Raw genomic sequence first — 230,686 nt, 5'->3', positions numbered from 1 at the left:
ATGCCCATCTTGGCGTAGATGTTGGACAGGTGGTACTCCACCGTCTTCTGGCTGACGTAGAGCTCGGCCGCGGCCTCCTGGTTCGTGCGCCCGTCGACGATCAGGTGGGCCACCGACAGCTCCCGCTCGGTCAGGGCGAGCACGCGGCTGCTGGTCCGGCCCAGGGCGGTCAGGCCGATCGCCGCCAGGTCCGCGTCGCAGCGTTCGAGGAACGGCGTGGCGCGCAGCGCGCTGAACCGGTCGTGGGCGGATCTGAACCAGCGTGCGGCCTCGCGCCGGGAGCCCGAGCCGGTCGCCACGAGCAGTCGTGCATACCGGTGTTCCAGCAGCGCGCGGAAGAAGGGCGCGTCGTCGTCGTCGGCAGCGGGTGTCTCGGCCGCCTCGGCCGCCTCGGCGACAGCCTGTCCGTAGATCGCCAGCGCGTCGCCCGGCCGCTCCTGTGCTTCAGCCAGGTGGCCGCCGAGGCGGGCCAGGACGAGCCGCAGGTAGCCCGTGCCGTCGTGTTCCCGGACGAGTGCGTCGATGGCCTGCTCCGCCGCTTCGAGTTCGCCCACGCCGATCAACGCCTCGGCCAGCAGCGACTGCTGCCACAGCCAGAAAGGCTTGTACCGGAGGCGTATCCGCTCCTGCGCGCCGTCGGTCCCGCGATCCAGCAACGGCTCCAACGACCTGAGCATGGCCGCGGGGTCCGCCCGGGCCTGCGCCAGCACCGTCCCGGCCATCGCCCAGAACACCGTCTCGGCCGCCGGCGACCCGAAGGCCCGGTTCATCCGGTCCAGGGTGTCGATCTGGGCCAGGGCCTCGTCCCACCGCCCGCGGCCCGCCAGGACGCACACGGCCGCGAACCCGGCGGCGGCGTCGCCGAACACGTGGTCCTGGGCGGCGGCGATCGTCTGCGCCCGATCGGCTGCCGACTCCGCGGCGTTCCAGTCGCCCGCCACGTATTCCGCCACCGCCAGCAGCGCTAGCGACAGATGGCCGAGTTTCGAGCCGGCGCCCTGCCGGTCGCGCAGCGCCACCGCCGCCAGATCGGCGCGCGCCGCGGGTATCCGGGCCAGGAACAGGTTGCAGACACCCCGGGTGGCCAGCGAGTCGAGCTGGTCGTTCGGCGCCTCGGTGGCCTCGGCGGGCAGGTGGTCCAGCCGCCGCAGCGCGGAGCGCGGCCCCTGGTCCCACAGCACGCCGGTGGCGAGCATCGTCCGGGTCAGGTCGGTCGTCGCGGGGTCGAGATCGCCGACGGCCAGGGTCCGGGCGGCCACCTCGGCGGTCTCGGCGCCCCGGCCGTCCCGGATCATGATGGTGGCCAGGAACGTCCCGGCGAGGACCGCGACCCAGCCCGGCTCCGGTTCGGCGAGCGCTTCGCGCCAGGCTTCGGTGAGGCGGGCCTCGGCGGCGGGGAAGCGTCCGGAGAGCATCTCCATGACGCCCAGAACGCAGCCGCGCAACGGGCTCAGCGCGCAGTCCTCGACCTGGGGACGCATCGTCATGGCCGCCACCGGCCGCATGGTGAGCAGCGATTGGGCACAGGCGGTCAGCAGCCGGCGCTCCCGGTCCGCGCGCGCTTCGGAGAGCTCGGCGGCCCACTGCAGGCGGGTGGCTGCCAGGGCGTTGCGCCCGGCGGCGGCCTCGGCCGTCCCGGACTGTTCCAGCTCGGCGGCGAGCCCCGGGTCGACGGAAACCGCTGCCGCGACCCGGTGCGCCCAGGCCGCGCCGGTGGGGACCACGCCGGCGGCGGCGAGGTGGAGGGCGTGGCGGCGTTCGGGGTCGATCGCGTCGTAGACGGCGTCCCGCTGCAGGGCGTGGACCAGGGTGACAGGGCTTTGCGATTCCTCCGGCCACCAGCGGACCAGCCCGGCCCGCAACGCCGGGCCGAGCGCCTTGGCCGGATCGGGCGTCCCGGCGACCCGCGCGACGGTCGCGAGCGGCAGGCGGGCGGCCAGCACCGCCATCGCCTCCAGAAGGGCCACGGAGTCCGCAGGGAGCTGCTCCAGCACGGTTCTGATACTCGCTCGGAGCGTGCGCGGAGCCGGCCAGCGCTGCGCCGTCTCGTCGCGCAGGGTCTGGACCGGCACCTCGGCCAGGACCGTACGCAGGTAGAGGGGATGGCCTTTCGTGTAGCTGTGCAGGCGCTCGACCAGCTGCGGAGCCAGGCGCACGTCGAGCAGCCGCCGGGCCACCAGCGCGACGTCGTCCTCGCCTAGCCCGCCGATCTCGACGCTGACGGCCCGCTCCAGGGACCGGACCAGCCGGTCCAGGGTCCCGACGGTGTCCTCCTCCTCGGATCGCGACACCAGGACGGTCAACACCCGGTCGGCCCACAGCCGGCGCAGGACGAATCCCAGCACCTGCACCGACAGCTGATCGGCCCAGTGGACGTCGTCGACAACGATCGCGACCGGCCCCTTGGACTCCTGCAGCACGCCCAGCAGAAGCAGCAGCTGCCCGGCAACGGCGTTGGCCGACGCCACGCCGGCGCCATGCAGCGCCAGCAGCGGGAACGGCGCCGCCAGGTCGTGGTCCACCCGCCGTATCAGTTGACTGATGACGCCGCCGGGCAGGTCCGTCTCGGAGGCGTCGCCGGCGGCCCACAGGACGGTGAAGTCCTCCAGCGAGGAGGCCAGCCGGCGTACGAGGGCGCTCTTGCCGATACCGGCCTCGCCCTCGACCACGGCCAGCCACGCCTGGCCGTCGCGCACTTTCCCCGCACACGCAGCGAGCAGGTCGCACTCACGGTGGCGGCCGACGAAGACCTCGGCCCGGGCGTCCGGGACCGGGTATGCCGCACTCGTGGCCACGCTCATAGTTCAGGTCTCCCAAGGGGCGGAGTCATGCGGGCCGGCAGCTGCGGACGAGGTGATCATAATGCGATCCCGTCGCGTGTCGTCGCCGGAATCAGAAGTCGCGTGGAGGAGGATTCTCTCTGCCCACTTTGACCGATTTCGGGAGCAATCATGGCTGCATCGGCACGTTTCCGGAAGCGGATCCGCAGAACCCTCGCCCGCGTCGGAGTCGGGGCGGTGGTCACGGCCGCCGGTATCGTGCCGGCGTCGGCGGACGGCCCGGTCACCGAGTACGGCCCGTTGCCGTCCATCCCGCTCAGTGGCGTGTGCGAGACGCACTTCGACGGCGGTGGAAAGCTGTGGGTCGAGCAGTATCTGAGCAGTCAGGTCGCGCGGTTCGACCCGGCGGCGGGCACGTTCACTGAATACAACACGCCGATGCCGTTGTCGGTACCCGGTGGCATGGCCATCGGTCCGGACGGCGGTCTGTGGATGCCGGAGGTGACCGGCAATGCCCTGCTGCGCGTGAACACCGCCGACGGCAGCATGCAGGAGTTCCAGCTGCCCTGGCTGAACGCCCTGAACACCTCGGCCCTCGGCCTGCCGCTGCATCTGGGGCTGGGTCTGGCCAACGACATCACGGCCGGGCCGGATGGCGCGCTGTGGTTCACCTTGGGCGGCCTGAACGCCATCGGGCGCTTCGACCCCGCGACGCGCTCCTTCGCCGAGTACCCGGTGCCCGGGGAGATCCTGGGGCAGGTGCAGGCGCTGTTCGGCATCATCAAGCCGGGCCCCGGCAACACCGTCGTCATGGATCTGCCGCAGCAGAACGCTGTGGTCACCCTCGACGTGTTCACGCACAGGTTCACCCGGTACACGATGCCGACGGCGTTGTCCTTCCCGGTCGGGGTGTGGACGGCCAGGGACGGCTCGATCTGGGTCAGCGAGTCGCTCGGCATGAAGATCGCCCGGATCAGTCCGGCCACCGGCGCGATCCGGGAGTACCCGCTGTTCAGCGTCGGCGGCCTGCTCGACACCGTCGAGGGCGACCTGGTCCACGGTTCGCTCGGCAACCCGCTGCCGCTGCCCGGCCCGATCACCCAGGGCAGCGACGGCGACATGTACTTCGCGCTGGCCTTTCCCACCGCCGCCGGCCTCGGCAACCAGATCGGCATGATCGACCCGGCCACCGGACGGACCCGGGCGTGGTGGGCGCCGTCGTCCGCGTCGTACCCCTGCGACGTCCAGGCCGAGCAGGCCGGGTCGATCTGGTTCGGGGAACTCACGCCGAACACGGTCGGGCGGCTGCGGTTCGGCTGAACCGCCGCGGGCGGCCCGGGAAACTTTTGAATCCGCCCTCTGTGACAGCGTTCACCTTTAATTGGTCAAGGCTAGCCGTCGGATGCCTTAGAATGGGAGGCGAAGCGAGAAAAGATCCGATGGATCCATGAGGAGTCAACGATGAACGCCGAAGTCCTGACCGCCCGCCTGCAGATCGCCGCCGCCCGCCGCAAGGCCGAGGCCGAGCGCCAGACCCGGCCGGCGAAGGCCGACGCCAAGAAGTAACCCGGCGCGCGCCGGCCGGGCCCGACCCCGCGGCGCCGCCCCCGAGCGATAGAGCTGAGCGATACAGCTGAGCTATAGAGCTGAGCTATAGAGCTGAGCCGTACAGCTGAGCGATGCCCCTGGCAGCACGATCTGCCAGGGGCATCGCCGTGTGTGCGATGGCGATTGCTCGTACGCTGTGGTGGCGGACTCGGGATCAGGGGCGGGCAATGGGGCAGGATGGTCTTCTCGGGAAGTTGTTCCGGCGCAAGGGCGCGGAGGCTGGTTCCCAACCAAAGACGAGCGGCTCGGTGTCGGCATCGTCTGGACGTGAGCCACGGCTGGGCATCGAGGAAGCCGTCCCGTTTCCGGTCGACCTCCTGAAGCCGGTCGCCGCCCCGAAGCCGGTCGCCGTCCCGAACTGGGACCAGGACGAAGCCCTGCGGCACATCCTCGGCCAGGCCGCCGACGCACCGGCCGTCAGGCAGGTCCTCGACCTCTGCGACACCCTGCACGGCCTGATGCCGCCAGCTCCCTGGCGCGAGCAGATGGCCTCGCTGCTCGCCGACAACGCCGCGGGCGTCGGCGCTCTGCGGGCGATCGCGCTGCGCGAGACGCCGTTCGACGACCCGCGGGCCGACCATCGCGTCCCGTTCGTGCGCAGCGTCGTGTGGGCGCTCGGGCTGACCGAGCCCGCCGACGCCGTCCCGCTGCTCATCCGCATCACCGAGTTGTACGGCGAGCCGGGGCGCGGCCGGGAGTACCGCTCCGTCGCGGTCACCGCGGTCGAGGCGCTCGGCGGGATCGGCGGTGAGCGCGCGCTGCCGGCGCTGCGGCGGATCAGGGCGGAGGCGAAGCTCGGCGACGTCCGCCGGGCCGCCTCCCGCGAACTCGACCGGACGCTGGACGAGGCCCACCTCTCGCGCGCCGACGTCCCTGAATGGCAGGCCGAGACCTTCGATCTCGACCGGGACGGGCTGCGCGTCATCGAGCTCGGCCACGGCTACACGGCGACGATCCAGCTCGACGCCGACGGCACCGTCACCCTGTTCTACGTCCACCCGACAGGCCAACGGCTGTCCACGCAGCCGTCAGGTGTGCGCGCGGAGGACCTCCACGATGCCGCGAGCGTCGCAGCGAGCCTGCGCACGGTCGTCTACGCCGAGCGGTTCCGCCTCAAGCAGCTCATGAAGGATCAACGGACGCTGACATACGAGGACTGGATGGAGTCCTACCTCGGCAATCCCGTCACCGGCCGGCTGTGCCGTGCGCTGGTCTGGGAGTCGTCGATCGACGGCGGTGAGCACTGGCGCCGCTTCCTGCCGGTCTGGAGCGCGCGCCGCGAGGCGTGGCTGCGACTCGGCGAGGACGGCGTCTCGCACGAGGTCTCCGAGGAGTCGCAGGCCCGCGTCGTCGATCCGCAGCGCTTCACCGCGGCCGAGAAGCGGGCCTGGGCCGTGCGGCTGCGGAAGCTCAAGCTGACGCAGCCGTTCGAGCAGGTGGGTATGCCGCGTGGTTGAGTGTGAGATGGCCTATGAGACGGAGGCAGCCTGATGTCACGTGCGCAGCTGTACGACACCATCGGAACCACCTACTCCACGACGCGGCACACCGATCCGCGCATCGCGGCGCAGCTCTGGGCCGCGCTCGGCGATGCGCAGACTGTGGTGAACGTCGGTGCGGGCACTGGTTCCTACGAGCCCTGCGACCGCGATGTCACCGCGGTGGAACCCTCGGCGGTCATGCGGGCGCAGCGTCCCGCGGATGCTGCTCCGTGCATCGACGCCTTCGCCGAGAGCCTTCCGTTCCCCGACCAGTCCTTCGACGCCGCGATGGCCTTCGCCACCATCGACCACTGGCAGGACCCGTTCGCCGGATTGCGGGAGATGCGCCGTGTCGCACGCCGCGTGGTGGTGTTCACGAAGGACTTCAGCGCCCTCGACACGTTCTGGTTGGACCGCGACTACGTACCCGAACGCGCGGACCTGCTCATCGGCCGGCCCGCGCTGACCGACCTGGCCGACTCGATCGGGGCCCGGGTGGAGCCGGTGCTCATCCCCTGGGACTGCGCCGACGGCTTTTATGAGGCCTACTGGCGCCGTCCCGAGGCGTACCTGGACGAGGAGATCCGCCGCGGTATGTCGATCTGGGCCCGGGTCGGCGCGGACGCGGAACGGCGGGCGGTGCGCAGCCTGGCCGAGGACCTCGCGTCGGGGAGGTGGGCCGAGCGCAACCACGGGCTCGTCGATCTCGACGCGGCAGAGCTTGGCGTGCGCCTGCTCATCGCCTGAGTCGGTCGCCGGCGAGCTGGCGCCGCACGCGGCACAGCGGAGAGCGGACAGCAGACAGCAGACAACTGGCAGCTGGCAGCCAGCCATTTGCTGACGGTACAAACGGCTCACCCGCTCAACCACACACAACCCTGCGGGTCGCCCGCACCAGGCGATCCACCAACTCGCGCGGCGCCGCATCCGTCCAGGCCACGGCGAGCTCCGCCGGCTCCAGATCCGTCACCGGCACCAGGGCCACGCCCGGGCACACCGCCCACTCGGCCATGGCGACCGGGGCGAACCATACGCCGTGGCCGCGGCGTACCTGCGTCAAGCAGTCCTCGAGGGTCTGCACCACCGGTCCGCGCACCGCCGGCCGTCCGTCGGGGCGCGGGTCGGCCAGGCGGTGGGCCTGGACGGCCGGGGAGCCGAATGCGTCCACGATCACCACCGGGTCGTCCGCCAGGTCGGCCAGGGTGACCGACGGACGGCCGGCCAGCCGGTGCCCCTCGGCCAGCAGGACGGCCCGCGCGTCGCTGCGGAACGCGGCCGTGTGCAGGTCCGGGTCGCCGGTGGGCAGCCACAGCAGTGCCGCGTCCGAGGTGCCCGCGTGGAGTTCGGCCATCGCCTCGACCGGTCGCAGGACCGTGCGGATCTCGACGTCGAAGCCCGGGTGCTCGGCCTCGATGGTGTTCGCCAGCTCGATCGCGAGCTGGGTCGTCGGGTGCGATGCCGTCGCTATTCGCAGACGGCCCACGCGACCGGCGGCCGCCACGCGGACCGCGCTGTAGAGCGTTTCGGCGTCGGCCATGAGGGGCCGGCCGCCGGCGGTCAGCTGCTCGCCGGCGGCCGTCAGGCGCACCCCGCGCGAGGTCCGGACCAGCAGCGTGGCGCCGAGGGCCCGCTCCAGGTTCTGGATCTGGTGCGACAGCGTCTGCTGGGTGACGTGCAGCCGGGCCGCCGCCCGGCTGATGCTCGACTCCTGTGCCACGACCAGGAAGGACCGCAGATTGCGCAGGCTGATGTCGTCGATCACACGCCGACGATAGCCGCCGGCGGGTGATCTACGACGGGTCGATCCGCGCGGGGCCGATCCGCGCCGGAGGGACCTGTGCCGGGAGCGATCCGCGCCGGACCGATCAGAACATCGCGCCGTTCGCCCGCACCGTCTGCCCCGACACCCATCCCGCCTCGTCGCTGACCAGCCAGCCGACCACCGGCGCGACGTCCGAGGGCCGGCCCAGCCGGCCGCGCGGGCTGTGGTTCGCCGCCGCCGCCATCGACTCGGGGGTCTCAGCGTGCTGGTAGAAGTCGTCGTCGATCGGGCCGGGGGCCACCGCGTTCACCGTGATGCCGCGCGCGCCGAGTTCCTTCGACAGGGCCAGCACCATGCGCTCCACGGCCGCCTTCGACCCCGAGTACAGGCCGTAGGGGCCGGTCATGATGGAGGTCAGGGTCGTCGAGAGCACCACGTAGCGGCCGTTGTCGGCGATGTGCCGGGCCGTCGCGCGCAGCGTGTTGAACGCCGAGCGGGTGTTCAGGTCGATCAGGTGGTCGAAGTCCGCGTCGGTGAACTCCGCCAGCGGCTTCTTCATCACCGCGCCCGGGGTGTGCACGACGATGTCCAGCTTGCCGTGGCGGGCCACGACGCCCTCGAACAGCGCGTTCACGTCGTCCGAGCGCCGGGCGTCGGAGCGGATCGCCTCGACCGTGACCCCGTGCTTCTCCAGCGACACCAGCGTCTCCTGCGCGGCCGCGTCGTTGTTGGCGTAGGTGATCACGGTGGTCGCACCGCGCGCGGCGATGTTCTCGGCGAACGCCGCACCCTGGTTGCGGCTGCCACCGATGATCAGGGCGACCTTGCCCTGGAGGTCCCGCTGCACTTCCGACATCGCAATGTCCTTCCATCGTCATCACCGGCCCCGTGGCCCGAGCGCCGTGATCGATGGTGGCAGTCGCCGGCGGCGGTCCGGAATCAGAAAGTCCTGGTGGCCGCCACAAGGAAATCCTGTGGCCGGGGCACCATCGCGTGCGCGCCATGCGATGCTGAGGCCATGTTCGATCAAGGCGAGGTCGCCGTCGTCCGCTGGCCCGGCCAGGCCCCATCCGTGGAGAAGGGCTTGTCAGCGCTGCTCGCCGCCTACCATCTCCGGACGGAAGCCGAGAAGGGCGAGTCCGCAACAGAGATCTCCGAACTGCCGGACAAATACCGCGCAGAGGTCTCGGACCCGCGGACCGCGTTCATCGACGACGCTGTGCTGGTCGCCGTGAGCGGGGACACCGCCGTGGGCTGCCTGGTGGTGACCGCCGCCGCCGATGGGCGGTCGGAGATCAAGCGGCTCTGGACGGACCCCGGGTTCCGCTCCCGTGGCGTCGCGACCAGGCTGCTCGAAGCCGCGCTGGCCCACGCCGCAGACAGCGGCGTGGGTACCGTACGGCTCTCCGTGTGGCGCTGGCGGACCGAGGCCATCGCCTTGTACGAACGAATCGGCTTCGTCATCACCGACTCGTGGGACCACCGCGAGCACCTGGTCTGTATGCAGCTCACCGTATGAGGTAGGCCAAGCCGCCGCGCGGCACCTCGACGATCGCGCCACCCGGGACGCCGAGCTCGACCCGCCCCTCCCAGACCGATCTGCCGCGCGCATCGCGAACGAGCGCCGTGGCTCTTCCGCTGCCGTCGGTCAGACGGACCCAGGGATCGGTGTCCGCGTTCGCCACCAGCAGTTCGTCCCATGTGCCGGCGGCGGACACCGGCAGGGCGGCGTGGCGGGCCACGATCTGCACCCGCGCGTCGTGGGCGCGGATCAGCGGGTAGCCGAGGTCGGGGCGGGCCGGCTCGAAGGCGCCGAGTTGCAGCGTCTCCTCGTAGCGGCGGAAGATGCCGAGCCAGAAGACCAGGGTTTCGCGTTGCTCCGGCGTCAAGGTCGACAGGTCCACGGAGATCTGCGGCACCGCGAACAGCACGTTGATCAGATGGCACGCCACCTGTTCCGCGGGTTCGGCCGGATGCCACATCAGCATGTCGGCGTGGACCGGGACCGGGCCGGCGGCCAGGCGTACGTCGGTGGTCCGCTGGCGGTTGTCCAGGCCGCTGAGCGGGCAGTCCGTGGCGCGCAGCATCGTCACGTGCGGCCACAGGCCGGGGCTGACATAGGGCTGCCGGAACTCGACGAGCGCGGTCGGGCGGACGGCCGAGATCCGGGTGCGGATCTCCCCCAGCAGCTTGTCCACGCCTCCGGACACCGTCGGGCAGTCAGCCTCGGGGCCGGCCGGCGGGGCGGCCTCGCGGGCGAACCAGTCCAGGAAGTCGATCTTCAGGCCGTCCATCCCCCACTCCTCGACCGCGCGGCACAGCCGGTCGGCCAGGTAGGTGCGGACGGCCGGGTAGCGCGGGTCGACGATCATCGCGTCCAGGGACTCGGCGCGGCTGAGGGCGTAAGGCTGGAAGCGTTCCCAGACCGTGCTCTCCTTGCCGATGAAGGGAATCGCGTACCAGAGCATGTACTCGACACCGAGATCGTGGACGCGCGCGACGTGTGCCGCGGTGTCCGGCAGGGACAGCGGCTCCCAGTCGCCGGTGTGGCCGTAGCCGCGGCCCCGGTCCAGGGTCATCCAGCCGTCGTCGACGATGATCAGGTCCAGGCCGAGCTCCTTGCCCAGCCGGGCCTGCTCCTCGACGGCCTCGGGTGTCACGTCCTGGTGCATCGAGTACCACGTCGAGTACGCGGGCCTGCGCGCCGTCGCCGGGATGTTCACGGTCCGTCCGGCGAGCCACCACGCGGTCAGGTCGGCCAGGCAGCGTGCGTAGTGCCGGCCGGAGACGTCCACGCGCAGCGTCAGCCGGCCCTGCGCCTGCACCCAGAACCGGAACTCTCCCGTCTCCTCGAACACTCCCCCGGCGGCCAGCACGTCGATCTCGGCCGCGGCGAAGGTACAGCGGCCCACGTCGCCGGTTCCGACCAGGGACGCGATCGGGGCGCCGCGCGACAGCGAGACCTCCTTCGGCGCCGACCACGCGGCCGGAATCCCCTTGCCGGCCATCGTGTCCGGCGTCCACAGCGCGGTGACGTCAACGCACGGCAACCGCCACTCGGCGCGCACAGGTCCGGCGCCGGTGAGTATGAGTTCGATGATTCCCTCGCCGACGAGCCGCGCGGTGCTTTCCTCGGCCGTGGTTCTGAAGGCGAGCCCGCCGCACTCGAGCTGCTGTACGGGCCCTGCGATGGGTTCCGCGTAAGGCTCCCAGACTTCCGTCGTGATCACAGGTCGCTATCCCTTCGTGGCGCCGGCCAGCAGGCCGGAGATGAACTGCTTTTGGAGGACGAGGAACAGGATCATCATCGGCACGGTCGAGACCGCCGTCCCGGACAGGATCGCGCCGTAATCGGTGTTGCTCTCCTGGCCGTGCAGCGTCGCCAGGGCCACCGGGAGCGTGAGCATGTCCGGCTGCCGCAGCGCGATCAACGGCCAGACGAAGGAGTTCCACGAGCCCAGGAACAAGAACACCGCCATCGCCGCCAGGAACGGCCGCATGACCGGCACCACGATGCTGAACAGGACCCTGAGTTCGCCGGCGCCGTCGACCCGCGAGGCGTCCAGCAGTTCGTCGGGCAGCCCGGACAGCGCCTGGCGCATCATGAAGATGGCGAACGGCACGCACAGGCCCGGCAGCACGATCGCCTGGTAGCTGTCGAGCAGGTGGAACGACATCATCATCCGGAACAGCGGGACCAGCATCACCTGGTCCGGGACCACCAGCGTGGACAGCAGCAGGCCGAACAGGACGGTGCGGCCCCGGAACCGGAACTTGGCGAAGGCGTAGCCGGCCAGCAGTGCGATGGTGAGGCCACCGAGGGTCTGAAGCGTGGCGATCGCCAGCGAGTTGCCGAGCACCCGCCACAGCCCGATCTTGGCGTTCAGGTCCTCGAGGTTCGCCAGCAGGTTGCCGCCCGGAAGCCACTTCGGCGTGCTGCCGAAGATATCCGAGTCCTTCTGGGTGGCCGCCACCACCAGCCAGTAGATCGGCGCCACGCACAGTCCGGCGACAGCGGCGATCACGAGCGTGAGCGGCCAGCCCCGCACTCTGGATCTGCTCATTTCTCGCGGTCTCCCATCAGCCGCATCTGGGCCACGCCGAGGATCACGACGAGCAGGGTGAGCGCGTAGGCGATGGCGGAGGCGTATCCGAAGTCGAAGTAGTGGAAGCCGTTCTCGTACAGGTACATCGACACCGTCAGGGTCGCGTTGTCGGGGCCGCCGCGGGTGAGGATGAAGGGCTCGTCGAACAGCTGGAGCGTGCCGATGCTGGAGAGCACGACAGTGAACAGGATGATCGGCCGCAGCGCCGGCACCGTGACCGAGCGGAACCTGCGCACCGCCCCGGCGCCGTCAACCATCGCCGCCTCGTACAGATCGCGCGGGACGCCTTGCAGCCCGGCCAGGTAGATGACGGCGTTGTAGCCGGTGTAGTGCCACGTCAGGACCAGGACGACGGCCATCCGCGCACCGCTGCCGCTGCCCAGCCAGTCCACCTTGCCCAGGCCCACTCCGTTGAGCAGCCAGTTCAGCGCGCCGTTGTCCTTGTTCAGCAGGAAGCCGAACATCACGCCGGTGGCGACCAGGCCGGTGACCGCGGGCATGAACAGCCCCAGCCGCCAGATCGGGCGCCAGCGGACGTAGGCGGAGTTGACGCCGAGCGCCAGCAGCAGGGCCAGCGCGAGCATGAGCGGGACCTGCACGATGAGGATCTCGAAGGTGTTGCGCAGGGCCTGCCAGAACAGCGGGTCGTGGATGAGGCGCTGGTAGTTCGCCGTGCCGACGCTGTGGGTGGCGTTTCCGGCGCCGCTGGTCGTGGAGATCCAGAGCGAATCAAGGATCGGATACGCCTTGAAGACGGCGAACGTCAGCAGTGCGGGGGCGAGCAGGAAATAGGGAACCAGCTTGCGGCGGGTCCAGATCCGGCGCCGCGGTGGCGGGGAGGAGACCCGGACCACTGCGGGCACCAGGTCGGGCCCGGCCCGGTCGGCGCCGAGATCGGCGGTCACGAGGCGATCTTCCGGCCGGTCTGCTGCGCCAGCTGGGTCGCGGCCTTGCGCAGCTCGGTCGCCGGGTCGGCGCCCTTGAGGAAGACCCGCACCTGCGCGTCGCTGGCCAGCTGGAGCGCGCGGGCGTAGTCGCCGGAGTAGTTGGTCGCGTCGGCGCCGTCGGTCAGCAGCCCGGTGAAGACCTGGAGCGGAGCCTGGCCGCCGTAGAAGGAATCCGGCTTCTGATACAGCGGGTCGCTGTACGCGGCCGTCAGGGCCGGGAACACGCCTCCGGCACCGAACATCGCGTTCATCGACGCGGGCTTGGTCAGCGCGTACTCGACGAACTTCCACGCCGCCTGCTTGCGCGGGCTGCTGTTGGCGACGGCCAGATGCGTGGAGTTGACGATGGCCGAGCGCTTGCCGCCGACCGTCACCGCGGGCGGCTTGGTGAGCCGCCACTTGCCGCTCTGGTCGGGGAACGTGGTCTCCAGGTAGTGCACGGCCCAGGCCGGGTACGGCGCCACGGCCAGCTTGCCGGCCTTCATCAGGTTGCTCCAGCCGTGGTCGCCGGCCGCGTCGCCGACGAGGCCGGCGTCGTTCAGCCGCTTGATCACCGTCAGAGCGTTGATGGACTGCGCGGAGCCGAGGGTGATGTTCCCCTGGAGATCGAAGTAGAAGGCACCCTGCAACTGCATCAGGGACTGGAGGAAGTCGCAGTCCGGCGAGGACGCGGCGGGCTTGTCGATGCCGATGAGGTAGACGCCGGGGTTGGCGGCCTTGAACTTCGCCGCGTCGGCGAGGACGTCGTCCCAGGTCTGGTACCCGGTCGGGTCGATGCCGGCCTTGTCGAACATGTCCTTGCGGTAGAAGAAGCCCAGCGGGTTCACCTCCCACGGCAGCGCATAAGCGTGGCCGTCCTTGCCCGAGACGACGGGCCACAGGCCCTTGGCGAACTCGTCCTTGTGCGCGTCGGCGCCCAGCGCCGACAGGTCGGCCAGGCCGCCGGGGAACTTCTCCAGATAGCCGGGCAGGTAGTCGCAGCCGATGTGCAGCACGTCGGCCAGGCCCTGACCGCCCGCCGCCAGACCGACCGTGATCTTGTCCCAGATCGCCGGGTTGCCGACGTCCTGGACTTCGACGGTGATCCCCGGGTTGTCCTTCTGGAACGCCGGGACTATGCCGCGCAGGGCCGCGGCGGCGGTGGTCCAGGACCACACGGTGATCTTGCCGGTAGCCGCGCCGCCGCCGGAGGACGCGGTGCTGCCGCCGTCCCCGGAGCAGGCCGAGAGGGTCTGGCCCGCGGCGAGGGCGAACAGGCCGGCGCCGGAGGCTCGCAGAAGACTGCGACGAGTGAGGTCTGGCATGGGGGGTTCCTCTCTGGATGGGGATACGCCTCGATGTGCCTTGGAGCTCGATGTGCGGTGGAGCTCGATGTGCGGTGGAGCTCGATGTGCGGTGGAACTCGATGTGCTGTGGAACTCGATGTGCTGTGGAGCAGGTGGTGCTTAGGCCCGGGCCCACTGGGCCAGTGCCGGAACGCAGCGTTCTGCGAAGTCCTCGTAATCAGCGGCCGTGTTGTAGACATGCGCTGACAAGCGCAGGTAGCCGACTCCGGCGAACGCGGTGAACGCGGTCGCCGCCCCCAGCTCGCGGCCCACCCGATCGCGCAGCGCGTCGGCTTGCTCTCGGGTCGAGGCCAGGCCGTCGGGCAGCCGGACCAGCCGCAGCGCGGGCACCGGCATGCCGACCTCGGCCGTGTGGTCCTGTCCGGTGAGCGCGGTGAAGGCCTGCGCGATCACGGCCGCGCCGAAGTCGGCGAGCTCTGTCATGTAGTCGCGCGCCGTGTCCCAGCCCCAGGTGCTCTCCACGAACCGGAACGCGGCGCTCGCCGCGAGGTAGGCCGAGGCGTCCAGGGTGCCCTGGGAGTCGAAGCGGGCCGGGTACCGGTCTTCGGCGCCCCAGGAATCGATCAGCGGGAACAGACCTTCGCGCAGCGGGCCGCGCGCGACCAGCAGCGCAGCTCCCGGCGGGGCGCAGGCGAACTTGTGCAGGTTGCCGATCCAGAAGTCGCAGTCCAGGCCGGCCAGCGGGGTCCGGAGCAGGCCCGGGGCGTGGGCGCCGTCGACCAGCAGCGGGACACCGCGCCGTGCCGCCTCGACGCCGAGTAGCTCCACCGGCATCCGGCGGCCGGTCGGGGAGGTGATGTGGTCCACGACGATCAGCGCGGTCCGATCCGACAGCTCGGCGGCCACCGCCTCGAACGCGGTGCGCTCGTCGGCGTCGAGCGGTACGTGCGCGGTGCGGACCTCGCCGCCGTACCGCCGCGCCAGGCGCCGGGCTCCCATGGTGACGGCGCCGTAGCCGTGGTCGGTGACCACCGCCTGGCCGCCGGCCGGGAGGGTCAGGCCGGCGAAGACCGTGCTGGCCCCGGCGCTCGCGTTCGGGACCAGCACCGTGTCGTCCGGGTCCAGGCCGAGCGACTCGGCGATCTCGGCGCGCGCCGCGGCCACGCGCCGGGCCAGGCCGGAGAACCAGGCCACCGGCGAGGCCAGCATCTCCCGGCGCAGCCGGTCCTGGACGAGCTGGGCCGCGACGGGGACCGCCCCGAAGGAGCCGTGGTTCAGGTGCCTGATGGCGGGGTCCAGCGTCCAGGCGCCGGCCGCCGGGCGTCCGTCCGGCAGGGACAGCGGTTTGGGCGCTGGGAGAGCGGTGGAGGCGGTGCGCATGAGGCTCCATCTGTGGGCATCTGGGCGTCAGGGCGTCTGGGATCGCGAGACATTAGATGACTTCCTCAAGTCATCTAATGACTTGCGGAGAAGCTAGCAGCAGGCGGTGCGCGAGGCAATGGCCGATCGGCGACTCACCAGCAGATGCTTCGATCTGCCATCGGACGGCGATCCAAAGTCATCTAATGACTTCCCGGAGAGTCGACGTGGTGTTTAATGTCTCGGGCAGCACACGGCGAGCGAGGGAGTGTGGCCATGACCGCCGAACCGGAGGCCAGAACGGCCGTGGACCGGGCGTTCACCGGCATCCGCCGGATGATCGCCGACGGCCGGCTGGGCCCCGGCGCGCGCCTGCCGCTGGAAGGAGAGCTCTGCGAAGAGCTGGAGGTCTCGCGCGGCTCGCTGCGCGAAGCGGTGCGGATGCTGGCCGCGCTGCACATCGTCGAGCCGCGGCACGGCTCCGGCACCTACGTCTCCAGCCTGGAGCCCGCGGAGATCATCGGCAGCCTGTCGCTTACGGTCGAGCTGCTGCCGCCGGCGGGCCTGCTGGAGCTGTACGAGATCAGGCGGGTCCTGGAGTCCTACGTCGCCGGCCAGGCCGCGGCCCGCCTGTCCCGCGAGGCCGAACGCAAGCTGTTCGGCCTGATCGAGGCCATGGAGGCCATCGAGGAGCCCTTCACCCCCGAGGCCCTGGAACTGCACTACCGCCTCGACTTCGAGTTCCACTCGGTCATCGCCCAGACCGGCGGCAACACCGCACTGGAGTCCCTGCTCGCGGTGTTCCGCGGCCGAGCCCGCGCCTACCAGGTGTTCGAGCTCCCCGAGGGCCCGGCCATCAAGCACCGCAGCGACGAGGAGCACCGCGCGATCGCCACCGCCCTGGCCGACCGCGACCCCGCGGCCGCGGCGCACCACGCGGCCGAGCATGTCGCGCACACCGAGCGGTGGCTCAGGATCCTGGTGGATCCGGCGCGCCGTCAGGGGTAGGGCGGCGGCTGAGCGCAGCCGCCTACTGCCCCTGGATCGCCTGCCGTTCCTTCGATATCGCCTCGGGACTCCATCCCATGCGCGGGACCGAGGAGATCAGCAGCTTCGTATACCGGTCAGCGGGCGCCGTCAGCAGTGTCTGAACCGTTCCCCGTTCGACCACGACGCCCCGCCGCAGCACCAGCGCCTCGTCGCAGAGATAGCGCACGACGGCCAGATCGTGGCTGACGAACACGATGCCGATGCCGGTCTCCCGGCGGATGTCGGCCAGCAGGTTCAGCACCTGGGCCTGGATCGAGACGTCGAGGGCGGAGACGGCCTCGTCCAGGACCAGCACGACGGGTTCCACGGCCAGGGCCCGGGCGATCGCGGCGCGCTGACGCTGACCCCCGGAAAGTGCCGCCGGCCGGGCCGCCGCTTCGCGCTCGCCGAGCCCCACCTGCTCCAGGAGTTCACCCACCCGGGACGGACGGTCGCGGTGGCCGTGCAGGCGCAGGACGTCGTCGAGCGCCGCCCGGATCGTCAGGCGTGGGTCCAACGACAGATAAGGGTCCTGGAAGACGATCTGCACCGCCTTGGCCCTGGCCCGCCTGGAGGCGGCGGCCAGGGGCCGGCCCTGGACCAGGATCTGTCCGCGGTCCGGGCGTTCCAGGCCGATCAGCATGCGGGCGGTCGTGGTCTTGCCGGAGCCGGATTCGCCGACCAGGCCGACCGAGCCGCCGGGCGGGAGCACGAAGGACAGGTCCGAGACCGCGACGTTCGCACCGTACGCCTTGTGCAGGCCGGTGACTTCCAACAGCGGCGTGGTCATCGCGGCGTCCCTTCTTCGGATGGTGTCTCCTCTTCGGATGGTGTCTCCGGCAGCTCGGCGACCCGCAGGCAGGCGACGTGCGAGGTGTCCCCGTACGGCTCCAGCACCGGCGTCGTGGTGTCGCAGAGCCCTTCCTCGGCGTACGCGCACCGCGCCGCGAACGGGCATCCGCCGACCGGCTCGGCCAGCCCGAGCGGGGCGCCGGGGATCGGCACGAGCCGGGTCGCCGGCCCGGTCAGCGGCGGCGCCGAGCCGAGCAGGCCGCGGGTGTAGGGATGCGACGGCGACGCCGCGAGCACGGCCGACGGCGCGGACTCCATGATCCGGCCCGCGTACATCACGTAGACCCGGTCGCAGACCGCGGCCGCCAGGTCCAGGTCGTGGGTGATCAGCAGCATCCCGAGGCCGCGCTCGCGGCGCAGCCGGGCCAGGATCGCCATGATCTCGGCCTGCGTCGTGACGTCCAGGGCGGTGGTCGGTTCGTCGCACAACAGCAGGCGCGGATCGGCGGTCAGCGCGTAGGCGATCATCACCCGTTGCAGCATCCCGCCGGACAACTCGTGCGGGAACTGACGCAGGTGCCGCGGCGGGTCCGGCAACCCCACCGCGGAGAGCAGGTCCAGCGCCTGCGCGGTGGCCTGCGCCTTGCTCGTGTTCCGGATCCGGCGCAGTGGTTCGGTGAGGAAGTCTCCGATCCGCCGCACCGGGTTGACCCCGGCGCGCGGATCCTGGAAGATCATCGCGGCCTCCGAGGTCCGCACCAGCTTGAGATCCGCAGGTCCCGCACCGACGATCTGGGTGTCGCCGACGACCACGGACCCTGATACAGCGGCACCAGCGGGGAACAGTCCCAGCGCCGACCGTGCCGTCACCGACTTGCCGGAGCCGGACTCGCCGACCAGCGCCACCGCCTCGCCGTCGTGCACCGACAGCCGGACGCCGTCCAGGATCGGCCGGGCGAAGCCGGCCATCGTCACCGTCAGGCCCTCGATGTCGAGCAACGCGTTCACGCTTTCGCCTCCCGTCCGGCCAGCCGGTCGCCGAAGTGCTCGCCGACCACGGTCACCGCGACCACCACCACGACCACGAGCACCGCCGGCAGCACCGCGGACAGCGGCTGGCCCTCCAGCACCGCGGCCTGGCTCTGGTTGATCATCGCGCCCCAGTCCGGGGTCGGCGGCTGTACCCCGAGCCCCAGGAACGACAGCGCCGCCAGGTCCAGCAGCGCGTAACCGAAGTTCACCGTCGACTGCGCCAGCACCGTCGGGCCGATCGCCGGCAGCACCCGTCGCAGCGCGATGGAGGTCGGCGAGTATCCCTGCACCTGGTACGCCGCTATATAAGGACGCGACTTCTCCTGCCTTGTCAGGCCGCGCACGAGCCGCGCCGTGTAGGGCATGTAGGCGATCGCCATCGCGACCACAGGTGCCCCGAGCCCCTTGCCGAACAACGCCACCGCGAGGATCGCCAGCAGCAGCGAGGGGAACGCGAACAGCACGTCCAGCACCCGCCCGATCAGCGCGTCCACCCAGCCGCCGCGCCAGGCGCTGAACAGACCGACCAGCGTCCCGGACACGGTGGAGAACACGACGACGCCCAGCGGGCCGAGCAGGCTGGTGCGCCCGCCGGCCAGCAGCTGCGAGAAGGTGTCGTGCCCGCCGGCATCCGTGCCGAGCCAGTGGCCGCCGCTCATCCCGGCCAGGATGTTCGACAGGTCACCGTCGGTCGGGTCGTAGGGCTCGAGCCAGGGGGCGAACACCGCGCCGAGGGCGACCAGCACCAGCAGCGCCGCGCAGATCCGCACCGGCCAGGTCAGCCGTCCCAGCCGGGACGTCCAGCCCCCGAAGCGGGGCCGCGGCCGGGAAACCGTCACCGTACTCATGTCGCCGCCCGCACTCTCGGATCGATCAGCGGATACATCAGGTCCACCGCCGTGTTCACCACCACGAAGGCCGCGACCACGAGCAGCACGATCGCCTGCACGACCGGGAAGTCCATGTGGTCGACGCTGGTCACCAGCAGCGACCCCACACCGTTCATCCCGAACGCCGACTCCACGATCGCCGTGGAGACCAGCAGGCCCGAGATCAGCAGCCCCGACACCGTCACCACCGGGCCGAGCGCGTTGCGCAGCACGTGCCGCCGGATCACCGCCGCCCGCGGCAGCCCGCGGCTGGTCACCACCTCGACGTGCTCGCGGCCGAGCTCCTCCAGCATCGCCGCCCGCGTCACCCGGGTGACCAGGGCCATGAAGGTGATCGCCAGGGCGACCGACGGCAGGACCATGTGGTGCAGCTCGTCGCCGAACCCTGATCCGGTCCCGACCGTCGGGAACCACCCGAGGCGCACTCCGAACACCGAGCGCAGAACGATGGCGGCGGTGAACGAGGGCACCGCCGCGCCGACCGTCACCAGCACCACCACGCCCTTGCCCTTGCGCAGCGCACCGAGGATCCCCAGGCCCACGCCGAACACCACGATCAGCACCGTGGACAGCGCGACCAGCAGCAGCGTGGACGGCAGCCGCGCGCCGATCACCGAGGCCACGGAGGCGTGCAGCTGGTAGGACTGGCCGAAGTCGCCGTGCAGCATCCCGCCGAGCCAGTCCCAGTACCGCAGCAGGAAGGGCTTGTCGAAGCCGTACTGGTGCCGGATCGCGGCCAGCTGGTCCGGACTCGGCGAGCGGCCCTTCACCAGGAACGCCACCGGGTCGCCGGGCGCCAGGTACAGCGAGGAGAAGACCAGGAACGAGGTGACCAGCAGGGTCAGCACCATCGCGCCGACCCTGCGCAGCCAGACCAGGTGCGTCAGCTTCACTTCGCGCCGATCTCTGCGGCCCACGGGTAGTACAGGTAGTCGATCGACGGCTTCAGGCCGGTGATCTTCGATCCCATGTACACGCTCACCGGCTCGAAGTACAGCGGCAGCCACGGCAGGTCGGTCAGCGCGATCTGCTGCGCCTTCTGGGTGGCCTGCGCGCGCGTGGCCGGGTCGTAGGAGCCGACAGCCTGCTCGAACGCCGCGTCGAAGTCCTTGTTCGAGTAGCTCCCGTAGTTGCTGTAGGCCCCGGTCTCCAGCGAGGAGTACATGTCCAGCGGGTCGGTGACCGAGGTGTACCAGAAGGTCAGGAACAGATCGACGCCCTTGCGCGCGGCCGGATCGGTGAACAGGGCCGTGTACTTGTCGGCGGAGATCGTGTCGATCTTCGGGGTCAGGCCGATGTCGGTGCAGGCCTGTGCGATCGCCTGGGTGATGATCGTGGTCTGGGTGTCGAGCGGGCTGGTGGCGATCACCACCTGCTGCCCGTGCACTCCGGCCTGCTGGGCCAGGGCCTTGGCCTTGGCCTTGTCGTAGGGATAGGCCGGCAGGCCGGTGGTCCCGGCCTTCTTCTGCGCGTCCGGCGCGTTGTTCCAGTTGTCCGGGGTGACCAGCGAGTCGGCGATCTCGCCGACCCCGCCGTCGCCGGCGTTGATGATGCCCTTGCGGTCGGTGGCCATCAGCAGCGCCTGCCGCACGCGCGGATCGCCGAGCGGTCCGCTCAGATTCGAGACCACCTCGTCGGCGACGGTCGTGGACTTGCCGAAGTAGACGTTCGGCGCCAGCTGCGCGTACGAGCCCGGAGGCACCATCCATCCGCCGTCCACCTCACCGGTCTGGAAGGCGTTCACGCGCGCGGTCGGGTCGCCGATGAAGGTGAACTTCACCTGCTTGCTGTGCGCCTTCAGGCTCGGGTCCCAGTAGTCGTCGAAACGCTTGAGGACGATGGACTGGCCGGGCTGCCAGGACTGGAACGCGAAGGGGCCGGTGCAGTTCACGCCCTTGGCCGGGCCGCCGTAGTCCTTGCCGTCGGCACTCAGCGTCGCGGCCGACTCCACCGTGCCGGGACTGGCCGCCATGTACTCCAGAAAGGTCGAGTCAGGGCTCTTCAAATGCATGGTCACCTGGAGCGGCCCGGTCTTCTCGATCTTGTCGACGTTCCGGTACTGGTTCGCCCAGACGCTGGCCACGTTCGGATCCATGTTGCGGCTCAGGGAGGCCACGACGTCGTCGGCGGTCAGCGTGGTGCCGTCGTGGAACTTCACACCGGGCCGGATGTCGAAGACCCAGGTCTTCGGATCAGGGTTCTTCCAGTCGGTGGCCAGCCCCGGCGAGGTCGTCAGGTCCGGGTTCCAGCGCAGCAGGCTCTCGCAGACGTTGGCCAGCACCTGGTTCGGCGGATAGTCGAAGGCCTGCGTGTAGTCCAGCGACGGCGGCTCGGCGAAGATCGACCAGGTGAAGGAGTCCAGGTCGCCCTTCGGGGTGCCGGTGTCGGCGGTGAGCGTGTAGGAGGTCTTGCCGGCGGCGGGATCGGATCCGTTCGCCGAAGACCCCGACCCGCCGGATCCGGCCTTGCCGCTGCACGCCGCGCTGCCGGCCAGCAGCAGCGCCGTCGCCGCGGCCATGGCCGTGCGGCGGCTTCGGATGGTCACAGTCACAGCTGTCTCCTCAGAGAAGTAGGTCAGGGTTCTGCGCTGTCGGAGTTCCGTGGTCGAAAGGGCGCGGTTCAGGCGTCGGCGGCGAAGACGAGTTCGCCCCCGACGTAGGTGCGCCGCACCCGGGTGGCGCCGATCCGGTCGCCCGGCTGCCCGAACGGATCCCGGTCCAGCACCGCGAGGTCCGCGAGCTTGCCGGCGGCGATGGTCCCCGTCTCGCCGTCCAGATGGTTGATCCAGGCGCTGCCCTCGGTGTAGGCGGTGAGCGCCTGCGTCAGGGTGAGCGCCTGCTCGGGATAGAAGGGTTCTGATTCCTCGCCGATCCGCGACCGGTTCACGGCCACGTGCATCCCCAGCAGCGGATCGGGGCTGCTGACGTTCCAGTCGCTGCCGGCCACCAGCCGGGCTCCGGCCCGGGCCAGATCGCCGAACGGGTACTGCTGCGCCGAGCGCTCGGTTCCGAGGAAGGGGATGGTGAGTTCGTCCATCTGCCGCTCGTGCGCGGCCCACAGCGCCTGGATGTTCGCCGCGGCGCCGAGGGCGGCGAAGCGGGGGACGTCGTCGGGGTGGACGACCTGGACGTGAGCCAGGTGGTGCCGGTTGTCGTTCGGGCCGTTCGCGGCCCGCGCCGCCTCCAGCACGTCCAGCGCCTGGCGTACCGCGCGGTCGCCGAGGGCGTGGAAGTGGCACTGGAAGCCGGCGGCGTCCAGGCGCCGCACCGCCTCGCGCAACACGTCCGGGTCGATGAAGCTCAGGCCCCGGTTGGCGGTGGCGCACCCGCAGCGGTCCAGGTACGGCTCGAGCATCGCCGCGGTGAAGTTCTCGGCGATGCCGTCGAGCATCAGCTTCACGGTGGTGGCGGTGAAGCGGCCCACGGTGCTTTCGGCACGCCGGGCGAGGATGTCAGGGATCTGCTCCAGCCCCCGTTCGCGATCCCACCACAGCGCACCGACGACGCGCGCCTTGAGCCCACCGCTGCGGGCCGCGTCCCGGTAGACGTCGTAGTTGTCGGGGTTGCCGGGGTGGTCGCCGATCATCGCGTCCTGCCAGCCGGTGATGCCGAGCGCGAACAGGTGGCGCTGCGCGGCCAGCAGGCCGGCGACGGCGTCGGCGTGCGTGGCGACCGGGACCGGCACCAGGTCCATGGCGCCTTCCTGGAGCATGCCGATCGGGGTGCCGTCGGGCTCGCGCTCGATGCGGCCGTCGGCCGGGTCCGGGGTGTGCCGGGTCAGGCCGGCCGACTCCAGCGCGCGGGTGTTGGCCCAGGCGCCGTGGCCGTCGCGGACGGTCAGGTAGACGGGGCGGTCCGGGACGATCGCGTCCAGCTGGTGCCGGGTCGGGATGCCCCCGGGGAAGCTGTCCATCGACCAGCCGCCGCCGAGGATCCAGGGCGCGTCGGGGTGGTCGGCGGCGTAGTCGGCGATGGTCTTCAGGTACTGCTCGACCTCGTCCTGGCCTGACAGATCGCAGCGCATGAGCTGCAGGCCGGCGAAGGCGGCGTGGTTGTGCGCGTCGACGAAGCCGGGGACCAGCAGGCCGCCGGCCAGGTCGACGACCTCGGTGGCCGGACCGATCAGGGCCCGGACATCGGCTTCGGCGGCCACCGCCGCGATCCGCCCGGCGGCCACGGCCACCGCCGCCGGACGCGAGGCCCCCTGGACGAAGGCCCGGCCGCCGACGAAGACCGTCTCGGCCTTCGCGGTGGTACCGGCCGCCTGCGAACCCGGACCCGCGGCGTTCCCTGCGTTGTGCATCCTCGCCCCCTCCACCTGCGGCCGATGCCGCTTGACCGAGGATCGAAGCGCAGCGGCAACACTGTTGTCAACAGTGTTGCGCTGAGCCGTGTCCGTCTCGTTATACTGGCCGGCACCATGGCCACTCATTCATCGGCGCGGACCGGGGCCAGCAAGCGCTCCGGCAGCCAACTCTCCCCCGAGGCGATCATCGAGGCCTCACTCCGCATCGCGGCGCGCGGCGGCGACGACGCGTTCACGGTGCGCCGGCTCGGGCAGGAACTGGGCTGCGACCCCACCGCGATCTACCGCCACTTCCGCGACAAGGACGAACTGCTGCTGTCGGTCGCCGACCGCACCCTGGGCGAGACCCTGGACGGCGTCCCGCACGGCCTGCCCTGGCGCGAGCGGCTGCGCACGCTGGCCGCCGAGTCGCTGCGGGTCGGCATGAAGTACCCGGTCGTCAGCTCGCTGATGGCCTCGCGCACGACGCGCCGGGCCAACGAGTTCCGGGTCGTCGAGCTGATCCTCGGCGCGGTCCACGAGGCCGGCCTGACCGGAACCGACGCCGCCGTGCACTACCGCATGTTCGGCGACTCGGTGCTGGCCTACGTCGGCCAGCACGCGGCGCTGCAGATGTTCGCGCCGACCGAGCGCGAGGGCGACGAGACGGCGTGGAACCGCGAGTACCGGCTGGCCGACCGCCAGCGCTTCCCGCACATCGCCGGGCTGGTCGAGGAGCTCGCCGGGGTCACTCACGAGGAGATCTACACCGCCCGGATCGAGGCCCTGCTGGACAAGATCGAGCGGCGCGCGGCCGAAGCCGCCGGCGACGAAGCGGCGCAACAACGTTGACATCAGCGTTGTGACGCTGTTCACTCCTGGGTCATCGCCTCCACTGAGCTTCGACCCGGGAGTCCCCATGACTGTGCCGACCCTGAGAACCGGAAGTGGAATACCCAGCGCCATCCGTCAGGCCTTCGCCGCCGAACGGGAATCACGCCGGACCGGGATACCGGTCGAGGAACTGGTGGGAGCGCGCGCCGAGCAGGTGCGCCGCGCCCAAGCCCAAGCCCAAACCCGGGCTCAGGGCCAGGCCCGCGCCGCGGCCTCCGGCCGGGCGGAGCACTACTGGGCTTCCCGCGAAGTGTCGCGCCGCACGCTGCTGACCGGGGCTGCCGGCGTCGCGGCGGCCACGGCGCTGACCCGCACGCCGCGCGCCGACGCCGCGACGGCGCCCCGGGTGGTGATCGTCGGCGCCGGACTGGCCGGACTGCGGTGCGCGCACAGTCTTTGGACCCAGGACGGCATCGCCTCCACGGTCTACGAGGCCGACACCTCGCACGTCGGCGGACGTTGCTGGTCGCTGCGCGGCTTCTTCTCCGGCGGCCAGGTCGGCGAGCACGGCGGGTCGTTCATCAGCTCCACCGACACCGCGGTGCTGAATCTGGCCGCCGCACTCGGCCTGTCCACCGAATACGCCGACGGAGGCGCTCTGGACTCCGGCGGCTACAGCGCCTGGATCAACGGCGCGTCCTACCCCGGCAAACAACAGCAGCACGACTGGGTCGCCGAGGCCTACACGGCTTTCAACGCCTCCTACAAGGCGATGGGGACCCCGCGCTACAACTCCTTCACCGCCGAGGCCCGGCGCCTGGACCAGATGTCGTGCCTGGACTACCTGGCCTCGATCGGCCTGTCCTCGGGCGGACCGCTGACGCAGCTCATCGAGACGCTCCAGCTCCAGTCCGGGGGCGAGCCGGCGGCGGCGTCGGCGATCGGGCTGATCGGGTTCCTGGGCTCGTCGAAGACCTTCGACAACTCGGCGGGCTTCGACGAGAAGTACCACCTGGCCGGCGGCAACGACCAGTTGGTCACCGGCATGCTCGGCCGGCTTCCGGCGGGAACGGTACGGCAGGGACACCAGTTGGTCGCCGTGTGCCAGAACTCTGACGGCAGCTACAGCCTGACCTTCGACGCGGCCGGCAGCACGGTGACCGCGACCGCCGACCACGTGGTGCTCGCCCTCCCGTTCCGGACACTGCGGAACGTCGACTACAGCCGAGCAGGCCTGTCCACGCTGAAGAACACGGCGATCCAGCAGCAGGGCATGGGCCAGAACGCCAAACTCGTCCTCCAGCTGACCGCCAAGACCTGGCCGGCCGCCGGCGGCAACGGCGTCAGCAACACCGGCCCGGCCGGCTACCAGACCGCCTGGGACGGTTCGGTGAACCTCGGCGCCAACGGCGCCCCGGCGCTGCTGGTGAACTTCCCCGGCGGAAACGTCGCCCAGAACACGCTGACCGGCGCCGCCCACGGACCGGCCCCCGCGGCCGACGTGAACTGGTTCCTGAACCAGATCGAGCACGTCTTCCCCGGCACCACCGCGGCGTACAACGGCTTGGCGTACGAGGACCACTGGAGCCTGGACCCGTGGCACCTCGGCGCGTACCACTACTACGAGGTGGGTCAGTACACGTCGATCGCCGGCTACGAGGCGGTGCAGGAGGGCCGCGTGCACTTCGCCGGCGAGCACACCGACGTGGACAACATGACGCTCGATGCGGCGGTGCGCTCTGGGGAGCGCGTGGCGGCGGAGATCAGGGCGCAGGTTTAGCAGGCCGCTCCCTGTCAGCCGTTCATCCGGCCGCGACCGGAAGCGCCGCCGGGAAGTGGCACGCCGCCTCGTGCCCGGCCGCCGACCCGGTGACCTGAACCAGCGGCGGCGCCTCCGTGGCGCAGACTTCCGCCGCCTTCGGGCACCGGGTCCGGAACGGGCAGCCCGAAGGCGGGTTCAACGGGCTGGGCACGTCGCCGACCAGCCTGATCCGTTCGTGCCCGGGCGCTGCGCCGCCGTCCATCTCCGGGACGGCCGACAGCAGCGCCTGGGTGTACGGGTGCTGCGATCCGCTGTAGAGGGTGTCGCGATCGGCGACCTCCACGATCCGGCCCAGGTACATCACCGCGACACGCTGGCTGACCTGGCGGACCACCGCCAGGTCGTGGGCGATGAAGACGAACGCGATGCCCAGATCGCGCTGCAGGCGTCGCAGGAGGTTGACGACCTGCGCCTGGATGGAGACGTCGAGGGCTGACACCGGCTCGTCGGCGACGATCAGCTCCGGCTCCGTGGCCAAAGCACGGGCCACGCCGATCCGCTGGCGCTGGCCTCCGGAGAACTCGTGCGGGTAGCGGTGCACGTGCGCCGGGTCCAGGCCCACGGTCTCCAGGAGTTCGGCGACCCGGGTCCGCCGGCTGATCTTGGAGCCGATGCGCAGCGACTCCAAGGGCGCGGCGATGATGTCGCCGACCGTGTGGCGCGGGTTCAAAGACGCATAAGGGTCCTGGAACACCATCTGGATCTTGCCGCGCAGCGGTGCCAGCTCGCGGCGGTCGGCGTGGGTGATGTCCTGGCCCGCATAGCGGACTGCGCCGGCGGTCGGCTCCAGCAGCCGGGTGATGAGGCGGCCGGTGGTGGACTTGCCGCAGCCGGATTCGCCGACCAGGCCGAGGGTCTGGCCGCGGGCCACGGCGAAGGACACCCCGTCCACGGCCTTCACGGCGCCGGCGTGGCGCGGGATCAGGAGCCCGCGCCGGACCGGGAAGTGTTTGGCCAGGCCGGCGACGTCGAGCAGCGGGGCATCGGGGGCGATGGCCATCAGAGCATGGTCCGTTCAGTGGTCCGTTCAGTGGTCGATTCAGGGGTCTGTTCCAGGGCGAGGTGGCAGGCCCGGGACCGGCCGTCGGCCGAGCCGGGCCCGAGCAGCGGGACGACGGTCGCGCAGCGGTCGCCGGCGACCCGGTCCCGCTGCTCGCACCGGGGGTGGAAGGCGCATCCGCTCGGCGGGTCGAGCAGATTCGGCGGGCTCCCGGCGATCGGGACGAGTTCGGCGTCGGGGTCGCCGGACAGCGTCGGGACGGAGCGCAGCAGACCCGACGTATAAGGGTGTTCAGGCGCCGACAACACCTGCGCTGCCGGGCCGTGTTCGACACACCGGCCCGCGTACATCACCATCACGTCGTGCGCCACTCCGGCCACGACCCCGAGATCGTGGGTGATCAGCAGGATCGCCAGCCGCGACTCGGCCTGCAGATCGGCCAGCAGCTCCAGGATCTGCGCCTGCACGGTGACGTCGAGCGCCGTGGTGGGCTCGTCGGCGATCACCAGCTCCGGCTCCCCCATCAGCGCCATGGCGATCATGACGCGCTGCCGCATGCCCCCGGAGAACTCGTGCGGGTACTCCTCGACCCGGCGGCCGGGGTCCGGGATGCCGACGCGGGCGAGCATGTCCACCGCCCGGATCCGGGCCTGCCGCCGGCTCGCGCCGGTCCGGCGCCGGTAGCCGTCAGTGAGCTGATACCCCACCGTGTGGTACGGCGACAGCGCGGTCAGCGCGTCCTGGAACACCATCGCGATCCGGGAGCCGCGATAGGACGCCATCGCGCGCTCGTCCAGGCCCGCGAGGTCGACCCCGTCGAACCCGATCCGGCCGCGGACCTCGGTACGGCGCCGGTCGTGCAGGCCCAGCAACGCCAGTCCGGTGGCGCTCTTGCCGGATCCGGACTCCCCCACCACAGCGAGCGTCCGTCCGCGCCGCACCTGGAAACTCAGGCCATTGACGGCCTGGACGGTCCCGCCCTCGGTGCGGAAGCGGATGCCGAGGTCCTCGACCTCGAGCAGCGGATGCTCGGACTCCGCGAGAAGGTGGTGCGCGATACCCATCAGAGCCTCACTCGGGGATCGATGAACGCGTAGCAGAGGTCGACCGCGACGTTGCACAGGACGATGAACGCCGCCGCGACCAGCACGGTCCCGGTGATCATCGGCAGGTCCAGGTCGGTCACCGAGGTGACGGCCAGCTGCGCGATGCCGTGGATGTTGAACGTGGTCTCGGTGATCACGGCGCTGCCGAGGAACAGCCCGAGGTCCAGGCCGAACTGGGTGAGCACCAGCGTCATCGCGCCGCGCCAGGCATAGCGCAGGTGGACCACGCGCGGTGGAAGGCCTTGCGCGCGAGCGGTCCGGACGTACTCCTGCGACTCGGCCTCGATCATCGAGGAGCGCGTGAACCGCACATAAGTCGCCGCACTGACCACGGCCAGCGTGGCCCAGGGCAGAAGCATCCCGCCGAACCACTTGCCGGGGTCCGCGGTGATCGGGTTGTAGCCCGGCTGCGGCAGCACGGCGAACTGGTCCACCAGCAGGTACCGCGCCACGATGCCCACGAAGTAGACCTGCATCGAGGACCCGACGAGGGCGATCGCGGTGAGCCGCTTGTCCAGGGCCTGGCCCCGGCGCAGCGCCGCGATGACACCCAGCCCGACGCCGACCGTCAGAATCAGCACCGAGGCGCCGACGGCCAGCGACAGCGTCGCCGGGAAGCGGTCGGCGAGCGTGGACGTCACCGCCTCGTGGTTCACGAACGAGTAGCCCAGGCACGGCGCCGCACACCAGGTCGAGCCGTAGTGCCGGCCGGCGAGGATGCCGTGCAGGAACTGCCAGTACTGCTCGAACAGCGGTTGGTCCACGCCGAGGTTGTGGCGGATCACGGCCAGGGTCTGCGGCGTACAGGTCTTGCCGCAGGACAGCCGGGCGGGGTCCGAGGGCAGGGCGAAGAACAGGAAGAAGGTGACCGCGCTGATGGCGAACAGGATCAGCACCGCTCCCAGTCCCCGCCGGAGAATGAATCCGAACAAGGTCTGCTCCAGGGATCGAACGGGCTACTTCACGTAGACATCGAGCGGGTAACAAGTCCCGATGAACCCGGTGTGCACGCCCCCGAGCCCGGGGCCGTACAGCGAGACCTGGCGGACGTCGACCCACGGGATCACCGGCACCGACTGCATGATCTTCTGGTCCAGCGCGCCCCACGCCGTGTTCTGCCGGCCCAGGTCGGTCAGGCCCTGGATCCGGTCGATCTCGGTGTCCACGCCGGTGTCGTCGAACAGCGAGTTGTTGCCGCCGCCGTCGGTGATCTGACGCCCGTCGAACAGCGGGGGGATCACCGAGGAGGCGCTGGGCCAGTCCGGACCCCAGCCGCCCCAGTACACGTCGAACTGGTTGTCGACCTTCTGGGTCTCGTCGTAGTAGTTCTTGGCGCTGATCGCCTTGGTGACGACGTTGAAGCCGGCCTTGTCGAGCGCCTGCGACACCGCGACCGCCGCCTGCTGCCAGGTGGGGTCCTCGGAGTACGCGAACACGATCGTCGGGTGCGGATTCGAGCTCTGCGCCAGCAGCGCCTTGGCCTTGTCCGGGTCGCCGGTGGCGGGGGCGTTGTAGAGGTTGTAGTCCTGGTAGCCGTTGGTCACCGGCGACAGGATCGTGTTCGTGTAGTCGCCGTAGATGGGACCGCCGAACAGCTGCCGCACCTGCTGGCGCGGGAAGGCTTCCAGCAGCGCCTGGCGGACCTTGACGTCGGTGATCCGGCGCGTGTTGATGTTGAAGAACTCTGAGAACGGCGTGACCTGGTTGACCAGCCGCGCCTTGAGGCTGGGATCGCTGTTCACCTGACTGGCCAGATCAGCCCCGATCGAGACCTTGAAGGTCATCGCGGTGCGGTCCGGGCCGTTGGCAGCCATGAGGCGCTGGTTGATGTCGACCTCTTGCGCCCCGAACTCGAACTGCCACTGGTCGGGATAGGCGTGCCGCACCGGATCGGTGGTCGCGTCCCAGTAGGTGTTGCGCGCGAGCACCATGCCCTTGTCGACGTCATGGCTGACGATCTTGTAGGGCCCCGACGAGAACGGGTGCTGGTCGAAGGCCGCCTTGGTGTCCTTGTCCTTCGGGACCGGGCTGTACGACTGCATGGCCAGCGCGAACGGGAAGTCCTCGTGCACCGAGGCCAGGTGGAAGACGATGGTCTGCGCGTCGGGCGTCTGGATCGAGGACAGGTCCTGGCCGCCCCACGGGCCGGAGTAGACGCTGGAGTAGTCGTCCTTGCCGGTCAGCCACATCTGGAGGTACTGCGGGCCTCCGGACAGCTCCTTCTGGAAGGTGCGCTCGATGCCGTATTTGAGGTCCTGGGCGGTGATCGGGCTGCCGTCCTCGTACTTGAGACCGGCCTTCAAATGATAGGTCCACGTCTTGCCATCGGGACTGGAGCCGGTATCGGTGGCCAGGTCACCGACCAGCTTCGTGGTGCTCCCGACCTGCTGATAACTGGTCAGCTGCCGGGTCAACAACAAGTCAGCCGTCTGGTTGGTCGATGACCAGACCCGCGCCGGGTCGAGGTGGCTGAAGTCCGAGACCTGGAGCACCGTGACGGTGCCCCCGGACTTGGCCCCCGGCACCGCCGGATCGGGGCCCGTGGAGTCGGCCGCCGTCCCGATCGCCACCGACTGTTTGGCCACGGCCTGTGCCGCCGGCGCCGCGGAACCGCCCTTCTTGCTGGACGTCGAGCACGCGGTGCCGACCGTCAAAGTGCCGAGCACCACGAGCGCGAGCAAAGACCGCGACCGGTTTCTGGATATGGACACAGGTATCCCCTTCAAGATTTGCCAGCCAATGGATTCGCAGAGCCCGCTCAGCGGTCGGAGGGCGCCAAGGCGTCGCGCACCGAGTCCCCGAGCAGGTTGAACGCGACGACGAAGATCAGGATCGCCACGCCCGGGACGAGCATGTAGGTGATGTCGGACAGGTACACCTCGGCCCCGCGGTGGATCATGCGCCCCCAGTCCGGCGTCGGCTCGTCGATCCCCGCGCCGAGGAACGACAGCGCGGCCTCGGCCGTGACATAGGCGGGCACCGACAACGAGGCCGACACCAGGATCGGTGTCCAGAGGTTGGGAAGCAGCTCCCTGACGATGATCCGCGCCGGCGAGGCCCCGCCGATCCGCGCCGCCTCGACGAACTCCCGCGTCCGCAGCGAGATGACCTGCCCCCGCAACAACCGCGCCACCGGCGCCCACCCGAACGCCGACAGCACCACCACCAGCGTCACGACCCGCATCCAGGTCGGCGTCTGCTGATCGGCCGAGACGAACAGCGACTGCACCACCGGCACGAACGCGATGATGAACAGCGTCGACGGGAACGACAGCGCGATGTCCACCACCCGGCTGATCCCGAAGTCGAGCCACCCGCCCCCGTACCCGGCGACCAATCCCACGGCGGTCCCCAGCACGGTGATGATCAGCACCACCGCCAACGCGATCAGCAACGAGGTCCTGATCCCGTACAGCAGCTGGGTGAACACATCCCGCCCCAGCCCCGGCTCCAGCCCCAACCAGAACCGCCCGCTGACGCCCCCCAGCGCACCGGTCGGGTAGCCGTAGTCGTCGAGCAGCCCGGGCTCGTTCTGCCCGTAGGTTGTGTAAGGGTCCTTACCATAGACGGCACTGATCAGCGGAGCGGCCAACGCGACGACGAAGAACAGCCCGACCACCACCCCGGCCACCACCCCGGTCCGGTCGGCCCGGAAGCGCCGCCACGCCAACGCGGCAGGCGTACGCGGCACCGCGACGGTCGCCGCACGGTGGTCGGGGAAGGCGGCTGCGGGCTCGGCCGAGACGGTGATGTCCATCTCGGGACCGTCCATCCTTGAGCTGGTCATGCGGTGGCTCCGTGGGCAGGAATCGCGCGGCGGGAGAAGCCCGGTCTAATGCGGGACCGGGCGTGGAATGTGATTCATCGCCACTGTCGGGCGGCGTGGAAGAAAGCTCTCATCCGGCCGAGGGCGCTGACAATATTCGCGGCGATAGAGAAATAGCAGTGCGGTGATAACATCGGGCGCTTCCGACCCGCCCAACACCGCCGCCGCAAGCCAACCATCACCTACTTCGGCAGCGTGTTGTACGTCCGCGCCGCCCAGTCCCGCAAATGCGGCGCAGACGCGGTCAGTTCGCGGTAGGCCGCGACCGCCGACCGGTACAGCGCGTCCACGAGCTCGTCGCACACCGCGCCGACTCGCCAGGCCAGCAAGTAGCGGCACCACAGGGGTGTGCCCGTCAGCGGTTTGACCACCACGTCCTCGGTGGCGGCGAAGGTCGCCTGCACCACGCCCACGCCGAGGCCGTCGGCGATCATCGACTGGAGTTGGCCGCGGTCGCCGAGGAACTCGTGGACGGTCGCCGGTTGGAAGCCCGCGACCTGGCAGGCCGTGTAGAACACTCCGGGCCAGCCCGCGCCGTCGTCGGGTGTCACGAACCATGCGCCGTCCGCCAGCTCCGTGAGGTCGACCTCCATCCGATGCGCGAGGGGGTGGCCCGCCGACATCGCGACGAAGCTCGGCTCGGTGACGATCCCCCGGTGCGCCACCGCGGGCGAGTGCCGCAGTTCCTGTCCGGGGTAGTCGACGGCGAGCGCCACGTCCACGTCGCCGTCCTCGAGCATGCCGACGATCTGCGCGGAGGAGTAGACGCTCGTCACCGTCACCGCGTGGTCCGGCGCCGCGCCGCGGAACCGGGCCAGCAGCCCCGGCAGCATCGGCGTGTTGGTCACCGCGAGTGTCAGCACTCTGCCGGCCCCCGCCGCCGGGCGCGTGCCGCGCGGCCCCATGGCCTCCACGCGGGCCACGACCTCCCGGGCCTGGGCCACGACCTCCGCGCCGAACGGTGTGGGCTCCACCCCGGCGGTGCTGCGCTCGAACAGGGGCTCCCCGAAGTACTGCTCGATCCGCTGAAGCTGCGTGGTCATCGCCGGCTGTGAATACCCCTGCGATACCGCCGCACGGCGCAGGCTCCCGGTATCGGCTATTGCGCACAAGGCACGCAGATGCCGGATCTCCAGCCGCCCCATAAGTCCCCCTAGTGAATTCGGTCGGTTGTTATCGCGCGGCTGGAGAACTGTTATAGAAACGATCGGATGCTCAGAGCCGTCCCACAACGGCTTCCGGATCATTGGCCGGATTCCGCGGAGCATCCGGCGCGGTCGGCGCGCTCTTCGCCGCAGCCGCAGCCGGCGTCGGATCGATGTACGACGGCGTCGGATCCGCCTCGGGCGCACAGGTCTTGGCGACGAAGCCCTTGCCGGACGGCATCGTCCCGTCCCTCAGGTACGCGACGAACGTGTCGTCCAGACAAGAGTCGCCATGGAACAGGATCTCGTGGAAGCTGCCCCCGTTCTGCACGACCAGCTTCGAACTCGGCAGCGCCTCGTGCATCGCCACGGCACCGGCGTACGGCGTCGCCGGATCCTCGGTGGCCTGGAACAGCAGCACCGGCGGCAGCCCCTTGCCGGTGATCGGCAGCCGGCCGGCGGTGTCGCCCTGGTACGGCCAGAACATGCAGGCCGCGTTGTACCACATGTTGTTGTACGTGTAGAACGGCGCGACCGCGTTCACCGCGGCCTGGTCCTTCTGCCAGAACTGCCAGTCCCGCGGCCACGCGTTCTCAGTGCACTGCACCGCGTTGTAAGCCGGGAACGTGCCGTCGTCCGCACCCGGCGCCGCATAGCGGTTGTACGCGATGTTCAGCGGCCGGGTGTCGTGCTTGACCAGATAGCCCGACAGGACCGTCGCCATCCGGGGCCAGCGCAGGAAGTTGTAGCCGCCTCCGTAGAAGGTGTCCTCGAACTCGGCTGGACCGATCTTCCCCGGCGCCGGCGAGGCGTCGACAGGGTTGGTCCGCAGGTCCTGCTCGACCGCGTTGTAGTTCTTGATGACGGCGTCGGGCGTTGTGCCGAGGTGATAGACGCTGTCGGCCTTGGCCGTCCACTCGGCGAAAGCCTCGAAGCGCTGCTGATGCTCCTTGTCCTGCAGGATATTGTGGTCGTACCACGTGATCGTGGGCCCGACGATGCTGTCCAGGACCATGCGCCGGACGCGCGAGGGGAACAGCTGTCCGTAGGTGGAGCCGAGCGAGGTACCCCACGATCCCCCGTAGAAGGAGATCTTCGAAACCCCCAGCGCCCGCCGGATGCTGTCCAGATCCCGCGCGTTGTCCACGGTCGTCATGTGCGGCAGCAGCCAGCTCCAGTTCGCCGCGCAGTCGGCCGCGTACTTCGCGTCCTTCTCCAGCCACGCCTGGGACGTCCCCTGCGAGACCTGGTAGTCCGGACGTTCCCCGTCGAAGTAGTGCGCATCGCACGTCACGTGCGGATCGCTGGCGTTGGTACCGCGCGGGTCGAAGCCGATCCAGTCGTATTCGGACGCCACGTCAGCCGGCATCTGGCCGGCGATGTAGGCCGGCATCCACAGGCCGCTGTCGCCGGGGCCGCCGGGGTTGAGCAGAATAGGCCCCTGCTGCTTGGCTTTGGGCGCGGTGGCCGGCAGCCGGTCCACCTTGATCTTGATCTTCTGCCCGTGCGGCTTGCTGTAGTCCACGGGGACCTCCAGCATCGCGCACTGGAGCGCGGGCGTCGTCGGATCGTCGCACGAGGCCCAGTTCAGCGCTCCTTGCCCGGTGTCGTGCGCGACGGCCGCCTCGAGCGCCGATTCCGGGCCCGCCGACGGCGCCGCGGACGCCGGTACGGCGCACACCGCCGCCACGGCCGCCGCGGCGGTCACTATGACGACTGTCTTATTCACCGTCTTATTCACTGTCTTTCTCATGGATCAGCACCGTCCTGCGTTCATGTCCATCAGCCGGGACAGCACGACGTCCCCCGATGCGTTCACACCGTCGTGCTCGAATTCGTTGGTCACCCAGGCACGGGCCGCGCCCACCTGGTTCAGCGTGCGCAGCGACAGCTCCGCCGGGACGTACATGTCGTCGTGGTAGACGGCCGCAGCCAGCGGGACCTGGTTGGCGGCCAGGCGTTCCGGGTCGTAGAGCGCCGGCCAGTCGGTCCAGTCGGCCAGGATCTCGGCGGCCGCGGCGAAGGGTCGCAGGGCCTTGATCTCCTCGAACATCCAGGGATAGATCATCTCGCCGGTGAACAGCAGCGGATCGGCGTCCTCGGCGAACCGCGGATGCTCGGCCATGATCCGCTGCGCCGCCCACGCGGTCGGCACCGGGCCCTGGGCGAAGCACGGCTCCTGCATGATGGTGAACAAGGGGTTGTCGACGTAGCCGGTGTGCTGCATGACCTGGAGCGCGAAGGTGTCGGTCAGCTCGCCGGAGCCGTCGAAGGCCTCGTCCAGGATCCAGTGCACGCGCTCGAAACCGTCACTCATCCCGAACGCCAGCCCCAGGTTGCGCAGCCGGCGCGCGGTCAGCCGGGTCCCGTCCGGCAGCAGGACGCGACCGGTGCCGGCGGCGTCGGCGATCCTGCGGACCAGTTCGGCGTCGGCCGGATAGCGCGCGTAGTATTCGCGGTTCTTGGCCTCCACCAGCGGATAGGTAATGCGGTAGACGTCATCGGCGGTGGCCTCCAGCCCCGACAGGCCGCCGGTGATGTGGCAGGCGCGCAGCCCCTCCGGGGCGAGCGAGAGGTAGGTCAGGGTGATGAAACCGCCGTAGCTCTGGCCCAACGTCTCCCAGGGCTCGTCCCCGCACAGCCGCTTCCTGACCAGCTCGGCGTCGCGGACGATCGCGTCCGCGCGGTGCAGCGCCAGATACCGCGCGAGGTCCTTGCCGGAGGCGAACCGGCTCGCGAAGCCCGGGTTCACCGGGGTGGAGCGGCCGGTGCCGCGCTGGTCGAACAGCAGCACGCGATGGGTCCGCAGCGCCCGCGCGAGCCAGCCCGGGTAGTGGCCGCTGGGCCGGGGTGCCTTGCCGCCGGGACCACCTTGCAGGAAGACCAGCCAGGGCAGACTCCCGGCTTCCGCGGCGCGCACCGGGTCGACGATCTCGCGTGCGAAAACGTCGATCGTGGCGCCGTCGGGCTCGTCGTGGTCGAGGGGGACGGGGAACACGTGGTCGGTCACGGCCAAACGTGGGTTCATCAAGAAGGTCACCTCGGGAGGGAGTGGAGGAACGGAAGGAACGACCGCCCGGGCCGGGCGGCTCGTGGCCGCCCGGCCCGGATCATCGGAGATGTGGCGATACAGATGTGGTCAGTACAGATGTGGTCAGTACTGCGTGGAGACCGTGACGCCGCTGAATGCGCTGACCGCGTACAGGCTGATGTAGCGGTAGCCCGCCGCCGTGTTGGTCACGGTGACCTTCTGCGTGGTCCCGGAGCCGGTCGAACTCGCCGTGTACGTGCTCGGGCCGGCCCAGTTGTCGGGGTCGTAGTAGAGGGCTGCGTTACCGGTGCCGCCCGCGGTGGAGACGGTCAGCGTGCTGGTGCCGGCCGGCAGGTAGATCCACAGGTAGTCGGTGTTGCCGGTGGCCTCTGCCTGGTTGGCCCGGGAGCAGTTCTGGGCCATCGCCTGCGGGTTCGGGTCGGTGCAGGCCGGCAGGGTGGTGGTGCCGCCGCCGGCGGCCACCGCGCTGAGCCAGGAGTCGAAGTCGGCGTCGTAGGCGGTGCCTATGTTGTTGTAGACGGCGTACCCGCCGGTGTAGTCGCCGGTGCGGAAGTGGCTGAGCATGCTGCTGATGACGTCGGGGTGCTTCTCGAACATGTACCGGACGGCGAGGTAGCCCCACGGGTAGGTACGCGTGGTGTCGTCGACGGTGTAGTTGTTCTGGAACAGCTGACTGAGCTTGTAGGTGTGCTTGGCCGCCTCGGCGACCGCCTCGGTGTCGGTGACGCCGCGGTAGGTGTACGACACGTACTCGGCCTGGCCCTCGATCCACCAGACGTCGTTCACCGCGACCTGGGACCCGAAGTCGCCCTTCATGTCGTAGATCGACTGCTGGATGTGGGCGAACTCGTGGTTCAGGTTCCAGGCGTCGGCCGTGAAGCCGTTGTCCGTCGGCTCCTGGTAGAGGATGGAGTAGGCGACGTTGTTGGGGTCCGACGGCGTGCCGGTCATCGTCTCACCGCCGTTGTCGGTGTCGTTGCCGAAGATCGCCCACGAGTAGGTGACGTAGTCGGCGCGGCTGCCGTAGATGACCAACTTGACGTTGAAGTACTGCCCGGGGATCGGCCCGCTGGCGTGGTCGAGGTTCTCGAACCAGGGCACCTCGTTGGCCACGCTGGAGCAGACATCAGTCTGCTGCTGCGCGGTCAGCGCCTGGGCCATGATGGTGAAGTTGCTGCAGCTGTAGGAGATCGGCAGCGAGGCGGCGGTGAGCTGCGCGGGCAGGTTGCAGTCGCCATAGTACGAACACTGTGACGCGTCGTACTGGCTGGTCTGGTAGGCGACGTGGACCCACAGGTCGGCGGTCGGGCCGGTGATGGAGGCGAAGCCGAGCAGGCCCTTGGCCAGCGGTCGGATCTTCGTCTGGAGCGCCGTGATCCCGACCATACGCGCCAGGTCGTTGCCGGCGTTGGAGTCCAGGACGTCGTTGGAGCCGCCGAGCAGCGCTGCGTGGTTGCGCGCGAAGGAGTTCAGGGTGTCCGCGATGCTGGAGTCGTTGGTCACCGCGGTGACGAACGCCGGGTTCCAGTTGCCGTTCCACAGCGGCGTGTAGACGTTGTTCAGGAAGCCGTCCATGTAGTAGGAGGCGTCCCACGCGCTGGTGTAGGCGTTGAGGATCTTCTTGTACGTGTTCAGGAAGGAGCTCTGCACCTGCGCGCTGTCGGTGATGATGACCGCCTCGCCCAGAACCTGGCCGTTGCCGTCGCTGACGTCGCCGAAGTGCGGGGTGTTGAACAGCGTGGTCAGGCCGGAGACGACCGCGTTGCTGAGCGTGGCGTCGTAGGCCGGCACCCCGGAGTTGGCCTGGTACTGGACGTAGTACCCGGCCTGCATGAAGTACATCAGCTCATAGAGACCGGTGGAGTCGTCACCGGTGTAGGTCGAGGCCGAGCTGGCGACGGCGTTCGCGACCGTGAGCATGTTGGTCTCGTTGAAGACCGCGTTCGCGGGGGTGCCGCTCAACGAGAACAGCGGGTTTATGCAGGCGGTCGGGTCGACGGACTCGATGAAGGAGACCAGTGCGGCACCGCTGCGGCCGGAGAAGTCGGCGGTGGTGCAGGAGGTGACCGCCGCCTTGTGGACGACCGCGGCGTGGGCGTTCGCCTTGGTCGCGGAGTGCTGAGTCGGCGATCCGGCTGTCGATCCGGTCGTCGAGCCCAGCTTCACCGGGGCACCGCGCAGCGTGGCGGGCACCGGCGTCGTGCGGTCGGCGGCCGCGGCGGAGGCGGCACCGGTGTCGGCGCCGGTCAGCGACGGAACCTGTGGAGCGTGCTTGGCGACCTGGGCGCTGGCGACCTGGGCGTCGGCCGCCGGCTGGTGGATGCTCGGGTGCTGCGCCGCGGTCGCGGTGTTGGCCAGCAAGCCCACGACGAGCCCCGCGGCCGCCACCGTGGCGGCCGCGAATCTGGGCAGGGGTGATCGGTTGCGCATGGGGTGGCTCCTCAGGGGGTGGCGGTACGCCTTCGAAGGAGGCGCTGTGTGGTACGTAACATGGCACCCTGATGGATAAGGAGCAACAGGCTGAGATACAGCACTCTTCGGGTTGGGGCTACAACATCTGGCGCTACGGATGCGTCTTCGTGTAGGTCCGCGAGGCCCACGCCTGGAAGCTCGGCGACCGGGCGAGCAGCTCCCGGTGCGCCGCGTACGCCGCCGCGAACAGCGCCTCGGCCATTGATTCCGGCATGCTGTCCCGGCGCCAGGCCAGGACGTAGCGGCACCACAGCGGCGTGCCCGCCAGCGCCTTGACGATCACTCCCGCACCCGGGTCGAACGTCGCCTGCACCGGCGAGATCCCGAGCCCGGCCGCGACCATCCCCTGAAGCTGGCCCCGGTCGCCCAGGTACTCATGGACCTTCTGCGGCGTGAACCCCGCGGCCTCGCAGGCCCCGTAGAACACCCCCGGCCAGCCGGCACCGTCGTCCGGGGTCAGGAACCACGCCTCGTCGGCCAGATCGGCGAGGCGCACCTCCAACCCGCGCCGCAGCCGGTGCCGGGCCGGCAGCGCCACGAAGGTCGGCTCGGTGAAGATGCCGCGGTGCGCGATCGCCTCGGAGTGCCGCAGCTCCGCGCCGGGATAGTCGGCGGCGATCGCCGCGTCCAGATCCCCCTTCTCCAACTGCTCGACGGTCTCGGACGAGGCATAGACGCTGCTGACGGTCAGGGCGAGATCCGGGAACTCCTCACGGATCCGTGCCGTCATCCCGGCGAGCACCGGCGAGTTGGTCGCGGCCAGCCGCAGCACCCGCCCGGCCATCCCGTCCGCCTCCGGTACCACGTCGATGGCGTCCACCCGCGCCACGATGTCCCGGGCCCGCGCGAGGATCTCCCGGCCGTACCGCGTCGGCTGCACCCCGGCGGCGCTGCGCTCGAAGACATCCCGCCCGAAGTACTGCTCGATCCGGCGCAGCTGCGAACTGAGCGCCTGCTGCGAGTAGCCGAGAACCACCCCGGCCCGCGCGACGCTGCCGGCGTCCGCGATGGCGCACAGGATCCGCAGGTGGCGAAGTTCGAGATCCATTAGCGAGCCCTAACAGTCTGCCGATGAGATCGGAGCGGATGGTACGGCTACTGATTCTCTAGACAGACTCGCCAGAAGGGCAGGGGTAACGAAAACCTGTTCGGCGGGCTCAGCCGACCAGGACGAGGTCCCCGCTCGCCGAGGGCTGTCCGACCACGCGGACGGCGACGTGCCACACGCCCGGGCCGAGCGCCAACCGCGCCAGGTAGCCGCCGGCGCCGTCCGGATCGGCCTCGGCCGTCTGCGCGTCTGTCGGCGAGCGGAGGCTGGTGGCGGTCACGACCACCTTGAGGTCCGGCGCGCCGGCCCGGGCCCGGACCACCACCGGCTCGCCGGGCGGGACGTACTCCGGGATGTCGACGCCGAGGTCGGTGTCGGTGTCCATGAAGGTCTGCGGGGTGAGGTTCTCGATCTTCGCCCAGACGCTCTGCACGAGGTCCGGGTCCTCGGGTTGTTCGCTGTGCCGCACCGGGCGGTAGGCGACGGCGGTGTCGTCGGCCCATTCCGGCGGGATCGCCGCGAAGCGCGGGACGGTGCCGTCGCCGCTGAGGTCGCGCTCGGCGACCACGCCCTGGGCGCCGGTCTTCGGCCAGGTCCAGCGGTAGTCGAAGCCGTCCGGTGTGATCTCGACCCCGGCGCGGGTGTTGTGGCGCCACCCGGCGAACACGTGCAGCGGGGTGCCGTGCCTGGTGTGCCCCTGCTCGTGCAGATCGGCGGCGTCGGCGGCCATCCACGGTTCGATGCCCGGCAGCGGTGCCGCGGCCAGGGTCGCAGGACCCTGCGGCGTGCGGACGCAGGCGAAGCTCGGCAGGAGCTGGTGCAGGGCGGGCATCGTGCGGGCCGCGGCGACCAGCCGGTCGGGCATCCAGGAGCCGCCGGTCAGGGTGCGTACGGTGTTGACCGATCCGGAGTAGGGCGTGCCGATGGTGATGACGCGCCGGCACAGCTCGTGGCCGCCGAGCTGGTTGACGTAATGCCGCGCGACCAGGCCGCCCATCGAATGGCAGACGAAGACGACGCGGGCGTCCGGGTCCCGCCGGGTGTCCTGCCACTGTTCGAGGGCTGATTCGGTGAACCTCTTCAGGCGGCGGGCGGTGTAGCGGTTGGACAACCGCCAGTCGTAGGCGAACTCGGCGACGCGCAGCGGTTCGGGACCCAGCAGGCGCAGCTGCTTGACCATCCCGAGGTAGCCCCGGCCGGAGCCCGCGCCGGGCATCAGGTGCCAGCCGCGCAGGAGTCCGGCCGGCTCCAGGACGTGCGCCGGGTCCGGCGCGTCGTCGCCGAGCCGCTCGGGCAGGGCGAGCGCGGACACCACGGTCTGGAAGTCCAGGATGCCGCGCGCCGCCGTCACGACGCTGGTGTCCCACACGACGCGGTTGCCGCGTTTGAGGACGCTGCCCATGATCCCGGGCACCACGACGACCAGATCCGGCATGCGGATACCTCCCCCGGGCGGACAGACGGCGCCACGACCGAGTATTGCAGAGGTCTGCGATGATGGACGGGGGTTCGGCCACACTCGCCGCAGGGTGCGGATCCGGCCGGTCCCGGGGGGATGGGATGGCAGACAGCGAGGACCGCGCCGATCATGCCGGCAGCGCCGCCCCGGCACCGTCGGCACCGCCGGCACCGCCGGCACCCGGGCCGTCATCGCCGCCTTCATCGCCGTCATCGCCGTCATCGCCGTCATCGCCGTCATCGCCGTCGCCGCACGGCGACGTGGTCATGGTCGTCATGGACACCTTCGACCACCACCCACGGCTCCCCGAGGCCGGGCGGCTGGCCCGGGAGGCGGCGGCCGAGCTGGCCCGCCTCGGATTCGGCCCGTCGGGGGTCGACCTGACCGGCGCGAAGGGGGCCTTCGACGAGGTCTGGGCCCGCATCGAGCAATGGCAGCCCGGGCGCGCGCCGGTGGTGCTCTACTGGACCGGGCACGGCCAGCAGCTGCGGATGGACGGCCTGCACCTGCTGTGCCGGGACACGCCGGCGCCGCTCCAGGTGACCGGCCTCACCCGGGCCGTGCGCGCCGCCCATCTCGGCGCCGCCATCGCCCGCAAGCGGATCCCGAACGCGATCGTGCTGATCGATGCCTGCTATGCCGGCGGCGGCGCGCTGGAGATCATCGAGGGCTACGACGCGGCGCTGCGGGAGCTCGGCGGCCGGGACGCGCAGGCGATGGAGATCTCGGTGATCACCTCGGCCCGCGAGGACCAGCGGGCGGTCGAGGGCGTGTTCCCGGCGGCGGTGCGCAAGGCCGTGTCCGCGAAGTTCGATCCGCTCTCGGCCCGCATCTCGCCGGAGGAGTTCGCCCAGGCGATCCAGGACGCGTACGACTCCGCCGAGGTCCGGAACCAGCGCGTCGGGTTCAAGAAGTCCGGGGTCGGGCGGCCGGACGCCCACAAGGTGTTCCGCAATCCCGCCTACCGCCCCGATTCGCCGCCGGTGCAGATGGAGCTCCGCGAGGGCGCGGAGCACCGCATCGAGGACGATCTGGACGACCACTTCCTGCTGAAGTTCCGGGGCCTGGAGGTGCTCGGGGACCAGGGCTGGTTCTTCAGCGGCCGCAGGGAGACGCTGCACCGGATCGGCCGGTTCCTGGACCACCCGGGCCCGGGGGTGTTCGTGCTGACCGGACCGCCCGGCAGCGGCAAGAGCGCGGTGCTCGGCCGGCTCGCGGTGCTGTCGAACCCGCGGACCCGCGAGGCGGCCCGGCAGGCCGGGGCACTGGACGAGCAGGGCGCGGTCCGGTGGCCGCAGCGGCCGATCACCGGCGGCCTGCACGCCCGCGGGCTGACGTTCGCGGCGTGTGTCAGTGGCCTGGCCCGGGCGCTGGGCGCGGACACCGCGGACGTCCGGGACCTCACCGCCGAGATCGCCCGGCGGACCACCGCCGGCGAGCGGGTCACCCTGATGCTGGACGCGCTCGACGAGGCCCAGCCGGCCGACATCCTGCGCATCGTCACCGACCTGCTGCGGCCGGCGGTCGCGACCGGGGCGAAGGTCCTGGTGGGGACGCGCCGGTCGGCGGTGCGGGAGGGAACGTGGCCGCGGGTCAACGTCCTGCTCGAACGGCTCATCGCCGAGGCCCACTTCCAGGCCTGGGACCTGGAGAAGGACCCGGCCGGGCAGGACGACGTCGCGGCGTACATCACCAAGCGGCTGCGCACCGCGCCGACGTCCCCGTACCGCGATGCCGACGACCCGGAGAAGGGCAGGGCCGAGGCCGCTGAGGCGGGCCGGATCCTGGCCGGGCGCTGCGGCGGGGTCTTCCTCCCGGCCCGCGTGTTCTGCCACGTCCTGATCCATCAGCCGTACATGCTCGACCTGGAGCGGCAGGAGAACCTCGACCTGTTCTCCACCGACATCAAAGAGGCCTTCGACACCGACTTGCAGCGCTTCGGCACCGACGAGCGCTGGGTCCGGGACCGGCTCCGGACCCTGGCCTGGGCCGAGGGCAACGGCCTGCCGGCGGCCGGCGTGTGGCCGGCGGTCGCCGAGGCCCTGCTGGTCCCCCCGCCCGGAACCGTGCTCGCGGGTCCGCCGGCCGGCGTGGACGACGCCGAGATCGAGCGGCTGATCAGGCTGGCGGCGCCCTACCTGATCGAGGCCACCGAGAGCGGGCAGCCGGTGTACCGGCTCTACCACGAGCAGTTCATCGGCTACCTGCGCGGGGACGACGATCCGGCGGAGCGGCAGAACCGGATCACCGAGGCCCTGCTCGCGCTGGCCGGGGAGAAGGGCGACCGGGACTGGGAGCGGGTCAACCCGTATCTGATCCGGCACCTGCCGGCGCACGCGGCGCAGGCCGGGCTCCTGCCCGGCCTGCTGGCCGACCCCGGGTTCCTGGTGCACGCCGACCCGGACCGGATCACGGCCGTGATCAAGCAGACCGAGTTCGTCTTCGACGACCAGCCGCTGGCCCGGCTCTACGACCGGCTCGCCGACCGGATGGCGGCGCTGGACCCGGCCGGGCGCGCCGAACTGCTGCAGACCGGCGCCGGCCAGTACGAGCCCGAGGCGCTGACCAAGCTGCGCGGCCTGCCCGGGCTGCTGTGGAGCGGGATCACCAGCATCGCCGAGCCCCAGCCGTTCTACCGCTCCTTCGAGGGACACACCGAACCGGTCACGGAGCTGGCGGTGGTCCCGGCCGGCGGACAGACCCTGCTGGTCACCGGGTCCCGCTCGATCCTGCACGTGTGGGACGTCAAGACCAGCTCGCGCAAGCAGACCGTGCCCCGGCCGCGAGCGCTGGACGGCCGCGCGATCGTCGGCCTGCACGGCGCCGAGCCGGTCCTGGCGGTCGCGGTCGGCAGGCGGATCAGGATGCTGCCCCTGACCGGCAACCGGGAACTGAACAGCGTGGACTTCCCGCAGCCGGTCTCGGCGATGGCGCTGCACCGGACGACCGACGGGCGCGATCTGCTCGCGGTCGCCGAACACACCCTGATCACGGTCGTCGACCTCGGCCGGGACGTGCGGACCAGCGTGACGTACGGCAAACCGGTCGAGCTGCTGGCGTGGACGGACCTGGACGGCGAGCCGGTGCTGGCCGGGTCCGGCGGCGGCGACTTCTGGCTGTGGCCGCTGGACGGCGCGGCGCAGCCGGCGGCGGTGCACACCTCGAGCCAGCCGATCTGGAGCATGGCGGTGACGGCCGACGCCTCGGGGGTGCTGTGCGCGTGGTCGCGCACCCACGGCGACATCGAGGTCATGACCGCGGAGCGGGTGGACGGCGAGCCCGACAACGGTCCCGACGGCAGCGGCCTGGCCTGGCGCACCGGCGGGGTCCGGGTGCTCCGGGGGCACCGGCAGGTCGTCGGCGCCTTGGCCTTCGCCGGGCTGTACGGCCGGCAGGCGCTGGTGAGCGGCTCGGAGGACCGCACCGCCCGGCTGTGGGACGTCGCGACCGGCTCGCACCGCGTGCTGCAGTCGGCCACGCACGTCGAGACCGTCGCCGCCGCCGTCTTCGAGGGCCGGATCGTGGTGGCCACCGGGGACCGCGGCGCCGGGGTGCGGTTGTGGAACCCGGCCCCGGACGCCGACACCGACACCGACACCGACACCGACAACAGCACTGGCACTGGTACCGGCACCGGCACCGGGCTGGCACCCGCCTCGCGCGACACCGCCGCCGCCCCGGTGCGCGCCGTGGCCGTGGCGCCGCACATCGGATCCCTGGCGGGTCTGGGCCCGGACCCCGATCCGGACGACGACATCACCGTCGTCTTCGGCACGGAGGACGGCACGGTCCAGATCAGGCACGGGGACGGCACCCTGCTCTACGAATGGACCCGGGACTCGGGCGAAGTGGTGGCGGTGGCCACCGACGGGCGGCGGGCCGTGGCCGGGCACCGGGACGGCGTGATCGAGCTCTACGACCGCGTGACCTGCCGGCCCACGTCCTATCCCGGGGCCCATGGGGGCCGCGTCGAGGCACTGGCGTTCCTGCCCGACGGCTCGTGGGTGAGCGCCGGTCTGGAGGGCGCGGTCCGGCTGTGGCCGCTGTACGGCCAGAAACAGATAACGCTGGCACGTCCGGGGCAGCAGACGCCGTTCCGCGCGCTGGCGACGGCACGCACGGCGGACGGCGCGCGGATCGCGGCGATCGCGCGCAGGCGGGTCCGGATCTGGGACTGGCCGGGACCGGTGCAGGGGACCGATCTGACCCTGCCGGCCGAGGCCGCGTCCCTGCGCTCGGGAGCCCTGGCGGAGTTCGACGACGGCACGGTACTGGCGCTCGGCGACACCGAAGGGGTGATCCACGTGCTGCCGGTACCGGGGCGCGACGGCGGCGGCGCGGGTCCGGCGGGCCTGCGCGCCCCGGTGGTCTGCCGGGGCCACACCGGCCTGGTCCACGCCCTGGCCCTGGGAACGCTTCGGGGCCGGCCGGTCCTGGCCAGCGCGTCCACCGACCGCACCGTCCGGATGTGGGATCCGGCCGACGGCACCGAGCTCAACCGGTGGTCGGCCGAGGCCTCGGCGGAGGAGATGGCGACGGCTGGCTTCCACCTGACCGAGGAGCGCCTGCTGCGGGTCCTGGGGATCGGGCGGGCGGTCCATGTGGCCGACGCGCGGCGGGCCGGCGGTCCCGAGCCCCTGCCGCAGCTGTAGCAGTAGCTGGGATCACAGGATCCCGGGGACGAGCACCATCGAGACCACCATGCCGACCACCCCCAGGACGATCGACCCGTGGTAGCGCAGGCGCCGCTTGTCCACCTCGTCGCGCATGATGTCCCGCTTCTCCTCCGCGCTCAGCGTGTTGTCGAACGCCAGCGCCGCCTCCCGCTCCACGGTCTCGGCCAGATGCGCGGCGTAGGCCAGCAGCATGGCGTCCAGGATCCAGAGCCCGGAGTCGACGACCACCTGGCCCCGGGGGAAGTGGGAGCCGCCCTCGATCGAGGTCAGCAGATTGATTCCGGCGCCGGCGGCGAGACCGGCCAGGAAGTTCAGCAGCGACGGCGGGATCAGCGGGATCACGCGGCCATGCTAGGGATCCGGCGGTGCCGCGGACAGCCGCTCGCGCCGTTGATATCAGGACTCGATGTCAGAGCCGTGATTCGTGATGCCGTGATTCGTGATGCCGTGGTTCGTGGTGCCGTGGTTCGTGGCGCCGTGGTTCGTGGTGCCTCAGAGCAGCCGGCGCCACCGGTCTCCGAACGCCTCGACGGCGAGCTGGTCCAGGTCGGCGATCACGGACCGGGGTACCGGTTCGGCCGCGAGGCGTATCTTGATCTGCTCCAGCCGCAGACTCCGGGCGGTCCACTCCTGGTACTGATCCTCTATTCGCTTCGTGCGGCCGCTCCGGTTGCGCAGGGCCTCTTCCCGGCTGTCGATGTTCCGGGTGATCTCCCGCTCAACCCTCGGGATGCTGCTGCGCGCCTGGCTCAGGAGCTCCGCGTCCACCGTCTGGGCCGTGACGGTGCCCGCCGCCGGGTCCGGCACCGGAACCGGGGGCTGCACCGGGTTCGCCGACGTACCCGTCCCGTTCTGGGTGTTCCCCGCCGTGGGCTTGGGGATGCGGAACTGCTGCGCGATGTCCTCGAACATCAGCGGCAGGTCCTTCTTGACCATCTGCCAGATGCACGCGGCGACCTGGCAGACCACGAAGGCCAGCTTGGTGCTCTCGGTCTCCGGCTCAAACGTCTGCGGGGTGTTGATCAGCGCGTTCTGGCTCTGATCGTTCCAGACGTTCTCGTCGTGCAGCCAGTCCTGCAGGGTCTCCAGCAGCTCGTAGCCCTTCTCCTGCTGGTGCTTCTCCGAACTGAGCAAGTACGCCTCCGCGCACAGGGCCTTGTCGATCTCCGGCAGGGTTCCGGAGGTCTGCTGGATCAAGGCGTCGAGGTTCACGTACCCCGCCCGGATCTTGGCCCGGTTGGCGCCGGCGGCGTGCTTGCGCAGGGCGATCAGGCACATCGCGGTCGTCATCGCGTCGGTGTTCCACTTCCCGGTACCGCTGGTCCACCCCAGCTGTGAGCGCTCGACCAGCCAGTTCGCGGCGGCGCGGGCAGCGGCGCCGCCCGCCTCGCCGGCCTCGCACAGACTGGTCAGCACCCGGGCGGTCATCCACGGGACCCGCGAGGGATAGTAGAAGCCGAGCGCGTCCTGAGCGGCCACCACGGCCTCGGCGAGGCGGTTGATCCGCGCTTCGCTGCGATCCGCCTCCGGCGCGGTGGACTCCATCCACAGCAGGACCGCGGCCATCCAGATCTGGTGCGTCCGATCCAGGTCGAAGTCGTCGGGGAACTTGGCGCGCCGCATGGAGTCCCGCATTTTGACGAAGTCCTCGTACTCACGGGTCGGCTCGCCGCCGGTGTAGTGCGGAAGCTCGCCATCCGCCCCGGACTCCCACTTGTCCCGGACCCACTCGCCGCACAGCGCCCACTTCTCGGCCATGTCCAGGTGGGCCATCGCGATGGCGGCGAACGCCGCCGACGCCGCGTTCTGCCCCCACTCCGGATCGCGGTCCACGTATTTGCCCAGCGACAGGACCAGCTCGCGCCGCCGGTCCCAGGACTTGGTGATCCGCCGGGACACCATCCCGGCGGCACCGCCGAGGTCCACGATGTCCCAGACCCGGTCCAGGACCGCCTTGACGGCCTCGTCCCCGGACCCGACCAGATAATCCCAGGCCACCTGCGCCGGATGCCTCACCGGTTGCTGCCCGGTGCCCCAGTACAGCATCGCGTAGCGGGCCAGGTGGGCGCCTATGGAGCGGCTCTGGACCCGGAAGGAGGTGTCCGCCGGCTCGATCAGGTTCCGCAGGCGCAGCGGCTCGATCGCGTCCCGGAACACAGTGTGTGCGAACACCGACGGGACGTCGATCTCGAACATCCCCATGCACGCGAAGTGGAACAGCGCGTCACGATGCGACTGCTCGGTCAGGTCGTCCAGCCGCAGCCTGCTGCCGATGTACTGCACCAGTTCGGCGTCGCCGGGCATGACCAGCTCGTGCTCGTCCATGTAGCCGCAGACGTAGCCCAAAAGCATCAGGTCCTTGCCGTTGCCGCACAGCGCCTCGATCTGCTGCCGCTGGTCCTCGGTCAGCGCCGGGTACTCCTGCAGCCGCTGGTCGAAGACGGTCTGCGGTTTCGCCGCCGCCGCCAGGACGTCGAACGGCTTGAGCATGTGGTCCATGCGGTCGACCCGGCCGGTGGCCAGCACCGAGATCCGCAGCCCGGCCTCCTTCCGGAGCCGGTCCACGAGTTTGAAGATGGCCAGCGCGTTGCCCTGGTTCAGGTGGATATCCTCGATGACCAGCAGGTACCAGGTGTTGTACGGCTGCAGCAGCAGCGCCTCCACGACCGAGGCCGGACCGTCGTGCGGGTCGATGAGGTTCAAGGTGACCAGCCCGGACCGGTCCGGGCGGCTCAGGCACTGCTTCGCCCAGTACCGGACCTGGGTGGACTTCCCGGACCCGGTCGGACCGGTGATGGTCACCGACTTGTGGTCCGTGAGCAGCCGGGTCTTGATCTGGGCCTGCCTGGTGAGCTCCACGATGTTCGCGACCGGCGCGCGCAGCCACTCCGCCAGGTCCGGCACGCCGTTGCCGAAGCTCCTGGTGGTCGGCGGCGTCGGCGGCGTCGGCGCTGCCGGCGGCGGCGCCGGCAGCGTGACCTCCCCGGCGGCCACCGAGAGCGCCAGCACGTCCAGCGTCCACGCCTCGAAGCCGGCCGTGGCCAGGTTCTGGAGCAGGGGCTCGGTGAACGTCATGCTGATCCCCGGCACGTCAGCACCCGGCCGCTTGAGCGTCACCCGCACGCCATCGTCGACATTGACGAAGCTGAACAGCGGCTCGCGCTCCTCGGGGAAACCGTTGAGGGGCGACACGTCCAACGTGTCTAAGCGCTGTTGGCTCTGCTCTCGGAACTCCTTGAGGAACTGCTCAGCGCCAGGCACTGTCCCCGCCTTCGAATAAGCTCACTGATTCGGTTCGCCACGGCCCCCCGACACGGGCGTGGGCGGTGCGGTACTCCGGTTCGGGACTCCTTCACCACGGCCCTCGCGGGCGGCGGGCCTCACTTCGCCGCCTCGCACTGCTTCTGGGCGACGATCTGGAGGTATCCCGTTCCCTGGAGCTCGCCGCGGACATCCTTCACGGCTGAACTCAGGATACCGAAACGCTCGCGTTCCAACAGGCCGCACACTTCGCTTTCGTCACCGAGATCCGTACTCGTGATGCGGCAGGCGTATTCATAGGCATTCGCCGCGATTTCGTCGACGCTGGCCTGCAGGTACGGACGCCAGCGGCGGGCCGAGTGCCGGGCCTGTTGGGTGAACGCGGCCGCCAGGTCGCCCCCGGGCCGCGCCGGGTCGGCCTTGTCGAGCTCGTGCAGGCGCACCGTGGTCACCACGGTCCCGCCCGGGAGCAGCAGGTCGTACCAGTTGCGCACGACGGAGGCGACCTTCTCCTCGCTGAACCGGGTGAGGAAGGCGTCGGTGACGATGACGTCGTAGCCGCCGGTCGCCTCCCGCAGCGCGCCGACCTGGCCGGAATCGCAGAAGTCCGTCTCGTGGACCTGGATGCGCTCCTTGTTCAGGCCGGCGTACCAGCGGCACATCATCAGCGGTGTCGGGCACAGGTCCAGGACGTCCACGGTCGGGCGTTCCACCCCCATGTCCGCCGCGCGCTGGGCGGCGTCGAGCACGTAGGCCAGCATCGAGTAGTCGGCGGCGCCGGTGATCAGGACCCGGGGGGCCTCGCGGCGGAGCTGCCGGGGGGCGTCGAGAACCTGGTCCAGGATCTGGTCGTGGTAGAACTTGTGGTGCCACTGCGGTGTGGAGACCATGTCGAACAGCCGCAGGTAGGGCCAGGCGCCGTGATACCAGCCGCAGGGCTGGTCGCCGTTGCCGACGGTGCACAGCATCGCGGCGTTCCCGGCCATCTGCTCGGCGCTGACCAACAGCGGGTCCCGCAGGTCGATCTCGTCCTCGACGGCGGACTCCGGCTGCGCGGCCCGTTTCCACAGTTCCTTGAACAGGCTCTGGACCCGCTCCACGTCGTCGGTCCGGGCACTGACCTTCCACACCGAGGCGCCCTCCTCGGTCGCCTCCTGGAACACCACGGCCGCCCCGTCGACGATCCACACCGGGCACACGGGGGTCTGGCTGGCCAGGTCCGGCGCGTCGGAGTCGATCTTCGAGATCCACAGCGAGCGCGAGGTCACCCCGCCCTCCAGATCGGCCGACAGCCGGTCGCGCACCGCCTCGGACCGCGGGCCGCCGGGCGGGACCAGGTACAGGCGCTCCATCTTGCGGCCGAGCCCGGCCAGCGTCTCGCTGACCACCTGGGTGAACTCCGTGGCCGAGTCAGCGGCCGGGAGGCGGAACTTCGAGCGGTGCCGGTAGAAGGTCTCCGCCAGATCCGCGTACGAGGTGTTCAGCGGCATGATCTGCTTGACGTTGTCCGTCACCTTGTCGACCAACTGCCGGATCAGTTCCAGGACCGCCTCCCCCGGCAGCCGTACCACCTCGTCGTCGGCACCGTCGAAGTTCGAGCGGTGCGCGTCTCGCGCGTCGAGGGCGGCCGCGAGCGCGGCGGTTATCCGCGACGCCGAATCGGTGAAGGCCCCCTGCCTCCATGGAGAGGCCACCGTCGCGGCCGCGACCGCGGCCATATCATGCTCTGCGCCCATAGCTGCTACTCCTGATTCCGTTAGAGCCGAGCGACAATGGCCAGATGCTCAGCGGGCTGGTCGATGGCGTAGGACTGCACTGTCCAGCCGGCTTGTCTGACGATCTCGAGCCCCTCGTTCGGCAGGAATCGCGTGCTGAAGAAGCACTGCACCCTTTGCCCGGGACGGTAGGTGTGGCCGCTCTTGTCGACGCGGCGGGCGAACGTGACGTCCCCGACGACGGCACGGCCACGGCGCCGCACCTCGAACAGGACGTCCTCGGCCCCGAAGTCCGCGGCCCGCAGCGGTTCCAGTACCGCCGCGGTGAACACGTCGTTCAGGTACGGGGCGAGGATCGCGTCCGGAGAGGCGTCCCGCGGATAGAGCGTCAATCCGACCAGCAGCAGATCGCCCGGCCGCGCCGACGCGGCGAGGTGCCGCAGGGCCCCCACCGGATCGCCGAGGTTCCCCAGCGTGTGCCCGAGAAGGCACATCAGGACCGGCCCGGAGTCCCGGCGCCAGGCCCCGACCCGGTCGGTCCGGGCCTGCTCCACGTCCCACAGCGCGGTCCGCACGTCGAAGGGCCCGAACGGGACGCCGTCGACCGCCAGCCCGGTGGCCAGGCAGCCCCGCGCCATGGTGAGCAGGGTGCTGCTGAAGTCGAGCCCCAGGTAACGGAACCCCGCCTGCCGCGCGTCATCGGGCGGAAGCGGGAACTCGGCCGTGCCGCGCGCACGCTCGGCGGCGGCGGCCTCCTGGAGCAGGGTCAAGAACGCGAGCGTGTGCTCACCGGTGCCGGGACCTATCTCGGCGACCTGTGTCGGCGCCGCTCCCCGCGCCGCCTCCATCAGGACGCCGACCTCCAACTCGGCGGTCCCGACCACCGAGTGGTAGCCCTCGGTCGAGGCCAGCGCGGCATGGGTGAACGCCGCGCTGCCGGCATAGGCGTATTTCAACGGTAGGAACCCGGTATCGGCGTGCGCGAGAATCAGCTCGCTGTGCGCCGGATCTTCGAAGAACGGCAGGTTGCGGCGACCCGTGTCGCTCGCCCCCCACACCCCGGCGGCCCGGTCCCCCGGAAAGCCGCCGGTCATCGGTGATAGGCCCGATGGCCCGGACATGGCACCCCCTCCCCGCGACGCTCCCGCCTCCCCTGATCCATGCGGAGCGCCACAAGTTGTGTGACGCAGCATAGCGAGCATCGAAGAACCCTGACTAGGGCTCACAGCGGTTTCCGTGAGTCGCTGTTCACGGAGAGTATGCAGTGTACGGCGAGGTACACGCCATTTCGGGCACTCGGACGAGTGGTAGCGGCGGGGGAAAGCACTTAGACGCCGGGGGCGCTCGCACACCCCCCTCGCTACCGCCGAACCGCCTACGCCGTGTCGCGCGTCATCGTCATAGACACCGGTATGGACACCGACGGCATCCCCATGCCGGCCAGGCGGGCCATGTAGTTTGCGAGCAGCCGCGACGCGGCAGCTCAGAGGGACATGCGAGAGGTGGCAAGTGAGCGGGCAAGCCGATGTGCGACCGCACGGGACCGACGCGGATCCGGCGGGACTCCCCCAGAGCTATGTGCTGCTGCACGGCTGGCAGAACCGCCGCCCGGCCGGCCACTGGCACCACTGGCTGGCCGAGCAGTTGCGCGCGGCCGGCCACCACGTCGAGTACCCGCAGCTCCCCGACCCCGACGAGCCCAAGCCCGGCCAGTGGGTGGACGCCATCGTCGAGGCGCTGCACGCGACCCGCGGCACCCGGCAGACCGTGGTCTGCCACAGTCTCGGGTGCCTGGCCTGGCTCCACCTGCGCGCCACCACGCAGTTCGCCGAGGCCGTGAACGTCGACCGGCTCGCGCTGGTCGCGCCGCCGAGCCCCCCGGTGGTCAGGTCCATCCCCGAGATCGCGTCGTTCGCCCCGCAGGCGGGGAGCGCCGTGCGGCCCCGCGAGCTGTGGGACGGCGTGCCCATCGGTGCCCGGCACGCCCGGCTGGTCCATTCGGACAACGACCGCTACTGCCCCGAGGGCGCTGATGTGTTCTACGGACGGCCGCTGGGCATCGTCAGCGATCTGATGCCCGGCCAGGGCCATCTGGACATGGACGCCGGGTACGGGAGCTGGCCCTCGATGCTCGCCTGGTGTCTGGACGAGCGGGCCCGGATCGAGCCCCGGCCCGCCGAGCCCGGAACCGTGGGCGGCCCTTAGGGTTGAGATCATGAGCGGGCTCGGCGCGGCGTGGTACCGCTCGATCAAGACGGCCTCCCGGTCGGGCATGCGGGTCGAGCGGGCGTTCAACGACCCGTCGGCCGCGCTGCGCTCCGGGTTGGGCGTGGCGATCGCCCTGTTCGGGGCGCTGGCCTGGCTCGGTCCGGCGCACGCCGTGCTGCCCGCGCTCGGCGCGCAGCTGACCGGGATGACCAGTGTGCTGCCCGGGTACCGGCGCGGGCCTGGGCTGGCCACGGTGACCGCGCTCGGGCTGTTCGCCAGTGCGTTCGCGGGCAATGCCGTGGCGCCCTGGCCGGTGCTGTTCGTCCTCGTGCTCGCGGTGTGGGCGTTCGGGGCCGCGATGTTCTGGGCGCTGGGGGCGGCGCCGGGGATCGCCGCGTCGATGACCGTGCCGGTGATGCTGACGATCGCGCGGCCGCCGCGCGACTTCGGGGACGCCGTCCAGTTCGCGCTGCTCATCGGCGGTGGCGCCGCGGTGCAGGTGGTCCTGGTGGTGGTCTGGCCCGACCGCTCCTGGAACGCGCAGCGGGGCGCGCTGGCCGATGCCTGCGCCTCGGTGGCCGACTACGCGCGCCGCCTGAGCCGGGACCCGGACGCGGTCTTCGACCCGAACGCGCTGGCCCAGGCCCGTGCCGCCGCGACGCTCACCCCGCGCCAGGCGCGCCGCCGGCCCTCGGAGCTGTCCGGCATCCGGGTGCTGATGGACGAGGTGCGTGCCGTGCTGGCGGCGCTCGCGCGGCCCGGCGGCCGGCGGCCCGAGGGCGAGCAGACGCAGGTCCGCGACCTGCTCGACGCCGCGGCCGGGGTGCTGGACACCGCGGCCGCGTCGATCCGCACCGGGTCGGTGGCGCCGCCGTCGACGGCGCTGCTCACCGCCATGGAGCGGGCGGCCCGCGACAGCACCGTCGGGGAGGCGGCCCGGGACGCGGCCGAGAAGCTGATCGACCTGCTGACGCAGATCGACGCGGTGCTGCGGCAGACCGGTGAGGGCGGCGAGGGCGAGCCGAACCGCCGGGGCATCCTGACCCGGCCCGACATCCGCCAGCGCCTGGCGGAGGCCGGCCGCACCATCCGGCACGAGCTGCGCCGCGACTCCCCGATCCGGCGGCACGCGCTGCGCGTGGCCGTGGTGGTGGCGGTGGCCGACGGGGTCGGCAAGCTGCTGAACGTGCAGCACGGTTACTGGGCCGCGCTGACCGTCATGATGGTGATGCGCCCGGACTTCTCGCAGACCTTCAGCCGCGGCGTGGCACGCTTCGCCGGCACCCTGGTGGGCGTCGCGCTCGCCTCGGCCGTCGTGGAGCTCTCCCATCCCGGGCCGTGGGTGGCCGCGCTGCTGGCCGTGGCGTGCACCAGCGCGCTGTATCTGGTGATGCAGTCCGGCTATCTGGTCGCCAGCACCCTGATCACCGCCTACATCGTCTTCCTGCTGTCGATGGACGGCCTCGCCCTGGCCAGCACTGTGCGCGAACGCGTCGCGCTGACGCTGTTCGGCGGACTGATCGTCTTCGCCTCCTACGCGCTGTGGCCGTCCTGGCAGACGGTCACCCTCGCCGGCCGGCTCGCCGACTTGATCGAGACCACCGGGGTCTACGCGGCCGGCGCGATCGAGGCGGTGGCCGTGCCGGGGCGGGGCAGCCGCAGGCGGGCCCGCGAGGCCCTGCTCAACTCGCGCGACGCGTACCTGGCGCTGGAGTCGGCGGCGATCGCGGCCGCCCAGGAGCCGGTGCGCGACCGCGGACCGAGCCGGGAGGGCCTCACGCGGGCCCACCGGGCGCTGGCCCGCCTGTTCGAGGCGGCCGTCGTCCTGCAGACGCACCGGCCCGCCGACGACGAGCCGCCCCGGCCCGCGGGCACTGCGTTCGCCCACACCCTGCGCGACGCGCTCGTCGCCACCGCCTCGCAGGTCCGCCACGGCCAGACCGTCGACGCGACGGACCTGGACAGCGCGTTGCAGAAATGGCGAGCGGCAGCCGACGGCACGCCCTCACCGATCCTGCGGGACGTCACCCGCCTCGCCGCCGAGGCGAATCACTTGCAGGAACTGTTGATCACGCTCGATACGGCCAGGTGAGTGGTCCCGCCGCGGGCCCGCAGGTCCGCCGGGGACACACCCCAATGCCGCTGGAACGACTCGCTGAAGTGCCGGCGGTCCAGGTAGCCGCAGGAGCGGGCGATCGCGCCGATGGGGGTGTCGCGGTGTCCGGGGTCGCAAAGCAGTTGCGCGGCGGCCTCCAAGCGGCACCGGGCCAGGTAGGCGTGCACGGTGCAGCCGGCGTACTTCCGGAACAGCCGGGCGGCGTGGCGCTCGCTCAGGTGCACCTGGGCGGCGACCTCCTGTATACGCACCGGCCGGTGGTAGTTGTCGTGCAGGTAGCGGACCATCGTGGTCACGGTCGGCCCGCCCGGGGTGGCGGGAGCCTGCCGAGCCGGGAGGCGTGAAGGAGGTTCGCTGAGGGCGCGGGCGGACGCGACGACGAGCGTCGAGGCGAGCGAGCCGATCATCTCCGCACTGCCGGGTCCGGGGTCGGCGGCCTCCCGGGCGAGCAGCAGCAGGATCTGCGGGACGGGACTGTCGGCGGCCTCCGCGATCCGGTTCTCCCCGGTGGTGAAGGCTTCCATGAGGGCGGCGGCGTCAGCAGTCGTGTTCCCTGTACCGCCGTCCTGGAGGACGGCCCAGGACCAGTAGACGATGCCCATCGGGTCCTCGTCGTCGGCGACGATGTCGTGGACGTCGCCGGGCCGGGCCAGGAACAGCTCGCCCGGCCCGACCGGCCGCTCGGTGCCGCCGACCCGGAACGTGCCGTGCCCGGCGTAGGTGTAGCAGAGCTCGTAGCAGGAGTGCACGTGCGGGAAGTTGCGCCACGGCTCGGGGGCGTAGAAGCCCCAGTCGACGAACTCGATCCGGCGGCCGGCGAGGCGGACCCCGATCCGTTCGGCGCGCAGGCGGCGCAGGGCCGCCCCGGAACGGCGCAGGCCGTCCGCCGCCGTCGGGTCCGCGCCGCGCGCCTCGCCGCCGCCGGTGCTCACGGGCGGCGGCCGGTGGGGTCGACGCCGCGCAGGATCATGCCCTGGCCGAGGGACCACTGGTGGTCGTCGTTGGCGGGCCGGTCCTCCGGGTCGCGGTACTGCACCAGCCAGGTGACGCGCTCCTGGTCGGAGGTGTTCAGGCCGGAGCCGTGGACCGTGAGGTAGGTGAAGAACAGCACGTCGCCGGCTTCAGCGGGGCACGGCACGGCGTCGCCGAGCGGCCACTGGTCCGGGGACAGGTGCCAGCTTCCGTCCTCGATGTGCTCCAAGGGGCCTTCGAGGTGGCTGCCCGGCACGACGCGGACGCAGCCGTGCTCTTCCGCCGCATCGCTGAAGTGGAAGATCGCCGCGGCGACCGTGTCCTTGGCGTGCGGGAAGAACGGGTGGTCCTGGTGCATGGGGAACGGCGAGCCGTTCTCCGGCGGTTTGACGAACATCTTGGTGTGGTGGAGCTGCACATTGGGGCTGCCGTTCAGGGCCGCGGCGGTGTCGGTGAAGCGGCGGTCGACGAGCAGCTGCGCGAAGGCGGCGGAGTGGAACTGCGTGTCGTGGCAGTGCCGCAGCCGGGTGGCGGCGGTGCCGGCGGCTTCCCGGGCGCTGCCCCACGTCGGGTCCTCGGTGTCGTTGAGACGGCCCAGGAGGTCGTGGCACTCCTGCCGCATCGCGGCGGCCTCGCCGGCGTCGAGGATCCCCTTGACGAGCAGGTAGCCGTTCTCGCGGTAGAAACGGACATCGGCGTCGGTGATCGGGTAGCGCGCGGCGGTGGTGGCGGCGGCTTCGGGTGCGTCCTGGATGTGCTGTTCGGCCATGTCTCGACGGTAGGTGGGGCGGCGGTGATCGCAGAGCGGTTCCCCGGCCACGGGGGTGGGGAATCCGGACAGGCTACACCCGCCGAATCCGGCGGCGGCCCCAGCCGGACCGCCCCGACCGGCCGCGCCGATCGGGCGTATTCGAACCCTGTCGCCCTCGCTACCGTGAATCACCGCTCGGCAGCCCGACTCCCGCCGCCGACAGCAGAGATCGGAGTACGCCGGTGCAGGATGTCGCGACTTTCCCCACCAAGAGCGCCGCGCCGCCGGCCAGCCGGGCCGAGTGCGCCGCGCTGGACGCCGCGGACCCGCTGGCCGCGATCCGGGACGAGTTCGTCCTGCCGGAGGGGGTCGTCTACTTCGACGGCAACTCTCTCGGCGCGCTCCCCCGGCGGACCATGGCCGGGGTCACGCGGATGATCGAGCAGGAGTGGGGGCAGGGCCTGATCCGCAGCTGGAACGGCGTGGACTGGTACCCGATGCCGCACACCATCGGCGAGCGGGTGGCCCCGCTCATCGGGGCCGCCGCCGGGCAGACCGTGATCTGCGACTCCGTGTCGGTCAACCTCTTCAAGATCCTGATCAGCGCGCTGCGGATGCGCCCCGGGCGCACCGTCCTGGTGTCCGAGCTCGACATCTTCCCGACCGACCTGTACATCGCCGAGGGCGTGGGCCGGCTGGTCCCCGGCAGCGGGCGGCGGCTGATCGGGCAGGACGGCCCGGACCTGGAGTCCGTGCTGGGCCCGGACACCGCCGCGGTGCTGCTCTCGCACGTCGACTACCGCACCGGGCGCCTGCACGACATGGCCGCGATCACCGAGCAGGTGCACCGGCACGGGGCCCTGATGATCTGGGACCTGTGCCACTCGGTCGGCGCGATGCCGATCGAGCTGGACGCCTGCGGCGTGGACTTCGCCGTCGGATGCACCTACAAGTACCTCAACGGCGGCCCCGGCTCGCCGGCCTTCCTCTACGCCGCGTCGCGCCATCAGGACTCCATCGACCAGCCGCTGCTCGGCTGGTCGGGGCACGCCGACCCGTTCGCCCTGGAGCCCGGGTACACCCCGGTGCCGGGCGTGGGGCGGTTCCTGGCCGGGACCCCGCCGATGCTCAGCTTCGCCGGGCTCCTGGCCGCCCTGGAGGTGTTCGAGGGCATCGACCTGCACCAGGTGCGGGCCAAGAGCCTCGCCCTGGCCGAGCTGGTCATCGCCCGCGGCGACGAACTCGGCCTGGACCTGGCCACGCCCCGCGAGGCCGGCCGGCGCGGCAGCCACGTCACCTTCCGGCACGAGCACGGGTACCAGATCGTGCAGGCGCTGATCGAGCGGGGGATCATCGGGGACTTCCGCGCCCCGGACCACATGCGCTTCGGGCTGACGCCGCTCTACACCGGCTTCTGCGAGGTCTGGGATGCCATGGACGCGATGGCCGAGATCCTGGCCTCCCAGTCCTGGCGCGACGAGCGCTTCGGGCGGCATGGGATCGTCACCTGAGCGCCTCGGCGTCTGAACACCGCGGTATCTGAACACCGCGGTATCTGAACACCGCGGTATCTGAACACCGCGGTATCTGAACACCCGGCACCTGAGCGCTTCAGCGGCCCTGATCGACCGCTCCGACGGGGCGCCCATCCCGGGCTGGTCGAGCCCTGAGATCCACCGTTGACTGACAATCCGGACCCGCCCCGGGGCGGACTGTGAGCGGAGGCGGATGGCGATGTCGGCGGCGGTGTCGATGGACGAGCCCGGCCTGGAACGGGATCTGGCGGCGTGGTCGGCGGCCCCGGTCCCGGCGTGCTTCCCGTACCTGCCCGTGGTCGGCGCCTACCACCGGGTCGGCAAGCATTTCGTCGCCGCGAGCCTGCTCAAGCACCTGGACGTGGCCCGCTCCGCGCTGTCGGAGAGCTCTGACACGAAGACCTCCGACACGAAGACCTCCGACACCGATCCGCAGGCGCCGGTGCTGGCAGCCTTCCTGGACGTCCTGCTCGACAAGTTCGACGAGCGCTACGACTACCAGACCTACCTGGCCCTGAGCCTGCTGCCGATGCCCGACGGCGGCCCGGCGCCGCTGGAGGCCGCCACCGGCGGCAGCGCGCAGCGGCAGCACGACCGGCTGCTGGTCCAGCTCGGCGCCGACGCGCTCGCCTTCGAGCTGGCCGCCCTGGACGGCCACACCGCGCTGTTCCCGCATCTGCGGCCCGACCCGGCGGTCGCGGCCAAGCGGTGCCGGCTCGGGCTGCGCTCCCTGGGCCCGGCGCTGGAGCGGCTGGGCCTGGCACGGGACCTGGAGCCGGCGCTGCGGCCGGGGCCGCAGGACGACCTGCTGGCCGCCGCGCGGCGGATCTGCGCGCGGGTGCGCGCCGACGCCTCGCCGCAGGAGCGCCGCGTCGTCGGCCTCACGGTCCTGCCGGTGTGGATCTCGCACGACGAGTACCTGTTCATCAGGGTCCTGCAAGCCTTCGAGACCCGCTTCGCACTGCTGGCCGTGCGCCTGCGCGCGGCCCTGGCCGCACTCGCGATCGGCCGCCCGCGCACGGCCGCGGCCGAGGTCCGGAACGCACAGGCCGGGCTGGAGGAGTCCTTCCGGCTGTTCTCCCTGCTGGCGACCATGCAGGTCGCCTCGTTCCAGGAGTTCCGCCGCTACACCGAGGGCGCCAGCGCCATCCAGTCCCGCAACTACAAACTCGTCGAATCGCTGTGCCGGATCCCGGACGAGGACCGGCTGGACTCCGCCGCCTACCGGTCGGTGCCCGAGCTGCGCGAGCGCATACTCCAGGGCCCGCCGAGCCTGGACGACGCGGTCTGGCTCGCCTGCCGCGACGGCGAGCTGACACCCGCCGAACGCCGGGATCTGACCGGCGCGCTGCACGGCTTCGCCGCGCGCGTGGTGCAGTGGCGTCAGACGCACTACAGCCTGGCGGTGCGGATGCTCGGCGACCGGCCGGGCACCGGGTACACCGAGGGCACGCCGTATCTGAAGCAGGTGCGCGCCGTGCCGGTGTTCCAGAAGACCGACCCGGACTGCTAGTGGTCCGGTCTGGAGATTCGACGCGCCCTGTGGGGGTGGTTGGGGCTTGGCAGGTGCGGTTTGTTCGCGGGTTGACAGTCAAAGGCGTTCTTTGACGGCTTCGCGCGGGTTGAAGACGGATCCGCTGGTGGCGCAGTTCGGTGGCGGGTCGGGTTGGGTGGGGGCGGCGGTGGTGTGGGTGGGTGGTCGGGTCTACTGCCACAGTCAAAATCAAGAGCCACAGTCAAGAGCGCCTCCGGCGGCGCCTGCGCGGCGAGCGGCCTCGCTCCGGGGGGTGGGGGCCGCGCTGGCTGGCGGCGGACGCTGCTTGTGGTCGCCTTCGTCCCGGATCCCCCGTCGCATCGTCGCCCGGAGGGAACCATCCCGGCCTGGGCGGTGTCAAGCCGGATCACACGCTGCTGTGGTCGTCTGCCGTGCGGCTGGACACCGCCCAGTCCGGGATGGTTGTGCAAGCACCGCCGACGCGACGGGGAATCCGGGACAACCCCCGCCTGTGGTGTGAACGGGGTCCACTTCGCGAGGCACAGCGGCGGCCAGACGGTGTGTGCACAAGGCGCGGGAACCCTTCCCACAGGCGGGGTTGTCCCGGATCCCCCGTCGCGTCGGCGGGCGAAGCCAAGCTGACCGGGCCCGTGGTGTCAAGCCGCACGTCACAGCACCACAGCAGCGTGTGATCCGGCTTGATACCACGGGACCGGTCTGCTTCCGTTAGGCGGCGATGCGGCGGGGGATCCGGGACGAAGGCGACCACAAGCAGCGACCGCCGCCCGACTACGCGGCCCCCACCCCCCGGAGCGAGGCCGCTCGCCGCGCAGGCGCCGCCGGAGGCGCTCTTGACTGTGGCTCTTGATTTTGACTGTGGCAGTAAACCCGGCCACCTGCCCAGACCATCAGCCGCCACCGCAGCCACGACCACCGCCCCACGACCGCGCCACCAGCGGATCCGTCTTCAACCCGCGCGAAGCCGGCAAAAAATGAACGTGGAGCCAACCAGGATCCGCCCGGGTGCGGCGACGAATCCCCGACCCGGGCCGCCGACACACCGCCGACACATCGCCGACACACCGCTAACGCACGTACATCAGGCCCTTCTGCAGCACGAACGCCACCGCGACCGTCCGGTTCGGGCAGTTGAGCTTGGCCAGCACCGCGCCCACGTGCCGTTTGACGCCGTGCTCGGACATGCTCAGCCGGCGCGCGATCTCCTTGTTGCTCAGGCCCTCGACCAGCAGTTCCAGTACCTCCAGCTCGCGCGGGGTGAGCAGGAACTGGCGCCGGATCGGCTCGGACTCCACCGAGCGCAGCCGGGACAGCAGTCCCTGCGCCAGCGAGGGCGGGACCGGGGCCTGGCCGCGGGCGACCCGCACCAGGGTGTCGGCCAGGGTGGAGGCGGTGAGCTCGGACTCGAGCAGGAAGCCGTCCGCGGGCATCGCCACGGCCTGCGCCACCACCTCGGGCGTGGGCAGGTCGTAGTCGCGCAGCACCACCAGGGTTCTGGCGTGGTTGCGGGCCGCGCCGGCGGCCAGGACCTCGAAGTCGCCGTGCGGCAGCGGGGGCGAGGTCACCAGGACGGCGATCCGCTGGGTCTCCACCAGGGTCACCGCCTGCACCGGGTCGGCGCACTCCTGCACGTGCTCCACTCCGGGCAACCGGCCGACCATCGCTGCCAGCCCTGACCTCATCAACTCGCTGCCCGCGGCGATCAGCACGCGCAAGGCGCCTCCCGGAGGTGTGGGCGCACGGCCGGTCCCGGTCGGTGCGCCGCGCGAGCGCCGCGGTGAGGGGGGCGAGGACTCGATCACGCGCCGTGAACGCGACCATTCTTACCCCCTCCCCCCCGCTTTGTCAGTACTCGACGACACAACCCGAGGGAAAATGCCGACCCGCTCGAGCGCACTGGACGGGGTACCCGTTCGGGGCACCGGTGTGGGTAGCCGCTTGGGGATGTCCACCCTTGCCGATCACTTCGTACGATGCGGAAACCGCAGGACCCAGCGACGAAGGGCAGGGGGCGCATGCCGGTGCACTCCGCGCCGATCAGGTCCGAGCCGGGCGGTCCGGCGCGGCCGATCGCGGACCTGAGCTACAACGAGCTCAACCAGATCGACCTGCTGCTGACCCTCCAGCAGCCGATCCCCGGAGCGCCGGACGCGCTCTTCTTCGTCGCCGCGCACCAGATCACCGAACTGTGGTTCAAGGTGATCCTGCACGAGCTCGACGGCGCGCGCCGAGCGATGGACGCCGACGCGCTGCCGGAGGCGCGGCGCCGGCTGGCCCGGGTGGCGCGCGGCGAGGAGGTGCTGGTCTGCCATCTGCGTGCGGTCGGCACCATCACCCCGGGCGACTTCGCGCTGCTGCGTGCGCAGCTGGGAACCTCCAGCGCGTACGAGTCCGCGCAGTTCCGTGAGATCGAGTTCGTCTCCGGCCGCAAGGACGCCCGCTTCCTGGAAGGTCCCCGGGTGACCGGGGCCGAGCGGGCCCGGCTGGCCGCCCGGCTGAGCGAGCCCTCGCTGGCCGACGCCTTCGAGGCGCTGCTGGACCGGCGCGGCCGGCCCGACCTGGCGCGGGTGCTCGCCGGGGACGCCGACCCCGAGCTCGGCGCGCTGATCGAGGCGCTGATCGAGCACGACGAGGGGTTCGCCCGCTGGCGGCACGGCCACGCCCTGATGACCGAGCGGATCATCGGCTACCGCGCCGGCACCGGCGGGACCGGCGGCGTGGACTACCTGCGCTCCACCGTCGGCGAGCGCTTCTTCCCGCAGCTGTGGGCGGCGCGCTCCGCTGTTTACGACTCCTGACATAAGGGCCCTGTTTCACGGGCTGTTCTCCGAGCTGTTCCCCGAAGCACGACCGAGACGAAGTGGTGAGGCGAAAGCCGATGAGCGACACACCCGCCGGCACCCTCGGCGACCTCCCCGACCTGGCCGCGGACAAGCACGGGCAGACCGCGTTCCTGTGCGACCAGCCCTGGCTCGGCTACGGCGGGCCGGTGCTGGACGTCGCCGGCTTCGCGCGCGCCGTGCACGACTACGCCGACCGCTTCTGGGCGGCCGGGATCCGGGCCGGGGACACGGTGGTCGTGGTGCAGCGCAACCACATCGAGGTGCAGGCGCTGGCGTGCGGTCTGAACCGGATCGGCGCGCTGCCGGTGCTGCTGTCGGTCGGCATCGAGCCGGAGGAGATCGTCGAGTGCGCGGGCCGGCTCGCTCAGCCCTACCTCGCCGTGGACGCGGCCGGGGCGGCGCGGCTGGCCGGGCAGTCCGAGGCGCTCCAGGGGCTGACCAAGCGGATCCTGTTCCTCACCGAGGGCGGGGACCCGGCGGCGCCGGCGACATCGGCGGCGGCTGCGACGGCACCGGCGGCCGAGCCGGCCTGGGCCGCGCCGACCGGGGACCGCCAGGCGCACCGGCCCTCGCCGCGCGGCGAGGAGGACTGGGCGGTGGTCACGCACACCTCCGGGACCACCAGCGTGCCGAAGCTGGCCGCGCACTCGACCCGCTCGCTCTACGGCGTGGTCCGCTCCCAGATCGCCGCCTCGCGGGCCTTCGGCCAGGTCGGCCTGTCGGCCAAGCACCTGTCGTTCGTGCACGCCCGGACCTGCTCGATCGTGCTGGCGTTCCTGGAGGTGGCGATGCCGATCCTGGCGATCGGCGACGCCCGGCCCGAGCCGGTCCGCAAGCTGATGCTGGAGCACCGGCCGGACTCGCTGGAGACGCACCCGAACGTGTACATCCGGTGGGAGCCGGTGGCCGCGCATCCGTCCCGGCCGTTCAGCTCGGTCACCCGGTACGTCAGCACCTTCGACGCGATCCACCCGCGGACCGTCAAGGCCCTGATGGCCGGCTCGGACCAGCCCGGCGCCACCTACATCCAGGCCTACGGCCAGACCGAGACCGGCGGCGTGACCGCCCGGCTGGTGACGCGCAAGGAGGCACCCGACTACCGGCCGCGCGATGTCGGCTTCCCGATCGAGGGCGCCTCGGTGCGGGTCGTCGGCCAGGACGGCGAGCCGGTGGCCGCCGGGCAGGCCGGGGCGATCGAGAGCAAGACCATCGGCCGGTTCCGCGGCTACATCGGCGCCGAATCGCCGGTGGACGAGCAGTGGTGGCCGATGGGCGACATCGGCCGGATCAACCCCGACGGCTCCCTGGAACTGCTGGACCGGCTGGTGGACCACGCCGAGGGCACCGACAGCTTCCTGGAGGTCGAGGACACGGTGCTGGACCGGCTGCCGGAGCTGATCGAGCTGGTGATGCTGAAATCGGTCGGCGGGCACGACGCCGTCGCGGTGGCCTGTCCGCGCGACGGCGAGGCCCTCGACCCGGACCGGCTGCTCGACGCGCTGCGCCAGACCAGTCTGGGCGAGGTCCCGGTGTACGTCATGGACTTCGACGACCTGCCGCTCACCGGTTCCTACAAGGTGCGGCGCCTGCTGCTGCGCTCCCGCCTGGTCGCCTCGGGCGCCGCGCCCACGGTCGGGGTGCGCGCGTGAGCCACCTGTGGCAGATCTTCACCGACGCCGCCAAGCACGGCCGGTCGTTGTCCCTGCCGATGCAGGAGGGGCAGCCGGAGTTCACGCTCGCCGAGATCCTGGAGCGTGCCGAACGGAGCGCCGCCGACGTGGTCGAGCGGATCGGCCCGCCGCGGCGTCTCGGGGTCCTGATGAACAACGGCGAGCCCTGGGTCCGCAGTGCTCTGATGGCGTTCCGGCTGGACGCGGCGGTCGTCCCGCTCCCGCTGCCGGTCGGCTTCGTCGGCGCCGACGCCTACACCGCGCACCTGCGGCGGATCGCGGACAGCGCGGAGCTGGACGCCATCCTCGTCGACGACAGCCTGGGGCCGGCCATCGCCCGGCGGGTCGCGAGCTCGCTGCCGGACACGGCGTTCCTCGACATGACCGAGCCCGGCTCGGGGCAACCTGCGGGGCAGGCCGCGGGGCGGGCGCCGGAACCGCCGGCACTGGCCGAGGCGGACTCGACCCTGGCCGTGATCCAGTACACCTCGGGCAGCACCTCGGCGCCCAAGGGCGTGACCCTGACCCACGCGAACGTGGCCGCCGGCCTGGCGGCGGTGACCGGCGGCCTGGGCTTCACCGACGAGGACTGCTTCGGCGTGTGGATCCCGATGTTCCACGACATGGGCCTGTTCACGGTGCTCAGCAGTCTGGCCCGGGGCAACTCGGTCTGCCTGTGGCGCCCCCGGGACTTCGTGCGCCGGCCGATGGTCTGGCTCGACTCCTTCGCGAAGTCGACCGCCACGGTGATGGCGGCGCCGAACTTCTGCTACGACCTGCTGGTCGCGGCGGTGCGCCAGGATCCGCCGGCGGAGCTGGACCTGTCCAAGTGGCGCGTGGCCTGCAACGGCGCCGAGCCGGTCCAGCGGCGCACGCTCGAGGCGTTCCAGGAGGCGTTCGCGCCGTACGGCTTCCGGGCCGCGACCATGGAGCCGGTCTACGGCATGGCCGAGGCAACGCTGATCGTCTCGGCCGCCGAGCTGTCCGGCCGCTGGCGCGCGCTGAGCGTGGACCGGGACCGGTTGCAGGTCGGCGACGAGGTGCGGCCGCTGCCGGACGGCGCGGACGGCGCGCGCCCCGTCGTCAGCTGCGGCAGGGCGGCGCCGGGACTCAGCCTCCGGATATCGGAGCCGGGCCGGGTCGGCGAGGTCCAGCTCAGCGGGCCCGCGGTGACCGGCGGCTACCTGAACCTGCCCGCCGAGCAGCAGCCGTTCACCGCGGACGGCTGGCTGCGCACCGGCGACCTGGGCTTCCTGCACGACGACGAGCTCTACCTGGTCGGCCGGGTCAAGGACATGATCACCGTGCGCGGCCAGAACTTCTACGCCGAGGACGTCGAGGAGATCGTCCGCACCACGCTGGCCGCCGAGCGCTCCGGCGGCGGTGTGCTGCGCAGCGCCGCGATCCCGTGGACCGCCGGAGACTCCGGGGACGCCGGGGACGCCGACGGCGGCGAGGTGGAGCGCATGGTCGTGCTCTGGGAGACCGCGCCGGGCGACCAGGAGGCCGCCGGGCTCTCCCGCCTGGCCGCCGACCAGGTCCGGCAGCAACTAGGGCTGGACGAGGTGTCCGTGGTCCCGGTGCCCACGGCGGCGATCCCGCACACGACGTCCGGCAAGGTCCAGCGCCACGGGGCGCTCGGGCTCTACCGGAGCCTGGCCGACGACGCGACGAAGGGGTGAGGGCATGATCGGCTCGCCGGAGGACATCGACCATCTCGCCGTGGTGTGCACGGCACTGGCCGCGGAGGCCGACCCGGACCTGGACGGGATCGACCCGGACTGGCAGCTGGCCGCGATCCCCGGGCTGGAGTCGGTCAAGGCCCTGCGGGCCGTGGTGCGGATCGAGGACGCCTGCGGGATCGCGATCCCGGACGACTTCCTGTTCGAGACGAACACCGTGCGGCAGCTCGCCGACCTGGTGGCGCGGCTCGTGGAGAAGTCCCGGTGACGCCCCCGGGCCTGGAACGGATCGAACGGATCGAACGGATCGAACGGATCGAACGGTTCGAACGGGTCCCGAGCGAGTTCGCCCGGTACGCCGTCGACCTGGACGGCGCCGCGAGACTGCTCGGGCTGAGCACCGAGCGGACGGCCGAGCTGGCTCCGGAGGCGCTGCCGCACGAGGCCGACCCCGAGCGGGGGCCGTTGTTCGACTACGTCGACGTCATGAACCTGGCGCTGTTCGCGGGCACGTCGCGCGACAGCATCCCCGAACTCGCGCTGCGTTTCCTGTTGCGGTTCGCGTCCGGCGCGCGGCCGAGTTGGTACGAGCCGCGGCACTGGCTGGTGCGGGTGCGCGCGCCGCGGGCCGAGGGCGAGACCGTGCGTCTGCTCCGCCCCGACCTCGCCGCGCCCGGCGTCGAGGAGATCGACGCGCGGGCGCCGGTCGAGCCGCCGGGCTATGAGGTCGCCGTGCGCCTGACCGGTGCCGAGGCGACGGTCGGCGAGCCGGGGGTCCAGGCGATCTACGACGACATGCTCGAAGCGCTGCTGTCCGGCACGGTGGTCTACCAGTCCGTGAGCGAAGAGCTGCGCATGCTGCACGAGCGCGCGTGGGACCTCGGCATGGCCGACTGCGTGGTGGTCAGCAGGCTTCTGGCCCAGAGGCTGCGCGAGGCCGGCTTCCGGGCCCGCGCCCGGCGCGGCTACCTGCTCGGCCTGGTCGGCAGCGACCACTCCTGGTGCGAGTACTTCGAGGACGGCCGCTGGAAGACCCTGGACCTGGTGTTCGCGTTCCTGGCCGGCGGCGCGGGACACCGCCGGATCCAGGCCTCGCCGGAGTTCGCCGCCGCGTGCCGGGGCGGGCGCTTCAACCGGCTGCTGCCCTGCGAGGCCGAGGAGGCCGGTGCCCTGATCCTGTCGGGCGGCGAGCCGGCGCCGCCGTGGGCGCTGGCCGGTGTGAGCGCGCGCCCGTGGGAGGCGTGATGGCGGTCGACTGCGATCTGGCGCGCGAGATCGTGCGCGAGTACCTGGACCACCCGGCGTTGCTCGACCAGATCACCGACGAGGAGGACCTGGTCAACGCCGGGGTCAACTCCGGCGAGATCATCCGGGTCGCGCTCGGCTGCGAGAACCACCTGGACCGGCCGCTGACCGACGTCGAGCTGAGCCGGATCACCTCGGTGCGCTCGGTCGCGGAGCTGCTGGCACAGGCCCCTGATTCGGGTCCGCCGTCGGAAACAGGAGCCTGACATGTGGCTCACGGATGTCCTGGACCGCAACCGCCTGCGCCACCCCGACGGCATCGCCCTGCGCGACCGCAGACGCGAGGTCACCTGGGCCGAGCTGCACACCGAGGTCGGCGCGTTCGCCGGCGAACTGGCGCGCGCCGTGCCGGCCGGCAGCCGGGTCGTCGTGCTCAGCGGCAATCGGCTGGAGATGATCGAGACCTACCTGGCCTGCGCGGCGGCGGGAGTGATCGCGGTGCCGGCGAATCCGGCGCTGACCGCTCCGGAACTGGCCGGGATCCTCGAGGGCGTCGAGCCGGCGCTGGCCGTGGCCGACGAGGCGGGGCGGGATCGGCTGGCGCGCGAGCACCCGGGCCTGAAGACCATGCCGATCGAGCTGGTACCGCAGATGGCAGCGGCGCAGGGCCGATCGGCACAGCCTGCTGATTCGCCGCCGCGTCCGGGCTCCCTCACCGCCTCCTTCGCGATCATGCACACCTCGGCGACCACCGGCCGTCCCAAGGGCGTCGTCGTCGACCAGCGCTCGGTGCAGCTCAAGGCGCTGTCCTGGCTCGCCGAGGTGCACTGCGGCCCGGACACCGTATTCCTGGACGCGTGCCCGCTCTTCCACGGCAGCGTCGTCAATGCCCTGGCCTACCTCGGGGCGGGCGCGACGTTGTGCGTCCTGGACGAGTTCACCCCGCAGGCCTGCCTGAGCGCGCTGGAGCGGTGGCGGGTCCAGCACGTCCTGCTCGTGCCGTCCATGGTGCGGCTGCTGCTGGAAGCCAGAGCGCTGGCCACGACCGATCTGTCGGCGTTGGACCTGGTCGTGCACGCGGCCGCGCCGATGCCCGCGGAGCTGGCCGAGCGGGCCGCGGCCGCGCTCGGCGCCGGCCTGATGGCGGTCTACGGCATCACCGAGGGCGGAGGGCCCAGTCTGGCGCTGGAGCCCGCCGAGCGGCCCGGTCCGGCACCGGTGCCCGGCGCGGCGTGCGTCGGGCTGCCGATGCTCGGCGTCAGCGCGCGGATCGCCCGGGACGACGGGAGCCAGGCCGAGGCCGGCGAGATCGGCGAGCTGTGGCTCGGCGGGGACGGCCTGATGCTCCGGTACTGGCGCGACCCGCGGGCCACCGCCGAGGTCGTGCAGGACGGCTGGCTGCGCACCCGCGACCTGGGCTGCCGGGACGCCGCGGGCCTGATCTGGCTCGTGGACCGGCGCAACGACCTGATTCTGCGCGGCGGCCAGAACGTCTATCCCGCCGAGATCGAAGCGGTGCTGCGGGACAGCCCGCAGGTGGCCGACGCCGCGGTGGTGCCGGTGCCCTCCGCGGTCTGGGGGCAGGCGCCGTTCGCTTTCGTCCAGCCCAGCGCGCCGGGCGCCTTCGACGAGGCCGCCCTGCTCGCGCTCTGCGTCGCCCGGCTGGCCAGCTACAAACGGCCGGTGCGCTTCGTGGCGGTGGACTCCATCGCGCGCAGCCCCGCCGGGAAGATCCTGCGCGGCCGGCTGCGCGAACAGGCCGAAGCCCTGTCGGCCCCGGCCGGCGGACAGAGCGCGACCGACAGTCCATCCGACAGTCCATCCGACGGTCCCTCCGCCAGTCCATCCGCGCCGACCCGGACAGCAGGCCCCTGAATGACCGAGACGATCCTCGCCGACACCGACTGGACCGCCCCGCTCGGCGGCTCGGCGGTGCTGGCCGCCGACTACGACACGCACGACCAGCAGCTGCTGCGGCTCTACGCGCTGGGCAAGCAGCGCCAGTGGAACGCCGACTCCCGGCTGGACTGGAGCCTGCCGGTCGATCCGGACAACCCGCTGGGCATGCCGGACAGCTTCGTCTGGATCGCCGGCTCTGAGCTGTGGGACCGGCTGCCGGCCGCCGAGCACGGCGTGCTGCGCCGGCACGCCGCCGCCTGGGCCAGCTCGCAGCTGCTGCACGGCGAGCAGTTCAGCCTGGTCGCGGTCAGCAAGATCGCGCAGACCGCGCCGGAGGCGGACGCGAAGCTGTTCGCGGCCACGCAGATCATGGACGAGGCCCGGCACACCGAGGTGATCAACCGGCTGCTGACCGAGAAGATCGGCCTGCGCTACGGGCTGACGGGCTCGCTGGCCGCGCTGTTCGAGAACGTGGTGCAGGACGCGCGCTGGGACTTCTGCGCGCTCGGCGTGCAGGTCGTGCTGGAGAACCTGGCGCTGGCCACGCTCACCGTGCAGCGGGACCGCACCACGACCCCGCTGATCAGGCACCTGACCACGTACGTGATGCAGGACGAGGCCCGGCACGTGGCGTTCGGCCGGATCATGCTGCGCCGCGCCTACCGCGACCTGACCTCCGCCGAGCTGCGCGAGCGGGAGGAGTTCGTGGTCGAGTCCTGCTGGTCGCTGCGCGAGGGCTTCGTCGGCGAGGCGATCTGGAACACCCTCGACTACGGCGCCCAGGAATGCATCGCCATCGCCCGCACCTCCCCGGCGCTGCGCCAGTACCGGCGGCGGCTGTTCATGCGGATCGTGCCCGCGCTGCGCGACATCGGGCTGTTCGGCCCGGCGGTCCGGGACGCGCTGGAGAAAATGGGCGTCCTGGGCTTCGCAGAGCTCGACGAATCCCCGGCCGACTCGCTGGACGCCCTGGACGCCGCCGCCGAGGAGCTGGACCGCGGCGAGCGGGCCGCGCGGCAGGCCGAGATCGAGCAGATCGCCGCGCTCGGGGCCGCAGAAGCCCCCGAGACCCCCAGGACCCGCGAGAACCGCGAGAACCGCGATTATCCCGCCGATCAGGAGCCCAGAAGATGACCACCTCCGCCGCCGTCGCGGACCAGGCCTCCCCCTCCCCCTTCAGTGAACGCACCGCCCGGCGGGCCGTCTGGCTGGTGCTGAGCGCCACGTTCGTCGTCTCCGCGGACATCTCGATCGTCGCCGTCGCCGCCCCGCCGATCCAGCGCGGGCTGCACGCCAGCTCCGGGGACATCGAGCTGACCGTGGCCGCCTACCAGATCGCGTACGCGGCGCTGCTGATCACCGGCGGCCGGCTCGGCGACATCTTCGGCCGGCGCGCGCTGTTCACCTGGGCCTTCGCCGGGTTCGTGGTCACCTCCGCGGCCTGCGGCCTGGCCACCTCCCCGGGCCAGCTGGTGGCCTTCCGGGCGCTGCAGGGGGTGACCGCCGCGATGCTCTCGCCACAGGTGATGGCGACCATCCAGATCATGCTGCCGCCGGAGAAGCGCGCCGCCGCCTTCGGCGCGCAGGGCGCGATGCTGAGCCTGGCCACGGTCATCGGGCCGGTGTTCGCCGGGCTGCTGTACTCCGGGAACATCATGGGCCTGTCCTGGCGGCCGATCTTCCTGGTGAACGTGCCGTTCGGGCTGGCCGCGATCTGGCTCGGGCGGCGCTACCTGCCGACGCTGCGCAACCCCGAGGCCAAACGGCTCGACGTCACCGGCACCTGCCTGGTCGTGCTCGCCCTGGCCGCGCTCATGACCCCGCTGTCGCTGGGCGAGCAGTACCACTGGCCGCTGTGGTGCTGGCTGAGCCTGGCCGCCTCGCCGGTGCTGGTCCTGGCGTTCCTGCGATCGCAGCTGGCCCAGGAGCGGCGCGGGGGCTCCCCGCTGCTGCCGTCGGACCTGTGGCGGGACCGGGCGTTCCGCACCGGCGTGATGCTCTTCCTGCTCGCGTTCAGCGGGGTCGTGGCCTTCTTCCTGTACTACTTCACCCTGATCCAGACCGCGTACAACGTCTCGACGCTGTGGGCCGCGGTCACCACGGTCCCGGTCGGCATCGGCACCATCGCGCTGTCCGCGGCCTCGGGACGGCTGGTCCGCGCCTGGGGCGGACGGCGTGTCGCCTCGGTCGGCGCGGTCGTGTGCTGCCTGGGGGCGCTGTCGATGTTCGTACCGGTGGTCCTGGCCACGGACTCCTCGCTGGCGCTGTGGTCGATCCCCTCGCAGCTGGTGCTCGGCTCCGGGATCGGGATGCTGTTCGCGCCGCTGCTGTCGGTGGTGCTGGCCGGCATCCGCAGCACGCACGCCGGCGCCGCCGCCGGGCTGCTGGTGACGATGCAGATCGCCGGCGGGGCGCTCGGCGTCAGCGCGATGGGGGTGCTGTTCAACTCGCGGCTGCCCGGCGGGTCGACGGACCACGCGACGCATGGGCAGCTCTCCTCGGCGATGGTCCACGCGATGCTCTACGACCCGTTCTCGTTCCTGGCGGCGCTGCTGATCATCCTCGTGCTGCCGAGATCCGTTCGCAGTGCCGGTCGAGCTGCGGGAGCCGCACATGCCTGACGTTCCCACCGAACTGCCGCCGGTCACCCCTGAAGGGCTGCCCACCACGCATCGCGGGTTGCTCGACGCCATCATCGACGGCACGGCTCCCCGGCGCGCAGCCGTCGAAAGGCTCGCGCTCCCCGGCCTGGACACCTGGTCCCCCGGGCATGCCAGCGCCCTGATCGAGGTCGGTCCCGAGGTCACGTTCGGCGGCGGGTTCGTCTTCGGCGGCTATCTGTCCTGCCTGGCCGATCTGTACGCCGGGTTCGCGGCGATGACCGTACTGCCGGACGACCAGGTCTTCCTGACCGTGCAGCTGGATACGACGTTCCACGCGCCGGTCGCACCCGGCCCCGTGGCCATCGAGGCGAACGTCGCGGAACTCACGTCCCGGCGCGCGGTCGTCACGATCCAGATCAGCCAGCACGGAAAGCCCGCCGTCACCGCCACGGCGACCCAACTTCTCATCAAACCGCAGCCACCCAAAGGAGAGACTGTGGACGCCAACCAGCCCGCCGCCCCCGCCTACGCCGGCACCTACGTCGACCGCATCCTGGAGGTCTTCGCCGAGCACCCCGAGCGGGAAGCCTTCGTCCACGGCGACCGGCGCGTCTCCTACGACGAAGCCCGGCGCTCGGTCCACCGGCTCGCGGCCGCGCTGCGGCTGCGCGGGCTGAGCAAGGGCCAGACCGTGGCGCTGTTCGTCGGCAGCCGCCCGGAGTCGGTGCTGATCCAGCTCGCCGTGCACCTGGCCGGCTGCCGCCTGGTGTTCGTCGCGCCCGAACCGGCCGTCCCGGAGCAGGGCGCGTTCCTGGTGCGTGCCGAGGCCGACGCGCTGGTCATCGATCCGGGCATCGAGCGCGCTGTGCAACTCGCGAGTCTGCACGGACCGCGCGTGGTCCTCACAGCCGGTGCGGCGGACCTCGGCGAGGACCTGCTCGCCCTGGCCGACGCCCAGCCCGACGAGCCGCTGGCGGACCCGGCGCAGCAGGCCGACGTCTCCACCATCTTCTACACCGGCGGCACCACCGGCCGGCCCAAGCTGGTGCTGCACAAGCACAGCTACTACTTCGCGCTGATCCCGGCCAGCGAACGGCGCAAGGCCGAACTCCCCATCCCGCACCGCTTCCTGATCTGCACCCCGGCCAGCCACACCAGCGGCCACATCGCGGCGATCCTGACCATGCTGGCCGGCGGCACCGTGCTGCTGATGGACGCCTTCGACGCCGGCGAGGCCGTCGCGATCATGCAGCGCGAGCACGCCACCAGCCTCGGCGTCGTCCCGCCGATGCTCGGCGAGATCCTGGACCACCCGGCCTGCCCGGCCGACGGCTTCCCGGACCTGGTCCGCATCCACTACGGCGGCGCGCCGACCACCCCGGCCAGGATCCGCCAGGCGCTCGACCGCTTCGGCCCGGTCCTGCGCCAGGCCTACGGCCTCACCGAGATCCCGGTGATCGCCTTCCTCGAACCGGCCGACCACGACCCTGAGATCCCCGGCCGCCTCGGCTCCTGCGGCAAGCCGCTGCCCTTCCTGGCCGACCGCGCGGAGATCTCGCTGCGTGACGAGAAGGGCGAGGAGGTGGCGCAGGGCGAGATCGGCGAGGTCTGCGTCCAGGGCCCGCTGGTCATGGCCGAGTACCTGGGCGACCCCGAGCTCACCGCGCAGGCCCTGGCCGACGGCTGGCTGCACACCGGCGACCTCGGCTTCTTCGACGGCGAGGGGTACCTGCACCTGGTGGACCGGCTCAAGGACGTCATCGTCACCGGCCAGACCTCCGACAACGTCTTCTCGGTCCTGCTCGAGGACGTCCTCACCAAGGCGCCCGGCGTCCTCGGCGCGGCCGTGGTCGGCCTGCCGGACGAGGCCTGGGGCGAGGCCGTGCACGTCGCCTGCGTCCTGGACGGCAAGACCCCGGTCGACCCCGCCGACCTGCGCAAGCGCGCCGTCGAGGAACTCGGTCCGTTGTACGAGCCGAAGTCGATCCTGTTCGTCGACGCGCTGCCGTGGACGGCGATCGGGAAGATCGACAAGAAGGCGGTGCGGGAGATGCTGCTGAAGAGCCAGGGCTGACCTGAACGAGGGCCGGCTACTCCTCCCGGCCCTGCGTCCACAGGACCATGTCCTTGACGATCCGCTCGTCGACCGCGCCCGGGCCGCCGAACACCGAGATATGCCCGGCGTCGCCGTACACCTCTTCGACCTCGTCGCGCAGATCGGACATGAGCCAGGGCGAACCGTCGGCCAGGCGCGGGTCCGCCAAGACCAGGGGCTGGCTGGCGTTGGCCATGAAGGCGCCGCCGGTGAGGGCGTCCGGGAAGCTGGTGCCGCTGGCCACGCCCATCTGCTTGGGCGCGTAGTTGGCGTTGATGGCGTCGAAGACCAGATGCGAGGTCGCGTAGCGGTCCGCGCCGTGCAGGTCGGTGAGGGGGATGTGCGCCAGGTTCGCGTCCGCCCGCACTGCGGTCGCGGCCGGGCCGCCGACCGCGGTGACGGACTTGTGCCCGGCTACGAGCGCCGCTGTCTGCGGGTCGAGGACCGGACCGTTCGACAGGACGATCGCAGTGTGTTCCTTCGCCGCGAGCGGACCGGCGGTCAGCGCGTCGGGGAAGCTCGCGCCGTCGGCCACGACGATGTCCGCCGCCGACCCGATGTGGGCGGCGATGCGGCGGGCGGTGTCGAAGCGGTCGACGCCGCCGATGCGCTCGACGTGCACCGTGGACGGCAGCTGCGCGAGTACCGCGTCGGAGACCGCGGACGTGCCGCCGAGGACGTAGATCGTCTTGCCTCCGCTGCCGAACACACGGTTGATCTCGGCCAGGGTGGCCGCGTCGAGCTTGTGCGGGTCGGTCAGCAGCAAGGGGCCGTGGACGTGCGCGGCGAGCGGAACGCCGGCCAGCGCGTCCGGGAAACCCAGCCCGCTGGCCAGGACCACGGCGCCGGCGGACCCGGCGGACCACTGCGCCTGCGACACGGCGACGGCGGTCGAGTAGCGGTCGGAGCCCGCGACGCGGTGGACCGTGACGACCGGCTGGGCCGGCGGGACCACGGGCGGCGCCACGGTCACGGTGATGTCCGCGCGCGCGGTTCCCGACCAGCCGTTGGCGTCGGTGGCGTTCAGGGTCAGGTGGTAGGTGCCCGATTTCTGGTACTGATACTGGCCCTGCCAGTTGAAGCCGTTGGTGGTGTAGGGCAGCCCGACTCCGGTGACCGGAGCCCTCCCGTCCCCCATGGAGAGGCTGAAGTCGCTGGTAGGGCTCACGCCACCGAGCTCGATGTCGACCAGGCCGCCACCGTTGGGCACAGGGGTCACGGACAGCAGGGGCGTGAAGACCGTCGGCCGCACGAACACCTGCGAGGTGGACGTCGCCGTGGCGCCGCCGGCGTCGGTCGCGCTCGCGCTCAGCGTGTGCAGGCCTTCGGGGAGCGAGACGGTGTAGCTGCCGCCTCCCACTCCGTTCACCTGCTTCGCCGGGCCGCCGTCGATGCTGACGTCGACGGAGGTCGGCGTGTCCGGATACCAGCCGCCGGAGGTCTGTGCCTTGACCGTGACGGTCCGGTAGTTCGACGGGCTCAGGCCGCCGCTTCCCGAGATACTCAGCGCGAAGGGCTGCGTGTGGTACTCGTAGGCCCCGATGTCCGTGAAGGTCGGCGAACCGCCGCCGGTGTCGGTCACGCGCGGATCATCGATGCGCGCCAGTCCGTCGTTGTCGTGCGCCGGGGCGACCGAGCCGTCGCCGGCGTCGATCGCCGGCGAACCCAGCTTGAGGTGGAGGTCGTGCGGCCAGCCGAACCCGTTCAGCGACAGTTGCGGATCGCCGTCCTTGTCGTGGCCCACGGTGCCCGCCGGACTGGCGTCGAACGCCGCCCCGCTCGGGTACGCCGTTCCCGCCCACGACACGGCCGGGCCGTTCAGCCCGGCGGAGTCGAAGATGTTGTAGCCGATGCGGGTTCCGGTGGTCGCGGCGGCGTCGACGCTCACCGCCGGCACCGTCTCAGGATGGTCGGCCGAATCGCCGGTTCCGGAGAGGATGTTGTTCTCCACGACGGTCCCGGTCGAGGTCCCGGAGATCACGACCGGTGTCTGGGTACTGGCGAAGAACGTGTTGTTCAGCACCGAGTTGTCCGGGCTGTCGGTGATCGTCACCTCGGCGACGTCGCTCTGCTCGTCGGTGGCCAGGTTCTCCACGACGTCGCGGGTGCTGCCGCCGTCGATGACGACCTGCTGATGGGCATAGCTCGCGCTGACGCCGTCGACGACCGAGTCGGACGTGCCGGTGAGGTGGATCGCCCCGACCCCGCAGCAACGGCCTCCGTCCTGGTGCAGAACGATCCGCTGGGAGTCCACGACGTGGATCTCGTCGCCGCCCAGCGGCTGGCCGGAGGGCATGGCCGTCGCGCCGTCGATCTCCACATCGTGCTGACCGGTGACGGTGACCCAGGAGCCCGAGCCCCCGCTTTTGATGGTGATCGGCAGACCCGGGGTCCCGGAGCGGGTGACGTCCACCGCGCCGATCTTGTCCCCCGAGACGACGACGGTCCCGCCGGGAACCAGGAGCGAGGACGCCATGGCAGCGTGCACGCTGCACAGCGGCGCCGCCTGAACGAGGCCGGAGTTGCCGTCGTTGCAGGCCGCGGTGTCGGCATCGACATACAGAGTCGCGGGAGCGTCATCGGCACGCGCAGCCGGGATCGCGAGGATCGCGCCACCGAAGGTGGACAGGACGGCCGCCGCCGCCAGGCTTACGTGCCGATTCCGCATAGTGGATCCCCCCGAGTCGGGCCGCAAAAGTGGTTGATCATATCGGGCCCGACCCGGGTTGTCTCCGTGCTAGCCGAACGTGAACGAGTAGGCACTCAGCCCAGGTGAGAGCGTAATCGTCACAGTGCCGCGTTCCGAGTCGCTTCGATCTACGACGGTGTAAATGTCCGGAGCGCCGGACACCGGATAGCTCGTACTCTTCCCGTCGACCGTGGCGGTGATCGTGCCGGTGCCGCCGATGTCGAGGTAGACCTTTGCGGCGTTGAAGTTCAGGCGGATGCCGGCGTTCTGGCCGGATGCCAGGGACTGCGCGGCCACGGTCCAGGTGCCGGTCAGGGCGAAGGCGTCGTCGGGGAGGTCGGCCGGGTAGGCGAAGGTCTGCGTTCCGGATTGGAAGGTCCCGGACTTCCCCGGTGCGAAGTTGTTCGCGCGCTCGGCACCCAGGTAGGTCTCGGGGGTCTGGCTCTGGTCCGTGGGAGTCGTGTCGGGGACGTCGGTGGGCGGCGGGAGTGTGAGTCCGGCGGGGTGGGCGGCGGTGAGAAGCTTGCGGATCAGCGATTCGGTGTTCGAGTAGGCGCCCTCGCCGATCGAGGCGAAGCGGACCTCGCCGGTGGAGTCGATGAGGTAGTCGGCGGGCCAGGATTCGTTGCCGAAGGCGTTCCAGGTCGTGTACTTGCTGTCCAGGGCGACCGGATACGTGATGCCCAGGCGCTTCGCGCCGGCCGCGACGTCGCCGGGGTCGGCCTCGAAGGTGTACTCGGGGGTCTGCACGCCGATCACCACCAGGCCGTCGGCGGCGTAGTCGGTGTACCAGGCCTGCACGTGCTTGATGGCGCGCTGGCAGTTGATGCACGAGTAGGCCCAGAAGTCGACCAGGACCACCTTGCCCTGTAGCTCGGCCGGAGTGAGCGCGGCGTTGCCCTGAGTGTTGAACCACTGCTGGACGCCAGTGATCGCCGGCGTCTTGCCGCAGTCTCCCAACGCGCTCATCTCCGACTGCGCACACTTCGCGAGGGCCTGGGGCCCGGCCGGGGCCAGCGCGTGTGAGGCTCCTGACTTGTCCAGCGCGGCGTTCAGGTTCGAGGTGTAGTCGGGCACGGCGCGCTGCAGGGCGTCGGTGACGTTGAACGTCAGCGCCACAGCCAGCGCGATGACGACGACGCCCGCCGTGATGCGCACCCCCCGCTGCCGGTTGCGGAAGGCCCGAACCCGCTCGGCCACGCGCCGCCCGGCCAGCGCGAAGGCCAGCAGCGGAATCGCGGTGCCGACCGCGAACGCGACGGTGAGCGCGACCGTCCCGACCCCGATCCGCCCCGAGGCACCGGCGACGGTGATGGCCGCCAGCACCGGCCCCGCGCAGGGCACGTACACGGCCCCGAGCGCCAGCCCGAGCACGAAGCCGCCGTGCTCATCGGTCACGCGGCGCTGCGGGATGCGCGAGAACGGCCGCTCCAGCAGATCCTCCACGCGCTGGTTCATCATGGCGATGCCCAGCAGTACCAACACGACCAGACCGGCCCACCGGATGATGTCCTTGGGCAGCGGCAGGGCGCTCAGCACCAGAGTGCCCAGGAGCGTGAAGACGCTGAAGCTCAGGACGAGCCCGGCCACGATCAGATACGGACGCCGGCTGCCGCGCCGCGGCGAAGGCGATTCCGCTTCTCCCGCACGACCGGCGGCACCGCCGGTGAAGAACAAAACGGGCAGCATCGGCAGCACGCATGGCGAGATGCCGGTGATGAGGCCGCCGACGAGGCCGATCAGAACCAGAGTGAGCACGTCATCATCGTGCATGGGAAAACTGAGGTCCGCCTGACGGCACCGGTGCCGTGGCGCATCCGTAAGGAAGTCGAAAGCACGGCGAAGCGGGCCGTGCCAATGGGTTTCCCCACTGGCACGGACCGCCTCGTCCGAGCAGTGAGCCATCAGTCCATGGCGTTCGCCGTGACGGTCGCCGGGTTGTTCAGGTTCCCGGTCAGCGGCAGGCTCCGCGAGCCGTCCCCGACCAGGATCTGGTACGTGCCGGCCGACGCGATCCAGGTGCTCGACGTCGTGTCCCAGTGCGCCAGATCGTGCGCCGACACCGTGAACGTCGCCGTCCCCGATGCGCCGGGGTTCAGCGTGATCCGCTGGAATCCCTTCAGCTGGTGCGGCGGCTCGCCGGCCGAAGCCGGGTCGCCGACGTACAGCTGCGCCACCTCCGTCCCGGCGCGGCTTCCGGTGTTCGTGACCGTCGCGGTCACCGTCGCCTGGCCGTTGTTCAGCGCCCCGATCTGCAGGTTGCTGAAGGAGAACGTCGTGTACGACAGCCCGAAGCCGAACGGGAACAGCGGCGCGACGTTGTTCTGGTCGTACCACCGGTACCCGACGTCGAGCCCCTCGGAGTACTGCACCGTCCCGTTGACCCCCGGCCACTGCGCCGTCGTGCCGGCCGGTACCTGGGTCAGCGAGGTCGGGAAGGTGATCGGCAGGTGCCCGGAGGGGTTCACGTCCCCGAACAGCAGCGCCGCGATCGACTGCCCGAACTCCTGCCCCTGGTAGAACGTCTCGAACACGCCCGCCACCTGGTTCAGCCAGGGCATCATGATCGCCGAGTTGTCGCTGAGCACGACGATCGTGTGCGGGTTGGCCGCGGCGACCGCCGAGATCAGCGCGTCCTGGTTGTCCGGCAGGTTCAGCGTGGTGGTGTCGGACTCCTCGTGCCCGTAGTTGTCGTCGGCGAAGACGATCGCCACGTTCGAGGACTGCGCCAGCGCGACCGCGGAGGCCTGGTTCGTCCCGTCGTCGTAGGCGACCTTGACGTTCGTCCCGGCGGTCCGCTGCTGGATCCCGTACAGCGGGTTGTAGGTACCCGTGCTGGTCGCGCTCCCGCTGCCGCCGCCACCGGTGATCACGCCGGCCCCGGCGTTGGTGCCGATGACCGCCACCGACTCGCTGCCCTTCGGGTCCAACGGCAGGACACCGTTGTTCTTCAGCAGCACCGAGCCTTCCTCGTCACCCTGCAGGGCGACCGCGCGGTGCGCCGGCGTGGCGACGATGGCGGTCGTCGAACCGCTCGGCGCCTTGTCGAACATGCCGAAGCGGAACATCTGCGTCAGCACCCGCGACACCATGGTGTCGAACGTGGCCTGGGTGACCTGGCCGGCCGCGACCGCCTGCTCCAGCGAGGCCGCGAAGAAGCCGCCGAAGGGCATCTCGACCGTCTCCCCGGCGTTGGCCGACGGCACGGTGGAGTGGATCCCGCCCCAGTCCGAGGTGATGAAGCCCTGGAACCCGGCCTGCTGGTACATCGGGGTGTTCTCGATCGCCGGGTTCTGGCACGAGTAGTTGCCGTTCACCATGCTGTACCCGCACATCAGCGCCGCCGCGCCGCCCTTCTCGATGGCGGTCTGGAAGCCCGGCAGGTACATCTCCTGCAGCGTGCGGGTGTCGATGATCTCGTTGCCGGGCGCGGAGGGCTGCTCGATGTTGTACGCGGCCGCGTGCTTGACCTCGGCCATCACGCCCTGGCTCTGCATCCCCTGCACGTCGGCGCTGACGATCTCACCGGTCAGGTACGGGTCCTCGCCGAACGTCTCGTAGGACCGGCCCCAGCGCGGATCGCGCACCAGGTTGATCGTCGGGCCGAGCGAGACGTTCACGCCCTTGCCGGCGAACTCCTGGCCCACCGCCGCGCCGAAGTCGTGTTCGTAGGACGGGTCGAAGGTGGCCGCGTTCGTCTCCCCGTCGGGGAACTGCGTCACCCCGCCGAGGCCGTCGCCGACCCCGCTGGGCCCGTCCTCCAGATTGACGCTCGGGATGCACAGCGCGGGCTGCGCGGCGATCTGCCCGATGTAGACGTTCGAGCCGTCGCCGTAGAGCATCGCGTCCTTCTGGTCCTGCGTCATGGCGCCCATGAGCTGGGCCACGCGGGTCGAGACGGCCACGTTCGGCTCGTTGAGCCAGGGACAGTTCCCCGGCGCGGGCTGCGGCGGAGGCGGCGGGATGGTGATGGTCTGGTTGCCGATCGTGTAGACCGAGAACTCCCACAGGGACACCCCATAGCCGGTGGCACGGACCGTGGAGTACATGCGGATATACCGGCCGGTACCCGACACGTTCAGCGTCTGCGTCCCGCCGGTCCCGGTGGTCGTGGAGTAGATCGGCGTCCAGTTCGTGTTGTCGTTCGAGACCTGGATCTGGAACCCGGAGGCGTAGGCGTTCTCCCACTGGAGCACCACCTGGCAGACCGGCAGGCTCCCACCGAGGTCGACGTCGATCCACTGCGGGTCCGAGGACGCGCTCGACCAGCGGGTCAGGGTGCTGCCGTCGGTGGCGTAGAAGGGGTCGTACGCCGGGTTGGAGTCCTGGATCGACGAGGCGGTGGCCGGGTGTCCGAGCGCGGCGTTGGCGGTGCCGCAGTTCCCGTTCCCGCCCCCGGTACTGCTGGTGGACGGCGAGCTCGGCGAAGTGGGGCCGCCCCCACTTCCGCCGGTGTAGACCCCGAACTCCCACAGGGAGTAGCCGTACTGCGTGGCGCGCGCCGTGCCGTACATGCGGATGTACCGGCCGGTGCCGGAGACGTTCAGAGTCTGGTTCCCGCCGGTCCCGGTGGTCGTGGAGTAGATCGTCGTCCAGTTCGCATTGTCGTTCGAGACCTGGATCTGGAACGCGGTGGCGTACGCGGTCTCCCAGGTCAGGGCGACCTGGCAGACGGTCAGCGCCGAGCCCAGGTCCACGTCGAGCCACTGCGGGTCGCTGAACGCGCTGGACCAGCGGGTCCCGGTGTTCCCGTCGACCGCGGCGGCGGCCGGCGTGCCGGCGTTCTCCGTCGAGGAGGCGGTGGCGGGCTGGTTCAGCGCCGCGTTCTGCGTGCCGCAGGTCCCGCCGCCTCCGGTGCCCGAAGTGCCATAGACCTGGAACTCCCACAGCGAGTAGCCGTACCCGGTGTTGCGGGCGGTGCCGTACATGCGGACGTAACGGCCGGTGCCGGTGACGTTCAGCGTCTCGGTGCCGCCGGGGCCGGTGGTCGTGGAGTAGATCGAGGTCCAGGTCGAGCCGTCGGCCGAGACCTGGATCTGGTACGCCTTGGCCGAGGCGGTCTCCCACTGGAGCACGACCTGGCTGATCGTCGCGGTCCCGCCGAGGTCCACCTGCAGCCACTGCGGATCGCTGTACGCGCTCTCCCAGCGGGTGCCGGTGTCGCCGTCCACGGCGTTGGAGGCCGCGTTGCCGTTGTAAACCGACGAGGCGGTCGCGGTCTTGCCCTGCGACAACAGCGAGGGCGCGGCGTGGGCGGACCCCGCGGCGATCGCCACCATCAGCCCGCTGATGAGGGCGACGACCAGGATCACCGCGAGCGACGTGGTGCGTGGATTTCCGGCGCGCAAAGGTGGCGCCTGTTGACTGACGGCCATACTTCTCTTCCTCGCGTCATGAGGTTGGTGTTTCGCGACTGCGCCCGCGGCAGGGGCCGCGGATCGGATCCGCGGCCCCTGCTTCCCGTCACGGGTAGGAGGTGACGTTCGAAGGCGTCGTGTTGCTCGGAGTCGCGGCGCCCGTGGAGTTGATGACGTGGTTGATCACGCCGACCCCGCCGAGCGAGACGGTCAACAGGTCGTGGAACTGGACGCCGGGGGTGTTCGGCGCCTCGAAGGCGTGGTCGTTGACCACCGCCGGGTTGACGTTGAAGTAGCAGTAGCTCCCCATGCCGTAGGCCTGGTGCGAGGTGACGTTGGAGGCCACCTTGTAGGCCGGATAGCCGTTGGTCGAGCCGTTCATCCAGGCCGCCTGGTTCGGCGGGTCGTAGGGGTTCTCGTTCTGGAAGAAGATGGTCTCCCCGCCCTGGCCGTTCCAGACGACCTCGCTCTTCTGGTAGTGCTCCACGAAAAGCCCGGTCGCCAGGACGTTGTTGCCGTTGACGGTCAGGCCGTTGTCCGCGGTGTTGGTGGTCCAGCCCACCGTGCCCGCGTTGCCGTGGTCCGCGCGCCACGCCCAGATGTCGTTCACCAGGGTGTTGTTCGCGTTGACCACCAGGCTGTCCGTCGCGCTGCCGGCGATGTCGCCGCCGATGCGGAAGAACACGTCCTGGACCGAGATCGGGTTGGCGCTGTGGTCGGCCGAGGAACCCGGCGTCCCGACGGTCAGCAGGGACGGCGAGGTGGTCGTGCCGGCGTCCATCAGCAGACCGCTGATCCGCACGCCGTCGACGTCGGCGACCTGCATGGTGCTGACGCCGCCGGTCGGGATGAGCGTCGGGAAGCCGGTGCCCAGCACGACCGTGTTCGGGTTGGTGACGTTGAGCGTCTGGTCGATGGTGTAGACGCCGGGGGTGAAGAACAGGTTGCAGCCCTGCGCCAGCGCCGCGTTCATCTGCGCCGCGGTGTTGGACGGGGTCACCACGAAGAACTGGCTCATCGGCACCGAGGTGCCGGGAGTCGGCCCGTTGGCCCAGCTCGGCCCGGAGGCGTTGGTCCGCAGCGACGGCAGGAACACGTGGTAGTCGCCCGAGGAGTCCACGTACAGGTAGGGCACGTCACGCGAGGTCGGCGTGGTGGCCAGCGTCGTCATCGGCGGAGTCGGGAAGCTCTGGGCCGGCGCCCCGGTCACCCCGGAGAACACCATGTTCCAGACCGACCCGCTCCAGCTGCCCAGGCTGCTGTCCTGCGTGTACCACTGCTGTTGCGAGACGCTCGAGGCCTGACCGGAGATCTTGGAGTCGGCCACGTAGCCGCCGCTGGCGTACCCGTAGCTGGCCGGGTACATCTGGAGCCCGCCGTGGATGTCCATGCGGCGGAACGGCCCGGCCTGCGCAACGGCCCAGCGGGTGTTGCCGGCCGACGGGTTGACCGCCATGTTCTCCGCCGAGCGCCAGAAGTTCTGGGTGGCGTTGCCGGTCCCGTCGAAGGCGTCGACCGTGACGTCCCCGTTGATGGTGACGTCGTCAGGGTTCTGGCCCAGGCCCTGGATCGAGGTGTAGTAGCCGATGTTGGCGGTGTTGCTGTAGGTGCCCGGCTTGAACAGCAGGGCGTCGCGCTCGGTGCCGAACTGGTTCAGTTTCTGGTTGTTGAAGACCGTGTCGAGGGTGGACTGGATGGTCGCGCTGGACATGCTCGGGTCGAAGATGTGGACGTTCGGGCCGAAGTTCGGCGTGTTCGACTGGTTGGTGCAGCCGGTGGCGATGCCGTTGACGGTCCAGGTGAAGGAGGCGGTGCCGGTCGCCCCGGTGCCGTCCTTGACGGTCACCGTGGTGCTGAAGGTCCCGGTCGCGGACGGCGTCCCGGAGATCAGCCCCGAGGCGGAGTTGATCGCCAGCCCGGCCGGCAGGCCGGTCGCGCTGTAGGTCAGCGTCTGCCCGGCCGTCGAGTCCGAGGCCTGGATCTGCACGCTCGCGGCGCTGCCCACGGTCGAGGTCTGGTTTCCGGGGTTGGTGACCGTGACGCCGGTACCGCCGCCGGGACTGCCGGTGTAGACCTGGAACTCCCACAGGGAGTAGCCGTACTGCGTGTTACGGGCGGTGCCGTACATCCGGATGTAGCGACCGGAGCCGGATACGTTCAGCGTCTCGGTGCCACCGGGGCCGGTGGTCGTGGAGTAGATCGTGGTCCAGTTCGTGGCGTCGTTCGAGGTCTGGATCTGGTAGGCCTTGCCCGAGGCGGTCTCCCAGTTCAGGACGACCTGACAGATCGACTGCGTGCTGCCGAGGTCGACCTGGAGCCACTGCGGGTCGCTGAAGGCGCTGGACCAGCGGGTGCCGGTGTTGCCGTCGACGGCCGCCGACGCCGGGAAGGTGGCGTTCTCCAGCGAGGACGCGGTGGCCGGCTGGTTCAGCGCGGCGTTCACCGTGCCGCAGCCGCCCCCGGAGGCGATGGTGCCGTAGACCTGGAACTCCCACAGCGAGTAGCCGTACTGCGTCGCGCGGGCCGTGCCGTACATGCGGACGTAGCGGCCGGAGCCGGACACGGTCAGCGTCTGCGTCCCGCCGGTGCCGGCGGTCGTGGAGTAGATCGAGGTCCAGGTCGTGCCGTCGTTCGAGGTCTGGATCTGGAAGGCGGTGGCGTAGGCGGTCTCCCACTGCAGGACGACCTTGTCCACGGACGCGGTCGCGCCGAGGTCGACCTGGAGCCACTGCGGGTCGCTGAACGCGCTGGACCAGCGGGTGCCGGTGTTCCCGTCGGTGGCGTCGGACGCCGGGGTCCCGGCGTTCTCCTGCGACGAGGCGGTGGTCGGCTTGCCCTGCGAGAGCAGGCTGTCGGCGGCGTGCGCGGCTGACGGCGCGACGATCGCGTAGGCCGCCAGGCTCAGGACCAGGAGCAGCAGGAACGCGGCGTGCAGCGGTCGGCGGATCAGGGGTCTCCGATGAATGGTCCCACCGGAGGAGAAGGCAGTCATGACATCTCCTGCTTAGTCAGGGGTCTTTCATGGCGGCACGGCGCAGGGGTCGGCGCCGCGGATGGTCCCCGTCATCGAGCGTGGAACACGGAGAGCGCTCTCTCGCATCTGCGATCGTTGCGCTGATGTTTCCGGAATGTCAACGGATTCTGATTCCGAAACTTCGCTGGAGGGCTTTATCAGCCCTCGGCGGGAGAGCGCTCTCCCCCGCGTGCTATAAACGCATCATGACCGCCGACGACGAAGTCCCGGCCCCGACACGCGCCCCGACCCTCGAGGACGTCGCGCGGATCGCCGGGGTCTCGCGCGCGACGGTCTCCCGCGTCGTCAACGACACCCGCAACGTCGACCACCGCATCCGGGACGCCGTGCGCGCCGCGGTGGCCCAGACCGGATACGTGCCGAACCAGGCGGCCCGCTCGCTGGTGACCAGGCGGACCGGCTCGGTGGCGCTGGTGGTGTCCGAGGCCGAGCACCGGACGTTCGACGACCCGTTCCTGGGCCGGGTGTTCACCGACCCGTTCTTCGGCCGGGTGGTCAGCGGCATCATCAGCGTCCTGCGCCCCCGCGCGGTGAACCTGGTCCTGATGCTCGCCGAGACCGCCGACTCCCGCGGGCAGCTGCTCGACTACCTGCGCCAGGGCCACGTCGACGGCGTGATGCTCATCTCCACGCACGCCGAGGACCCGCTGCCGGCCATGCTGACCGACTCCGGCCTGCCCACGGTCCTGTCCCGCCGCCCCAGCACCCCGATCCCGATCAGCTACGTCGACGTCGCCCAGCACACCGGCGCGGCCCTGGCGGCCGACCGCCTGGCCGAACGCGGCTGCCGCCAGGTGGCCACCATCTCCGGCCCGATGGACATGCCGGCCAGCCAGGACCGCCTGCGCGGCTTCCGCGAGGCGATGGCCCGGCACGGACACGCCTTCGTCCCGTCGGTGGAGGGCAACTTCACCCAGGACAGTGGCGAGCAGGCGATGCGCGAGCTGCTGGACCGCTACCCGGACCTGGACGGCCTGTTCGCGGCCAACGACCTGATGGCGCAGGGCGCGCTGCTCGCGCTACACGACCGCGGCATCGCGGTCCCGGGGCAGGTGGCGGTCGTCGGCTTCGACGACAGCAGTGCGGCCACGGCCTGCCGGCCGCCGCTGACCACGGTGCGGCAGCCGATCGAGGACCTGGCCGCGGCGATGGCCGACCTGCTGCTGGCGCACATCGAGGAGAAGGGGCTGCGGGTCACGTCGCGGATATTCGAGCCGACGCTGGTGGTGCGCGAATCGGCGTAGAGGGTTGGCCTGATGGGATCATGGCCGGATGTCGGAGTCCGTTTCCCTTGCCGAGTCGTGGATTCTGGGCGTCGCCGCGAACCCGGCCGCGCCGCCGGATGTGTTGTTGCGTCTGTTGGACGAAGCCGGTGAGCCCGCTTGGACGCTGCTCTGCGAGGACCGGCCGCTGCCGGCCGAGTTGGTCGAGGCGGTGCTGGCGAGTCCGCATCAAAAGGTGCGTCGCGCGTTCGCCCGCAATCCGTATGCCGATCCCGCCGACCGTGGGCGGCTCGTGACCGACCCGGATCCCATGGTGCGGATCCGGCTGGCCGGCGGGCCTCGGCGCAGTCATCTTCTTCCGATCAAGCCCCTGCCCGATGCCGTGCTCGAAACGCTCCTGCTCCAGGACGGGATGCACGGAAACGACCTCTTCACCGCCTACGAATGCCAGCAGGAGCTGTTCTTCTCGCAACAGGTGCCTCGCGATTTCCTTCGTGGGCTGATCCATCACCAGAACCCTGCTCTGCGCGTGCACTCCACGCGGATTCTGTTCGTGCTCACCGACGACGAGCGCCAAGTACTCCTCGCCGACCCGGACCCGATTGTGCGGCAGGAGGCTCGGGGAACGCCGGGGTGGGATGCCGTCGTCACCTCCGCCGATCTCCCCGAGAAGGACTGCCATGCCAGGTTCGACCGACTGACCAACTCCCCGGTGTCCCGGGACGTGATCGAAGCCTGCATCGCCAGCCGCCGGAACCTGACCACTCTGGCCCGCAACCGCCACACCCCGCCGGACATCGTGGCGCGCCTGGCCCGCGACCCCGACCCGAAGGTCCGGGAAGAAATCGCCGGCCGCCACGACCTCGATGCGGTGCTTCTCGCCGAGCTGGCCCGCGACCCGGACGGAGGCGTCCGTTCGCGGGCTCTGCCGCGCCCGCGCCCGGCCACCGACGCGGACCGCAAGCGTATCGATTTCGCCTATGCCGGCACGGCTGACCAGATCGGCCGGGACGACTGGCCCAAGGGCGGCTTGGACCCCGACTGGATCGCGGCTTGCGCCGTGTCGCCCCATCCGCTGATGCGCCGAGTCGCAGCGATCGATTCCAGCGTGCTGCCGGCCGACCTCGTCGAACTCCTGGCGCACGACCCGGATCCGCACGTCCGCCACCTGCTGGCCTACAACCACCCGGCCGCGTCGGCCGAGCTCCTGCTGGAGGCGTTCATCGCCGGACCGCGCCAACGCAAGCTCCTGCTGACCCGCCCCGCCCTCCCCCGCACCGGCCTGGCCGACCTGCTCACCCACGCCGACCCCGGCGTCCGCGCCCTGGCCGCCGCCGACACGACACTCGACGAACCGCCGTACGCGCAGCTCACCGACCCCGACCACCGCGTCCGGTGCGCCGCCGCGGCCAACCCGCTGCTGCCCGCGGAGTGGATCGCGACGCTGCTGGACGACCCGGACCTCGCCGAGGCCGCGGCCGCCAACCCGGCGCTGACCGCCGAGCAGCTGCACGAGGTGCTGGACCGCGCCGCGATGCCCCGGCGATGAGTTTCCGGGCGCCGAGTCGTCTGTGTTGGTGACTTGGTGACTTGGTGACTTGGAAGGAGCTGGAAATGCAGATCAAGGTCAACGACGTCGAGCTGTGCGTGGAGACCTTCGGGGACCCGGCGGATCCGCCGGTGCTACTCATCGGTGTGACCATGCTGAGCTGGCCGGACGAGCTCTGCGCCGTGCTGGCCGCCGGGCGGTATGTCGTTCGCTACGACCTGCGCGACGCCGGTCAGTCGACGTTCGTCGACCCGGACGCGCCCGCCTACGACCTGCGCGACCTGGTGAGCGACGCCTCGCAGCTGCTGACGTCGCTGGACCTGGGGCGCGCGCACGTGGTCGGGATGGGCGTCGGCGGTTTCATCGCACAGCTGCTGGCTCTGGACCACCCCGACCAGGTCGCGTCACTGACGCTGATCTCCACCCGCCCGGTCGCCCCGGGCCCGGTCGACCCCGACCTGCCCGACCACGCGCCGGAGGTCATGGGCCGGCTGTTCGGACGTCCGGCGCCGGACTGGACGGATCGCCAGAGCGTGGTCGACTACATGACCGGCTCCGCACGCCTGCTGTCCGGCTCGCGGGGATTCGACGAGCAGGACGCGCGCGCCACCGCCGGCGCGGTCTTCGACCGAGCCGGCGGCACGGCGCAGGCACAGGCACAGGCACAGGCACAGGTCGCGAGCCACCTCGGCACGATGTTCGCGGCCATCGACTGCCGGCCGCGCTGGCGCGAGCGGCTCGGCGAGATCACCGCGCCGACCCTGGTGGTCCACGGTGACGAGGACCCGTTCTTCCCGCGCGGCAACGGGGTCGCGCTGGCCGCGGAGATTCCGGGCGCGGCGCTGCTGACGCTGCCGGGCATCGGGCAGGGCCTGCCGCGTGCGGCGTGGCCGGAGGTGGTGGACGCGCTGCTGCGGCACACCGCCTGAGGACTCGCCGCCGCGCCCACGTAACGGGTCGTCGCCCCGCCCCTACAACCCCAATCCCCCGAATGGGCTCTTCTCGTAGGCGCAGAGCTGGTAGACGCTGCCGGCCGCGTACTGGTCGCTGTGGGTGTAGTCGGTCACATCGGTGTTCGTGCTCTTCTGCAGGAGGTAGGTCGTGCCCGGCGGCAGCGTGAACGATGCCTTCGGGTAGTCGATGCTGCTGTCGCCGCACGCGTTCTGCTGCGCGTCCTCGGCGGTGGCGTAGACCTTGCAGCCGGAGCAGGCGCCGATGTTGATGGTGCCGGTGGCCGGGCCGGTGTAGAGGATCTGCATCGCGTCGGGGCTGTCGTTGAAGATGGTGATGCTGACGCTTCCGCCGGTGGTGAGGGTGGGCGTGACCTTGCCGGCGTCGGCGTCCTGCTGGGCGATCTGGGCGGCGATGCTGTACTTCTGGGCCAGCGCCTTGTTGGGATCGTTCGGGTAGGTGCTGACGAAGCTGTCCATCGCGGTCTGGGCGCCGGCGAAGTCGCCGCCCTTGTACTTGGACACCGCGCAGTCGTACGTGCCGGCCTCCACGTCGCCGTTCACCGTGCCGACGTCCTTCTTCAGGCCGTCGGAGATGGCCGCCACGCTGGTGGTCAACGCCGAGACCTGGCCGCCCAGGCTGGTGATCTGCGTGGTCGCGGAGCACGGGTCCGAGCCGGTGAGGCCGCCGGCGGCCGAGGTGATGGCGGCGGCGACGGCCGGTTCCACCTTGCCGGCCTGGGCCGAGCCTGGGAACGTGGACATCAGGTCATTGAGATCCTGGGCCGCCGTCGGGTCGCCGTTGGAGCCTAGGGCGTGCGTGCCGCATTGGTAGAGCGAGGTGGCCAGCCGGTCGTCGGGGAAGGTCGCCAGCGAACCGAGGTCGCGGGCGCTGATCGCGGTGGTCGGCAGCGTACGCAGGAACTTCAGCGGCTCGATGGCGTTGCAGTAGTCGCCACTGGAGTAGGGGCTGCTGACCACCTGATAGAACGCCTGCAACCGTCCGGGGACCAGCTTGGCGGCACGCGACGTGCCGTGGTGGTCCAGGAGGTCCTGGAAGGTCGCCAGATTGCTGACGAACTGCGGCTCCGCGGTGGCGATCGGCTCGAATTCGGCGGAGGTGATCGCGTTGTCGGCCTGCGTGAGGCGCTTGAGCAGCATCTGCTGGTAGGCCTCCTGGCGCGCGTTGTCGAAGAGCACCGCGGCACCGAGCGGCACCACGAGCAGCACGACGGCCAGGCCGAAGGCGACCGGCGCACGCGGCGGCCAGAGCAGCGGAGTACGCAGACCGCGCAGGGCCCCGAGCACCGCGACGAGGACGAGGAACGCGATGTAGAGGACGGTCACGCCGATCGGGATACCGTTCGGCGTGGCGGGCAGGGCGATCAGGAGCAGCACCGCGGTGACCAGCCAGCATGCGATGGCCGCGCGCCAGCGGCGGATCAGGACGAAGCCGAGGCCCAGGCCGGTGAGGTTCAGCAGGGCCACTGCCATGGCGCGCCACCAGTCCGGCGGCGCGAGCGGGGCGATCTGGCCGACCGGCATGGCCGGCGGGGGTGGTTGGGGCGCGAACTGCTGAGGCGCGAATTGAGGTACGAACTGCTGAGGTGCGAACTGCTGAGGCGCGAACTGCTGAGGGGGAATCTGCTGAGCGGGATTCGGTTGCGGCGGAATCGGCTGCGCCTCAGCGGGCACGACCGGCGGGTGCAGATCGGTTGTGACCGCCCCGGGTGAAGTTGCCACCGGAAGCTGTAGCGTCGGCGGACTATCCGGAACCGTCGGCGGATGCTCCGGCGGCGGAGTGTCAGCGGCCTGCTCGTTGTGAGACGGCACGCTATCGTGGCGCGGTTCCTCCGTCATTTCCCTGCCCCCTGAATTTCTCGCCCGACGATGGAGGTGTTGTACAGCTGTGCAGTGCAAGTACATCGGGGCTCATCTGGGCGGGGCAATAGCTATCCGAGGCCACTTCCATCAGACCTCGTGGTTTCCTGTTGCCGATATCAGGAGGCGGCGAGTTCGGCGTTCACAGCGCGTCGATCAGCGCGGGCATGGAAATGGTCTGATTCGCTCGCGCGGCCAGCACCCCGAGAACGGCCCGCTGCTTGCCGGCGCTAGCGATGTGCAGTCCGTCAGCCACGGCCCCGTCCGCTTTGGATGATCGTCGACGGAGGCAGGATAACCAGGCCGGATCGACTGGGACAGCGGTTTCCGCAACGCAATCCAGACGCGATGACGGCGCTATCGCCTGCCGGAATGATCCCGGGGATAGCGATGAACGATTCGGAGGACATCGACCGTGACTGCCGGGCATTCCCGTGCGCGCCGTGCCAGTGGCGCATCTGGCGGGGCGCGAGGTGCTGATCCTGCACGGCGACCGGGACCGCAGCCAGGCGGGCACGGCGCAGTCGCTGGAGTGGACGCAGCGGGCCCGCCAAGTGGCCCAAGTGGTGCCGGAGGCGGCCCGGGTGGAGATCCCCGGCGCGGGTCACTTCCTGCTCAGGGGCGCCAAGGACAGCTTCGAGCTCTGCACGGAGTTCGCGATGAGCGTGCTGGCCGGCCACCCGCGTGGGGCGTTGCTGGCGAAGGCGCGGGGCGGGGATCTGCGCACCCCGCTGCCGATTCCCTATCCGGAGCGATGATGGCCCATCACCACCTACACCCCGAGTTCACCGTCGGCAGCGGCGTAGTCGGCCATCACCGCGGTCAGCGCTTCGCGTTCGCGGTCCAGCCAGGCGGCGGCTTCGGCACCGTCGCGGAAGGTCACCACCAGGGCGCCGGGAGCCGGGGCGCCCAGGCGCGCGGCCGGCGGCATCGGCTGCGCGGGCAGGTGGGTGTGCGCCTGGGCCAGGGTGTGGAGGTAGAAGTCTGAGACACGTCGCCGTGCGGCGGCGCGCTCGGCGTCGTCCTCCTCGGCGGCCAGCCGCTCGGCCGCGAAGGCCTCCAGCAGGCTGTGCCGGTGGTAGCGGCCTTGGTCGTCCTCCGTGGCCATGTTCATCGACACCAGCTCGACCAGGGTCGCGTGCGCCTCGGCGGCCGGGACGGCGGCCAGCGAGGCGGCGGCCGGCACCGTCGCGGAGGGGCCGGGGAGCAGGGCCAGCAGCCGGTACAGGCGCGCGGCCTGCGGGCTGAGGTGGCGGTAGGACCAGGACAGGACGGTCCGGACGTCGATCGCCGGATCGCCGCCGTCCAGGGCGCCCAGCGGCCCCTGCGACTCCCCCAGTTGCGCGGCCAGGTCCTCCAGCGACATGTCGGGGCGCACCCAGGCCCGGCCGGCCGCGACGACCAGCGCCAGCGGCAGGTGGTGGCAGCGTTCGGCGATGGCGTCCACCGCCTCCTCGTGTCCGCTCCAGCGTTCGCGGCCCATGCGCAGGTACAGCAGCTCGCGGGATTCCCGGGCGGTCAGCGGCTGCAGGTCCACCGAGCGCGCGAAGTCGATGGTGATCAGGCTGGACAGGGCACTGCGGCTGGTGACCAGGATCCGGGCCGGACCCGCGGGCGGCAGCAGCGGCCGGACCTGGTCGGCGTGCCGGACGTTGTCCAGGACGATCAGGACCCGCTTGCCGGCCACGATCGACCGGAACAGGGCCAGCCGGCCGTCGGGGGTGAGCGGCAGGGCCTGGCCGCCGGAGCCGAGGCAGTCCAGCAGGACCCTGACCGCGTCGTCGGTGTCCATCGCCGAGCCGCTGTCCGCGAAGCCCTTCAGGTCCAGGTAGATGCGGCCGTCGGGGAAGTCGGCGGCGGCCCGGTGGGCCCAGGTGAGGGCGAGCGCGGACTTGCCGACGCCGGCCATGCCGACCAGCAGCGTCAGCCCGGGCTGCTCCGGCGGGTGGTTGTCGCACATCGCGGCGCTGATCCGGGCCAGCTCGGCCTCGCGGCCGACGAACCGCCGCGGGGGCGGCGGGAGCTGGTCGGCCAGCGAGGAGGACCGGTCGGGGTCCGGAGCCGATCGCACCGGTTCCGCAGCCGGCGCCGGGGGTTCGGCCGGGACCGCTTCGGCCGGAGCGAGGGCCGGCGTCGCGCGCAGACCCAGCAGCTCCGCGACCAGCTCGCCGATGCCGACGCCTTGCAGCGCCCGGGCGGAGAAACGCTGCAACAGCGGGGACGGCGAAGTGCCGAGCTCCTCCCGGAGCCGGAGCCGCACCTGCCGGTACCACTCCTGGGCGTCCGCGTGGCGTCCCGCTCCGTTCAGCGCCAGGAAGTAGCGCTCGTGGAAGGGCTCGTTGAGCGGATGGCTGCTGGTGAGCGTCCGCACCATCGGCAGGATCGCGTCGAACTCGCCGCGCGCCAGCGCCGCGTCGATCCGCAACCGGGCCAGCTTCAGGCGCAGTTCGCTCAAGTAGGGCAGGAACTGGCGGCGCAGGGACTCCGAGACCACGTCGGCCAGGGCCTCGCCGCGCCATATGTCCAGACCGGCCGTCGCGGCCTCCTCCACCGCGCTCCAGCGGCCCTCGTCGGCCGCGTTCCGGGCCCGGTCGGCGAGCATCGCGGCCCGCACGTGGTCGATCTCGTCGCCGGGGAACGGCTCGAACAGGTAGCCCCGGCCTTCGTGGCGGATGCGGGCGGCGACCCGCGGCCCCAGCGCGGAGCGCAGCCGGCCGACGTACGTGGCAAGTCCGGCCCGGGCGGTCGCCGACGGGTTCTCGTCCCACAGCATGTCGATGAACGCGTCGGCGGCGACGACCTGTCCGGGGCTCAGGAGCAGCGCGGCCAGGACGGAGCGCTGATGGCCGGGCGAGATCTTGATCTCGGCCCCCGTGTCGTCCTGGACCCTCAGCGACCCCAGGATCGCGTACCGCATGTCGAACCCACCCCCTCTTGGTCTCGGCCCGTCCTCGACCAAGATCGAAAAGTACTCCTATCCTGGCCCGATGTCCGACACCACGACCCCCGTCCTGCTGTTCGTCATCGGCCCCGCCGCGGTCGGGAAGATGACCGTGGGCGGCGCGATAGCCGAGCGTACGGGATACAAGCTCTTCCACAACCACATGACCATCGAACCGCTGCTCAGGCTGTTCCCGTACGAGTCGCCGCACTTCCGGCGGCTCAACCACGCCTTCCGCGAGCAGATCTTCGCCGAGGCCGCCGCCAGCGACCTGCCCGGGCTGGTGTTCACCCTGGTCTGGGACTTCGACGACCCGGCCGACGCAGAGCTCGTCGAACGCTACGCGGCGCCGTTCCGCGAGCGCGGCGGGCGCGTGCTGTTCCTGGAGCTGGCCGCCGACCAGGCCGTGCGGCTGGAGCGCAACGCCGGCCAGTCCCGGCTGGCCGAGAAGCCGTCCAAGCGCGATCTGGAGTGGTCGAACGGCAACCTGGTCGGCATGGACGCCGAGTACCGGCTCAACTCGGTCGACGACTTCGCCCACGCGCCCGAGTCGCACCTTTTCATCGACAACACGCGTTTGGCACCGGAGGAGGTCGCCGAGCGCGCCGCGGCGTACTTCGGGCTCTGATCGACGCTCTGATCGACGCCCCGATCGACGCTCTGTCGCCGCCCCGATCGACACCGAGGCGGAACGACCACCTCCCGTCACCGGGCGGTCACCGCGAGCGGGCGCCCTGACCTGCGTCAGTGTACTGAAACCGCTGCGCCGCGCACAGACTCCCTCCGTGGATCGAACGGCTGTAGCATCCGGATATCGAGACGCCGGAAGGGGTTCCGGCAAGCGGGGACTCGTCGGCATTGGTGCGCGCCGGGGCGCTCGGGTCGAAGCCAGTGTGGATGCGGTGTGGGTGCTGGTCATCGCCATCTTTCGATCCGGGCTCCGGCGTTCTCGGGAGGGTGCTGCTTTGTTGGAGATACGCCTGCTCGGGCCGGTGGAGGCTTGGGCCGGTGGCGATTGTGTGCCGCTCGCGCCACTCGAGCGGGACCTGGTCGCCATCCTGGCGCTGTCCTGTGGGACCGTGCTGTCCACCGACCGGATCATCGACGGCTTGTGGGGCGGACGGCCCCCGGTGGGGCCGCGCTCGCGGGTGCAGGGCCTGGTCTCGACGCTGCGCCGGAAGGTCGGCGGCGCGCTCGTGACGCGGCATCCCGGGTATCTGCTCGATCTGCCCAGGGAGGCGACCGACCTGGGCATGTGCGAGGAGTTCGCCCGGCGCGCGCGCCGGGCCGACAGCGGCGCGGACTGCGCGCGGTGGCTGCGGCAGGCGCTGGAGCTGTGGCGCGGCGCGCCGTTGGACGGCGTGTGGGCGCCGGGTACCTCCGCGGACCGGGTGCGGCTGTCCGAGCTGCGGATCGGGTTGCTGGAGCAGTACTTCGAGGCCGAACTCGGGCTGGGCCGGCACGCCGCGGTGGTGGGCGACCTGGCCGCGGCGGTGTCGGCCGATCCGCTGCGCGAGCGGCTGGTCATCCAGTTCATGACGGCGCTGTACCGGTGCAACCGGCAGGCCGACGCGATCCGCGCGTATCAGGTGGTGCGCGAACGGCTGGCCGAGGAACTCGGCGCGGATCCGTGCCTGGAGCTGCGCGAGCTGCACATGCAGATCCTGCGCGGTGAACGTCACGAACGCGACGAACGCATAGAGCGCGCCGAAGTCGAGCTGCACGCGGCCGCCCCGCCGGCGTCCGGCACCGTGCCCGCCAACGGTGGCGGCGACCCTGAGATACCGGCCGCCTTCGTCCCGCGGCCCCGCGCATCGGAGACACCGCTGCCGGAGCCGATCCAGGACTACTGCCCGGCGCAGATGCCGGCCAGCGCCGGCCACTTCATCGGCCGGGACGCCGATCTGGCCACGCTCACCGCCGCGCTGCCCGAACCGGACGACGAGCCCGGGATCCTGGTCGTGTCCGGCGCCGGCGGTCTGGGCAAGACGGCGCTGGTCGTGCGCTGGGCGCACAGCGTCGCGCACCGGTTCCCGGACGGGCAGATCTTCATCCGTCTCGGCGGTGCCGGCCACAGCGCCGATCACAGCGCCGGCCACAGCGCCGACCGGGGCGAGGCACCCTCGGCCGGCTCGGTCCTGGGCACGATCCTGCTGGCCCTCGGGGTCGGCGCCGACCGGCTCCCGGTCAGCGCCGAGGAGCGGGCGGCGACGTATCGGACACTGGTCCACGGAAAGCGGATCCTGATCGTGGCCGACGACGTCCGCGCCGTCACACAGCTGCTGCCGCTGGTGCCGCCGACCGCCGGGAGCCTGCTGGTCGCGACCAGTCGCAGCAGGCTGACGGCGCTGGCCATCCAGCACGCGGTACGCACCCTGACGGTCGAGCCGCTGGCTCCGGCGGCCTCCTACGAGCTGATGCGAGCGATCGTCGGCCCGGACCGGCTGCACGGCGAGGGCGCCGCCGAAGTGGTCCGGCTGTGCGGCGGCTGGCCGCTGGCGATCCGGATCGCCGGGGCGACGCTGGCGTCCCGCTCGCGGCAGTCGCTGGTCTCCTTCGCCGACGAACTGGCCGAGAACGTCGACGTGCTCTCGGTCCCCGACGACCCGCGCACGGTGCGTGCCGCGCTGGCCGAGGCGCACGCCGGCCTCGACCCGGCCGCGATGCGCCTGTTCGGCCAGCTCGGCCTGCTGCCCGGGGCCTCGGCCTGCCTACAGCTGGCCGCGGCGGCCGCGAACGTCTCGGCGGTGCGCGCCCGGCAGCTGCTCGACCAGCTGATCTCGGCCAACCTGGTGGTGGAGACCGGCTCGGACCGCTACTGGTTCCACGACATGGTCCTGCGATTCGCCCGGCAGTGCGGCGCGGCGCTGACCGACCGGACGGTGGTGGAGGGCCGGATCCTCCGCTGGTACCTGGAGGCGTACGAGGCCTGCGCCCACCTGGTCGCACCGGACCGGGACTGGCCCGCGCCCAACGGCCCCGACGACTGGCTCCCCTTCCGCGGCGACGACCCGGGCGCCTTCCTGCGGGCCGAGGCCCCGAGCCTGCCGGCGGTGGCGCGCTGGGTCGTCGACACCGGCGACGGGGAATCGGCCTGGCGCCTGGCCGCCGCGGCCTACGCCTCCGACCCGGCCGTCCCGGCGCAGGTGTGCGCGATCGGCCTGGAGGCGGCCGTCTCCCTGGGCGACCCGCGGGTGCTCGGCGAGGCGCACGCCCAACTCGGCACCGCCCTGCTGGCCGACCCGTTGCAGTGGGGCCAGGCCGACATCCATCTGAGCCGGGCCACCGAGCTGCTGGAGTCCGAGGCCGGCGGTCTCGCCTGCGCCGCCGCCTTCGGCCTGGGCGCGCTGCGGGCCCGGCAGTCGCGCCTCGGGGAGGCCGGCGCCGCTTTGGAGCACGCGCTGCGCACGCTGTACTCGGGGCGTGAGCCGCTGGCGTACGCCATCGTCCTGCTGGGCTACGCCGACGTGCTGGTACGCAGCGGAGCCGAGGAACGCGGCCGCGAGCGGTTCGCGCAGGCGCTGATCCTGTGCGAGGTGGCGGTCGGCAGTGGTTTCGACCAGGAGCGGGGCGGGGGCCGGGGCGTGCTGGACCGGCCGTTCAACGACTGGCTGCTGGCCGAGCTGAGCCGGGCCCTGGACTCGCCGCGGCCGGCCGTCGCGGACCGGGTGCTGGCCGGGACCCTGATCGGGCTGGGGCTCCGGCTGCGGCTGTGGGGCACGGAGCCGACCGGGGGCGGTCAGCGCGCCTTAGGCCACGACGCTGTGAGCCGCGACTCCGTGGACTGCGACGTTGTGGACCGCAACGCCGAGACATTGCGGCTGGATTCACGGATTTGACGCACCTACCGCATCTGACAGGAGACAAAGTGGTTCTCGTACACGCCGAGGCGATGCATGCCAGGGACCTGACCTGCAAAGCACTCGGCATCGCGCTGGAGGAGGCGGAGCCCGGCCGGGCCGTGCTCAGCATGCGGATCGCCGAGGACATGGTGAACGCCCACGGCATCGGACACGGCGGCTACGTGTTCCTGCTGGCCGACGCGGCGTTCGCCTACGCGTGCAACTCCTACGGCCCGGTCACCGTGGCGCAGACCGCGCAGGTCAGCTTCCTGCAGCCGGTCCGGCCCGGCGACCTGTTGGCCGCCGAGGCGGTGGAGCGGGCCCGGCAGGGACGCACCGGGCTGTACGACGTCACGGTGACGCGGCGGGAGGACGGTGCCGTGGTCGCGGAGTTCCGCGGCCACAGCGTGACGCTGAGCGGGAATCCGTTCGCCGCTCAGCCGGAGCGGTAGTTCTCCGACCACCACCGCCGCCCGGCCTCCGGCAGGGAGTGGATCGGGTCGTAGTAGACGCCACCGCCGCCGTACCCGGCGATGGCGTTTTCGCCCTCTGTCTCGACCCCGGCCTCAACCTCGACCTCGACCTCAACCTCGGCCTCGGCCTCGATGCGGTACTTCCTGGCCCACCGGGACACGCCGAGCTCCCGGTCGTACTCCCCGACCATGTGCACCCAGCGCTTGCCGACGAACGGCACGTCGCACACGATCCTCGGCGTGGCGTACCCGGGCAGCCAGCCCATGATCGCGTCCTGGAGTTCCTGGGCCTCGGCGACGGAGACCCGCCAGTGCTCCGCGTTCGGGATCATGTCGCACATGTAGAAGTAGTACGGCAGGATGTTCGCCTCGTCCTGCAACGCGAAGCACAGGTCCAGAAGCTCCGCGCCGGTCGCGTTCACCCCGCGCATCAGCACGCCCTGGTTGCGCACGTCCCGCACCCCTGCATCCAGCAGGGCGCGCGCCGCCGCCGCGACCAGCGGTGTCACCGACGCCGCGTGGTTGGCGTGGGTGTGCACCGCCAGGTTGACCGAGCGGGCCGCCGCCGTGCCGGCGACCCGCGCCAGGCCGGCGCGCACCTCCGGCTGGAGCCAGTGCTGCGGCAGGCCGACCACGGCCTTGGTGGCCAGCCGGATGTCGCGGACCGACTCCACCTCCAGCAGCCGGGACAGGAACGACTCCAGCCGGGGCCAGGGCACGTTCGCCACGTCGCCACCGGAGACCACCACGTCCCGCACGCTCGGCGTGCGCTTGAGGTAGTCCAGCATCGCCTCCTGGCGGTCCGCCGAGCGCAGGGCCAGCCGGGTCTTGGCCACCTGCGGCGTGGAGGTGCCGACCAGGTCCATGCGGGTGCAGTGGCCGCAGTACTGCGGGCAGGTGGCCACCAGCTCGGCCAGGGCCTTGGTCGGGTACCGGCGGGTCAGGCCCTCCACCACCCACATGTCCGCCTCGTGCAGGGAGTCGCGCTCGGCGTGCGGGTGGCTGGGCCAGTGCGGGTCCCGGTCGGAGGCCACCGGGAGCAGGTAGCGGCGGATCGGGTCGGCCAGGAACGACTCGTCGTCCGGCGGGGCGCCGGGGACCACGGTGTTCAGCATCTGGGGCGGGACCAGCATCGCCATGGTCGCGTAGCGGGCGCGGTCGGCGGCGAGGTCGTCGTAGAACCGGTCGGTGAGCAGGTCGCCCATGACCGCGCGCAGCTGCGCGGGGTTCTTGACGCTGTGCGCCCGCTGCCACTGGGCGCTGTGCCACTCGGCCTCGGTCACGGCGCGCCAGCCGGGCAGCCGCCGCCAGTCCGGTTCGACCAACGGCGACCGGACGTAGCGGTAGCCCTGATCGCCAGAGAAGCCCTGATCGATGGAGAAGCCCTGTTCGCCGGAGGCGGCGGCCGTCACGTGATCTGTATCCATCAGGTGGTCTGCACGGTGAACAGGGTGGCGAACCGGGTTCGCAGCTCCCGCTTGAGCACCTTGCCGGTGGGGCCGAGCGGGTAGTCCCGCGGCTCGCGCGCGATGCGCACGGCGGCCAGTTCCGTCAGGCCCGCCTCGGCCAGCGCCTTGTTCGCGGTCTCCAGCAACGCCTCCTCGGTCGCGTCGGCGGCGCCGGCCTGGAGCCGGACCATCGCGACGGGGACCTGGCCACCGGCGGGCCCGGGCACGCCGAACACCGAGCAGTCCTGGACCAGCTCGGCGCAGTCGGCCAGCAGGATCTCCTCGATCCGCAGGGTGTACGCCGGTCCTGACAGGGTGTCGATGACGTCGACCGTCCGGTCCAGGTGGTAGAAGTTCCCCTCGGCGTCCTTGTACGCGACGTCGCCGGTGAGCCAGTACCCGTTGAGCATGAACGACTTGGTCAGGGCCTCGTTGTTCCAGTAGCCCGGGGTCAGGGACGGCGACTGGATCGCGAGCAGCCCGACGGTGCCGTCCGGGACCTCCGCGCCGTCCTGGTCCAGCACGGCCGCGCGGGTCACGGTCTCCAGCTTCTTGCCGACGCACCGGTCGTTGCGCGGCACCTCCGGGGTCCAGACCTGGCCGAAGTTCGCCATGCCCATCTCGGAGGACCCGAGCCCGTCGACGTACTGCGAGCCGGGCGAGGCCGCCTCGGCCGCCGCCTGCGAGGGCAGCAGCCAGGGCTTGATCAGGCCGGCCGGGCGCTCGCCGAGCGTGATCAGCCTCCTGATGTGCCCGTAGTGCGCCGAGTCGCCGGTGTTGAACCAGGAGTGCACCTTGGCCGCGCCCTTGACCGGCAGCTCGCCGGTGGCCAGCTCGACGAAGGTGCGCGGGAACGAGGCGATCATCGTGGGCTGGAACGCCTCCATCACCGGCTCGACGCCCTCGCGGGTCCAGCTGCCCATCACGACCGTGGGCAGGCCGAGCAGCGTCGCGGTGAGGAAGTAGCTCAGGCCGCCGGCGTGGGTGTGCGGCATCAGCGACATGAGCTTGTCGTAGGGCTCGGCGGGGAAGCGGGTCATCCGGGGCTGCTTGCCGTCCCAGAACTGGCGGTGTGCCAGGATCGTCGACTTCGGCGTGCCGGTGGTGCCCGAGGAGTGGATCAGGGCCACGACGTCGTCGTGCTCGTGCTGGTACGGGTACTGCTCCGGCAGCTCGACCGAGGCGGCGTCGAAGGCCTGGACCTCGGCGGCCAGCGCCAGGAACCCGGGACGGCGCTGCGGGTCCTTGCGGTAGGCGGCGGCCAGGCCGGTGGTGTCGAAGCCCACGACGCCGACCACGCCGACGTGGTCCAGGTAGCGGACCATGACGTCCGGGCGCATCGCGTCGTTGATCATCGCCGGGATGGCGCCGAGCGCGGACAGCGCGAGGAAGTGGATGATCGGCTCCAGGCCCTCCGGGACGACGATGCCGACCGGGTCGCCGGGGCGCACGCCGTTGGCGTGGTACCACTTGGCGTAGCGGTCGCGCAGGGCCGCCAGGTCCGTGAGACTGTGGCCGCGCAGGACGACCCGGCCGCGGTGGTCGATGCTGTGGCTGAAGGCGAACGGCACGTCGCGGTTCGGGTTCGCCGCCAGCGCGTAGTCCAGGAAGTTGCCGGCGCCCAGGTCGGGCTCGGTCATGAAGCGCTCGCGCACCGCGAGCGGGGCGATGGGGCTCGGCGTTGCGGCGGTGCTGTCGTCGCTCATAGCGACCTCCTGGAGGGCGTTTCCGGGGTTTCCGGTACGGGGGCGAGGATTTCGGTGGCACAGATTTCGGTGGCGAGGATTTCGGTGGCACAGATTTCGGTGGCAAGGATTTCGGCAGCGGCTCGATGGCCGGAGCGGATCGCGCCTTCCATCAGGCCGAAGAACTCGGTGCTGGTCTCGGTGCCGGCCCAGTGGATCCGGCCGTGCGGACCCGTGAGGGCGGGTCCGAGAGACATCCAGTCGCCGGGTCCGAACAAGGCGGCGTAGCAGCCGCGGCTGTAGGGCTCGGTGACCCAGTCGGTGAGGTGGAAGCCGACGGGGGCGGGCAGGAACGGGAACAGGCGCGCGGCCTGGGCGACGGCCGAGGCCCGCTGTCCCGACGCCGGAAGAGCGGCGAAGCGATGCGCTTCGGCGCCGGTGACGAAGCCGGTCAGGACGCCGACGGTGCCGCCACCCGGCGAGTCGTCGACGGTGGACAGCAGCGGGCCGTTCGCGTTGACCGACCAGCCGGACAGTCCGTGTTCGCGCCAGATCGGTTCGGGATAGACGAGGTGGACTTTCACCGCGCAGCCCGGTGCGGTGCGGGCGGTGGAGCGCGGAGCCGGGAGGCCAAGCCGGAAATCGATCGCGTCGGCGAGCACCGGCGGGACGGCGACGATGACGGCGTCGGCATGGTGGTCGCCGCCGGAGCTGGAGACCGTGACCCCGGTGTCGTCGGTGTGGATCCTGTGGACCGGTTCGCCATACCGGACGTCGAGATCGACGGCCATGCGCTCGCCCAGCTGGTGCGCGCCGCCGTCGACGCGGTCCTGCTGGGCGCCGCCCTCGAACGCGTTGAGGTAGCGCAGACCGCCGCCGGAACGCAGGTAGAAGGCCATGTGCAGGACGCTGATATCGGCCGGGTCGGCGGCCATCATCTCGCCGAGGAACAACGGGAAGAACCGCCGGGCGTCCGGGTGCCGCAGATTCTGCTCGACCCACTGCGCCGCGGTGGTCCCGTCGAGCTCGGCGGCATCCGGGGTGAGCCAGGGCGCGTCGGGGCGTACCCGCGCGGTGAGGTCGGCCAGCAGGTCGAAGAGCTCGCCGAGCGCGACCGCGTTCAACGGCGGGAAGCGGCCGGGCCGGGTCTGGGCGGCGTTGTCTTCAGCAGAGCCGTCCCCGGCATCACCGAGCTCGAACCGGCTGTCCCCGACCATGCCGGTGGGGCAGGTCTTCAGGTCCAGCGCGGCGATCAGGGCGTTCAGCTCGGTGTGCCGGTCACCGAGGTAGGCGGCGCCGGCGTCGACCCACGCGCCCGGTGCGACCTCGATGCCGCGGGTGCGTCCGCCGGCCCGGTCGCGGGCCTCGAGCACCGTGGTCTCGACTCCGGCGTCGGCCAGCCGGCGGGCCGCGGACAGGCCCGCCAATCCGGCCCCGACGATCAGGACCCTCATGCCGGGGCCACGATCTCGGTCACGCGCTTGGCCAGCGCGCCGGGCGTGGCGGCCAGCAGGAAGTCGTCGAAGGACAGCTCGACGCCGGTGGTGCGGGCCACCGCGCTCAGCACGCGGGTGCCGAGCAGCGAGTCGCCGCCCAGATCGAAGAAGTCGCTGTCGGGGGTCACGTCGGGCATCTCCAGCACACGGCGGAAGATCTCTATCGTGTCGTCGACGGTCATCGCGGGTTCTCCTTCGCTGCATAGCGCCGGTGCGTTCCCGCCCGGTCGACTTTCCCGCTCGCGGTATGAACGAGTTCGGGGACGAACGTGATGCGGCTGGGCACCAGGTGCGCGGGCACGCGCTGGCGCAGCCAGCCGAGCAGGTCGGCGTGGTCGGTATCGCCTTCGGGCCCTGACTCGGGCGCGGCGACATAACCGACCAGAGCGGTCCGCCCGGCGAGGGTCACCCCGGTCACCGCCGCCGCGGCCACCGCCGGGTGCCGGGTCAGGTGCGCCTCGACCTCGCCGGGATCGACGCGGACGCCGCGGATCTTGACCTGGTGGTCGATGCGGCCCTCGTGGAAGAGCAGGCCGTCGCGGCCCCGGCTGACCCGGTCGCCGGTGCGGAACCAGCGGCCGTCGGCGCGCTCGAGGAAGCGTTCGGCGGTGGCCTCGGGGCCGCCGAGGTAGCCCGCGGCCAGGGCCGGACCGCCGATGAGCAGCTCGCCGGCGTCTTCGATCAGTTCCCTGACATGGGGCAGAGGGCGGCCGATCGGGATGCGCTCGGCCCCGGGATCATCGAGATCCGCGGCATGCGTGATCATCGTGGTCTCGGTGCAGCCGTAGGTGTTCAGCAACCGGATCCCGGAGGTGTCCAAGCGGTGCCAGTCGGCCAAGCGGGCCGGCGAGGCGGCCTCACCCCCGATGATCACCAGCCGCAGACAGTCCGGCAGCACGGCCTCGTCCTCGGCCAGGTGCCGCACCAGCTCGTGCCAGAACGCGGTCGGCAGATCCAGCACACTGATCCGCCGCTCGGCCACCATCCGCAGGAAGCGCGGGAAGGAACCGGTGTGCGCCTCGTCGTCGAAGACGAGCGCCGCGCCGGTGGTGAGCGCCGGCAGGATCTCCTCGAAGCAGGTGTCCCAGTTCAGCGACGCGAACTGCAGGACGCGGTCGGCCGGGGTCAGCTCGAACAGCGCGGCCAGCGCCGCGACCGTGATGCCGGCCGCCCCGCCGGGAGTGAGCACCGGCTTCGGCGCGCCGGTCGATCCGGAGGTGAACAGGACATAGGCCGGGCCGGACACCGGATGGCCGCTCGCCGCGGCGTACATGGCCTCGACGCGCTCCGCCGGGAACGCCGGGTCGATCGGCATGTAGGCGCCGCCGGCCGCGAACACGCCGAGCAGGCCGATCACCGTGTCCGGCGCGTGCGTCGCCGGGACGCCGACCACGCCGGGGTCGGATCCCAGGTCCCGCGCCTTCGCATCGACCAGCGCGGCCAGGTCGGCGTAGGTCAGGGTCCGGCCGTTGTGCACGATCGCCGGACGGTCCGGAGACCTGCGCACCGCGTCGGCGAAAGCCGTCATCACCTCGGTCACGAGTGCCGCCTCACCACGAGATCGGCGGACCGGCCGGTCCGCTCGTTGCTGATCACGCTGTCCACCAGGCGCACCGCGAGCGCGTCCGGGTCGTGCCGGAACGCGGTACAGGCCCGCCCGATCGCCGAGGCGAGGATGTGCCCCCGCACCCGCGCCGCCAGGTCCCCGGCCGCGTCGCGCGAGGGCACGACCAGCACCTCGGCGGTCGCGCCGCCGGCGCCGGCGCCGTGCTCGGTGATCACCATCTGCACCCGCGACACCCCGGGCTGCCCGGCCACCCCGGCGACCAGGCCGTCCACGTCGAGCAGCAGGCCGCGGAACTTCACCTCGCCCATCCGGCGGCCCAGCACCCGCAGCGCGGGTCCGGCCTGGCCGCAGGGGCACACCGACCACTCCCCCGCGTCGCCGGTCCGCAGGCGCAGCACCGGGTTGAGGCCGTGCGGCTTGAGCGAGGTGACGTCGAGCATCTGGTCCTGGCCGACGTGGACCAGCTGCGAGGGCAGCGGGTGCCAGACGTCGGGGGCGCACTCGGGGGTGTTGGTGCCGACGACCAGCGTCTCGGCGCCGCCGTACAGGCCCCAGCGCCGCGCGTCCGGCGCCACGTACGGCAGGTCGTCGTCGATCGCCGGGTCCCACTCCTCGCCGAGCCAGATCACGCTGCGCAGCGCGGGCAGCTTCAGGCCCAGCTCGCGGGCCCGGCCGAAGATCGGCCGCAGCGCGCCGGGGGCGCCGCCGAAGGCGCTGACTCCGTGGTGGGCACAGAACTCGAGCCAGTAGTCGACCTCGTCCTGCCCGACCGCACCGAGCCCGAGGACGGTGCAGCCGGCCAGATCGGCGTAGACGCCCATCAGGTAATGCGCGTCCCACAGCCTGCCCGCGGCCCAGCCGTTGACGAACACGTCGGATGGCCCCAGCGGCTTCCAGCGCTCGTACACCTCGGCCATGAACAAGCCGGTCGGCGCGTATCCGAGCTCTGGCAGGCCGGTCCCGCAGTCCCGCTGGAACGTCCACGTCGCGCCGCGCTGCGCCTTCGGCTTCAGGTGCGCCAACGCGACGGTCAGCTCGTCCTTGCCCATGACCGGCACGTGGATCAGGTCTTCCAGGCTGTCCAGGGACACGACGTCGCAATAGCGTTCGGTCAGGGCCGGGACGGAGCGCAGCTTGGCCAGCGTGGCGCGCGCGGTGTCCAGCGCACCGGGCGTGGTGGACGGGAACTGGGGCAACATGCCAGGCACACCCCGAATCTGGCTGCGGACGAGGACTGTGACGAGCGTTCCAACGAGCGCTCCAAGTGCGCTCCAAGTGCGCTCCAAGACCGCTTCAGATCCGCTCGACGCCGCATGCCGCGCCGCGGCCCGGCCAGCAGCCTCCGATCAGCGCCGGCGCAGTGGATTTGCAGCGGATCTGCAGCGGATCCGGGGCCGTCTCGGAGCGCCGGTTGGAACGCTCGACGGCATGACCGTCTCCACGTTGCGCCGCTTGTGCTGGGTCTTCCCGGATCGGGAGTCGACCCGCGGATCAGCCTTCTGGCACCCGTTCTTCTGGGACCTGTACGCGGAGGTCGCCGAAGAACTCGGCATGACCTGGACACGGCACTCCCCCGACGCGGTCACCGTGGACGGCACGGTCCGCGGCGAGCCCCGGGTGTACGTGGACGACGAGCTCGTGACCCCGCAGGACACGCTGTTCATCACGGCCCTGTACTCGCTGCCGTACCAGTCGGCCGACATCTTCAACCAGTACGCGCTGTGCGCGGTGCTCGAGCAGGCCGGCTTCTACCTGCCGTTCCCGGCCTGGACGTCGCTGATCGGCAACGACAAGCTGGCCACGGTCCTGTACCTGGACGGCTCGCCGATCCCGCCGATCCCGACCATCCGCATCGGCTCCGGCCGGGACATCGGCAAGCACCTGTACGAGGTCGTGCTGCCGAACGTGAGCTTCCCGGCGATCGTGAAGCCGACCGGCTGGTGCGGCGGCGGCGGGATCAACCTGGCGCGGAACTCCGAGGATCTCAGGGGCCTGGCGAGCCTGGCCCAGGGCGGCGACACCACGCTGGTGGTGCAGCCCTACCTCGGCGAGGGCACCATCGACTACCGCGTCTACGTCATCGACGGCAAGCCCTACGCCATGGCCAAGCGGACCCCGGAGAGCGGCTCGCTGGTGGCCAACGCCAGCCGGGCCGGCAAGACCGAGATGTTCACCACGGTCCCGGAGGAGCTCGCGGAGGCGGCGGCGTACTTCGCCGAGAAGCTCCCGATCCCCTTCTTCTGCATCGACTTCCTGCATGACGGAGAGCAGTACTGGCTCTCCGAACTGGAACTGGACGGGGTCATCCTGCCCGACGGCGCCGCCGGGGACGACCGCACGATCCAACGGGACGTCGCCCGCGCACGGTTCGCCGCCTACCGCAACGCCCACACCGCATGGCTGGAGGCAGGGAAGTGACCGGGTCCCTTTCGCAAAGCACTGCCTTCTCGCAAAGCCCTGCCTTCTCGCAGAGCCCTGAGGCGGCCGAGCCGCGTTTGGCCGTGGCCCAGCGCTCGCTGGAGCGGCTCAGGACGGTGCCGGCGCTGGCCGCGCGCTACGACGGCCGGGAGAAGATCCTCGCGCTCGACGACATCGCCGCGGTCCCGCCGCTGGTCAAGGACGATCTCAACGTCGCCCTGGCGTATCTGGAGCCGAAGGCCGAGAACGGCGCCACCTGGCTGTTCCAGAGCGGCGGCAGCACCGGCGCGCCGAAGGTCGGCTACGCGCCCACCGGCTTCTACATGGCCGGCGTCCATGCCCAGTGGGCACCGCTGGACCGCGACGACGTGTTCGTCAACGTCTGGGGCGCCGGCCGGATGTGGGGCGCGCACTTCCTGGCCGCCGCCCTGGCCGACCTGTGCGGCTGCCAGGTGATCGCGGTCGGTTCGGTGACCGCCGAGGAGTACACCGACTGGCTGGCGTTCTTCGCCGCGCGCAACGTGACCGCGATCGGCGGGACGCCGAGCGTGCTGCGGCTGTGGTTCGCGAACGCGCGCGCCGCCGGCATCACACTCCCCGCGCTGCGCAAGGTGCTGTGGCTCGGTGAGGCGTGGCAGCCGCAGCTGGAGGCGGACATGGCGGCGGTCGCGCCCGAGGCGCGGCGGTGGGGCATGTTCGGCAGCACCGAGACCTGGGTCGTGGGGACCAACACCCCGGACTGCCCGGACGACACCTTCCACGTGCTGCCCGAACAGCTGGTGCACGTCGGCGCCGACGAGCTGCTCGACTTCACGACGCTGAACCCCGAGATGCTCAACCCGGTGCTGCGCTACCAGACCGGCGACGCCGGCCAGATCGTGGCGTGTGCGTGCGGGCGTCCGGGCGGGGCGATGCGGGTGCTGGGGCGCCGCGACAGCGTGGTGCAGGTGCGGGGCCTCGGCCTTCATGTCGACGACATCGTGGCGCAGACAGAACGACAGTCCGGTGTCTCCCGCGCGCAGGTCGTGATCACCGAGAACCACGGTCGGGCGCTGAGCGTCGAGGTGCTGGTGCTGGCCGATGCCGGCGCCTCCGTCGACACCGAGCAGCTGCGCAAGGACCTGCTGTCCTCGACGTTCACCCTGAGCACCGCCTTCCTGCACGACCCGGGCAACTTCCGGGTGACCGTCACCGACGCCCTGGTCAGCAACGACCGGACCGGCAAGACCTCGAACTTCGTGGTCCGGGAGCAGCCGTGAGCAGGCGCTCGCCGGCGAACCTGGGGCGCGGGTTCAACCTGTTCTGGACCGGCCAGACGGTCAGCATGGCCGGCGACAAGGTCACGGTGTTCGTGGTGCCGGCCCTGATGATCTTCGCGCTGCACGCGAGCGCGCTGCAGGTCGGGATCGTCTCCATGGCCCAGTACCTGGGCATCCCGCTGGTCGGGCCGGTCGCCGGGGTGCTGGTGGACCGCTGGGACAAGCGTCGCACGATGCTGACCTGCGACCTCGTCCGGCTGGCCGCGGTGGCGGTGATTCCGCTCGCGTACTGGCGGCACTTCCTGTCCACGCCACTGCTGTTCGGCTGCGTCGCGGTGGTGAGCGGCGCGACGATCTTCTTCAACATCGGCTACCTGGTGGCCGTGCCCGCGGTGGTGAGCGAGGACCACGTGGTCGGCGCCTACTCCCGGTTGGAGGGCAGCGGTTCGGTGACCGACGTGGCCGGGCCGTCGATCGCGGCCGGGCTCTACAGCGCCCTCGGCGTGGGCGCGCTGTTCGTGGACGCCGCCAGCTACCTGATATCCGCGGCCTCCTTCCGCTTCATGCAGCCCTGGGGCACCAAGACGGTCACCGCCGGGTCGATCCGGGAGCGCCTGACCCTGGGCTTCAGGCTGAACTGGGCCGACCCGGTGCTGCGGCGCGTGGTCGTGGCCGCCGTGACGCTGAACGCCGGCGGGCCGGTCTTCGTCACGGTGCTGCCGATCCTGGCCTACCGGGGCCTGCACCTGTCGACCGGCGCTTTCGGCGCGGCGATGTCGATCGCCGCGGTCGGCGCGCTGGTCGGCGCCCTCATCGCGCCCAAGATCGCCAAGCGCTTCGGCCTGGGCCGGACCTTCGCGTGGTCGCTGCTGGCGCACAACCTGGTCGGACTCGGGATCCTCGCCGCGCCGGCGCTGCCGCCGACCGCGGTGATCGCGGTGACCATGGCCGGCTACGGGTTCTGCATGTCGTGTATCAACGTGTGCAGCGCTCCGGCGCGGCAGTCGCGGATGTCGGCGGAGAACCAGGGCGTCATGCACGCCGCCTACCGGGTCTTCACCTGGGGCGTGATTCCGGTGGCCGCGCTGGTCGGCGGTCTGGGTGTCAGTCTGCTGACCGGGTCGATGGGGGTGCTGGACGCCTCCCGGGTGATGATGGCCGGCGGCACGCTGTTGGCGGCGCTGTCGTTCCTGTCGGCGATCCGGATCCAGCCGCTGCTGGACGCGGCGGAGGCGGAGCGCGCGGTCGAGACCGGTGCCGGTGCCGGTGCCGGAGACGGAGACGGTGCAGGAGCCGGGGCCGGCGCCGAGCTGGCGGGAAGCGCCTCATGACCGGCCGGACCGTACTGATCACCGGGACCTCCTCGGGCATCGGCCTGGCGACCGCGATCGCCTGCGCGCGCGACGGCTTCGCGACCGTGGCGACCATGCGCGATCCGGCGCGGGCCGGCGCGTTGCTCGCCGCCGCGCAGGACGCCGGGGTCGAGGTGGATGTCCGGCAGCTCGACGTCACCGACCCGGATTCCGTCCAGACCTGCATGACCGACGTGGAGAAGGCCTACGGCCGACTCGACGCCCTGGTCAACAACGCCGGAGTGGCCAGCTCCGACCCCACGATGGAGATGTCCACGATGGCCGCGCTGCGCGCGAACATGGAAGTGAACTTCTTCGGGGTGATCGCGGTGAGCCGGTTGGCCATGCCGCTGCTGCGGGCCTCCGGCGGCCGGCTGGTGACGGTCGGGAGTGTGCACGGGGTGGTCGGGCAGCCGTTCAACGAGTCCTACTGCGCGGCGAAGGCCGCGGTCGAGGGATTCATGGAGGCTTTGGCGCCGGTCGCCGCTGCCCAGGGCGTGACGGTCTCGCTCGTGGTGCCGGGCTTCGTGCCGGACACCTCGTTCGGCATCTTCCCGGACGCCGACCGCTCGACGATCCAGGCCGCCTCGGGCGTGTACGCGTCCACCTTCGCCGACTACATCGGCTGGATCTCGGCCCAGGGGTGGGAGACCGCGGCCCAGCCGGCGCGCGAGGTCGCCGAGGTCGTCCTCCGGACCCTGACCGAGGACGATCCCGCCTTCCGGATCCCCACCAGCCGGTGGGCCCAGGACTACATCGCCCCCAAGCTGGCCGACGCGGACGGCTCGGTCATCCAGTCGCTGGCTCGCACCTGGATCGGCCTTCAGTAGCTTTTGTAAGGAGATTGCGATGCCTCAGAAATCATTGCAGGAACTGGTCGACTTCGCCAGGAAGCACTCGCCGTTCTACGCGGAGGCGTACAAAGACGTCCCGGCCACGATCTCGCACATCACCCAGCTCCCGGTCGTCGACCAGGCCGCGTTCTGGGTCGCGAACCGATGGCCGGAGAACACTCTGCTGACCGGTCCGCTCACCGATGCCGGCGTCTACAAGACCGGCGGGACCACGGGAGCGCCGAAGTTCTCGCCGTGGACCCGCGGCGAGCACGCCGACGCGGTGACGGCGTTCGGCGCCGGGATGGTGCGCGCCGGGCTGAAGCCGGGGCACCGAGTGGCGAACCTGATGGCGTCCGGCGAGCTGTACAGCGGGATGTTGTTCATGGAGCACGGGCTGCACGCCTCGCCGGTGGAGAACGTCCGCTTCCCGGTCGGGTCTGCGACGCCCGACGAGGCGATCGCGGAGCTGATCGACAACTTCCAGATCCAGGTCCTGGTCGGCGAGCCGATGAAGTTGAGCGCCGTCGCCGAATGCGTCATCAAGCGCGAGCAGGACGCCGCCTCGGTGGAACTGGTGCTGTTCGCCGGGGACCTGATGTTCGACGACCTGCGCCCGATCCTGGCCCGCGCGTTCCCCAAGGCCACGGTCGCCTCGATCGGCCTGGCCTCGGTCGACGCCGGCCTGGTCGCGGCCCCCGTCCCCGGCCCCGACGTCCGGGTCCACGAGGAGTTCGCGAACCGCACGCTGGTGGAGATCGTCGACGACGAGACCGGCGAGCCGATCACCGCCGAGGGCGTCCCGGGGCGGCTCCTGGTCACCAACCTGTTCCGCACCCTGATGCCCATCATCCGCTACCCGGTCGGCGACCGCGCGGAGTGGGCCGACGTGGAACGCCGCCACTTCCGCCTGGTCGGCCGCTCGATCGAGGGGGCGCGCGTCGGCACCATCGCGATGCCGACCGAGGACGTGCGCGCGGCGCTGATCGCGGCCGACCCGGAGCACCACATGACGGGGATGCAGATGGTGCAGCGGCGGTGGGACGGCCGGGACGGCCTGATCCTGCGCCTGGGCTACACGACGGAGCAGCCCCCGCCGGAGCTCACACAGCGGCTGCTCGACGCCGTTCACGCCGCGCGACCGGACTACCCGCAGTACGCGGCGGACGGGATCATCCACGAGCTGGTCATCGAGTGGGTCCCCCGCGGCGAATTGGTCACGAACCCGCGGACCGGGAAGCTACGGCAGGTGTTGGACGAGCGACCGTCCGCATAACGGTATCGAAACATCCAGAACCCGGCGTTTGAGGCGCCGCATCGCGGTCACACGGAGCGGGCGGCGCGAACCGGCAGCGGCCGGTCCGCGCATACCCCGTGAACAGTGCAGCAGAGGTGACCCCGTGACCACGATCAGCCATGACGACATCGGCCGAGCACGCAAAGGATTCCGGCGACCGCGTTCGCCGGAGGAACTCGCCGCGACGCGTTCGCGGCGGTTCTGGATGTGGGCGTCGGCCGCATGGCTGATCGCCGTCTCGGTCACGGCCGTGGTCGCGACGGGCCAGGCGGTGACCGTCGCGATAGGCGGGATGACGCTCGCGGCGGTTTGCTACGCGCTGGCTTGGCCGGAGCCGGCGGTGGCGGTGGCGGTGACGGTGACGCCCGCGCCGGAAGGCGCCGAACCCCAAACGCGAGCCGTAGTGGAAGAATCCGTGATCGGCGGAGCTGTACACGCCGCCGAGTAGGTTGTGCCGGGCGGTTCAGACGCCCGGCACAACCCGCATCACGGCCGGAACCCCGTGGCGGCCGCCGCCCGCCTCAGTGCTTGCGACCCGGATCCGTGAACGAGGCCAGCTGGTGCCCGGCCGCGTCCGAGACGCTGATCGACGTCGCCGACGTGGTCTTCGGGGGCGCCGGCAGGAGCGCGTAGGCCACGCTCCACCCCGGGTGGCCGGCCAGCGTGACGATGGTCAGGGGGTAGGACTTTCCGTCCACCGTCACCGTGCCCGAAGCCGCCTCGCCCTTGCCGATGTACAGGCCGGCGATCACGGATCCGCAGCCCTGGATGCCGATCGTGTCGGCCCCCTGGTTGCCGTTGTCGGTGTAATTCGGCCCGACCTGGCCGTCGTGACCCGTCAGGGTCGACGAGTCCGAGGTCAGCGTCAGCGAATAGCCGCCGCCGAGGTCGGTCTTCCCCGGCTTCACCACGCGCACGGCCGGTGCCGACGACGAGGACGATGCCGAGGACACCGGCGAAGTCGGCGGGGCCGCCACCACGCGCGCCGTCGACGAAGGCGCCGAGCTCACACTCTGCACCGGACCCCCGGCCGCCGACACCACCCCGCCCCGACCGGGACCGTGCCCGCCGGCCAGCGCACTCGGCACCACCGCCACCGCCCCGGCCGCGACCAGCGCGACCCCGGAAACCGCCGCCGTGCGCGCCCGCCGCCGGTGCTGCCCCTTGGCGATCACCTGCGCCGCGGTGAATCCGGCCACCTTGTCATCCTCGCCATGCAGGACCTCCCGCATGTGCCTTTCCAAACCCTCAGCCGTTTCCATACACCACCTCCGAATCGAAGTACCCCGTCACCAATCGACCGGAACAGGCGCCCCGGCCGAGCTGAGCAGGACGCGCATCTTGCGCAACCCCCGCGCCGAAGTGCTCTTCACCGTGCCCACGGCCACCCCGACCTCGGCGGCGATCTGCTCATCGCTCAGGTCCGCGTAGTACCGGAGCACCAGCACCTGCCGCTCCCGCACCGTGAGCTGCCCCAACGCCGCGAGCATCACGTCCCGCCGCGCATGGCCGACCGCATGGTCGTCCTGGAAGCGCACATCCGGCACCTCGGCCGTCGGCCACTCCGGCCGGCGCCGGCGCCGGCGCCACCAGTCACGCTGCTGGTTGAGCAGGGCTTTGCGGACGTACGCCATCGGATCACCGGACTGGATACGCCCCCAGCGCACGTACGTACGCTCCAAAGCCGACTGCGCGAGATCGGCGGCCCGGTCCGGATCACCGCTCAGCCACTGGGCCAGAGCGCGGATGCGGTGGGCGTTCGCCTCCACGAACTCGGTGAAGTCCGCGTCGAGGTCGGTTCGCTTGCTTTGTCGTCCCACGCCCCTACAGACGCACGAGGTGGTGATGCGGGTCTGTGGCGGGGGCGGGAGATTTTTTGGCGAGGCCGCGAACCGGTTCTACGAGCGCGCCGGGTTCCAACGGCGGGAGTCGAACGTTTACCGGTGAGGGTTCGGATATCGGAATCGATCAGGGCCTGTTATCCGCATCCAGAGAGCCGGCCTCCCCCACCCCAGCGCCGCGATCAGCACGCTCCCGAGTAAGCACACAGATGCTCGGCGATGTCGTTCAGCGTCGCAGTGTCCTGCCCGCCGTCGTAGGCCGGCGCCTGACCGGGGTGCTCGATGAGTTGCAGCACCATGATCACCGAGCCGCGCTGCACCGCGTACGTGCGCATCATCTGGATGGGGGACGAGCCGATCCAGGACATGGCCCAGCTCTGGCCGCCGGCGATGGACGCGACGCGCTGGAAGTGGCCGTTCGGGGCACAGGTGTCGTTCAGCTTCACCACGGCCGTGTACGCCGCCGCCGCGGACTTCGCGTCGGCGAACATCACCATCTGGCCGGTGTTGATCCACGGTGCGTCGTAGCCCGGCGCGGCGCTCGTGGTGGTGAAGTCCTTCGTCGGGGCGAAGGCCACCTCCTGGGTGCCCGTCCAGCCGGCCTGCGGGGCGTTCGGCCAGTTGTCGCAGGCGCCCGACCAGAACGCGTTGGGGTCCTGGGCGCTGGACAGGATCCGGTTCGGCTTGCCGGCCAGCTGCCAGCCGTAGGAGGCGTTCAGCGGAAGCCGGTCGGGCGACGGCCAAGCGGCCGGGTAGATCTTCTGCAGGTCCGGAGGCACCGGCGCCACGGCGACAGCCGACGACGAAGACGTCGTCGCCACGGCGCCTGTCGTCGCGGGGTCAGACGCCGACACCGCGGAACTTGCTGTCGAGCCCGCACTCCCCGCCGCGTGCGAGCTCGACCCGGTCGAGCCACCACATCCGCTGACCACCGTCGCGACAGCCGCCAACGACGCCCACACAGCCACTCGTCCGCGGCTCCGTCGGGTTCCCGGGGGTCGTCCCTCCAACTCCTTATCGCCGACCCGAGTCGCTTCAGCCCCAACCGGGCGTCGGCGGCATCGGCCAGGCCGGCGCCGCGGGCAGCTCCTGCGCGCTCAGCCCGGCGCCGCCGCGGCGCCCGCTGAGCCACCCCAGCACGGCGTGACCGGGCCCGGATACCACCGGTCCGGCGTCGGAGAGCGCCCACGAGCGTTCGAGGTCGACGGCCTCGACCCGGGCGAGCGGGAAGCCGCGCGCGGCGAGGGTGCTGAGGGTGTCCTCCAGCGCCCAGGCGACATACGGCGCGGGCCAGTCGTCGGTGCGGTAGCCGACGTCGAGATCGAGGTGGTGGGTCTCCAACTCGCGCAGGCATCGACGCAGGATGTACCAGGCGGGATGCCGCCAACCCGCCAGTGCCTGGACCAGCGTGTCCCACCGCTCGACGGGCATCACCTCGGACACCCGCACCAGCCGGTCCATCCGGTCGGCGAGGCCATCGACGAGTTCGGCAACGGGCCGTGCGGCCAGGTCCTCCAGCTCCCGCGCCATCGCCGCGCGCTCAGCCCGCGGCCAGGGTTCGACGCCGTCGCGCGCCACGGCCATCAGCCACAGGTAGGCGTCGCCGCTCTGGATGAGATGGCCGACCACGTGGGCCCGGGTCCACCCCGGCAACGCGGAGGGCTGGCGCGCCTCGCGGTCGTCCATCGCGCTCAGGGCCCTGATGACGCGGGCGCTGGAGCTGCGGATCGCCTCGATCATGCCGCCGCCGGGACGCCAGCGGGACGGCGGGCCCAGGCGAGGACGGAGCGGTGGAACGTGGCGTGGAACATGCCGCGCTCGGAGAGTTCCCGCTGTTCGGCCAGCCAGGCGGCGGCGCGCGCCTCGTCGATCCGGCCGGCGTCGCACGCCCGCGCGGCGGCACGTTCCAGGGAGATGACGCCGGACAGGTCGCCGATCGAGGAGTAGACGACGAGCTCGACCTCGATGCGCACGTCCTGGAATCCGGCCTCGGCCAGCAGCCGGCGCAGGTGCCGGCCGACGGCACGGTGGGCGATGCCGCCGCCGGCCTCTCGGGCGACGGCCCGGGCCGCCTCGGCGTCCGCGGAGGCCAGAGTCACCGATGCCCAGTCCGGCTCCAGGACCGCGATCCTCCCGCCGGGCCTCAGCACCCGGAGCGCCTGCCCCAGCGCCGCCGACGGGTCCGGCACGTGCTGCAGGACCCGCTCGATCCGGCATCCGTCGAAGAAGCCGTCGGCGTAGGGCAGCCGCTGCCCGTCGGCCAGCGCCAGCCGGGCCGTGAACCCGTGCCCGGCCAGCCGCTCCCGGCTCGCGCTCACCATCGCCGCGCTGGGGTCCACGCCATAGGCCTGGAACCCGGCCCGTTCCAGCTGGACGAGTTCGTGCCCGGCCCCGCATCCGAGGTCCAGGACGCGACCGCCCGGGGGCAGGTCCAGGCCGGCCCTGAGGGTCTCCTTCGGCGCGTGCAGCCCGCGATCAGTGCGGTCGAGGTATTCGACGAGTTCGGCGGCGCGGCCGCTTGCGTCGACGTCCGAGAAGGGGTGCACTACAGCCTCCATCAATTGGTGAAGCCGCCTATTCACTGTCGCGAGTCGATAAAGTCCCCACGTCTCGACAGCTGTCTTACACGGAGTGGGGGTAAGCAGGGTGGGTGGAACCGGCTGGAATCACATCGGCGAGTACGCCGGAGGCCTCGCGCAGGCTCTGGAGGCGGTACAGCGCTACCGGGCGCTAGACGACGGGCAGCCGGCAGCAGTCGCGTTCTGGGGCTCATCGGGATACTGACCACGACACGACGCTACGGGCGCAACCGGGTCGCGGTTAAGCTCCAGTTCCATGCCCCTGGAGTGGTCCAGTTCCTCCCCCGAACTACTGCTGACCGTCGACCGCACAAGCAGCGTGCCCTTGCGCACCCAGGTAGAGCAGGCGCTGCGGGTCGCCATCCGCACCGGCCGACTGCACGTCGGCGAACGCGTCCCGTCCTCCCGCGAGCTCGCCGGCGCCCTGGGCCTCTCGCGCGGCCTGGTCCAGGAGTGCTACGCGCAACTCCAAGCCGAGGGCTACCTGGTGACGCGTCCCGGCTCGGCGACCCGCGTCGCCGCGGGAGCCGCGGTCCCCGTGCCGGCGCCCCGATCCGCGGCGGCGCCGCACTCCCTCATCGCGGACTTCCGCTGGGGCGTGCCGGACCTGGCCTCCTTCCCGATGCCGGACTGGCTGTGGGCTGTGCGGGAAGCCGCACGCATGATGCCGACCGCAGACCTCGACTACGGCGACCCGTGCGGCAGCCCGGCGCTGCGCGAAGTCCTGGGCGGCTACCTGCGACGCGTCCGTTCCGCGGCCGCCGATCCGGACCGGATCATCGTCTGCAACGGCTACGCCCAGGGCTTGAACCTCGCGCTGCGCGTCCTGGCGGACGGCGGCGTGCGGACCGTGGCCTTCGAGGACCCCGGCTCGCCGAAGGCCATCGGTGCGGCGGCCGACGCGGCGGGATCGACCGCGATACCGGTGCCTGTGGACGAACAGGGCCTCGATGTGGAAGCCCTGGCCGCGACGCGGGCCCGCGCGGTCGTCGTCACCCCCGCGCACCAGTGGCCCACCGGCGTCGTCCTGGCCCCGGCCCGGCGGCTCGCGCTGATCGACTGGGCCGTGCGCCACGACGGCTACATCGTCGAGGACGAATACGACGCCGAGTTCCGCTACGACCGCGAGCCGGTGGGCACGCTCCAAGGTCTGGCACCGGACCGGGTGATCTCCATCGGCACCGTCAGCAAGTCCCTGGCACCGGCCCTGCGCATCGGCTGGATGCTCTGCCCGCCGGCCCTGCACGAACCGCTCACCCGCCACAAGCACACCACCGACCGCGGCACCGCCACCCTGGACCAGATCGCCCTGGCGCGGTTGATCGAATCCGGCCGTTTCGACCGCCACCTGCGCCGCGTCCGCACCACCTACGCGGCCCGCCGGACCGCTCTGCTGAACGCGCTGTCCGACCACGCCCCCGGCATCACGGTCACCGGCCTGGCCGCCGGCTTCCACGCCGTCGCCCACCTTCCGGACCACGCCGACGAGCAACAGGTCGTCGCGGCCGCCCGGGAACGGGCCGTCGGCCTGTACGGGATGAGCACCTGCCGCGCGTCGCACGACGTCGCGCCGCCCCGGCTCGTGCTCGGCTTCGGCAACGTCGGCACGCGGGCCGTCACCGAGGGCGTCGCCGCGATCGGCACCGTTCTCGCCGGTCGGACCTGACCGTCGTCACGGCAGCGTGAAGTCGAAGACGGATGCGTCAAAGCTCGAATACGCCGCGTAATCCAACAGCTCATACAGCCGCGAACGAGTCTGCATGCGCGGCAGCAGCGATTCCTGGCTCCCCTCAGCGGCCAGCGTCCGGAGCCCGTCCTCGATGGCGCCCATGGCCAACCGCAGCAACGTCACCGGATAGAGCACGATGTTGTAGCCGAGCTCGGCCAGCGTCTCGGCGGTCAGCAACCGGCCCTTGCCGAACTCGGTCATGTTGGCCAGCAGCGGCACCTCCACCGCTGCTCGGAACGCGGCGAATTCCGCTTCGTCGGCAAGGGCTTCAGGAAAGATCGCGTCCGCGCCGGCGTCGACGTAGGCCTTCGCGCGCTCGATCGCGGCGTCGAGTCCTTCCACAGCCCGCGCGTCGGTGCGGGCCATGATGACGAAGTCCGGGTCACGCCGGGCCGAGACGGCGGCTCGCACCCGGCGCACCATCTCCTCGCGCGGCACCACGCTCTTGCCGTCCAGGTGGCCGCAGCGCTTGGGGTTGACCTGGTCCTCCAGGTGCAGGCCGGCGGCGCCGGCGTCCTCCAGCAGCTGCACGGTGCGCGCGGCGTTCATCGGCTCGCCGAAGCCGGTGTCGGCGTCGACCAGCAGCGGGAGGTCGCTGACGCGGGCGATCTGGCGGGCCCGGTCGGCCAGTTCCGTCGAGGTGGTCAGGCCGATGTCGGGCAGCGCCAGGTCGGCGGAGAACACCGCGCCGGACAGATACATCGCTTCGAATCCGGTCTCCTGGATCAGCCGCGCCGACAGCGGGTTGACCGCTCCGGGCATCCGGATCAGGCGTCCGGAGGCGAGGCGGTCGCGGAAGGCGCGGCGCTTTTCGGCCGGGGTGGTGCGGGTGTGCAGCATCGGGACAGTCCATCACAGCGCTGGTCGAAAACCGTGCCAGCAGTACCGCGCCGCCGGTGCCGGCAGTGCAACCGGTGCCGCACATGTGTTCAATGCCGTCCCGCCAGGTAATCCGCCAGATGGTCGACGACCTCCCGGGCATCGTCCTCGGCGCCGTGGATGAACGTCGACTTGCGCCGCCGCAGCACGGGCAGCCCGACGGCGTACAGCCCGGGGGCGTCCGTCACCACCCCGCCGACGTGCCGCAGCCGCCCCTTGCCGTCGAGCACCGGCACGTCGAGCCAGCCGTAGTCGGGCCGGAAGCCCGTGGCCCACACGACCGTCCGGATCTCCCCGCCGCGCAGATCGAGCCGGAGTCGCACCGAGTCGGGCACCCGCGTCGGCGCGAACCGCTCGGGCTCCTGGTCCGGGCCGTCGTCCCGGCCCCGGCGCTTACGAGCCCACGCGTCGAACGTGTCCAGCAGCCGCTCCATCTTCAGATCCGCCAGCGAGCACACGTTGCGCAGGCCGCCCGAGAACAACGCGGCGCCGTCGCGGACCGCCGCCCACCGGCCCACCGGCTCGACCCCGAGAGCGATCAGGGTGTTGAGATCGAGCGTCGCACGCTCAGGAGTCCCGACGAGCTGCGGCGAGGGCAGAGCACGCGCCCGCTCCAGATCATCGACCTCGTCGTGGCGCTGGTCCCAGACCCCGGAGGCCTGCATCCACCACAGAACGTCCCGGCCCCGGTAAGTCCTGGGCAGCCGCACATGCTCCCCCGTCGAGAGCACCACCGGCCGCCCCGACCGCCGCAGCTCGGCCGCCACCTGCACCCCGGTGGCCGATCCGCCGACGACGAGCACGCCGCCGTCCGGCAGCTCGGCCGGCCCGGTGTAGTCGAAGGGTGTCAGCTGTCTGATGGACTCCGGAAGCGCGTCCTTGAACGCCGGGACCGTCGGGATGTTGCACGCGCCGCTGGCGAGGACGACGGTCCGCGCCTGGATCTCGCCGTTCTCGGTGCCAGCCGAAGACCACGTCCGCACCCGGTACCCGTCCTCCGCCGGGCGCACCGAAGTGACCCGCGTACCGGTGCGCACCGGCGCGCGCGAGGCCGCGGCGAAGCCGCCGATGAACTCGGCGACCTCGCCGGCGGTCATGTAGCCGTCGGGATCAGGGCCCTGGTAGGGATGGTCCGGCAGCCGGCTCAGCCAGTTGGGGGTCAGCAGGCGCAGCGAGTCCCACCGCTCGCGGCGCCAGGAGTTGCCCACCTCGCCACGTTCGAGGACGAGATGGTCGACGGACCGGGCGGACAGGAAGCGGCTGACGGCCAGGCCCGCGTGCCCGGCCCCGACCACCACCGCATCGGTGCGCTCGATGACGCGCCCCTCAGGCCACTTCGACGGTGACGTCGGTCGGGTTGGTCAGCGCGTCGAACACCGCCGAGCGCTTCTGCGACTGCGCCACCAGGGCCTCGATCTCCTGGCGCGAGGCGTCGGCGTCGATGTCGAAGGTCACCTTGATGTCGCTGAAGCCGTTGCGGACATCGCTGTCGGCGCCGAGGATGCCGCGGATGTCGTGCCGCCCCTCGACGGTGGACCGCACCGAGTGCAGCTGGATCCCGCGGTTCTGCGCCACGGCCGCGACCCCGGCGGTCAGGCAGCCCGCCAGGCCCACCAGCAGGTACTCGATCGGGGTGATGCCGTTGTCCTCGGCGGCGAAGACCTCCGGGTGGTCGGCTTCGAACACCGACTCCTCCTTGTGGCTGCGCTCCTCACCCAGGCCGAAGAACTTCTGGACGGTGGTGGTGCTGTGGACCCCCTCGCGCCACGTCGACGACGCTCGCCAGGTGAACTGGGCGGCCTCCGGCGCGCCCTTGAGCACCTCCCGCGCCTCCAGCAGCGCCTGCACGTTGACTCCGTTGGTAGCCGTGGCCATGGCCCGAACCGCCCTTCCCCCCGATGCCGTCGACGAGTCTTTAATCCCCATGTGATTACTCGACAATACCCGGAGAGGGGCGCGTAACATAGCCCTCATGCCAAAGCCCGCTCCGGCCCCGACGTCCGGATCGGTCGGCGCCGTCCGGACGCGGTTCCTGGATCTTCCGGAGCCGATTTCCCTGGAATGCGGTAGGGATCTTCGCTCGGTGCGGGTGGCTTACGAGACCTACGGGACGCTGTCTCCCGCTCGTGACAACGTCATCCTGGTCTGCCACGCGCTCAGCGGAGACGCGCACGCCGCCGGCAGTACCACCGCCGCCCCCGATGCCTCCAAAACGCCCGAGACCGGCACCCGCGACGGCTTCGCCGCCGAAGACCGCGACGGAGCGGACGGAGCGGCCCTCGGCTGGTGGGACGGAATGATCGGCCCCGGCAAAGCCTTCGACACCGACCGGTACTTCGTCGTCTCCACCAACCTGCTCGGCGGCTGCCGCGGCACCACCGGACCGTCGTCGACGAACCCTGACACCAGCCGGCCCTACGGACCGGACTTCCCGGTGATCACCGTCGCCGACATGGTGCGAACGCAGCGCGCGTTCCTGGAAGAGCTCGGCATCCGGCAGCTGGCCGCCGTGGCCGGTGGGTCGCTCGGCGGCATGCAGGCCCTGGAGTGGGCGATCCTGTTCCCCGACCAGGTGCGGGCGGTCATCGCGATCGCGTCGACCCACGCGCTGCATCCCCAAGGCGTGGCCTGGAACGCGATCGCCCGCGAGGCCATCATGGCCGATCCGGACTGGCAGGACGGCCGCTATGCGGGCACCGGCCGGGAACCGGGCGCCGGAATGGGTGTCGCCCGCATGGTCGGCCACGTCACCTACCTGTCGGCCGGCGCACTGGACACCAAGTTCGGCCGCCGGTTGCAGGCCGCCGAGGATATCCGCCACACGATCACCGAGCCCGAGTTCGCGGTGGAGAGCTACCTGCGCCATCAGGCCGACTCGTTCGTGAAGCGGTTCGACGCGAACACCTACCTGTACCTGTCCCGCGCGCTGACCTACTTCGACCTGGCCCGCCAGCACGGAGGCGGCTCGCTGGAACGCGCGCTCGCGAACGTCTCGGCCCGCACCCTGCTCATCGCATTCAGCTCGGACTGGCTGTATCCGCCGTCCGCGTCCCAGGAGATCGCCGACACGCTCGAAGCTCTCGGCAAGCCCGTGGAGTACCACCTGATCGACGCGCCTTACGGGCATGACAGCTTCCTACTGGAAGAGGCCCGCCAGATCCCCATCGTCCGCCGCTTCCTGGCCGGCGGCGGCACTGAGACAACGACCGACACCAAACCGAAGAGGAGTCCATGAGCGGCGACACCTTCCGCACCGAACAACCCCGCGAGTTCGGCTTCGACACCCGCCAACTCCATGCCGGACAACGTCCCGACCCGAACACCGGAGCGCGGGCCGTCCCGATCTTCCAGACCGCCAGCTACGTGTTCGAAGACCCGGAGTCCGCCGCCGCGTACTTCAACCTCCAGGAGTACGGCAACACCTACTCGCGCATCATGAATCCGACGGTCGCAACCTTCGAAGAGCGGGTGGCGAACCTGGAGGGCGGTGTCGGCGCGGTCGCGTTCGCCAGCGGGATCGCCGCTCAAGCGGCGGCGCTGTTCACCCTGCTGCGCCCCGGGGACCACATCGTGTCCTCCTCGGCGCTCTACGGCGGGACCGTCAACCAGTTCAAGCACCTGTTCGGCAAGATGAACGTCGACCTGACCTGGGCCGACCCCGACGACCCGGAGGCCTGGGAGGCCGCCGTCCGGCCGACCACCAAGGCCTTCTTCGGCGAGACGATCGGCAACCCGGCGGGCAACGTGCTGGACATCGAGGCACTCGCCGCGATCGCCCACCGCCACGGCCTGCCGCTGATCGTGGACAACACCTTCGCCACGCCGTACCTGTGCCGCCCGATCGAGTGGGGCGCGGACATCGTGGTGCACTCGGCGACCAAGTTCCTCGGCGGCCACGGCACGAGCATCGGCGGGGTCGTGGTCGAGGCCGGCACCTTCGACTGGTCCAACGGGCGTTTCCCGGTCGTGGCCGAGCCCTCCCCGGCCTATCACGGCTTGAAGTTCCACGAGACGTTCGGCGCCTACGGCTACCTGATGAAGCTGCGGGCCGAGACGCTGCGCGACCTCGGCGCCGCGCTCTCCCCCTTCAACGCCTTCCTGTTCCTGCAAGGCATCGAGACCCTGTCGCTGCGGATGGACCGCCACGTGGCCAACGCGGCCTCGGTCGCGGCCTTCCTCGACGGCCACGGCCTGGCCTCGAACGTGACCTACCCCGGCCTGCCCGGCGGCAAGTTCCAGCCGCTCGTGGAGAAGTACCTGCCGCGCGGGGCGGGCGCGGTGTTCTCCTTCGACTGCGCCGGGGGCCGCGCGGGCGGACAGGGGTTGATCGGCGGCGTCACGCTGTGGTCCCACCTGGCCAACGTCGGCGACGCCAAGAGCCTGATCATCCACCCCGCGAGCACCACCCACCGCCAGCTCTCCGACGACGAACTGCGCGCGGCCGGCGTCCGGCCCGGAACGGTACGGCTGTCGGTCGGGCTGGAGTCCGTCGAGGACCTGGTGTGGGACCTGGACCAAGCCCTGACCCGCGTCGCGCAGACGCTTGAGGAGCAGAAGCTTGAGACACAGACCCCTGAGAAGGAAGGCGCGGCATGACCGGCCCCGCGCGGTACCAGGACCCGCTCACCATCCAGCGCGTGCTCAACTCCGCCGGAACGATCGCCGTCGTCGGGCTGTCGGGCAACGAACTGCGCGCCAGCTACTTCGTCGGCTACTACCTCAAACGCCACGGCTTCCGCGTCGTCCCGGTGAACCCGCGCGAGACCGAGATCCTCGGCGAACGCTGCTACCCGAGCCTGCACGACATCCCCGAAGCGGTCGACGTGGTGAACGTGTTCCGTGCCCCGGACGCCGTCCCGGACATCGCTCGGGACGCCGTGGCGATCGGGGCTTCGGCGCTGTGGTGCCAGTTCGGGGTGATCAGCCCCGAAGGATTCCAGATCGCCGAGGACGGCGGGCTGGACGTGGTGGCGGACCGCTGCGTCAAGATCGAGCACGCCCGGTACGCGGGGCGGATGCACTGGCTCGGATTCAACACCCAGCGCATCACTTCGGTGCGTACCGGGCTGCAGTAATGTCTGCGTCCGAGCCTGTCAGAACAAGGGAGTTGAGATGGCTGAGGAACCCGCGGTGCGCGAGCTGCGCCTGGTCGTGACCGCCGACGACTACGAGGCGGCGCTGCGTTTCTATCGCGACGTCCTCGGTCTGCCCGAGCGCGCCGCCTTCGCCTCGCCGGACGGCCGGGTCACCATCCTGGAGGCCGGCCGGGCGACCCTGGAGATCGCCGACCCCGGGCATGCCGCCTTCATCGACGAGGTCGAGGTCGGCCGCCGGGTGGCCGGGCACCTGCGCGTCGCCTTCCAGGTCGACGACGCGACGGCAACCACCGCCGAACTGGCCGCCGCCGGGGCGGAGGTGGTGGCCCCGCCGACGCGGACCCCGTGGAACTCGCTGAACGCCCGGCTGGACGCGCCGGGTTCGCTGCATGTGACGCTGTTCACCGAGCTCGGGGAGACCGGAAGCGAGGCCTGAGCGCGCTTCGCCAAGGCCTGCTCAGCGACACGACCCGTCCCGGCCGTCGGCGGCCGCGCTGTCCCGCGCGCCGCCCTCCCCGCCGTCCCCACGCCACTCGATCATGAACAGCGTCGCGTCATCGCTGGTCCGGCCGCCTCGTTCCTGCTTCAGCGTGTGGGAGAGCCGGCGCAGGTCCGCCCGCGTCCCCTGCGACGGCGCCCGCCCCAGGCGGTTGACGCACCGGATGAGCCGTTCCTCGCCGAACGGCTCCTCGCCGGCGACGTGTTCCTCGATGATGCCGTCGGTGTAACACAGCACCCTGTCACCCGGCTGGAGCGTGTGCTCCCGGATCCGGGGCGCCTCGCCGCCGAAGCCGACGGGCAGGGTCGTCGCGCTCTCCAGTTGGCGCACGACCAGACCGTCGCGGATCAGCAGCGGCGCCGGGTGTCCGGCGTTGACCAGCTGCAACGCGCCGGTGGTGAGGTTCACGTGCATGAGCTGCGCGGTCACGAAGTGGTCGGGCCCGAACTGCCGGGAGACGGCCTCGTCCATGAACGCGTACTTCTCCGCCAGGCTGACGAACACCCGCCGGGCATGGCGGTACGCGCCGATGGCGACGGTCGCCATCGTGGCGGCGTCCAGGTTGTGGCCCATCGCGTCGATGACGGCCGCGTGCAGGATGTTGTCGTTGAGGGCGTAGTCGAAGCTGTCGCCGGCGACGCGGTAGGCGGGCTCCAGGATGCCGGCGACGTCGATCTGCGGCAGCGACATCGTCAGCGGCGGCAGCAGGCTCCACTGGATCTCCGCGGACACGCTCATCGGCTCCCGGCGCCGGGCCTGGAAGAACTGGTCCGTGTAGGCGTTCTTGGTCACCAGCATGTCCGCGACCAGGCCCGCGAGGCTGCCCAGCAGCCGCCGGTCGTCGTCCCCGACGCGGTCCAGGGTCAGGGCCATCACGCCCACCTGGTCGCTGCCGTCCAGCAGCGGCAGGTACATCCGCACGCCGTGCGCCTGCGGCACCTCGACGACGTCCGCGCGCAGGAAGGACAGGCCGGCGGCGGAGTCGTCCACCGGCTCGGGGTGGCCGACGTACAGGTTCCGGCCCGGCAGCGGCACCAGCATCTCCTGCGCGTAGTCCTGGACCAGGATGGACACGTCGCGACCGCCGATCCGGGCGACCTCCTCGGCGATCAGCGGGGGGATCAGCTGCGGCGGCAGCATCTTCGCCCGATCGAGCAACAGGCCGAGCAGCCGCTCGCCGGCGCCTTCCGACCGGTCCAGGCTCTCCTCACCCATCGGCCCGCTCCCCGCTGCCGGGCGGGCGCAGGCCCGTCTCAGCTCCAGAAGCGGTCGGACTCATCAAGGTCCGTGTCGCACTGCAGCAGGTCGACGGCCTTGTCGTCGGCGATCTGGAACAGCAGCGCGCCGCGCTGGTCCAGCGTCTTGTCGCCCCGGGTGCCGGTGAGGCGGTGGACGACGATGACGTGTCCGTTCCCGTCCGTGGAGAACAGCTCGGGTGCGGCGCGGAACGTCCCGCCGGTGAGCTCGGCCAGCCGCGCGTAGTAGGCGAGCATGGCGTCGACGCCCTTGAACTCGCCGGAAGCCAGGCTGTCCCCGCCGACATGCTGCACGCAATCGCGGGCGATGATCTCACGCAGCGTGTCGACGTCGCCCTTGTTGAAGGCTTCGTAGCCGCGGCGGACGAGTGCGATGTGTGGGTGTTCAGCCATCTCGGTGCTCCAGTTCGATCCCGGCTCTCCAGTTCGATCTCGGTGCTCCAGTTCGATACCGAAGTGCCGAAGTGTCGATGGTGCCGATATGACCGATCCTAGGCACCTTTCCGCAGGTCAAAGACGCTGGCATGGCCCGCTGGCGGCCATGTGGGTGCCGGCCGGCTCAGCCGAGCGCGGGGGCGGATCCGATCGCCTCGTCGGCCGAGGACCGGAAGTCGAAGTTCGAGCGCAGGCCGGTGAGCTCGAAGACGCGCAGGATCCGGCTCGAGGCGGACGCGATGCGCAGCGAACCTCCCTGCTCACGGATGCGTTTCGTGACCGCGATGATCGCGCCCAGGCCGGTGGAGTCCATGAAGGTGACGAAGCCGAGGTCCAGGACGAAGTGCTCGTGCCCCTCGTCCATCAGCCCGAGCACCGCGTCGCGGACCATGGTCGCGGTGTGGACGTCCATACCGCCGTCGACCTCGACGACCGTCCAGTCGTTCGCTACGGAGTAGTTCACCATCAGGCTCTCGTGCCTGACGATGTTCTCGCGCTTTCCCATCTCCGCTCCCCGGCACGCCGAGCGACATTCGGCACGCAGTATCGGCATCGCTGTGCCGAATTATTTTACAGCGACTTGATCATGCGCGATATCGCGCGACACCACGCGTGATGACATGGCATCACGCGATATGGCGCGATCTGATCTCTGAGCCGACGCCCGTCTCCGACGGCGTTCAGCGTCAGGGCCAGCGTCAGGGTCAGGGTCGGCGATCCTCGGCGAGCGCGGCATCGGCCCGTGTGGTGAACGAGTTCTGCTGCAACAGGTAGCTGTCCCGGTACCAGCCGCCGGCCGGGTCGGCCATCAGCTCCGCGTGGGTGCCGTGGGCGGAGATCCGGCCGTGTTCGAGGACGTAGATGTGGTCGGCGCAGGCTTGGACGGCGTTGAGCCGGTGGGTGACCATGACGATGGTGCCGCCGTAGGAACGCAGCCGGTGGTAGAAGTCGATCTCGGCGGCCGCGTCCAGGTTGGACGTCGGTTCGTCGGCGATGACCAGGGTTCCCTGCCGATAGAAGCCGCGGGCGAGGTTGATGCGCTGGTGCTGGCCGCCGGAGACGTTCGTGCCCCAGGACAGGGAGCGGTCCATCAAGGTGGCGTAGCTGTTGGGCAGGCCGGTGATGAACTCGTGAGCGCCGGCGGCGACGGCCGCGGCCTGGATGGCGTCTTCGTCGGTGCGGGTCCAGTCGCCGACGCGGATGTTCTCCCGGGCCGTGAAGGGGAACCGGGCGCCGTCCTGGCCGATGTAGGCGATGCGGCCCCGGAGCTCGTTGGGTTCCATGAGCGCGGTGTCCAGGCCGTCCCAGCGGATCGTGCCGGAGTCGGGGAGGTAGCCGCGGCCCAGGAGCTTGGCCAGCGTCGTCTTGGCCGCGCCGTTCTCGCCGACCAGGGCGACGACCTGGCCCCGGGCGATGGTGAGGGTGGCGTTGAGCAGAGCGGGCCGCTCGGCTCCCTCGTAGGTGAAGGTGACGTCCTCCACGGTGATGGCCGCGAAGTCCTCGGGGACCGATACGGTTCCGGGGCTGGGGACGAGCGATTCGGCCTTCTCGCAGAAGCGCAGGTACCCGTCGAAGTACAGCCCTTCGGCGAACAGGGAGTTGACGCTGGTGATCATCTGCATCAGCGAGGCCTGGGCCCGGCCGATGGCGATGACCGCCGTCCCGCCGGCGGCCAGCGGGATCGCGTTGCGCCACAGCAGCAGCCCCAGCACGGTGTACACCCCCGCCACCGCGATGCCGGCGATGGCGTCGCCGAGGATCTGGGACATCGTCTCGGCACGCTGCAGGGCTATGTTCTCCGCGAGGATGCGCCGGGATATGCGCCGGTAGCGGCCGGCCAGGTATGCGGACATGCTCAGCGCGCGCACCTCGGCGGCCTGCTGGATGGACTGCCCGATGTAGGCGATCTGGTTGACCCGGCGGCGGCCCTCGGCCTGGCGGACGAACACCTTGTAGTCCATGCGCGCCACCCGCACCGCGGCCCACCAGCGCGGCACGATCGTGACCAGGATCAGCGGCAGCAGCAGCGGGCTCACGAACGCGACCACCAGGATCGCCGAGCCGACGGTGGCCAGCCCGGCCAGGATCCGCACGGTGGCCTGCAGCATGAAGTGCGGGGACACCGCGCCGCGCTCGGCCGCGTTCTCGGTGTCGAACCAGCCGGCCTGGTCGAAGGCGACCAGCTCCACCCCGGTGCACAGCTCCTGGATGCGGGCCAGCGCGGCGGCGTCCATCGCCGGGCTCAGCTGGGACTGCATCAGGGAGCTGATGCTGGAGGCGAGCGCCGTGCCGGCGGTGAACGCGGCGATGAGGATCAGCGAGGGCAGCGCCGCGGCGATCCGGTCCGGGGTCGGACGGCCGGTGAACAGCGCCGCCAGCACCCCGGTGGTCGCCAGCAGCCCGAGGGCCTGGAACACCCCGGAGAGCAGCTGCAGCACCACCAGCGTGATCACGCGCCAGCGGGACTGCCCGGCCGCGGTGCGCAGGGTGAGCCGGAGCAGGTCCGGCATGCGGCGGGCGTTGGACCAGAAGCTGGCCGCGGCGACCTCGGCGTAGCCGCGCGTCCAGGTCGCGACGTACGGGTCGGCGGCCAGGTCGTCGATCTCGTGGCGGGGAACCGCGTCGGCGGAGAACAGAGCCCTGATGCGCCGGAAGCGCGACGGCTGGGTTTCGGCGTCTGTCACGCCAGGCAGACTAGCGACCGGAACTGACAGAGCGTGATGGAATTATCACCGAGCAGCGCCGACGGGGCCGTGGGCGCCGCAGGCTTGAGGCAGGCTCTCGCTGTTGAGGCCGTTGATCGCGGTCGCGAGCAGGCCGGTGGTGGCCACCGGGCACAGGACGGAGTTCATGTCCAGGTCGGGGCCGCTGTCGTCGGCGCGGGCCGCGGCGGCACCGGCGACAGCGCCGGACAGCGCGGCGGCGGTGGCGAGCGTTCCGATCAGGAGGCGGGTTGGGGTCTTCATACCCCGTCAACGACCCTCGCGGCGGTCGCGTTACGCCGGTTCGGCCGCCGGCCGGGCCTGGGCCCCCGCCGTCCGCCGCGAGACCCGGCGCGCCAGCATCAGGCCCCCGGCCCCGGCCAGCAGGCAGGACAGGCCGCCGACCGCCAGCCCCGAGCGCGGGTCCGAGATCGCGATCACCCAGCCGATCAGCGGCCCGCCGATCGGCGTGGTGCCCTGGAACGCCACCTGCCACAACGCGATCATCCGGCCGCGCTTCTCCGGGTCGGAGGACAGCTGGATCGTGGAGTTGCCGATCGCGATGAACGAGACGCTGGCCCAGCCGACCAGCAGCATCACCCCGCAGGACAGCGCGAACACCGGCGCGTAGGCGGCGGCCAGCATCGAGACGCCGAAGCCGGCCGAGGCGATGATCATCGGCCGCAGGCCGGTGCGGCCGCGGGCCGCGGTGAACAGGCCGCCGACGACCGCGCCGATCCCCATCGCCGAGGTCATGCAGCCGAAGGCGACCGAGCCGCCGTGGAAGGTCCGCTCCACGAACACCGGCAGCGACACCTGGAACTCGTACGCCAGCAGGCCGACCAGGCCCATCATGGCCAGCGGGATCGCGATCGTCGGGGTCGCCGCGGCGTAGCGCAGGCCCTCGCGCAGCTGGCCGCGGGCCCGCGGCGTGGGCGGGCTCGGCCGCAGGGCGGAGCGGTCCATGCGCAGCAGGGAGGCGACCACGGCGACGAAGCTGGCCGCGTTGAGCAGGAAGCAGATCCCGACGCCGACCGCGGCGATCAGCACGCCGCCGACCGCCGGGCCGACGGCGCGCGCCGCGTTCACCATCACCGAGTTGAGGGTTATGGCGTTGCGCAGTTCGTCACGGCCGACCATCTCGCGGACGAAGGACTGGCGGGCGGCGTTCTCGAAGGCGTTGTTCATGCCCAGGAGCACGGCCAGCGCGCAGACCTCCCAGAACCTGACCGCGCCGAGGACCGTCAGCAGCCCCAGGACGAGCGCCTGGACGCCCATCGCGCTCTGCAGGTAGACCATGAGCCGCTGTTTGTCGGCGCGGTCGGCGACGACACCGCCGTAGGGGCCCAGGAACAGCACGGGCAGCGTCTGCAGCGCGACGACCAGGCCGAGCGCGGTGCTGGAGTGCGTGAGGGTGAGGACCAGCCAGGACTGGGCCGTCATCTGCATCCAGGTGCCGACCAGGGATATGGACTGGCCGGTCATATAGCGGCGGTAGTTGGGGACTTTGAGCGAGGAGAAGGTGCGCTGCCGGACGGTCAGCCGGGCCGGTGCGGTGACCGGTTCGGCGTTGACGGTGCTCATACGGCGGCGACCCTCCCTGCTACCCGGATTTATTTACTTAAGCGTACTAAATGATTGGGGTATTCCCGGGCGCGGTCCCGTTCCTTGATACCGGCCGGTCTCAGAGCGGCGCTGAGGCTGGCTGGTCAGCCCGGCCGCTCAGCCCTGCCGGGGCCCGGCGGCGCGGCGCAGCCGGTTGGCGATCGCCGTCCCCAGGCCCTCCTCCGGCGGCAGCGAGGCGATGACCACATCGCATCCCCGCTGGTCGAACTCGCGCAGCAGCCCGTAGAGCCGGTGCGCGTACTCGGCCGTCGAGGCCGGCACCGGCACCACGACGTCGGCCTTGACCGGGGCGTCGGCCAGGGCCGGGGGCAGCAGCACGCCCACCCGCTGCCCGTCCTCGTGCGCGATCTGCGCCTCGGCGGCCACCCGCTCCGGCTCGACCAGCCGCACCCGGGCCGCGGGGGCGTAGTGCGACGGGTGCTGGCCGGGGGCGCGGACCCGCCCGGAGTCGTCGGTCCCGATCGGCGTGCCGAGCGCCTCGGCGAGGTCCTCCTCGGTGACGCCGCCGGGACGCAGGACGGCCAGGGTCGGGCCGGTGGCGTCGACGATCGTGGACTCCACGCCGACCCGGCACGGACCGCCGTCGAGCACGAAGTCGACCGCGTCGCCGAGTTCGGCGCGCACATGGTCGGCGGTGGTGGGGCTTACCGAGCCGAAGCGGTTGGCCGACGGCGCGGCGATCCCGCCGCCGAACTCGGCCAGCAGCGCCAGCGCGACCGGGTGGTCGGGGACCCGCACGGCCACCGTCTCCAGGCCCCCGGTGGCCTCCAGCGCCACCCGCGCCCCGCGCCGCAGCACCAGGGTCAGCGGCCCGGGCCAGAAGCGCTCGGCGAGCGTCCGGGCCGCGTCCGGGATCTGCTCGGCCCAGTCGTCCAGCCGGTCGGCGCCGCAGATGTGGACGATCAGCGGGTGCGACGGCGGGCGGCCCTTGGCCAGGAAGACCCGGGCGAGCGCGGCCGGGTTCTCGGCGTCGGCGCCGAGGCCGTAGACCGTCTCGGTGGGGAGGGCCACCAGGCCCCCGGCGCGCAGCACGCCGGCCGCCTTCTTGATGTCCTCTGCGCTGACCGTCACAGGTCCGATCCTTTCATGTTCGGGCGGGCTCGCCGTACGCACGCGCCGGAGCGGTCACTGGAGGGCCGGTTCGAGACTGACCACCGTCCCGCTGCGCCGGGCCCGCTCGGCGGCCCACACCACCAGGTGCGAGTCCAGCGACGCGGCGGCGTCGGTGAGCACGTGCGAGCGGTCGCCGGTGCGGACCGCCTCCAGGAACGCGGCCACCAGGGCCGGGTCGCCGCCGCCGTGGTCGCCGGCCGCGTCCGCGGCGCTGCTGCCGGTGTCGATCTCCTCGTCGGTGTCGGTGAGGAAGTCGGTGACCCGCAGCCGGACCCCGTCGCCCTCGATCAGGCCCCTGGTGCCGAAGATGCGGGTCTTGCGGTGTTCCAGACGGGTGAAGGCGCTCATGGTGAAGGAGGCCGTCGCGCCGCCGGGGAACTCCAGGTCGACCACCTGGTGGTCGACGACGTCGTTGTCGCCGTTGTAGACGCAGCGGCCGTAGGGGCCCTCGCGCAGCGCGTCGATGACCCCGGCTTCGCTGAAGTCGCGGGTGAGGACGGTGATCGGCCACTGGTCCGGCTGCTTGGCCAGGAAGTTCAGGTAGATCCGGCGGGCCGAGTAAGGGCACGTCGACTCCACCGCGCAGTCCAGACAGCGGTCGGCGGCCTGCGCGGGCTTGTTCTCCGGGCGGAAGTGGAGCAGGGAACCGAAGGAGGAGATGCGGCTGGGCCGCTCCCCCATGATGTGCATCAGCCAGTCGATGTCGTGGCAGGACTTGGCCAGCAGCATCGGCGAGGAGTCGGCCTCGGTGGCCCAGTTGCCGCGGACGAAGGAGTGCGCCTGGTGCCACCAGCCGACCGGCTCCAGGTGCTGGATGGCGGCGATGTCGCCGATGCGCCCGGCGTCGATCAGGCCTTTGAGGACCCGGGTGTAGGGCGTGTAGCGCAGCACGTGGCAGACGGCGAGCAGGATCCCGGCGGCGTCGGCGGCCTCGGCGATCCGGCGGCTGTCCGCCTCGGTCGGCGCCATCGGCTTCTCCAGCAGGATGTCGTAGCCCAGGCCGGCGAAGGCGACGGCGGGCGCGGCGTGCATCGCGTCCTGGGTGGCGATGACGACCGCGTCGGCCACCCGTCCGGCCCGCGCCAGGTCCTCCCAGCTCTGGAAGACGTTGTGCTCGGGGACGGCGAACTCGGCGGCGAACGCCGCGCGCACCTCGGCACGCGGCTCGGCCACGGCGGTGATCCGGGCTCCGGAGGCTTGGGCGAGCCGGGCGTGGCCGCGTCCGCGGCTGCCGGCGCCGGCGATGGCGAGAGTGACTGTCATGGCCCCATGGTGTCCGGCATCGGGTCCCGGCACAGCGGGCGTATAGGGTCGAAGTCCCCTGCAATGCCCGAACAACGCCGATGCATGGCCGGTGCAGGACCCATCGAGGTCCGGGGTCGGGGTCCATCGAGGTCCGGGGTCGGGGTCCCGCCGGCGACCCGCTCACCCCGCGCCGATCACCAGATCCGAGTCGATCCGGTACCGGTCGCCGCGATAGACCGCGCGTGTGTACTCGATGATCCGGTCGCGGGTGTCCCGGGTGGTGACGTCGAACAGCAGCGCCGGGCTGTAGGGCGGCACTTCGAGCAGCTCCGATTCCCGCTCGTCGGTGACGGTCGCCTCGATCGACTGCGCGGCGCGCGCCATCGTGATGCCGTAGCGGGAGTGCAGGAGCTGGTAGAAGGACCCTGATTGGAAGTCGTCGCCGGTGATCGCGGGGACGTGGCGTTCCGGGACGTGGATGCGCTCGACGGCCAGCGGCGCGCCGTTGACGATGCGCAGGCGTTCGACCTTCACGATCGGCTCGCTCGGGGAGACGCTGAGCGCCCGGGCCAGGCGGGCGCCGGCGGTGGTGCGTTCGAAGGTCAGGGTGCTGCTTTCCCAGACGCCTTCGGACAGCGGCACGCGGAAGGAGTTGGCGACTCCGGCGGTCGGGGCCAGCGGCTGGGCGATCTTCGAGGGGGCGGTGAAGGTGCCGCGTCCGGGCCGGCGGACCAGCAGTGCCTCCTCGACGAGTTCGTCGACGGCGGCGCGCAGGGTGGGGCGGGAGACGCCGAGGGCTTGGCAGAGCTCGTGTTCGGAGGGCAGCGTCTCGCCGGCGCCCATGGCGGCCACCATCGCCAGGATCGCCTCACGGGCTTGGGTGCGTTTGACCGCCGATCGCATTGACAAAGGGTAAGGCCTCGTGGCGGTGCGGCGCCATGAGCGAGCACCAGAGCTGATCAAACGTCAGTCTGGTTAAGACTCTTGACTTGACCTTTTGTCAGCTCAAGAATGACCGCCGTGACGACATCTCGATTCGGAATCAGCAGGCTGTGGATGTCCGCGGCCATGGTGACGGCGGCGGCCGTCGGAATCACGGCGGTGGCGGCCGGCGCCGGCGCGACCGGGGTCCACCCGGCCGCCGCGGTCTCGATCACGCCGACCAGCACCGCGAACGGCTACAAGTTCCTCGACCAGATGATGGACAAGTACGCCACCGGCAGCACGACCCGCCTGGTGCAGAGCTTCATCGCCGACTCCGCTATGGGCTCGTTCACCGACTCGGTCACCTACGACGACGCCCTGGTCGTCGACGCCCTCCTCGCCCGCGGGACGGCCGACGACCTGGCGCGCGCCCAGGTGATCGGCAACGCGCTGCTCTACGTACAGGCCAACGACGCCGCCAAGGACGGCCGGATCCGCGCCGCCTACGCCCCGAAACCGCTGACCTCGCCGAGCAAGGTCGACGCCACCGACGACACCAGCGACGTGGGCAACATGGCCTGGGTGGGGCAGGCGCTGGTGCAGCTGTACGCCAAGACCGGGGTGAAGTCCTACCTCACCGGCGCGACGAGCGTGGCGACCTGGATCCAGAAGAACGCTTACGCCACCAGCGGTCCGGGTGGCTACACCGGCGGGTACGACTCCAGCGGCAAGCTGACCTGGAAGTCGACGGAGCACAACATCGACCTGTTCGCGTTCTTCAGCATGCTGGCGACCGAGACCGGCGACAGCGCCTGGAGCACGGACGCCGGGCACGCGCAGTCCTTCGTCACCGCCATGTGGGACAGCGCGGGCAAGAAGTTCTGGGTCGGCACCAACCCCGACGGCACCAGTCTGAACAAGGGCTTCCTGCCCGAGGACGTCAACACCTGGTCCTATCTGGCGCTCAAGGACCCCGCTTACTCCGCCTCGATCGACTGGGACGTGGCGAACCTGGCTGTCACCGACGGCACGTTCACCGGCGTGAGCTTCGCGGCCTGCGACCGGTCCAAGGTCTGGTTCGAGGGCACGGCCCACCTGGCCGACGCGCTCGCCGTCCGCGACGGCGCCGGCGACGCGGCGAAGGCCCAGGGCTACCTGAATTCGATCCAGCTGGCCCAGACCACCGCCGTGCACAACGACGGCCTGGGGATCGTCGCGGCCTCGCACGACAAGCTGTCCGACTGCGACTCCGACTACTACTACGCGGCGCCCCACACCGGCGCGACGTCGTGGTATCTGCTGGCCGGCACCGCGGCCGACCCGTTCCTACTCCTGCCGGGCGGCTCGACCGGCGGCGGCACGGCGACGACGTACGAGGCCGAATCCACGGCGAACGCCTTGTCCGGAACGGCGTCCGTGATCGCATGCGGCGCGTGCTCCGGAGGCGAGCGGGTCGGCCACCTCGGCAAGCAGTCCAGCGGCACCGGCACGCTGACCTTCAACGGCGTCACCGCGACCGGCGGCGCGGGCGCCTACCAGGTCGTGGTGGCCTTCACCGACGGCTCCGCGAGCCGCCAGGCGGCGCTCAGCGTCGACGGCGGGACCCCGCAGACGGTGACGTTCGGGACCACCGGCTCGTTCACGACACCGGGGAACCAGACGGTCACGCTGCAACTGGCCGCCGGAACGAACACGATCTCCGTCAGCGACCCCGACGCGGCGGCTCCGGACATCGACGCCATCACGGTGCCGGCCGCGCATTCCTGAGGCAAGAACGGATTCCTGAGGGGCGGGCACGGCGGCGCGAAGACGGGCTTGCGGCCGGAGTGGCCCCGAGGCACCATCTCAGTGACAGTGAATAAGAGCTCTGAGTTTCACTCAGAGCTCTGGAACACGGCTCTGGAACACGGACTCGGGAGGCCACCACCATGTCCGCTGCACACCGGTCAGCGCGGCGTGCCGCCGTACCGCTCGCCGCGCTCCTGTCCGCCGCCGCCCTCGGCCTCGCCTCACCGGCGCACGCCGCCGGCCTGAGCGCCATCGCGCACTGCTCCAGCAGCGGTGGCGGCCACTTCGTCTGCGCCGCCACGGTGTCCGGCGGGACGGCGCCCTACGCCTACTCCTGGACCCCGGTCTACAACGCGGTCATCACGCACGGAGCCAACGGCCAGGTCGTGACGGGCCTGTGCACGGTCGATCTGGAGTCGACGCTCAGCCTCACCGTCAGCGACAGCACCGGGGCCAGTACCACCACGACCGGCGCGCTCACCTGCTCGGGGATAGCTCCGTAGCCGCGACTACCCTTCGGACGCGGTCTGGCCGTAGTACTCCGCCGGGGCGGCGAGGACCGAGGAGAAGTACATCGGCCTCGCGGCGTCGTCATCCTCGTCGCCGTCCAGGGGGATGTCGTCGCGCGGGTTGCGGGCGAAGCCCAGCGTCAGGTCCTCGACCCGCGGATGGCCGTACTCACGGTCTTCGATGGCGTAGCCGGCCGCCTCGACGGCGGCCATCACCACGGCCGCCGGCGTCCGGAACACATCGACGCCGCGCCACGTCACGGAGATCTCCTCCGGGCCTTCGAAGGGGCGCCATATCTCCACGGACGTCAGAGTCCGGCCGTCCTCGATGTGGAAGGTGATCGCGAACTGGGGCAGGACCGTGTCGATCTTCATGAACCGCCAAGCCCGCGGCGGGCCCTCGTCGATGATGCGGACTCGACCAAGCCTCGCGGCCGCTTCCTTGACCTCGTCGGCGGCCATGCCGAAACGGAAGCCGGTGATGCCGTTCGGCGGGTCCAGATCAATGTGCATGGTCGTTCACTCTAGGCTCGCGGCCACTCAGCGCCGGCCCTCGACCTGCTCGCGCAGCCGGCTGAGGATCTGCGACAGCAGCCGGGAGACCTGCATCTGGGACACGCCCAGTTCGTCGCCGATCTGGGCCTGGGACATGTTCCGGAAGAACCTCATCAGCAGGATCTTCTTGTCCCGGGTGGACAGCTCGGCCAGCAGCGGCTTCAACGCCTCCCGGTCCACCACCAGGTCGAAGCCGGGATCCTCGTCCCCGAGCAGCTCCCCCAGGCTCGCGCCGTCGCCGTCGGACATCGCCACCGGCACGTCCAGCGAGGCGGTGCGATGGGCGGCGCTGGCCTCGTAGGCCTCGGCCACCTCGTCGGCGGACAGCTCCAGCCGCTCGGCGATCTGCGCCGCCGACGGGGCGTACCCCAACTCCTGGTTGAGCTCGCGCTCGGCGGTCCGCACCGCCAAGGCGTTCTCCTGGACGCGCCGCGGCACGTGCACGTCCCAGGTGGTGTCCCGGAAGTGCCGGCGCACCTCACCGGCGATCATCGGTGTGGCGTACGTCAGGAACGCCGCGCCGAAATCAGGATCGAAATTGTCGACCGCCTTCACCAGACCCAGGTACGCCACCTGCTCCAGATCCGACTGCGACTCGCCCCGCTGCCGGAACCTGCCCGCTATGTACCGGGCATATGACATGTACTCCCCGATGACCCACTCGCGCAGGCCCCCGTATTCCGGATCGTCCGGCGCCATCCTGCGCAGGCGCACCAACGCAGCCCGCGCAGCAGCCCGTTCCCGGGCGTAGTCCTCCGACACGACAGGGGAGTCCACCGACTCACCCCCCGGCCGCACGGCGCTTCAGGATCTCCACATGCACCGTGGGCCCGTCGACCCGCCACAGGATGTCGTCCACCAGCGCCGACAGGATCGTCCACCCGAACTCGTCGCTCTGCGGCGGAGCCGCGTTGCGCGCCTGGCGGCTCAGCACCGCACGCAACGCCGGACCGTCCAGGATGAAACGGCACACCAGATCCCCGGCACCGGCACCGATACCGCTGACACCGCCTGCACCGCCGACATCGCTGCCGCCGACACCATCTGCACCGGCGCCCTCGGCGTCGCCGTCACGGACCGTGTGCCGCAGCAGCAGACCGCAGGCCTCGTCCACCGCGAGGCGCAGATCCGCGACCTCCGACAGAGTGCAGCCCAGTTTGGTCGCCACGTGCGCGCTGGCCGACCGGATGATCGGCAGGTAGTCGGCGTCCGCCGGCACCTGGATCACCACCGTCTCCGGCTCGGGACCGGCCTGCTCCGACGCACCGGAATGGACCGCGGTACCGGCCCCGGGCTCGCTCGACGCCCGCTCGGAATGTGCTTCAGGATCCATCTGTGCTCCCCGATGCTGACTCGATCATCCAGGCAACCTTACTCACGAAGGCTAAAACACGAGACATAATTCATGTATCAGTTGACACAGGCATCACTGATACCAAAAGCTGGTTCCCGCCACCGACGGCGACACGACGCCGGACGGACCGACACCAAGGAGCCGCGGCCATGGAGTTCTCTTGCACCGCGACGCGCAGCGCCGACCGGGTGGTCCTCACCGTCGCCGGCGACGTCGACCTCGCGGCCCACGGCGTCTTCCAGACCGACCTCGACCAGGCCTGGGACGCCGACTGCGACCTGGTCATCGACTGCTCCCGCATCACCTTCCTGGACTCCATGGGACTGCGTGTGCTGGTCCATGCCATGCAGCGGGCCTCCACCCACGGCCGTGACATCGCTCTGGCCGCTCCTTCCGAACCCGTCCAGCGTGTCCTGGACCTGGCCGGCATCAGGACCCTGTTCACCGAGATCGGACCGGTCGCCGACGCCGGGACCGAGACCGGCTCGGCGTCCTGAGCTCCACGCCGGGGACGCCGGGGCCGGCCGTACACCGGCCCGGTCACTACCGTACTGTCACGCGCCGCAGCCATGACCCGTTCCTCTCCACGGTGATCCGCGCGTCGGCGGCGTCCCGGGCCGGGAAGACGACCTCCTCCAGGATCAGCCCGACCGCGGTGGCCGCGGGGACCGCGACCAGCGCTCCGATGATCCCCAGCAGCGTGCCGCCGGCCAGCACCGCCAGCATCGTGGCCGCCGGATGGATGCGCACGACGTACTTCATGGTCAACGGGTTGACCAGGTGGTCCTCGGCGAACCGGAACACCGTGTAGAACACCGCGGTCGCGACCGCCACCGGGATGGACACGGCCAGGGCCACCAGGCTCACCACGATCCCGCCGACCGTCGAGCCGATGATCGGCACCAGGTCCATGATGGCGACCAGCACGCCCAGCAGCGCCGGGTAGGGGATGCCGAACCACCACGCCCACACCAGGGTCGCGAGCCCGGCCAGCACCGAGGTCGCGACGTTGGCCAGCATGTACCGCCCGACCTGCGTCATGATCCGGTCGGTGAGCTCCCCGGCGGCCTGCCGGCGCGGCGCCCGCACGAACCGCAGCGCGAACCGCTTGATCAGCGGCATCCCGGTCAGCAGGTAGATGGTCAGGGTGCTGACGGCCAACAGCCCGGCCAGCGCGCCCACCAGCTTGCGCCCCATGCCGAGCACGCCCGAGAACAGGGTCGAGGTCGCGTCCCCGCCGGAGAAGTGCTGTTTCACCTTCTCCAGCACGTGATAGCGGTCTTCGATCCGGCCGAGCGTGGAGTGGTGGTCGTGCAGCTCCCTGATCCACACCGGCACGGCCTTGATGACCGCGTTGACCTCCGTGGTGACCGGAGGTACGGCCAGCGCGACGAACCCCGCCACCACCCCGACCACGGCCAGCACGACGACCGCGACCGCGAACCCGCGGCGCACGCCGGCCCGCACCAACACCGCGACCGCCGGCTCCAGGCTGACCGCCAGGAACAGCGAGAGCAGCGCCAGGACGAGGACCTGCTCGGCACCGAGCAGCGCCTGCGCGAGACCATAAGCGAGGAGGAGCCCGATACCGAACCCGAATCCCATCCGCACCCAAGACCCGCCTGCGGGCGGCGCGTCCTCGCGAGAGTGGAAGGGTTCTGACATCTGACCGGCTCCTCCCCGCTCCGCATCCGCCTCTGACGACTACAGATGCGGTCGTCCGCCCGGAAGGGGTCCCGGTGCGGCCGGCTCCTGATAGCCGGGTTCGCGGGAGTCAAACGGGGGTGGCATACCCTGATCCTCATTGAGGTGCGCAACGGCGCCGTCACCGATCCCGGCAGCCGCGACGAGCGGGTGCAAGGAGTCCGCGCGGTCTTCGCCGACATCGCCGGTGACGACCGGCTGGAGGCGACAGCGGTGCAGACCGTCGGGGCCAAGGGCTGGGACGGTTTCACGATCGTTCGACGCGCTCACTGAACGATCACAGCGCGGCTCTCAGAGCATTGATGCTGCCGGCAACGAGGTCCACGTGGCAGGCGTCGGGAAATCGGAGCCCGGCCCAGAAGCCGCCGGGATCCGGCAGGCCGATGCGGGCGGTCAGCCACACGGTCATCGCCATGCCGTGCGAAGCGATGACCAGCGGGCGCTCGCCGGCGATGGCGAGGTGCTCGGTGACGGCGGTGCCGAAGCGCGCGGCCACCTGGGCCCTCGGTTCCCAGTCGGGATGGTCGACGCCCTCGACGTACTCGCGGCCGAGCCGGCGGTAGTCGCCTTCCCAGGGCTCGATGCGCCGGATCTCGGCGAATCGCGGATCACGGTCGACACGGCCGGCCGGTTCCAGGGTCTGCCAGGCCTTGGGCTCGGTGCTGGCGACCAGCCGGGCGCCGGCCGGGAGGACGCCGGCCAGCACGACCGCCGCTGACCGGCCGTCCTTCCCCAAGGGCCACTCGTGCGGTGGCACCCGCGGATCGAGGTCGGGCATCGCGTGGCGGACCAGGATCAGCATTCTTCGATGCTATCCAGACATGGGGCGTGGCCGGCCGCGCCGGCCGGCCACGCCCCGCCACCTACAAACTCCGCGCGAGCCGGTCGCTGATCTGCCGCGCGAACCGCGCCGGGTCGGGTAGGTCACCGCCTTCGGCGAGCAGCGCGGTGCCCAGGATGATCTCGGCGAGATCGGCCAGCGCCGGGTCGTCGGAGTTCGCGGCGTGGGCTTCGCGCAGGCCGGTGATCAGGGGGTGGTCGGGGTTGATCTCCAGGATGCGCTTGACCGGCTGGATCTGCTGGTTCATCGCCCGGTACATCTTCTCCAGCATCGGGGTGACGTCGTTGGCGTCGCCGACCACGCAGGCCGCCGAGGTGGTCAGGCGCGAGGACAGGCGGGCCGCCTTGACATGCTCGGCCAGGGTCGCGGCCAGCCAGGGCAGCAGGGTGGCGAAGTCGGCCTCGCGCTTGGTCTTCTCCTCCGTGCTCCCCTCGTCGGTATCGAGGTCGACCTGGCCCTTGGCGATGGACTGGAAGCGGTGGCCGTCGAACTCGGTGACCTGGTCGACCCAGACCTCGTCGACCGGGTCGGTGAGGATCAGGACCTCGTAGCCCTTGGCGGCGAAGGCCTCCATGTGCGGGGAGTTCTCCACCGCCGCGCGGGTGGCGCCGGTGAGGTAGTAGACCGCGTCCTGGCCGTCCTTCATACGCGCCACGTACTCGCGCAGCGTGGTGGTCCCCTGCTCGTCGTGGGTGGACTCCGCCGAGATCAGCTCCAGCAGCGCCTCAGTGTTGTCGGTGTCCTCCAGCAGGCCCTCCTTCAAGACCCTGCCGAACTGGCCCCACAGCCTGGCGTAGCCCTCGGCGTTGCCGGCCTGCATGTCCTTGACAGTGCCCAGGACCTTCTTCACCAGGCGGCGGCGCACGCCGCGGATGTGGCGGTCATGCTGCAGGATCTCGCGGGAGATGTTCAACGACAGGTCGTGCGCGTCCACGACACCCTTAACGAAGCGCAGGTAGTTCGGCATCAGCGCTTCACAGTCATCCATGATGAAGACGCGCTTCACGTACAGCTGCACCCCCCGCTTGGTCTGATGGGAGAACAGATCGAAAGGCGCCTGCGAGGGAATGAACAGCAGCGCGTCATAGGCGAACGTACCCTCCGAGCGCATGTGGATGATCTCCGCCGGGTCAGCCCAGTCATGGCTGATCTGCTGGTAGAACTCGTGATACTCGGCCTCGGTGACCTCGCTGCGGGCCCTGGACCACAGCGCCTTCATCGAGTTCAACGTCTGCGTCTCGCTGACCGACACGCCCTCGGACTCTCCGCGCTCCACCGCCATCCGGATGGGCCAGCGAATGAAGTCCGAATACTGCTTCACGATCGAGCGGATCTTCCACTCGGCCAGGTAGTCCGCCAGGCCGTCCTCGCTGTCGGCGTCCTTCAGATGCAGCGTGACCGTGGTGCCGACGGGCAGGTCGTCAACGGCGGAGATGTCGTAGGTGCCCTCGCCGTTCGACTCCCACAGCGTACCCTCGGCCGTACCGGCGCGGCGGGTGCGCAGCGTGACCTTGTCGGCGACCATGAACGCCGAATAGAAACCGACACCGAACTGGCCGATCAGGCTCTGCGCCGCCTCGGCATCCTTGGCGGCCTTGATCTTCTCCAGCAGGCTCGCAGTGCCGGACTTGGCGATGGTGCCGATCAGCTCCACCACCTCCTCCCGGGACATGCCGATGCCGTTGTCGGCCACGGTCAGGGTGCGCGCGTCTTTGTCGATCTCCAGATCGATGTGCAGATCCGAGGCGTCGACCTCCAGGTCGGAGTCGACCAGGGACTCCAGGCGGAGCTTGTCCAACGCGTCGGAGGCGTTCGAGATCAGCTCACGCAGGAAGATGTCCTTGTTCGAGTAGATCGAGTGGATGACCAGCTGCAGCAACTGGCGGGTCTCGGCCTGGAACTCCAGGGTCTGGGCACTGCTACCCACTGGTGGGTTCTCCTTCGCACGGATGACGGTGTAGACGGTGCAAAAGACCAGTCTGACCGATCCGGGGCCGGGAACGTCACGAAGAGGCGGTTTCCAGTCGCTGCTTCGCCAGGGCGACATCGTGGCGAATGTCGTCACCGGGCCGCTTCGGCACCGCCCGCAGACAGGTCACCGCCTTGCCGGGCACGCCGGCCAGCGTGAGATCCGCCCGCTCGGCGAGCACGACGAGCGGCTCGGCGGGCTCCCCCGACGCCGGGGCGAGGAACCCCAGGCCGCGGTGGATCTCCACCACGACCGTCCCGGCCGGGGCGTTCCGTGCGCTGTAGCGCCACCTGGCCCGCTGGACGGCGCCGGAGGCCAGGACGCCGGCGACCGGCAGCAACACCTCGATGCCGATGCGCAGGGGCCAGCGGATCAGGGGTGAGGGCACTCTCTTGGCGGCTTGCTTGGCGATGGTGCGTGCGGGGGTGCGCATGCTCTTCCTTGTACCCGGTTCCGGCGCTACGAGTCGGGCCGCGGCCACGTTTAGCCGCTGATCTCCTGGCCACAAGGGGCTGGATCGAATATTCAGCCCAGAATCACACCTAGAGGAGTTCCCTTGTATATCGGCGTCGGAACCATCGTGCTCATACTGCTCATCGTTCTCGTCGTGAGGATGATGCGGCGATAGATTATTCCGTGTCGTCGATCCGGATCGTCCTGCGCGGTCCCCGTCCACCCCGGGGCACGGTCACCGTCAGGATGCCGGCCGACAGGTCGGCACGCACCGCTTCGGGATCGGCGTCCGCGGGAAGCGACGTGCGATACCCGAACTGGCCCGCGCGGTGGGCCAGGTAGGTGTCCTGCCCGGCCTCGCCGCGGACGAGGTCGCCGTGGACGGACAGCTGGTGCCCTTCGACGTCGATCGCGATCCGGTCGCGCGGGATGCCGGGCAGCTCCAGCCGGATGCGGTACGCCTCCGCCGTCTCGTCCTCCTCGACGGCCGGCGTCCAGCGGGAACCCCCGATCCAGCCGCCGGTGGCGCGTCCGGCCCAGGTGCCGAGCCGGTCGAGCAGCGAGTCCAGGTCCGACGGGTGCCAGCCGGGCAGGCCCCAGTGCGGGCGCGAGCGGTCCTCGCCGCCTCCGGGGGAAGAGGAGTCATTCATGATGTTTCTCCTTCGCGAATCGGGTTTCGATGGTCCGGGTTTCTGCCCGGGTTTCTGCCGCGCCGTATTGCCAAAGGGCCGGCGGTCAAACGGCACAGTCCGGAGAAATATGCCTTTCGTGCGCCCTATTCCGAAGGCGGCCGGGACTCCTCCTTGCGCAGAATCAGGTTCACCACCAGGGCCGTCCACCCCGTCTGGTGCGAGGCGCCGAGCCCGGCGCCGGTGTCGCCGTGGAAGTACTCGTGGAACGGGATGAGGTCGTGCCAGGCGGGGTCGTGCTGGAAGAGCTTCACGTCGCCGAAGACCGGCCGGCGGCCGTCGGCGTCCTTCAGGAACAGTGAGACCAGGCGGTGGGCGATGTCGTTGGCGATCTGGCGCAGCGTGGCCGGCGGGCCTTCCGGGGCCGGGAACGGGGTGCGCCAGCTGTCGCCGAAGAACTGGTGGTAGCGGTCCAGGGCGTCGATGAGCATGTAGTTCACCGGGAACCACACCGGGCCGCGCCAGTTGGAGTTGCCGCCGAACATGACTGTGCGGCTCTCGCCGGGCTCGTACTCCAGGGTGTACCGGTTGCCGCCGACCGTGAGGGAGAAGGGGTGGTCGTGGTGCTCGCGCGACACTGCGCGCAGGCCGTGGCCGGACAGGAACTCCCGCTCGTCGAGCATGCGGGTGAGCAGCCGGGGCAGGCGGTCGGGGCCGACCATCGCCAGCAGGCGGCGGTCGCCGCTGCGGGTGTCGTCGCCGCCGAGCAGTTCGGTGTACTCCGGCCGGTTCGTGCGGTACCAGCGCACCCGGTTCACCAGCGGGGTGATCGAGCGCAGGTTCGAGGTCGGGACGGAGGTGGCCGCGGCCAGCGGCAGCAGGCCGACCACCGAGCGCACCCGGACCGGGACCAGCTCGGCGCCGGGGCCCTGGAGCACGTCGTAGAAGAAGCCGTCCTGCTCCGACCACAGCCCGATGCTGTACGCCGCCTCGGCGATCAGCGCGAAGTGCTCGTAGAACTTCGGGACGAGGTCGTCGTACGTGGGGTCCTGCCGGGCCAGGATCAGCGCCATCTCCATCATGTTCAGCGAGTACATCGCCATCCACGCGGTGCCGTCGCTCTGCTGCAGGAACGTCCCCGGCGGCAGGCCGTGGTCCCGGTCGAACGGGCCGATGTTGTCCAGGCCCAGGAAGCCCCCTTCGAACACGTTGTCGCCGTCGGGGTCGGCGTGGTTGACCCACCAGGTGAAGTTCATCAGCAGCTTGCGGAACACGCGCTTGAGGAAGTCGAAGTCCCGGGCCCCGTCCAGGTGGAAGACCTGCAGCGCGGCCCAGGCGTGGACCGGCGGGTTGTCGTCGTCGAAGTTCCACTCGTAGGCCGGGATCTGCCCGCAGGAGTGCATGTACCAGCCCTCCAGCAGCAGCTCCAGCTGCTGCTTGGCGAAGGCCGGGTCGACCCGGGCCAGCGCCACGGAGTGGAAGGCCAGGTCCCACGCGGCGAACCAGGGGTACTCCCAGGCGTCGGGCATGGCGATGACGTCGCGCGCCGACAGGTGCCACCAGCGCGCGTTGCGGCCGTGGCCGCGGGCGTCCTCAGCGGGGTAGTAGGGGTCGCCCTTGAGCCAGCGGGCGGCGTTGTAGTGGTAGTACTGCTTGGACCACAGCAGCCCGGCGACGGCCTGCCTCAGCACCAGGGCCTCGTCGGCGGTGCAGCTGGCCGGGGTCAGCTCGGCGAAGAAATCGTCGGCCTCGGCCTGCCGGGCGGCCACGACCGCCTCGAAACCCGGGCCCAGGTCGTACGGCACGGCCGTGGGGTCGGCGAGGCCCTCCGGTCCGGTCGGGTCGGCGAGGTCGGCGAGGTCGGCCAGGCCGGCCAGGCCGCCGAGCGCGCCGAGGGCACCGGCCTCCTCGGAGGTCAGCCGCAGCCGGATCTCGGCGGTCTCCCCCGGCGGCACGGTGAGCACGTAGTGCAGGGCGGCCTTGGTCCCGGTGCAGTCCGGGTTCACGGTCGGAGCGCCGTGCACCACGTGGTCGTTGATGCCGTCCTTCGGGTAGTGCGACCGGCCGGGGACGTTCCACAACAGCGGCGCGTTCGACTCGTTGTCGCAGGCCAGCGGCGTCGGCGCCCCGTCACCGGAGAGCACGATCCGGCCCACGAACCGGTGCTCCCCGACCAGCCGGGCCCCCTCGCCGCGGATGACCGGGAAGTCCCCGTGGTCGGCGAGACCCCAGGCCCAGGTGTTGCGGAACCACAGGTGCGGCAGGACGTGCAGGGTGTCCTGCCGGGGCCCGCGGTTCTCGACCTTGATCAGGACGCACACGTCGCGGGGGCCGGCCTTGGCGTACTCCGCGGTCACCGACCAGTAGCGGTTGTCGTCGAACAGGCCGGTGTCGACGAGTTCGTACTCCGGATCCTCCCGGCCGCGGGACCGGTTGACGTCCAGGAGCTCGCAGTAGGGGTAGGCGGCCTGCGGGTAGTGGTAGCGCCAGCGCATCCAGGAGTGCGTCGGTGTGGAGTCCAGGTACCACCAGTACTCCTTGACGTCCTCGCCGTGGTTCCCCTCCGGACCGGCCAGGCCGAACAGCCGTTCCTTCAGGATCGGGTCGCGGCCGTTCCAGAACGCCAGCGCGAAGCAGAACCACTGCCGGTCGTCGCAGATGCCGGCCAGGCCGTCCTCGTTCCAGCGGTAGGCGCGCGAGCGCGCGTGGTCGTGCGGGAAATAGTCCCAGGCGGTTCCGCCGGACGAGTAGTCCTCCCGGACGGTGCCCCACGCCCGCTCGGCCAGATACGGCCCCCACGCGCGCCACGGCACGCTCCCGTCGTCGGCTGCCTGGAGCCGGGCCTTCTCCGCCTGCATGATCTTCGACCCTAGAGAGCGCTGACAGAACGCGCATTTCGAGACAAGCGTTCAGCCCCCGTCCCACTCCCAGCGGATCCCGACGTTGCCCGGCGGCACCGGCGCGACGTTGACGTGCACCGACCGGTAGCCGGTCAGGGTCAGCTCGCGCGCCTGGCGGCCCTCGTAGGCGAAGCACGCCACCGGCAGCGCGGCCGGGTCGAACCGCACCTGGAGCGCGTACTGCCCGGCCGGGAAGCGGAAGCCGCGGTGGTAGTCGTCGCACTCGGCGCCGGACGTGTCGAGCACCTCGTAGCGGATCAGGTGCGTCTGCCCGATCCCCAGCACCAGGTCGAACAAGAGCTCGGAGACCAGCAGCCCGGCGTCCCGGTCCCGGCGGACCCGCCCGACCCGGCAGTTCTCCAGGGCCCGCAGGTCGACCCGCGCGATGTCCGCGCCCGGGTCGGCGGTCGTGATGGCGATGTAGCGGTCGACGCCGTCCTGGTGCGCCCGCAGGACCTGGAAGGTCTCGCGCCGCGCGCAGGAGCGGCCGCCGTCGATCCACACCAGTTCGTGCTGCGCGGCGATGTGCAGCTTGTCGTCGGCGGTGGTATCCAGCGAGGCGAGCATCTCCTCCACGACCGGCCAGTCGGGCATCAGCTGCCGGTAGGCCCGCGAGCCCTGCGGCAAGCCGGCCGACGGGCCGCGCGGGCGGCGCGGGCCGAGCAGGACCAGCAGGGCGTCCGGCGGCAGGCCCAGGATCTCCTCCAGCGCCGAGACGGCCCGCAGCGAGTCGGGCCGTTCGGGGCGGCGGTGGCCGTTCTGCCAGCAGCTCAGGGTCGCCGTGCCGACCCGGATGCCGCGCGCCGCCAGGTGGCTGCGCAGCCGCTCCAGCGACAGGCCGCGAGCCGCGATCGCGGCGTGCAGCGCCTCCTCGAACGGTCCGGAGCGCAGGACCGCCGGCAGGTTCGAGGCGGCGGCGCGGGCCGCGCCGGTGTGAACATTCACAGATAACCAAGCAAGCGCCGGATTAAGAATCCTGTCAAGGCGCGCTCTTTCACGGTGTCCCCGCGCCGGCCCCCGGAGCCGTGGGCGGCCCGCCCACCTGGACCTACGCTCACGCCACGGTCCCATCGGGACAGCCATCCACAGCAGGGAAAGGAGTCCAGCGTGCCACTCACCCCCGGTATACCGCCCTCGCGGCGGACCCGCCGCTTCCGGGCGGTCGCGGCGCTCGTCGCCGCATTCTCACTCCTGGGCATCATGGCGGTGCCCGCGGCGTCCGCGGCCACGGCGAACCAGCTCGGCATCACCATGCAGGCGCAGCAGGCGTCGAACTGGTGCTGGGCCGCCTCGGGCGACACGGTCGCGACGTACTACGGCCACACCTACTCGCAGAACCAGTTCTGCGACTTGGCGTTCGGCAACAGCCTGAACGTCTCCTGCCCGAACGACGAGGCGACGCTCGCCGACGACCAGAACGCCTTCTCCACGATCGGCATATCGCCGGGCAACTACGTCACCGGCTACCTGTGGTACTCGGCGGTCATCCGGGAGATCGACGCCGGCCGGCCGGTCATGGCGCGGATCCAGTGGTCGTCGGGCGGCGGCCACATGGAAGTGCTCTACGGCTACGACCAGAGCCAGAACTGGGTCTACTGGGGCGATCCGTGGCCGTCGGACAACCGCTACAACTGGGGCGACTACGACTACTACGTCAGCAACAACTCGTTCGAGTGGACGCACTCCCTCGACTACATCGGCGCGTGAGGAGGGACGAGAGATGTTTCGCAGGACTTTGATGACGCTCGCGGTCGCGTCCGGACTCGCCGCGCTGAGCGCGGGGACCGCTTCGGCGGCTTCGGCGGCTTCGGCCGCCTCGTCCGTCCCGGCCCCGGCCCCGGTGGCGCCCAGCAGCGCGGACGTCGCCGCCGCGCACGCCGCGGCGACCGCCACCCTCGGCACGGTCGGCCACTTCCTGGCCGCCGGCGGGCAGAAGCCGCAGGGCAGCGCGCAGCAGCAGGAGACCGCCGCCGCCGCGCTGGCCCCGCGCCTGGACAGCACCACGGTCCCGGTCTACTACCTCGCCGCGGCGTTCGTCGCCGACACGTCGGCGGCCGGCACCGGGGCGCCGGTCGCGAACCTGGCGTTCCTGGCCACCGACGCGGTCGGGACCTCCGGCGCGCACGCCTCGGTGTGGGCGGCGAAGGTCGGGACCGCGTGGAAGGTCGTGAACATCGCCCAGGGCTCCGACGAGACCGCGTACGCCGGGCGGGCCCAGCCCGGCGGAACGGTCTTCGAGGAGCCGCAGATCGGCGCCTGGTACCAGTTGCTCGGCGGACGTGTGCTGCCGCTGGACGACACCGCGCGCCAGTCGGTCGGGACACAGGGCATGAGCCTGGCTGATTACCACAGGCTGGTCCGCTCCCGGTACGCCGACAAGCTGCCCGGCAGCGCCTACGACCGGGCCGGCGTCGCCGGCGGGTTCCAGCCCCGGAACGCCGCGCTCGGCAAGGGATCGGGATCCGGTGCGGACGGGACGGACAGCGCGGCGGTGCTCGGCATCGGCGGTGCCGTGCTGGCGGCCGGCGGCGTGGGGCTCGTCGGCTACCGGCACACCCGCCGACGTGGGAAGACGACCTAGGAATCAGGAGTCTGATGGCCGGGCCGACGGGGCTTCGAGGTCCCGTCGGCCCGGTGGCGTAACCCGGCCACGTATCGGTCAGCGAAAGGGTTTTTATCAGAGACCTCATTTACCGCTCTGGAGAATTGATGAAGCGAATCAGTACCCTGGTCACCGCCGTGTCGACGGGAGCCGCCGCCGTCGCGCTGGTCCTGGGCCCGACGGGCCTGTCCGCCGCGCAGGCGGCCACCTCCCCCGGTTTCGAGGTCGCCTTCCAGGCGCCGTCGACCCGCCTGGTGGAGGTGAATCCCGCCGGTCAGGCGACCATCACCGAGTCGGCGATGGCCCAGCAGACCAGCCCATCGCTGGCCGGCTTGCCCAACGGCACCTTCGACGAGGCTTTCCAGGCCTCGGACCGCACCCTGTGGTTCTCGAACTCCGTCCAGGGCGGACACCAGGTGATCCAGCCGACGTGCAGTACGGCCCCGTACATCGTGACCCCGGGGACCAGCCCGTCCCTGGCGGTCGACAAGCAGGGCATCCAGAACTTCCTGTTCTCCGAGGGCGGCGGCGTGACCAGCCTCGAAGTCCCGGTCCAGAACCAGACCTGCAGCTCCTCCCCGGGGGACATCGCCACCGGGACCAGCCCCTCCGTCGCGGCGTTGAACGTCGGCCCGAACGAGGGCGGGTTCATCTTCGTCGAGGCGTGGGTGGCCGGCAACGGTGTGGTGATGGTGCGGGAGCCCGGCAAGGGCACGCACGTCGCCGGCAACGGCATCCAGGCCGCGCCGGGCACCAGCCCGTCGGTGGCGGCGGGCCTGAACGGCACCTGGAAGCTGGCCTACCAGGGCACCGACAACCGGCTGTGGACGGTGAACAGCGCCGGGGCGACAGCCCAGACGCTGTCGTTCCTGACCCCGGGCACCAGCCCGGCCGTCGCGGGCCTGGCGGACGGCGGCTTCGAGATGGCGTTCGTGGCCGGTGACGGCTCGCTGTGGTCCGACCTGAACGGGAACGGCCATCAGGTCGCCGGCGTGAACGTGGCCCCCGGCAGCAACGCCGCCATCGCCGGGAACAGCGCCGACAGCTGGGAGATCGCGGTGCCCCGCGCCGGGGACCACCACCTGGTGACGGTCACCCCCGGCGACACGGTCCGGGACACCGGCCAGGTCGTCGCCACCAACACCACGCCCGCGGTCACGGGGCTGTTCCCGGTCGCGTCCGGCACCACCGGCAGCGCGCCCCTGACGATGAACGAGCAGCCCACCGTCGGCGGCTTCATCCCCTTCAAGGGACAGTTCCCGCCGTTCGGCTCGACCCAGCCCGGCAAGGTCCTGTCGATCACCTATCCGGCGTCCGGGTTCCTGGACTCGTCGCTGCTTTTCGTGAAGAAGGGCCACTCGACCGCCGAGTGCGGCAATCCGAACTCCGTGGTGGTACTGGGAGAAGGCAAGACCACCACGCCGGCTCAGCTCAGCGCGATCTTCGGTACCTCGACGCCGTCGTTCTCCACGACCAACGCGCTCGGCGCGGTCGCGTGCTTCAGCGGCCCGAGTCCGACGCCGTCGTTCATCAACCTCACGATGAACGTGCAGTTCAACTAGGCAGCACCAGATCCACCAGCCAGATCCGGGCCTGTGTGGCCGGTCCGCCCCTCCCGCAGGGCACCGGCCACGCAGGCCCTGACATGCCCGCTGACCCGCTCGACGAAATCCCGGACCCGCGCTGTCCGCATGCCCGCTCCCCCTAGGTGGCTTCCCGACCCCGCTGCGTGACGGAATCAGGGTTCGAAACACCTTCCGACGGTATCCTTATACCGGATTGACCAGCTCATTCGGGCCCTGCGAAGCACCGCGTTCCGTTGAGGAGACGCCCCATGCCGTTCCGTAGGAAGCGTGACAACCAAGCCGCACCGCAGCCGTCGGTGAGCGTCGTCCGCGACGTCACGGGGAGCGCCGTCGCGATCGGGACGGGCAACACCGTCCTGCACAGCTCCACCATGAAGGGCTCGCCGGCCCAGTCCGCCACCCTGGACCAGGCCATCGCCGCCCTGCGCGTGGCGATCGAGTCCAAGGGCGGCGAGCTCAAGCCGGCGGCGCTTGAGCAGGCCGGACGGATGGACCAGGCCGCGAACAGCGCGCCTCCGGACGCGAAGGCGCTGGCCGCGAGCCGGGAGTGGTTCATGAACCACCTGCCGGCGCTGCTGCCGGCCGTCGCCGAGGTGGCCGAGCATCCCAGCGTCGAGACCGCGCTGAAGGCCGCGGGGCAGGTCATCCGGGGCGGGACCGGTTCTGAGGCCGCGGGCTAGATGAGCACCTCTGTCGACATCCAGCGGGTCCACCGCTCGCAGGTACTGGTCGGGGACGGCAACGTCTCGGTGCTGATCCAGCCCGGTGGCGAGACGACGTTGCAGGCCGGCGAAGGGCTGCTCGACAGCTTGACGCTGCGCGGACTGCCGGCACTGCGCGTCCCGCCGAGCCGCGGTGCGCTGGTCGGCCGCAGCTCCCTGATAGCGGCGGCGGCCGCGGATCTGGACGCCGGGCGCCACGTGCAACTGGTCGGCGCCTCGGGAGTCGGACGGGCGGCCGTGGCCCGGGCGCTGGTCGTGCACTCGGCCGCGGCGCAGCGGCCGGGGGCGGTCCTGCTGGCCGGAGCCGAGCCGCACACCCTCGACTCGCTGTACACCAGGCTGTCAGGGCTCTTCTTCGACGCGCTCTGGCACCGCCCCGACGAACCGGCGCTGCGCGCCGTCACCGGCCGGCTCGGGCCCAGCGGGCTCATCGTGATCGCGGACTGCGACCTGGCCGGCGCGGAGCCCGGGCGGCTGCTCGAGACCTTTCCCCAGTGCCGGTTCCTGGTCACCTCGGCCTCGGCCTCGCCGGCCCTGGAAGCGTCAGGTTCGGTGCACGAGGTCACCGCACTCACCCTCGCCGACGTCGACCTTCTGGTGGCCCAGGCGCTCGGGCGCGAACTGAGCGACCCGGAGCGCGAGCAGGCGCAGACCGCTCACCGCCTGGCCGGCGGACGCGTCGCGGCGCTCGTGACGAGCGCGGCATTCCTGCGCCGCGCCGCCGCGTCCCCGCAGCCCACGGAACTCGTCGCGCTGCCTCCTGACCGGCAGGCCGAACTGCTCTTGGCAGGGTTCGACGAGCCCACCCGCCGCGTCGTCGCCGCCTTGGCCGCGTTCGGTCCGGCACCCGCCTGGCTCTTCCCGGCACTCACCGAGAATGTCTCAGGCCCTGACAGCGACAATCTCGCCCTGGCACTCGCGCAAGCCGGACTGATTCAGGAGTCTGACGATGGCTACGCGATCTCCGAGGACGCCACGAACGCCGCAGGCAACGTGCCCGCGACTGAGACGCACGCGATCGCCGAAAGACTGCGCTCCGCCTACGAGCAGGCGTCCGCCAGCCCGCCGGCGGCGTTCAGCCTCGAAGTGGTCCGGGCGCTGATCGCGGTGCGGGACTGGGAGCCCGCGAGCCGGCTGGCCCGCCAGGCCTCGGCACACGCCGTCGCCGCCGGCCGGATGGAGCCGTGGTCCGAGCTGGTCTCCCTGGGCGCCCAGGCCGCGCAAGAAGCCAGACTCACCGACGACCTGGGCTACTTCCTGCGCCAGCGGCACACCGACGCACTGCTGCGCGACGACCTCGCCGCGGCCGCCCTGCTGCTGACGGCGCTGATGGCGCTCCCGCACGCGATCCCCCCGCCGACGCCCGCCCTGCTGACCCGCGTGCGGCCGGCGCGCCGCGTGCTGAGCACGGGCCGCCACCTGGCCATGGCGGGCCACGGAGCCGGTGCGGTCGCCGCCACGGTCGCGGTGGCCGCCGTCGCGGGCGCGGCGGTGGGCAGCGCGCAAAGCTCTCGGCCCGCGGCCGCGACCCGGCCGCCCGCCGCGACGTCGTCGGCACCGGCGCTCGCGGCATGGATGAACCCGGCGACGGCCGGCGCCCCGACGTGGACCCTGACCACGTCCGCCACGCCGCTGACGCCGCTGACCACCGCGGCCGGGACGGTCCAGGCCCAGTTCCCCGTCATCTCCTCGGGCATCGCCGATCCCGCGCGGCGGACACAGGCCGAAACGGCGTTGCAGCAACCGATCCGGCAGGTCGTGACCGGGGTGGCGAAACTGGTCTCCTCCGCGAAGTCGGCAGGGATCGTGAACTCCGGCTACGGGTCCGGCAGCCAGTCCGTGCCGACCGAGACCACGACGATCACGCAGGCGGGCGACCTGGTCTCGGTCGTCTACCGCTTCGGCGACCCCAACGCCGCCGGCCCCGGGGCACCGGGGGCGATCGCAGTGCTCATGCGCAAGGACAACGCCACCCTGATCCCCCAGCAGGCCGTCCTGACGGCCGCGGCGACCACGCCCGACGGGGCGACGCGGCTGAACGCTCTGGTCGCGTCCCTGCTGCCGCCCAGCCAGGCCACGGCGGTGTATCCGCCGACCGCGACCGGATGCGCGCAGTCCTCGGCCGCCGGTTTCGTCGGCCCCGCCATCGGCGTCACGGCCGACGGCCTGACCTTCTATGTCGGCACCGCGGCGGACTCCTGCGCGGGCGGCATCGCGGTCAGCGTCCCCTACAGCAAGCTCAACGGCCTGGTGAACCCGCTGATCGTCAGTCTCGTCGGGGTCAAGGGAGGCGCGTGATGAGCGGGAAATCCGGCGATCCCGGAACGTCGGCGCAGGCCGCCGCGGTGTCAGTGACCGTCCACGACATCGACGACTCGCAGGTGATCATCGGCAGCGCCAACTTCGCCTTGCACCTCACGGTTGAGGGCCATGCCGGCTACAGCGACCGCGCCGCCTCCGCACCGCTGACCCCGCGCCCGCTGGCCGTGATCAACCCGCGGCGCTCCGCGCCCGAGCCGGTGGGCCGGGCGGCGGTCGTCGAGCAGGCCGAGGCGGCGTTGGTGGACGGCCGCAGCGTGCAGCTGTGCGGGACCCCGGGGGTGGGGAAGACCGCCGTCGCCGAGGCCGTCGCCCGGCGGCTGGCCGCCGCCTCGCGTATTGGCGTGGTGCTGGCCGGCGGACGGCCGCGCAGCGAGCTGTCGGCGTTGTACTCCGAGCTGGCCAAGGTCTTCTTCTCCGTGGACTGGTACGAGCCGGACGAGGCGGTGTTGCGCGCCGAGACCGGACGGCACCTGCCGTCCGGCGTCATCGTGGTCCCGGACTGCGAGCTGTCCTCGGCGGATGCCGAGCGGCTGCTGGGCACCTTCCCCGACTGCGTCTTCCTGCTGTGCTCGCCACAGCAGAGCCTTTACAACGGCGAGGCGGTCCTGGACATCGAACCGCTCGACCTGGACGCCACCCGCGCCCTGGTCGAGCGTGAGCTGGGCCGACCGCTGGCCGGTTTCGAGAACTTGCAGGTCCAGCACATCTACGAGCTCGGCGAGGGCCGGATCTCCCGCGTGCTGGTGTGCGCGGCGTTCTTCCGGCGCGCCTCGGCCGACGCCCGGCAGTACGGTGTCGTCCCGCTGTCGCCGCAGGACCAGATCGCGGTGCTGGTGGCGGGCATCAGCGAGCCGGCGCGGCGCGAGCTGGCGGCGTTGTGCGCCTTCGGGCCCGCGCCCGAGGAACTGCTCGGGACGCTGGCCGGCGGGCTGCCGGACGCGGGGGCCGCCGCCGAGGAGCTCGAGCATGCCGGTCTGGCGGCGTGGACCGGCGGCCTGTTCGCGGCGACCGATGACGCGCGCGAGGCGATGGCACGGCAGGGGTGGGGGGCGGATCCGCGTTCTGCCGCTGATGAGCTGATCCGGATGCTCGCGCGGGCGCGGCAGGAGCCTGATGAGGTTGGAGCGGCGGCAGCGGCACCGGCCACAACCGTCGATCTGCGCCTGTGCGTCACCGTGGCCCAAGCCCTGCTCGACGCCGGCGATCCGGACCGGGCCTCGGCGCTGAGCCGGATCGCGGCCCCCGCCGCGTTGGCTTTAGGGGATCCGCGTTCGTGGTCGGATCTCGTCACGATCGGTGTACGGGCCGCGCGCGAGGGCGGACGCGGCGACGACCTCGTCTACTTCCTCACCGAGGAGCACACGCGATCGCTGCTGACCGGCGACCGCATCGCGGCGGCCGCCGCGTTGACCGCGATCGGGGCCGCCCTCATGCACGGAGGCGTGATCCCGATCGGTCCGGGCGCGCACCACACGGCTCCGCCGAAGACCACGTCCCGCCCGCGCACCCCGCTGAAACAGGCGCTCCAGGACCGGTTCGGGCGCGGCGTGGCCACGGCCGTGATGATCGGCGCGCCGATCGCCGTCGGCGCGGCGGCCGTCGGGACCGGGCTGGGCGCGGCAGCCGTTGCCCGGCCTGCCGCGTCACCGGCCGCGACCACGGCCCCCAGCGCGACCGACACCGCGGCAGCTGCTGCCGTGTCGTCGGCGGCGGCCGGGGCGGCAGCCGCCTTCCCCTATGGCATCGGGAGCAGCCCGATCATCAAGGACGGCGGCGGCGCCAGTCCCTATGAGGGCTCCGCCGACATCCCGGTCGTGACCGGGATGTCGGACAAGGCGTTGGAACAGAAGATCAACGCTGAGCTGAGCGGGACGACCGCCTCCGAGCTCAACAGCTTCTCGGCTTCCTACGCCGGGACGGAACCCGGACTGACCGCACCCGATCCGGAGACCGATTCGGAGACCACCGAGGTGTTCCAGACCGGGCGGCTGATATCGGTGCTGTATCTGGGCTTCCATCACTTCGCGGGCGCGGGCGACAGCAACTACGGCGTCACGACCGTGACCGTCCGCACGGACACCGGGGATGTCATCAACCCGGCCGGCATCCTCACCGCGGCGGCGACCACCAGCGACCTCGACACACTGATCAGTGATCTTCAGGCGCAGCCGACCATCAGCAGCTGCGACGACACCCGCGGAGGGCAGAGCACGCTGACCACATTCCTCCAAGGTGCCCACGGGGGTCAGCCTCCGTTCGCCATGGCCGTGACCTCCGCAGGGCTCTTGGTCTACTTCGGGGACGGCGACATCAGCGGCACCGCGTGCCGGCCCACCGCCCTGCTCACCTGGCAGCAGCTCGGCAGGCTGGTGAATCCGGAGGTGCTGAGTCTGGCGCGGCAGTCGCCCACGGGGAACGTGGCCGTGACCCCGGCACCTGTCCCGACCCCGACCGGACCGCCGGTCGGTACCGCGCCCGCCACGGCGTCCACGTCGGCGTCCACATCGACCCCGACGTCCGCGGCGAGCAGCCCCTCGCCGACCGATCCGGGCTCTGTCGTCACGGCCTACTACGCCGCGATCAACGCCCACGACTACGCCAAGGCCTGGGCCCTCGGCGGCAAGAACCTGAACTCCGACTACAGCTCCTTCAGCAGCGGCTACGGCCAGACCAAGAGCGCCGTCATCACCATCGACTCGGTCAGCGGCAGCAGCGTCAGCGTCACCTTGCACGCGACGCAGACCGACGGCAGCCAGGCGGCCTACGACGGGACGTACACCGTGACCTCCGGGGTGATCACGAGCGCCGACCTGCACAGCGGCTGAGAGGGGTCCTGCCAGTACCTGGAACGGCGAGGACTCGCAGCTCCCCGCGGTTGCGGCTTGGATGGACACCAAGAGGCCGCGACCGCGAGGAAGGCTCGACACCATGCAGCACACCACACTCGGAACCCTGGACGTCGGCCGCATCGGCCTGGGCGCCATGTCGATGGCCGGCGTCTACAGCCGCGAAGGCCTGGACGACGCCGAGGCCGTCCGCACCATCCACCGCGCCCTGGACCTGGGCGTCACCCTGGTCGACACCGCCGAGATCTACGGGCCGTACACCAACGAGGAGCTGGTCGGGCGCGCCATCGCCGACCGCCGCGACCAGGTGGTGCTGGCCACGAAGTTCGGCTTCGTCTCGCACGCCGGGGCCGGGCCGGGTCACCTGGACAGCAGCCCGGCCAATATCCGGACCGCGGTCGAGGGCTCGCTGCGCCGGCTGGGCACGGACCACATCGACCTGTACTACCAGCACCGGGTGGACCCGGCCACGCCGATCGAGGACGTCGCCGGCACGCTGGCCGACCTGGTCGCCGAGGGCAAGGTGCGGCACATCGGACTGTCGGAGGCCGGGCCGGAGACCATCCGGCGCGCGCACGCCGTGCACCCGGTCACCGCCGTGCAGTCCGAGTACTCGCTGTGGACCCGGGACCAGGAGCCGAAGGTGCTGCCGCTGCTGCGCGAGCTGGGCATCGGCTTCGTCGCCTACTCCCCGCTCGGCCGCGGCTTCCTGACCGGCGCCATCCGCTCCCGGGCAGACCTGGCCGCCGACGACTCCCGCACCAGCAACCCGCGCTTCGCCGACGGCAATTTCGACGCCAACCTGCGCATCCTGGCCGAGGTCGACGCCGTCGCCGCGGAAGCCGGCGCCACCCCGGCCCAGATCGCGCTGGCCTGGCTGCTGGCCCAGGGCGAGGACATCGTCCCGATCCCCGGCACCCGCCACACCCACCGGCTGGAGGAGAACCTCGCCGCCGACGCCGTGAAGCTCACCGGCGAGCAGCTCGCCAGGCTCACCGCCGTGGTCCCGGCGGTCGGCGACCACCACACCGAGGCGCAGATGCGGATGCTGGAGCGCTGAGCGGCGCGCCGACGTTCGTCGAACCCTGACCCACCACGCCTCAGGTCTCAGACCTCGAAGAAAGCGAACATCACCATGACCACCCAGCCCAGCCCGGCCCAGCGCCTGATCGGCGACACCGCACCGAAGCTCGTGGAGCTGACCGACCAGGTGCTGTTCGGCGACGTGTGGGAGCGGCCCGAGCTGTCCCCGCGCGACCGCAGCCTGATCACGGTCGCCGCCCTCGTCGCGCTCTACCGCCTGGAGCAGCTCCCCGCCCACCTGCGCCGGGCCCTGGACAACGGCCTGAGCCCGGCCGAACTCGGCGAGGCCATCACCCACCTGGCGTTCTACGCCGGCTGGCCCAGCGCCATGAGCGCGGCCACGGCGCTGCGCGGCATCGTTGAGGAGAACGCGACCCGGACCGAGGAGCAATGATGGCCGACACCGCTTGGAGCACCGGCGAACTGGAGCAGATCGCGTCGCGCGACGAACTGGACGTCGCGCCCCGCCGCAACGACGGCACGCTGACCAAGCCGCGGATCGTGTGGATGGTGCGCGTCGGCGGCGACGTCTACATCCGCTCGGTCCAGGGCACCGAGGGCGCCTGGTACCGCACCACGCGCGGCCGCGGCGAAGGCCACGTGAACACCGGCACGGTCGACAAGGACGTCACGTTCCTCGACGTCGAGGACTCCGACGGCCTCCAGGACCGCATCGACGCCGCGTACCGCGCCAAGTACAGCCGCTACCCGGGCCCGGTGGCCTCGATCACGGCGGCCAAGGCCCGAGCCACGACCATGCGGCTGGTACCGCGGTAAGACACGGCACGAGCCACACAGCGGCGCCACACGGCAGCACCGCAGCACCACACGGCAGCGCCACGGACGGAACACCGGCACGACCGCGCCGGCCAAGGAAGTCGCCGTCGTGATCGGCCCCGGCGGCATCGGCCGGACGATCGCCCGCCGGGTCGGGGCCGGCCGCACGCTGCTGCTGGCCGGCTACGGCGAGCAGGAGACGCGAGACGCCGCCGAGCAGCTGCGCGGCGACGGCTACGACACCGCCGTCGCGCCCACCGACATCTCCGACCGCGAGGCCGTCGAGGCCCTGGCCGCCGAGGCCGCCGCGCTGGGCCCGGTCACCCGGGTCATCCACGCCGCGGGCGTCTCCCCCACCCAGGCGAGCATCGAACGCATCCTGCACGTGGACCTGCTCGGCACCGCCTTCGTCCTCGACGCGTTCGCCCGCGTCGTCGCACCGGGCGGCGCGGGGATCGTGGTGGCCAGCATGGCCGGACATCGGGAGAGCCCGTACGAGCGCGCCGTAGAACGCGCGCTGGCCACCACCCCGACCGCGGAGCTACTGGCCCTGCCGTTCCTGGCGCCCGAGGCCATCGGCTCGACCGTCCACGCCGACGCGCTGTCCAAGCGCGCCAACTCCCTGCGGGTGCAGACCGCCGCCGCGGCGTGGGGCAAGCGCGGGGCGCGCGTCAACGCGATCAGCCCCGGCGTCGTCATCACCCCGCTGGCCCTGGACGAGTTGTCCGGCCCGCGCAAGGACCGGTTCGAGCACGTGCGCGAGGTGTGCGCCGCCCACCGGTTCGCCACGCCCGACGAGGTCGGCGACGTCGCAGCGTTCCTGCTCGGCGCGCAGGCCGGGTTCATCACGGGGGCGGATCTGCTGATGGACGGCGGGGTGACCGCGGCTCTGCGGGTCGGCGAGCTGACGACCTGACCGTCCCGGAGCGCCGGTCCGGGCCGGCTCACTCCCCGCCGAGCGCCTTCTCCAGCTCCGCCTAGGTCATCGTGGACCGGCCATGGAGTTGCGCCGCTTGGCCTCGTATTGACGTTCCCGCTTGTCGCTCCATGCTTTAGGCATGAATCTCCATGCCCGGTGGCACGGTCGGCAAACAGCGTCGAGCTGTTGTCCCGTCAATTATATTCCCACGACGGCAAATCCATTACCCCGCCGGTTTTTGGCAATTGCCCCACCGGAGCACACCGCCTCCGTTAGGCTGAAGCGAATTCGCGTTCTGCGACGTTGAGGGGGCGTTGTGTCGGGCTCAGGTAAAACGAATCAACGGAGGTCCCACCGGAACAGACGGTGGATGATCCTCGCCTCCGCGCTGTCGGTGACCGTCCTCAGTGCGGCAGCGTGCACTGCGACTTCCTCCAGCGCGGGCTCAGGGGGTGGCGGCGACAGCTCGGCGGGCAACACCGCCGACTACTACCAGCAGCCGAAAGACGCGATCGTCCAGGATTTCAACGTCGCGAAGGTCTCGGTGGGCGGCCTGGACGTCAACGCGTCAGTCGTCCAGGGCCTGGGCTGCCCGAACCTCAGCGCCCTCGGATGGGTCTACCCTTCCTCGATCACGCCCGGCTTGACCTCGAGCGACCGGCCGGGCGCCGGCCCGACCCATGCGGGGAAGACCTGGGATCAGGCACCCGCGGCGTTCGGCGTGGTGGCCCCGAGCCCCGTGGCGATGGACCTCGTTCTGACCTCGACGTCCGACAACGCCATCACCTTGGCGGCCCCGGACGTCCACGTGCTGTCGACAGGCGCGCAGATCAAGGGACTCTGGCTCAACATCACGGGAGGGTGTGGGGCGGGGCCCTGCAACCCGGATCCCCCGAAAACCTACTATGACCTCGATAAACCATACCCCTACCTGTTGTCCGGATCCGCGGTGCCGGACGGCTTGGGAGATTGCGGTACGGATTATCCCAGCACAATCCCACCACACGGCACGTTCACCGTTGAGCTGTTGGTCACGACCGAAAAGTGCGACTGCCGATGGGATACCCGACTGAGCTGGGTGAACGGCACCTCGAAGCACACCCTCACCGTCAACGACGCCGGGAAGCCTTTCGAGATAACATCCGTCAAAGGAAATCCAGCCATCATGTGGGAGTACAGCGGCACTGGAAAAGACGGCTGGGTCAGCTCTCAGTACACGCCATGACTAACTCAGCGCCCACAACCTGATGGTGTTGTCGCCGCTCGCACTGGCAAGCAGCTTGCCATTCGGACTGAACGCCACCTGGAACACAACCAGTTCGTGCCCCATAAGCGGTCCGCCAATAGGCTGTGGGTCAGCAGGATCGGCTAGAGACCACAAGCGGATGGTCCGGTCGTAGCCGGCGCTGGCCAGTGTTCCCCCATCAGGACTGAAGACCACTGATGTGACCGCATCGGAATGTCCTTGGATGACGTAGGGCGTCGGCGCCGCACGTCGATCTGACAGGTTCCACAACCGTACGTTTTCATCGTATCCGCCCGCCGCGAGCAACCTCCCGTCCGGACTGAGCGCGACGGAGTCGACGATCGCGGAGCCGGCGCTGAGCACCGGCCGCGAGAGCGACGGCGCGGTCGGGTGACTGAGACTCCAAAGCGCTGCGGTCCCGTTTCCACCGGCGCTGGCGAGCATGGTGGTGCGAGCCGCGAAAGCGACGGATTGAACCCTGGTCACACCATCGCTGCCGAACGGTCCGCCTGATCCGTCCGCGAGAGCAGGGCCGGCGATCGACCAGACGCGCATCGTCGTGTCATCGCTGCAGCTGACCGCGATCACACCGTCGTCGCGGAAGGCGACGGCGTTGACGGCCGCGGAATGGCCGACCAGCACAGAACCGGGTGAGCCCGGATGCGGCGGGGTAAGATCCCAGAGCCTGATCGTCGTGTCCTCGCCGGCGCTGGCGAGGGTTCTGCCGTCCGGGCTGATGCTCACCATCGAGACGTGATTGGTGTGGCCCAGCAACGGCGCGCCCATCGGGATCGCGTTCGCGGGCACGGCGACGTTCCACAGCCGCACAGTACGGTCATAGCCACCGCTGGCAAGCATGCGGTTGTCGGGGCTGAAGCAGACGGACTTCACCATGTCCGTATGCTGCGTCAGTGGCGCGCCGATGAACGTGGCCTGGGTGATCGGCTGGATCGGCGGTGCCTCGGAGTGACTGCCGCCGGCCGGCACCAGCGTTCGCAGCCCGAGCCAGCCGGTCCCCACCGCGGCCATGCCCACCACCCCGGCGGTGAGCAGCCCGCGACGCCTGAGCAGCGACACCGCCGACTTTCCGCTGTGGATTTCCTCGACCGGACCGGTGAGAACAGCATTGCCGTCGGATCGAGCGTTGCGGGCAAACGGCCTATCGCGAGCACCGCGTATGGCACTGTCGACCGGCTCAGCCAAGCCGGTCGACCGAAGCCGCTCGTTCACGGCGCGGTAGACCTGTTCGATACTGAGCGCATCGAGATCGACATCGATGCCGTGGCCGATGACGTCGATCAGCGCTTGCACGAAATATGTGGGCGAGCCGTCGGTCGGCGCGCTGGCGCGTTCCTCCGCTTCGCTCGCTCCGATGAAGTACAGCCCCACATACGGATTCCCGGATCTGCTCGCCGACCCGATTTGGTGGTTACCCCTGTTGGCGAGTTCGGCGAAACAGCAGTCCAGAATGACGATCTTCGTCTTGGCCGGCGACCCGCTGATGATCTGAGCGAGCCTGTCGTACAGCATTCCGGTCGACGGCAACAACTCGGGATGGGGATCGGTATCGCGCAGCGCCAGCGCGAGCGTCGAATCCATGGTGCGGAAGCCGTGCCCTGCGTAGTAGACAAGCAGCAGGTCCTCGACGTCACCCACTTCGGGCTGGACGAGTCGCGCAAGCGCGGCCGGATCAGGCGCGTCCGCTATGGTTCTCAACTCGTCCTGAGACCACCCGCACAGCTCGCCGCACAGCAGGTCCGTCATCGCGGTCAAGCTCGCGGACGCGGCGGGCAGGTCGATGATCGTGGACTCGGTGTACCGGGAGTTCGCGATGAGTACAGCCCGTCGCGAGCGGAAGGGATCACTCCCCACTTATCAACTCCCGCAAAAGCGCCAGCGCCTCGTCGGCGTCCCCCGTGGTGATCTTGATGGTGGTATCGCCTTTCCGGATCTTCAGCTTGAAGCGGGAACCACGCGACTTCACCAGGGTCCTGACCATCTCCAGGAGGGCTACCGCTCCCCCTTCCGTGAAACCCACGATGAGGGCATCTGAGACGCCACCCATGTAGCCGGGCTCGGTCTGCGCAGAGGTCGGCGTGACGCTGATTCCCTCTTTGCCGCGCAACTCCCTGTACACCGCGTCGAGATCATCGGGCGAGAAGGCGGAAATCTCCAGCGTCTGCTCTGCGCCTGCCACGGAACGGCCCCCTTTATCTGCGATTACCGTCGCATCATCCCCGAACTCAGTCTGGCACACTTCAGCGGTTTGAAGCCCGGCGTCGGGGTATCCGGCCGCCGCCCGACACGAAGGAGGTTCTGGTCCATGCCAGATGTCTCGAACGCCGTACGGCGACGCCTGCACGAGCGCTTCGGCGCGCGCCTGGCGCTGACGCTGTTCGTCGCGGTCCCGGCCGCCGCGCTGGCCGGGCTGCTGGCGGTCGCGGTGGAGAGCGCGTGGGATCCGTTCCGGGAGCTCGATCAGAACACCGCTTCCGCTCTCCACGATCATGCGGCCGGTCATCCGCTGGTCATCAGGACCCTGTTGTGGATCTCGGACTACGGGGGGCCGACGCCGTCGCGCGTTCTGATCGCGGTCCTCGCCGTGGTGCTGTGGGTGCGGGGGGCGCGGCGGCTGGCGGTGTGGGCGGTCTCGACGATGGTCGCCGGGGCCGTGCTGGACACCGGGCTGAAGACGCTGGTCGATCGGGCCCGGCCGCATCTGCCGAATCCCTTCGCGCATGCGCCGGGTGCGTCCTTCCCCTCCGGGCACGCCATGGCGTCCGCGCTGGCCGGCGGGATCGTCGTCCTGGTCGTGCTGCCGCTGGTGGGGCGGGTCGGCAAGGTCGTGGCGTGGACGGTCGCGGCGCTCGCCGTGTTCGCGGTCGGGTACAGCCGGGTGGCGCTGGGCGTGCACTGGGTCACCGATGTCGTGGGGGCGTGGTTGTTGGCCGTGGCGCTGTTGGCGGCGTCGGTGTCGGCGTTCCAGACGTGGCGGGTCGAGCACGGGTTGCGGCCGGCGCGTCCGCTGGCCGAGGGCGTGGAGCCCGAGGAGCCGCAAGAGCTCGGTGGAGGCGGGGCATGACCGCGTCGGCGACCGGAGCCGCGCCGTCGCGCGGCCTGCGCGGTGCCGGGCTGCGGCTGGTGCTCGGAGCGGTGGTGGTCTTCGCGGTGCTGGCCGCCGCCGGCTGGCTGGTCACCGGGCCGCTGGCGCACACGTGGCCGTTGAGCGTCGAGGACGGGGTGAACCGTGCCCTGGCCCGGCACCGGACTCCCGCGATGAACGACGTATCAGGGTTCTTCTCAACGGTCGCCAACACGCCCTCGGCCATCGCCCTGAGCGTGGTGGCGTTCACCGCGATCAGGGTCCTGACTCACCGCTGGGTCGAGGCGGTGTTCGTGGCGACCGTGCTGCTGACGGAGCTCAGCGTCTTCCTGGTGACCACGATGGTGGTCGATCGGGCCCGACCGGCGGTTCCGCACTTGGACACCGCCCCGCCGACCTCCAGCTTCCCGTCCGGCCACACGGCCGCGGCCACGGCGCTGTACGCGGCGGTGGCGCTGGTGGCGTGGCGGCACGGGACCGGCTGGCCGGTGTGGCTGCTGCTGGCCGTGCCCTGCGCGGTGGGCCTGTCGCGGCTGTACCGGGGCATGCACCACCCCAGCGATGTCATCGCGGGGGCGGTGCTGGGGACGTTGTGTGTGCTGCTGGCCAAGCGTGTCGTCCTGGCCGAACCGGTCCGGCCAGCTCGGCCAGCTCGACCGGCACCGCCGGTCAGGCGTCGGGGTCGGCGGTGATCGGCGCGCGGTACCCCGCCCCGGCCCGGCAGCTCTCCAGCTGCGCGGCGAACGCGATCCCGTAGAACAGCGCGATTGCGCTCAGGTTCGACCACAGCAGGAAGGCCAGCACAGCGGTCAGCGGACCGTAGGTGGTACCGAAGGTGTGGCTGCCCTCGACGTACCACGACAGCGCCGCGGTCAACGCCAGCCACACCACCAGCGAGACCGCGGCCCCGAACACGAGCCAGGTGACCGAGGGCTGCCGCCGCCGCGGCGCCTTGCGGAACAGGACCCCGGCGGAGACCAGGGCCAGCAGGGTGCCGGCCGGCCACCGGGCCAGGTTCCAGACGCGCAGGACGCCGGGCGACCAGTGGTAGGCGTCGCTCAGCGAACTACCGAAGGACTCGCCGAAGACCAGCAGCGCGAGCCCAACCGCGATGGGCACCCCGGCCAGCACCGCGCGCAGAAACGCGCCGCCGTACTTCGCGGGGAAGGGCCGGTCGCGCTGCATGCCGTAGATCCGGTTGGCGCCGCGCTCGACCTGGCCCATCGCCACGGTCAGGGACACCAGGGCCGCCGCCAGTCCCAGTCCCACCGCCGAGCGGCCGCCGTCCCCGGCGCCCCGCAAGGCTTGGCCGACGGCGGCCCGGCTCGCCGGCGGCGTGACCCGCTCGATGGTCTCCTGCAAGGCCTGGCCCCAGCGCGCGTCGTGCGCCGTCTGCGCCAGGCCCACCAAGGCGATCAGGCCGGGTATGGCGGTGAGCGCCATCTGCAGGCCCAGGGCGCGGGCATGGCTGAAGCCGTCGCCGTAGCGCAGCCGGACGAACGCGTCGCGCAGCAGTGTTCCGGTCCCGGTGCGGCGCAGGGTGCGCCAAGCGTCATCCGCAGACAAATGCTCGCCGGACATGGTCCGGGTCTGCGGCACTTTCGTCGTGGTCGACATGGGGGGCCGGATGTCCGCGACGCGCGTAATCATGCGCTGTTTGGGTCGGGCGCCGCGCGGCTAGAAGGGGGCGGTGAATCAGGTGGCGCTCGTGGTCCATGAAGGCAAGCTCGCGGCACTGCGCGGGGACGACCCGCGCGATCTGCTGCGGTGGGCACTGCGCGAGCGCGGCGATCCACCGCCGAAGGTGTACGCCACCACCAGCGACGACCCCGGAGGCCAAGCGGTGCGCACGGCGCTGGCCGACGGCGCGCGGCTCGTCGTGGTGTGCGGCGGCGACGGGACGGTGAGCGCCTGCGCGGCGGCCCTGGCCGGGACCGGGATACCGATGGCGGTGGTGCCGATCGGGACGGGGAATCTGGTGGCCCGCAACCTGGGCGTCCCGCGCGATCCGGCCGAGGCGGTGGCGGTCGCGGTCAACGGCGTCGACCAGGCCGTGGACGTGGGCCGGCTGGACGACGGGGTGATGGTCGGGATGGCGGGCGCCGGCCTGGACGCCGCGATGGTGCAGGACGCTCCCCACCGGCTGAAGCGCCGGATCGGCTGGCCGGCCTACGTGGTCTCGCTGGTCCGGCATCTGGCGGACCGGGGCTTCGCCGCGACGGTCGAGGTGGACGGCCACCTCACCCGGCACAAGCACATCCGCACCGTGGTCATCGGTAACGTCGGCGCGCTGCACGGCGGCATATCGCTGTTCCCGGACGCCCGACCCGACGACGGTGTGCTGGAGGTCGCGATCCTCGCCCCGCGCACGGTCCTGGGGTGGGCGTCGGTCGTCGTGCACCTGATGCGGGGGCAGGGCCGCTCGCCGGCCGTGGAGCAGCTCCGAGGCCGGCACATCGTGGTGCGCGCCCAGCGTCCACTGCGGCGGGAAGCCGATGGGGAACCGCTTGCGGACGCACCTGTGCTGGATGTCAGAGTCGCGCCAAAGGCTTTGCTGCTGCGGCTGAAAGAGCCGCTGGGCCCGTAGGAACTGGATGCTCCCCTTGGAACGTCTTGCGATAGGCCTGCGGCGAGACACCGACTGCCGCGTGGAAGTGGCCCCGCAGCGAAGCCGAGCTTCCGAAACCGACGCTGCGGGCCAGGCGGTCGATGGGCAGGTCGCTGGTTTCCAACAGGTGCCGGGCGTACTCGACGCGCTGCTGGATGAGCCAGTCGACAGGGGTCATGCCGACCTCTTGGCGGAAGCGGCGAGTCAGGGTACGAACACTCATGCCCGCGTGGCGCGCCAGCTCGTCCAGCGGTAGCGGCTGGTCCAGGCGCTGCATGGCCCAGGCGCGGGTGCCAGAGGTCGAGGCATCAGTCGGACCGGGGACGGCGCGTTCGATGTACTGGGCCTGGCCGCCCTCGCGCCACGGCGGGACCACGCAGTGGCGAGCGGCCCGGTTGGCGACCGCGCTGCCGTGGTCGCGCCGGATGAGGTGCAGGCACAGGTCGACACCAGCGGCCACGCCCGCCGAGGTGAGGACGTCGCCGTCGTCGACGAACAGCACATCGGCGTCCCAGTCGACGGCGGGGAACAGCCGGCGGCAGGCCTCGGCCTCCTCCCAGTGCGTGGTCGCCGGGCGGCCGTCGAGCAGACCGGCCGCCGCCAGCAAGACGGCGGCGGTGCAGATGGACACGACGCGGGTTCCCGGGCGCAGGGCCGCGAAGACGCCGACCGGCAGCGCCGGGTCGCTCCCGCCGGGACCGCCGGGGCCCGCGGGCTCCCAGGCGAACGGCGGCACCACCAGGGTGTCGGCGGTGGTCAGTGCCTCGATGCCGTGTCCGACGCAGACGGTGAAGTCGGCGGCGGTGGTGACCGGACCGCCGTCGGGCGAGCACGTGACGACCTCGTACAGCCGCGCGCCGTCGGGACCGCGGGCGGAGCCGAAGACGCGGGCCGGGATGCCGAGTTCGAACGGGAACACCTGCGGGAGGGCAAGCACGACGACGCGGTGGGGGTTCGGGGCTGGCGTCCGGGCAACGGGCATGGCCAAATCTTTGCGCACATCGTCGCTTCGGACACTTTCAGGGCTCCGGCCGCGGCCTCGAAAATGGTCTTGAAAGCAGCTCTGACCTCGTCAAGAAGAAGGAATACAGCGATGCGCGCGATCAGTCAGGAAGTCCTGGGCGGCCCCGAAGTCCTGTCCGTCGTCGAACGGCCGCTGCCGGCGCTCGGGCCGACCGACGTCCTGGTGCGGGTGCACGCCGCCGGGGTGAACCCGACCGACTGGTTGCACCGGAACACCGGCCTGTATCTGGGCCGGCCGCCGTTCGTGGTCGGGTGGGACGTCTCCGGCGTGGTGGAGGCGGTCGGGGTCGGCGTCACGATCTACGAACCGGGCGACGAAGTCTTCGGCATGCTCGACTATCCGCGCGGCGCCGGCGGCTACGCCGAGTACGCCGCGGCTCCGGCGCGGAACCTCGTGCACAAGCCGGAGGGCCTCGACCACGTCCACGCGGCGGCGCTGCCGGTGGTCGCGCTCACGGCGTGGCAGGCGCTGGTCGACACCGCCGATGTCCAGCCCGGTCACCGTGTGTTGATTCACGCCGCGGCCGGCGGGGTGGGCCACGTCGCCGTGCAGATCGCCAAAGCGCGGGGCGCGTATGTGATCGGCACGGCCAGCGCCGGCAAGCACGAGTTCGTCCGCGGCCTGGGTGCCGACGAGGTGATCGACTACACCACGACCGACTTCGCCGAGACCGTCCGGGACGTCGACATGGTCTTCGACGCGGTCGGCGGCGACTACAGCCTGCGTTCGCTGCGCACGATGCGGCGCGGCGGCACCCTCGTCGCCATCGTGTTCGCGAAGCGGGAGCAGGTGGTGGCGCAGGCGAAGGACTACGGCGTGCGCGTGAAGCACCTGACCGTCGAGGCCGACCAGGCCGGGATGGCGGCGATCGCAGGGCTCGTCGAACAGGGCCGGCTGCGGGTCCACGTGGACGCCGTGCTGCCGCTGGAGCAGGCCGACGAGGCGCAGCGGCGGGGCGCGACCGGACGGACGACCGGCAAGCTGGTGCTGTCTGTTCGCTCCGGCGTTTGAAGTCCCGCGCTTTGGTCACACGGTATCCCGACTCAGGGAGGCGTCATGATCATCGGTGCACTGGTGGCGATCGTCGTCATCGCAGGCCTCGTCATCGCCGCGGCCGTGGAGTACGACCGGCGCCGGAAGCGTGCCGCTTTCGGCCCGGAATACGAGGCTCTCGTCGAGCAGGAGGGCAGCCGCCGGGCCGCCGACAAGGAGTTGGGCCGGCGTCGGCGCGCCTATGCGAACCTCGCACTGAGGCCGCTGGCCGCCCAGGAGCGTGACCGGTACGCGCAGGACTGGCGGCAGGCGCAGGAATCGTTCGTCGACGATCCCGCCGCCGCGTTGAACGAGGCCGAGGCGCTGGTGGTCCGCCTGGCCCGGTTCCGGGGCTACCCGGGCGGCGACGGCGAGGCTCTGCTCGAACTGCTCTCCGTCCCGCACGCGGCTTCTGTCTCGGGCTACCGCGAGGCGATCCAGGTGCGGCAGGCGACGGAGACGGATGTCCGGAGCACGTCCACCGAGGACATGCGCCAGGCGTTCCAGAAGTACGCCGCGCTCTTCGACGAGATGCTGGCCGCGGCCGGCCGGGACGAGGGACGGCAGGAGAGTCAGAGCTCGGATTCGGTATCGGAGACGGCGACCAACATGGAGGTGGCTCGATGAGTGAGGATGCTGCGGTGGACCGCGCCGGCACGAAGCATGCGGACATCGACGAAGAGGAATCCAGAGAGCCCGCATTCGCCGAAGCCGAAGCCCACGAGGGCGCCGACGCCGACGAGGAGAAGGAGGAGGCGGCGCCGGCCGAGAACGGGTTCCGCACGGTCACCTACACCTCGCCCGGATTCGACAGCGGTGCGGAAGACCGGGAAGACGCGGAAGACACGGTTACCGGCTCCGACACCGAGGCCCGGGCTGAGGCTGAAGCTGAGGCGCACGGCGAGGCCCAGGCCCGCGCTGAAGCCGATGCCCAGGCCGCAACCCTGGCCGGCGCTGAAGCCGATGCTCAGGACCAGGCCGAGACCGAGGCCGAGCCCGGCTTCGACACCGCGGCCGAGCCCGGCTTCGACACGGCGGTCCAGACCGAATCCGCCGCCATCGCTGCGACCGCTACCACCGCCGCCCCAGCCGCGGACACCCTCGCCGAACCACTGATGGGGTTGACCTCCGCCGAGGCCTTCATCGACCGCTGGTCCTCGGTCCAGGTCACCTTCGTCGAGGACCCGCACCGCTCCGTCACGGAGGCCGACGCGCTCCTCACCGAAGTCCTCACCGCGTACCAGGACGCCGTCGAGCAGCGCCGCGCGCAGATCGCCGCCGCCGGGGCCGACGGGGCCGGGGACACCGAGGACCTGCGGCTGGCCCTGCTGGAGTACCGGACCATCATCACCGCGATGGTCGGCGGTTGACCGTCTCCGCCGCCGCCGGCACCAGGCTCGCCACGGCGCTCGGCGCGGGCCTGCTCGCCGGGGCCGTGGCGACGCTGTCGGGAGCGGGGCGCACAGCCCCGCTCATCGGCTGGGACGTGCTGGCGCTCGTCTTCGGAATCTGGACGTGGCAGGTGGTGTGGCCGCTGGGCCCGGCTCAGACCCGGGCCCACGCGCAGGACGAGAACCCCAGCCGCGACCTGGCCGACGCCCTGTTGATCGGGGTGGCCGTGGCCAGCCTGGCGGCGGTCGGCATCGTCTTGTTCGGGGCCTCGCACGCCCCCGGGAACGACCGCTACGTCCAAGCCGCCTTGGCGGTCTTCTCGGTCTTCGTCTCTTGGGCGCTGGTCCACACCGTCTTCACCCTCAAGTACGCGCGGATGTACTACCAGGGCACCCCCGGCGGCATCGACTTCAACGAGACCGAGCCGCCGCAGTACAGCGACTTCGCCTATCTGGCGTTCACCATCGGGATGACTTTCCAAGTCTCCGACACCGATCTGCAGACCAAGGAGATCCGCCGCGCGGCCCTGCGCCACGCCTGGATCTCGTTCCCGCTCGGTGCGGTCATCATCGCCACCTCGATCAACTTGGTGTCCGGGCTGGCCAAGTAGCGCCGGATCGGGGCGCGGCGCCGGTAAAATGGCCGGGTCTGTCTGCTCACTTTCTCCCCCGCCGCACGCAGGAGGTCCGTTGCCCGAGGGTGATTCGGTCTTCCGGACCGCCGCGCAGCTGCACGAGGCGCTGACCGGCGACGATCTGGTCCGCGCCGACCTGCGCGTCCCGGCCCTGGCCACCACCGATCTGGCCGGCCGCCGGGTGCTGGAGACCGTCGCTCGGGGCAAGCACCTGCTGACCAGGCTCGAGGGCGGGCTGACGCTGCACACGCACCTGCGGATGGAGGGACGCTGGGCCGTCTACCGGGCCGGCGAGCGATGGAGCGGCGGTCCCGGATGGCAGATCCGCGCCGTGCTGGGCACCGCGCGCAGCACCGCCGTCGGCTACCGGCTGCCGGTCGTCGAACTGCTCGCCACCGCCGAGGAGGCGAGCGCCGTCGGCCATCTGGGCCCGGACCTGCTCGGCCCGGACTGGGACCCCGCCGAGGCGCTGCGGCGGCTGACCGCCGATCCCTCCGTGCCGCTGGGTCTGGCCCTGCTGGACCAGCGGAATCTGGCCGGCGTGGGGAACGTCTACGCCAACGAGCTCAGCTTCCTGGCCCGCGTCCCGCCGTGGCGACCGGTCGGAGAGGTCCCCGGCCTGGAAAAGGTCGTGGACACCGCGCACCGGCTGTTGACGCTCAACCGGCTGCGCCACGGACACGTCACGACCGGGGACACCCGCGCCGACCGCCGGAACTGGGTCTACGGCCGGGCCCGGCAGCCGTGCCGGCGGTGCGGGACGCGGATCCTCACCTCAAGCCTCGGGACGCCGCCGCAGGATCGGGTCGTGTACTGGTGTCCCAGTTGTCAGCCGGAGCGGTAGGCGCGGCGCAGCGACCGTCAGGACAACTCGTCATCGCTGGCGTGGGTGAGGTCAGGTGTCGCCAGACGTTCCCGGAGCCTGACCGCCTCCGCGCCGCCCATCTGGTCGCAGATGACCAGCGCCTCCTCATACAGTGAGCGCGCCTCGGGCATCTTTCCTGTGGCCTTGCGTACCGAGGCGATTCCGCACAGAGCCTCGGCCTGACCGTGGAGGTCGTTGCTGGACCGGCCGAGCTCGAGGTACCGGCGGTACGCCCGCTCGGCCTCCTCGTACTCACCCAGCGCGATGTGGGTGAACCCGATATTGCCCATGACGAGCCCCAGGCTGATCTCGTCGCCCGGCGCCCGGTACAGCTCCACGGCTTCGAGCAAGCGGTCCCGCGCGTCGGCCGGCCGCTTCAGCATCAACAGGCAGCTGCTCGAGTTCTGCATGGCGCTCCGCTCGACGTGCACGTCCCCGAGGCCGCGTCCGATGTCGACGGCGCGATCGGCCGCGGCCAGGCCCAGCTCGGCCCGGCCGGACCTGGAGTAAATGGCGACGAGGTTGGACAGGACGCTGGCCTCGGTCCGCTGTTCCCCGAGCTGGCGCGCCAGCTCGAGGGCCTGTTCCAAGTACGACTCGGCGGCGGCCAGATCGCCCAGCCGCTCGGCCGAGATACCGAGACCGCTCAACAGTTTCATCTGCGCGGCCGTATCCCCGACCTGCTGAGCGCAGTCCAGGCCGCGGAGGTGCAGCCGTTCCCACTCGCGCCAGTTCGCGCTCACGCCCAGGAACGTCGACACGGTGAGCGGCAACCGCCAACCCAGGACCGCCGTGTTCCTCGCGGCGGCATGGTCTGTGACCGCCACGAGGTTCGCCGATTCTCGCTCGCACCAGGCGGTCGCCGCGGCCGGGGAGCCGAAGTCGAGGGCCGCCAAGCGCGGAGCGGCGCCCCGGTACTCGGGCAGGGAACGGCCGGGCTTCATCGTCCGCCCGGCCGCGTCCATGGTCAGCATGTACCACGTCATGAGCTGGCGGAGGGCGTTGTCGTGCTCGTCGCCGGGCATGTCGTCGCGCGCCCGCTCGGCCGCGTAGGCGCGGAGCAGGTCGTGGAACTCGAAACGGTCGGCCACTCGCTGTTCCAGCAGATGCTCGTCCAGGAGCCGTTCCAGCATTGATGCGGCCTCGGCCACGGAGATCTCCGCCAGGGCGGCCGCGGTGTGGGCGGAGAAGTCCGGGCCCGGGTGCAGCCCCAGAATGCTGAAGAGCCGTTTTTCGGGCGGGTCGAGACCCTGGACGGAGAGGTCGAAGGCGGCCCGCGGACCGTGCTGCGCCTGGCCGAGCGCGGCCGTACCTCCGGCACGGAGCCTCGTCTCCAGGTGGGCCAGCGTCCAGGCCGGCCGAGACCGGAGCCGGGACGCGGCCAGCGCCACCGCGAGGGGCAGCCGGCCGCACGCCTCGACGATCGCGGCGGCAGCCGCCGGCTCGGCGTCGACGCGGTCGGCCCCGGCGACCCGTCGCAGCAGGCTGATTCCCTCGGCGGCGGTGAAGACGTCCAACAGATGGAGGTCGGCGTGTTCCAGACCGATGAGGGAGCGTCGAGAGGTGACCAGCACCAGACAGGTCGGCGAGGCCGGTATCAGGGGTCGGATCTGGTCTTCGTCGGCGGCGTTGTCGAGCACGACGATCGCGTGCCGTCCATGGATCCGGTCCCGGAACATCGTCGCGCGCTCGTTCTGGCCGGCCGGGATCTGTTGGGCGGGGACTCCCAGGGCGCGCAAGAACGTGTCCAAGACCTCTGCGGGATCGGCGGGACTGTGCTCGGCGTCGAAGCCACGGAGATTGACGAAGAGCTGAAGGTCCGCGTATCGACCCTCCTGCACCAGCAAGTGCGCGACGCGGACCGCCAACTGGGTCTTGCCGACTCCCCCCATTCCCTCGATGGCCGAGATGACGACGGTCGGTGCGGCGTTCGCGTCGTGTGCCGCGATAGCGTTCCGCAACTGTGCGAGTTCGGCGTCGCGGCCGGTGAAGGAGGCCAGATGCGCCGGCAGCTGACGGAGCACACCGACCGGACCGCCGGACTTCGCGGCCGCGTGGACCCGGATGCAGGCCGCCCGCCACCGGGCGACATCGGGCTCGGCCAAACCCAGAGCCCGCGTGATCGCCACGACGAGGTCCTGGTTCAGCCGCCGCCTCCTGGGCTGGAACATCTCGGCGAGTGTGGACTGCGACACCGTCTCGGGCGGCCGCAGCATCGAACCGGCCTTCTTCGCCAAAGCCCGATACGACGGTCCTCCCGCCCAGATCCGGAGCTCGTTCAGCAACACGGTGAACTCCGCGACATCGGCGGCCTTGGCCGGATCCGGTGGTGTCAGCCCCATGTGGTCCCTCTGCCATCCTTTGGTCGCCGATGTGACGTCGCGGCGAGTGTAGGTGATCGGCAGTGGCCGGGAAACGGGTGTTCCACCGGGCTTGACCCCGGCCGAGGACCAGCGCCGCCTGCCGCGCGCCTGTCACCGGCCTCGTCTACGGTCGAAGCCATGATCACCACGCTGGCCGTCGAGAACTACCGTTCGCTGCGCGACCTGTGCATCCCGGTCGGCCGGCTGACGGTGGTCACCGGGGCCAACGGCAGTGGCAAGTCCAGCCTGTACCGGGCCGTGCGGCTGCTGGCCGACGTCTCACGCAACGGCGCGGTGGCGGCGCTGGCCCGCGAAGGCGGGCTGCGGTCCACGCTGTGGGCGGGGCCGGAGCAGGGCACGAAGGCGGGCCGCAGGGCGCAGGGGACGGTGCGCACCGCGCCCGTCGGGCTGCGCCTCGGCTTCGGCGGCGAGGAGTTCGGCTACGCGATCGACCTCGGGCTGCCGATCCCGAGCGGGGAGCCCGAGGCCGCCAAGTTCGACCTGGATCCGGCGATCAAGACCGAGGCGGTGTGGAGCGGGCCGGTGCTGCGGCCGGCGGCCTCGCTCATCGAGCGGCACAACGACGTCGTCAGGATCCGCGGGGCCGACGGGAAGTGGGCTCCGAAGCCGTATCCGATCCAGCCGTTCGACAGCATGCTCAGCGAGTTCGCCGACCCCGAGGCCGCCCCCGAACTGTTCCGGGTGCGGGACCGGATCCGCTCGTGGCGGTTCTACGACCACTTCCGTACCGACGCCGACGCTCCGGCGCGGGCTCCGCAGGTCGGCACCCGGACCCCGGTGCTCGCGCACGACGGCGCCGACCTGGCCGCCGCGCTCCAGACCATCATCGCCACCGGCCCGCGCGAGGAGCTGGCCGAGGCGATCGACAGCGCGTTCCCGGGCAGCCGGCTCCAGATCCGGGTCGGGGCGGACGGCCGGTTCTCGCTCGAGCTGTGGCAGCACGGGCTGCTGCGGCCGCTCGGCGCGGCGGAGCTGTCCGACGGCACGCTGCGCTACCTGCTCCTGGTCGCCGCGCTGCTGACGCCGCGGCCCGCCGACCTGATGGTCCTGAACGAGCCGGAGACCAGCTTGCACCCGGACCTGCTGCGGCCGCTCGGCACGCTCATCGCGGCGGGGTCGGAGCGCAGCCAGATCATCGTGGTCTCGCACTCCGCCGGCCTGATCGAGGCCATCGGGCGCGCCGCGGCGGGGCTGCGGCGCGATGTGGACCTGGTCGAGCTGGAGAAGGTGAACGGCGAGACCGTGCTTCCCGGCCAGGGGCTGCTCGACTCGCCGCTGTGGTTCTGGCCGAAACGCTGAGGAAAGCCCGGACAACCTCAACGCGCGCCGGCCGGCCGTCAACCTCTGAGCGACTGAAGCGCATTTGCCCGGCCTGGTCGCGAAAACCGAGGACATCTCCGATTTGGAGTATGGACAGAACCTTTACCTTCAGCCACACTCCAATTCACAGTCTGATCAGACTCCTGACAATGCGACGTCCAAACCTCAGGACATCCTCACCTCTGCTAGGGCACAGCGCAGCGTGGCGCCGTGCCGAGCGGCGCCGCGGCATGGCAGCCACCGCCATCCCAAGGAGCCGAAGTTGCACATCCCCCATCCCTCACGCCTGGGCAGGGTGCTCGCCCTGGCCGCCGCACTGGCGTTAACGACCGGCGTCACCAGCGCCGCCGCGGACGTCGGCCGCGCGAACCCGGCGAAAGCGCCGGCCCCCGCCGCCAAGCCCGCGACCCTCACCGGGGCCAAGCCCGAGGCGCGGTCGGTCTGCCCGCCGGCGACCAAGGACGCCTTCACCTGCTTCGCGTTGCAGCGCACTGACATAGCCGGTGCCACCGGCCTGGTGCGCGCGAACACCGCGCCCGCCGGGTTCGGCCCGTCCGATCTGCTCAGCGCCTACAACCTGCCGGCCGACGGCGGCGCCGGGGCGACGGTCGCCATCGTCGACGCCTACGACGACCCGAACGCCGAGGCCGACCTGGGGCTGTACCGGACGCAGTTCGGCCTGCCGGCGTGCACCACCGCCAACGGCTGCTTCAAGAAGGTCGACCAGACCGGCGGCACCAGCTACCCGACCCCGGACGCCGGCTGGTCCGGGGAGATCTCGCTGGACCTGGACATGGTCAGCGCGATCGCGCCGCGGGCGCACATCATCCTGGTCGAGGCCGCGACCCCGAACTTCACCGACCTCGGCGCGAGCGTCGACGAGGCCGTGGCGCTGGGCGCCGGCTACGTGTCCAACTCCTACGGCTCGAACTACACCTCGACCCCGGGCAGCGGTGAGGACCCGTCCGAGGCCACGTCGATGGACCCGTACTACAACCACCCGGGTGTGGCGGTGATCGCCAGCTCCGGCGACGGCTCCTACGGCGTCGCCTACCCGGCGGCCTCGCAGTACGTCACCTCCGTCGGCGGCACCTCGCTGGTGAAGGACACCAGCGCGCGCGGCTGGTCGGAGTCGGTGTGGTCGAACTCCTACGGCGGCCCGGGCTCCGGCTGCTCGCTGTACGAGCCGAAGCCGAGCTTCCAGAAGGACACCGGCTGCACGATGCGCACGGTCGCGGACGTGTCCGCGGTCGCCGACCCGGCCACCGGGGTGTCGGTCTACGACACCTACCAGGCCACCGGCTGGCAGGTCTACGGCGGCACCAGCGTCTCCGCGCCGCTGATCTCCGGGGTCTACGCGGACGCCGGCGCACCGGGCGCCGGGACCTACCCCAACGCCTACCCCTACGCCAAGCCGTCCTCCCTCAACGACGTGACGCAGGGCTCGACGAGCACCTGCACCCCGTCGTACCTGTGCACCGCCGGTCCCGGCTACGACGGCCCGACCGGCCTGGGCACGCCCAACGGCCTGGCGGCGTTCAGCAGCGGCCCGCACGGCCTGGTCTCCGGCAAGGTCACCGACGGCACGAACCCGGTCGCCGGCGCCGAGATCTCGGCCGGGACGGCGAGCACGACGACCGCCGCGGACGGCAGCTACTCGCTGTCCGTGACCCCGGGCACCTACACGATCGGCGTCAGCGCCTTCGGCTACGCCGACCAGTCGGTGGACGGCGTGGTGGTCGCCGACGGCGCCACCGTCGCGGAGAACTTCACGCTCGCGGCCGTGGCCCGGGTGGCGGTGACCGGCAAGGTGACCGACGGCTCCGGCCAGGGATGGCCGCTGTACGCGACGATCTCGGTGGACGGCATGCCGGGCGGCCCGGTGTACACGAACCCGAAGACCGGGGCGTACTCGATCCAGCTGCCGGTGAACAAGACCTACCAGCTGCACACGACCGCCGCCTACCCCGGGTATCAGCCCACGGACACACCAGTGACGGTGGGCGTCTCGGCGGTGTCCCAGCCGATCTCGGTGAAGGTGGATCCCGCGACCTGCACGGCCGCCGGCTACCAGGTGGGCCACACCGGGCAGTACCAGACGTTCGACGGGACGACGGCCCCGGCCGGCTGGACCGTCACGGACAACACCGCCTCCGGCGGCTGGGAGTTCGACGACCCCGGCAAGCGCGGCAACCTCACCACCGGTGCCGGCGGCTTCGCGATCGTCGACAGCGACCACCTGGGCACCGGCAACTCGCAGGACACGTACCTGACCTCTCCGGTCGCCGACCTGTCCGGGGTCGCTACGCCGGAGCTGGACTTCGCGACGTACTACAAGCCCTACGGCAACTCCACGGCGACCGTCGAGGTCAGCGTGGACAACGGGGCGACCTGGTCGGCGGTGTGGTCGCAGAGCACCACGGCCGTCACCGGCACCAAGGTGAGCGTCCCGCTGCCGCAGGCGGTGGGCAAGACGCAGGTGCAGGTCCGGTTCCACTACACCGGCACCTGGGCCTACTACTGGGAGGTCGACAACGTCCTGATCGGCACGCCGACCTGCGACCCGGTGTCCGGCGGCCTGGTGATCGGCCAGGTCACCGACGCCAACACCAAGGGCCCGCTGGCCGGCGTGAGCGTGTCGGAGACCGCGGCGCCGACCGTCGGCGGGACCTCCGCGGCCACCGCGGACCCGGCGATGAAGGGCGCGTTCTACTGGTTCTTCTCGCCGACCACCGGCTCGGTGCCGCTGACCGCGGCCAAGGGCCACTACACCGCGGGCACCGCGACGGCCGCGATCGCCAAGTCCAAGGTCGTCGAGGCCGACTTCAGCCTCAAGGCCGGGCGGCTGGCGGTCACGCCGGGATCGGTGTCCAAGACCGTGGCGTGGGGCGGGAACGCCACCCAGACGGTCACGGTGAAGAACACCGGCACCGCGCCGGCGACGCTGAACGTCAGCGAGCAGCCCGGCGGGTTCGTGATGCAGGACGTCCCGGCGGCGCCGACGCAGATCGTGCCGGCCCACGTGACCACCGGCAGCGCGCTGGTGGCCTCGAAGAAGCCCGGCGCGGCGGCCGTGCACCCGACCGCGACCACCTCCGGTGACAACTGGCAGCCGCTGGCGAACTTCCCGACGCTGATCCAGGACAACATCGCCGACTTCGCCGGCGGCAAGCTCTACTCCGGGTTCGGCTTCGACGGCGCCAACGACTCCAGCAAGCTGTACTCCTTCGATCCGGTCTCGGGCGCGTGGACGACGCTGGCCTCGGCGACCGACACCCGCGAGTCGCCGGCGCACGGGTTCATCGGCGGCAAGCTGTACGTGGTCGGCGGGTGGGACACCTCCGGCAACCCCGACCCGAAGATGGAGGTCTACGACCCGGCGGCGAACCAGTGGAGCACGGGCCCGGCGGCCCCGACGCCGTACGCCGGCTCCGGCAGCGCGGTGATCGGCTCGACGCTGTACGTCGTCGGCGGCTGCACCTCCACCTGCGGCACCACCGACGTGTACGCGTTCGACGCCGGGGCCGGGACGTGGAGCAAGCTGGCCGCGTACCCGGAGTCCACGGCGTGGCTGTCCTGCGCGAACCTGGCGGGCAAGCTGGTCTGCGCCGGCGGGACCTCGGCGACCGCGGCGAGCCAGAGCACGTACAGCTACGACCCGGGAACCGGGGCCTGGACGAAGGCGGCGTCCGCGCCGGCGGCGTTCTGGGGCGCGGCCGGCACCGGCGCCAACGGCAAGCTGCTGGTGACCGGCGGTGTGCTGGCCGGCGGCCTGACCAACCAGTCCTGGGCCTACGACCCGGCGGCCGACGCCTGGTCGGCGCTGCCGAACTCCAACATCAGCGCCTACCGCTTCGCCGGCGCGCTGGGGTTCTACACGGTCGGCGGCGGCCAGGGAACGCTGACGCCGCCGGTGGCGACCACGCAGGTGCTGCCCGGCTACACCACCGGCCCGTCGACCGACGTGCCGTGGCTGTCGGAGAGCGCCACGACGCTGACCCTGGCGCCCGGCGCCTCGGGGACCTTCCAGGTCACCGTGGACGCCGGTGACGCCTCGATCACGCAGCCCGGGGCGTACACGGCGAGCCTGGGGCTCAGCTCCGACACGCCCTACCCGCTGACCGCGGTGCCGGTGACGATGACGGTGAAGCCCCCGACGACCTGGGGCAAGATCACCGGATCGGTGACCTACACCGACGCGAGCGGCGCGGCGGTCCCGCTGGCCGGGGCCACGGTCCAGATCGACACCTGGGCCACGCACTACACCCTGCACACCGACATCAACGGCGACTACTCGCTGTGGCTGGACTACCGGAACAACCCCCTGACGGTGATCGCCGCCAAGGACGGGTACCAGCCGCAGGTCAAGACGGTGACGATCAAGAAGGGGGCGACGAGCACGGCGAAGTTCGTGCTGTTGAAGGACTGATCGGCTGCTGATCGGCCCTGACCGGGCACTGATCGGGCACTGATCGGGCACTGATCGGGCACAGATCGGGCACTGAGAGAAGGGCGGGGCGGGATCGCGCGATCGCGGCGCGGTCCCGCCCCTATTCGGTCGCACCGACCACCGCGATCGCGCGGCGCCGGGTGAGCACCGCGGCGGGAACGAGCATGCCGCCGGACGGATCCGCGAGGGGCGGATCGCGGCGACCAGCGCGCCCAGGACCGACGTGCCGATCTCGATGCCGGCCACGATGAGCAGGGCCGCGACATCGGGGTGGAAGACGACCCGCGACGGCATGATCGCGTGGCGCAGTGCTGAAACCCAGACGGCGCCGAAGACCGTGCCCAGCAGATACCCGGCGATCGAGGACGGCACCGAGACGATCGCCGCCTGCAGCATGGCCGAGCGGCGGATCCGGGCCGGGGTCGCGCCGACGGCCCGCAGCAGGGCGATGTCGCGGGCCTGGCCGCCGATGACCAGGTTCATCGCGACGCCGACCACCAGGATCGACATGTACACCGAGACGCCGATGTCGCAGAGTACTGCTGGACTGGCCACCATACTCGCCACCAGCCATGGCGCGAGCGGGACCGCGCCGGTGCTGGAGGTGGTGACGCGCTGAGGGCTCGCGGCGCGGGCTGGAGGCGAGCGGGTCGCGGCGGGCAGCGCTAGGACGGGCGCTGCCAGCCCGGCGCACCGTCGACGACGACGATCTTCTCCCCTACTGCCACACCGTCCCGGACCCGGTAGGAGCGGTACTCCTCGCGGGCCTGCTCGTACGTGGAAACCACGAGGTAGTGCACATTCTCCTCGGTTGCGAACCGCAAACTCGTATCCGACAACGTGGCGCCGGCGCAATTCTGCGAGTAGTAGATGACGACCGGTTCCTCGTCACGCCGGTCCATCTCAATCCACGTCCGCAGTTGCTCCTCCGGGTCGAAGCTCCAGAAGCTCGTCGACGCCTCCGCGTTCCGCATCCGCACGAACCGCTCCGGACGATCCGAGTCGATCGGACCGGCCACCAGCCCGCACGCCATGTCAGGATGCTCGGCCCGCGCGTGGGCGAGGATCGAGTGCAGGATGTCGGCGGGGATGGTGAGCATGGGGTCATTCAACCGTGGCTGCGGCATCGGGACAATGGCGAACCAAGCGCTCGATGCTGCAATGAGCGCACAACTGAGGGTAAACACTTATATCGCCGGCATGGGCACCCGGAACGCATCCGGGTGCCCATGCTGCCGATACTCATACCTCAGGCGCCGGCACCCACCGCCAGCCGCTCCTCGATCGCCCCGATGATCGCGGGCCGCAGCTCGGCCGCCTTGATCACCGCGTCCACCGAGCCGACCTCGACCGCGCGGCGGATGTCGTGGATGCGGTCGAACTCCGCCGCCACTTCGCCGAGCTTCTCGGCGCGGACCGAGGTGCGCAGCTCGTCGAGTTCGGCGGTCAGGGCCGCGCGGTCGGTGCCGGTGGCGGCCGCTGTGCGCGCTTCCAGCTCGGTGATGCGAGTGTCGGCGGCGGTGCGGGCTGCGACGTCGCCGGAGAAGACCACAGCTGCTGCCGGGGCGCCGCCGAGCACCGAAGCGTAGGAGCCTTCGATGGCCAGGACCGTCATGGTCGGGTTGAGGGCCTTGGAGAAGACCACGAACGCGCCGCCGTGGTACCGCGAGATGACGCAGAACACGATCGGGCCTTGGAAGTTCACGATCGCGCGCCCGATCTCGGCGCCGTATTCCAGCTGGAGCTTGCGCATCGACTCCGGGGAGCCGTCGAACCCTGACAGGTTCGCCAGCACCACCAGCGGACGGTTGCCGCTCGCCGAGTTGATCGCGCGCGCCACCTTCTTCGACGAGCGCGGGAACAGCGTGCCGGCGGTGTAGGCGTCGGGGCCGTCGGTGGGCGGGAAGCCGCGGCGGGGCACCGGCTTGGACTCGATGCCCAGCAGGCACACCGGGCGGCCTCCCAGGTGGGCGTCCTGTACCACCGCGGTCTCGGCATCCGCCATGCCGGCCCAGCGTTCGAGGACCGGGTGGTCCTGGTCGGACAGGGCACGCATCACGGTCCTGATGTCGAATGCCTTCTTGCGCTCGGGGTTGGCCGAGGCGGAGAAGATGTCGCCGACGGTCTTGAAGTCGCTGCCCTCGACCGTGTGCAGGAAGTCGGAGACGTCGCGGTCGGTCGGGTCGGTCGTGAACGCCTGGCGCGGGGCGGATTCGCCGGGGGCGATGTAGGTGTGGTCGTAGTGCGCCATCAGGACATCGCGCGCGGCGGTCAGGTTCGGGGCCCAGTACTGCGCCTGGCCGTTCGGTCCCATCACCCGGTCATAGCCGCCGATGCCGAAGTTGTCCTCGGCCGAGACGCCACCGGAGAAGTCCAGCGCCTGCTTACCGGTCAGCACCATCGCAGAGTCCGGAGTCATGACCAGGACACCGCGCGTGTGCATCAGCATCGTGGCCTCGGCGTTCCAATACGGCTGCGCGCCGACATTGATGCCGTTCACCACCACATTGATCTCGCCGCCATCCTGGGTGAACTCCACGATCCGCTTCAACGCGGCCGCGACCCAGTCCATGTTCTCCGTACCCGACTGCATCGAGATGCGGGCACCGGAGGACAACGCGTACCACTCCACAGGAACCCGCATCTGCTCCGCGAGGTCCATAGCGGCGATCACGCGTCGGCATTCGGGCTCTGACAAAGCGCCCAAGGACTTGCTGGGGTCGCCGAGCAGAAGGACCCGCGTGACGCCCTCGGGGTAGCGCTCGGTCGCGGTGGTGATCACGCCCGCGACGATCGCGGCCCGGTTGAGACCCTTCGCCCGGTCGACCGGGACCAGCCGGTGGGCGTCGTCGAGGTCGTGTTCGGCGAAGTCCCCGAGCAGGCCGGTCAGTTCGTAGGGGTAGACCGTGTTGCGGGCGGCCGAGCGCAGGACCTTCTGCCGGTATCCCTCGATCGGTGCGATCGGCTCCTCGGGCGGGGCCCCGACCGTCAGTTCGCGCACGCCGGCCGCGCCGAAGGTGACGCGCACGGCCATCTTCTCCAGCCCGCCGGCGGCCGGGTCGCCGGTGCGGCCGATGAACAGGATCTCCTCCAGCCCGGCGCCGTCGGTGGTCGGCCGGACCCGGGCGAAGATGGCGTCGAGTTCGGCGCGGGTGAGGTTGATCGGCGGCCAGACGTAGACCACGATCCGGTTCGTGTCGGCGCGCTGCCCCGCCGACGACCGCGAGCGCGCGGCGCGGATCGAGTCCAGGCAGGCGGCGACGGCGTTCTCGGCGGTCGGCAGCGCGACCAGGCGGCCGTCGTCCTCCCGTAGCTCGGTCAGGTCGCGGACCTGGGTGAAGGCGATGAGACGGCCGTCGGCCGGGTTCTGCTTGGCGGCGCACTGGAACAGCTGGACGTCCTCGTCGGAGGAGGGCAGCCGGGTCAGGTCGAACTCGCTGAGCCGCTCGATCTGCATGCGCTGGGCGATGTAGGGGTGCAGCCCGCGGATCAGGCGGTCCTCGCGCAGCCCGTCGGGCGAGGGCCGGAAGGTGACGTGGTGGTGCATCACCGCGCCGCCGTGCCCGGCGATCGTCGCGGTCAGGCGCCGGATCTGCCACGGCAGCGGATGCGCGGTGACGGCCTCGTACAGCGCGGCCGCCATCGCGTCGTCGTCCTCCGGCTGCTTCTCCCAGGACAGGTAGACGTCCACGTCGACCGGCGGATCCTCGACGCCGGCCACTTGCGCGAGGCCGGCCAGCGCGTCGTCGAGCCCTTCGAAGCGGACCGCGACCGAGACCACCCGGGAGTCGGCGCGGTCGGCGACCACGAACCGGCAGCCGGCGGCGTCGGCGGTGCGGATGCCGGTCAGCCCCTTGTTGCCGTAGTACCTGCGGCTCAGGACCTCCAGCATCACCGTGTTGTCCAGCCCGGCGCGCACCAGCCGCTGGCCGAGCAGCCGGACCAGCGGTTCGGTGGCGCGCACCATCTCGGCGACCCGCTCGGCGCGGTCGGCGGCCTGCGGATTCTCGTCCAGGTAGCGCAGATGCCTGCGAACCCCGTCGTAGACCCGCGCGCGGTTGCGGCGCAGCAGCGGCTGCCCGAGCCAGGCGTAGACCACGCCGCGCGCCAGGTCGGCGACGTTCGGGAAGCGCACCTGTGTGGCGGCTATCAGGCGCTCCAGGACGAGCCCGACCGGCTGGCGCAGCGCCTGCGGCGGCGGGCCTTCCTGCAGCCACGCGCGCAGCAGGGCCGCGATCGCCGCGGCCTCGGAGGAGGCGCGCTGCTGGGCCAGGAAGACGCGGAACACCGCGGCTTCCAGCTCCGGCGCGGGCTTCAGGTCGGTGAGGCCGTAGTGCGCCAGCGCCTTGGCGAGCTTGGCTTCGAACGCCGGGGGCAGGCCCGCGCGCTCGGCGTCCAGGCTCCGCAGGTAGGTGTGGAAGTGCTCGCGGGCGCTGTGGACGTGGCCCTGGTCGTGGCCGCCGAACTCCTCGGCCGCCGGGCGGTTGCGGCTGAGCTCGGCGAGGTCGGCGAAGACCTCGACGAGCGCGATCTCCGCGGCCAGAACGGTCTGCGCGGCCTGCGGTTCCCGGCCTTCCTCGACGGCCTCCCGGCGCGCGGCGAGGTAGTCCTCCAGGACGCGGCGCTCATCGTGCGGGTCGACGTCGTAGCCGAGCAGCAGGCCGCGCAGGTCCTGCTGGCCGCGGGCCAGGCGCCGGGCCAGGGGGGCCGGGTCGGGGGCGGCGGGCAGGTCCAGAGCCGACGACGGGTCGGGGCCGGCGGAGGCAGCGGCGGAGGCAGCGGTGGAGGCAGCGGAAGCAGCGGAAGCAGCGGCCTCGCCGGAGCCGGCCTCGTCGTCGGCGACCGGCTCCAGCCGCAGCAGTGCCGCGCCGGCCTGCACCTGGCTGCCGACGGCCGTGGTGAGCTCCTTCAGGCGGGCCTTGAACGGCGCGCGCAGCACCGTCTCCATCTTCATGCTCTCCAGCACCAGCACCGGGGAACCGGCCTCGACCAGCGCCCCGACCTCGACCGGCGCGGCCACGACCAGTGCCGGGGCCGGGGAGCGGACCACGCCGCCCTCGTCGCGGCTGACCCGGTGCGCGACGCCGTCCACCTCGACGAGGTGGACCGGGCCGTGGGTGGCGGTGAGCAGGCGGTGGCGGCGGCCGTCGACGGTGATCCGGCCGGTGTGCCGGTCGAAGCGTTCGAGGCCGACGTCGGCGGTCCGGACTTCGTCCCCTGATGCGATCAGGACGCGGTACCGGTGCGCGTCGATCCGCGCGACGCGGACCCGGTGGCTCGCGCCGCGCAGCTTCAGGTCGAGCGGACGCCCGCTCTCGTGGCGGACCTGCGGACGGCCGCCGGAGGCGGTGTCCAGCAGCCGGCGCCGCTCCAGCGCCTCGGCCTCGCCGTAGGCCTCGATGGCGGCGGCCGCGAGCGCGACTCCGCTGTGCCGGTGCCGGACCAGGCCGCCCTCGGCGCGGACCCGGTCGATCCAGCCGGTGTCGGCGCTGCCGTCGATCACCTCGGGCCGGTCGAGCAGTTCCAGCACGAAGCTCTTGTTCGTGGCTCCGCCCTCGATGACGACAGAGGTCTGCGCCATGGCGTGACGCAGCCGGCCCAGGGCCTGCTCGCGGTCCCGGCCGTAGGCGATGACCTTGGCGATCATCGAGTCGAAGTCGGCCGGGATGACATCGCCCTGCGCCACTCCGGTGTCGACCCGGATACCGGGCCCGGCGGGCAGGTCCAGCCGGATGATCCGGCCCGGGGCCGGGGCGAAGTCGCGGTCCGGGTCCTCGGCGTTCAACCGCGCCTCGACGGCGTGTCCGCGCTCGGCCGGGGGCTCGCCGTCGAGCTTGCCGCCGGAGGCCACGTGCAACTGCGCGGCGACCAGGTCGAAGCCGGTGGTGCACTCGGTGATCGGGTGCTCGACCTGGAGCCGGGTGTTGACCTCCAGGAAGGCGAACTGCCGGCTCGCCTGGTGGTACAGGAACTCCACGGTCGCCGCGCCCCGATAGCCGACGGCCAGGGCCAGGCGCTCGGCCGAGGACTTCAGCTCCGCGGCCTGCTCGGGCGCCAGGACCGGCGAGGCCGACTCCTCGATGATCTTCTGGTTGCGGCGCTGGATCGAGCAGTCGCGCACGCCCAGGGCCCAGGCCGTGCCCTGGCCGTCGGCGATCACCTGGACCTCGACGTGCCGGGCCCCGGTGAGCAGCCGCTCCAGGAAGACGACGCCGGAGCCGAAGGCCCGCGCCGCCTCGGCGCTGGTGCGCTCGTAGGCGTCGGTCAGGGTCTCGGCGTCGTGCACCACGCGGATGCCGCGCCCGCCGCCGCCGGCGGTGGCCTTGAGCATCAGCGGGTAGCCGATGTCCTCGGCCGCGGCCAGCGCGGCGTCGAGGGTCTCCACCGCACCGCGGCTCCACGGCGCCACCGGCACGCCGACCTCCTCGGCGATCAGCTTCGCGCCGATCTTGTCGCCGAGCCGGCGCATCGCCTCGGGGTCCGGGCCGACGAAGGTGATGCCGATCCGGTCGCAGAGCTCTGCGAAGGCCGGGTCCTCGGCGACGAAGCCCCAGCCCACCCAGGCCGCGTCCGCGCCGGTGGCGAGCAGCGCGCGCTCCAGGATCTCCAGGTTCAGATACGGCCGGGCCGCGGCCGGCCCCAAGTCGTACCCGAGGTCGGCCTCGCGCACGAACGTGGCGGTCCGGTCGACGTCGGTGTACAGGGCGACGGTCTCGATCCGCTCCCCGGTCTCGGCGGCCAGGGCCCGCACGGCCTTGATGAGCCGCATCGCGGACTCCCCGCGGTTGACGATGGCGACACGTTTGAACACGCGACTGAACCTTCCTCGTCGAAGACACCCGTTGATGTGCCGCACAGCGATACCGACACCGACACCGAAACACCTATAGAGACAGCTCAGCCCCGGGCCCCGACCGCGGCGAGGGGGGAAGGCGCCGCGGCCGGAGCCGGGCCCGGGGGGCCGCCGTCGGCGCCGCTACCGGCGGCGCCGCGCCCGGTGCTCGAACAGCCGGAGCGTGCCGGGCACCGTGACGGCCAGGATGCCGACCCACCACAGCGACGCCGCGATCGCGGAGCCGCCCGACGGGGCGTCGGCCAGAAGCTTGCGGACGGCGTCGATCAGCGGCGTGAGCGGCTGATTGTCGACGACCGCGCGAAGAGCGGCGGGCATGGTCGCGGTCGGGACCATGGCGCTGGTGAGGTAGGGCACGAACACCAGGATCATGCCCAGGCCGTTGGCCCCCTCCACGGTCGTGGCGAGCACCCCGAGCAGGGCCGCGAGCCAGGACATGGCGATCGCCAGCAGCAGGAGCAGGCCGGCCGCGGCGAGCCAGCCGCCCAGGCCCGCGTGCGGGCGGAAGCCCACCGCCAGTCCGACCGCGATCATCACGGTCAGCGACACCACGTTGCGCAGCACCCCGGCGGCCACGTGCGCGATCAGCACCGCCGGGGTGGTGGCCGGCATCGACCGGAAGCGCTCGACCAGACCGCCGCGCAGGTCGGCGGTGACGCCGACGACGGTGGTGGTGGAGTTGAAGCCGATGGTGATGGCCATCAAGCCGGGCAGGACGTAGTCGATGTAGGGCTGTCCGCCGCCGTTGATCGCGCCGCCGAGCAGGTAGCGGAACAGCAGGGTCAGGATGATCGGCAGGGAGATCGCCTGGAAGAACTGCTCGGGGTTGCGCAGCAGGTGCTTCAGGTCGCGGCCGAGCAGGACCCGGCTGTCGGCCAGGGCGTGGCCCAGCTGCGAGCGCGGGATGCGGCCGGCGCCGATCGGGGCGCCGGAGCCGGTGCCGCCAGTCAGTCCGGAACCGGGTCCCGAGCCCGCTGCGCGTCCGCGTCCGGTCAGGGTCGTCGTCATCTCGCCTCTCCCCCGCGGTCGGCGGTCAGGGTCAGGAACACGTCGTCGAGCGTCGGCGCCTGCAACCGCACCGACAGCAGCGGCAGGCCGATGTCGTCGGCCTCGTTCAGCAGCCGGCGCACCTGCGCCGGATCCTCGACCGCCACGCTGACGCGGCTGCCGTCCAGGCCGGTCCCGCCGGTCAGGCTCAGGGCCCGGGCGACCGCCGCGGCGTCGGGCAGCGTGAGCACCAGGCGCTCGCTGCCGATCCGCCGCTTGAGCTCGTCGGGGGTACCGTCGGCGACGATGCGGCCGCCGTCGAGCACGACGATCCGGTCGGCCAGTTCGTCAGCCTCGTCCAGGTACTGGGTGGTCAGCAGGATCGTGGTGCCGGCGGCCAGCAGCTTCCTGATGGTCTCCCACAGGGCCTGCCGGCTGCGCGGGTCCAGGCCGGTGGTCGGCTCGTCCAGGAACAGCACCGCGGGCGAGCCGAGCAGGCTCACGGCGATGTCCAGGCGGCGGCGCATCCCGCCGGAGTAGGAGGACACCGGCTTGTCGGCGGCCTCGGTGAGCCCGAAGACCTCCAGCAGCCGGGCGGCGCGGGCCTGCGCGGCGTCCTTGCCCAGGTGGAACAGCCGGCCCATCAGGACCAGGTTCTCGTGGCCGGTGAGCATCTCGTCGACCGCGGCGTCCTGGCTGGTCAGGCCGATCACCTCGCGGACGTCGCGGGTCTGGGAGCGCACGTCGAACCCCTCGATGACGGCGGTGCCGGCATCGGGGGCGTCCAGGGTGGCCAGGACGCGCACCAGCGTGGTCTTGCCGGCGCCGTTCGCGCCGAGCAGGGCGAGCAAAGTGCCGCGCTCAACGCTCAGATCGACGCCGCACAGAACCTCGTGGTCGCCGTAGGATTTCCTCAGGCCGGTGGCCTCGATCGCGTATTCACCGCTCATCCGTATCGCCTCTTTCGCACGGTCCGGCGATCGCAAAGCTAGCGGCGGCCACCGCCGCAATCACACCCCTTAGGGTCCCCTAGCCGCACACATGAACGACGAACGAATTCCCGCCGATTCGTCCGACTCGATACAGGGTGGAGTTTTTCCTACCAAGGCCGGGGTGTTTTCACCCCTGTATCCCGTCCATGCGTACAGGATCCTCGTAAGCGGCAGGAACAGACGCCTCCCAGGGAGGAACGATGACCCGAGCACCCGCACAGGACGCGGCCGGACCGGGCCGCCGGCGTCGCCGGGGCCGCCGGGGCCGCCCCCGATCTGAGCTCGGACATCTGCCGCGGATCGGGCGCCGTGAGCGCCTCGAACCGGTACACAGGCCGGTATCTGCCAGTATTTCTCGACTATTCGATGAATGATAACCCTGGTGTGGACCATCGGCGGCCGACGCTGTCAGTACTCTGATCGCTCAGATGTCCGAGTCCGCCGTCCGCCACGCCGCTGTCGCGGCTGGAGGACAACCGGGCGCGCGTCAACGGCGACGCCGGCCCGCGAAAACCGCGGCCGAAATCAGGGGGCTGAGGCAATTCGAGGATGCGTGCTGTCGGTCCGGGGAGTGCCGTTCGCGGCAGGGGAGCTCACCGGACCATTGTCGGTTTCCGACCAGCGATCAGTCCATGGGCAAAGGGATCAGCTGAAGACAAGCGGGTGGGGATCATGCTTACGACGAAAGCGGATGAGTATTTCGGACCCCTACGGGGGCGCGCGCGCCCCCGACACACCGGCCCGGCACACGCCCGGACGGCCTCGCCGCTGGAACCGGACGAGGCCCTGGCCCTGCTCCAGAACCTGCTGGCGGCCGGCACCCTGGCGGGTCCCGGACAGCTGGCGGTGCTCAGCGGCGGCATCGCCAGCGGCAAGACCCAGGTGATGCACGCCTTCGGCCAGGCCGCGGCCGCGGCCGGCGTGCTGACGCTGAGCGCCACCGGCGCGGCCGACGAACAGCACGACTTCGGCGTGGTGGAGCAGTTGCTGGCCGGCTCGGCGCAGTCCGCCGAGGCCGCGCACCGGATCGCGCCGGTCCCGGGCCACGCGGACGTCCGGCTGCGGGAGGACTGGCAGGCCGGCATGCGCAGCTGGGCCGACGACGCCGCCGCGGTGCGCGGCATCCGCCAGATCCTGCTGGACCTGGCCACCGAACGGCCGGTCGTCATCCTGGTCGACGACCTGAACTACGCGGACATCCTCTCCTTGCAGATCCTGCTGCAACTCCAGCGGCGGATCCGGTCCACCAGGCTCCTGATGGTCCTCAGCCAGCCCGACCGGCCGGCCGACCACCCGCTGCCGCACTGGGTGCGCACCGGGCTGCTCCCGCAGCACCACATCCGGCTGACGCCGATGACCGAGCACTCGATCCGCAACCGCGTCCACGCCGCGCTCGGCCCGGCCGGCGAGGTGGTGGCCACCGACATCGCCTTCCCCTCGGACCTGCTGGCCGACCCGGAGGAGACCGGGACCTGGTTCGAGACCGAAGGCGCCGGGGACGACACCGGGGACGATTCCGAGGACCCCGCCGCGCGGGGCCAGTCCGCCTGCGACCTGGCCGCCCTGGTCCACCGGCTCAGCGGCGGCAACCCGCTGCTGGTCCAGGCCCTGATCGACGACTGCGCCGAGGGCGGCACGGACCGGGTCCCCGGCGCCGGCTACACGCACGCCGTGTCCACCCTGCTCAGCCGGCGCGACCCGCTGCTGTCGAAGGTGGCCGGCGCACTGGCGGTGCTCGACGGCGACGGCGCGGCGGAGACCGTGGCCGAGATCGCCGAGCTCGAGCGGCCCGTCGCGGTCGCGGTCCTGTCCGTCCTCACCGCGGCCGGCCTGCTCGCCGACGGCGCCTTCCGGCACCCGGCGGCGGCCCAGGCGGCCCTGGCCTGCCTGACCCCGGCGGTCCTGTCCGACCTGCACATCCGGGCCGCGGAGCTGAAGTACCGCCGCGCCGCCCCGGTCGGCGAGATCGCCCGCCACCTGGTCGCCTCCGCCGACGCACCCCCCGGCTGGGCCTTCCCGGTACTCTGCGCCGCCGCCGACCACGCCATGCTCGGCGACGAACCGATCTTCGCCCAGCGCTGCCTGGAACTCGCCCTGGACCTGGCCGCCGGCCCCGAACAGCGCCGCGCCGTCCTGGGCATGCTGGCCGGCGGCATGTTCCGGGTCAATCCCCTGATCACCCAGTCCTACCTCGCGGCGCTGCGCCAGGAGATCCGCGAGGAGTCCGCCGACCACCCGAGCCCCCCGGGCCCCGCCCGGGCCGACACCGGATCGCTGAGCGCCCGCCAGACCGAGTCGACAGTCCTGGCCCGCATGGCGCTGTGGAACGGCGACGAGGCCGGCTTCGCCCAGGCCCTGGACTCCCTGCGCAGCGGCCCCGATCCGCTGGACCCGCAGTCCGAGGCGGTGCTCATGCTGGCCCATCAGTGGTGCTTCGGCCCGCCGCGCTCCCAGCTGACCGAGGACGCCGAACCGGCCGACGTCGATCCCTGGATCGGCACCGCCCGCAGCCTGGCCAGCATCTGGGCGCACGGCGGCGGCACCCAGGCCAGCGCGAGCGCCGAGCAGATCCTGTGGAACTGCCGGCTGTCCGACACCACCTTCGAGGCCCTGCTCACGGCCATCACCGCGCTGGCCTACGGCGGCAAGGCCGAGCTGGCCGAACAGTGGTGCGCCGAGCTGAGCAGCAAAGCCGCCGCCCGCGGCGCGGTGACCTGGCAGGCGATGATCGACGGCGTCTGGTCCGGCATCAGTCTGCGCCGCGGCGACATCGCCACCGCCATCGCCCTGGGCGAGTCCTCCCTCAAAATGTTGAGCTGGGGCGTCCCGGTCGGCTACCCGCTGACCACCCTGATCGGCGCGTACACGGCGACCCGCGACTTCGACCGCGTCGAGGAGACCCTGCGCCACCCGGTGCCGGACACCGTCTTCAACACCGTGTGCGGCCTGCGCTACCTGCGCGCCCGTGCCCGCTACCACCTGGCCGCCGACCGTCCGCTGGCGGCCATCACCGATATCCACGAATGCCGCCGCATGATGGTCCGCCGCGACCTGGACCTCCCCGTCCTGGTCCCCTGGCGCAGCGACCTGGCCGAGGCCTACCTGAAGATGGGCAACAGCACCTTCGCCCTGGGCCTGGCCCGCCAACAACTCGAGCTCTCCCCCGAATCCGACTCCTACTCCCGAGGCGAGGCCCTCCTGGTCCTGGCCCAGGCCACCGCCACCGAGAACCGCGAAGAGCGCGGCCGCCAGGCGGTGGCGTCCCTGGAGGCGGCCGGCGACCGCCTCGCCCTGGCCCGCGCACTGAAACTGCTCGGCCTGCCCGGCCCCCAGCCGACGACCGTCGGCACCACCACGGTGAACCTGGAGGAGGCACGCAACCGCCTCAGAGCCCCGGCCCCGTCGGCGGGCATCGCAGGAGACGTGGAACGCGAACCCACGGACTCCACCGCACTGAGCGAGGCGGAACTGCGCGTGGCGCGGCTGGCCGTGATGGGCCGCACCAACCGCCAGATCGGCAACGCGCTGTTCATCACGGTGAGCACGGTCGAGCAGCACCTGACCAGGATCTACAAGAAGCTGGGGATACGGGGCCGCAGCGACCTGCCGGCGACCCTGTCGTCCATCTGACCGCGACGCCTGACCCCCCACGCCAGACGTCGAGGTGAGGAATCCCGCTGACCGCCTGCCCCCCGGGCGGTCAGCGGGATCTTTTTCGGGTTCGGGGTGAGGCAGGACTGCTGGCTGAGCGCTAATCCCCGAGCTCATCATCGAGAATGCCGAACAGCTCCTCGGCGCTGACCGCGTCCAGATCGTCGACGGCCGGGGCATCGGTGATCTCGCCACCGCCCGCCGTACCGCCCGCGCCGGCCATCGCCGCCGCCAGAGCGCGCAGGCGGCTTGCCGCATCGGCGCGCTCGGCGTCGGACAGGGCGTCGGCGAGCGCTCCGGAGTCCAGCAGCGTACGCAGCCCGGCCAGGTGGCCGGCCAGCTCGGATCCGGCGCCGGGCAGGTCCTTGCCGAGGCGTGCCGCCAGGGTGGAGACCGCCGGGTAGTCGAAGACTGTCGTGGCCGACAGGCGGTGGCCGGTGATGGCCTCCAGGCGGTTGCGCAGCTCGATCGCGGTCAGCGAGTCCAGGCCGAGTTCCAGAAAGCCCTTGTCGGGATCGACGGCCTCGGGACGGTCGTGGCCGAGGACCGCGGCCGTGGCGGCACGGACCATGGCGATCAGGGCGTCGGCGCGGTCGTGGCCGCTCAGCGCCGCGATGCGGGCCCATTCGCCGCCCGCCACACGCGCCGAGCCACTGCCCGAGCCCGCCGCGGTCCTGCGACGTGCCGTGCCGGGAATCAGGTTCCGCAACATGGGCGCGACAGCACCGCCGTCTGGGCCGGCCTGCGCCCGAAGCGCCTCCACATCCAATTTCACCGGCACCAGCAGCGGCTCACCGAGCCCGACCGCGCGGTCGAACAAAGCCAGCCCCTCAGCCACCGAAAGCTCCAGCACACCACCACGAGCCAACCGCGCCCGATCAGAACCGGCCAACCCGGCACCCATCCCGCCGCCGGCTTCGCCCCACAAGCCCCAGGCCAGACTCAGCCCCGCCGCACCATCACCAGCACGCCGACTGGCCAGCGCGTCAAGGAACGCGTTACCGGCCGCGTAGCTCCCCTGACCCGCAGCGCCAAGCACACCGCTGACCGAAGAGAAGAGCACGAACATCGCCAGCTCGCGATCCGCCGTCACCGCGTGCAGGTTCCACGCCGCGTCGATCTTCGGCCGCAGCACCGCCGCCATCCGCTCCGACGTCAACGACGCGATCACGCCGTCGTCGACCACCCCGGCGGCATGCACCACAGCCGTGAGCGGACGCCGCTCCGGGATCGCGGTGAGCACCTGCCGCAGCGCGTCTTGATCGGCGACGTCACACGCCGCGACCAGCACCTCGGCGCCGAGCTTGGCCAGCTCCGCGGCGACCGCGCCGGCGCCGGGGGCGTCCGGGCCGCCGCGGCTGACCAGCAGCAGGTTCCGCGCGCCGTACTCGGTCACCAGATGCCGGGCCAGCGCGGCGCCGAGCGCGCCGGTGCCGCCGGTGATGAGAACCGTGCCGTCCGGATCCAGAGCACGGCCCTCACTCGGCGCCGCCGCCCGCCGTGCCAGGCGCGGCACGGTAGCCACGCCCGAACGCACCGCGATGCAGGGCTCGTCGGTGTGCAGAACACTCAGCGGCAGTTCGCCCTGAAGGTCCAGCAAGACGAAGCGGTCGGGATACTCCTGCTGGGCCGCGCGAATCAGGCCCCACACCGGAGCGTTCACGAGGTCTGAGACTGGATCGCCCGGACCGGCGGCGACCGCGCCCCGGGTCACCACAACGAGTCGGGTGTCGGCGAAACGCGCGTCGGCGGCCCACTCCTGCACCAAAGCCAGCATCCGCTCAGCGGCAGCGCGCGCCGCCGCCGCGTTCTGCGCCTCGGGCGGGGCGAAACAGGGGACGAAGACGGTCGCGACATCCGACACCGAATCGGCCAACGCCGCCAGATCGGCGTAGCGCCTCACCGAATGCTCAGCTGCCTCGACCGCCGCCCCGAGCCCCATCTCATCGGCGCCGAGGACGGCATAAGTGGCCGTCGCGGACTGCCCGAGATCGCCGAGAGGCACCCAATCAAGACCGAACAACGTGTCCGCGCCGGCAGCGGCGACAGCCGCAGGCGCCGGCAGCGGCCGGAAGAGAAGCTCCGCGACGCTCAACACCGGCCGGCCGTCGAAGTCGGCCACGCTGATGGCCATCGCATCAGGGCCCTGAACAGCGATCCGCACCCGCAGCGCCGCGGCACCCGCGGCGTGCAGCCGCACCCCCGACCACGAGAACGGGACCATCCCCCGCTCCGTCTGCGGCCCAGCGAAGCTGATCGCCTGCAGGGCCGCATCGAGCAGCGCCGGATGCAGGCCGAAGGAGCCCGGCTCCATCTGCTCCGCGTCGGGCAGCGCGACTTCGGCGTAGATCTCCTCGCCTCGTGTCCAGGTTGCGGTCAGTCCGCGGAAGGCGGGGCCGTAGTTGTAGCCCTGCTCGGCGAGTGCCGGATACACCTCGGAGAGATCCAGACTCACAGCGCCGGCCGGGGGCCATTCTCGTGGAACAGCCTCGGGCTCGAATCCCGCCTCTTCGGGCGCGAGAACGCCGACCGCATGCCGAGTCCACACCTGCGCGTCCCCCGGACGCGAATGAATGGCCACGCCACAGCGGCCGTTCTCGTCCGGGGCATCCACCGCGACCCGCAGATCCCTGCCAGCCGAACCGCCGGCTGTCCCGTCAGCCGAACCGTCAGCCGTCCCGTCGAGCACCAGCGGGGCTTCCAGCGTCAGCTCCTCCAGCACCGAACAGCCGACCTCATCACCGGCCCGGACCGCCAGCTCGACCCAGCCGGACCCCGGCACCATCACCGCGCCGTGCACCGCATGGTCGGCCAGCCACGGCCAGGTGTCGCGAGAGACCCGGCCGGTCAACATCACGCCACCGGATCCGGGCATCTCCACGACCGCACCGAGCAGCGGATGCCCCGCGCCGACCTGGCCGACGCCGGCCGGGTCCGTGGCCGCCGCCCGCTTCGCGGAACGCCCCAGCCAATACTCCCGCTGGTCGAATCCGTACGTCGGCAAGTCCGCCCGGCGCGCGCCGCTGCCGTCGTAGTACGCGCGCCAGTCGACGACCGCGCCGTGTGCGTGCAGCGCGCCCAGCGCCGACAGGACCGACGTCTGCTCCGCGCGGTCCTTGCGCAGCATCGCCACGGCGAGGATGCCCTCGGCGTCGTCCAGGCACTGGCCGACCAGCGCGGTCAGGGTCGCGTCCGGCCCGAGTTCGACGAACCGGGTCACCCCTTGATCGCGCAGTGCCTCCACCCCGTCGGCGAAGCGCACCGTCTCGCGCACGTGCCGGACCCAGTACTCAGGGTCCTGCAACTCTCCCGGCGACACCACGGCGCCGGTCAGGTTCGACACGACCGGGATCTGCGCGGGCCCGTAAGCCAGGCCCCGGGCCACCGCGCGGAACTCCTCGAGCATCGGCTCCATCAGCGCCGAATGGAAAGCGTGCGAAACCGGCAGCTGCCGTGTCCGCTCGAACCCGGCGGCGACCTTCGCGACCGCCTCGGCCTCCCCGGACACCACGACCGACCGCGGCCCGTTGACCGCCGCGATGTCCGCGCCGCCGACCAGCGCGGCCCGCACCTCGGCCGCGCCGGCCGCGATCGCGATCATCGCGCCGCCGGCGGGCAGCGCCTGCATCAGGCGGCCTCGAGCGGCGACCAGGGCGCAGGCGTCGGGCAGTGACCAGACGCCGGCCGCGTGGGCCGCCGCGAGCTCGCCGATCGAGTGTCCGGCGACGAAATCCGGGCGCAGGCCCCAGGATTCGGCCAGCCGGTAGAGCGCGACCTCCACGGCGAACAGCGCGGCCTGGGTGTAGCCGGTCTGCTCCAGCGCCTGGGCGTCGGCGGCGATGACGTCGCGGATCGGGCGGTCCAGGTGCCGGTCGAGCTCGGCGCAGACCTCGTCGAAGGCGGCTGCGAACGCGGGGAAGGCCGCGGCGGCGTCGGCACCCATGCCGATCCGCTGCGCGCCCTGACCGGTGAACAGGAACGCCGTCGCGCCGCCGGGACGCACCACGCCGCCGAGCACGGCCGAGGACTCGCGACCGTCGGCGATCGCGGCCAGGCCGTCGAGCAGAGCCTCGCGGTCGGCGCCGAGGACCACCGCACGATGGTCGAGAGCGGCGCGAGTGGTGGCCAAGGAGTAGGCGACGTCGAGCGGGTCGGTCGCCGGACCCAGGTCTTGCTGCTGGAGGTAGGCGCGCAGCCGGGATGCCTGCAGCGGCAACGATTCGGCGCTGTGTGCCGACACCGGCCACAGCAGCGGCCCCGGCGCGCTCGACATGCCCGGTGCACTCGACATGCCCGATGCGCCCGAATCGTCAAGCGGCTCCCGGACCGGCTCCTCGGCCTTGAACTCTTCCAGAATCACATGCGCGTTGGTCCCGCTGATCCCGAACCCGGACACCCCGGCCCGCCGTACCCGCTCCCCCGCCGGCCACGGCACGGCCTCGGTCAACAGCTCGACCTGCCCCGCCGTCCAGTCGACGTGTTCCGAGGCGTTCTCGCTGTGCAGGCTCCGGGGCAGCACCCCGTGCCGCATCGCCATCAGCATCTTGATGATCCCGGCGGCACCGGCGGCGGCCTGGGCGTGGCCCATGTTCGACTTCACCGACCCCAGCCACAGCGGCTGGCCGTCGGAGCGCTCCCGGCCGTAGGTCGCCAGCAGCGCCTGGGCCTCGATCGGGTCGCCGAGGCGGGTGCCGGTGCCGTGACCGTCCACGGCGTCCACGTCCGCGGCGCTCAGGCCCGCGTCGGCGAGCGCGGCGCGGATGACGCGCTGCTGCGAGGGTCCGTTCGGGGCGGTGAAGCCGCTGGAGGCGCCGTCGGAATTCACTGCCGAGCCGCGGACCAGGCCGAGTATGCGGTGGCCGTTGCGGACCGCGTCCGAGAGCCGTTCGACCACCAGCACGCCGACGCCCTCGGCCCAGCCGACGCCGTCGGCCGAGGCCGAGTACGACTTGCAGCGCCCGTCCCTGGCCAGGCCGCGCTGGCGGGAGAACTCGATGAACGCCTCGGGCGTGGCCATCACCGTCACCCCGCCGGCCAGGGCCAGCGAGCACTCGCCGCGGCGCAGCGCCTGCATCGCCAGGTGCAGACCGACCAGCGAGGAGGAGCAGGCGGTGTCCACGGTCAGCGACGGGCCCTCCAGGCCCAGGGTGTAGGAGACCCGGCCGGAGACCACGCTCAGCTCGGTGCTGGTCAGCAGGTAGCCCTCGGCGGTCGCGGCCTCGGCGCCGCGCACGCCGTAGTCGGAGAAGCTGCATCCGGCGAACACCCCGGTGGCGCTGCCGCGCAAGGCCACCGGGTCGATGCCGGCGTCTTCCAGCGCCTCCCAGGAGCACTGCAGGAACAGGCGCTGCTGCGGGTCCATGGCCAGCGCCTCGCGCGGGGAGATGCCGAAGAACGCGGCGTCGAACCGCGCGGCGCCGGTGACGAACCCGCCGGAGCGCGAGTACGAGGTGCCGGGATGCTCGGGGTCGGGGTCGTAGATGCCGTCGAGGTCCCAGCCGCGGTCGCCCGGGAAGTCGCCGATGGCGTCGATGCCGCCGCCGACCTGGGCCCACAGCGCGTCGGCGGTGTCGACGCCGCCGGGGTAGCGGCAGCCGACGCCGACCACCGCGACCGGCTCGGAGGCGGCGGCCGCGGTGGCGGTCAGTTGGTGGTTCTGCCGGCGCAGCCGCTTGGTCTCCTTCAGGGACGCGCGCAACGCCTCGGCCAGTTGCTCGGTGGAGTCGGTCACGAGGGTGCCTCGCAGTCTTCGAAGTGGGCGGTCACCGGGGGTCGCCGTCGCTCAGGGCGAGGTCGATCAGGCTCTGGGTGTCCAGGTCGTCGAGGTCGTCGAGATCGTCCAGGTCGTCGAGGTCCCCGGCGACCGCGAGGGCCGGGAGGCCTGCGAGGGCGCCGGCGGGAGCGGGGGCGGCGAAGGCGAGCCCGGCCAGGCCGAGCAGGGCCTCGTACACGCCGGCCGCGCGCAGCTGCTCGACCGGGATCGCGCCGAAGGCTTGGCGCAGCGCGTCGCTCTGGTCCGTGTCCGACGCAGATGCCGACGCGCCGGTCGTGGCCGCGGGCCCGAACCGCTCGCACAGGTGCGCCGCGAGCTCGGCCGGGTTGGGATGGTCGAAGACCACGGTCGCCGGCAGCCGCAGGCCGGTGGCCGAGGCCAGCCGGTTTCGCAGTTCCACGGTGGTCAGCGAGTCGAACCCGAGCTCGTGGAAGGGCCGCCGCGGGCCGATCGCGCCGGGACCGGCGTGCCCGAGCACGGTGGCGGCCAGGCCGCGCACCAGGTCCTCGAACACCCGCCGCACGCCGCCGGCGTCCAGCCCGGCGAGCCGGGCGGTCAGCGCCGCCGGGCCGTCGTTCCCGGCGTCGGCGGCCGGCCGGGGCCCGCGGCCGCCGCCGGCCGGCCCGACCGGCCCGACCGGCCCGGCCAGCTCGGCCAGGATCGAGGGCAGCTCCTCGCCCTGCCGCCGCAGCGCCCCGAGGTCCAGCCGGATCGGCACCAGGATCGGCGCGGCGATGTCCAGCGCCGTGTCGAACAGCGCCAGGCCCTCCTCGGTCGACAGGCCGAGCACCCCGGCCCGCGCCATCCGGATCAGGTCGGTCTGCGGCAGCTCGCCGGACATCCCGCGCTCGGCCCACATCCCCCAGGCCAGCGACTGCCCGGCCAATCCCTGCGCGCGCCGCTGCGCGGCCAAGCCGTCCAGGAAGGAGTTGGCCGAGGCGTAGTTAGCCTGCCCCGGCGCGCCCCAGGTACCGGCCGCGGAGGAGAAGAGGACGAACAGGTCGAGGTCGAGATCGCGGGTCAGATCGTGCAGGTGCCAGGCGATGTCCGCCTTGGAACGCAGCACGGTGTCCATGCGCTCGGGAGTCAGGGAGCTGATGACGCCGTCGTCCAGCACGCCCGCACAGTGCACGACGCCGACCAGCGGCCGCTCGGCGGGGACGGCGGCCAGCAGCGCGGCCAGCTCGGCGGGATCGGCGGCGTCGCAGGCCACGAACCTGGCGGTGGCGCCGAGCCCGGCCAGCTCGGCGGCGAGCTCCGCGGCGCCGGGACCGTCGGGGCCGCGGCGGCTGACCAGGAGCAGGCTGTCGACACCGTGGGCGGTGACCAGGTGGCGGGCGATCAGGCCGCCGAGGACGCCGGTGCCGCCGGTGAGCAGGACGGTGCCGCGAGAGAGGTCGGGGTTCTCGACCGGGTTCGGCCAGACGGTGGCGGTACTGCTTGCGGCCTTGGCCAGGCGCGGTACCAAGATCTTGTCCCCGCGCAGCGCTACCTGGTGCTCATCGAGACCGAGGGCGATGGCCAACGCGGCGGTGTCATCGGCAACGGCATCGGCATCGGCATCGAGGTCGATCAGCATCGCCCGACCGGGGTTCTCCACCTCGGCCGTCCGAATCAGGCCCCAGACAGCCGAGGCGGCCAGATCGGCGACTGCGGGGTCCTCCGGCCCGGTCGCCATCGCGCAGCGCGTCACGACCACCAGGCGGGAACCCGCGAGCAGGTCCTCGTCGAGCCAGCCCTGGACCAGGGCGAGCATCTCGTGCACCGCTGTGTGCACCCCGTCGATGCCCTCGGCGTTGCCCAGACAGGGCACCACCAGCAGGTCCGGCGCCGCCTCACCCTCCGCCAGCGCGGCGCGGAGTGCCGGCAGGTCTGCGTGGACCGTGCCCGAGGCTGCGAGTGCTGCGAGCGATTCGACAATCGCTTCCCCGCCAGTCCCGACGACAGCCCACGTGCGAGAAGCCCGCCGGTCCTCGACAACCGCCGGCACCCAGTTCAGGACCAGCAGCGAATCGCCGCCCGACGCCTCCGGTTCCGGCTGCGGCGCCGGACGCACCGTCAGCGACTCGGCCGAGAAGGCCGGCGCGCCAGTACTGTCAGCACAGTAGACGCTGATGGCGCCGCCGTCGGCCGGGCGTACCCGCACCCGCAGCGCGCCGGCGCCCGAGGCGTGCACCGTCATCTCGCCCCAGGAGAACGGGACCATCGGAGGCCCGTCCGTCGATGCGGTGTCGCGCAGTGCGGCGGCATGCAGCGACGCGTCGAGCAGCGCCGGGTGCACGGCGAAGCCGGCAGCCTGCGTACCCTCGGGCAGCGCGACCTCCGCGAACAGCTCCTCGCCGCGACGCCAGGCGGCACGCAGCCCCTGGAACACCGGGCCGTAGCTCAGGCCCGAGGCGGCGAGCGCCGGGTAGACGCCACCGATGTCAATGCTCTGCGCGTCCTGCGGCGGCCACATCGCGAGGTCGGTGAAGCCCTCGCGGCCGGCCGGGGCGAGGCGGCCGCTGGCGTGCCGCAGCCACTCGTCGGCGGACGGCGCGTCGGCCGCGCGCGAGTAGACGGCGACCGGGCGTCCGCCGTCCGGCTCGGCCGCGCCCACGCGGACCTGGATCGCGCGCGCCGCGCCGAAGATCAGCGGTGCTTCGAGGATCAGCTCCTCGACCTGGCCGCAGCCGGCATACCCACCGGCAGTCAGCGCCAGGTCGGCGAAGGCGGTGCCGGGCAGCAGGATCTGGCCCGAGACGACGTGGTCGGCGAGCCAGGGGAACGCGTCCAGAGACAGGCGTCCGGTCAGCAGCCAGCCCTGACCGTCGGCCAGCACGGTGCTCGCGGACAGGAACGGGTGCTCGACCGGCTCCAGCCCGGCGTCGGCGACGTCGTGCCCGGCGGTGGAGCGGAGCCAGTAGCGAGTGCCTTGGAAGGGGTAGGTGGGCAGGTCGGGGATGGGGGTGACGGTGACGGCGTCGGTGTCGGTGTCGGTGTCGGTGTCGCCGCCGTAGAAGGAGTGCCAGCCCACTGCGGCACCGTGAGCGTGCAGGGTTGCCAGCGCGGTGACGGCGGCCTGTTCCTCGGGCTGGTCCTTACGCAGTGCGGCGATCGCGAGGGTGTCTTCGGCATCCACGAGACCGGTCAGAGTCGCCTGCGGGCCGAGTTCGACGAAGCGGGTGACGCCGTTGGCTGCCAGAGTGCTGACATCATCGGCGAAGCGCACCGGCTGCCGCACATGGTTGACCCAGTACTCCGGGTCGCACAGTTCCTCAGGCAGGTTGAACTGAGGAGTGTTGTAGGTCAAGCTCTCAGCGACCTTGCGGAACTCGGGCAGCATCGGGTCCATCAGCACCGAGTGGAAAGCATGCGAGACATTCAGCTGCTTGGTGCGGGGGAAGCCGGCGGCCACCTTCGCCACTGCCTCGGCCTCACCCGACACCACGACCGACGCCGCACCGTTGATCGCGGCGATATCCACTCCCGGCAGCAGCGCATCACGCACTTGAGCCTCGGTCGCGGCGATCGAGATCATGGCGCCGCCGGTCGGCAGCTCCTGCATCAGGCGGCCGCGCGCGGCGACGAGGGTGCACGCGTCTTCCAGCGACCAGACGCCGCTGACGTAGGCCGCAGCGAGCTCGCCGATCGAATGCCCGGCAACGAAATCCGGCCGCACGCCCCAGGACTCGAACAGCCGGAACAGCGCCACCTCGAAAGCGAACAGCGCACACTGTGTATAAGAGGTCTGGTCAAGCAACTCGGGCTTGGACCACATGACCTCTTTGAGGGGCTGTCCGAAGGCCGCACACACCTCGTCGAGCGCCGCCGCGAACACCGGGAACGCCTTATAGAGCTCGGCACCCATGCCGAGACGCTGCGAACCCTGTCCGGAGAACAAGAACGCGGTCCGCCCACCCGAGACGGCGCCCACCACCGGCTCACCGCGGCCCGCGCCGATCACCACCGCGCGATGCTCGAACTGCGTGCGGGTCAGCGCCAAAACCCGGCCGACGGCAACCGGATCAAGATCCGGGGTGCCCTCGGCCCAAGCCAGCAACCGCTCAATCTGCGCCTGCAACGCCGCCGGAGAGCGACCGGAGACCGGCCATGCGGTCACCGTTCCCGGCTTGCCTTCGGAGGCAGGTGTTGGGGCGTACTCCCCCGCCTCCTCAATGATCACATGCGCATTCGTCCCACTGATCCCGAACGAAGACACCCCCGCCCGCCGCACCCGCTCCCCCGCCGGCCACGCCACCGCCCCGGCCAGCAGCTCCACGCCGCCGACCGACCAGTCCACGTGCGGCGAGGCGTCCTCGGCATACAGGCTGCGCGGCAGCTCGGCGTGCTGCATCGCCAGCACCATCTTCATGATCCCGGCCACGCCGGCCGCCGCCTGGGTGTGCCCGAAGTTCGACTTCACCGAGCCCAGCCGCAGCGGCCGGTCGGCCGGGCGTCCCTTGCCGTAGGTGGCCAGCAGGGCCTGGGCCTCGATCGGGTCGCCCAGGCGGGTTCCCGTGCCGTGCCCCTCGACCGCGTCCACGTCGTCGGGGGTCAGCCGGGCGTCGGCCAGTGCCGCGCGGATCACCCGCTGCTGCGCCGGGCCGTTCGGCACCGTGAAGCCGCTGGACGCGCCGTCCTGGTTCACCGCGCTGCCGCGGACCAGCGCCAGGATGCGGCGGCCGTTGCGCACCGCGTCCGACAAGCGCTCCAGCACCAGGATGCCCGCGCCCTCCGAGCACCCGACGCCGTCGGCCGACGCCGAGAAAGCCTTGCACCGCCCATCCGGTGCCAGGCCGCGCTGCTCGCTGAAGTACACGAACATGTCCGGCTCGGTCATCACCGTCACGCCGCCGGCCAGGGCCAGCGCGCACTCACCGCGGCGCAGCGCCTGCGCCGCCAGGTGCACGCCGACCAGCGAGGACGAGCACGCCGTGTCCACCGAGACCGCCGGGCCCTCCAGGCCCAGGGTGTAGGAGACGCGGCCGGAGATCAGGCTTCCGTCGCTGCTGCCCGGGCCGTAGTCGTGGTACATCACGCCCGCGAAGACGCCGGTGGCGCTGCCGCGCAGCGTCGCCGGGCGGATGCCGGCGCGCTCCAGCGCCTCCCAGGCGGCGGTGAGCAGCAGCCGCTGCTGCGGGTCCATGCCGAGGGCCTCGCGCGGGGAGATGCCGAAGAAGTCCGCGTCGAAGTCGGCCGCGCCGTCGATGAATCCGCCGTCCAGCGAGTACGTGGTGCCCGCTGCGTACGGGGCGCCGGCGGCGGAGCCGGGGTCGTAGAGGCGTCCGAGGTCCCAGCCGCGGTCGGCGGGGAAGGTGCCGACGGCGTCGACGCCGTCGGCGACCAGGCGCCACAGCTCCTCCGGCGAGGTGACCCCGCCGGGGAAGCGGCAGCCCATGCCGACGATCGCGATGGGCTCGTTCTGCGCCGCGGCGAGGCGGTCGTTCTCGCGGCGCAGGACCTCGTTGTCCAGGACCGCCTGGCGCAGGGCCGCGACGACCTGCTCGGTGGAAGCCTGCCCGCTCATGCGCGTTCGTCCCGTCCGCCGTAGACCGACTTCATCAGTTCCTCGACGCTCATGCCGGCGATCTCCTCCTGGATCGACGTGTCCGCGCCGGTGTGCGGCCCGGTGGATGCTTCGGGCTCGTCGGGCACCAGTTCGGCCAGCAGGTACTCCGCCAGCGGCTGGGCCGTCGGGTAGTCGAAGATCAGCGTCGCGGGCAGGCGCAGCCCGGTCTCGGCGCCGATCCGGTTGCGCAGCTCCACCGCGGCCAGCGAGTCCAGGCCGAGGTCGGTGAAGCCCTTGTCCGCGTCGATCTGGCCGGCGTCGGGGTATCCGAGCACTCCGGCGGTGTGCCGCAGCACCACGTCGAGCACGGTCGCCGCGCGTTCCTCGGCGGTCATCGCGGCCAGCCGCAGATCCAGCGGGGCCTGCGCCGGGCCGGCCGCGGCACCGGCCGCGGTGGCCAGGGTGCGGCGGACCGGTCCGCGCATCAGGGCCCGCAGCAGCGCCGGCGGTTCGGGCCGGGCGCTGCCCGCCGCCGGCGCCGTGGGCGGGGCCAGCTTGAGCGGGGCCAGGGCCGCCTCGGACGCGCCGAGGGCGGCGTCGAACAAGGCCATGCCGTCGGCCGCGGTCAGCTCGGCGACCCCGGAGCGGGCGATCCGGTCCAGGTCCACCTGGCCCTCACTGCCCTGCCACGGTCCCCACGCCAGCGCCTTGCCCGGCAGCCCTTGGGCGGCGCGGTGCTCGGCGAGGGCGTCCAGGAACACGTTGGCCGCGGCGTAGTTCGCCTGTCCGGCGGTGAGCACCAGGCCGCCGGCCGAGGAGTAGAGCACGAAGGCCTTCAGGTTCAGGCCCTTGGTCAGCTCGTGCAGCTGCCAGGCGGCGTCCACCTTGGGTCGCAGCACCCTGTCGACCTGGGTCGGGGTCAGGGCGCCGAACACGGCGCTGTCCATCAGCCCGGCGGCGTGCACGACGGCGGTCAGCGGGTTCTCGGCCGGGACCGACTCCAGCAGCTTCGCCAGCGCGTCCGGGTCGGCCACGTCGCAGGCCTCGTAGCTGACCTGGGTTCCGACCCGGCACAGCTCGGCGGCCAACTCCTCGGCGCCCGGGGCGTTCGCGCCCTGGCGGCTGGCCACCAGCAGGTGCCGCACGCCGTGCCGGGTGGCCAGGTGCCGGGCCAGGTGCGCGCCCAGCAGACCGGCCCCGCCGGTGATCAGGACCGTGCCCTCGGGGTCCCACACGGGCTCGGCGTCAGCGGCGGAAGGCGGTTCGGCCCGCTCCAGCCGGGGCAGCCAGATCGCGCCCGAGCGCACCGCGGCTTCCGGCTCGCCCGAGGCCACCACGGCCGGCAGGGCCGCGAGCGAGGACGGCGATCCGTCGGTGTCGATCAGGAACAGCCGCCCCGGGTTCTCCGCCTGAGCCGACCGGATCAGGCCCCACAGCGGAGCCTGCACCACGTCCGGGCCCATCGCGTCGGACGGCAGCGCGACCGCGTTCGTGGTCAGCACCACCAGACGCGCCTGCGCATACCGGGGCTCGGCGAGCCAGTCCGCGACCTGGGTCAAAGTGCTGTGAACCAGAGCCCTGACCTCGTCCGGCACCGAGCCCGAGCCCGGCGCACAGGTCAGCACGACCACCTCGGGCTTGTCGATCTCGCCGACCGGAGCCACCGCGAACGGCAGCGACGGCCCGCCCTCGGCACCCAGCCGCGCCCAGCCCTGCGGAGCGACCGCGATGCCGCTCGGCCCCGGCTGCCAGCCGATCCGCAGCAGCGCGTCCCGCACCGGGTCCGCACCGCCGAGCCGGTCGGCGGTCACCGGACGCACCACCAGCGCGCCGATCCGGGCCACCGGGGAGCCGGCCGGGTCGGCCAGGTCCAGGCTGGTGCCCTCGGCCCCGCGTTGGACCCGGACCCGCAGGGCCGTCGCACCGGCCGCATGCAGCTGGACGCCGGTCCAGACGAACGGGATCGTCGCCTCGGTGATCGCCCGGGGCCCGCCGGGCACCAGGAAGTCCGTGGCGCCCAACGCGGAGTCCAGCAGCGCCGGGTGGATGCCGAAGCCCGCGGTGTCAGTGCCCTCCGGCAGGGCGATCTCGGCGAACACCTCCTCGATGACGGCATCCGCACCGCGCCGCACCCAGATGGCGCGCATGTTCCGGAACGTCGGGCCGTAGCCGAAGCCCAGGCCGACCAGGTCGTCATAGACCTCGTCGATGTCCACCTTCTCGGTGCCGGCCGGCGGCCACTGCGCGGTGTCGAAGGGCTCTGCGACACCCGGGTTCCCGGCCCGGTCGCCGCGGGCCAGGCTGCCGGCGGCGTGCTGGGTCCACGGCGCGCCGAGCGCGGCCGCGTCCCGCGAGTACACCGCCAACGTGCGCCGTCCGGCCTGGTCGCCGCCGAGCACCACGCGGACGCTGGTCGCCACGCCGTCGCGCAGGATCAGCGGGGCGTACTGGGTCAGCTCCTCCAACAGGTCGCAGCCGACCTCGTCGCCGGCCCGGACGGCCAGCTCCACGAACGCCGAGCCGGGCAGCAGTGCCGTGCCCATGATCAGGTGGTCGCGCAGCCAGGGCTGGCGGCTGAGCGAGAGCGTCCCGGTGAAGACCACGCCGCCGGTGTCCGGCAGCTCGACCACCGCGCCCAGCAGCGGGTGCCCGGCGTTGTCGATCCCGGCCGAGGCCACGTTGCCGGTGCCGGCGGTCGCGCTGAGCCAGTACTCCTTGCGTTGGAAGGCGTAGGTCGGCAGCGCGATCTTGCGCGCGCCGCGCCCGGCGAACACGCCGTGCCAGTCCACTGCGACGCCGCGCACGTGCAGCCCGGCCAGGGCGTGCAGCGCGGTCTTGGCCTCCTCGCCGGTGCGGCGCAGCGCCGGGAGCAGCACCTGGCCTTCCTCGGTGCTGTGTCCGGCCATCGCGGTGAGCACGGCGTCCGGGCCGAGCTCGACGAAACGGGTGACGCCGATCGCGGACAGCGCGGCGATCGCGTCGGCGAAGCGGACGGCCTCGCGGACGTGCCGGACCCAGTACTCCGGCGTGCACAGTTCCTCGGCCGAGGCCAGGGCCCCGGTGAGCGTGGAGACGATGGACAGCGCCGGGGCCCGGTAGGTCAGCCGCTCGGCGACCGCGCGGAACTCGGCGAGCATCGGGTTCATGCGGGCGGAGTGGAAGGCGTGCGAGACGGTCAGCTGCTTGGTGCGGGAGAACCCGGCCGCGACGGCCAGCGCCGCTTCCTGCTCTCCGGAGACCACGACCGCGCGCGGCCCGTTGACGGCAGCGATGTCGACGCCCGGCACCAGCGCGGCTCGGACCTCGTCCTCGCCGGCCGCGATCGAGATCATCGCCCCGCCCTCGGGCAGCGCCTGCATGAGCCGGCCGCGCGCGGCGACCAGGGCGCAGGCGTCCTGAAGCGACCACACCCCGGCGACGTGCGCCGCGGCGAGCTCGCCGATCGAGTGCCCGGTGAGGTATTCGGGCCGCACGCCCCAGGACTCGAACAGGCGGAACAGCGCCACCTCGACCGCGAACAGGGCGCACTGCGTGTAAGCGGTCTGATCGAGCAGCCCGGCCAGTGCTTCGGCGTCGGACCACATCACGTCCTTGAGCGGGTGCGCCAGCTCGGTGTCCAGCACCGCGCACACCTCGTCCAGCGCGGCGGCGAACACCGGGAACACCCGGTAGAGCTCGGCGCCCATACCGATCCGCTGCGAGCCCTGGCCGGTGAACATGTAGGCCGTCAGGCCGGCCGAGCGGGCGACCGCGCGGACCAGGCCGCCGGACGCGCCGCCGGAGGCCAGGGCCTCCAGGGTGCCGAGGGCTTCCTCGCGGTCCGCGGCCAGGACCACGGCGCGGTGGTCGAGCGCCGCGCGGGTGGTCGCCGCGGAGAAGGCGGCGTCCAGCAGGGCGGTGTCGTCGTCCAGCCGGGCCGCGAGCCGGGCGGCCTGCTCGCGCAGCGCGTCGGCGGTGCTGCCGGCCAGCGGCAGCGGGATCAGCGGCAGGGCCGGTGCGAGGTCAGCGCCACGCTCCGGCAGAGGTCTGCGGGCCGTCGGGGCCTCCTCGATGATCATGTGGGCGTTGGTGCCGCTGATCCCGAAGGAGGAGATGCCGGCGCGGCGCGGGCGTCCCTGCGCGACCCAGGGCCGTGCCTCGGTCAGCAGCTGGACGCCGCCGCTGGACCAGTCGACGTGCGGGGACGGCGCGTCCACGTGCAGCGTCCGGGGCAGCAGGTCGTGGCGCAGCGCCTGCACCACCTTGATCACCGCGGCCGCGCCGCCGGCAGCCTGCGCGTGGCCGATGTTGGACTTCACCGAGCCCAGCCACAGCGGCCGGTCCTCGGGGCGGTCCCGGCCATAGGTCGCCAACAGCGCCTGGGCCTCGATCGGGTCGCCGAGCTTGGTGCCCGAGCCGTGTGCCTCGACCGCGTCCACGTCGGCCGTGGTGAGACCGGCGGCGGCCAGCGCGGCGTGGATGACCCGCTCCTGGGAGGGACCGTTGGGCGCGGTCAGGCCGTTGGAGGCGCCGTCCTGGTTCACCGCCGAGGCGCGGACCACGGCCAGCACCTCGTGTCCGTTGCGCCGGGCGTCGGACAGGCGCTCCAGCAGCAGCAGGCCCGCGCCCTCGGCCCAGCCGACGCCGTCGGCCGCCGCGGCGAAGGACTTGCAGCGGCCGTTGGGCGAGAGCACGCCCTGCCGGCTGGAGTCGACGAACAGGTCGGTGGCCGACAGGACCGTGACACCGCCGGCCAGGGCCAGCGTGCACTCGCCGTTGCGCAGCGCCTGCGAGGCCAGGTGCAGGCTGACCAGCGAGGAGGAGCAGGCCGTGTCCACGGTCATGGACGGGCCCTCCAGGCCGAACAGGTAGGAGATGCGGCCGGAGACCACGGCGCCGGAGCTGCCGTTGGCCAGGTAGCCCTCGACGTCGGCGGGGGCGTCCTTCAGGCGGCTGCCGTAGTCGTCGTACATGGCGCCGGCGAAGACGCCGGTCAGGCTGCCCTTGAGCGACTTGGGGTCGATCCCGGCGTGCTCGAAGGTCTCCCAGGCGGTCTCCAGCAGCAGCCGCTGCTGCGGGTCCATCGCCATCGCCTCGCGCGGGCCGATGCCGAAGAACGCCGGGTCGAACCAGGCCGCCTCGTGCAGGAACCCGCCCTCGTGGGCGTAGGTCTTGCCGCGCTTGCCCGGCACCGGGTCGTAGACCCCTGCGATGTCCCAGCCGCGGTTGGTCGGGAACTCGGTCACCGCGTCCACGCCGTCGACCACCAGCTGCCACAGGTCCTGCGGGGTGCGGATGCCGCCGGCGTACCGGCAGCCCATGCCGATGATCGCGATCGGCTCCTCCGACCGGCCGCGGGCGGCGGCGGGCTTGGCCGGCCCGGCCGGCGCGACGGCCTCGGTGAGCTTGCCCATGATGAAGGCGGACACGGCGCGGGCGGTGGGATGGTCGAAGATCATCGTGGCCGGCAGCGCCAGCCCGGTGGCCGCGCTCAGGGCATTGCGAAGCTCGACGGCCGCGAGCGAGTCGAAGCCCAGCTCCTTGAACGCCCGGTCCCCGGCCACCGCCGAGGCGTCGGCGTGCCCGAGCACGGTGGCCACGTGCGTGGACACCAGCTCCAGCAGGACGCGGTCGCGCTCGGCCTCGGCCAGCCCGGCCAGCTTCCGCGCCAGCGCCAGCCCGCCGCCGGCCGGAGCCGAGGCCCGCACCGTACGCCGCACCGGAGCCGGAGCGAAGGCCCGCAGCAGGGCCGGCAGGTCCTCGCCGCGGGCCCGCAACGCGGCCGGGTCCAGGCGCAGCGCGGCCAGCACGGCGGCATCGGAGCGCAGGCCCGCGTCGAACAGGCGCAAGCCCTCGGCGACGCTGAGCGCGGGCATCCCGAGCCGGGCCATCCGGCGCAGATCAGCCTCACCGAGCTCGCCGCCGAGCCCGGTGTTCTGGTTCCACAGGCCCCACGCCAGCGCGGTCGCCGGAAGCCCGGCGGCACGGCGGTGTTCGGCCAGGGCGTCGAGGAAGGTGTTGGCCGCGGCGTAGTTCGCCTGCCCCGAGGCGAGCACCATGCCGCCGGCGGAGGAGAAGAGCACGAACGCGGCCAGGTCGAGGTCGCGGGTGAGCTCGTGCAGGTGCCAGGCCGCATCGATCTTGGGCCGCAGCACACTGTGCAACTGCTCGGCGGACAGCGAGCCGAGCAGCGCACCGTCGGCGGTCCCGGCGGCGTGCACGACGGCGGTCAGCGGCCGGTCGGCGGGAATGGCGTCGAGCAGGTCGGCGACGGCGGCGCGGTCAGCGGTGTCGCAGGCCGCGACGGTCACCTCGGCCCCGAGGGCGGTGAGGCGAGCGGCGAGCTCCACGGCGCCGGGCGCGTCGGGCCCGCGACGGCTGGTGAGTAGGAGGTGGCGCGCGCCGTGCTCGGCCGCGAGGTGCTCGGCGAGCAGACCGCCGAGGCCGCCGGTGCCGCCGGTGATCAGGACGGTGCCGGTGCCGAGCGAGCCAGCTCCATCACCAACAGGTGCGGCTACCAAGCGCGGAATCAGGATGCTGCCAGAGCGCACCGCTGCTTCCGGTTCGCCGGTGGCGATGACCGCGGGCAACAGGTTATGCGAATCTGCGTCGGTCTCGACCAGCACGAAGCGGCCGGGATTCTCCGCCTCGGCAGCGCGGACCAGGCCTGCGATCGGCGCGTGGGCCAGATCGCCGGCGTGAGTGCGGACCAGCAGGCGCGATCCCCGGAAACGCGGTTCGGCAAGCCAGGCCTGGAGTTCGGCCATGACATGGCCGGCGATGCGATGCGCTTCTTCAGCCACATCGGCACCGGAAGCCGCGACATCAAGCACTGCGACAGCGGGTTCCGAGTCGAGCTCTGCGACCCCGGCGCCGATCACCGCCCAATCAGCCGGGAGCTCCGTGTCGGCCTCGGCAGCAGCCGCAGCCGTCCACTCGATTCGCAGCAGCGCACCCTCTTCGCTCGCCGCCCCGGCCCCGAGTTCGCCCGCCACCGGCCGCGAGACCAGCGACTCGACGTAGGCCACCGGCGCGCCGTCGGCGTCCGCGACCTCGATCGAGGACAGCTCGTCGCCGTCCAGCCGCACGATCCGTACCCTGACATCGCGCGCGCCCGCCGCGTACAGCGTCACGCCGTTCCAGACGAACGGCAGCAGCGTCGCGCCCTCGCCATCGTCGAGCAGGTCGGCGTGCATGGCCGCGTCCAGCAGCGCCGGGTGCAGGCCGAAGTCGGCGGCCGTGCTCCCGATCGTCTCGGGCAGCGCGACCTCGGCGAACACCTCGTCGCCACGGCGCCAGGCGGCGCGCAGGCCCTGGAAGGCCGGGCCGTAGCCGTAGCCGCGCGCGGCCAGGCGCTCGTAGGCGTCGGTGACGTCGAGCTGCTCGGCACCCGGCGGCGGCCACTCGGTCAGGCCCGCGGGCTCGGCAGCGACCGCGGCGGCCGGGGCCGGGGCCGGGGCCAGGATGCCCGCCGCGTGCTGGGTCCAGGGGTGGTCCGGCAGGTCGTCGGGCCGGGAGTGGACCGTGAAGCGGCGCCGGCCGTCCTCCTCGGCGTCCACCAGCACCTGCAACGCGACGCCGCGGTGCGACTGGTCCGCGCCGGGCAGGATCAGCGGCGCCTGGAGCGTCAGCTCCTCCAGCACCCGGCAGCCGACCTGGTCGCCGGCCCGGATCGCGAGCTCCACGAACCCGGTGCCGGGCACCAGGATCGCGCCGTTGACCACGTGGTCGGCCAGCCACGGCTGGCGCTGCGCGCTGATCCTGCCGGTGAGCACCACCGAGTCCGAGCCCGGCAGCGGCACCACGGCGCCGAGCATCGGGTGGTCCGCCGCCAGCTGCCCGACGGTGGTGACGTCGCCGGCCGGCACCGGGTCCAGCCAGAACCGCTGGTGCTGGAAGGCGTACGTCGGCAGGTCGATCGAGCCGCCGGCGTTACCGAGCAGCGCGGGCCAGCTCACCGACAGACCGCGGGCGTGCAGCAGACCCAGCGCGGCCAGCAGGACAGGAATCTCAAGCCGGTCGCGGCGGCTGGTCGCGGCGAAGGCCGGAACAGAAGCGGCGGTCGGCTCGACGCACCGCGCACCCAGAGCACTGAGAACCGTGTCCGGGCCGAGCTCGACGAACGTGCTCACGCCCTCCGCGGCCAGAGCCCGCACCGCGTCGGCGAAGCGGACCGCCTGCCGGGCGTGGCGCACCCAGTAGTCCGCGGACTGCAATTCGCCGTCGGCCAGCGCGCCGGTGACCGTCGAGACGATCGGGATCCGCGGCGCGTTCACCGTCAGGCTCGCGGCCACCCGCCCGAACTCGGCGAGCATCGGCTCCATCAGCGCGGAGTGGAACGCGTGGCTGACGGTCAGCCGATGGGACTCGCCGCCCCGCTCGCGAACGATCCGCGCCAGCTCCGCCACCGCGTCCTCGGCTCCCGAGACCACGACGGCGGCCGGGCCGTTGACGGCGGCCACATCCACCGCGCCGCCGCGCCCTTCGAGCCCTTCAAGCCCACCGAGCCCTGCGATCAGCGCCGCGGCCTCCTGCTCGGTGACGCTCAGCGCGGCCATCGCACCACCCGCGGGCAGCGCCTGCATCAGCGCGCCGCGAGCGAGCACCAGCCGGCAGGCGTCGGCGAGCGAGAACACCCCGGCGGCCTGAGCGGCGGCCAGTTCGCCGATCGAGTGCCCGGCCATCAGGTCCGGGGTCACGCCCCAGGACTCCAGCAGGCGGAACAGCGAGAGCTCGACCGCGAACAACGCAGCCTGGGTGTACAGGGTCTGATCCAGCGATCCGTCGTCGGCGGCGCCGTCCCGGCCCAAGACCAGATCGCGCAGCGGACGCCAGCCGGCGGGCGCGAAGGCGTCATCAGCAGCCTGCGACGCGGCGGCGGCCTCGTCGAACGCCGTGGTGATCGTGTCGAAGGCCTGCGCGTACACCGGGAACGCCACATACAGCTCGGCGCCCATCCTGACCCGCTGCGCGCCCTGGCCGGAGAACAGGAAGGCGAGCTTGCCCTCGTTCACCGTGTCGAGCACCAGCGCCGGGCCGGTGCCGCCGGCGGCGAGCAGGTCCAGGCCGTCGAGCAGGGCGCCGTGGCCGGCGGCGAGCACCGCGGACCGGTGGTCGAGCGCGGCCCGGGAGGTGGCCAGCGTGCGGGCCAGGTCGGGCAGCGACACGTCGGGCCGCTCGGCGACGAACGCCCGCAGCCGGGCGGCCTGGTCGCGCAGCGCCGGCGCGGTCCGGCCGGAGAGCAGGAACGGCAGCACATCCGGGGCGTCGGCAGCCGCGACTTCCGGCTCAGCATCCTGGCTCACATGCTCAGCCACGATCACGTGCGCGTTCGTCCCGCTGATCCCGAACGAGGAGACACCCGCGCGGCGCGGCCGGCCGTTCGCAGCCCAGTCCTGCTCGTCGGTCAGCAGCCGGACGTTCCCCGCGCTCCAGTCCACATGCGGAGACGGCGCGTCCACGTGCAGGGTCCGCGGCAGCACTCCGTGCCGCAGTGCCATCACGGTCTTGATGACCCCGGCGACACCGGCGGCGGCCTGCGTGTGTCCGAGGTTCGACTTCACCGACCCCAGCCACAACGGCCGGTCGGCCGGGCGCTCCTGCCCGTAGACCTCCAGCAGCGCCTGGGCCTCGATCGGGTCGCCGAGGGTCGTGCCGGTGCCGTGCGCCTCGACGGCGTCCACGTCGCCCGGCGCCAGCCCGGCGGCGGCCAGCGCCTGGCGGATCACCCGCTGCTGCGCCGAGCCGTTGGGCGCGGTCAGGCCGTTGCTGGCGCCGTCGTGGTTCACGGCGGTGCCGCTGACCACGGCCAGCACCCGGTGGCCGTGACGCTCGGCGTCGGAGAGCCGCTCCAGCAACAGCATGCCGGCGCCCTCGCCCCAGCCGGTGCCGTCGGCGGCGGCCGCGAAGGACTTGCAGCGGCCGTCGGCGGCCAGGCCGCGCTGACGGCTGAAGTCGATGAACGTGTCAGGGGTCGACATCACGGTCACGCCGCCGGCCAGGGCCAGGGAGCACTCGCCGCGGCGCAGCGCCTGGATCGCCCAGTGCATCGCGACCAGGGACGAGGAGCAGGCGGTGTCCACCGTGACCGTCGGGCCCTCCAGGCCCAGGGCGTAGGAGACCCGGCCGGAGACCACGCTGGCCAGGCTGCCGTTGCCCAGGTAGCCGGCCGTCTCCTCGGAGACGGCGCCGCGCCCGGTGCCCCAGTCGTGGTACATCACGCCGGCGAACACGCCGGTGTCGCTGCCGCGCAGCGAGTGCGGGTCGATGCCGGCCCGCTCGAAGGCCTCCCAGGAGATCTCCAGCAGCAGCCGCTGCTGCGGGTCCATGGCCTGCGCCTCACGCGGGCTGATCTCGAAGAACTCGGCGTCGAAGTCGGCCGCGTCGTGCAGGAAGCCGCCTTCGCGGGCGTAGCTCTTGCCGGGCGTGCCGGGCTCGGGGTCGTAGATGCCGGTGACGTCCCAGCCGCGGTCGGCCGGGAAGCCGGTGACCGCGTCCACGCCGGAGTGCACCAGCTGCCACAGGTCCTCCGGCGTGCCGACGCCGCCGGGGAAGCGGCAGCTCATCGCGACGATCGCGATCGGCTCGTCGGACTGGACGGTCACCGCCGGACGCGGCGCGGCCGCAGCGGACGCCCCGGACAGCTTGAGCTTGGCCAGGATGTGGTCGGCCAGCGCGCGCGGGTTCGGGTGGTCGAAGACCGCGGTGGCCGGCAGCCGCAGACCGGTCGCGGCGTCCAGGCTGTTGCGCAGCTCGACCGCGGACAGCGAGTCGAAGCCGAGGTCGTTGAAGGCCCGGCGCGGGCCGACGGCCTCGGGCCCGCCGTGACCCAGGACCGCCGCGGCCCGGGTACGGACCAGATCGAGCACCGCGCGGTCGCGCTCGGACTCGGACATCGCGGCCAGCCGCGCGGCCAGGCCGGTGAGCGCCGCGGAGGTGCCGGCAGCGGTACCGGCCGCGGTTCCGGCCCGACCCGCCTGGGCACCCCGCGCGGCGCCGGAACCAGCCAGATCACGCAGCAACGCCGGCAGCGCCTCGGCGCGGGCCGCGAGCGCCGCACGGTCCACCCGGACCGGCACCACGGTCGCCCGGGCAGAGCCGAGCGCCAGGTCCAGCGCGGCCAGGCTCTCGCGCGCGGTCAGCGGCGCGAGTCCCAGCCGGTCGATGCGCTCGCGCCCGGCGCCGGTCAGAGCCGCGCCCATGCCGCCGGCGTCGGACCACAGGCCCCAGGCCAGGGCGAGCGCGGGCAGACCGAGCTGGTGCCGGTAGCCGGCCAGCGCGTCGAGGAAGACGTTGCCGGCGGCGTAGTTGCCCTGGCCGCCGCCGTCGACGAGACCGGCCGAGGAGGAGAAAAGCACGAAGGCGGACAGGTCCAGGTCGCGCGTCAGCTCGTGGAGCAGCCAGGCCGCATCGAGCTTGGGGCGTAGGACAGTGTCGATCTGGTCGGCGGTGAGTGCTTCGACCAGGCCGTCGTCGACGAGGCCCGCGGTGTGTACGACGGCGGTCAGGCCGTCGATACCGCGCAGCAGTGCGGACAGCGCGTCGCGGTCGGACACATCGCAGGCTGCTGCCTCGACGTGCGCACCCAGCTCGGTCAGGTCGGCGAGCAGCTGCTCGGCGCCGGGGGTCTGGGCACCACGGCGGCCGACCAGGAGCAGGCGGCGCGCGCCGCGCTCGGTGACCAGATGCCGGGCGACCACCGAACCCAGACCGCCGAGACCGCCGGTGATGAGGATGGTGCCTTCGGTCGGCCAGCCATGTGTGGGCTCGGCGGACTCACGAAGACGGTTGAGGCGAGGCACGAGCAGCGCGCCATCAGCGAGCCGCAGCTCGGGCTCGTCGGTACCCAGCGCGGCAGCCAGGTCGGCGACCGCCAGCGGGCCCTCATCGGCCAGGTCGAGCAGCACGAACCGGCCCGGGTGCTCAGCCTGCGCCGAGCGGATCAGGCCTCGGACCGGCGCGGCGGCCAGGCCCGCGGCGGTCGTCGGATCGACAGCGCCGCGCGTGACCACGACCAGCTGCGCGTCGGCGAACCGCTCGTCGGCCAGCCACGCCCGGACCGTCGCCAGAACCTGGTGCACCGTCGCGTGCGCACTGCCGATCATCCCGTCGTCACCGGCGGGCAGTAGCGGCAGGACCACAGCCTCGGCCGTGATGTCGGCCAAGTCCGTGAAGCAGGGAACGCCCAAACCCAGCGCATCGCTGTCACCGAGCACTGCGAAACTGCTCGCGGATATCTGCGACGAAGCCGCGACCGGCTTCCACGTCACCTCGTACAACGGCGCGGTTCGCGCGGCCGCCAGCGTCGCCGCCGCGACCGGACGCGAGCGGAACGAAGCCACTTCCCCGACCCCGGCACCGGTGTGATCGGCCAGCGCCAGCGAGACACCGCCCTCCGGCAGCGACCCGATCCGCACCCGCACCGCGGTCGGCGCGGCAGCCGCCGTCAGCCGGATCCCGCTCCACGCGAACGGCAGCCGGATCTCCTCCGGGTCGCGCGCCTCGCCGGCGGCGAAGTCGGTGGCGTGCAGCACCGCGTCCAGCAGCGCCGGGTGCAGGGCGAACGCGCCGGCCTCGCCGTCGAGGCCGACCTCGGCGAAGACCACGCCGTCGCGGCGCCAGACCCGGCGCAGGCCCTGGAACAGCGGGCCGTAGCCGTATCCCTGGGCAGCCAGTTCCGGATACAGGTCGTCGACCGGGATCGGCTCCGCACCGGCCGGCGGCCACTGCGCCAGGTCGGCGAAGTCCTGCGCTCCCGGCTGTTCGGAGGCATCAACGGACGCTGACAAGGTTCCGGCCGCGTGGCGCGTCCAGTCCGCGCCGTCGGCGGACTCCTCGCGCGAGTGAATCTCGATCGTCCGGCGTCCGCCCTCGTCGGCGCCGACGACCACCTGCAGCAGGACGGCGCCGTCCTCCGGCACCGCCAGCGGCGCCTGGAGCGTCAGCTCCTCGACGGCCTCGCAGCCCAGGCGGCCGGCGGCGTGCAGCGCCATCTCCACGAACGCGGTGGCGGGCATCAGCGGCACGCCGGAGATCACATGGTCGGCCAGCCAGGAGTGGGTGGCCAGCGCGACGCGCCCGGTCAGCACCAGTCCGGCCGACCCGGCCAGGCCCACCTCGGCCGGCAGCAGCGGGTGCGCGGACGCGGTCTGGCCGAGGTCCGCGGCGTCGCCGACGCCCTTGGGCGCGGTGAGCCAGTAGTGCTTGTGCTGGAAGGCGTAGGTCGGCAGCGAAACGCAGCGTGCCTGCGCACCCTTATAAAAGCCCTGCCAGTCCACGGCAACGCCGCGGACGTGCAGCGCGCCGAGCGCGGACAGCACGGCGTCGGCCTCGTCGCCGGTGCGGCGCAGGGCCGGGGTGAAGGAGATCTCGGATTCGCCCGCCTCGGCCGCGCACTGCTCGGCCAGCCCGCTCAGCACACCGTCCGGCCCCAGTTCCAGGCAGGTGCGCACACCGAGGGACAGCATGGTGGCGACGCCGTCGGCGAACCGGACCGCGTGGCGCGCGTGGTTCACCCAGTACTCGGGGTCGCCCAGTTCCTCGGCGGTGGCCAGGCGGCCCGTCAGGTTGGACAGCACCGGAATGCGCGGCGGCGCGTAACTGACCACCTGCAGGATCTGCTTGAACTCCGCCAGCATCGGCTCCATCAGGGCCGAGTGGAACGCGTGCGAGACCCGCAGCCGGGTGGTGCGGCGGCCCTCGGCGGCGAAGGCCGCGGCCAGCTCCTCGACCTCTGCTTCGGCACCGGAGACGACCACCGCGCCGGGGGCGTTGAGCCCGGCGATGCCGACCGTGCCGGTCAGGCGCGCCGCCACTTCGGCCTCGGTGGCGGCGATCGCGGCCATCGCGCCGCCGGCCGGCAGGGCCTGCATCAGGGTCGCGCGGGACGCGACGACCAGGCAGGCGTCGTCCAGCGACCAGACGCCGGCCACGTGCGCGGCGGCGAGCTCGCCGATCGAGTGGCCCAGCAAGACCGACGGTGTCACGCCCCAGGACTCGTACAGCCGGTAGAGCGCCACTTCGAGGGCGAACAGCGCGCACTGCGCGTACTCGGTCTGGTTCAGCGCCTCGGCGTCCTCGCCGAACCACACGTCGCGCAGCGGCCGCTCCAGCTGGAGGTCGAGCCGGTCGATCACGGCGTCCAGGGCCCGGGCGAACACCGGGTGGGCGTGGTAGAGCTCCCGGCCCATGCCCAGGCGCTGGGCGCCCTGGCCGGTGAAGAGCATCGCCAGGCCGCCGGGGCCGGACGTGCCGGTCAGCACCGAGACGTCGGCGGAGTCGGTGTCAGTGTCAGTGTCCTGAGCCAGAGCGGAGAACCCGCGTGCGGCCTGCTCGCGGCTGCCGGCCAGAACAACCGCGCGGTACTCCAGTGCCGCGCGAGTGGTGGCCAGGGAGTAGCCGATGTCGGCCACCGTGGCGTCGGCCGCGTCCACCGCCTCGGCGAGCCGCTTGGCCTGTGCCCGCAAAGCTTCCGGGTTCTTGGCCGAGACCGGCAGCAGCACCGGCCCTGTTCCCTCGGCCCCGGCGTCCTGCTCGGCAGCCACCGGATACTGCTCGACGATCAGGTGCGCGTTCGTCCCGCTGACGCCGAACGAGGAGATCCCGGCACGCCGGGGCCGCCCGGCGTCGGGCCAGGGCTGGTCCTCGGTCAGCAGCCGGACGTTGCCCTGGCTCCAGTCCACGTGCGGGGTCGGCTCGTCCACGTGCAGGGTGCGCGGCAGCACCCCGTGCTCCATGGCCATCAGCATCTTGATCAGGCCGGCCGAGCCGGCCGCGGCCTGGGTGTGGCCGATGTTGGACTTGACCGAGCCCAGCCACAGCGGCTCCTCGCGGTCCCGGCCGTAGGCGGCCAGCAGCGCGCCGGCCTCGATCGGGTCGCCGAGCCGGGTGCCGGTGCCGTGCGCCTCGACCGCGTCCACGCCGTCGGGCGCCAGGCCCGCGTCGGCCAGCGCGGCCCGGATCACCCGCTGCTGGGCCCGGCCGCTGGGCGCGGTCAGGCCGTTGGAGGCGCCGTCGGAGTTGATGGCGCTGCCGCGCACCACGCCGAGGATGCGGCGGCCGTTGCGAACCGCGTCGGCCAGGCGCTCGAGCACGAACACGCCGACGCCCTCGCCGAAGCCGGTGCCGTCGGCGGCCGCCGCGAAGGCCTTGCAGCGGCCGTCCTCGGCCAGGCCGCGCTGCCGGGCGAAGGAGGTGAACACGCCCGGGGCGCCCATGACCGCGACGCCGCCGGCCAGCGCCAGCGGGCAGTCGCCGCGGCGCAGCGCCTGGACCGCCAGGTGCAGGGCGACCAGCGAGCCGGAGCAGGCGGTGTCGACGGTGAGGGTGGGGCCCTCCAGGCCGAAGGCGTAGGCGACCCGGCCGGAGACCACGCTCGGCGCGTTGCCGGTCAGCAGGTAGCCGTCCATCCCGTCGGCGGCCTCGTGCAGGCGCGGCCCGTACTCCTGGGCCTCGGCGCCGATGAACACGCCGGTGCGGGTGGCGCGCAGCGAGGCCGGGTCGATCGCCGAGCGCTCCAGCGCCTCCCAGGCGGTCTCCAGGACGAGCCGCTGCTGCGGGTCCATGGCGGAGGCCTCGCGCGGGGAGATACCGAAGAAGTCGGCGTCGAAGGACCCCGCGTCGGGCAGGAAGCCGCCGACGCGCACGTAACTGGTCCCGGGAGTACTCGGGTCCGGGTCGTAGAGCGCGTCCAGGTCCCAGCCCCGGTCCGCCGGGAAACCGGAGACGGTGTGCCGGCCCTCGGCCACGAGCTGCCACAGCTGCTCGGGCGAGGCGACGCCGCCGGGGTAGCGGCAGCCCACGCCGACGATCGCGATCGCGTCGTCCTCGTACGTATCAGTACCGCCCGAGCTGCCGTGAGACTTGGCGTTCCCGGGTTCGGGCTCTGACTCCGCCTCCGGCTCGCCGGTCAGCCCGGCCCGGACCAGCGCCGCCAGGGCGCGCGCCGTCGGGTGGTCGAAGACCACCGTGACCGGCAGGTCCAGACCGGTGGCCGCGACCAGCCGGGCCTGGAGCTCGACCACGGCCAGCGAGTCGAAGCCGAGCTCGCTGAAGGGAGTGTCGGGATCCACCGTCCCGGGGGCGTCGGGCACGACGGCGCGCAGCACCGCGGCCGCCTGCTCCTGCACGAAGCCGAGCAGGAAGGTGAAGGACGTGTCATCGAACAACCTGGGCATCGCCGAACTCCCGTACTCTCCCGTAGTCCTAAGTCCTAGGAACCGATCACCAGCCGACCGGCAGGAGCACCGGTCCCCGCACGATCACGCCGAACTGCCACTGCACGGCCTCCCGGCCTTCCGCCAGATGCAGGTCCGGGAACCGGGCCAGCAGCGCGGTCATCGACTCCTGCAGCTCCATGCGCGCCAGCGCGGCGCCGATGCAGTGGTGCGGGCCGTGTCCGAACGCCATGTGCGGGTTCGCCTGGCGCGTGATGTCCAAGCGCTCCGGGTCCTCGAAGACCTCCGGGTCCCGGTTGGCCGCGGCCAGCGCCGGCATCACCGGGTCGCCGGCGCGCACCACGACGTCGCCGAAGCGGACGTCCTCCAGCGCGTACCGGGCGAACATCGCCGCGGTGTTGATCGGCACGTAGCGCAGCAGCTCCTCGACCGCGTTGGGCATCAGCTCCGGGCGGGAGCGCAGCAGCGCCAGCTGGTCGGGGTGGTCGGCGAGCAGCGTGAAGATGAAACTGGGCAGCCCGGAGGAGACGGTCTCCACGCCGCCGGTGAGCAGGCCGGGGCCGGCGATCGCGATCAGCTCGTCCTCGGTCAGCTTGTCGCCGTCGTCGCGGGCGTAGACCAGGGCGCCGAGCAGGTCGTCGGTCGGTTCCTCGCGGCGCTTGGCGATCAGGCGCGACATGTACTCCCCGAGCGCGCCGCCGATCTCCTCCAGCACGTAGCCGTTCATGGTGGAGTCGTTGGTCAGACCCTCGGTCCACTCCCGGAAGATGTGGTGGTCGGAGAAGGGCACGCCGAGCAGGTCGCAGATCACGGACACCGGCAGCGGCCGGGCCATGTCCTCGCACAGGTCCGCGGGCTGGCCCTTGTCCACCATCGCGTCGATCAGCTTGGTGCAGCGGGACTTGATGTCGGCGCGCATCTGCTCGACCCGGCGCGCGGTGAAGGCCTTGTTGACCAGCTTGCGCAGCCGGGTGTGGTCCGGCGGGTCCATGCCCATGATGCCGTCGCCGGTCAGCTCCTTGCGCAGCCGCGGCTGGTCCAGGCCCTGGGCGATGGAGCGGCTGAACCGGGGGTCGGCCATCACCAGCTTGACGTCGGCGTAGCGGGTGGCCAGCCAGGCCGGCTCGCCGTAGGGCAGGCGCACCCGGCTCATCGGCTCCTGCTCGCGCAACGTGGTGTACATCGGGGAGACCTCGACGTCCGTCATGTCGAACGGGTAGTCGCGGATCCGTTGTTCGGTCGTCATTCCGGCTTCCCTTCCAAGATCCTTCGTCCTGCCGCGCCGGCCGGGTGGCCGGCGCCGCGGTCGAGCGCGACCGCGTCGAACTTGTCCCGCACGTAGCCCAGGACCCGCAGCAGGTCCCCGGAGGTGATCCGGCGGCCCGGGCGCACCTCGGCGATCCCGCCCAGCGGCAGCTCTCCGAGCTCGGACCAGCACAGCCGGCCGTTCTCGTCCAGGTAGCTGCGGGCGCGCCCGGCGTTGTCCGGGTGCAGGCAGTAGGGGATGTCCAGCAGCCCGCGCTTGAACGCGCCGATCAGGGCGCCGCCGACGTCGGCGGCGCCGCTGAGCACCTCGGCGACCAGGGCGTAAGCCTCCTGATACACCTGGCTGTCGGTGGGCGCCGGCGCGGCCGCGGCCAGCGCCTCGGACTCGGCGTGCAGCGCGCCGTGCCGGTACTCGCGCGCCATGGCCGTCGCGAACTCCAGGGAGTCGATGTTGTCCTGGACGGTCGGGATCCGGCTGGCCTCGGCGGCGGTCTTGACGATCAGCCGCTCGGAGCCGGTGGCCACGGCCAGCCGGACCGCCTCGGCCATCAGCGCCTGCGAGCCGCCGACCGTGCGCGGATAGACGCCCATGTAGGCGTAGATCACCACGTGCCAGCTGGCCTCCGGCAGCAGCTGACGGCACAGGCTGCGCAGGGCCCTGACGGCCTCGACGTCCTGGTCGGTGTTGGTCTGCTGGGCGTAGCTGACCGACAGGGAGCGCACTCCCAGGCCGTAGAAGAACAGCGCTTCCAGGACACTGATGGCGACCAGCTGGCTCGGCGGGCACAGCTGGCCCATCATGCAGCCGCCGAAGGTCTCCAGGTGCGGCTGCACGCCGGTGCCGGCCAGCGTCTGCACGGCCAGCTCGCAGGAGGCCTCCCAGTTGCGCACCGACTCGTCCAGCGGGATGCGCCCGTAGGGCAGGCAATAGGAGACCGGGCCGCCCTCGGTCGCGTGCAGCCCGACGTCCAGCAGGGCCCTGACGATCGCCAGCGGCCGGGCCGAGCCGTGCCGCACCTGGACCGGGAAGCCGTCCTCGACCAGGCCGTCGAGCATCTTGCGGGTGACCTCGGCCGGGTAGCTGACGATCGGGTAGCCGTTGAGCTCGACGCCCTCGCACAGCGCGCGCCGGACCGATTCCAGGTCGCCGGTGCGGGTGTAGCTGTCCAGGGTGACCGTGCCGACGGTGTCGGCGTCGGCGTGCTTGGTCGCCTCCAGTCCGGCCCGCATCGCCGCCGGGTCGGACATCCCCATCCGCGGCTGGACCACCAGCACGCCGCCGGCGTGAGCGCGCCGCACGTGGTCACCGAAGTTCATGGACCTGCCGCCCGGACAGGCGGCCGAGCATGCCGACGAAGGCCGTGGCGGCCTCGGGCCGGTCGTCGAAGACCGCGTCGAAGCCGGCGGAGAGCAGGTCGTCGATGTGCTCGGCGCTCTCCCCGCCGGTGATGCCGAGCTTGCCGCCGATCACCACCGGCAGGCCGGCGAGCGCGGCGTCGCGGCGCAAACCGTCGATCACCCGCAGGCCCTCGTGGTAGCCGTGGCCGTTGACGCTGGAGAGCACCACCAGGTGCGGCGCGCGCTCCCGGCACTCCTCGATCAGCATCTCGTCGGGCACGGTCGCGCCGAGGTTGACCACGTCGAAGCCGAGCTCTTCGATGAGCAGCTGGAGGAACACCAGGTTCCAGGTGTGCGCGTCGGAGGCCATGCTGCTGACGATCACGGTCCCGCGCGAGCCGGGACGGGCCGGGACGGCGGAGCGCTGCGCGGGCAGCGCGGCCGAGCCGTGCGGCGCCGGGGTCGGACCGTGCGAGGGCAGTGCCGTCGAGCCCTGCGACGCGTCCGGGGCGCCCCGCTCCACGATCCCGTCGGCGGCCGCGCCGGTCATGAGACCGCCACCGCCGGCACCTCGGTCCGGACCGGCACCAGCTGGGTCGCCGAGACCACCTGCCCGCCGCGCACCACCGCCTCGACAGCGACCGGGCGGCTGAGGAAGCCCTGCAGGCTGGCGCTGACCCCGTAGGCGCCGACGTTCGGCACGACGATCACGTCGCCCGGCTCCAGCGCCGGCAGCCGCACGTCCCGGCCCAGGCTGTCGCCCGGGGTGCACAGCGGCCCGACCAGGCTGGCCACGCCATCCGGTTCGGCGCCGTCGAGCTGCACGGCGGCCGGCAGCAGCCGGCCGAGCCCGGACAGCCCGCCGAGCACGTTGATCCCGGAGTCCAGGATCACGAACCGGCTGCCCCTGCTGTCCTTGATGTTGACCACGCTGGCGAGCAGATATCCGCTGCTGCCGACCAGGTAGCGGCCGGATTCCACGGCCAGGTGCGGCGTGCCGGAGCGCCAGCGCGGCAGGTGCAGATCCAGGATCCGCTCCAGCTCGGCGGCCAGCTTCGGGTAGTCGGCACGCTCGCCGGGCACCGCGTAAGGGGAGGAGAAACCCCCGCCGATGTCCAGGAACTCCAGCGGCAGGCCGACTTCCTCGGCCAGCCGGGCCGCGGCGGCCACGGTCTGCTCGAACTCGCCGACCAGTCCGTTCTCGTCGACGGCGTTGCTCATGGTGAAGAAGTGCGCGCCGACGACGCGGGTGCCGGGCACCGCCAGCAACTGCGGCATCAGCTCCGGCAGCGTCTCGCTGTCGATGCCGAACTGCGAGGGCTTGCCCATCATCCGGATCCCGGTGGTGGCGGCCTTCGTCCCGGCGCTGTTGATGCGCAGCAGGCACTTCGCGACCACTCCGTGGCGGATCGCCGCCGCACCGACGTGTTGCAGGTCGGTGTACGACTCGACGGAGAACATGCGAACGCCCTCGCCGATCGCGTGCTCCAGTTCGGCCGGGGTCTTGCCGGGGCCGGTGTAGAGGCATTCGCCGGCGTTGTAGCCGGCACTCAGCGCGCTGGCCAGTTCCCCTGCCGAGCTGATCTCGGCCCGGCAGGCGGGGCCGGCGCCCTCACGCAGGGCGCGGGCGATGTCCGGATGCGGGTTGGCCTTCAGGGCGTAGAAGATCTCGAAGCCCTCGGGCAGCGAGCCGGCCAGGGCCCGGCGGGACTCCTCGACGCGGTCGAGGTCGTAGACGTACAGCGGGGTTCCGTAGCGCGCGGCCAGGTCCCGGTAGCCGTCGGTGGGGTTCTGGTGGTGGTCGGCGGGGTTCTGGCGGCGGTCGGCCGGGCTGTTCATCGGGCGGCCCCTTCGCCGTTCTCGAGCATCCGGGCCAGCTCGGCGGTGGCGAACTTGCCGTGCGCGGTCAGCGGGATCTGCTCGACGACCCGGCACAGCGAGGGCACCTTCTGCGGTTCCAGGCGCCGGGCCAGCTCGCGCAGCACGGTGTGCGGCGGCAGGTCGGCCTCGACGAACACCGCCAGATCGCGCGTGCCGGCCGGCGGCACCACGGCGGCGGTGCGCACGCCGGGAATGTCCACGGCGGCCGCCTCGATCTCCAAGGTGCTCATCCGAATGCCTTTGCGCTTGAACATGTCGTCGCGGCGCCCCTGGAAATACAGGTAACCGTCGTCGTCGAGGGATCCGTAATCACCGGTGTGCAAACGCAGTTCCCCGGTTTCCGGATCGGGACGGAAAGTCTTGGCGGACAACTCCGGCGCATTCCAGTAGCCCGGCATCACGTGCGGCCCGACGGCGACGATCTCGCCGACCTGGCCGACCGGGACCGGCGCGCCGTCCTCGTCCAGGATCAGCACCCTGGTTCCCGGCAGCGGCCGGCCGACCGAGTCCGGCCGGTGCTCGTCCAGCTCCGGCGGCATGATCGCGATGCGCTTGCACTCGGTCTGCCCGAACTGGCGCACCACCCGCACCCCGCCGAAAGCCTTGCGCAGCTTGTCGATCGTGGGCTGCGGCAGCGCGGCGCCGGTGTTGGTGAACATCCGGACCTTGTTCTGGACCTCGGTGCCGGTCTCGCGCTCGGCCAGGGTGGCGATCATCGCCGCCAGCGAGGGCACGATCGGCACGATGGTGGTCCCGGTCCGGCGGATCAGGTCCAGGATGCGCAGGTCCGACTCGGCGCCGGCCAGCACGATCTCCGCGCGGGCGTGCACCGTCATCAGGACCTTGTACAGGCCGTAGTCCCAGGAGATCGGGAAGCGGCAGAAGACCACGTCGTCGTCCTGGTAGCCCAGCACCGAGGTCACCGCCATGGTGGCGAAGGTGATCTGCGCGTGCGGCTCGATGACGCCCTTGGGCTCGGCGGTGCTGCCCGAGGTGTACACCAGCACCGCGACGTCGGCCGGGTCCACCGCGGTCGGCTCGGCCGCGTGGCCCTCGCGCGCGGCCTGCTCGATGCCGGCCCACGCCGGGCCGGCGTCGGCGCCGGTGAGCACCAGCCGCGGCTGCGCGTTGGCGATGACGCTGTCCAGGTGGTACTGCTTCATGCCCGGGTTGAGCGGCACGAAGACCGCGCCGCGCCGGGAGGCGCCGAACAGCAGGGCCACCAGTTCGCACGTGGTCTCCCACTGCACGACGACGCGGTCGCCGTGCCCCACCCCCCGCTCGGCCAGCCAGTACTCGGCGGCACGGCTGTAGCGGGCCAACTCCCGGTATGTCCACCGGCCGGCGCCATCCCGGACCGCTGGAGAATCAGGGCTCTGCGCCTCGGCCTCGTCCAGAAAGGAATGAACCAGCATGGTGCGCTTCAGGTAATCGACAGTGTCCAATACCCCGCTCCAAGCCACGAGAAGGTGATGCGACGGAAAGAATGTCGCGAAGGGTTTTATGGGGGACGCACTAAATCCCGTTCGCAAAACTAGCGGGCGGCCGGGGCCGAATCACACCCCTTAGGGTCCCCTAGGCCTGCTGGGGGCCCAGGGCCCGGCTCGCGGCCCGGCTCGCGGCCCGGCTCAAGCCACGGCGCCGCGGCGGCGCGGCTGCATCGCCAGGCGCGGGGTCGCGGCCAGCACTTCGAAGCGTTCGGTCGTGCAGGCGACCCGGCCGAACAGCGAGTCGGGGCCGGCCACGCACATCGTGCCGACGTCCATCGATTGCAGAGTACTGACGACTTCGGGCCATTTCAGAGGCCTGACGAAGCTGTCCAGCAGCATCGTGCGGACCTCCTCGCCGGTGCGCAGGACGGTGCCGTCCTGGTCGGCCACCACCGGCAGGCGCGGATCGGCGAACTTCAGCTCGCCGATGACGGTGTCCTCCGCCTTGCGCTGCAGCGCGCCGAAGACCGAGACGTGCATCGGGGGGCGCATCGTGTAGAGAGAGAACCCGCCCAGGGAGCGGATGCGCTCCAGCAGCCAGTCCAGGTTGTGCTCGCGCAGGGAGACCATGAAGAAGTCGCGGTCGATGTAGCAGGAGATCTCGTGCCACTCCCCGCGCGCGGTGAGCTCGGCGAGGACTTCGGTCAGCTGCTCGTGCGGGGTGCGGGTGAAGGAGTGGGTGACGACGTCCGTGTACTCGGTCTCGAAGAACTCGTCCTGGACGCGGGCCAGTTCGGCGGTCATCCAGACCGCGTCCTCGATCTCCAGGGCGCCGCAATACGCGGTCAGCGTCTTCTCCCCGAAGCTGGGGCCGGCGCACACATCCGCTTCCACACCCAGTTCCTGCTCCGCCCACTGGGCCAGCGCCAGGCAGTTCACCAGGAAGCCGACCTGCGCGGCGGTGCTGTAGTCGGCATCGTCCTCGCGCATCCGGTCCAGCAGCGGGTAGCCGAGACGGTGGCTGGCCGCGGCGGTGAGCTTGCGGGCGAACGGGTTGACCGCCATGAAGCGGCCGACGTCCGCGAACTTGCTGGGGGCCATGCCGGGGAAGACCACGGCCTGCCCTTGCGGCTTGTCCATCGATCATCCTTCTCTCAGTCGAGGTTCTGGAGGAACTCGAGCAGGACCGCCAGGAAGCGCTCGGGCTCCTCCAGGTTCGGCACGTGGCTCGACTCCTCGAAGACCTCCCAGCGCACGTCGGGGATCAGCTCGAAGTACGGCTGCACGGTCGCCGGGGTGGCCTCGTCGTGGCGTCCGGTGAGCAGCAGGGTCGGGACGTCGATGGCGGCCAGGCAGTCCTCGACGGTGTAGTCCTTGAGCGTGCCGATGACGTGGAACTCGCTGGGCCCGTTCATCACCGAGTAGACGGTCGGGTCATTGGACATCTCCATGTGCGAGGCCCGGTAGTCCCGCGGCCACGGCACGATCCGGCACACGTGGCGGTCGTTGAAGGCCCGCACGGCCTTGTGGTACGCGTGCTCGTCGGTGGTCCCGGCCTCCTCATGGCGCCGGAGCGTGTCGTCCACCCCCGGCGGCAGAGCGGCCCGCAGGACCTCCATCTCCTTGCGCCACAACGGGTAGGACGCCGGCGAGTCGGCGATCACCAACCCGCGCAGCCCCGGCGGCTGCGCCGCGGCGTGCCGCGCGGCCAGCAGCCCACCCCAGGAATGGCCGAAGAGCACGTAGTCGTCCGTGACGCCCAGCGAGCGCAGCAGGTTCTCCAGCTCGGCCTGGAACAACGGCGGCAGCCAGAAATCAGGGCCCTTGTCCGGCAGCCGCGTCGAGCCCCCGTTGCCGAGCTGGTCGTAATGCAGCACCGGGAAGCCGAACCGCGCCAGCTCGGCCAGGTTGCCGAGGTAGTCGTGGGTGCTGCCGGGCCCGCCGTGCGCGACCACCAGGACCGGCCGGCCGGCGCCGGGCGTCCCGGTCATCCGGTACCAGGTCTGGTAGTCCCCGAAGCGGACCCGGCCCTTCGCCACGTCCATCACGATCACCCCACCCGAAGTCAGCGGCCTGTTCCGCATCCCATGTGTAGCCGCCGGTGTCGGGGCGGAACCAGCCCCTTAGGGGCTGGTCGGGGTGGGGGTGCATCGGATACTGGGGCTGCCGGGCGGGGTTCGGCGCCCCTGATCACAGACCCCTACTACACGGTGAAGAAATCACTACCCCGACCGGGGTGTTTACTCCCCTGACACACGGCCGCCAAGACTGAAGACTGGAGTACGGAACGACAGAATTCCTAGGAGGCGGACAGTGTTCCGAGCACGCACGCACGGCGGCCCCGCGGCCGGCCGGACAGCAGAGGCGCAGTCATGAGCGGCAAGATGGGGTGGGGCCGCCGGGCGGCCCGCGTGCTGGCGGCGTGTGGCAGGGGCCTGACGCAGGCCCTGCTCTCGCAGTTCGCCGGGGTTCCGCTGCTGGTCGGCTCCTTGCTCTCGATCATCTTCCTGCCTCTGGGCATCGGAGTGGTGACCACTCCGCTCGTGCTCAAGGGGGTGCGGGGGTTCACCGGGGTGCAGCGGCGGTGGGCTCGGGAGTGGTCCGGTGTGCCGATCGAGTCGCCGTACCGGGTGCTGCCGGAGCCGCAGGGCGGGCTGCTGGCGCGGATCGACTACTGCATGCGGCTGGTGAAGGACCCCGCGACGTGGCGCGATCTGCTGTGGCTCGGGCTCAACGTGCCGGTCGGGGCGCTGCTCGGGGTGCTGCCGTTCGCGCTGCTGGTCAACGGCTTCGGCGGGATCCTGGTCGCCCCCTTCCTCGTCGCCCTCACCCATGCCCACCACCTGTACTGGATCCTCAACATCCCGCTGGGCGCGCTGATGCTCGCGGTCGGGCTCACCGGGTCGCCGCAGATCATCAAGGGGCACGCCCTGTTCAGCTCCGCGCTGTTGTCCCCCACCCGGCGGCTGCTGTCCGAGCGCGTCGACTCGCTGACCGACTCGCGCAGCCACGTGGTGGACGCCTCGGCGGCCGAGCTGCGGCGGATCGAGCGCGATCTGCACGACGGCGCGCAGGCCCGGCTGGTCGCCCTGGGCATGAACATCGGTCTGGCCGAGCAGTTGATCGAACAGGACCCCGCGACCGCCACCGCCCTGATGGTCGAGGCCCGGGAACACAGTGGTCTGGCACTGACCGACCTGCGGAACCTGGTGCGCGGGATCCACCCGCCGGTGTTGGCCGAGCGGGGTCTGGACGGGGCGATCCGGGCCGTGGCGCTGTCCATGCCCTTCCCCGTCGAGGTGCGGATCGACTTGGCCGGACGGCCCCAGGCGCCGGTGGAGTCGGCCATGTACTTCGCGGTGGCCGAGGCGCTGGCGAACGTGGCCAAGCACAGCGCGGCCAGCCGGGCCTGGGTACAGTTGGCACACGACCACGGCAGGCTGGTGGCGCTCGTCGGCGACGACGGCATCGGCGGCGCGGATCCGGCGGCCGGGGGCGGACTGGCCGGTGTCGAGCGCCGGCTGGCCGCCTTCGACGGGGTCCTCGTCGTCTCCAGCCCCTCCGGAGGACCGACCACCATCACCATGGAGCTGCCGTGCGCGTTGTCATCGCCGAAGACCTGACCCTGCTCCGGGACGGGTTGATCAGGCTCCTGACGGCCTACGGCCTGGAGGTCGTCGAGGCGGTGGACAACGGCCCGTCCCTGTTGCAGGCCCTGCTCCACCACAAGCCGGACGTCGCGGTGGTCGACGTCCGGCTGCCGCCGACCCAGACCGACGAGGGGCTGCGCGCCGCGGTCGAGGCGCGCACCCGCGTGCCCGACCTGCCGGTGCTGGTGCTGTCGCAGCACGTCGAGCAGCTGTACGCCAAGGAGCTCCTGGCCGCCGGCGGCGGAGGGCTGGGCTACCTGCTCAAGGACCGGGTCTCGGACGTGAACCGCTTCGTCGACGCGGTCAAGACGGTCGCGGCCGGCGGCACCGTGCTGGACCCGGACGTGGTCAACCAGCTGCTGTCGCGACACTCGAACAACAGGGTCCTGCAGAACCTGACCCTGCGCGAGCGGGAGGTCCTGGCCCTGATGGCCGAGGGCCGGACCAACGCCGGGATCGCCAGCCGGCTGCTGATCACCGACAAGGCCATCAGCAAGCACATCAACAACATCTTCACCAAGCTCGGACTGCTGCCGCACGACGACGACAACCGCCGCGTGCTGGCCGTGCTCACGTACCTCAACGAGATGGTCCCGTGAACGAAGCACCATGAACAACACCGTGCCCTGATACCGGGTTGAGGAGTCGCTCGTGTCCGAGATCGATCTGCCGTCCTTCCCGTTCCCGCACGACCACCTGACCCCCTCCCCGGCCTACGCCGAGCGGCGCGCCTCCTGCCCGCTCGGCCGGGTCCGGCTGCCCAGCGGCCACGCGGCGGTGCTGCTGGTCACCCACCGGGACATCGCCGCGGCGCTGGCCGACACCCGGCTGTCGCACAATGTGACCGGCCCGGACGCGCCGCGCTCGACCATCCAGCCGAGCTTCTTCAACGACCCGCGCAGCATGAACAGCATGGACGGCGAACCGCACCTGCGGATCCGCCGCATCGTCGCCTCGGCCTTCACCCCGCGCGCCATCGACCAGCGCCGGCCGGCGATCGAGAAGGCGGCCGCGGACCTGCTGGACACCATGGAGCGGGCCGGGGCGCCGAGCGACCTGATCACAGACTACTGCTTCCCCCTACCGGTCCTGATCATCTGCCGGCTGCTCGGCGTGCCCGAGCGCGACGCCCTGCGCTTCCGCGACTGGTCGACGGCATTCCTGTCCGGCGAGAAGATGACCGACGAGCAGCGCATGGCCCGGATCGGCGAGTTCGCCGGGTACATATCCGATCTGCTCGCCCGCCACCGCGCCACCCCCGGCACGGACCTCGTCGACGACCTGATCGCCGCCCGCGACGGCACCGACCGGCTCTCCGAGGACGAGCTCGCCTACCTGACCACGAGCCTGATCGCCGGCGGCAACGAGACCACGGCGAACTCGCTGGGGCGCGCCGTCTTGGCACTGCTGAGCGACGGGCGCGAGGCGTGGGAGCAGCTGGTGGTCGATCCGTCGCTGATCCCGGCCGCCGTGAACGAGCTGCTGCGGCACAACGTCCTGGGACCGGGCGCGTCGCTGCGCATCGCGACCGAGGACGTGGAGCTGCCCTCCGGCCCGATCGCGGCGGGCGAGGTGGTCGCCATCGTGGGTGTCTCCGGCCAGCACGACGAGCAGGTCCACCCCGAGCCGCACCGCCTGCGCTTCGACCGCACGGCGCCGGCGGAGCTGGCCTTCGGCGGCGGCCCGCACTACTGCCTGGGCGCGCATCTGGCGAAGGCCGAGCTGCGGATCGGACTACGGCTGCTGATAGAGCGCTTCCCGAAGCTGCGGCTGACGGTCGACCCCGCGGATCTGCGGTTCACCGACGGGGAGATTCTCAGCTCGCTGATTGAGCTACCGGTCAGCTGGTAGGGGCTCGGCGCCTGCTGCCGGCACCATCACCGCCGGCAGCAGGCGCCGGACCGGGTTCAGCGCGCCGGACAGGATTCACCGCACCATGACCGCCGTCATGATCACCCCGGCGAGGATCACCGTCAGCAAGGCGATCGAGGCTGCGATCCCCCGCCGCCGGATCATCGGATATCCAGGGTGATCGCGGATGGCCGGATCGGTGCTCCGCGGAAGGTCCTCGGGCAGCCTGCCCATCACCAACACCGTCAAGGCCATCGGCAGCAAGATGACCGCCGCGTACCACAGCACGATCCGGCTGAACGTGGAGACCACGGCGAGGAGCGCTATCCCCGGCGCCAGGTTGTTGCGGATGATCTGCGCGCGCTGCCACTTCGGCATGACATACAGGACTACGCCGACCACCGCCGCGCATCCGACGGCCGCCAGCGCGATCAGCGCCGCGATGGGGACGGCGGACAACTCGACGTGCGACATCCCGAAATCTTCGCAGACTCCACCAGCGAGTCGGGGGGGGGGGGGGGGGGGGGGGGGCGCGGCCCCGGCGCGGGGGGGGCCCCGCCCCCGCCCCCCCCCCCCCGCCGCGGCCCGCCCCCGCCCGCCGGCGCCCCCGGCCCCCGGGCCGCCCCCGCC

The 230,686-nt window shown here is 71.5% G+C and carries 158 protein-coding genes and 5 pseudogenes (1 of these 163 cut by a window edge); 69 read left to right on the top strand and 94 right to left on the bottom strand.

Translation table 11 applies throughout. The features are described 5' to 3' along the window. Positions 1 to 2,801, bottom strand: the 5' portion of a protein-coding gene (locus ABH926_RS29885; RefSeq protein ID WP_370369191.1) for an AAA family ATPase. The gene continues 43 nt to the left of window position 1, outside the view; only the first 2,801 of its 2,844 coding nucleotides appear in the window; its start codon is at positions 2,799 to 2,801; its stop codon lies beyond the left edge, outside the window. Positions 2,802 to 2,951: 150 nt separating this feature from the next. Between ABH926_RS29885 and ABH926_RS29880 the strand changes: the two genes are divergently transcribed. From ABH926_RS29880 to ABH926_RS29870, 3 genes and pseudogenes are all read left to right on the top strand, one after another. Then, a complete protein-coding gene (locus ABH926_RS29880) occupies positions 2,952 to 4,100 on the top strand; it encodes a hypothetical protein (protein WP_370369189.1) in 1,149 nt (382 codons plus the stop codon). A 536-nt stretch (positions 4,101 to 4,636) separates the two neighbouring features. Then, positions 4,637 to 5,845, top strand: coding sequence for a DUF4132 domain-containing protein (locus tag ABH926_RS29875; protein WP_370369187.1), 1,209 nt, complete (start codon positions 4,637 to 4,639; stop codon positions 5,843 to 5,845). Positions 5,846 to 5,887: 42 nt separating this feature from the next. Further along, a pseudogene (locus ABH926_RS29870) lies at positions 5,888 to 6,616 on the top strand (class I SAM-dependent methyltransferase); the annotation flags it as partial. Positions 6,617 to 6,731: 115 nt separating this feature from the next. Here the strand turns inward: ABH926_RS29870 and ABH926_RS29865 are convergent. Both ABH926_RS29865 and ABH926_RS29860 read right to left on the bottom strand, forming a co-directional pair. Further along, positions 6,732 to 7,631: a LysR family transcriptional regulator gene (locus ABH926_RS29865; protein ID WP_370369186.1), complete on the bottom strand. Its 900-nt coding sequence runs from the start codon at positions 7,629 to 7,631 to the stop codon at positions 6,732 to 6,734. A 103-nt stretch (positions 7,632 to 7,734) separates the two neighbouring features. After that, positions 7,735 to 8,487 carry an SDR family oxidoreductase gene (locus ABH926_RS29860; RefSeq protein ID WP_370369184.1) on the bottom strand — a complete coding sequence of 251 codons (753 nt, stop codon included), beginning with the start codon at positions 8,485 to 8,487 and terminating at the stop codon, positions 7,735 to 7,737. Positions 8,488 to 8,649: 162 nt separating this feature from the next. On the opposite strand from ABH926_RS29860, the gene ABH926_RS29855 reads away from it, so the two are divergent. After that, positions 8,650 to 9,150 (top strand): GNAT family N-acetyltransferase, encoded by a 501-nt coding sequence (locus ABH926_RS29855; protein ID WP_370369183.1) that lies wholly within the window; start codon positions 8,650 to 8,652, stop codon positions 9,148 to 9,150. Here ABH926_RS29855 and ABH926_RS29850 read toward each other — a convergent pair. The 5 genes from ABH926_RS29850 to ABH926_RS29830 form a co-directional block, all read right to left on the bottom strand. Further along, positions 9,140 to 10,861 carry a glycoside hydrolase family 36 protein gene (locus ABH926_RS29850; RefSeq protein ID WP_370369182.1) on the bottom strand — a complete coding sequence of 574 codons (1,722 nt, stop codon included), beginning with the start codon at positions 10,859 to 10,861 and terminating at the stop codon, positions 9,140 to 9,142. The two genes, ABH926_RS29855 and ABH926_RS29850, sit on opposite strands and share 11 nt — an antisense overlap. Before the next feature lie 6 nt (positions 10,862 to 10,867). After that, the gene (locus tag ABH926_RS29845; RefSeq protein ID WP_370369181.1) at positions 10,868 to 11,695 is read right to left on the bottom strand and encodes a carbohydrate ABC transporter permease; all 828 of its coding nucleotides are present in this window, start codon (positions 11,693 to 11,695) and stop codon (positions 10,868 to 10,870) included. Then, positions 11,692 to 12,591: a carbohydrate ABC transporter permease gene (locus tag ABH926_RS29840; RefSeq protein ID WP_370369227.1), complete on the bottom strand. Its 900-nt coding sequence runs from the start codon at positions 12,589 to 12,591 to the stop codon at positions 11,692 to 11,694. Before ABH926_RS29840 ends, ABH926_RS29845 begins: the two co-directional genes overlap by 4 nt. A gap of 47 nt (positions 12,592 to 12,638) precedes the next feature. Then, entirely contained in the window at positions 12,639 to 13,988 is a 1,350-nt protein-coding gene (locus tag ABH926_RS29835) for a sugar ABC transporter substrate-binding protein (protein ID WP_370369180.1), read from the bottom strand. Between the two features lie 141 nt (positions 13,989 to 14,129). Continuing rightward, positions 14,130 to 15,350 (bottom strand): aminotransferase class V-fold PLP-dependent enzyme, encoded by a 1,221-nt coding sequence (locus tag ABH926_RS29830; protein ID WP_370369179.1) that lies wholly within the window; start codon positions 15,348 to 15,350, stop codon positions 14,130 to 14,132. A 255-nt stretch (positions 15,351 to 15,605) separates the two neighbouring features. Here ABH926_RS29830 and ABH926_RS29825 point away from each other — a divergent pair, with 255 nt between their 5' ends. Continuing rightward, positions 15,606 to 16,337: a FadR/GntR family transcriptional regulator gene (locus ABH926_RS29825; RefSeq protein ID WP_370369178.1), complete on the top strand. Its 732-nt coding sequence runs from the start codon at positions 15,606 to 15,608 to the stop codon at positions 16,335 to 16,337. 22 nt (positions 16,338 to 16,359) lie between these two features. On the opposite strand, the gene ABH926_RS29820 is transcribed toward ABH926_RS29825, so the two are convergent. The 6 genes from ABH926_RS29820 to ABH926_RS29795 all read right to left on the bottom strand — a co-directional run bounded on the left by ABH926_RS29820 (position 16,360) and on the right by ABH926_RS29795 (position 23,374). Then, the gene (locus ABH926_RS29820) at positions 16,360 to 17,148 is read right to left on the bottom strand and encodes an ABC transporter ATP-binding protein (RefSeq protein ID WP_370369177.1); all 789 of its coding nucleotides are present in this window, start codon (positions 17,146 to 17,148) and stop codon (positions 16,360 to 16,362) included. After that, positions 17,145 to 18,158 (bottom strand): ABC transporter ATP-binding protein, encoded by a 1,014-nt coding sequence (locus ABH926_RS29815; RefSeq protein WP_370369176.1) that lies wholly within the window; start codon positions 18,156 to 18,158, stop codon positions 17,145 to 17,147. Before ABH926_RS29815 ends, ABH926_RS29820 begins: the two co-directional genes overlap by 4 nt. Continuing rightward, the gene (locus ABH926_RS29810; protein ID WP_370369175.1) at positions 18,155 to 19,030 is read right to left on the bottom strand and encodes an ABC transporter permease; all 876 of its coding nucleotides are present in this window, start codon (positions 19,028 to 19,030) and stop codon (positions 18,155 to 18,157) included. Before ABH926_RS29810 ends, ABH926_RS29815 begins: the two co-directional genes overlap by 4 nt. After that, positions 19,027 to 19,965 (bottom strand): ABC transporter permease, encoded by a 939-nt coding sequence (locus tag ABH926_RS29805; RefSeq protein ID WP_370369174.1) that lies wholly within the window; start codon positions 19,963 to 19,965, stop codon positions 19,027 to 19,029. The genes ABH926_RS29810 and ABH926_RS29805 overlap by 4 nt, the downstream gene beginning before the upstream one ends. After that, a complete protein-coding gene (locus ABH926_RS29800; RefSeq protein ID WP_370369173.1) occupies positions 19,962 to 21,623 on the bottom strand; it encodes an ABC transporter substrate-binding protein in 1,662 nt (553 codons plus the stop codon). The genes ABH926_RS29805 and ABH926_RS29800 overlap by 4 nt, the downstream gene beginning before the upstream one ends. Positions 21,624 to 21,691: 68 nt before the next feature. Further along, complete coding sequence (locus ABH926_RS29795) at positions 21,692 to 23,374, bottom strand: amidohydrolase (protein ID WP_370369172.1); 1,683 nt, start codon at positions 23,372 to 23,374, stop codon at positions 21,692 to 21,694. Between the two features lie 117 nt (positions 23,375 to 23,491). Here ABH926_RS29795 and ABH926_RS29790 point away from each other — a divergent pair, with 117 nt between their 5' ends. Both ABH926_RS29790 and ABH926_RS29785 read left to right on the top strand, forming a co-directional pair. Beyond that, entirely contained in the window at positions 23,492 to 24,208 is a 717-nt protein-coding gene (locus tag ABH926_RS29790) for a TetR/AcrR family transcriptional regulator (RefSeq protein ID WP_370369171.1), read from the top strand. Between the two features lie 67 nt (positions 24,209 to 24,275). Beyond that, entirely contained in the window at positions 24,276 to 25,970 is a 1,695-nt protein-coding gene (locus ABH926_RS29785) for a flavin monoamine oxidase family protein (RefSeq protein ID WP_370369170.1), read from the top strand. 22 nt (positions 25,971 to 25,992) lie between these two features. On the opposite strand, the gene ABH926_RS29780 is transcribed toward ABH926_RS29785, so the two are convergent. From ABH926_RS29780 to ABH926_RS29725, 12 genes are all read right to left on the bottom strand, one after another. Continuing rightward, a complete protein-coding gene (locus ABH926_RS29780) occupies positions 25,993 to 27,006 on the bottom strand; it encodes an ABC transporter ATP-binding protein (RefSeq protein ID WP_370369226.1) in 1,014 nt (337 codons plus the stop codon). 5 nt (positions 27,007 to 27,011) lie between these two features. Continuing rightward, positions 27,012 to 28,076 carry an ABC transporter ATP-binding protein gene (locus tag ABH926_RS29775; protein WP_370369169.1) on the bottom strand — a complete coding sequence of 355 codons (1,065 nt, stop codon included), beginning with the start codon at positions 28,074 to 28,076 and terminating at the stop codon, positions 27,012 to 27,014. Then, the gene (locus ABH926_RS29770; protein WP_370369168.1) at positions 28,076 to 29,050 is read right to left on the bottom strand and encodes an ABC transporter permease; all 975 of its coding nucleotides are present in this window, start codon (positions 29,048 to 29,050) and stop codon (positions 28,076 to 28,078) included. Before ABH926_RS29770 ends, ABH926_RS29775 begins: the two co-directional genes overlap by 1 nt. Before the next feature lie 24 nt (positions 29,051 to 29,074). Beyond that, on the bottom strand, positions 29,075 to 30,829 hold the full coding sequence (locus ABH926_RS29765) for an ABC transporter substrate-binding protein (protein ID WP_370369167.1): 1,755 nt from the start codon (positions 30,827 to 30,829) through the stop codon (positions 29,075 to 29,077). Positions 30,830 to 30,876: 47 nt separating this feature from the next. Next, complete coding sequence (locus tag ABH926_RS29760; protein ID WP_370369166.1) at positions 30,877 to 31,905, bottom strand: ABC transporter permease; 1,029 nt, start codon at positions 31,903 to 31,905, stop codon at positions 30,877 to 30,879. Positions 31,906 to 32,126: 221 nt separating this feature from the next. After that, the gene (locus tag ABH926_RS29755; RefSeq protein ID WP_370369164.1) at positions 32,127 to 33,089 is read right to left on the bottom strand and encodes a LysR family transcriptional regulator; all 963 of its coding nucleotides are present in this window, start codon (positions 33,087 to 33,089) and stop codon (positions 32,127 to 32,129) included. A 70-nt stretch (positions 33,090 to 33,159) separates the two neighbouring features. Then, a complete protein-coding gene (locus tag ABH926_RS29750) occupies positions 33,160 to 34,842 on the bottom strand; it encodes an alpha/beta hydrolase (protein WP_370369163.1) in 1,683 nt (560 codons plus the stop codon). Between the two features lie 3 nt (positions 34,843 to 34,845). Then, complete coding sequence (locus tag ABH926_RS29745; RefSeq protein ID WP_370369162.1) at positions 34,846 to 36,117, bottom strand: alpha/beta fold hydrolase; 1,272 nt, start codon at positions 36,115 to 36,117, stop codon at positions 34,846 to 34,848. A gap of 126 nt (positions 36,118 to 36,243) precedes the next feature. Further along, positions 36,244 to 38,571 carry a M9 family metallopeptidase gene (locus ABH926_RS29740; protein WP_370369161.1) on the bottom strand — a complete coding sequence of 776 codons (2,328 nt, stop codon included), beginning with the start codon at positions 38,569 to 38,571 and terminating at the stop codon, positions 36,244 to 36,246. Between the two features lie 133 nt (positions 38,572 to 38,704). After that, positions 38,705 to 39,661 carry a LysR family transcriptional regulator gene (locus ABH926_RS29735; RefSeq protein WP_370369160.1) on the bottom strand — a complete coding sequence of 319 codons (957 nt, stop codon included), beginning with the start codon at positions 39,659 to 39,661 and terminating at the stop codon, positions 38,705 to 38,707. 109 nt (positions 39,662 to 39,770) lie between these two features. Beyond that, entirely contained in the window at positions 39,771 to 41,096 is a 1,326-nt protein-coding gene (locus ABH926_RS29730; RefSeq protein ID WP_370369159.1) for an esterase/lipase family protein, read from the bottom strand. 151 nt (positions 41,097 to 41,247) lie between these two features. Beyond that, entirely contained in the window at positions 41,248 to 41,397 is a 150-nt protein-coding gene (locus tag ABH926_RS29725; RefSeq protein WP_370369158.1) for a hypothetical protein, read from the bottom strand. Between ABH926_RS29725 and ABH926_RS29720 the strand changes: the two genes are divergently transcribed. After that, the gene (locus ABH926_RS29720) at positions 41,396 to 45,772 is read left to right on the top strand and encodes a hypothetical protein (RefSeq protein ID WP_370369157.1); all 4,377 of its coding nucleotides are present in this window, start codon (positions 41,396 to 41,398) and stop codon (positions 45,770 to 45,772) included. The genes ABH926_RS29725 and ABH926_RS29720 overlap by 2 nt on opposite strands. Positions 45,773 to 45,784: 12 nt before the next feature. Here the strand turns inward: ABH926_RS29720 and ABH926_RS29715 are convergent, their stop codons facing one another. The 5 genes and pseudogenes from ABH926_RS29715 to ABH926_RS29695 all read right to left on the bottom strand — a co-directional run bounded on the left by ABH926_RS29715 (position 45,785) and on the right by ABH926_RS29695 (position 51,893). Next, positions 45,785 to 46,138, bottom strand: a complete 354-nt coding sequence (locus ABH926_RS29715; RefSeq protein WP_370369156.1) for a hypothetical protein — start codon at positions 46,136 to 46,138, stop codon at positions 45,785 to 45,787. A 54-nt stretch (positions 46,139 to 46,192) separates the two neighbouring features. Next, a pseudogene (locus tag ABH926_RS29710) lies at positions 46,193 to 46,276 on the bottom strand (transposase); the annotation flags it as partial. Positions 46,277 to 46,288: 12 nt separating this feature from the next. Then, entirely contained in the window at positions 46,289 to 49,057 is a 2,769-nt protein-coding gene (locus tag ABH926_RS29705; RefSeq protein ID WP_370369154.1) for a hypothetical protein, read from the bottom strand. A 119-nt stretch (positions 49,058 to 49,176) separates the two neighbouring features. Then, positions 49,177 to 50,793: a hypothetical protein gene (locus tag ABH926_RS29700; RefSeq protein WP_370369153.1), complete on the bottom strand. Its 1,617-nt coding sequence runs from the start codon at positions 50,791 to 50,793 to the stop codon at positions 49,177 to 49,179. 20 nt (positions 50,794 to 50,813) lie between these two features. Beyond that, complete coding sequence (locus ABH926_RS29695; RefSeq protein ID WP_370369152.1) at positions 50,814 to 51,893, bottom strand: L-histidine N(alpha)-methyltransferase; 1,080 nt, start codon at positions 51,891 to 51,893, stop codon at positions 50,814 to 50,816. Positions 51,894 to 52,281: 388 nt separating this feature from the next. Here ABH926_RS29695 and ABH926_RS29690 point away from each other — a divergent pair, with 388 nt between their 5' ends. Together ABH926_RS29690 and ABH926_RS29685 are read left to right on the top strand one after the other, a co-directional pair. Continuing rightward, the gene (locus tag ABH926_RS29690; protein ID WP_370369151.1) at positions 52,282 to 52,977 is read left to right on the top strand and encodes an RBBP9/YdeN family alpha/beta hydrolase; all 696 of its coding nucleotides are present in this window, start codon (positions 52,282 to 52,284) and stop codon (positions 52,975 to 52,977) included. Positions 52,978 to 52,987: 10 nt separating this feature from the next. Then, a complete protein-coding gene (locus ABH926_RS29685) occupies positions 52,988 to 55,072 on the top strand; it encodes an FUSC family protein (protein ID WP_370369150.1) in 2,085 nt (694 codons plus the stop codon). On the opposite strand, the gene ABH926_RS29680 is transcribed toward ABH926_RS29685, so the two are convergent. Together ABH926_RS29680 and ABH926_RS29675 are read right to left on the bottom strand one after the other, a co-directional pair. Continuing rightward, a complete protein-coding gene (locus ABH926_RS29680) occupies positions 55,030 to 56,028 on the bottom strand; it encodes an AraC family transcriptional regulator (RefSeq protein WP_370369149.1) in 999 nt (332 codons plus the stop codon). The genes ABH926_RS29685 and ABH926_RS29680 overlap by 43 nt on opposite strands. Continuing rightward, positions 56,025 to 56,837: a phytanoyl-CoA dioxygenase family protein gene (locus ABH926_RS29675; protein WP_370369148.1), complete on the bottom strand. Its 813-nt coding sequence runs from the start codon at positions 56,835 to 56,837 to the stop codon at positions 56,025 to 56,027. The genes ABH926_RS29680 and ABH926_RS29675 overlap by 4 nt, the downstream gene beginning before the upstream one ends. Before the next feature lie 224 nt (positions 56,838 to 57,061). On the opposite strand from ABH926_RS29675, the gene kynU reads away from it, so the two are divergent. Together kynU and ABH926_RS29665 are read left to right on the top strand one after the other, a co-directional pair. Continuing rightward, entirely contained in the window at positions 57,062 to 58,330 is a 1,269-nt protein-coding gene (gene kynU, locus ABH926_RS29670) for a kynureninase (RefSeq protein WP_370369147.1), read from the top strand. A 217-nt stretch (positions 58,331 to 58,547) separates the two neighbouring features. Next, positions 58,548 to 59,867 carry a tryptophan 2,3-dioxygenase gene (locus ABH926_RS29665; RefSeq protein WP_370369146.1) on the top strand — a complete coding sequence of 440 codons (1,320 nt, stop codon included), beginning with the start codon at positions 58,548 to 58,550 and terminating at the stop codon, positions 59,865 to 59,867. Positions 59,868 to 60,934: 1,067 nt separating this feature from the next. On the opposite strand, the gene ABH926_RS29660 is transcribed toward ABH926_RS29665, so the two are convergent. After that, positions 60,935 to 61,576, bottom strand: a complete 642-nt coding sequence (locus ABH926_RS29660; RefSeq protein ID WP_370369225.1) for a LuxR C-terminal-related transcriptional regulator — start codon at positions 61,574 to 61,576, stop codon at positions 60,935 to 60,937. Positions 61,577 to 61,882: 306 nt separating this feature from the next. Between ABH926_RS29660 and ABH926_RS29655 the strand changes: the two genes are divergently transcribed. The 10 genes from ABH926_RS29655 (at position 61,883) to ABH926_RS29610 (ending at position 73,883) form a co-directional block, all read left to right on the top strand. After that, positions 61,883 to 62,665 carry a tryptophan 2,3-dioxygenase family protein gene (locus ABH926_RS29655; protein ID WP_370369145.1) on the top strand — a complete coding sequence of 261 codons (783 nt, stop codon included), beginning with the start codon at positions 61,883 to 61,885 and terminating at the stop codon, positions 62,663 to 62,665. An 80-nt stretch (positions 62,666 to 62,745) separates the two neighbouring features. Continuing rightward, entirely contained in the window at positions 62,746 to 64,359 is a 1,614-nt protein-coding gene (locus ABH926_RS29650; RefSeq protein WP_370369144.1) for an AMP-binding protein, read from the top strand. After that, positions 64,356 to 66,062: an AMP-binding protein gene (locus tag ABH926_RS29645; protein ID WP_370369143.1), complete on the top strand. Its 1,707-nt coding sequence runs from the start codon at positions 64,356 to 64,358 to the stop codon at positions 66,060 to 66,062. The genes ABH926_RS29650 and ABH926_RS29645 overlap by 4 nt, the downstream gene beginning before the upstream one ends. Positions 66,063 to 66,066: 4 nt before the next feature. Next, positions 66,067 to 66,330 (top strand): acyl carrier protein, encoded by a 264-nt coding sequence (locus ABH926_RS29640; RefSeq protein ID WP_370369142.1) that lies wholly within the window; start codon positions 66,067 to 66,069, stop codon positions 66,328 to 66,330. Then, positions 66,327 to 67,307 (top strand): transglutaminase domain-containing protein, encoded by a 981-nt coding sequence (locus tag ABH926_RS29635; protein ID WP_370369141.1) that lies wholly within the window; start codon positions 66,327 to 66,329, stop codon positions 67,305 to 67,307. Before ABH926_RS29640 ends, ABH926_RS29635 begins: the two co-directional genes overlap by 4 nt. Beyond that, positions 67,307 to 67,573, top strand: coding sequence for a phosphopantetheine-binding protein (locus ABH926_RS29630; RefSeq protein WP_370369140.1), 267 nt, complete (start codon positions 67,307 to 67,309; stop codon positions 67,571 to 67,573). The genes ABH926_RS29635 and ABH926_RS29630 overlap by 1 nt, the downstream gene beginning before the upstream one ends. 1 nt (position 67,574) lies before the next feature. Then, a complete protein-coding gene (locus tag ABH926_RS29625; RefSeq protein ID WP_370369139.1) occupies positions 67,575 to 69,182 on the top strand; it encodes a class I adenylate-forming enzyme family protein in 1,608 nt (535 codons plus the stop codon). Next, entirely contained in the window at positions 69,183 to 70,340 is a 1,158-nt protein-coding gene (locus ABH926_RS29620; RefSeq protein WP_370369138.1) for a ferritin-like domain-containing protein, read from the top strand. Continuing rightward, positions 70,337 to 71,827, top strand: a complete 1,491-nt coding sequence (locus tag ABH926_RS29615; protein ID WP_370369137.1) for an MFS transporter — start codon at positions 70,337 to 70,339, stop codon at positions 71,825 to 71,827. The genes ABH926_RS29620 and ABH926_RS29615 overlap by 4 nt, the downstream gene beginning before the upstream one ends. Beyond that, positions 71,820 to 73,883 (top strand): AMP-binding protein, encoded by a 2,064-nt coding sequence (locus tag ABH926_RS29610; RefSeq protein WP_370369136.1) that lies wholly within the window; start codon positions 71,820 to 71,822, stop codon positions 73,881 to 73,883. The genes ABH926_RS29615 and ABH926_RS29610 overlap by 8 nt, the downstream gene beginning before the upstream one ends. A gap of 16 nt (positions 73,884 to 73,899) precedes the next feature. Here the strand turns inward: ABH926_RS29610 and ABH926_RS29605 are convergent, their stop codons facing one another. The 4 genes from ABH926_RS29605 to ABH926_RS29590 all read right to left on the bottom strand — a co-directional run bounded on the left by ABH926_RS29605 (position 73,900) and on the right by ABH926_RS29590 (position 84,942). Then, positions 73,900 to 76,572, bottom strand: a complete 2,673-nt coding sequence (locus tag ABH926_RS29605; protein WP_370369135.1) for a cell wall-binding repeat-containing protein — start codon at positions 76,570 to 76,572, stop codon at positions 73,900 to 73,902. 69 nt (positions 76,573 to 76,641) lie between these two features. Continuing rightward, positions 76,642 to 78,351: a LysE family transporter gene (locus ABH926_RS29600; protein WP_370369134.1), complete on the bottom strand. Its 1,710-nt coding sequence runs from the start codon at positions 78,349 to 78,351 to the stop codon at positions 76,642 to 76,644. 146 nt (positions 78,352 to 78,497) lie between these two features. Beyond that, positions 78,498 to 81,968, bottom strand: a complete 3,471-nt coding sequence (locus tag ABH926_RS29595; RefSeq protein WP_370369133.1) for a discoidin domain-containing protein — start codon at positions 81,966 to 81,968, stop codon at positions 78,498 to 78,500. A gap of 88 nt (positions 81,969 to 82,056) precedes the next feature. Further along, complete coding sequence (locus ABH926_RS29590; protein ID WP_370369132.1) at positions 82,057 to 84,942, bottom strand: discoidin domain-containing protein; 2,886 nt, start codon at positions 84,940 to 84,942, stop codon at positions 82,057 to 82,059. A gap of 227 nt (positions 84,943 to 85,169) precedes the next feature. Between ABH926_RS29590 and ABH926_RS29585 the strand changes: the two genes are divergently transcribed. The 3 genes from ABH926_RS29585 to ABH926_RS29575 all read left to right on the top strand — a co-directional run bounded on the left by ABH926_RS29585 (position 85,170) and on the right by ABH926_RS29575 (position 88,685). Continuing rightward, the gene (locus ABH926_RS29585) at positions 85,170 to 86,228 is read left to right on the top strand and encodes a LacI family DNA-binding transcriptional regulator (RefSeq protein WP_370369131.1); all 1,059 of its coding nucleotides are present in this window, start codon (positions 85,170 to 85,172) and stop codon (positions 86,226 to 86,228) included. A gap of 28 nt (positions 86,229 to 86,256) precedes the next feature. Further along, positions 86,257 to 87,756: a hypothetical protein gene (locus ABH926_RS29580; protein WP_370369130.1), complete on the top strand. Its 1,500-nt coding sequence runs from the start codon at positions 86,257 to 86,259 to the stop codon at positions 87,754 to 87,756. 65 nt (positions 87,757 to 87,821) lie between these two features. Beyond that, positions 87,822 to 88,685: an alpha/beta fold hydrolase gene (locus tag ABH926_RS29575; RefSeq protein WP_370369129.1), complete on the top strand. Its 864-nt coding sequence runs from the start codon at positions 87,822 to 87,824 to the stop codon at positions 88,683 to 88,685. Between the two features lie 42 nt (positions 88,686 to 88,727). On the opposite strand, the gene ABH926_RS29570 is transcribed toward ABH926_RS29575, so the two are convergent. Then, entirely contained in the window at positions 88,728 to 90,251 is a 1,524-nt protein-coding gene (locus ABH926_RS29570) for a hypothetical protein (RefSeq protein WP_370369128.1), read from the bottom strand. A 779-nt stretch (positions 90,252 to 91,030) separates the two neighbouring features. Here ABH926_RS29570 and ABH926_RS29565 point away from each other — a divergent pair. Then, positions 91,031 to 91,345, top strand: a complete 315-nt coding sequence (locus tag ABH926_RS29565; RefSeq protein WP_370369127.1) for a hypothetical protein — start codon at positions 91,031 to 91,033, stop codon at positions 91,343 to 91,345. A gap of 14 nt (positions 91,346 to 91,359) precedes the next feature. On the opposite strand, the gene ABH926_RS29560 is transcribed toward ABH926_RS29565, so the two are convergent. Continuing rightward, on the bottom strand, positions 91,360 to 93,504 hold the full coding sequence (locus ABH926_RS29560) for a BTAD domain-containing putative transcriptional regulator (protein WP_370369126.1): 2,145 nt from the start codon (positions 93,502 to 93,504) through the stop codon (positions 91,360 to 91,362). A 70-nt stretch (positions 93,505 to 93,574) separates the two neighbouring features. Between ABH926_RS29560 and ABH926_RS29555 the strand changes: the two genes are divergently transcribed. From ABH926_RS29555 to paaI, 3 genes are all read left to right on the top strand, one after another. Continuing rightward, entirely contained in the window at positions 93,575 to 94,156 is a 582-nt protein-coding gene (locus ABH926_RS29555) for a hypothetical protein (protein ID WP_370369125.1), read from the top strand. 391 nt (positions 94,157 to 94,547) lie between these two features. After that, positions 94,548 to 97,367 (top strand): BTAD domain-containing putative transcriptional regulator, encoded by a 2,820-nt coding sequence (locus ABH926_RS29550; protein WP_370369124.1) that lies wholly within the window; start codon positions 94,548 to 94,550, stop codon positions 97,365 to 97,367. Between the two features lie 53 nt (positions 97,368 to 97,420). Beyond that, positions 97,421 to 97,822 carry a hydroxyphenylacetyl-CoA thioesterase PaaI gene (gene paaI / locus ABH926_RS29545; protein WP_370369224.1) on the top strand — a complete coding sequence of 134 codons (402 nt, stop codon included), beginning with the start codon at positions 97,421 to 97,423 and terminating at the stop codon, positions 97,820 to 97,822. On the opposite strand, the gene ABH926_RS29540 is transcribed toward paaI, so the two are convergent. From ABH926_RS29540 to ABH926_RS29515, 6 genes are read right to left on the bottom strand one after another with little or no spacing between them, the layout of a single operon-like run. Beyond that, positions 97,807 to 99,255 (bottom strand): KamA family radical SAM protein, encoded by a 1,449-nt coding sequence (locus ABH926_RS29540; RefSeq protein ID WP_370369123.1) that lies wholly within the window; start codon positions 99,253 to 99,255, stop codon positions 97,807 to 97,809. The genes paaI and ABH926_RS29540 overlap by 16 nt on opposite strands. A 14-nt stretch (positions 99,256 to 99,269) precedes the next feature. Beyond that, a complete protein-coding gene (locus tag ABH926_RS29535; protein WP_370369122.1) occupies positions 99,270 to 100,997 on the bottom strand; it encodes a class I adenylate-forming enzyme family protein in 1,728 nt (575 codons plus the stop codon). Further along, on the bottom strand, positions 100,994 to 102,430 hold the full coding sequence (locus ABH926_RS29530; RefSeq protein ID WP_370369121.1) for a flavin monoamine oxidase family protein: 1,437 nt from the start codon (positions 102,428 to 102,430) through the stop codon (positions 100,994 to 100,996). The genes ABH926_RS29535 and ABH926_RS29530 overlap by 4 nt, the downstream gene beginning before the upstream one ends. Beyond that, the gene (locus ABH926_RS29525; protein ID WP_370369119.1) at positions 102,427 to 102,654 is read right to left on the bottom strand and encodes an acyl carrier protein; all 228 of its coding nucleotides are present in this window, start codon (positions 102,652 to 102,654) and stop codon (positions 102,427 to 102,429) included. The genes ABH926_RS29530 and ABH926_RS29525 overlap by 4 nt, the downstream gene beginning before the upstream one ends. Next, positions 102,651 to 104,012 carry an amino acid adenylation domain-containing protein gene (locus ABH926_RS29520; RefSeq protein WP_370369118.1) on the bottom strand — a complete coding sequence of 454 codons (1,362 nt, stop codon included), beginning with the start codon at positions 104,010 to 104,012 and terminating at the stop codon, positions 102,651 to 102,653. Before ABH926_RS29520 ends, ABH926_RS29525 begins: the two co-directional genes overlap by 4 nt. Continuing rightward, a complete protein-coding gene (locus tag ABH926_RS29515; protein WP_370369117.1) occupies positions 104,009 to 105,238 on the bottom strand; it encodes a hypothetical protein in 1,230 nt (409 codons plus the stop codon). The genes ABH926_RS29520 and ABH926_RS29515 overlap by 4 nt, the downstream gene beginning before the upstream one ends. 229 nt (positions 105,239 to 105,467) lie before the next feature. On the opposite strand from ABH926_RS29515, the gene ABH926_RS29510 reads away from it, so the two are divergent. The 6 genes from ABH926_RS29510 to ABH926_RS29485 all read left to right on the top strand — a co-directional run bounded on the left by ABH926_RS29510 (position 105,468) and on the right by ABH926_RS29485 (position 111,646). After that, positions 105,468 to 106,457: a RimK family alpha-L-glutamate ligase gene (locus tag ABH926_RS29510; RefSeq protein ID WP_370369116.1), complete on the top strand. Its 990-nt coding sequence runs from the start codon at positions 105,468 to 105,470 to the stop codon at positions 106,455 to 106,457. Continuing rightward, a complete protein-coding gene (locus tag ABH926_RS29505) occupies positions 106,454 to 107,716 on the top strand; it encodes a phenylacetate--CoA ligase family protein (RefSeq protein WP_370369115.1) in 1,263 nt (420 codons plus the stop codon). The genes ABH926_RS29510 and ABH926_RS29505 overlap by 4 nt, the downstream gene beginning before the upstream one ends. After that, entirely contained in the window at positions 107,713 to 109,047 is a 1,335-nt protein-coding gene (locus ABH926_RS29500; RefSeq protein ID WP_370369114.1) for an MFS transporter, read from the top strand. The genes ABH926_RS29505 and ABH926_RS29500 overlap by 4 nt, the downstream gene beginning before the upstream one ends. Continuing rightward, on the top strand, positions 109,044 to 109,898 hold the full coding sequence (locus ABH926_RS29495; RefSeq protein WP_370369113.1) for an SDR family NAD(P)-dependent oxidoreductase: 855 nt from the start codon (positions 109,044 to 109,046) through the stop codon (positions 109,896 to 109,898). Before ABH926_RS29500 ends, ABH926_RS29495 begins: the two co-directional genes overlap by 4 nt. A gap of 19 nt (positions 109,899 to 109,917) precedes the next feature. Continuing rightward, positions 109,918 to 111,177, top strand: a complete 1,260-nt coding sequence (locus ABH926_RS29490; RefSeq protein ID WP_370369112.1) for a phenylacetate--CoA ligase family protein — start codon at positions 109,918 to 109,920, stop codon at positions 111,175 to 111,177. A gap of 124 nt (positions 111,178 to 111,301) precedes the next feature. Then, entirely contained in the window at positions 111,302 to 111,646 is a 345-nt protein-coding gene (locus ABH926_RS29485; protein ID WP_370369111.1) for a hypothetical protein, read from the top strand. A gap of 73 nt (positions 111,647 to 111,719) precedes the next feature. Here ABH926_RS29485 and ABH926_RS29480 read toward each other — a convergent pair whose 3' ends face one another. The 5 genes from ABH926_RS29480 to ABH926_RS29460 form a co-directional block, all read right to left on the bottom strand. Next, entirely contained in the window at positions 111,720 to 112,430 is a 711-nt protein-coding gene (locus ABH926_RS29480) for a hypothetical protein (RefSeq protein WP_370369110.1), read from the bottom strand. A 57-nt stretch (positions 112,431 to 112,487) separates the two neighbouring features. Then, positions 112,488 to 113,018 (bottom strand): SigE family RNA polymerase sigma factor, encoded by a 531-nt coding sequence (locus ABH926_RS29475; protein WP_370369109.1) that lies wholly within the window; start codon positions 113,016 to 113,018, stop codon positions 112,488 to 112,490. Positions 113,019 to 113,221: 203 nt separating this feature from the next. Further along, complete coding sequence (locus ABH926_RS29470) at positions 113,222 to 113,860, bottom strand: hypothetical protein (protein WP_370369108.1); 639 nt, start codon at positions 113,858 to 113,860, stop codon at positions 113,222 to 113,224. A gap of 214 nt (positions 113,861 to 114,074) precedes the next feature. Further along, positions 114,075 to 114,779 carry a maleylpyruvate isomerase family mycothiol-dependent enzyme gene (locus tag ABH926_RS29465; protein ID WP_370369107.1) on the bottom strand — a complete coding sequence of 235 codons (705 nt, stop codon included), beginning with the start codon at positions 114,777 to 114,779 and terminating at the stop codon, positions 114,075 to 114,077. Beyond that, complete coding sequence (locus tag ABH926_RS29460; protein ID WP_370369106.1) at positions 114,776 to 115,585, bottom strand: methyltransferase domain-containing protein; 810 nt, start codon at positions 115,583 to 115,585, stop codon at positions 114,776 to 114,778. The genes ABH926_RS29465 and ABH926_RS29460 overlap by 4 nt, the downstream gene beginning before the upstream one ends. A 289-nt stretch (positions 115,586 to 115,874) precedes the next feature. Between ABH926_RS29460 and ABH926_RS29455 the strand changes: the two genes are divergently transcribed. Then, positions 115,875 to 117,284, top strand: a complete 1,410-nt coding sequence (locus ABH926_RS29455) for a PLP-dependent aminotransferase family protein (protein ID WP_370369104.1) — start codon at positions 115,875 to 115,877, stop codon at positions 117,282 to 117,284. 6 nt (positions 117,285 to 117,290) lie between these two features. Here the strand turns inward: ABH926_RS29455 and prpB are convergent, their stop codons facing one another. The 3 genes from prpB to ABH926_RS29440 all read right to left on the bottom strand — a co-directional run bounded on the left by prpB (position 117,291) and on the right by ABH926_RS29440 (position 120,101). Continuing rightward, complete coding sequence (gene prpB, locus ABH926_RS29450) at positions 117,291 to 118,187, bottom strand: methylisocitrate lyase (RefSeq protein WP_370369103.1); 897 nt, start codon at positions 118,185 to 118,187, stop codon at positions 117,291 to 117,293. Between the two features lie 89 nt (positions 118,188 to 118,276). Further along, positions 118,277 to 119,524, bottom strand: coding sequence for an NAD(P)-binding domain-containing protein (locus tag ABH926_RS29445; protein ID WP_370369102.1), 1,248 nt, complete (start codon positions 119,522 to 119,524; stop codon positions 118,277 to 118,279). Positions 119,525 to 119,552: 28 nt separating this feature from the next. Continuing rightward, positions 119,553 to 120,101 carry an OsmC family protein gene (locus ABH926_RS29440; RefSeq protein ID WP_370369101.1) on the bottom strand — a complete coding sequence of 183 codons (549 nt, stop codon included), beginning with the start codon at positions 120,099 to 120,101 and terminating at the stop codon, positions 119,553 to 119,555. 97 nt (positions 120,102 to 120,198) lie between these two features. On the opposite strand from ABH926_RS29440, the gene ABH926_RS29435 reads away from it, so the two are divergent. Genes ABH926_RS29435 through ABH926_RS29420 form a run of 4 tightly spaced genes read left to right on the top strand, consistent with a single transcriptional unit; the run spans position 120,199 to position 123,758 of the window. Further along, positions 120,199 to 121,461 (top strand): homoserine O-acetyltransferase, encoded by a 1,263-nt coding sequence (locus ABH926_RS29435; RefSeq protein WP_370369100.1) that lies wholly within the window; start codon positions 120,199 to 120,201, stop codon positions 121,459 to 121,461. Further along, positions 121,458 to 122,822: an O-acetylhomoserine aminocarboxypropyltransferase/cysteine synthase family protein gene (locus ABH926_RS29430; protein ID WP_370369099.1), complete on the top strand. Its 1,365-nt coding sequence runs from the start codon at positions 121,458 to 121,460 to the stop codon at positions 122,820 to 122,822. Before ABH926_RS29435 ends, ABH926_RS29430 begins: the two co-directional genes overlap by 4 nt. Beyond that, entirely contained in the window at positions 122,819 to 123,301 is a 483-nt protein-coding gene (locus tag ABH926_RS29425; protein ID WP_370369098.1) for a CoA-binding protein, read from the top strand. Before ABH926_RS29430 ends, ABH926_RS29425 begins: the two co-directional genes overlap by 4 nt. A 37-nt stretch (positions 123,302 to 123,338) precedes the next feature. Next, positions 123,339 to 123,758 (top strand): VOC family protein, encoded by a 420-nt coding sequence (locus tag ABH926_RS29420; RefSeq protein ID WP_370369096.1) that lies wholly within the window; start codon positions 123,339 to 123,341, stop codon positions 123,756 to 123,758. Between the two features lie 21 nt (positions 123,759 to 123,779). Here the strand turns inward: ABH926_RS29420 and ABH926_RS29415 are convergent, their stop codons facing one another. The 9 genes from ABH926_RS29415 to ABH926_RS29375 form a co-directional block, all read right to left on the bottom strand. Further along, positions 123,780 to 125,036 (bottom strand): PP2C family protein-serine/threonine phosphatase, encoded by a 1,257-nt coding sequence (locus tag ABH926_RS29415; protein ID WP_370369094.1) that lies wholly within the window; start codon positions 125,034 to 125,036, stop codon positions 123,780 to 123,782. Between the two features lie 38 nt (positions 125,037 to 125,074). Next, positions 125,075 to 125,470 carry a nuclear transport factor 2 family protein gene (locus ABH926_RS29410; RefSeq protein WP_370369092.1) on the bottom strand — a complete coding sequence of 132 codons (396 nt, stop codon included), beginning with the start codon at positions 125,468 to 125,470 and terminating at the stop codon, positions 125,075 to 125,077. Between the two features lie 166 nt (positions 125,471 to 125,636). Then, positions 125,637 to 126,017, bottom strand: coding sequence for an STAS domain-containing protein (locus ABH926_RS29405; RefSeq protein ID WP_370369090.1), 381 nt, complete (start codon positions 126,015 to 126,017; stop codon positions 125,637 to 125,639). A 199-nt stretch (positions 126,018 to 126,216) separates the two neighbouring features. Further along, entirely contained in the window at positions 126,217 to 128,196 is a 1,980-nt protein-coding gene (locus ABH926_RS29400; protein ID WP_370369089.1) for an ABC transporter ATP-binding protein, read from the bottom strand. A gap of 45 nt (positions 128,197 to 128,241) precedes the next feature. Further along, positions 128,242 to 128,478: a hypothetical protein gene (locus tag ABH926_RS29395; RefSeq protein ID WP_370369088.1), complete on the bottom strand. Its 237-nt coding sequence runs from the start codon at positions 128,476 to 128,478 to the stop codon at positions 128,242 to 128,244. 30 nt (positions 128,479 to 128,508) lie between these two features. Next, entirely contained in the window at positions 128,509 to 129,798 is a 1,290-nt protein-coding gene (locus ABH926_RS29390; protein ID WP_370369087.1) for an MFS transporter, read from the bottom strand. A gap of 138 nt (positions 129,799 to 129,936) precedes the next feature. Next, positions 129,937 to 130,911 carry an L-threonylcarbamoyladenylate synthase gene (locus tag ABH926_RS29385; protein WP_370369085.1) on the bottom strand — a complete coding sequence of 325 codons (975 nt, stop codon included), beginning with the start codon at positions 130,909 to 130,911 and terminating at the stop codon, positions 129,937 to 129,939. Between the two features lie 54 nt (positions 130,912 to 130,965). Beyond that, the gene (locus tag ABH926_RS29380; protein WP_370369083.1) at positions 130,966 to 132,216 is read right to left on the bottom strand and encodes a Gfo/Idh/MocA family protein; all 1,251 of its coding nucleotides are present in this window, start codon (positions 132,214 to 132,216) and stop codon (positions 130,966 to 130,968) included. A gap of 162 nt (positions 132,217 to 132,378) precedes the next feature. Continuing rightward, positions 132,379 to 133,101, bottom strand: coding sequence for a GntR family transcriptional regulator (locus ABH926_RS29375; protein WP_370369082.1), 723 nt, complete (start codon positions 133,099 to 133,101; stop codon positions 132,379 to 132,381). A 117-nt stretch (positions 133,102 to 133,218) separates the two neighbouring features. On the opposite strand from ABH926_RS29375, the gene ABH926_RS29370 reads away from it, so the two are divergent. Next, positions 133,219 to 134,889 carry a CBM35 domain-containing protein gene (locus ABH926_RS29370; protein ID WP_370369081.1) on the top strand — a complete coding sequence of 557 codons (1,671 nt, stop codon included), beginning with the start codon at positions 133,219 to 133,221 and terminating at the stop codon, positions 134,887 to 134,889. 161 nt (positions 134,890 to 135,050) lie between these two features. Next, complete coding sequence (locus tag ABH926_RS29365; protein WP_370369080.1) at positions 135,051 to 135,413, top strand: hypothetical protein; 363 nt, start codon at positions 135,051 to 135,053, stop codon at positions 135,411 to 135,413. A 6-nt stretch (positions 135,414 to 135,419) separates the two neighbouring features. On the opposite strand, the gene ABH926_RS29360 is transcribed toward ABH926_RS29365, so the two are convergent. Genes ABH926_RS29360 through ABH926_RS29350 form a run of 3 tightly spaced genes read right to left on the bottom strand, consistent with a single transcriptional unit; the run spans position 135,420 to position 137,307 of the window. Next, positions 135,420 to 135,932, bottom strand: coding sequence for a hypothetical protein (locus tag ABH926_RS29360; protein WP_370369079.1), 513 nt, complete (start codon positions 135,930 to 135,932; stop codon positions 135,420 to 135,422). A gap of 27 nt (positions 135,933 to 135,959) precedes the next feature. Further along, a complete protein-coding gene (locus ABH926_RS29355) occupies positions 135,960 to 136,751 on the bottom strand; it encodes a SigB/SigF/SigG family RNA polymerase sigma factor (protein WP_370369078.1) in 792 nt (263 codons plus the stop codon). Between the two features lie 4 nt (positions 136,752 to 136,755). Then, positions 136,756 to 137,307 carry an ATP-binding protein gene (locus ABH926_RS29350; RefSeq protein ID WP_370369077.1) on the bottom strand — a complete coding sequence of 184 codons (552 nt, stop codon included), beginning with the start codon at positions 137,305 to 137,307 and terminating at the stop codon, positions 136,756 to 136,758. 170 nt (positions 137,308 to 137,477) lie between these two features. On the opposite strand from ABH926_RS29350, the gene ABH926_RS29345 reads away from it, so the two are divergent. Next, positions 137,478 to 137,825 carry an STAS domain-containing protein gene (locus ABH926_RS29345; RefSeq protein WP_370369075.1) on the top strand — a complete coding sequence of 116 codons (348 nt, stop codon included), beginning with the start codon at positions 137,478 to 137,480 and terminating at the stop codon, positions 137,823 to 137,825. Positions 137,826 to 137,871: 46 nt separating this feature from the next. On the opposite strand, the gene ABH926_RS29340 is transcribed toward ABH926_RS29345, so the two are convergent. Beyond that, positions 137,872 to 138,993 (bottom strand): AI-2E family transporter, encoded by a 1,122-nt coding sequence (locus ABH926_RS29340; protein ID WP_370369074.1) that lies wholly within the window; start codon positions 138,991 to 138,993, stop codon positions 137,872 to 137,874. Between the two features lie 144 nt (positions 138,994 to 139,137). On the opposite strand from ABH926_RS29340, the gene ABH926_RS29335 reads away from it, so the two are divergent. Further along, positions 139,138 to 139,305 (top strand): hypothetical protein, encoded by a 168-nt coding sequence (locus tag ABH926_RS29335; RefSeq protein ID WP_370369072.1) that lies wholly within the window; start codon positions 139,138 to 139,140, stop codon positions 139,303 to 139,305. Positions 139,306 to 139,309: 4 nt separating this feature from the next. Here the strand turns inward: ABH926_RS29335 and ABH926_RS29330 are convergent, their stop codons facing one another. The 6 genes from ABH926_RS29330 to ABH926_RS29305 form a co-directional block, all read right to left on the bottom strand. Next, a complete protein-coding gene (locus ABH926_RS29330; RefSeq protein WP_370369070.1) occupies positions 139,310 to 139,834 on the bottom strand; it encodes a histidine phosphatase family protein in 525 nt (174 codons plus the stop codon). 61 nt (positions 139,835 to 139,895) lie between these two features. Then, positions 139,896 to 141,800 carry a molecular chaperone HtpG gene (gene htpG, locus ABH926_RS29325; protein WP_370369069.1) on the bottom strand — a complete coding sequence of 635 codons (1,905 nt, stop codon included), beginning with the start codon at positions 141,798 to 141,800 and terminating at the stop codon, positions 139,896 to 139,898. A 76-nt stretch (positions 141,801 to 141,876) separates the two neighbouring features. Then, positions 141,877 to 142,275, bottom strand: coding sequence for a hypothetical protein (locus tag ABH926_RS29320; RefSeq protein ID WP_370369068.1), 399 nt, complete (start codon positions 142,273 to 142,275; stop codon positions 141,877 to 141,879). Between the two features lie 196 nt (positions 142,276 to 142,471). After that, positions 142,472 to 142,945 carry an Hsp20/alpha crystallin family protein gene (locus tag ABH926_RS29315; RefSeq protein ID WP_370369067.1) on the bottom strand — a complete coding sequence of 158 codons (474 nt, stop codon included), beginning with the start codon at positions 142,943 to 142,945 and terminating at the stop codon, positions 142,472 to 142,474. 125 nt (positions 142,946 to 143,070) lie between these two features. Further along, a complete protein-coding gene (locus tag ABH926_RS29310) occupies positions 143,071 to 145,782 on the bottom strand; it encodes a glucosidase (RefSeq protein WP_370369066.1) in 2,712 nt (903 codons plus the stop codon). A 51-nt stretch (positions 145,783 to 145,833) separates the two neighbouring features. Continuing rightward, the gene (locus ABH926_RS29305) at positions 145,834 to 146,769 is read right to left on the bottom strand and encodes a helix-turn-helix domain-containing protein (protein ID WP_370369065.1); all 936 of its coding nucleotides are present in this window, start codon (positions 146,767 to 146,769) and stop codon (positions 145,834 to 145,836) included. Between the two features lie 162 nt (positions 146,770 to 146,931). On the opposite strand from ABH926_RS29305, the gene ABH926_RS29300 reads away from it, so the two are divergent. From ABH926_RS29300 to ABH926_RS29250, 11 genes and pseudogenes are all read left to right on the top strand, one after another. Further along, the gene (locus ABH926_RS29300) at positions 146,932 to 147,531 is read left to right on the top strand and encodes a papain-like cysteine protease family protein (protein ID WP_370369064.1); all 600 of its coding nucleotides are present in this window, start codon (positions 146,932 to 146,934) and stop codon (positions 147,529 to 147,531) included. Between the two features lie 31 nt (positions 147,532 to 147,562). Continuing rightward, positions 147,563 to 148,405: a hypothetical protein gene (locus tag ABH926_RS29295; RefSeq protein ID WP_370369063.1), complete on the top strand. Its 843-nt coding sequence runs from the start codon at positions 147,563 to 147,565 to the stop codon at positions 148,403 to 148,405. Positions 148,406 to 148,533: 128 nt separating this feature from the next. Next, a complete protein-coding gene (locus tag ABH926_RS29290) occupies positions 148,534 to 149,988 on the top strand; it encodes a hypothetical protein (protein WP_370369062.1) in 1,455 nt (484 codons plus the stop codon). A gap of 272 nt (positions 149,989 to 150,260) precedes the next feature. Continuing rightward, positions 150,261 to 150,692, top strand: a complete 432-nt coding sequence (locus tag ABH926_RS29285; protein ID WP_370369061.1) for a hypothetical protein — start codon at positions 150,261 to 150,263, stop codon at positions 150,690 to 150,692. After that, positions 150,693 to 153,032: a hypothetical protein gene (locus ABH926_RS29280; protein WP_370369060.1), complete on the top strand. Its 2,340-nt coding sequence runs from the start codon at positions 150,693 to 150,695 to the stop codon at positions 153,030 to 153,032. Further along, on the top strand, positions 153,032 to 155,881 hold the full coding sequence (locus ABH926_RS29275; RefSeq protein WP_370369059.1) for a hypothetical protein: 2,850 nt from the start codon (positions 153,032 to 153,034) through the stop codon (positions 155,879 to 155,881). Before ABH926_RS29280 ends, ABH926_RS29275 begins: the two co-directional genes overlap by 1 nt. A 103-nt stretch (positions 155,882 to 155,984) precedes the next feature. Beyond that, positions 155,985 to 156,962, top strand: coding sequence for an aldo/keto reductase (locus tag ABH926_RS29270; protein ID WP_370369058.1), 978 nt, complete (start codon positions 155,985 to 155,987; stop codon positions 156,960 to 156,962). Between the two features lie 75 nt (positions 156,963 to 157,037). After that, entirely contained in the window at positions 157,038 to 157,379 is a 342-nt protein-coding gene (locus ABH926_RS29265) for a carboxymuconolactone decarboxylase family protein (RefSeq protein ID WP_370369057.1), read from the top strand. After that, complete coding sequence (locus tag ABH926_RS29260) at positions 157,376 to 157,762, top strand: DUF2255 family protein (RefSeq protein WP_370369056.1); 387 nt, start codon at positions 157,376 to 157,378, stop codon at positions 157,760 to 157,762. Before ABH926_RS29265 ends, ABH926_RS29260 begins: the two co-directional genes overlap by 4 nt. Before the next feature lie 94 nt (positions 157,763 to 157,856). Next, a pseudogene (locus ABH926_RS29255) lies at positions 157,857 to 158,678 on the top strand (SDR family oxidoreductase); the annotation flags it as partial. A gap of 373 nt (positions 158,679 to 159,051) precedes the next feature. Further along, positions 159,052 to 159,906, top strand: a complete 855-nt coding sequence (locus ABH926_RS29250; protein WP_370369055.1) for a hypothetical protein — start codon at positions 159,052 to 159,054, stop codon at positions 159,904 to 159,906. Here the strand turns inward: ABH926_RS29250 and ABH926_RS29245 are convergent, their stop codons facing one another. Both ABH926_RS29245 and ABH926_RS29240 read right to left on the bottom strand, forming a co-directional pair. Then, on the bottom strand, positions 159,907 to 161,799 hold the full coding sequence (locus ABH926_RS29245) for a caspase family protein (protein ID WP_370369054.1): 1,893 nt from the start codon (positions 161,797 to 161,799) through the stop codon (positions 159,907 to 159,909). Next, the gene (locus tag ABH926_RS29240) at positions 161,789 to 162,124 is read right to left on the bottom strand and encodes a hypothetical protein (protein WP_370369053.1); all 336 of its coding nucleotides are present in this window, start codon (positions 162,122 to 162,124) and stop codon (positions 161,789 to 161,791) included. The genes ABH926_RS29245 and ABH926_RS29240 overlap by 11 nt, the downstream gene beginning before the upstream one ends. A gap of 126 nt (positions 162,125 to 162,250) precedes the next feature. On the opposite strand from ABH926_RS29240, the gene ABH926_RS29235 reads away from it, so the two are divergent. Next, a complete protein-coding gene (locus ABH926_RS29235) occupies positions 162,251 to 163,009 on the top strand; it encodes a phosphatase PAP2 family protein (RefSeq protein ID WP_370369052.1) in 759 nt (252 codons plus the stop codon). After that, complete coding sequence (locus tag ABH926_RS29230) at positions 163,006 to 163,722, top strand: phosphatase PAP2 family protein (RefSeq protein WP_370369051.1); 717 nt, start codon at positions 163,006 to 163,008, stop codon at positions 163,720 to 163,722. Before ABH926_RS29235 ends, ABH926_RS29230 begins: the two co-directional genes overlap by 4 nt. Here ABH926_RS29230 and ABH926_RS29225 read toward each other — a convergent pair. Beyond that, positions 163,700 to 164,647: a YihY/virulence factor BrkB family protein gene (locus tag ABH926_RS29225; RefSeq protein ID WP_370369050.1), complete on the bottom strand. Its 948-nt coding sequence runs from the start codon at positions 164,645 to 164,647 to the stop codon at positions 163,700 to 163,702. The genes ABH926_RS29230 and ABH926_RS29225 overlap by 23 nt on opposite strands. Before the next feature lie 73 nt (positions 164,648 to 164,720). Here ABH926_RS29225 and ABH926_RS29220 point away from each other — a divergent pair, with 73 nt between their 5' ends. After that, positions 164,721 to 165,617, top strand: coding sequence for a diacylglycerol kinase family protein (locus tag ABH926_RS29220; RefSeq protein ID WP_370369049.1), 897 nt, complete (start codon positions 164,721 to 164,723; stop codon positions 165,615 to 165,617). Here the strand turns inward: ABH926_RS29220 and ABH926_RS29215 are convergent. Then, complete coding sequence (locus tag ABH926_RS29215; RefSeq protein WP_370369048.1) at positions 165,562 to 166,620, bottom strand: GlxA family transcriptional regulator; 1,059 nt, start codon at positions 166,618 to 166,620, stop codon at positions 165,562 to 165,564. The genes ABH926_RS29220 and ABH926_RS29215 overlap by 56 nt on opposite strands. Positions 166,621 to 166,731: 111 nt before the next feature. On the opposite strand from ABH926_RS29215, the gene ABH926_RS29210 reads away from it, so the two are divergent. From ABH926_RS29210 to ABH926_RS29190, 5 genes are all read left to right on the top strand, one after another. Beyond that, positions 166,732 to 167,673: an NADP-dependent oxidoreductase gene (locus ABH926_RS29210; protein ID WP_370369047.1), complete on the top strand. Its 942-nt coding sequence runs from the start codon at positions 166,732 to 166,734 to the stop codon at positions 167,671 to 167,673. Between the two features lie 45 nt (positions 167,674 to 167,718). Then, a complete protein-coding gene (locus ABH926_RS29205; RefSeq protein WP_370369046.1) occupies positions 167,719 to 168,321 on the top strand; it encodes a hypothetical protein in 603 nt (200 codons plus the stop codon). Continuing rightward, positions 168,318 to 169,064, top strand: a complete 747-nt coding sequence (locus tag ABH926_RS29200; protein WP_370369045.1) for a hypothetical protein — start codon at positions 168,318 to 168,320, stop codon at positions 169,062 to 169,064. The genes ABH926_RS29205 and ABH926_RS29200 overlap by 4 nt, the downstream gene beginning before the upstream one ends. After that, entirely contained in the window at positions 169,061 to 169,696 is a 636-nt protein-coding gene (locus ABH926_RS29195) for a DUF1345 domain-containing protein (RefSeq protein WP_370369044.1), read from the top strand. Before ABH926_RS29200 ends, ABH926_RS29195 begins: the two co-directional genes overlap by 4 nt. Positions 169,697 to 169,775: 79 nt before the next feature. Next, positions 169,776 to 170,564: a DNA-formamidopyrimidine glycosylase family protein gene (locus ABH926_RS29190; RefSeq protein ID WP_370369043.1), complete on the top strand. Its 789-nt coding sequence runs from the start codon at positions 169,776 to 169,778 to the stop codon at positions 170,562 to 170,564. 17 nt (positions 170,565 to 170,581) lie between these two features. Here the strand turns inward: ABH926_RS29190 and ABH926_RS29185 are convergent, their stop codons facing one another. Further along, a complete protein-coding gene (locus ABH926_RS29185; protein WP_370369042.1) occupies positions 170,582 to 172,927 on the bottom strand; it encodes a tetratricopeptide repeat protein in 2,346 nt (781 codons plus the stop codon). Positions 172,928 to 173,086: 159 nt separating this feature from the next. Between ABH926_RS29185 and ABH926_RS29180 the strand changes: the two genes are divergently transcribed. After that, entirely contained in the window at positions 173,087 to 174,268 is a 1,182-nt protein-coding gene (locus ABH926_RS29180) for an AAA family ATPase (RefSeq protein ID WP_370369041.1), read from the top strand. A 283-nt stretch (positions 174,269 to 174,551) separates the two neighbouring features. Beyond that, the gene (locus tag ABH926_RS29175) at positions 174,552 to 178,718 is read left to right on the top strand and encodes a carboxypeptidase regulatory-like domain-containing protein (protein ID WP_370369040.1); all 4,167 of its coding nucleotides are present in this window, start codon (positions 174,552 to 174,554) and stop codon (positions 178,716 to 178,718) included. A 258-nt stretch (positions 178,719 to 178,976) separates the two neighbouring features. Here the strand turns inward: ABH926_RS29175 and ABH926_RS29170 are convergent. The 5 genes and pseudogenes from ABH926_RS29170 to ABH926_RS29150 all read right to left on the bottom strand — a co-directional run. Then, positions 178,977 to 179,222: pseudogene (locus ABH926_RS29170) on the bottom strand (FtsX-like permease family protein); the annotation flags it as partial. A gap of 182 nt (positions 179,223 to 179,404) precedes the next feature. After that, a complete protein-coding gene (locus ABH926_RS29165) occupies positions 179,405 to 179,839 on the bottom strand; it encodes a Mov34/MPN/PAD-1 family protein (RefSeq protein WP_370369039.1) in 435 nt (144 codons plus the stop codon). Between the two features lie 149 nt (positions 179,840 to 179,988). Beyond that, entirely contained in the window at positions 179,989 to 185,550 is a 5,562-nt protein-coding gene (locus ABH926_RS29160; protein ID WP_370369038.1) for a carboxyl transferase domain-containing protein, read from the bottom strand. A gap of 165 nt (positions 185,551 to 185,715) precedes the next feature. Further along, positions 185,716 to 186,600, bottom strand: coding sequence for an ABC transporter permease (locus tag ABH926_RS29155; protein ID WP_370369036.1), 885 nt, complete (start codon positions 186,598 to 186,600; stop codon positions 185,716 to 185,718). Next, complete coding sequence (locus ABH926_RS29150; RefSeq protein WP_370369035.1) at positions 186,597 to 187,529, bottom strand: ATP-binding cassette domain-containing protein; 933 nt, start codon at positions 187,527 to 187,529, stop codon at positions 186,597 to 186,599. Before ABH926_RS29150 ends, ABH926_RS29155 begins: the two co-directional genes overlap by 4 nt. Positions 187,530 to 188,243: 714 nt before the next feature. On the opposite strand from ABH926_RS29150, the gene ABH926_RS29145 reads away from it, so the two are divergent. Continuing rightward, positions 188,244 to 191,201, top strand: coding sequence for an AAA family ATPase (locus ABH926_RS29145; protein ID WP_370369033.1), 2,958 nt, complete (start codon positions 188,244 to 188,246; stop codon positions 191,199 to 191,201). A gap of 121 nt (positions 191,202 to 191,322) precedes the next feature. Here ABH926_RS29145 and ABH926_RS29140 read toward each other — a convergent pair. From ABH926_RS29140 to ABH926_RS29095, 10 genes and pseudogenes are all read right to left on the bottom strand, one after another. Further along, positions 191,323 to 196,944 (bottom strand): annotated as a pseudogene (locus ABH926_RS29140) (type I polyketide synthase); the annotation flags it as partial. Between the two features lie 40 nt (positions 196,945 to 196,984). After that, complete coding sequence (locus ABH926_RS29135) at positions 196,985 to 202,504, bottom strand: type I polyketide synthase (RefSeq protein WP_370369032.1); 5,520 nt, start codon at positions 202,502 to 202,504, stop codon at positions 196,985 to 196,987. After that, entirely contained in the window at positions 202,501 to 218,640 is a 16,140-nt protein-coding gene (locus ABH926_RS29130; protein ID WP_370369031.1) for an SDR family NAD(P)-dependent oxidoreductase, read from the bottom strand. Before ABH926_RS29130 ends, ABH926_RS29135 begins: the two co-directional genes overlap by 4 nt. 46 nt (positions 218,641 to 218,686) lie before the next feature. Further along, positions 218,687 to 219,886 carry a cytochrome P450 gene (locus ABH926_RS29125; RefSeq protein WP_370369030.1) on the bottom strand — a complete coding sequence of 400 codons (1,200 nt, stop codon included), beginning with the start codon at positions 219,884 to 219,886 and terminating at the stop codon, positions 218,687 to 218,689. After that, positions 219,883 to 221,223: a methylaspartate mutase gene (locus ABH926_RS29120; RefSeq protein ID WP_370369029.1), complete on the bottom strand. Its 1,341-nt coding sequence runs from the start codon at positions 221,221 to 221,223 to the stop codon at positions 219,883 to 219,885. The genes ABH926_RS29125 and ABH926_RS29120 overlap by 4 nt, the downstream gene beginning before the upstream one ends. Then, entirely contained in the window at positions 221,210 to 221,794 is a 585-nt protein-coding gene (locus ABH926_RS29115; RefSeq protein ID WP_370369028.1) for a cobalamin B12-binding domain-containing protein, read from the bottom strand. The genes ABH926_RS29120 and ABH926_RS29115 overlap by 14 nt, the downstream gene beginning before the upstream one ends. Beyond that, complete coding sequence (locus ABH926_RS29110; RefSeq protein WP_370369027.1) at positions 221,791 to 223,083, bottom strand: type III PLP-dependent enzyme; 1,293 nt, start codon at positions 223,081 to 223,083, stop codon at positions 221,791 to 221,793. Before ABH926_RS29110 ends, ABH926_RS29115 begins: the two co-directional genes overlap by 4 nt. After that, a complete protein-coding gene (locus ABH926_RS29105) occupies positions 223,080 to 224,540 on the bottom strand; it encodes an AMP-binding protein (RefSeq protein ID WP_370369223.1) in 1,461 nt (486 codons plus the stop codon). The genes ABH926_RS29110 and ABH926_RS29105 overlap by 4 nt, the downstream gene beginning before the upstream one ends. Positions 224,541 to 224,753: 213 nt before the next feature. Next, positions 224,754 to 225,695, bottom strand: coding sequence for an ACP S-malonyltransferase (locus ABH926_RS29100; RefSeq protein WP_370369026.1), 942 nt, complete (start codon positions 225,693 to 225,695; stop codon positions 224,754 to 224,756). A 14-nt stretch (positions 225,696 to 225,709) separates the two neighbouring features. Then, positions 225,710 to 226,600 (bottom strand): proline iminopeptidase-family hydrolase, encoded by an 891-nt coding sequence (locus tag ABH926_RS29095; RefSeq protein WP_370369025.1) that lies wholly within the window; start codon positions 226,598 to 226,600, stop codon positions 225,710 to 225,712. A gap of 327 nt (positions 226,601 to 226,927) precedes the next feature. Between ABH926_RS29095 and ABH926_RS29090 the strand changes: the two genes are divergently transcribed. From ABH926_RS29090 to ABH926_RS29080, 3 genes are read left to right on the top strand one after another with little or no spacing between them, the layout of a single operon-like run. Beyond that, a complete protein-coding gene (locus tag ABH926_RS29090) occupies positions 226,928 to 228,178 on the top strand; it encodes a sensor histidine kinase (protein WP_370369024.1) in 1,251 nt (416 codons plus the stop codon). Next, positions 228,151 to 228,804: a response regulator gene (locus tag ABH926_RS29085; RefSeq protein WP_370369023.1), complete on the top strand. Its 654-nt coding sequence runs from the start codon at positions 228,151 to 228,153 to the stop codon at positions 228,802 to 228,804. Before ABH926_RS29090 ends, ABH926_RS29085 begins: the two co-directional genes overlap by 28 nt. Positions 228,805 to 228,856: 52 nt before the next feature. Further along, on the top strand, positions 228,857 to 230,056 hold the full coding sequence (locus tag ABH926_RS29080; RefSeq protein ID WP_370369022.1) for a cytochrome P450: 1,200 nt from the start codon (positions 228,857 to 228,859) through the stop codon (positions 230,054 to 230,056). A 75-nt stretch (positions 230,057 to 230,131) separates the two neighbouring features. Here ABH926_RS29080 and ABH926_RS29075 read toward each other — a convergent pair whose 3' ends face one another. Beyond that, positions 230,132 to 230,530 (bottom strand): hypothetical protein, encoded by a 399-nt coding sequence (locus ABH926_RS29075; protein WP_370369021.1) that lies wholly within the window; start codon positions 230,528 to 230,530, stop codon positions 230,132 to 230,134. Positions 230,531 to 230,686: the final 156 nt, after the last annotated feature.

Source organism: Catenulispora sp. GP43 (assembly GCF_041260665.1).
Lineage (GTDB): Bacteria > Actinomycetota > Actinomycetes > Streptomycetales > Catenulisporaceae > Catenulispora.
This window is presented reverse-complemented; position numbering and strand designations above follow the sequence as displayed.

Excerpts from the sequence above, each read along its gene's own strand:
- ABH926_RS29290 (WP_370369062.1), top strand. The coding sequence starts at position 148,534 with ATGAAGCGAATCAGTACCCTGGTCACCGCCGTGTCGACGGGAGCCGCC.
- ABH926_RS29210 (WP_370369047.1), top strand. The coding sequence starts at position 166,732 with ATGCGCGCGATCAGTCAGGAAGTCCTGGGCGGCCCCGAAGTCCTGTCC.
- ABH926_RS29795 (WP_370369172.1), bottom strand. The coding sequence starts at position 23,374 with ATGCACAACGCAGGGAACGCCGCGGGTCCGGGTTCGCAGGCGGCCGGT.
- ABH926_RS29620 (WP_370369138.1), top strand. The coding sequence starts at position 69,183 with ATGACCGAGACGATCCTCGCCGACACCGACTGGACCGCCCCGCTCGGC.
- ABH926_RS29575 (WP_370369129.1), top strand. The coding sequence starts at position 87,822 with ATGCAGATCAAGGTCAACGACGTCGAGCTGTGCGTGGAGACCTTCGGG.
- ABH926_RS29755 (WP_370369164.1), bottom strand. The coding sequence starts at position 33,089 with ATGGGGCGGCTGGAGATCCGGCATCTGCGTGCCTTGTGCGCAATAGCC.
- ABH926_RS29675 (WP_370369148.1), bottom strand. The coding sequence starts at position 56,837 with ATGGCCGAACAGCACATCCAGGACGCACCCGAAGCCGCCGCCACCACC.
- ABH926_RS29185 (WP_370369042.1), bottom strand. The coding sequence starts at position 172,927 with ATGGGGCTGACACCACCGGATCCGGCCAAGGCCGCCGATGTCGCGGAG.
- ABH926_RS29560 (WP_370369126.1), bottom strand. The coding sequence starts at position 93,504 with ATGCGGTACGCGATCCTGGGGTCGCTGAGGGTCCAGGACGACACGGGG.
- ABH926_RS29200 (WP_370369045.1), top strand. The coding sequence starts at position 168,318 with ATGAGTGAGGATGCTGCGGTGGACCGCGCCGGCACGAAGCATGCGGAC.
- ABH926_RS29345 (WP_370369075.1), top strand. The coding sequence starts at position 137,478 with ATGGAGTTCTCTTGCACCGCGACGCGCAGCGCCGACCGGGTGGTCCTC.
- ABH926_RS29605 (WP_370369135.1), bottom strand. The coding sequence starts at position 76,572 with ATGCGGAATCGGCACGTAAGCCTGGCGGCGGCGGCCGTCCTGTCCACC.
- ABH926_RS29640 (WP_370369142.1), top strand. The coding sequence starts at position 66,067 with ATGATCGGCTCGCCGGAGGACATCGACCATCTCGCCGTGGTGTGCACG.
- ABH926_RS29750 (WP_370369163.1), bottom strand. The coding sequence starts at position 34,842 with ATGAGAAAGACAGTGAATAAGACGGTGAATAAGACAGTCGTCATAGTG.
- ABH926_RS29395 (WP_370369088.1), bottom strand. The coding sequence starts at position 128,478 with ATGAAGACCCCAACCCGCCTCCTGATCGGAACGCTCGCCACCGCCGCC.
- ABH926_RS29790 (WP_370369171.1), top strand. The coding sequence starts at position 23,492 with ATGGCCACTCATTCATCGGCGCGGACCGGGGCCAGCAAGCGCTCCGGC.
- ABH926_RS29530 (WP_370369121.1), bottom strand. The coding sequence starts at position 102,430 with ATGAGGGTCCTGATCGTCGGGGCCGGATTGGCGGGCCTGTCCGCGGCC.
- ABH926_RS29425 (WP_370369098.1), top strand. The coding sequence starts at position 122,819 with ATGACCGGCCCCGCGCGGTACCAGGACCCGCTCACCATCCAGCGCGTG.
- ABH926_RS29275 (WP_370369059.1), top strand. The coding sequence starts at position 153,032 with ATGAGCGGGAAATCCGGCGATCCCGGAACGTCGGCGCAGGCCGCCGCG.
- ABH926_RS29595 (WP_370369133.1), bottom strand. The coding sequence starts at position 81,968 with ATGGCCGTCAGTCAACAGGCGCCACCTTTGCGCGCCGGAAATCCACGC.
- ABH926_RS29700 (WP_370369153.1), bottom strand. The coding sequence starts at position 50,793 with ATGGGCGCAGAGCATGATATGGCCGCGGTCGCGGCCGCGACGGTGGCC.
- ABH926_RS29435 (WP_370369100.1), top strand. The coding sequence starts at position 120,199 with ATGCCAAAGCCCGCTCCGGCCCCGACGTCCGGATCGGTCGGCGCCGTC.
- ABH926_RS29685 (WP_370369150.1), top strand. The coding sequence starts at position 52,988 with ATGAGCGGGCTCGGCGCGGCGTGGTACCGCTCGATCAAGACGGCCTCC.
- ABH926_RS29880 (WP_370369189.1), top strand. The coding sequence starts at position 2,952 with ATGGCTGCATCGGCACGTTTCCGGAAGCGGATCCGCAGAACCCTCGCC.
- ABH926_RS29610 (WP_370369136.1), top strand. The coding sequence starts at position 71,820 with ATGCCTGACGTTCCCACCGAACTGCCGCCGGTCACCCCTGAAGGGCTG.
- ABH926_RS29440 (WP_370369101.1), bottom strand. The coding sequence starts at position 120,101 with ATGGCCACGGCTACCAACGGAGTCAACGTGCAGGCGCTGCTGGAGGCG.
- ABH926_RS29760 (WP_370369166.1), bottom strand. The coding sequence starts at position 31,905 with ATGACCAGCTCAAGGATGGACGGTCCCGAGATGGACATCACCGTCTCG.
- ABH926_RS29165 (WP_370369039.1), bottom strand. The coding sequence starts at position 179,839 with ATGCTCACCATCCCCGCCGACATCCTGCACTCGATCCTCGCCCACGCG.
- ABH926_RS29465 (WP_370369107.1), bottom strand. The coding sequence starts at position 114,779 with ATGATCGAGGCGATCCGCAGCTCCAGCGCCCGCGTCATCAGGGCCCTG.
- ABH926_RS29810 (WP_370369175.1), bottom strand. The coding sequence starts at position 19,030 with ATGAGTACGGTGACGGTTTCCCGGCCGCGGCCCCGCTTCGGGGGCTGG.
- ABH926_RS29515 (WP_370369117.1), bottom strand. The coding sequence starts at position 105,238 with ATGTTGCCCCAGTTCCCGTCCACCACGCCCGGTGCGCTGGACACCGCG.
- ABH926_RS29125 (WP_370369030.1), bottom strand. The coding sequence starts at position 219,886 with ATGACGACCGAACAACGGATCCGCGACTACCCGTTCGACATGACGGAC.
- ABH926_RS29280 (WP_370369060.1), top strand. The coding sequence starts at position 150,693 with ATGAGCACCTCTGTCGACATCCAGCGGGTCCACCGCTCGCAGGTACTG.
- ABH926_RS29205 (WP_370369046.1), top strand. The coding sequence starts at position 167,719 with ATGATCATCGGTGCACTGGTGGCGATCGTCGTCATCGCAGGCCTCGTC.
- ABH926_RS29150 (WP_370369035.1), bottom strand. The coding sequence starts at position 187,529 with ATGAGCGGTGAATACGCGATCGAGGCCACCGGCCTGAGGAAATCCTAC.
- ABH926_RS29580 (WP_370369130.1), top strand. The coding sequence starts at position 86,257 with ATGTCGGAGTCCGTTTCCCTTGCCGAGTCGTGGATTCTGGGCGTCGCC.
- ABH926_RS29740 (WP_370369161.1), bottom strand. The coding sequence starts at position 38,571 with ATGCGCAACCGATCACCCCTGCCCAGATTCGCGGCCGCCACGGTGGCG.
- ABH926_RS29095 (WP_370369025.1), bottom strand. The coding sequence starts at position 226,600 with ATGGACGTGGCGAAGGGCCGGGTCCGCTTCGGGGACTACCAGACCTGG.
- ABH926_RS29855 (WP_370369183.1), top strand. The coding sequence starts at position 8,650 with ATGTTCGATCAAGGCGAGGTCGCCGTCGTCCGCTGGCCCGGCCAGGCC.
- ABH926_RS29230 (WP_370369051.1), top strand. The coding sequence starts at position 163,006 with ATGACCGCGTCGGCGACCGGAGCCGCGCCGTCGCGCGGCCTGCGCGGT.
- ABH926_RS29860 (WP_370369184.1), bottom strand. The coding sequence starts at position 8,487 with ATGTCGGAAGTGCAGCGGGACCTCCAGGGCAAGGTCGCCCTGATCATC.
- ABH926_RS29730 (WP_370369159.1), bottom strand. The coding sequence starts at position 41,096 with ATGCCGGATCTGGTCGTCGTGGTGCCCGGGATCATGGGCAGCGTCCTC.
- ABH926_RS29390 (WP_370369087.1), bottom strand. The coding sequence starts at position 129,798 with ATGAGCACCGTCAACGCCGAACCGGTCACCGCACCGGCCCGGCTGACC.
- ABH926_RS29180 (WP_370369041.1), top strand. The coding sequence starts at position 173,087 with ATGATCACCACGCTGGCCGTCGAGAACTACCGTTCGCTGCGCGACCTG.
- ABH926_RS29585 (WP_370369131.1), top strand. The coding sequence starts at position 85,170 with ATGACCGCCGACGACGAAGTCCCGGCCCCGACACGCGCCCCGACCCTC.
- ABH926_RS29655 (WP_370369145.1), top strand. The coding sequence starts at position 61,883 with ATGCCGGTGCACTCCGCGCCGATCAGGTCCGAGCCGGGCGGTCCGGCG.
- ABH926_RS29745 (WP_370369162.1), bottom strand. The coding sequence starts at position 36,117 with ATGAACCCACGTTTGGCCGTGACCGACCACGTGTTCCCCGTCCCCCTC.
- ABH926_RS29285 (WP_370369061.1), top strand. The coding sequence starts at position 150,261 with ATGCCGTTCCGTAGGAAGCGTGACAACCAAGCCGCACCGCAGCCGTCG.
- ABH926_RS29735 (WP_370369160.1), bottom strand. The coding sequence starts at position 39,661 with ATGGATCTCGAACTTCGCCACCTGCGGATCCTGTGCGCCATCGCGGAC.
- ABH926_RS29570 (WP_370369128.1), bottom strand. The coding sequence starts at position 90,251 with ATGCCGGTCGGCCAGATCGCCCCGCTCGCGCCGCCGGACTGGTGGCGC.
- ABH926_RS29100 (WP_370369026.1), bottom strand. The coding sequence starts at position 225,695 with ATGGACAAGCCGCAAGGGCAGGCCGTGGTCTTCCCCGGCATGGCCCCC.
- ABH926_RS29145 (WP_370369033.1), top strand. The coding sequence starts at position 188,244 with ATGCTTACGACGAAAGCGGATGAGTATTTCGGACCCCTACGGGGGCGC.
- ABH926_RS29225 (WP_370369050.1), bottom strand. The coding sequence starts at position 164,647 with ATGTCGACCACGACGAAAGTGCCGCAGACCCGGACCATGTCCGGCGAG.
- ABH926_RS29410 (WP_370369092.1), bottom strand. The coding sequence starts at position 125,470 with ATGGCTGAACACCCACACATCGCACTCGTCCGCCGCGGCTACGAAGCC.
- ABH926_RS29215 (WP_370369048.1), bottom strand. The coding sequence starts at position 166,620 with ATGCCCGTTGCCCGGACGCCAGCCCCGAACCCCCACCGCGTCGTCGTG.
- ABH926_RS29820 (WP_370369177.1), bottom strand. The coding sequence starts at position 17,148 with ATGACCACGCCGCTGTTGGAAGTCACCGGCCTGCACAAGGCGTACGGT.
- ABH926_RS29785 (WP_370369170.1), top strand. The coding sequence starts at position 24,276 with ATGACTGTGCCGACCCTGAGAACCGGAAGTGGAATACCCAGCGCCATC.
- ABH926_RS29235 (WP_370369052.1), top strand. The coding sequence starts at position 162,251 with ATGCCAGATGTCTCGAACGCCGTACGGCGACGCCTGCACGAGCGCTTC.
- ABH926_RS29555 (WP_370369125.1), top strand. The coding sequence starts at position 93,575 with ATGTCCGACACCACGACCCCCGTCCTGCTGTTCGTCATCGGCCCCGCC.
- ABH926_RS29365 (WP_370369080.1), top strand. The coding sequence starts at position 135,051 with ATGTCCGCTGCACACCGGTCAGCGCGGCGTGCCGCCGTACCGCTCGCC.
- ABH926_RS29135 (WP_370369032.1), bottom strand. The coding sequence starts at position 202,504 with ATGAGCGGGCAGGCTTCCACCGAGCAGGTCGTCGCGGCCCTGCGCCAG.
- ABH926_RS29525 (WP_370369119.1), bottom strand. The coding sequence starts at position 102,654 with ATGACCGTCGACGACACGATAGAGATCTTCCGCCGTGTGCTGGAGATG.
- ABH926_RS29380 (WP_370369083.1), bottom strand. The coding sequence starts at position 132,216 with ATGACAGTCACTCTCGCCATCGCCGGCGCCGGCAGCCGCGGACGCGGC.
- ABH926_RS29590 (WP_370369132.1), bottom strand. The coding sequence starts at position 84,942 with ATGACTGCCTTCTCCTCCGGTGGGACCATTCATCGGAGACCCCTGATC.
- ABH926_RS29775 (WP_370369169.1), bottom strand. The coding sequence starts at position 28,076 with ATGGGTATCGCGCACCACCTTCTCGCGGAGTCCGAGCATCCGCTGCTC.
- ABH926_RS29375 (WP_370369082.1), bottom strand. The coding sequence starts at position 133,101 with ATGCGATCGGCGGTCAAACGCACCCAAGCCCGTGAGGCGATCCTGGCG.
- ABH926_RS29495 (WP_370369113.1), top strand. The coding sequence starts at position 109,044 with ATGACCGGCCGGACCGTACTGATCACCGGGACCTCCTCGGGCATCGGC.
- ABH926_RS29350 (WP_370369077.1), bottom strand. The coding sequence starts at position 137,307 with ATGGATCCTGAAGCACATTCCGAGCGGGCGTCGAGCGAGCCCGGGGCC.
- ABH926_RS29480 (WP_370369110.1), bottom strand. The coding sequence starts at position 112,430 with ATGCGGGAGGTCCTGCATGGCGAGGATGACAAGGTGGCCGGATTCACC.
- ABH926_RS29295 (WP_370369063.1), top strand. The coding sequence starts at position 147,563 with ATGACGCTCGCGGTCGCGTCCGGACTCGCCGCGCTGAGCGCGGGGACC.
- ABH926_RS29535 (WP_370369122.1), bottom strand. The coding sequence starts at position 100,997 with ATGAGCGACGACAGCACCGCCGCAACGCCGAGCCCCATCGCCCCGCTC.
- ABH926_RS29830 (WP_370369179.1), bottom strand. The coding sequence starts at position 15,350 with ATGCGCACCGCCTCCACCGCTCTCCCAGCGCCCAAACCGCTGTCCCTG.
- ABH926_RS29320 (WP_370369068.1), bottom strand. The coding sequence starts at position 142,275 with ATGCGCACCCCCGCACGCACCATCGCCAAGCAAGCCGCCAAGAGAGTG.
- ABH926_RS29130 (WP_370369031.1), bottom strand. The coding sequence starts at position 218,640 with ATGCCCAGGTTGTTCGATGACACGTCCTTCACCTTCCTGCTCGGCTTC.
- ABH926_RS29415 (WP_370369094.1), bottom strand. The coding sequence starts at position 125,036 with ATGGGTGAGGAGAGCCTGGACCGGTCGGAAGGCGCCGGCGAGCGGCTG.
- ABH926_RS29110 (WP_370369027.1), bottom strand. The coding sequence starts at position 223,083 with ATGAACAGCCCGGCCGACCGCCGCCAGAACCCCGCCGACCACCACCAG.
- ABH926_RS29120 (WP_370369029.1), bottom strand. The coding sequence starts at position 221,223 with ATGAACTTCGGTGACCACGTGCGGCGCGCTCACGCCGGCGGCGTGCTG.
- ABH926_RS29695 (WP_370369152.1), bottom strand. The coding sequence starts at position 51,893 with ATGTCCGGGCCATCGGGCCTATCACCGATGACCGGCGGCTTTCCGGGG.
- ABH926_RS29115 (WP_370369028.1), bottom strand. The coding sequence starts at position 221,794 with ATGACCGGCGCGGCCGCCGACGGGATCGTGGAGCGGGGCGCCCCGGAC.
- paaI (WP_370369224.1), top strand. The coding sequence starts at position 97,421 with ATGCATGCCAGGGACCTGACCTGCAAAGCACTCGGCATCGCGCTGGAG.
- ABH926_RS29725 (WP_370369158.1), bottom strand. The coding sequence starts at position 41,397 with ATGACGACCATGACCACGTCGCCGTGCGGCGACGGCGATGACGGCGAT.
- ABH926_RS29330 (WP_370369070.1), bottom strand. The coding sequence starts at position 139,834 with ATGCTGATCCTGGTCCGCCACGCGATGCCCGACCTCGATCCGCGGGTG.
- ABH926_RS29260 (WP_370369056.1), top strand. The coding sequence starts at position 157,376 with ATGATGGCCGACACCGCTTGGAGCACCGGCGAACTGGAGCAGATCGCG.
- ABH926_RS29625 (WP_370369139.1), top strand. The coding sequence starts at position 67,575 with ATGTGGCTCACGGATGTCCTGGACCGCAACCGCCTGCGCCACCCCGAC.
- ABH926_RS29090 (WP_370369024.1), top strand. The coding sequence starts at position 226,928 with ATGAGCGGCAAGATGGGGTGGGGCCGCCGGGCGGCCCGCGTGCTGGCG.
- ABH926_RS29455 (WP_370369104.1), top strand. The coding sequence starts at position 115,875 with ATGCCCCTGGAGTGGTCCAGTTCCTCCCCCGAACTACTGCTGACCGTC.
- ABH926_RS29490 (WP_370369112.1), top strand. The coding sequence starts at position 109,918 with ATGCCTCAGAAATCATTGCAGGAACTGGTCGACTTCGCCAGGAAGCAC.
- ABH926_RS29825 (WP_370369178.1), top strand. The coding sequence starts at position 15,606 with ATGACCGCCGAACCGGAGGCCAGAACGGCCGTGGACCGGGCGTTCACC.
- ABH926_RS29845 (WP_370369181.1), bottom strand. The coding sequence starts at position 11,695 with ATGAGCAGATCCAGAGTGCGGGGCTGGCCGCTCACGCTCGTGATCGCC.
- ABH926_RS29360 (WP_370369079.1), bottom strand. The coding sequence starts at position 135,932 with ATGCACATTGATCTGGACCCGCCGAACGGCATCACCGGCTTCCGTTTC.
- ABH926_RS29615 (WP_370369137.1), top strand. The coding sequence starts at position 70,337 with ATGACCACCTCCGCCGCCGTCGCGGACCAGGCCTCCCCCTCCCCCTTC.
- ABH926_RS29835 (WP_370369180.1), bottom strand. The coding sequence starts at position 13,988 with ATGCCAGACCTCACTCGTCGCAGTCTTCTGCGAGCCTCCGGCGCCGGC.
- ABH926_RS29420 (WP_370369096.1), top strand. The coding sequence starts at position 123,339 with ATGGCTGAGGAACCCGCGGTGCGCGAGCTGCGCCTGGTCGTGACCGCC.
- ABH926_RS29340 (WP_370369074.1), bottom strand. The coding sequence starts at position 138,993 with ATGTCAGAACCCTTCCACTCTCGCGAGGACGCGCCGCCCGCAGGCGGG.
- ABH926_RS29405 (WP_370369090.1), bottom strand. The coding sequence starts at position 126,017 with ATGGGAAAGCGCGAGAACATCGTCAGGCACGAGAGCCTGATGGTGAAC.
- ABH926_RS29430 (WP_370369099.1), top strand. The coding sequence starts at position 121,458 with ATGAGCGGCGACACCTTCCGCACCGAACAACCCCGCGAGTTCGGCTTC.
- ABH926_RS29630 (WP_370369140.1), top strand. The coding sequence starts at position 67,307 with ATGGCGGTCGACTGCGATCTGGCGCGCGAGATCGTGCGCGAGTACCTG.
- ABH926_RS29310 (WP_370369066.1), bottom strand. The coding sequence starts at position 145,782 with ATGCAGGCGGAGAAGGCCCGGCTCCAGGCAGCCGACGACGGGAGCGTG.
- ABH926_RS29265 (WP_370369057.1), top strand. The coding sequence starts at position 157,038 with ATGACCACCCAGCCCAGCCCGGCCCAGCGCCTGATCGGCGACACCGCA.
- ABH926_RS29665 (WP_370369146.1), top strand. The coding sequence starts at position 58,548 with ATGGCGATGTCGGCGGCGGTGTCGATGGACGAGCCCGGCCTGGAACGG.
- ABH926_RS29270 (WP_370369058.1), top strand. The coding sequence starts at position 155,985 with ATGCAGCACACCACACTCGGAACCCTGGACGTCGGCCGCATCGGCCTG.
- ABH926_RS29075 (WP_370369021.1), bottom strand. The coding sequence starts at position 230,530 with ATGTCGCACGTCGAGTTGTCCGCCGTCCCCATCGCGGCGCTGATCGCG.
- ABH926_RS29105 (WP_370369223.1), bottom strand. The coding sequence starts at position 224,540 with ATGCTGGTTCATTCCTTTCTGGACGAGGCCGAGGCGCAGAGCCCTGAT.
- ABH926_RS29650 (WP_370369144.1), top strand. The coding sequence starts at position 62,746 with ATGAGCGACACACCCGCCGGCACCCTCGGCGACCTCCCCGACCTGGCC.
- ABH926_RS29155 (WP_370369036.1), bottom strand. The coding sequence starts at position 186,600 with ATGACGACGACCCTGACCGGACGCGGACGCGCAGCGGGCTCGGGACCC.
- ABH926_RS29720 (WP_370369157.1), top strand. The coding sequence starts at position 41,396 with ATGGACACCTTCGACCACCACCCACGGCTCCCCGAGGCCGGGCGGCTG.
- ABH926_RS29510 (WP_370369116.1), top strand. The coding sequence starts at position 105,468 with ATGACCGTCTCCACGTTGCGCCGCTTGTGCTGGGTCTTCCCGGATCGG.
- ABH926_RS29315 (WP_370369067.1), bottom strand. The coding sequence starts at position 142,945 with ATGAATGACTCCTCTTCCCCCGGAGGCGGCGAGGACCGCTCGCGCCCG.
- ABH926_RS29250 (WP_370369055.1), top strand. The coding sequence starts at position 159,052 with ATGATCCTCGCCTCCGCGCTGTCGGTGACCGTCCTCAGTGCGGCAGCG.
- prpB (WP_370369103.1), bottom strand. The coding sequence starts at position 118,187 with ATGCTGCACACCCGCACCACCCCGGCCGAAAAGCGCCGCGCCTTCCGC.